This window comes from Streptomyces sp. NPDC004327 (assembly GCF_042873935.1).
GTDB lineage: Bacteria > Actinomycetota > Actinomycetes > Streptomycetales > Streptomycetaceae > Streptomyces.
Genome location: NZ_JBIAME010000001.1, coordinates 1,184,742 through 1,355,583, shown reverse-complemented (window position 1 = coordinate 1,355,583; position 170,842 = coordinate 1,184,742). Strand labels below are relative to the sequence as shown.

Sequence of the window (170,842 nt, the reverse complement as noted above, 5' to 3'; positions counted from 1 at the left end):
GTACACACCAGACAGCACCGCCGCGCGGCCCGTGGCCACAACTCCTCTCGGTAAACCCGGTGGTAAGCCCAGTGGTAAGCACGGTGGTAAGCACGGTGGTAAGTACGGTGGTAAGTACGCGACCCACGACGACAAAGGACGCCCGCGACAGAGGGGCAACACCCCAGCAGCCCCCACCTTCATCGCAGGCCTCAACACTCCGCCAGCTTGCGAGTGACCGACCAACGGCGATCGGTCACGACCGGTGACCGATCGGATCCTCATCGCCTCACCTCAACCAGCCAGCCAGCCAGCCAGTCAGTCAGTCAGTCAGTCAGCCGAGCCCATCAGTAACCACTGCGGATGACCGACCCACACATCAGTCACCCACCACCGTCAGCCAAGAGGGTCGCCACCATCGAACATCGGTCACCCCTGCGGCAAAGCGCCGGACACAGCTGTAACCGATGACCACATCGGTCACAGGGGTGTTCACAAGTACGTCTGACCAGGCGGGACAGAGACGGTTGGTCGGCGGCCGGTTCGGCAGTTGGATCGCACCTGAATTCCGGTGGTCGACGCAGTGAGCTCGCGGTTCGCCAGAAGCGTGGGAGCGGTTTCCCGGCGCCCGGAGCGGTCAACGTATCGGCCGGCTGCCCGGCTGCCCGGGTGGCCCGGCAGGTGACAACACCCTTCCCATGAAACGCCGTTGGGGGAGAGAAGGGCGCCCGGACGCCTACCGGACCGCGGCCCGGGCCGCCACAATCTCGGTATGACGATCACGCCGGCTCCTCCGAGCGGACCGCCGACGCGCCGCACCCCCCTCGACCTCGCCCGCGGGATCCTCACGGGCGCGGTGATCGGGAGCTCGCTCGCCGCACTCGTCGTCGGCACTGTCCTCGAACGCGTTCCCCTGCTGGTCGGCGGCCTGGCCGTCCCCATCGCCTACGGACTGCTGGTCCTCGCCGCTGGGGCGCCCCAGCGCGCACGCGAGGCGGCCATCGTCCCCCGGACCGCGCTCGCCATGATCGAGAGCCTGCGCGCCACAGGCGGGGAGAGCAGCGACGTGCCCGTCCGCTTCGGCCTCACCGTCGCCCCGGACGGCGGACCGGCGTACCGTGTCGAGTCCACCCAGTCGGTCAATCTCGTCGACCTGCCCGACTACAAACCAGGCGGCATCGTCGTCGTCCAGTACCCACCGCACCAACCGTGGGCGGTGAAGCTGGTGAAGCGCCCGACACCGGAATGGGAGGACCGCGCGACCGCGGCCCGCATCGATTCGGCTCCCGGCCCGGTCCTGGCCGGCGAGGCGCCCCCGGGCGGCACCGTCGGCGGCTACCTCACGCTCCTCGCCCTGCTGCTGGGCGCGGCCGGGGTGGTCTTCGTCCTTCGGGCCGAACTCTTCGGCCCGGAAGACCTCACCGACCGGCCTCCCTCGGCAGCTGGGCCCGCCGACCCCGGCACCTCGTCCACCACGATCGTCTCGGCCGCGTCCGGCACCGTCGCCCTCGGCCCCGGACAGTCCCTGTTCGACGAGGGCCGGCTGCGTCACGCGGTTGACTCGCTCACCAAGGGCGACGGCAAAAAGCGCCAGGCCCTCACTGTCGTCGCGCAGGACCGCCTCCTCACCGTCGTCTTCACCCCCGCAGGCTCGCAGGCACCCGGCTTCGACCTGGACGCCCTGCCCTACCCGCGCATCCCCGCCCTCGTCCGGGAGGCCAGGACCACTCTCGGCGTCCGCTCCCCGCGGACCTGGCAGCTCACCGCCGAGAGCCTGTCCGGCGCCCTCACCCTCAGGATCGGGGTGACCGGCGCCGACGGCGCCGCCTCGTTGGAGGCGAACGGCCACGGCGAGATCGTGCGGCGCGTCCCGGCGCGCTGACGGTCCGGACGGTACGGGCACCCGGACGGAACGGGTGAGCCGGGCGGGGCAGGCGGTTGGGACCAGGAGGAGCACGGATGGGCTGGCACGGATGTCTGGCGTTGTGGTGCGTCGTCCTCGGCGCCGTCGCGCTCGTCGGATACGGACGGGCGCTGGCCGGGGTGACCCGCGGCCAGCGGGCGGTCCGCGTCATGGGCCGGATCGAGCGGGTCGCGGAGCCCCGGCACGGGAGCTCGGGACGCGAGGGGATCGCCGTGGTCGTCACCTTCCGCGATCCCGCCACGGGGCAGGAGTTCACCGTCACCAATGACGGCGAGTGCGGCGACCGGATCAGCACGGCCTGGACGGGCCGGGAGATCGGCATCCGCTACCCTCCCGGCCGCCCGCACGCCTACCGCTTCACCACCGACCCGGACGCCGGACGAAGCGGGCTCGGCTGGCCCAACTTCGCCGTCTTCCTCATCTACGTCGGGCTGGTCGTCGTCGCCTCGATCGACTGGGGCTGGCCGTGGGCCCTCATCGGCTTCGGCGTGCCCTGGACGCTGCTGGGCGCGACCTACCTGCCCGGGACCGTACGCGACACACGCCTGCGCATCGAGGGCCTCGCCTCCGGCGACCCTGTCCCGGGCCGCGTCATCGCCGTACTGAAGGACGTCACAGTCGACGAGGACGGTGAAACCCTCACCAGCCACACCCCGGTCGTCGCCTTCACCACCCACGACGGCACCGCCGTCACCGCCTACCGCACCGAAGGGCTGCGCGATCCCGTCGGCTCGCGCGGCCGGGACCTCACGATCCACTACCGCCCCGACGACCCGGGCGTCTTCACCACGGACCTCGCCGCCGAACACCGCTCCCGAGTCAGCGAGATCGCGTTCGGCGTCGTGGCCCTTCTCGTGGGGGTGGCAGCGGCCGTGGCGGGAGGGATCCTGATCACGGGCTGACGCCCACAACCCCCTGACGAGCCGGCCCCGCGGCCGGCACGACGCCAGGCGACAGCCGGCGCCGCCCGGGCACCCGTCGAACGAGGCGTGGCGCGGCTGAGGTCCTGGCGGATCTTCTGTGGATCCCGCATTGGCCCCGACCGCATGAGCGTCATCACCGAAGCCGTCCTCACCCTGAAGAGGTACCGCTGAAAACGCTCATGGAATGCCAGCCCGATTCCGCGGCCGTCGAGTGCGCTACGAACCCGGCTCCGCTGGTTGGTTGCACGAGCGCGAATGGCGGCTTACGTTCAACGACGACGAAACTCCCGACTTCGCACTCGCAGCCGATGCCGTCGTGGGCGTCGTCGTCGGCGAACAGGGTTCCGAGCAATTTCGATGAGAACCTCTTCCCCACAAGCTCTTCAACTATCCAGGAGCTCTCGATTCGAGGCCACGATGGTGGTGGGACGGGAAGGATCTCGTGGCAGACGGAACATTGGCACTTCGCGATCGGTATGAGTGCGAGAAGTGGTTCCTCCTCGACTTCATGGGCCTCACCTGAACGATGACGGCACGCTGCGTTTGGACAACACTCCCTGGTTCGTACGTGGAGTTGCCAGCGGGGACATCATCAAGGTGGAGCCCGACAGCGAATGTCTCCTCTAGGCAGGAGAGACGGTCCGTAGCGACACAGCGGTAGGCAGATCGCGTAGCTCGGAGCCCCGGGCCCGGGACGGACGGGACGCCTCGGCGGCTGCCAGCCCCGGCGTCACCCTTCAGACGGGAGCGGCTCGTGCAGTCGGTCTTCGGTGGGGGTTCGGATGGCCAGGATGGCCATGTCGTCGTGGCCGTCGCTGGGGTGGTTGTCGGCGAGGATGCGGACGAGGTCGTCCAGGGGCTGGTGGGCGTGGGCGGCGGCGAGGTCGGCGAGGGCGTGCAGGCGGTCGTCGATGGCGTGATCGGGGTGTTCGACGAGGCCGTCAGTGAAGAGCAGGACGGTGGTGCCACCAGGCAGGAGGTGGGTGTGGTCGGGGCGACGGATCTCGTCGTCGACGCCGAGGGGGATGCCGGGTTCGGCGTGCAGGTACCGAGGGGGTCCGACGGGAGTGAGGATGAGCGGCGGCAGGTGACCGGCGGTACTCCAGTGGAGGGTCCAGCCGTTGGTGGCGGGTTCGATCCGGGCCAGCAAGGCGGTGGTGACGGGCAGGTCGGTGATGGCCTGGATGGTGCGGTCGAGCTGCGTCAGCACCGCGCTGGGCGGGGTCTTGCGGGCGTAGAGCAGGGCCCGGAGCATGTTGCGGGCCTGGGCCATGGCGGCTGCGGCGTGCAGGTCGTGGCCGACGACGTCGCCGATGACAGCCGCGCAGGCCCGGTCGGGCAGGACGGCGGCGTCGTACCAGTCGCCGCCGACGGTGGCCGGTTCGGCGGCGGTGCGGTAGACCGCGGCGCCGGAGAACGGGGTGAGGTCCGGCAGGACGGGCAGCAGGAGTCGCTGGAACTGTTCAGCGCTGTCGCGCATGTAGCCGAACAGGCGGGCGTTCTCAATGGCGATGCCGGCTGCTCCCGCGAGGGCGCGTACGACCTCTTCGTCGTCCCGGTCGAATGGCTGGCCGTCATGGCGTCCGGAGAGGTAGAGGTCCCCGTAGATCTCGCCTCGGACGCTGATCGCCACGCCGAGCAGGGTGCGCATGGGCGGATGGCCGGGCGGGAAGCCGACCGAGGCCGGGTGGGAGGGGATGTCGTCCACCCGCAGCGGCTCGGGATGGTGGATCAGGTGCCCGAGAACGCCGCGGCCGTGGGGAAAGTCGACCCCGGCGAGGGCCGCGCGTTCGTCGTCGGTCAAGCCGGCGGTGATGAACTGCTCCAGGTGGTCGCCGGAGGGGGCGAGCACGCCGAGCGCTCCGTAGCGGGCGTCGGCCAAGTCCATGGCGGTCGTGACGATACGGCGGAGCACCGTCGGCAGGTCCAGCTCGCTGCCGATGGCTAGCACCGCCGACAGCAGCCCCTGCACCCGGTCCCTCGCCCTGGCCAGAGCACGCAACTGCTGAGCGATTCCGTCCAACTGATCGTCCAGGAACAGCCGAAGATCCGGCCTGTCCCCCTCACCAGGTGACGTGCCGGGATGGTCCGCATCATGATTCATGCGTCGCCTCGTTCATCACCGTCAACGCTACGCGCGACACCGTCACCAGGCCGGGAGCACACGCTCAGCAGGCGTCACCGATCGCGGGAGCCGGACACGGCCGAGCGCCAACCGCTTGGTGCCCCATGACGCCGATGCTGGCCGGCCGAGCTGCCCCACCTGCAGGCCGAACCGGCCGGATCCGGCCGCCGTCGGCGAGGCGGACCTGCCGGAAGCAAGGAACACCCTAGTCACCCACAAATGTCAAGGAGCTGCTCCGCCTCATGGCAGGTGACCCCGCCGCCTTCGTGCGGAACAAGAGCAGACGGCACCTGGCCATCCTGCCGGTCGAGATCATCGGGCACGGGCCCGGGTTCAACTCATCCGGAAGGGGGCGGCCTGGAAGAAGGGGCCTGGGAAATCCGCCTCCGGACGGCCCCGTAACGGCTGGCGCTGCCCTGGGGGCGTCGTGTGGGTCAGGGTGGCGGCCCGGACCCACACGGCGCGGGGGTCAGGCTTTCGCGCCCGAGTCGGACGCGGGGGCGGTCCCGGACGCCGGCGCGGGGGCGGGCTTGGGCGGGTCGGTCTTGATGCCCTGGTTGAGCATGCCGCCGAGGGCGCTGAGGTTGCCGCCTCCGGCTCCCCCGGTGACGAGCGGTACGGCCTTGCCAGCCGCGTCGACCGCGATCTGGGCCATCTTCTGAAGGTGTTCGGTGGCGGTCTTCAGGGCTTCCTGGGCACGTACGCCGGCTTCCTTGTCGTTGGTGGCGGCGGCTTCGATGCCCTTGCTGAGGACCTGGCTCATCTGGGCGAGGCCGCTCATGTCGCGGAACAGGTTGGCCGTGGTGATGGCCTGGATCGCCTGGAGGCCGTTCGGGTCGGGCATCGCCACCAGCGGGGTGAACTTGGCCTGGGAGACGCCCATGCCGGCCGCCGTGGTGTCGAGGTTCTGCGCGCGTGTGGCGGTGGAGACGGGGGCGATGTCGGCGGGGGTGATCTGGATCGGCGAGTCCTTCCAGTTCCAGAAGCGGGTGAGGTCGATCTTCTCGGCCGAGTTGGACCGGCCGAGGACGGCCTCGGCGAAGACGCCGTCGGTGGCGAGGGCGATCGTGCTGGTCGCCGGTGCCCCGAACGTGTTGTCGCTCGCCTTGCGGGAGTTGGTCCACTCCTCCCGTTCCTCCTCGCTGGCGAAGTTCCAGCGGAACCCCAGGTAGTTGGCGGTGGCGGCGACCGGCTTCGGGTCCAGCAGCATGCCGAGCGGGACCGGCTCGGCGGTCGAACCCGCAGGGGTGTAGGAGTAATTGGCGAGGATGCGGCTGAGCGTCAGCTCGTCGGCGTTGGCCCACACGGCCCGGCTGTAGTGCCGGCTGTTGTCGTTGAGGTGGTCCAGGACCGCCTGGGGCACCTTCCCGCCGCGCACGTGGAAGCCGATCGAGGCGACGTAGGTGCGGCTGCCGGACTTGACCGTGGAGCCGAACAGCCCGCAGATCGTCGAGGCGCCGCCGGCGTCCTCGGACAGGTCGGGTGCGGCGGTGGTGGTCGCGGCGGTGCCAAAGTTCGCCACGCCCGAGGTCATCTTCAGGCGCAGCCCGGCGAGGCTGCCGCGGCCTGCCCTGCCGCTCCAGGCTTCGTAGGAGACCAGCCTGTCGCCGCCGCCGAAGGTGTAGGACGCCTGCTGCGCGCCGGAGCCGCCGATGTCGCCGCAGCCGAAGACGTGGCTCGGGAAGACCACCTGGATGCCGCGGATGCCGTCGCTGTCGGACCACACGTCGATCCGGGACGCGTAGGGGGACTCCGCCTTCGGCTGGTCGTCGAAGGGTATCGGGGTCTCTCGCCCCATGATCCGGCGCACTGTCCCGTTGCTCATGAGGACCCAGTAGTCCCCGCCGGCGGAGGCGATCTGCGCCAGCCCGGTGGTGCTCTGCAGGCCGCCTATCGCGGGACGGATCACGCTCGTCGTGCCGCTCTGGACCAGCAGGGGCATCGTCTCGCCGGTGGGCTGGGCCTGGACGACGGCCCAGACCGCGCCGTCGGACGTGGCGGACAGGCTCTGCACGCCCGGTCCGTTCCGCCGGATCCCCTCGGTACCGCTGCTGCGCTCGTACACGACCCCCTGCCGGGAGTACCACAGCTTGTCCTTGCCGGTGACGGCGAGGTCGTCGGCCACGATGCCCGTGCTCGAGTACGAGCTCTGGCCCCGCTGGTGGATCAAGTTGTTGGTGCCGACCATGGAGACCGTGTCGTCTGTGCCGCAGGCGATGCGCAGCGCCCAGCCGGTCACCGGGTCGGGGCGCCAGGTCGTCCCGTCGAACTGGAGGATCAATTTGTCGCTGGCTCGGATCCCCCAGACGATGTTCTTGCCCGGCGCGATGCGGGTCAGGCCCCCGGTCAGGCCCGTGGTGGGCAGCGGATTCCACCGCTGCGTCGCCGGGTCGAACCGCATCGGGACGCCGTCGGCCTTGCGCACCCCGTACACACCCATCGACGAGGCGGCGATGTCGGCCAGCTCCACCCCGTCGAACTCCTGGCGGTCCGCCACCTCCGGCGCCGAGCACGCGTCGAGCCTGCGCACGGCGGTCTCGAACGGGTTCGCCGCGCGGATCTTCATCGCCCAGTCGGCCGGAGCCACCGACGCGAGCACCTCCTTGTACCGCTGGAGGCTGGTGGGTGTGAAGGTGAGCTCCTGCAGCGGGATGAACAGACAGCGTTCCAGCTTGGCCGGCCTAGTCGTCACGCTGTAGACCTGGACGACCTCGTAGTACTGCACCGACATCGCGTGCATGTGGTTGTAGTTGGTGACGACCCGGGTGGTGACCTTGTCGTTCTCCGTCTGCGTCGTCTCGCGCACGACCGTCATGTTCCGGCTGCGGGCCGCGGTCGCGAGCTGCTGGGTCCGTGCGCTGATCCGCTGCGTCGCCTCCGCCGCGACCCACTTCGTGCCCGTGGAGCGTGAAACCGACATCGCGACGCCCGAGTTCGACGACTTGCTCCAGTTGCCGCCGCCGCTGATACCGAAGACGGAGACGCCGAGACTGCCGCCGGAGCTGGACGACTGGCTCTTCTGGGCCCCTTGCGATTCGCCGTACTGCTCCTCATGGGCGATCGTGTTCGCGACCTCGCTGATCGACCGGTTCTGCTCGGTGCTCCCGAAGAGCACCTCGTGTTCGGACGCCGTCTCGGTACCGGTGGCCCGGGTGGTGCGCTGCCAGTCGACCACTGCGACCCGGGTGCTCTCGCCGGGCGCGAGCGCCAGGCTGTGCAGCAGCCTGCCGAGCGTCACGCCCTGGGCCGACCAGCTCTGCTCGGTGGTGACGATCATGCCCTCGGCCGGGCGGTTGTAGAACGGCAGGTCCTCCGCGCCGAGGTCGACGGCACCGGTCAGGGCGCGGGTCGGCTTCGCTCCGGGAATATCGGTGAGCACTACCGACCGGTACCGGACGATCTCCGTCGGGTAGTTGCCGGTGGTGGGGAGTAAGTCTTTCGGCGTGGGGCCGTCGAGCATCGTCTTGTCCGCATCGGACGTGGCCGACGTGCTCGTGGAGGTCGGCGGGGTGGTCGCGGATGATTCGGCGCTCGTAGGGCTCATCAAGTGTCCCGTCTCAGGAGGAGGGAAGGGCAGTCGCCGTGGAGGCCAGACCCCACAGCGTCTGGCGCAAAGGCAACTACGCCTTCCGTGTCGCACGAAAGCTACACATTTCGATCACAGCAGCAGCACACTTTGCCGGAAATGGCCAGAAAGCGCGCCTCACCGTGCAACAGCACTGTCCGAGCATGGAGTTGAAGAGGCTGCCCGTCCGCGTGCCGGGCTTCACGACAATGACCGTACGGCCTTCCTGCTCTCGGAGCGCAGGGCTTGCGCGGGTCGAGAGCGCAGGGCGTACGGCGCGGTGCCCTCCGCCCTCCGGGACGAACCGAGGAGCGGAGTAGTCACACGTCAAAGCCCTTGGCTGTCTAGGGTCACGGAGTACGACAAGCTCGCCGTCCACTACGAAGCGACAGTGCTGGTCGCAGCCATCAATGAGTGGCTGTGACCAGCACTTTCAGCCCCGCCAGGTTCGGTCATGTCGACGGGGCGTGCGAATGTTCTCGTTCGTCGATCGTCAACTGGTCCGCTGTGCGAGTCTGCCTCTGACCAAGTCGCCGTGCCCTCTTTCAGGGAAGCTCACCAGGGGCTGCCGGGGCGCGGTGGACGCAGCGAGGGGGGAATACCGCTATGCGCCTGTCCCGTATCCGAGAGTTGGGGGCGTTACCGTCCTGGGGGCCTAGACGCGCAAGATCCTGGGCCAGAGCCGCGACCGGCGCCGTGCTGACCATGGCCCTGGCCCTGGCCGGGGTGGCCGGTACCGCCGCGGCGAGCGCCCCGCCCACCAAGGTGATCGCGACCATCCGCGTCGGCGACTCCCCGCTGTACGCGGCGATCACCCCGGACGGGTCGAGCGTGTACGTCGTGAACGTGAACGGCAACTCGGTCAGTGTGGTGGACACGGCCAGCAACACCGTCAAGGCGACGATCCCGGTGGGTCAGATGCCGTGGGACGTCGCCGTCACCCCCGACGGGTCGACCGTCTACGTGGCGAACAGATACAGCAATTCGGTCAGCGTCATCAGCACGGCGACCAACACCATCACACGCACCATCTCCGGTCTGGGCTCCCCCAGTTCTCTCGCGGTCACCCACGACGGCAGCGAACTCTGGGTCTCCACCAACTCCACCATCACGGTCGTCAGCACCGCCACCCATGCGGTCGTGCAGACGATCGCGCAGGACTCGGTGGAGATAGCCCTCTCCCCGGACGAGCACTACGTCTACGCGCTGGGATACCGCGGTTCCCTCGCCGTCCTCGACCGTACGGCCGGCAACGCCAAGGTCGCGACGATCAGCACGCCCAGCGACGGCAGTGACCTGGCCGTCACCCCGGACGGCTCCAAGGTCTACGTCGCCAATGGGCAGTACCAGTCGGCCAGCGTGATCGACACCACCACCAACACGGTCACGAAGACGATCCCGACCGGACCCGCCTCGTACAACCTGGCCATCATGCCGGACGGCTCCCACGTCTTCGTCTCCGCGGGCAACGGCATCGCCGTGATCAGCACGGCCACGGACACGGTGGCATCGTTCGCCCCGGTCCACAACCCCTACGGGGCGGTCTTCACCCCCGACGGCGCGTACGCCTACGTCACCGACAACGGCCTGAACTCGGTGAACGTGCTCGCCGTGCCGCCGCCGCTGCCCGTGGTCACCGGCATCAGCCCCGCCTCCGGCCCGGCCGCCGGCGGCACCACGGTCACCATCACCGGCACCGACCTGTCCGGGGCGACCTCGGTGACCTTCGGCACGGGCCACCCGGCCACCGACGTGTCCTGCTCGGCGACCTCCTGCACCGCCACCGCACCGGCCGGCACCGCCGGCACCGTGGACGTCCAGGTCACCACGCCCAACGGCACCAGCGCGGCGGGCAGCGCCGACCGCTACACCTACATCGCGTACCCCGTCGTGACCGGCGTCAGCCCCGACTCCGGCCCGCTGGCGGGCGGCACCACGGTCACCATCACCGGCACCGGCCTGTCCGGGGCGACCTCGGTGACCTTCGGCACGGGCCACCCGGCCACCGACGTGTCCTGCTCGGCGACCTCCTGCACCGCCACCGCACCGGCCGGCACCGCCGGCGCCGTGGACGTCCAGGTCACCACGCCCGGCGGAACCAGCGTGGCTGGTGCCGCCGCCCGCTACACCTACGTCGCGCAGCCCGCCGTGACCACCGTGAGCCCGACCAGCGGCCCGGCACTCGGCGGAACCAAGGTCACCATCACGGGCACCAATCTGGGCGGCACCACCGCAGTGCACTTCGGGTCGACGCCGGCCGCCTCCTTCACCGTCACCGGCACGACGTCCATCACCGCCACCGCTCCGGCGGGGACCGGGACCGTGGACATCACCGTCACGACCCCGAACGGCACCAGCACCAGCCAACCGGACGACCGCTTCACCTACATCCCGGCTCCCGTGGTGAGCGCGGTGAGCCCCGCCTCCGGCCCGGCCACCGGCGGCACCCAGGTGACGATCACCGGGACCGGCTTCACCGGCGCGAGCGCCGTCCACTTCGGCGCCACACCCGCGACGTCGTTCACCGTCACCAGCGCCACGAGCATCACCGCCACCGCCCCCGCCGGGGTCGAGGGAACGGTGGACGTCACCGTCACCACCGACAACGGCACCAGCGCCACCGGCACGGCCGCCCAGTACACCTACGTCGCCGCGCCCACCCTCACGGCCCTGAGCCCGAGCAACGGGGCCTCCCCCGGCGGTAATCAGGTGACGATCACCGGCACCGGCTTCACCGGGGCCACGGCCGTGACCTTCGGCGGCACGGCCGCCACCTCCTTCACGGTCACCAGCAGCACCTCGATCACGGCCGTCGCCCCGGCGGGCACCGCCGGTACGTCCGTGGACGTGGCGGTCACCACCATCGGCGGCACCGGCACCGCGAAGTACACGTACAACCGGGACACCACCAGCCTCACGGCCAGCCCGATCCTGCTCAACCTGCAACCAGGCCCGCTCAACCTGACCCTCAACCTGTCGGCCACGTTGACGGACACCACCACCGGACGGCCCGTCCCCGGCCAGAACGTCGTCTTCACCGTCGGATCGACCACCGTGTGCTCCGGCACGACCGACGTCGCAGGCACCGCCGAGTGCGCGGGTGTCGTGCCCGTCCTCACGGCCCTGCTCGCCCTGCACTACAACGCTACCTTCGCCGGAACACCAGCCCTGGCCCCGGCCACCGCCACCGGAGCACTGATCAGACTCTGACCCCGTCGCCGGTCGGCCGGCCCGGGCGCCCACGCCCGGACCGGCCGACCGCGCGCACCAACCGACCGCGCCGCCGCGGGAGTCGTACGCCTTGTCGGCCCGGACCCGGTCCGGGCGCTTGCGCGGCCTGCCACGCCCGATCCGGGCACCCGGATCGCTTCCAGGACCGGCTCGAACTGCGATGAGTCACCTCGCTGCCCGGCCGCGATCACCACCGACAAGGGCTTCGGCGATCTTGCCGGTCAGTCCGCCACGGGACCGTCCCAGGCCGTGGTCGGCCGGCTCGGACGAAGACCCCGCCGGACGGTCCCTTCTGGAGATCCCCTTTCTCGCCGCCCCGGGGGCGTGCTGGTGATCAGACCCTTGGCATCCCCGTGGCTGTCACCGACCTGATACGACTCAGGGCCCTGGCATCCGCCAGGGCCCTGCGCTCTGTGGTGACGTACGGCGCGTGCTCCAACGCTTCTGTGCACGACGGTCCGCATTGTCCTGTGTGGGGTTACATGTTGGCCTTGATCCAGGAGTAGAGCTTGTTGACGTTCGTGTACACGCCGGCCCGTCCTGGCAGGGCGCAGCCCTGGCCCCAGGAGGCGATGCCGACCAGCTCGTTGTACCGGTTGACGAGCGCGCCGCCGCTGTCCCCCTGGCAGGCATCCGTGTGCCCGTCCGGGTATCCGGCGCAGAACATCGTGTCAGAGAGGCGGCCTTCTCTGGAGTAGTTCGAGCACCCCTCTTCGTCGTTCCTCAGGACCATCACATTCGTGGTGTACAGGTCATTCGGTGCCGAGCCGCCTTCGGAAAGGAGCCCCCATCCTGCGATGGAGAGGATCTGGCCGTACGGCGGCTGGCCGGAGGAGGGCGGCCAGCTGACCGGGCCGACGCTGCCGGGCTTGAAGGTCAGAGGCGTCGCCAGCTTGAGCACCGCGACGTCGTTGTTGTACTCGACAAACATGCTGTACTGCGGGTGGACAACGTACTTCTCCACGGGGTAGTTGGTGGTCCCGTCGAGCCGGAGGCTGCCCACCCCCACGCTCAGCGCACTCGGAGGGCTTTGGCGTTGGAGGCAGTGCGCGGCGGTGAGGATCGTCCTGTCGTCCAGAATGACCCCACCGCAGATGTGCCTCCTGTACTCCTGGAGTGACGCCATGTACGGGGGCATCCGTGTGGCCTTTGTGCCATTGACGATGGCGTGTGCCGGCACCGTGCTGGACAAGAGCCCCAGCAACGTGCCCACCAGCGTGACGCCTGCCAGCCCCCGCCACGATGTCCTGCGCCATGACCAGGCCATGAAAACCCCACTCTGAAACAGACAGGAGACCCTCCCCCGCCGCACGAGTGATCCAAGAGCATGCCCTGTCAGACAGGGCGAAATTCAGCCACTCTCATGGGCCCGTGATCGAGCGGGTGCCTCCGCACGGTGACGGTCGGCGCGCGCCGGGGGACCTGATCGACTGGCCCTGTTCGATCACCTGGCACGAACGCGACCGTGCGGCAGGGCTGCCCGGGCCATGGCTGTACCTGGCGTCGGGCGGCTGCACGATGCAGTGGCATCTGTCATTGCTCGCAGCCGGCAACCCCGTGCTGCTCCATGACACAGACGGCTGGGTGCCAAGCTGGGGCGAGGGCCCCATGACGGCCTGCGCCACGCAACCGCCCGGACCGCCGCGGGTGTCGACGCGCCCCTGCCCCGGCTCACAGTGGATCGTGATCGAGGACCTCGTACCCACGGCGACCATCAAGGTCTACACCGACAGCTCAGAGATATGCGTCCTCGAGGCGGCGGAGACCTCACAGGAAGTGGATCTCGGCAGTGCCTCGCTGTCACCGGGACAGGAACTCACCGTCGCGCAGGGGCTCTGCGGGGTGTTCGGGCCACCGTCGCCCGTGCCGTCCTGGGTCACCGCGCCGCTGCTCGCTGCCAATCCGGTCTTTCCGGAACGGCTCCTGGAATGCGCGTCAGGGTCGCCGGTCTGGTCGGAGGGTGCCGCGTCTCCCTCACCGCTCGCCCCCCGCCTCGCCATGCCTCTGCCCCGGATGTCAGCGCAGTTGCCCGGCGGCCCACTGCGCCCACTCCCGGCGCATCGCGTTGAACCGGAGCCCGTACTCCAGGGCGATCCGGCCGTGCACCGACAGCCGGTCGTCACCCCAGTCGATCGAGGACTCCAACCGGCGCAGGTTCTCGTACTCCCGCTCGGACAGTTCCTGAAGCTCGGTCAGGTAGCCCCGTGCCTGCTCGGGGGTGAGCACTCCCAGGAAGAAGACCCGAAGCAGGATGTCGCTGCGGGTGTTGCGCTGCGGCTTGGTCTCGGTCAGCCAGTGCCGCAGTTCTGTCAGCCCCTCGTCGGTGAGGGTGTACTCCTTGCGGCCCCGCGGGCCCTCGGCCGATACGTCGATCAGCCCGTTCGCTGCCAGCTTGGACAGCTCCGAGTACATCTGGCTCTGGGTGGCGGGCCACACGTTGGCCAGTGAGGTCTCGAACCGCTTCAGCAGGTCGTAGCCGCTGGCCGGGCGCTCTGACAGGAGTCCGAGAAGGGCGTGTCGAAGGCTCATGGCTCCCACTCTACCTTCCATCCTTGACATGTCACCTTTGGAAGGTCTACTTTCGACATGTCATAACAGGAATATGAGTCCGGCGGGCCGACCGGCGGACCGATCGACCGGGGGATTTCGATGTCGTACCTGCGCACCTTCCTGCCGTGGATCGTCTTCGCGGTGATTCCGTCCGCCCAATGGCAGTGGGGCGCGGCGGCCGCGCTGGTCGCGGCGGTGGCGATCATCGTCCAGCAGCGCCGCGAGGGCGTCGGCTTCGACGCACTGATCATCGAGATCGGCTCCGCGGCCTTCTTCGCGGTCCTGGCCTGCATCGCCTTCGCCGACCCCGGCTCGGACGTGCACGACTACTCGGCCGCTCTCTCCTCGGCCGTCCTGGCCCTGGTCGCCGGGGTCTCGCTGCTCATCCGCAAGCCCTTCACTCTGGGCATCGCCAAGCGCGGCACGCCCCGCGAGGTGTGGGGGCTGCGGCCCTTCGTCCGGGCCAACACCGTCATCACCGGCGTGTGGGCGGGGGCCTTCGCACTGACGGCCGCCGGCCTCGCGCTGCTCGCGCACGCCGGCCGGGGCCACACCACCGCCGCCACGCTCGTCCAGGCCGCCGGCTTCGTCCTCCCGATGCTCTTCACCAGTCGCTACGTCGCCGCCACCCAGGCCAAGGCGGGCGCCCGATGAGCATCGACACCCTCACGCCCGGCAGTCCCGCCGGCAGCGCACCCCGCCACCTCTCGGGCAACTGCGCACCGTCGCGGCGGAGCTGACCGCGCACGACCTGCCCGTCACCGGGCGGATCCCGGATGCCCTCGTCCGGCTGGTGCCTGCGCACCTCACCTACCCCGGAGCTGTCGCGGCGCGACCGTGCCGGGTCCGTGAGCGGCGGCCGGGAGGCCGTGCTCCGGAAGTGGACCCGCGACCCGGCCGCCGGAACCGTCCGGGAGGAGCAGTGCGATGACCGGCCCGGCGAGTTCTCCCGCGTCGGTGACCGGCAGACCGGCCGCCAGGCCGAGTTCGGGCACGTCACCTGCGCGCATTGACTGCGCCGGTACGACCTGCGGACCGGGGCCGTGACGGTCCACGACTTCGGGCCGGTCCGCACGCCCGGCGAGGCGGTGTTGGCCCCGGCCGACGGGACCGCCGGCGGACCGGGTCGGCTGGTGACGTACGTCCACGACGCCGCCACCGGCCCGCAGCGACCTGGCCCGGCTCGACGCGGCCGACCTCGCGGCCGACCCGGTCGCCGTCGCCCACCTGCCGGCCCGGATCCCGTACGGCTTCCACGGCAGCCGGCTGCCGGACGGGCCCTGAAGCGTGTGGCGCAAGGCTTCGGTCGTCGGTTGGAAGCGGACCGGGAGGGTGGGCGACGAGATCGGTCGGCGCGCTACCCGAGCGCCGCGCGGGCGCGGTTGAGGAGGTCACGGAAGACGGTGCGCTCGCCGGCCGTGAAGTCCTTCAGCATCTCGTCCTCCAGCTGCCGGACGGCCGGCGCGTGGAGGGCCAGCAGAGCGCGGCCGTCGTCGGTGAGGCTGATGACGTGGCGACGTCGGCTCACCGGGTCCGGGGACCGGCTGATGAGACCGCGTCGCTCCAGCGCGCCGACCAGATCGGACATGGACTGGGGCGTGACGAAGGAGTTGCGGGCGAGCTCGGCCGCGGACATGCCGTCCCGGCGTTCGAGCACGGTCAGCGCCGTGTACTGCAGAGCGGTGACGCCCGAGGGCTTGAGCAGGTCGTCGAGCCGGGCGCGGGTGGCCAGCTCGACCTGCTTCACCGAGTACAGCAGCGACGGCGGAGCGACGTCCTTCACATGCCCTCCCCATCATCAGGAATCCTGTCGAAAATTCTAGCCCAACCCCCTTGCTCGGTGGCGCCACGCCCTCCGATACTCAGGATTCCTGATGATTGAGGAGCCTTCCTTGAGCACGCTTTCCATTGACCGCCGCGACGGAGTGGCGGTCCTGACGCTCTGCCGCCCGGCCAAGCGCAACGCCCTCGACGACGCCACGGTGCTGAGCATCGAGGAGTTCTTCCGGAAGCCGGGCCCCGACGTGCGGGCCGTCGTCCTCGACGCCGAGGGCGACCACTTCTCGGCCGGGCTCGACCTCGGCGAGCTGACCGAGCGCTCCACCGAGGAGGCCCTGGAGCACTCGCTCATGTGGCACCGCGTCTTCGACACGATCGAGGGCGGGCGTGTCCCCGTGGTGGCCGCGCTGAAGGGCGCGGTCATCGGTGGCGGCCTGGAGCTGGCGGCCTCCGCGCACATCCGCGTGGCCGATCCGTCCACGTTCTACGCCCTTCCCGAAGGGCAGCGCGGCCTGTTCGTCGGCGGTGGCGGCTCGGTCCGGATCCCCCGGTTGATCGGCGCGCACCGGATGGCGGACATGATGCTCACCGGCCGCGTCCTGGACGCCGCCGAGGGCCAGGCCGTCGGCTTCTCGCAGTACCTCACCGACGAGGGCGGGGCGCGCGCCAAGGCCGTGGAACTCGCCGGCCGGATCGCGGCAAACGCGCCGCTGACCAACTTCGCCGTCCTCCAGGCCCTCCCCAGGATCGCCGAGGCCTCGCCGGCCGGCGGCCTCCTGCTCGAATCCCTCATGTCGGCCGTCGCGGCCGGCAGCGGCGACGCCCAGGAGAGGATGCGGGCGTTCCTGGACGGCCGCGCCGCGAAGGTCAACCCCGGAAAGGTCGCCCGATGAACGAGATCCTCAGCACCCCCGGCCCCACGGTCAGGGACGACTCGGAGATCGGCCGCTACCTCGGCTGGCTGGAGTCGGAGCGACAGCTGCGCTTCCCGGACTACGACAGCCTGTGGCAGTGGTCCGTCACCGATCTGGCGGGCTTCTGGTCGTCGGTCTGGGAGTTCTTCGACGTCCGGCCGCACACCCCGCCCACCGCCACCCTGGGCCGCAAGTCCATGCCCGACACCGAGTGGTTCCCCGGTGCGACCCTCAACTACGCCGAGCACGCGCTCGGCCGCGAGGAGGACCTCGACGCCGTCGCCGTCGTCGCCCGCTCCCAAACCAGGGCGCCTATGGAACTGACCTTCGGCGAGCTCCGCGACCAAGTGGCCCGCGCCCGCGCCGGACTCCTCCGCCTCGGCGTCGGCAAGGGCGACCGGGTCGTCGCGTATCTGCCGAACGTACCGGAGACCCTGGTGGCCTTCCTCGCCACCGCGAGCATCGGCGCCGTCTGGGCGGCCTGCGCACCGGAGTTCGGCTCCCGCAGCGTGGTCGACCGGTTCGCCCAGCTCGAACCGAAGGTGCTGCTGACCGTCGCCGGCTACCGCTACGGGGAACGGGACATCGACCGCCGTACCGAGGTGGCGGAGATCGCCGCCAAACTCCCCACCGTGGAACGGATCGTCCACGTCCCGTACGGGGAGAACACCCTGCCCGACGCCCTGAGCTGGACCGAGCTGCTCGACGGACCGGAGGAGCCGGCGGAACTCGCCTTCGAGGCCGTGCCGTTCGACCACCCGCTCTTCGTGCTCTTCTCCTCCGGGACCACCGGCATTCCGAAGGCGATCGTGCACCGGCACGGCGGCATACTCCTGGAGCACCTCAAGAACAACGCGCTCAGCTGGGACCTGAAGCCGGGCGACCGGATGCTCTGGTTCAGCACCACCGCCTGGATGCTGTGGAACACCCTGGTGTCCGCCCTGCTCGTCCGCGCGTCCATCGTCATGATCGACGGGAACCCGGTCCACCCGGACCTGCGGGAACAGTGGCGGATAGCGGCCGAGACCGGGGCGACGCTGATGGGCGTGAGCCCCGGCTATCTGATGGCCTGCCGCAAGGCCGGGATCCGGCCCGCCGAGGAGTTCGACCTGTCACGGCTGCGGCAGCTCGGCGCGGCGGGCAGCCCGCTCGCCGCCGACGGCTTCCGCTGGGTGGCCGAGCAGTTCGGCGACCAGGTGCTCCTCAACGTCGGCTGCGGAGGCACCGACGTGTGCACCGGCATCCTCCAGGGCAGCCCGCTGCAGACCGTGCGCGCCGGGGAGATCTCCGGCCCCTGCCTCGGGGTCGCCGCGTACGCCTACGACAGCAAGGGCGAGCGGGTGGTGGGCGAGCTGGGCGAACTGGTGATCACCGAGCCGATGCCGTCGATGCCCGTCGGCTTCTGGGGCGACACCGACGGCTCCCGCTACCGGTCGGCGTACTTCGAGGAGTACCCGGGCGTGTGGCGGCACGGCGACTGGGTGCGATTCGCGCCCGAGGGCCACTGCATCGTCGCCGGACGCTCCGACGCCACTCTCAACCGCGGCGGCGTCCGGCTCGGCACCGCGGAGTTCTACGCGGTCGTCGAGGACCTGCCCGAGGTCGACGACAGCCTCGTCGTCCACATCGAGGACCCGGAAGGCGGCAACGGAGAACTGCTGCTCTTCGTCACCGGACCGGTGGAGCTGGACGACGCGCTCCGCACGCGCATCGCCCGCGCGCTGAGGTCGGCACTGTCGCCGCGGCACGTCCCGGACGTCATCGAGCGGGTGCCCGCCATCCCGCGCAACCGGACCGGCAAGAAGCTGGAGGTGCCGGTCAAGAGGATCCTCCTCGGTGCCCGCCCCGAGTCCGTCGCCAGCACCGACGTCCTCGCCGACCCGCGCTCCCTGGACCCCTTCGTCGCGTTCGCCGCCAGGCGAGCCGCAGGCACCGGGCACGGGAGCACGTCATGAGGGTCGCCGTCGTCGGTACCGGGGTCATCGGGGCCTCCTGGACCACCCTCTTCCTGGAGTACGGGCACGAGGTCGTCGCGACCGACCCCGCCCCCGGGGCGGAGGCCCGGCTCCGGGCGGCGGTCACCGCCCGCCAGGAGCGGCTGTCCTTCACCCCGGACCTCGCCGAGGCCGTCGCCGACGCCGGCTTCGTCCAGGAGAGCGGCCCGGAACGCCCCGAGCTGAAGGACGAGGTCTTCGCCGTACTCGACGCCGCCGCCCCGCCGGGGACCATCCTGGCGAGCAGCTCCTCCGGGCTGCTGCCGTCGCGGATCCAGCGCGCCTGCGCGGCCCATCCCGAACGGGTCCTCGTCGGGCATCCGTTCAACCCGCCCCACCTGATCCCGCTGGTCGAGGTCGTGCCGGGCGAGCGGACGGCGGAGGCCGCCGTCGAGGAGGCCATGGGCTTCTACCGCGGCCTCGGACGCCATCCGATCCGGCTGCGCCGGGAGTTGCCGGGCCACGTCGCGAACCGTCTCCAGGCGGCGCTGTGGCGCGAGGCGTACTCCCTCGTCGAGCGGGGCGCGGCGAGCGTCGCCGACATCGACGCCGCCATCGCCCACGGTCCCGGACTGCGCTGGGCGCTGCTCGGGCCCTTCCTCAACCAGCACCTGTCGGGCGGCCCCGGCGGCATCGCGCACGTCCTGGAGCACCTCGGCCCGCCCATGGAGGAATGGTGGGCCGACCTCGGCGCACCACGTCTCACGCCCGAGCTGGCGCGCGCGATCACCCAGGGCGTGGCCGACGAGCTGGCCGGGACCCCGGAGACCGGCCTCGTCGCCGAACGCGACGCCCTCCTCACCCTCCTCCTCGACGCCAAGAAGCGGACCGACCACCTGTGAGTACCCCGATGAACCCCGCCGATCTGACCGCGATCGACTTCCACGTCCACGTGGAGCAGGACGCCCACGGCCATCTCGCGCTCGACGCCGAGCTGATGGACGCCTCGGCCGCCTACTTCAAGTCCGGCCAGGACCGCACCCCGACCGTCGAGCGCATCGCCGCCCACTACCGCGAGCGCCGGATGGCCGCCGTGATCTTCACGGTGGACGCCACCACAGGCCTGGGCCATCCCGCACTGTCCAGCGAGGAGATCGCCGACGCCGCGGCCGCCCACCCGGACGTCCTCATCCCGTTCGGCTCGGTCGACCCGCACCGTCCGGACGCCGTCGCCCGGGCCCGCGCGCTCGTCCTCGACCACGGCGTCCGCGGCTTCAAGTTCCACCCGAGCCTCCAGGCGTTCGCACCGAACGCCCGTGAGCACTACCCGCTCTACGAGGCGCTCCAGGAGCTGGAGGTTCCCGCCCTGTTCCACACCGGACAGTCCGGGATCGGCGCGGGCCTGCCCGGTGGGCGCGGCATCAAGCTGCGCTACTCCGACCCGATGCTCCTGGACGACGTCGCCGCCGACTTCCCCGGCCTGACGATCGTCCTGGCCCACCCGTCGGTGCCCTGGCAGGACGAGGCGATCTCCATCGCCACGCACAAGGCCAACGTGTACATCGACCTGTCGGGCTGGTCCCCGAAGTACTTCCCGCCGCAGCTGGTCAAGGCGGCCGGTTCCTTCCTCAGGCACAAGGTGCTGTTCGGCTCGGACTTCCCCGTCGTCACGCCCGACCGCTGGCTGGCCGACTTCGAAACCCTCGACCTCAAGCCAGAGGTCCGCCCCCTCATCCTCAAGGAGAACGCCCTCCGCGTCCTCGGCCTCTGACGCCGGCCGGTCCCTCACCCGGAGCGCGCGGAGCACACGGAAGCTCCGCGCGCTTCCTCCCACACGGGCTTGCCACGGCATTCGGGCTCGCCCGCTGCTGCTCCGGGGCGGCGGCGGACTTCATCCCGACATACAGGCCTATCCTGTTGGTGGTTTGGTGGAAGGGAGCGCATCCCTCCCCCGATCCTTGACGTCTCTACCGACTCCGAGGTGGGCACGATGCCTGACTTCGAACTCGGAGAATTCCCTGGACGGCCAGGACGACGACGTCGTGAGGATGTCGCCGCCGGTGGTGTTCCGTGCCCAGCCCGACAGTTACGTGGTACTCAAGACGCCCGAAGAGCTTCGGGCCTGGGAACAGGCGGTCCGTCAGACGACCGGACTGGAGATCGTCGCCGACAACCTGGCGGGGGTGGCGCCGAGACCGGATGCTCCTACGGAGAGGCCAGCCACAACGACCACATCCGCGCGTTAAAGGGAGAGCCAAGACCGGACGAAGCCCTGTCGACCGGGGCAGGACGGGCAGCAAGCACCATCTGATCACCGACGCCACCGGCATCCCGCTCGCCGTCACCTTGACCGGCGGCAACCACAACGACGTCACTCAGCTGTTCCCGCTCCGCCAGGCCGTGCCTCCGGTGCGGCCGGCCCCGTCGTCGCCGGGGGGTGACCGGGGCGGGGGTCGGCGTACAGGCCCGGCCCGTACAGCACCGATCGCTGAGCTGAGAGCGCTCTTCTTCGGGGAGCTGATGAAGCAGCTGGCTACCGCCCCTTCACTCCGCACCACCGACCGCCACGACACTCGGCATGCGCTCTGAAGTCGTGAAGAAGCGTCCGAGTACGCCTGCGCGCCGGAGCGGGACTTTGTCCGACGCATTGGTAGCGGGAGCCCGATGCCCTGAGCATGATGATGTGCTGTCCCGCTCACTCAGGCCGCACCGAGGCACGGTCACAGTTCATCGGAGGAAGGCATGCCCCTCGCGCTCCGCGTTGCCGCGCACGAGTCGGCGAAGCGATGACCCCGGGCGAGGTGACCGGCATCGACCCCGGCGACGCACACACCACCAGCGAATTCCTCGCAGGGTTACGGCAGCTGAAATCCAGGACGGGCCTGTCCTACCGCGCCATCGAACGACACGCCCGCCGACTCGGCCACAGCCTGCCCGCAAGCACCTTGGCCGGCGCGCTCAACCGGGGAACGCTGCCTCATGGCGCACTCGTCGACACTCTGCTGCGCGCCCTCGGACTGCCCGACAGCGACGTGACCCGATGGCTGCGGGTCCGCCAGTTCATTGCCGAGGAATCCATCACCGCCGAGGACACCCGGGGGACGACCAAGAGTGGGAACGGGCCGGCAGGGGCACCCTGCCTTCTCCCGCCGGCACGGCTTCCCCTCGTCGGGCGCGACGATCAGATCCGCCTCGCGTGCCAGGCCCTCAAGGCCACCGACAACGCCCCGCAGTGCCTGCTCGTCACAGGTCCCGCCGGGGTCGGCAAGACCTCCCTCGCCGTCTACCTCGGCCACAGACTCATCGAGGACTTCCCCGACGGACAGCTATACGCCGATCTCGGCGGCTTCGGTGCGACGCCGACCGACCCCGGGAAGGTCCTCGGCATGTTCCTGCGCGCCCTCGGGGTACGCGGCTCCGCCGTCCCCCGCGACCACGGTGAACGGGTGGGCTTGTACCGGACGCTGCTCGCACAGCGACGCGTCCTGGTCGTCCTGGACAATGTGGCCGACTCCCGGACCACACGTGACCTGCTGCCGAACGGTCTGAGCTGCCGGACGATCGTGACCAGCCGCTCAACCCTCGCCGACATCGGCGGAACGCGCCTGCAAGTGCCCCATCTGCAGCCCGACGACGCGGTGAAGCTGCTCGGCCACATGGCGGGAAGCGACCGCACCACGACGGGGCGCGCCGCGGCGGACCGGATCGTGAAGGAATGCGGGTGCCTGCCTCTGGCCGTCTGGGTGATCGGAGCCCGACTGGCCGCCGGCCCTCACATGCAGCTAGAAAACATGGCGCGTGCGCTGGCGGACGAGCGGCGCAAGCTCAACGAGCTCTCCGTCGGTGATGTCGCCGTACGCGCCACCATCGAACTGTCGTATCGTCAACTCTCGCCGCACACCCGGCGCGTGTTGCGGCTGATGGGTCTGTGCGACGACAACGACCTGTCCGCGTGGACCGTCGCCGCGCTGCTCGCGACCGATCTCTCCCGGGCAGAACTGCTGTTGGACCGGCTGCTCGAACTCCACCTGGTGGAGGCCCGCCGCACACCGAACGGCAGAACCCGCTACCGGTTGCACGACGTGGTCGCGGCGTTCGCCCGGGAGGCGGCACGCCAGGAGGACCCGGAAGACCAACGGAAAGGTGCGCTCGATCGGGTCCTCAGCACCGCTCTCCAGCTGGCGCAGACGGCGGACATCCAGCTCAGCGCCGACTTCCACGGCGTGACCCGCCACCACCAGCAGCTGCACTGGACCCTGCCCGACGCCGACGTCCGCAGTCTGCTGTCGTCCCCGCTGAGCTGGTTCGACGAGGAGGCGGAGTTACTCGGCTGGCTGATCGAGCGCCTGATCGGCACCAGCCCCACCCTCGCCGGCTGCCTGGCGGTCTCCATGGCGACGTTTCTGCAGATCCGCGGCCACTTCGACGAGTGGCGCCGGCTACAGGAAACCGCCCTGCGCAGTGCGGTCGTCGGCGGCGACCGCCGGACCGCCGTCAAACTGCACAGGTCCCTCGGCGAACTGGCCACCATCGTCGACCGGTACCCGGAGGCCATTAACCACTTCCAGAAGGCGCTCACTCCACCGGAGCCGGCAGAGCCGGACTACACTGCCAGTGCCACAGCCGGACTCGCCTACGTCTATCGCCTCACAGGACGGCAGTCCCAAGCGCTGGCCTGCTTCGAGCGGGCCGCCGAACTCGCGCGGGCGGCGGCCAACACCAACTGTCTCACCTACGCAGTCAACGGCAGTGGGGCGATCTGTTTCGAACGCGGCGACCTGGACAGGGCCGAGAGCCTCTTCGACGAGAGCCTGCGGCTCAGTCTGCGCATCGGGTACCAGCCCGGCGAGGCGCTGGCCTTACGGTCCCTGGGACATGTGCACCGCGCCCGCGGGGACAGTGCGACGGCCGCACGGCACTTCGCGAGGTCGGAGACGGTCAGCCTGGCTCTCGGCGACAGGCTGGCGGCGACCCACGCACGATGCTGGCTCGGCGACGCGCAGGTCCGGCTGGGCAGTTCGGCGCTGGGCCGCCGCCTGCTTGCCGAATCCCTGCACGTCTACCGCGAGTGCTCGAACGAATGGGGCGAGGCGGCCACCTTGCTGAATCTCGGCCACGCCCAGCTCGCCGCGGGCCGACCTCGCATCGCATTGCTCCGCACCACGGCAGCCGCCGCCATCTGGCGGCGGCTGAACGCGTACTACTGGCTGGCCCAGGCTCTCGACCAGGCAGCCGCCGCAGCCGAGTTGCTGGGCAGGAGCGACGACGCCGCCCAGGCCCGGTCAGAAGCCGGGCTGGCCCGCTCGCAGCTCACCTGACCCAGTGGAAGCGGACACACACGGGACGGTGACGCCGACGGGCGCGCTCCCGCCGATGTCCTGGCTCGCCCGTCCGCGCCTACGGCCAGTAGATCGGCGGGGTCAGCTCCTCACAGTAGGCGTTGGTGGTACCAGGGGCCGTCGTGCCGAGGCACACCCAGATCGACATGTGGCTCAAATAGCCGCTGAAGCCCCACGTGGTCGCGCCGGAGGTGGCGGTGGTGTCCGTCGCGCGCACCATCTTGAAGGACGTGCCGTCCTGGTACTGCCCCCACAGCCACAGGCGCGCCGCGACGCCGTCACCGTTGACCAGATCCTTGACCGAGTTCCAGCCCGTCGTGGTCTCGAAGTAGCCGTCGTCCCGCAGACACCACCCGGTCTTGGCGTAGGCGCCGGTCTGGCCGTACCGGTTCGTGACGTACGCGTCGGAGCTGTAGCAGATGGGCGACGCGGCAGCGGTCGCCCGGGGCGTTGCCCCGGCGGGTGCCGCCGACGCCATGGCCGTCAGTCCGAGCAGGGCGGTGCCGACGACCAACTTTCGTATGGACTTCATGGTTCTCCCTCCGATTGTTCGGCGCAAGGCCGACGTTCACCCACTCCCGCCCGCCGCGCCGGCTGGCAACGACTCAGATCACATCACGGGGCCGCACCTGGAGGGAGCTGTCCTGCCGTACGGGACTGTTCGAGTGCGTACGACACGGCGGGGCAAGACCGACCGGCCGGCATGGACCCGCACCCGTGTGCTCCCCGCGAGTCACTGGCCGCCCGGGTCAACCAGATCGGCACAGCGCACGGCGTAGCCCTCCGCTACGAGCACACCAGCGTCGCCAGATGGGTGAATCTCGGAATGATGCCGCGGGGCCGTGCTCCGGAGTGTCACGCCCATGCCGCAGTCGTCACCTGCTCAGCGGAGCACGCCGCCTTGTAATCGCGCTCCACCGCTGGAGCTGGGTGCGCGTCTTGGACTTCGTGCGGTTGGGCACGATGATGACCGGCACGCCCAACGCGGACAGAAGCGGGGAACACATGGATGCGCAGATCGGATCCGAAGAATGGCCCGCGCGCAGCCTGCTCGGGCTACTGTCGCTCCCGGCCCGGCGGGAACTTCTCGGACTGGGCACCCGGGTACGGTTCGAGGCGGGATCCGTGCTCCTCAGTGAGGGAATGAACGACCAGCATGTACTGCTGCTGCTGTCCGGTTTCGCCAAGGTCACCGCGACCGTGGAGAACGGTGAGAGTTCGCTCCTCGCGGTCAGGGCAGCCGGGGACACCGTGGGTGAGATGGCTTCGATGACAGGCGCTCCGCGCTCCGCCACGGTCACCGCCTGCGGTCCGCTGACTGCTAGAGCGCTGCCCAGCGGCGTTTTGCGGGAACTGCTTCTGCGTCGCCCGGAGGTCTCCATGACCCTGACCGCCATCGTGGCCGAACGGCTGCGCTGGGCGAACCAGCGGCGGTTGGACTTCCGCGGGTACCCGGCAAAGGTACGTCTGGCCCGGCTGCTGGTGGAACTGGCCGCCGCCTACGGATCGCCGGTGGCCGAAGGCGTGGTCGTCAACTGTCGGCTGACGCAGCCGGAGATGGCCACCCTGGTCGGCGCTGCCGAGACCACCATCCACAAGGTCCTGCGTGAACTGCGCGACGAGGGCCTGCTGAAGACCGGTTACCGCGCCACCGTGATCCGTGACCTGCACCGGCTCAGACGTCTGGCCGGCCTGGCGGACGAACCGCGTTGAACGGCACGTGAGCTTCCCCGGCGGCCGCTGTCAGACGACCACCCGCAGGAGGAAGACGCCCAGCCCACCGCTCACCCCCATGACGGCCGTGCACATCACCGCCGCGGCCAGCCAGCGGTACTTGCGTACTGCCACGCGCGCGAGGAATCGTACGGTGCGCGAAAACTCCTGCCGGTCCGTGTCCTCGTCAACACCCCTTCCGTCGGCGGGCAGGATGTCCGGCCCGTTCGCCAGCTGGACGAAGCTGTAGCGGTTGGGGTCCGGATGTCGCAGCATCCGCGGGCACAATGTGGCCGCCAGGCTCACCACACCGCCGACCAGCCCGCAGACGAACAAGGCCAACAGCACACCGGCGAACACCCCGGCCGCACCGCCCCGTTCCCAGGCGAGCACAGCCTGCTGGGTCCACGCCCCCGCCGTGCCGGTCAGCGCCGCCTGTGCCGCCGCCAGGATGCCCGCCTTCGCGTCCGCGTGTTGGTGGGTCGTGTGCAGCGCGGTGAACATGTACTGCGGGGGACGATTGCTGCCTTCCTGCCGAGCGGACGCCATGAAGATCTCCTTCGTACGACGACGGTGTGTTCCGTCCGATACAGCCAGTAGAGACCGGACACCCCGCCCGAACCAGACACTTCTGCGGGTTCTCGGTACCTGGTACGCGTCAGGAGTACCGGCAATCCGTACTTCCACAGGATTCACTCCGGGGCGGGGGTGTACGACTGCTGTACCGGCTCCCGTAGAGGGGGCGCGGGCGCCGGAGAGACGTGAAGCAACTCTGTTGATTCACAGGAGATTTGACTGATCGGGCGGTCTCCGTCCCGGAATGCGCGTAGCGAGAGGTGCCATGACAGCGAACCGTGGGGATGGGCCGGGCGGCTCGGAGACGTTCGAGCGCAGGCTGTTGCTGGCGGTCGACGCGAAAGGGTACGGCCGTGCCGACACCGTGACGCAGCGCCAGTACCAGGAGGGCATCGCGCGGTTGCTGGACCGGGCCGCCGCCATCGCCCGGCTGGACCGTGACGGCTGGCTGACGCAGGAGGGCGGCGATTCCGTGTTCGCCGTCCTGCCCGCGACGGCCTACGAGCCTGCCCTGATCGACACTTTCATGCGCGCTCTGGACGCCGGACTGCGGGAGTTCAACCAGAATCGGATCCCGCAGGCCCGGCTCAGGCTCAGAGCAGCCGTCCACTTCGGTCCCGCCGCGCCGGGCGCGGGAGGCTTCGTCGGCTCGGCCCCCGTAGAGACCGGCCGCATCCTCGACAGCGCACCCCTTCGCGCGGCCCTCGACGAGGCACCGGACGCCTGCCTTGCCGTCGCGGTGTCTGCGGCCGTCTTCCGTGATGTCGTCAAAGAGGCACACACCACCCTTCGGCCGGAGGAGTTCCGGCAGGTGGCCGTCACGGAGAAGGAGTACCGGGGGCAGGCGTGGATCTGGACACCGGGAACCACCGCCCGGGATCCGCAAGCGCCCCCGGACCCTGCCCCGGCGCCACCCTTGGACCTCGGCCCTGACAGGACCCCGCCCGGCGACACACCGGCGCAGCAGCCGCGTTCCAGCTTCGTCCAGAACGTGTCGGGTGGCACCGGCATCCAGGCGGAGAACGCGACGGTGACCATCACACAGACGCCCGGAATCGCAGGTGACCGGCCGTGAGCGAGAACCCCGAACGCCCCCGTGTCCCGGACGAGCGGACCTACGTGCAGAACGTGGGTCCCGACGGCCTCGGGGTCCAGAGCACCAACGCGACCATCAACGTCTACGGCTCCCGCCTCCCCGCGATCGAGGAGCTCCCGGCCCCGGCCGAACTCGACCCCGCGTGGCTGATGGAACAGCCCAGCCGGCTGCTGGACGCGCGCAGCCGGATCGTCCCGTTCATCGGCCGGGAAGCCGAGCTGGAGCAGCTGCGGCAGTGGCGGGATGCCAACGGCCCCCGGCTGTCGGTGCTGCTGCTGCATGCTCCCGGCGGACAGGGCAAGACCCGCCTCGGCCTCGAGTTCGCCGAACGCTCACGCGGCCGCACCGGGCCGGGCCCGTCCGCCGCGCAGCCCTGGCACGTCCTGCACGCGGGATTCCAGGGCGCGTCCCCCGGACCGTTCCCCTCAGGCAACGGCGTCGCGCCGCCCGGCGACGCCGCCGGAGTGCTCCTCGTCGTCGACTACGCCGACCGATGGGCCCACAGCGAGCTCGAACGCCTCCTGGCCTCCCCTGTGCTCAATCAGCAGCGGCCCACGCGCGTCCTGCTGATCGGCCGCACGGTCCGCTGGTTCGCCGCCGTTCGCGCGGAACTCGGCGACCGTCGCGCCGCCGCCGGCGACCTCCGGCTGCCGCCGCTGACCGAGGACAGGCTGCGGATGTTCACCGCTGCCCGCGACCGCTACGCCGACAGCGACCTGTACGGCGTGGCGGACACCGTGAGCATCCAGCCGCCGGCATCGCTCGACCAGCGGGACTTCGGCCTGCCCCTCAACCTCCAGATGGCCGCCCTGGTAGCGGTCGACGCCCGCAAGAACGGCACGGCACCGTCCCTCGCCGAGCCGCACCAGCTGTCGGCGTACCTGCTGGACCGCGAACGGCTGGCCTGGCAGAGACTCGTCGACGCCGGACGGCACGGGCAGGACTACCGGACCGGGCAGTCCGTCATGGCCAAAACCGTATTCACCGCCGTGCTCACCGGAGCAGTCGGCCACGGAACCGGGAAACGCGCCCTGCGGAAGCTGGCCCTGCCCGAACCGCACGACCACATCCTGGACGACCACCGGTTGTGTTATCCGCCCGCAGACCGGGCGACGGTCCTGGAACCGCTGTATCCCGACCGCCTTGCGGAGGACTTCCTCGGACTGCTCACCCCCGGGCACGACATCAGCTCCTACGAACCCGACCCCTGGGCGAACGACGCCCCCGCGACTCTGACCGCAACGTCCGCCGAACCGACCCCCGGCGTGACCGTCGAAGAGGACCTCCGGGCGGTCATCGCTCCCCGCGCCGTGACTTTCCTGGCGTCCGCCGCCGCCCGCTGGGCGCACCTCGGCAAGGGAGTCCTGTACCCGCTGCTGCGCCGCGATCCCGGGCTCGCGATCGCCGCCGGCAGCTCCGCCCTGACCGCACTGGCCGCCCTCGGTGATCCGGGCGGCCCGGACGAAACCGGCGATGGCGCCCTCGACCCGGACCTGCTGGCCGTACTGGAGGCGGTGGAGACCCTGCTGCCGCAGGGCAGTGACGTCGACCTGGACATCGGCACCCTCGCGGTCATGGAGGTCCTGATCGCCCACCGGCTGACCCTGACCGGCGACCGCCTCGAACGCGCCGAGCTCTACAGCACGCTGGCAGCGCGCCGCAGCAACGCGGGCCGCAGGCAGGAAGCGATTGCCCCGGCCGAGGAGGCCGTCCGTCTGTGCCGGCAGCTCGTCCGGGCCGACCGTGAGGGCACGAACGATCCTGCCCCGCTCCAACGGCTGGCTGTCGCACTGAACGGCCTCGCCGAGAAGCTGTCCCACGTGGGCCGCTCGGAAGAGGCCCTGTTCCTCGCCGAGGAGTCCCTGACGATCAGCCGAAGGCTGGCACAGTTGGACCCGGCCGCCCACCTGCCCACCCTGCTGAGCTCGCTGACCGGCCTCAGCCTCCGCCTCGCCGGGCACGGACGCGCGAAGGAGGCGCTGGCCGCCACCCAGGAGGCCCTCTCCCTCCACCGCAGACTGTCCGCCGGCCTCCCCGACGCCCGTAGGAAAGGCCTCGCCGGCCACCTGGGCAACCTCAGCGCGAGGCTGCTCGCGCTGGGTCGCGGCGAGGAGGCGCTGGCCGCCACCCGGGAAGTCGCCCACCTCTACCGCGAGCTGGCCGCCGCGAACCCCGCCGCCGAGAACCCCCACCTGGCCGCCGCGCTCGTCAATCTCGCGGGTGCGCTTCACACGACGGACCGGGGCGAGGAGGCCCTGACCGTCGTCAGGGAGGCCGTCGGCCTCTGCCGCGAACTCGCCGCCGCGAACCCCGCCGCGCACCAGCACGTCCTCACGCTCGCACTGCTCAACCTCGGCCTGATCCTCGGGCATGCGGGGCGCGGCGAAGAAGCGCTGACTCCGGTCGAGGAAGCCGTGTCCCTCCAACGGGAGCTGGCCGAGACCGACTTCGCCGCCCACCACCTCTCTCTCGCCGAGGCGGTGGAGGAACTGGGCAACCGCCTGTGGCACCTGGGCCGCCGAGAGCAGGCCAGGACCCAGTACGAGGAAGCCGCCGGACTGTACCGGCGTTTGATTCTGGCCCACCCCGTTCTCGACCTGCCCGAGAGCGCGCTGGAACTCACCCGGGTGTCCTTCGCCCCGCAAAGCCACGAGGAGCGCGAGGCAATCCTGGCGGCGAAAGAGCAGGCCGCCGACCTGTACCGCAGACTCGCCGAGGCGGGACCCGGCACCGATCTTTCCGGCCTTGCCACGTCGCTGGCGGACCTGGCGAGGACACTGGCCGGGCTGCGGCAGGACGAGGAGGCCGTCACCGCCTTCGAACGAGCAGCCACCGTTCGACTCGACATCGGCGACAAGTGGGGTGCGGCGAACCTCCACAACGATTTCGCCATCGCCCTAGAGAGGATGGGACGGCTCGCCCAGGCGGCCAGGGCGGGCGAGAGCGCCGCCGCCCTCTTCGGCGAGGCAGGCGAACCCGGCGACCAAGCCATGGCCCTGGCGAATCTCAGCAGGATCCTGTCCGGCCTCGACAGGATCGACCAAGCCGCCGACGCCTCGGGACAGGCAGCGGCCATCTACCGCGAAAGAGGCGAGCGACACCTCGAAAGCGCTGCGCTGGTCAACCAGAGCCAAGCGCTGATGGCTGCCGACCGCTACGAGGAGGTGGTCACCGCCAACCGCCGGGCCCTCGAACTCTTCGAGGAGAACGGTTCCACCCGCAACGCGTCCAAGGGCCCGCCGCTGTACAACCTCGGCAAGGCGCTTTTGCAGCTCGGACGGTTCGAGGAGGCCCTCCCGCCCCTGCGGCAGGCAGCCGCCGTCTACGCGGAGAGAGGCAATCGCGGTAGTGAGGCCGACGCCCTGAGGGGAGTGGGCAACGCCTTGTTCAGCCTGAGCCGGTTCGAGGACTCGGCAACCGCCTACGAGCAGGCGGCCACCTTGCTGCGCGCGACGGGCAGCGGCAAGGAAGAGGGACAGACACTCCGCAATCTCGGCGCCGTTCTGCTACGGATGGGGCGCATCGACCAGTCCGTCACCGCCTGCGGGCAGGCCGTCGCCCTGCTGCGCGAAGCCGGTGACAGCGTCGGCGAGGCCGGGGCACTCCTCAATCTGGGCGGTGCCTGCACGCACGCGGGCCGATACGCGGAAGCCGCCGCCGCGACAGGGAAGGCCGCCGTTCTCTTCCGTGAGGCAGGCGACCGCGACAACGAGGCAGGTGCGCTGTCCAACCGCAGCGAGGCACTGCGTAACGCGCAACGATACGACGAGGCCATATCCGTCTGCGAGCCCTCTACCAAATGGTGGGCAACCACCAGCGAGAGGTCGTCATGTTGGGCAAACTCGGCAAAAGTCTCTCCTCGCTGGGCCGGTACGAGGAGGCTCTCACCGCCTACGAGCGGGAGAGCGCGGCCTGCCGGGAGGCCGGCGACCGCTCGGCCGAGGGCGCGGCGCTCCTCGCCGTCGGCCTCACCCTGAGGAGCCTGCAACGGTCCGAGGAGGCCGCCTCCGTATGGGAGCGGGCCGTGGGCATCTTCCGAATGACCGGCGACCGCGGCAGTGAGGGAGTGGCGTGGGCGGGCCTGGGCGCCGTTCTGGCGGAGTCGGACCGTACCGGCTACACCATCGCAGCCCGCCAGCAGGCCGTCGCGGCGTTCCGCGACGCCGGCCAGCCGGACAAAGAAGCGGTGTTCTCGGGCGAGCTCGGCGCCAGTCTCGCCACAGCGGGCCGGCATGCCGAAGCCGCCGCCGCCCATATGCGTGCGGCCGAGCTCCACCAGCGCCTGGGCCATCGAGCCAAGGAGGGCCCGGCCCTGCGCAATGTCGGCCTCGCCCTGGAGGACGCGGGGCAGTACGAGGAGGCGATCGCCTGGTACTCGCGGGCCGCGGCGGTCTTCCGCGAGACCGGTGACCACCAGGACGAGGCCGACGTCCTGCGCCGGGTGGCCGGAGCCCTGGAGTCGGTGGGGCGGGCCGAGGAATCCCTCGTCATGTGGCAGCGGTCGGTGGCCTGTTCCCAGCAGTCGGGCGACGACCCGTACGAAGCGGTGGGCCACTACGGTCTCGGACAGGCCCTCATGGAGGGCGCACGCCACGACGAGGCCCTCAGCGCCTTCCGGCGAGCCGTGGACCTCGTGCGGCAACGAGGCATGCGAGGCCTTGAGGCCACCATGCTCCGCGAGCTGTCGCGCGCCCAACTGTTCCTGGGCCTGACGGAGCAGGCCGTCGCGACCCTCGCCCGGGCCGTCACCTGCCTCGGCGAAGAAGGCGACCACGAGGCCCAGGGCGAGGCCCTGTTCGACCTCGGCAAAGCGCTGGTGACAGCAGGCCGGTGCGAGCAGGCCGCCATCGTCGCCCTGCGCTGCGCCGACGTGAGCCGCAGGGCACACCGTCCCGATCTCGAACAACAGGCCCTGATGGAAATCGGCGTCGACATCGCGAACGCGGGCCGGCCCGAGGAAACCCTCCCCGTGTTCCGGCGCCTCCACGAGGCCTATGCGGCAGCCGGTGACACGGAGAAGGAGGGCTGGGGACTGGTCCTCGTGGCCGGGGCCCTGACGGATGCCGGCCGCTTCGCGGAGGCCATCCCCGCGAACCACCAGGCCGCCGACTTCTGCCGCGCCACGGGCAACACCCTCGGCACGGACACGGCCCTGAGCCAGCTGATAAAGGCCGAACTAGGTCTGAGGCTGCGGGCTCAGCGGGGCGGTACTCCCTGAGAGTGACAGGGAGTGGCACGAGACCGTCTTCCGGCTCTCCTGCCGTTATGTGTGGGTGCCCTGATCTGCCCTGATACGGGACAGCGTCCGCGTCAGGGCCCCGGTCTGAAGGGCGGTGAGCAGACCGGCGACGATGTGCTCGTGCGCGAGGTGGTGGCCCGGCAGCAGCACCTCGATCAGAGCCCGGGCGCCCTCGGTGTCGCCGTGGACCCAAACCGCCGCGGCTCACCAGGCGTGGTGGACCTGGGTGAACTTCCCAGCGGAGCGGCCCTGGTCGAGTGAGCTGGTGGCACGCTTCCCGAAGGGGTACGCCAAGCCGACCGGTTCCTGCCCGGACTGCGTGGCCTGGGGCGACTTCCGTGGCCGGCTCTGCCACACCTGCTACATGTTCGGCCGGAGGCACGACGCGGCGGAATGCGTCGGCTGCCGTCACGTCCAGCCGTTGAAGACGGACACCTGCCGTTTGTGCTGGTGCCAGGCCTGCCTCGGCGCGAAGACACTCGACGGCCGGCTCGCGGACGAGGCAGACGTGTGGGAGAGGCTCGCCGCCGTCCGGCACCAACAGCTGTTCTTCGTCAGGATGCATTACCGCAGAAGGCCGACGCCTCCGGCCCGACGGAAGGGAGGACGGCGTGACCGCCCGCGCATCCGCATCCCGCGCCGGCTTGGCGTCCGGACCCCGGCTGGCGTCAGCCGCCGCTGTTCGAGCAGATCCCCCGGCACTTCGGTCGACTGGACCCGACCGACGCCGACCCGGCCCGCCCGTGGCTGGCCTGGGCGAAGTGCCTCGCCCACCGGCTCGCCGAGGCCCGCGGCTGGGGACGCAACATCCGCCTCGCCGTCAACCAGAGCCTGGCCGTCGTTCTCACCGGTCACGTCGAAGGTGACGTCATCCGGCGCACGGAGATCGCACCAGTCGCAGGCATTCACGGGCCAGGGTCAGAGCGCGCGTCCAGCCGGGTCGGCGAGCAGCGGCTGGTCGGCTGTTGGTCGGCGAAACCGTCCGGCGCCTCCTCCCGAACGGCTGCCCGGCCCCGCTCAGCTCTTCCGCTCACCCAGGACGCAGAATTCGTTGCCCTCCGGGTCGAGGAGGGTCACCCAGTGCTGCTCGTCCTGCACGGTGTCGGCGCGCCGGGCACCGAGGGAAAGCAGCCGGGCGACCTCGGCCTCCTGGTCGTCGGGGCGGAAGTCGGGGTGGAGGCGGTTCTTCGACGTCTTGCCCTCGGGGACAGGAACGAAGAGCAGCCCCGGCATCTGGTCCGGCTCAGGCCGGATCTCGATGATCTCCTCGGATTCGTCGACCACTACCCAGCCGAGAGCCTCGGCCCACCAGCGCCCGAGGGCGATGGGGTCGGAGGAGTCGACGATGATCTGTTCCCATTCGAGTGCCATGGGCGTGAGCATAGACAGGGCCGGCTGGCTGCCCGGCCTGGGGTGATGGCCGTCGGCCGCCGGTCCGGTGTGCGGATCGTGTCCCCCTGAGTGTCAGCGGTCACGTATTTCCCTACGTCCGACCGCTTGAGCGTCACGTCATTTTCCACCCTCACGTTCACGCTCCCCATGGGGACGGCGCTCGCGAACAATGTCGCGCGGTCCTCCCGGGTGTGGATCCATCGGCGGCGGTGGCCATGGTGATCCGCACCCGAGGTCTAGTTCACGTGGCGGACATCAGTTGATCGGTTCGGGGTGATGGACGGGCAGGCCGCCGAGGAGGGTGTGGGTGGGGTTGAGGTCACGCAGGGCCTCGGCGGGGCAGCGGGCGGGGTCCTGGTCCCAGATGGTGAGGTCGGCGAGGCGGCCGGGGGTGAGGGTGCCGCGCATGTGGTCCTCGCCGAGCAGGCGGGCGGCATTGGCGGTATGCAGGGCGATGGCCTCGTCGTAGGTGATGGCGTGCTGGGGTCCCTGGACGCCGATGACGGTCTGGCGGGTGGTCATGCCCCACACCGAGCGCATGGCGCCGAACTGGCCGACGGGAAAATCGGATCCGGCGGCGACCAGTGCGCCCTGGTCGAGCCAGCCACGGGCGGGGAAGAGCGCGGCGACGCGCTCGGGACCCCAGAATTCCCGCTCGACCTCGGCGGTGTCGTGCAGCAGCGGCTGCTGGATGGTGACGGGGATGTCCAGGGCGACGGCGCGGGCGCGCTGCTCGGGGCCGGCCAGGCCGCCATGTTCCATGACGAGGGTGCCGGCGGGCAGTCCGGGAACGCGCTGGAGGACGCGTTCGTAGACGTCGAGGAGGATGCGCACCGCGCGGTCGCCGTAGGCGTGGGTGCCGACCCGCCAGCCGCGGCGGACCACGGCCTCGACGGCCTCGACGAGCGCGTCGGGCTCCCAGGTGAGCGTGCCGGAGAAAGCGTGGTCGCAGGCGTATGGCTCTTCGGTGGCTCCGGCCTCCAGGCCGCCGTCGAGGCCGAACTTCACCCCCCACACCCGCAGCCACGGGTCGGCGCCGTAGCGCCAGCCCTCCATGGCCTCGAGCAGGTCCTCCACCTGCGTCGCGTCGGTCAGGCCGAGCGCCGAGATCAGCGCGCGGACCCGGGTGCTGAGCGCGCCGGCGTCGCGGGCGGCCAGCAGGACGGCGTAATCGTCGAGGGAGACCGCGCAGTCGCGGACGGTGCCGATCCCCGTGGCGGCGTACTGGCTGCTCGCCAGGCGAAGCCCGTCGATGCGCTGGGCCCGGTCCGCCGCGGGGACGAGCCGTTCCACCAGACCCATGGCGTTGTCGATCAGCCGGCCGTTGAGCCGGCCGTCGGCGTCGCGCCCGATCACGCCGCCGGGCGGGACGGGGGTGTCCTCGGTGATGCCCGCCAGACGCAGCGCATGAGTGTTGACGACGTCGTTGTGGCCGCCGCGCTTGACCAGGACGGGGTGGCGATCTGTGGCCTGGTCGAGTTCGGCGGCGGTGGGCATGCGCCGCTCCGCCAGGTTGAGTTCCTGCCAGTTGGTGGTGGTCCGGATCCACTGGCCCTCGGGCGTGACGGCCGCCCGTTGCCGGATCAGGTCCAGCAACTCCGGGATGGTACGGGCCTGGTGGACCGGAACATCGTGCGCGCCCAGCCCGGCGAAGATCAGGTGCGTGTGGGTGTCGTCGAAGGTCGGCAGGACAGTGGCCTCGGGCAGGTCGTGGACCGTGGTGCGCGCGGTCACCAAGTGGTCGAGACCGCTCGGGTCAGAAGAGAGGGCGGCGATGCGATCGCCCCGCACGGCCAGCGCTCGCTGGGGCCCCTGGCCGGGCAGCAGTGTGTGCACCGCCGCGGCCCGGATCAGCAGATCGGCACCGTGTTCCGTCATGGTCCTTCTCCCGCATCAACTCGACGTTCTCGATCGCAGGGCCACGGCCCAGGTCGGCCGGACCGGCGACCGGCGACCGGCGACCGGCCCACCGTTGTTCCCCACATCCGCTGACCAGCCCGTTATAGGGGACGTGAACCGATTCCATCCGCATTCGGCGGCCTGACGCGCAAGAAGTACGCCGTAGACGCGGCCCACCATGCAGATCATGCGCCACATGCTCGACGAAACAGACCGCCCTCCTCGCCTCGCCCCGCGCATCCTGGCGCGAGATCAGCCGCTGCCTCGGCTTGTCGGAGCGCACCGTCGTACCACCCCGCGCCCCCCTGTACGCCGATGGCACCCGCGCGCCACCGCCGTCCGCAACCCGGTCCACTCCCCCACCTGGTCCCCCTCGCCCCGCGCATCCACTGCCGCCCGATCAAGATCCGCCAGGTGGCGACCGCCCTGGCCCCACCGCACCGACACCGCCTGGGTCGACATCCTCTGCGACGGCGACGAGATCTCCGCGGTCTTCTTCCTCGACGGCCCCGACGCCCGCAACACCTTGCTGCTGCGCGACCTGCCCGCCACCGACCCGCCACCGACGCCATGGACCCTTGGACCGCGCACACGCCGTTGCGCGTCTTGCCGACCGCGTTCCGCTGGACCGCGGGCCTGCTCACCCCCAGGAGACAGCCCGGCACGCCGTGGCGGACAGGGCCGCCGGCAGCGCCACCCACGCCCCACGGCATCGGCACCGCCCTGATCACGGCTCCGACCGAGGACGGCCGCGCCAGCTACACCGACCTCGCCCGCCGCACCGGCACGCGGCGGCGTTCGGCGTGCAACCCGTTCGCTGCCGCCCGATTCCGCGATCGGCATGCCGTCTCCCGCAAGAAGTCCGATCCTGGCGACGCTCTTGTCCTGGCGCACATCCTCCGCACCGACATGCACGCACACCGGCCCCTGCCCGATGGCAGCGAACTCGCCCGCGCCATCGCGGGTCCTGGCCCGGGCCCAGCAGGACGCTCTCTGGAATCGCGGAGACGATCGCACCCGGGTCGCCGGCGCCCGTGGCCTGGAGGCCTACGCCGGCGCCTCGCCCATCATCCGGGCCGCGGGAAAGGAGTCGGGCATCACCCGGCGCTGAGTGAAGAACGACCGTCTCAACCATGCGGGATACCTCTGGGCTGTCGCCTCCCTGACGGCCTCCATGGGAGCCAGAGCCCACTACCGACGCAGACGCGAAGAGCACTCCGACCGGCACGCTGCCGCCCAGCGCAATCTCTTCAACCGGCTGCTCGGCCAGCTCTACCACTGCCTCAAGAACCGCCGACTGTTCGACGAACTCGCGGCTTTCCCGCCTTCGGGCAAAGCATTTGGTGCGGCGGCCGCACAGGTCGTGGACCGATCAAGCAGGAGGTTTCACCCAGGGAGCCAGAAGTTCCCCGACCGCGAGGTTCTCGCGCCAGTACCGAAAGACCGTCCCCTGGACGATGTCGAGCTGCCCAGCCGCGATCAGGCCGGAAGCGAGACTCGGCCCGCCTGCATCGGCTTCGAAGGCAACTACTACGGGAGGTTCCTCGCCGACCTGCCGTGCAATGAGCCTGACCTCGTCAGACGTCGGCGCACGGAACACAGGATCCTGGAAGGCGGCTGGGCACGTGACAAAGACCGGGTCGCTGAACACCAACTCCAGGCCGTGGGCATACGAGATGTCATGCCCGGCGCCCAGGCGCAACCGTCCGGGGTCCCAGGCGACAATGTCCCAGTCCCACCATGCCCCTTCGGGAAGCTCAATCACAGCTCGTTGCCCGCCCTGGACCGCGCCGTCAATCGGGAATCACCAAACCAAGCTCACGCAGCCGCGGAAGGCAGACCTCCAGGCAGGCCTCCAGAGAGACGGCGTCCGCGCGGACAAAAAGATCATCCCGAAGCGGAGCCCCGCTGGCGACGATGGTCCAAGGCTTTGTCCCATCGCGCATGCGCTCGGCGTCGACCTTGAACAGCACCGTGACACCCTGCTCTGCCAGCGACTCCATGACCTGTACTACGTTCATCGCATCCCCACCCGCTGCCCGCAATCGAACGGCCAGAGGGTTACACCGGCCTCCCACGAACCCGGCTCGACCGTCTGGCACAGTGAGGTCTCTACCGCCTCGCCACCACCCGAGCCCAAGCGGAGCGGGCAGCCGTCTGAGCGCAGTCCGCCTGCTCTATCGAACTGGCCCGCACTCATCGACGATCACGGTCGGTTCCGACAGAAAGACGTCCCGGTCGACGGGGCCATAAGAGATGTTGAACGTGTCGAGCCAGTACGACCAACCCCGGATTCCCAGGGCGCTGGTGAACCGGTAGTTCAACTGCCAGCGAACCCACTGCCCGGGAAGCAGTCGAACTGCCGGCGGCCTGCGCGGCCGAGGCGGCAACCCGAAGAGCGGCTCCACACGAGCCAGCACTCGGAGCCGATCACCTTCGTCCCGCAGGCTGACATCGATCTCGCGAAGGTCCTTCTGGCTCGAACGCGACTCGAAACCATCACGCTCGGACATCTGGATGAAGTGGGCAAACCCAGGCGGCACCTGAGGCAACGAGAAGCCGACCGGCGCCGCGTTCCTGCGGGCAGCGGCCTCTCCGCCCCGAGACTGCTTCGTCCAGGATGTCTTGATCCACTGCACCGTGACGTCCACCGCACCTGCCCTTCGCCAGGAGCCTACGGTCAACATTCGCTTGAAGTCACTCAGGTTCCGGCGCAACTACCCGCTGGCAGTTCTCAGCACCCTTCCACAGGAGTAAGGGCCCAGACCACTCTCCGAAACCGCCTGCAAGCGCTCTCCGCTCTCGCCTACGCAGCCATACGGCAGACGCCCCGCCACGCCAGACCTTCACCACAGAAGTCGAGCCAGAACCGCTACCCGTGAACAAGCCACCGGCAGCAGGTCCGTGTTCGGCAAGTGCAGCGAAGTGCGCCGGCGTTCCCGCCTCACCGGGCCGGGTAAGGCTGCGCGGGAACCAGCGCCACGGCAACTTCACCGCTCTGAACGCGCTCCCGCAGTGTCGTGACGGCGGCGGCGGTGTCGTTGGCGCCGACTCCGACGATCAGCGGAACTCCATGTGCCCGGCAGGCGGCCGAGCCGATGCGGACCACGGCCGGCTTCTCCTCGGCGGTCAGCGTGGCCGCCTGCGCGCGCTGGTGCTATTGCGACGAGTCCGCGAGCGCCGCCGGCCGGCAGCGCCTCGTAGGCGAGGCAGGCGAGCGCGCTCGGGTCGAGGCGCAGGTCGTCGGCGAACGCAGTCGCCAAGGGGACGAACAGGCCGGAGAGATTCGCTGCGGGCTCATGCACCCTGCCTGACCGACCCCAACCCGGTAGGCCCGGCTCATGCTTTTCACGCTCACACCTAAGATCGACTGATGCTCGATGTCCGACGTCTCCACCTGCTGCGTGAACTGCAACGACGCGGCACCATCGCGGCCGTCGCCGAGGCACTGTCCTTCACCGCCTCAGCCGTCTCCCAGCAGCTGAGCGTGCTTGAACGCGAAGCCGGTGTGTCCCTGCTGGAACGAAGCGGCAGAAGGGTGGTGCTCACGCCTGCGGGCCGCACCCTCGTCACACACGCCGACGCCGTCCTCGAACGCCTCGAACTGGCGGTCTCCCAGCTGGCCGGGGCACGCGAAGGTATCCGCGGGCCGCTGCGCATCGGGACGTTCCCCTCAGGCGGCCCCGCGATCGTGCCCGCTACGCTCGCCGAACTGGCCCGGCGGCATCCCGCGCTGGAACCGATGCTGCAGGAGATCGACTCCGCGCGCGTCTCCGACAGCCTGCGCGCCGGCGAACTCGACGTGGCCCTCGTCCACGACTACGACTTCGTGCCCGCGTCACCGGACACCTCAGTCGACCAGGTACCCCTGCTGGATGAGCCGATGTACCTGGCCACGGGCGCCCCCGACACCGCGTCCGCGACCGGCACCGCCCACGGCGACAGGCTGGCGGAGCTGCTCGGACCGTGGGCCACGTCCCCCTGGATCACCGCCCGGGACGGCACGACCGGACACGCCATGGCCGTACGAGCCTGTCAGGCGGCCGGTTTCCAGCCGCGCATCCGCCACTACGTCAACGACTTCCGTACGGTCCTGGCGCTCGCCGCCATCGGACAGGGTGCGGGATTCATACCGGAGATGGCCACCGCACACGCCCCCGAGGGCGTGGTCCTGACCCGGCTCCCCCTCTTCCGCCGATCGAGAGTCGCCTTCCGGGCTGGCGGCGGCACCCACCCGGCGATCGCAGCATTCGTGGCGGCGGCGCGAACAGCGGTGGGCACCACGGGCAGTGCCTCCTAGGCAGGAACCGGAACCGGAGACACTCGTGCGGTCAGAGCGGTAGAACCGCCTGATCAGGCGGGGGTCAATGGAGCAGGGGTTGGTGGTGAGAACGATCACGGAGCCGCGCCCTTTGCCACGGGGAATGGTTTTCGCGCAGAGGTTCGGGCGGCGGCTCAATGATCCGGCGTCAGCCCGGCTGCTCAACCGGCACACGTGCCGGTTGAGCTCTTAGCTTATGAGCAGGCCGAGGCGTGGACATGATCGGCAGCGGGACTCCACGATGGGGCACATGCTGAGCACCCTCTTCGCCTTTCTCGGCGCCTGTACCCTGATCGCGGCCTCGCCCGGCCCGAGCACGATGCTGATCATCCGACAGTCCCTGCGCAGCCGGCGTGCCGGTTTCCTCACTGTGCTGGGCAATGAGACCGGCGTGTTCATTTGGGGTGTCGTTGCGGCACTCGGGCTCACCGCACTGCTCGCGGCCTCCCAGTTGGCGTACGACATCATGCGGATCGCCGGTGCCGTGACGCTGGTCGGCTTCGGCATCAAGACGCTGTTGGACGCCCGGGGCGAGCAGGGAGAAGAGCAGAGCCAGGATGCACCGGCAGTGCACTCGGGCTGGGCTTCCTACCGCTCGGGCCTCCTTCTGAACCTCGCCAACCCCAAGGCCGCGGTGTTCGCGATGTCCTTCCTGCCGCAGTTCGTGCCCGCAGGCGCCCCTCATCTGCCCGCCATGATCGGCCTGGCGGCCATCTGGGCCGTCTTCGAGATCGGCTACTACGGACTGTATGTATGGTTCGTCGGCCGCATGAAGAAGATCATCTCCCGGGCCAAGGTACGCCAGCGTCTCGAGCGGGTCTCCGGCACGGTGCTGGTCCTTCTTGGTGTTCGGATGGCTATCGAGAGCTGACGACGGCTGACGCCGCGGGGCACGTCCGACCAGACCACCGAGGCGTATCGTGCTCAACCGTTCTTCCTGCCACCGCCTGCTGGAGGAGGGTCTGACCACGGAGCCGATCGGGGGGCCGGGTCAGAGCACCCTGGAGGTCGGGGCCTGTTTCATCGAGGCGGGCGTGCGGCCGAGGAGGCTGCGGGCGGTGCGGGTGAGATGGGCTTGATCGGAGAAGCCGGCTGACGCGGCGGCCGCCGCCACCGTGGTGCCGGGCAGGGCTGCAACGGCGGTCCGCAGGCGCGCCCACATCCTCAGCTGTACGAGTGGCACTCCCACTGACGTGCGGACCAGGGCGCGCAGACGTGCCGGAGACAAGCCGACGTTGTCGGCGATGGAGCCGATCTCCGCGGGCGGGGTGTCGCGGGTGCTCTCCCCGATCGCATGGGTCACACGGGGATCGAGGCGGTGTACGGCGCCGGTCAGAGTGCCGAGTTCCACTGCGGCTGCTGCGAGATCGGCGTCCGGACCGGGTACCGCGCTCGGGTCCAGGGCGGCGAGGATGCGGCGCACGGCGGCCCGGTCGAGGTGGGTCAGACCCAGGTCGGCAGGCAGCTTCCAGGGGTCGAGGAACAGGGCGGTGTAGGACGACGAGGCGCCGGCCGTGTGGAGGAGCCGAGGGGGCACGATCACGCCGGCCGAGGTGACCGGACGCTTTCCCGGCAGCCGGGTGCCGACGAGCCCATCGGGCGACAGGACGACCTTCCACACCGGGTGGCGGTGCGCGGTAACGCTGAACGGGCCGGTCTCGGCGAACATCGCTCCGCTCGGACCCGAGGCGAACACCAGGCGGCGATCGTTTCGTTCAAGCGCCCATCCGCGGGCAGGGGCGATGCTCACGCCATGAACCGTATCGCGGCCGTTTCGCTGGGGATCTTCCTGTCGGGGGCGGGGGTGGCACACTTCGTGGTGCCCGGTTACTTCCGGACCCTGGTTCCGCGGTGGCTTACCCGGCCCGGACTCTTGGTCGCCGTCACCGGCGCTGCGGAGTTCGCGGTGGGCGTGCTCGTGCTGACCCCGCGGTGGCGTGCGGCGGGCGGATGGGCCGCCGCCGCGCTGATCACCATCTATCTGGTCTCCCACGTCGACGCCCTGCGATCTGCCCGTGCCGACCGGGCCCGGTTCCTGGAGCGGTCGGTCGGAGCGGCGGCCCGGGTGGTGGTCAACCTCTTCTACATCTGCTGGTCGATCGCGGTCGCCGCAGCGGCCGCTTGATGCGGCACCCGACGGGGACGAATGACGCCGACCACCGCTCCTCGACCGCCATGCCCCGACCACGGGCCTTCGGCGACGGTCACGAATGGCCGCGCCGCCCCGTATCTGTAGGCGGCTTCGGAGAGCGGTCTGGCTCTCTACCCGCCGTGAACGTCGATGAGTGCGGGCCAGTTCGATGGTGGAGTGGCTGGACTACCGGCGGCGTCGGTGGCCCAGCACCTCGAACCTCCACCTCCTGATCAACAACCAGACTGCCAACACGACCAGCCGGGCCAGCGACCACTGGGTCAGTGTTCCGACATGGGGACAGGACGCCACCCTGGAACGGCTCCGTGCTGACCGGCAGCTCGAAGAGGCCCTGACCCACGGGCCTGACCCGCTGCATCTCGTACAGGTCTTCGGGCTCCGCGAGAAGGCCGCGATGCGCTACGCGGACTCCGCACGAGCCCTGCTGGGACAGGCCGCTGAACAAACTCCCGAGAGCCGACAATGACCTTCTGCCATTCTGCGTGCCATGTCCTCACGAAGTCGAAGACTGCCCCGGCACCGTGCCTGGCCACTGACCACCACCGATGTCCACGAGTGTCTCGGCCCCTACATGACCCGAGTCACGGACCTGGCATTCCTCACCGGGCATGACAGCGGGACCATCGTCCTGGGAGCAAGGTGGGTTGCCCCGAACCTCCGCAACTACGGCCGCGGCATCCACCCGGACATGGTCGGCTTCCGCATTGACGTCCACCCGGTCGATGCCACTGATCGTGCTGCCACCCGCGCTGTTCTACGAGCGCACGCCCTCCCGCAACTCCACGAATGGATCACGCAGGCGATCGCTGCCGACGAGACCTGGCAATTGACTGACCACCAGCACTACTGGCGGCTGACCGACGGCCACCTCATACACCGCGACGAAGCGTGAGACCGATTCCGCACGGCACTCGCACCACCACATCGGCGAGTCATACGCACGGGTTGGTTCACAACCAACTCAAGGGGCCGTACCCGGGATTCAGAACACCAGACCCTCGGGTTCCCAACGAGAAACCTTCAGTTTCCCTGAACTCACGGGGGGGCCACGGCCTCGGAAATCAATGGAACCGTGGATACCGGTGGGAAGGATCAGGCTTCGATCGGCGCGAGGGCGCTGACGCGACTCTCGTACCCGCGGCGGGCCTTGCGCTGGGCTGGAACCGCTGGGGCACCCTGGACGCCGTCGAGTGGCTGGCCGGGGACGAGGAGCTGGCGGTGCACCACGGGGACGGCGCTGACGCGCAAAATGTAGCCCTGCCCGCACCGTACGGTCACCCCCTGGTCGAACGCGGCCCGCTCGGCGGGCTCCATTTCGGCGGTGCGGAGGTAGTCGGCGACCTTGCCGGGCATGTCGAGGGTGACCGGCAGCTCCGGGGCGGGGGCGTCCTCCGTGGTCGCGGTCTGGTCGGGATGAGGTCGGCGACGCGGTGCGGACGACGCCGCGGCTGACCTCGTGATCGCGGGCGAGGGTGGCGATCGAGCGGCCCTCCAGATACGTGGCCCGCACGTCGGCGGCCTTGTCGACCGGGACGGCCGGGCGGCGCGCCCTTGTTGTCCTCAGCCTCCGCGGTCCGCAGTCCGTCGTAGGCGGCTGCACCGGCTGTGGCGGCTCGATAGCGGTCCCGGAGCCGTTGCGGGAGATCTCGCGGGAGACGGTCGAAGGGGATCGGCCCAGCCGCCTGGCCAGCTGCCGGGTCGATTCCCCGGGAGCTCAGTGCCTCACAGTTTGAGTTCCCGTCTGAGCCCCAGTAGGTAGCCAGTAGCACTGCGGCGCTGATCAGCAGCTGCCGCACGGGCGGATCGGGAGGAGGCCACCAGCTGGACGACCACGGCTCCGCCCGCTCCAAGGATTGGGGAGAGGTTCACGGTGTGGGCGCCGAGGGCCGCAAGCGCCGGCAGTTCCAGCGATCTGAGGCCGATGACTTCGCGGATGGGTTTCAGGCGCAAGGAGCGAAGTCCTCGTGTGAGGTCCTTCAGGGGCCGGCTTAGGTTGCGATCAACCATGGCGGCGATCCGGGCCTGGAGCACTGCCGGGTCGGTGACTTGGTCGAGAGCGGCGAACTGGGATCCGAGCTCATCCAGATGAGCACGGAACGCTTCGAACTCGTCGGAGAGCCGCAACCGCGCTCTGACGATGTCCTTGGCCGGGATGTCGTTGATGGCATGAGGGAGCACAGCCTGCACGGCGGCGGTGGCGTACAGGCCGGCTGCCGGGGCCGTGACGGGTGGGGCCGGGTGGGCGCGTCCGTTCTGCCGGTTCGGCAGCCACCAAACGCCAGGATTCGGCCCTGGGGCGGAAGGGCCCAGGAGAGCCTCCTCGAAGTCCGTGGCAGTCCAGCCAGGCAGCGCGAAGAGCACGGGGTCGTCGGTCACGGGCACAAGGGCGTTGGCATGGGCGATCCGGTCGACAAGCGCTCGGGTGTAGACCGACACCAGATGTGGGTGCAGCCCGATCCAGTCGCGAACGGAATTCCCGTCCGTGTAGGTCCCGAACGGGGCCCACTCCCGGGACCTCACCACGAAGTTCCTGAAGGTGGTCCACCAAAAATCTGGAGTACTGGTGCCCAGCTGTGAGCGGTGGAGCCAGCCGAACGGGTCCAGGTGGATCACGCGTCTGCGCGACTTATCGCTCAACCACTCGGACGGGAAGCCGTAGCGGGGAAGGAGCCGGGCTTCCTCCCGCTGCATAACCCCCTTCAGCTCCTGGGCCACCTCGTCGGCGTACCGGGTCGGGTCGATGTCTGTGAAGAACCCCAGCTCGTCACGGAGCACCTGTGCCGTGGCGGAGTCGTGGAACGGGTGACCGGGCGGGTGCACGCGGGCAAGACCCGGCAGGTACAGGGCTGCTCGCTTAAGCCACCCATCGTCCCGCACATGGAAGTACGGGTAGTACAGGCCGACCGGCTCCACGTGTACCTCCACGGCATCGGTCAGGACCGGCCGCCGGCGCGGCCAACCCCTGCGGTTGAATGCCCAGGCATCCATCTCGTCGGCCCCCATGCGGGATGGAACCGGCTGGGACAAACGTGACGGTAGCGCGGACGGCTCCGGCCCGGAGGAAGAACCGAAGGGTCTCTCGGTCTCTACAGTCGCCACATGGACCTGTGCTGGTTCTTCACCCTCTATGTCGACGCCACCGGGACCGAGCTCTTGGCGTGGAGTGGCGTCAAGAACGAGCGTCCCTCGCAGGACGGCCGTCAGAAGCTCCAGCTGTAGAGGTCGCCACCCGTGTTCACCGCAGACGCTGCAAGCCGGGCAACTCCCTGCAGAACCGCCAGTAGATCATCGTCGGTCATGTCGTCACCGTCTTCGGACCTGAGTCGGGTGGTCCAGCGACTTGCAAGCTCTTCCAGTTCGGCGGAGGTCGCGTTGGCCAGTGCTCGGGTCAGCCGCTGCGGCAGAGCAAATACTTCAACGCCATCGTTCAAGGGTGCAGTGACCCACTCCGGCCACGGCCGCCAGGCGTAGATCTGCTCAACCGGCGGGGCCTCTGCAGAAGGCTCCTCGAAGTACATGTCCCATTCGGCAATGGCAGTGTCCGGCTCAATGAAATGGCAGGTCACTGACTCGAGATCCTCACCAGGTCCCCGCAGGCGCGTCGCAGCGGCAGTCTCGTCGTCGGGGGCAAGGAAGATCATTATGTCGTGGGCCATCTGAGCATGGTGGCAGCCCACCTCAGGAGAGTCTCCCGCAACTGGGCGGGCCCCCTTGCCGATCCCGGATCGGACCGTTTCGGTGGCTGGTGACAGGATCGAGGGGTGCTGATCGAGGGATACGACGTCGGCCCGTTGGTGGCGGGCGAGTCATTGCCGGCCCGCCCGGGCTTCTGGTCGAACTACCTTCTGGCGATGTGCAGCGACGGTGGGTGTGCTGAGCTGCCGGTTCCGAGACGGCTGGTGAGCGGGACGGATATCGTCCTGGCATGACACAAGGGTTCGATCTTGTCGCGTCGCTCGCCAGAGGCGTGGAAGGCCGCAGTGACGCATGGGCCTTCATCCAGGGCTTCGCCGCTCACTGGGCCGGCGCCGCTCTGGGAAGCGGTGATGGATGGACGGAAGCCGATCTCGACGCTGCCGAGGCGAGGCTGGGTCTCCAGCTGCCGACGGCGTTGCGTGAGGCGTATGTGCTGTTCGGGCGTCGGCGGGATCTCACCAGCAACCACGATGTGCTGCTCGCCCCGGCAGAACTGTATGTCGATGACGTCAAAGAGGCCCTGGTCTTCCGACACGAGAACCAGGGAGCCGCATCCTGGGGCATCCTCCTCGACAGTCTCCAGGATGACGATCCTGCGGTGTTCATCCGGCTCGACCTTGCCGACAAGAACGCCGAGCGATGGGAGGAGTGGCTGAAGCGTCTCTCCCTCTGCTTCGTCGAGATTGCTCTGTCCGAGTCCCTGCACGCCGATGAAGAGCTCTGCGACTTCCTCGACCTGGACGAGGACAGTCTCGAGCTTTTGGAGACGAACTTCGTCCGACTGCCGTTCCCCGCGTATCCCATTGGCGAGGAGACCCGGTGGTTCCTGGGCCAAGACGTCCTTGTGCGCGATGACGACGGCGCGGCCATCCTGGCCCGTGGTCGAACGAGAGAAGCCATCGACCGCGTTCGTGACCTGATCCCGGGCGACTGGCTCAACGACTGTCGCTGACCACATCCCAGACTCCTGCCGACCGAGCTGTCCTTGTGGGGGGTCAGCCTGAGTTCTGCTGTTCGGCGCGGGCCCGGGTGGTGGCGAGGCGGTAGGAGTCGGTGCCGGTTTCGATGATGTTGCCGCCGAAGGTGAGGCGCCTCGACGGTGGCCGCGCAGAGGCGGGGGTCGGTGAAGGACTTGGTCCAGCCGGAGAACGACTCGTTGGACTCGTTCGAGGCGATGGCGACGCTGTTCTTCTCCTCTCGCTCGGGACTACGGTGGCGACGGCGAAGTTGCCGTCCTGGTCGATCCAGCGGCACAGCTCTTCTGCGATGTCCAGCACGTGTTGTTTTCTCCCGCCCGCTGCCCCTGACCAGGCGGTCCGATGGCGACTGCGGGTTATGACGTGACGAGGCGGGCCGGCGTTGGCGCTGGCCTGACGCGTCACCGGGCGTCGGATGTCAGTTCATGAGCTGGTCGATGGTGATGGGCAGGGAGCGGATGCGGCGGCCGGTCGCGTGGAAGACGGAGTTGCCGATGGCCGCGGCCAGGCCGACGAGGCCGATCTCCCCGACTCCCTTGGTGCCGACGGCGGTTGCCGGGTCGGGGCCGCCGACGAAGCGCACCTGCATGTCGGGGACGTCGGCGTTCACGGGCATCAGGTAGTCCCCGAGGGTGGCATTGGCGATGCGGCCGGTGCCCGCGTCGGTGGCCGTCTCCTCGAACATCGCCTGGCTGATGCCGCCCACGGTGCCGCCGATGATCTGGCTGGTCGCGGTCTTCTCGTTGAGGATGCGCCCGCCGTCGATGACGGACACCACGCGGGCCACGCGCAGGAGCCCGAGATCGGGGTCGATGCGTACTTCGACGAACTTCGCGCCGAAGGCGCCTGCGATCGCCATGCCCAGCTCCTGTGCCCGGGGCGGGGTGCTCTTGCCGTCGGCGCTGAGTTCGGTCAGGTCGTGGCGGGCCAGGATGGCGGCGTAGGGCTCGCCTTGTTGCGGGTCGCTGGTGAGGTGGATGCGGCCGTCGGTGGCGCTCACGTCGTCGGTGGCGGCTCCGCGCAGCGGGGATTCGTCGTCGTCGCGTACCACGTCGAGGAATGCGTGCACGAGGTTGCGGCAGGCGTCGTGGACCGCGTTACCGAGGCCCCCGGTGAGTCCGGAGCCGCCGGCCTGGGGCGCGTACGGCATGTCGGAGTCGCCGAGGTCGAAGCGCACCCGGCTGACGTCGAGGCCCAGGCGCTCGGCCGCCAGTTGGGTCATGACCGTGTACGTGCCGGTTCCGATGTCCGTGGCGCCGCTGCGTACGTACGCCGAGCCGTCGCCGCTTACGGTGGCGCGGGCCTGGCACGGGTTTTGGTAGAACGGGAAGGAGGCGGCGGCCATGCCGTAGCCGACGAGCCAGCGGCCCTCGCGCATGGAGCCCGGTTCCCTGGTGCGCTTCGACCAGCCGAACAGCTCGGCGCCTTCGGTCAGGCACTCCCGCAACGCGTTGCTCGACCAGGGAAGACCCAACAGCGGGTGCTGTTCGGCGAAGTTGCGCAGGCGGAACTCGAGGGGGTCCATGCCCACGGCGTGGGCGGCTTCGTCGATCGCGGACTCCAGGGCGAAGTTGCCCTGGCCTTCGCCAGGTGCGCGCATGGAGCCCGGGCAGGGGATGTTCAGGCGTGCCTGCCGATCGCGGGTGACGGCGTTGGGGCACGCATAGGACACAGCTGCGCAGAGGGTGACCAGTTCGGCGTCGTCGTCCTCCATCGCGACCGACGAGATGGCGTGGTGCTCAATGGCGACCAGCTTCCCGTCGCGGGTGGCGCCGACCTGGATCTGCTGGACGCTGTTGGGCCGGTGCCCCACCGAGGTGAACATCTGCGGCCGGGTGAGGACCAGCTTGACCGGCCGGCCGGTCTCGCGGGCGGCCATCACGGCGAGGACGACGTGCGGCCACATGCGCAGGCCGGCGCCGAAGCCGCCCCCGACGAACGGGGCCAGGACCCGGATGCCGCTCTCGGGGACCCCGAAGACCCCGGCGAGCGAGGTACGCACGTTGTGGATCGACTGCGTGGAGTCGTGCACCGTGAGCGCGTCACCCTGCCAGTGCGCCACGGTGGAGAACAGCCCCAGCGGGTTGTTCGTGTTGTCGGGGGTGGTGTAGGTCCCTCCGACGACGACGTCGGCCTGGGCGAAGCCGGCGGCGACGTCACCGCGCTCGGTGTCCTGCCCCAGGGGGTTGACCAGGATCTCGGCCCGCGGGTTGTTCACGTCGAGCACGGCGTCGGTCGTCTCGTAGTCGACGTGGACGAGCCGTGCGGCGTGCCGGGCCTGCTCCGCGGTCTCGGCCACGACGACCGCGACGTGCTGGCCGTAGTGCAGGATCCGCTCGTCCTGGAGCGGCGCCGGAGGCGAGGCGCCGACCGGGGTCATCGGGCCGCGCTCGAGCTTGGGGGCGTTCAGATGCGTGATGACCCTCAGAACCCCGGGAGCGGAGGCGGCTTGGCTCACGTCGATGCCGCGGATGCGGCCGGCGGCGACGGTGCTGCCCACCAGCGCTGCGTGCGCCATGTGGGGGAAGGAGAAGTCGTTGGGGTAATGGGCCGCTCCGGTGACCTTGAGCGGGGCGTCCACGCGGTCGATGCCGGCGCCGAGGGCCTTGCTGTTCTCGAGAGTCGTCATGACGGTTCTCCTGCCACGGTCTCGAGCGTGCGCACGAGGGTGCGCTTGGCCAGCTCCACCTTGAACGCGGTTCCGGGCAGCGGCCGGGCACCCGCCAGGGCCACCTGCGCCGCCGCGCGGAACACGTCCGATGCGGCGCGGGCTCCCCGCAGCACCTCTTCCGCTTCCCGGGCACGCCATGGAACGGTGCCGACCCCGCCCAGCGCCACACGTGCCTGACGGATGACGCCGTTCTCGATCACCAGCGCGACGCCGGCCGAGGCCAGCGCGAACTCGTAGGAGGCCCTGTCGCGGACCTTGAGGTAGTGGGATCGTGCGCCGCCCGGAAGGAGCGGGATCTCGACCGAGGTGATCAGCTCACCGTGGCGCAGCACGTTCTCGACGTGCGGCGTGTCGCCCGGCTTCAGGTAGAACTCGGTCAGCGGGATCGACCGCGTGCCGTGGCCGCCCTGGACGTGGACGACCGCGCCGAGCGCCGTCAGGGGGACGGCGACGTCGGAGGCGTGCAGGGCGATGCAGTGCTCGCTGGTGCCGAGGACGGCGTGCATCCGCTGGATTCCCTCGATGGCGGCGCACCCTGTCCCGGGGTCGCGCTTGTTGCACGCGGAGACGGTGGGGTCCCGGAAGTAGCGGCATCGGGCCCGCTGGAGCAGGTTGCCGCCGATGGTGGCCATGTTGCGCAGCTGGACCGAAGCACCGAGGAGGAGTGCTTCCCGTACGAAGGGGAGCCGTTCGCGCACGACGGTGTCGGCCGCGAGTTCCTCCATGGTCGTCAGCGCGCCGACACGGATCGCCGCTTCGTCGTGGGTGACGCCGCCGAGGGGAAGGCGGGTGATGTCGATGAGCCGCTCGGGGCGCAGGACCCCGTCCTTCATCAGGTCCAGTTGGGTGGTGCCGCCGGCGAGGAACGAGGCGTGGGGATCGACGGTGACCTGGGCCACGGCCTGGCCGGCGTCGGTGGCCCGGGTGTATGCGAAGGGGTGCATGGTCAGCCTTCCGCCATCACGTCGCGAATTGCCGCGCGAATGTTCGGATAGGCGCCGCACCGGCAGATGTTGCCGCTCATGAACTCGCGGATGTCTTCGTCCGAGTTCGCGCGTCCTTCGGCGATGAGGCCGATGGCGGACATGATCTGCCCGGGCGTGCAGTATCCGCACTGGAAAGCGTCGTGCCGGGCGAACGCCTTCTGCACGGGATGCGGCTCACCGTCGGCCGACAGCGCTTCCACGGTCGTGATCTCACGCCCTTCGTACTGGGCGGCGAGCCCGAGGCAGGACACCACGCGCCGGCCGTCGACCATCACGGTGCAGGCCCCGCACGCGCCCTGGTCGCAGCCCTTCTTCGCCCCGGTCAGGCCCAGGTGGTCCCGCAGGGCGTCGAGCAGGGTGACCCGGGAGTCGAGACGGAGCCGGTGGGACGTGCCGTTCACGTCGAGGGTGACGTCGACCTGGGGCGGTCCTTCCGGCTGCTCCTTCCCCGTCGACCGTTCCCCGGTTTCCATTTGTTTCATGGCGTCTCATTTCCGAGCTCGTCGGGAACGTCTTTCAGCGAGAGGAAGGCAGAAGGGACCGGTTCTCGGCGAGGCCACTCACGTGTCCCGCGAATGCACCGCAGCGCCGCGCCGGCGTTGGGCCGCGGGGCCCCTGTCGCACGGCGCCACGCTAATGCCGCCGAAATGCGCTCGCATCTGATGCCACACGGGCCGGCACGTGATCACCCGTACGGCCCTGGAGACGGATCTCACCGCCCTGCCCGGCCGATACCGGATGCAACCCGGCACGCCGACGGCGTGCCCTCGGTCGCCGTGGCAGCCGAGCCGTCACGATCACTTCGCCTCATGTTCGCGATGTCCCCCAGGAGTCTTACGACGACCGGTCCCGCACCCGAGCCGGTCGCGTAGCGGTCCCTTTGGGTACCGGTCTTCACCGGTGGCTCTTCCGTCCTCCGCGGCGCCACCGCGAGGTGGAAACCGATCGCAGCGTCAGCTTCATGGGGGGCGCGGCCCGGGTCCGGACGCCCAGCTCAGATGCGGAGAAAGCGCCGAACCGAAGGCACGGATCTCCCGGGCACGGCAGACTCGCCCTCGCCCGCTGCCCCGGCGGCGGCAGATTTTCGTGAAGTTCGCCGTGTGGGGCATCCCGTTCTGTTGTGGCAACGACCTGTGAGGCAGCGTGAAGATCACCGGCATGGCTTCGTACCCCTTCGGCACGGCGTCTCTCGATCAGCCTGTGGCGCTGATCGAGAACGGCGACAACTCCATGAGCGTGTTCGCGAACGTGGGCGGCCAACTCCAGGCGGCCAGGATCAAGCCGGACACCAAGCCGGACCCGTTCGAGCAGTTCACGCGGCAGGCCGTTCCGGCCGCGGGCGGCGCGGTCGCCGCGCGGGCCGACGACGACCAGCGCGTGGGCGTGTTCTACCGCGACGGCGACGGCCGGCTGATGCTGCTGGCACAGACGAAGAACGGGTTAGGCGCATGGAACGCGCCCGTCAACCCGTGCGGTGCGCTGATGACCGGAGACCCGGTCATCGGCCGCAACGCCGACGGGCGGCTGGAGGTCTACTTCGTCGGGACCAACGGCGCGCTGTGGCACATCTGGTCGGACAACGCGGGCCTGGAGGACTGGGGATGCGACCAGTTCGGTGGCGGCGACATCCGCGACATCGCGGTGGCCACCAGCGCCGACGGCCGCCAGGTGCTGTTCCACACCAACAACTCCGGTGAGCTGTGGGTGATCCAGCAGACCGGTCCCAACGGCTACTGGGACGGCTTCGCCAACCCCTTCAACGGTGTCACCGGTCCTCTGGCCGCCGCCCCGGCGAAGCCCTTGCCCATCATGGCGGTGTTCGGCGCGCACGCCGCCGGGGCCGACAACGTCCTGTCGTTCTCCCAGCAGGACGGCAACCGCACCTGGTCGGCCTCCGCGGAGCTTCCCTACGACGAGACCGCCCGCCCCAACACCGACCCGGCCATCCGGCCCGTACTGCTGCCCGGTCCCGGCGGCCTGCTGGTCGCCGTGGTGGTCCACAACGGCACCCTGTGGGTGCTGGAACAGCCCTCTGACCCCAGCGTCCGGTTCGGGGCCTGGAACACCGTGGTCTGCGAGCAGGGCGCCGCGATCGTCAAGCCCATCGCCGCCGCGTTCGCGGGCCCGTACCTCAACGTCGTCGCCGGAGACAAGAGCAACGGCCTCATCCACATCCGGTACACCTGGGCCTGACGCGCTGCCCCGGGGCGGGGACCTCGGTCCCCGCCCCGGGCGCCACGACACCTGCACCTTCCCACGACCACCCGTGGGACATGCACGTCGCGAGCCCCAGACCGCCGTCCTTCCCACGTCACGCCGAGATCAGCGGGCTGTTCACCCCGCTCAGCCGTGGCTGAACGTCAGCTGCATGTTCTCGTGTTCGAAGTGGTCTTCGTAGGTCCAGGGGGTGTTGCCGGGGCGGTTGTCGCGTCCGTGCAGGTTCACCTCCATCGACACCTTGTAGGTGCCGGGCTGGAAGGCCAGGGTGGTCGATCCCCACACGCAGTAGTCCTTGCTTCCGATGACCCTCATCGGGCCGAAGGTGCCCGAATTCGTGCTCCCGTCGGGCGCGGTCATCGAGAAGTGGCCGGATACCTCGGTCCACTCCAGCATGGGCCAGTTCCAGTTGTGGCTCCCCTTGATCTTGCCGGTGACCAGGCACACACCCGGCTGGACCGATGAACTGTCCCTCGGCGATGTTGTCGCCGGTGACATTGGTCCGGTAGGCGCCGCCGGGCTCGAAGGCGAACTCGCCGTCCTTGCCCATCCAGGCCAGCCACTTGTCGGGTTCGGCGAAGAAGGAGAACACCGCCCTGGGGCGGGCGGCGATGTGCCGCTCCAGAGTGACTACGTCCGTGTTCAATGCGGTCCCTTCAGCGGTCTCCCAGCATATTTGTTGAGGTGCTGGGAGACCGCGCCGACTGAGCTACGAGGGGGGTGTCGAGGCGGTGAGCGTGGTGAGGGCGTTGCGGAGGGTGGAATCGCTCGCAGGGCGGTCCTGCCACCGGGCGCCTACGTGGCCGTCGGGTCGGATGAGCAGTGCTCCCTGTGGGGGGAGGCCGCCGAGGTCGGTGTGCTCGCGGGTGAGGGGCTCGATGCGCAGCGGCCATGGCGCGGCGGCTTGTTGCTCCCAGTGCCTGGGGTCCGGGGTGAGCAGTGTGAACCATTCGCCGAAGGTGTCCAGCGTGGAGCGGTTGGGTGTGAGCCAGAAATGTGGCATGCGGTGCCCTGGCATCGCGGTGGGAACATAGTCCGTGCCCGTGTCGGACGGCTCGGTTGGGCGGCTGGCGTCGGTGAGGACGGCGTCAGAGTGGTAGGTGACGCCGAGAACAAGACCGAGTTGGGCGAAGTACCGTTCCGACCAGGGAAGTTCGAGATGGGTCGGCGTCGCCGCTCCGTTGGTTCGGAGCTGCTCGCGGCGGTGGCTCTGTGCTTGGAGCATGAGTTGGGTGTTGGCCACGGCTTGGCGGAGAGTCTGGTGGCCGATGGGCTGTCGCTCCGTCTCGTAGGTCTCCAACAGGTGTGGTCCGGCCCATCCGTGGATTGCGCCCGCCAGTTTCCAGCACAGGTTGTGCACGTCGGCGATGCCGGTGTTCATGCCCAGTCCGCCGATGATGGGCATCGCGTGTGCGGCGTCGCCGGCCAGCAGGATCCGGCCGTGGCGGAAGCGTTCGGCGACGAACGCGTTCATCACCCAGTGCTGAACACGCGACACGTGCGCTCGTACGCCGGCGCCGGGGCCGAGGGCGCGCGAGACGAGGGCGGGCCAGTCGGCGCGATCAGGGTCCTCGGGTGTCGGAGCGAGCCAGGCCCAGCCTCCTTCGGGGTAGAGCGGGAGGAATGATCCGTGCGCGGTGAAGTAGACCCCGGCGGGCTGGTCGGCGCACCAGCTGTTGAGGTCGGCGTCGAAGACGACGGTGGTGACGGCCGCCATCGCTCCGGGGCCGGTGGTGCCGATTCCCAGCTGCTGCCGGATGGTGGAGTTCGCGCCGTCGGCGGCGAGAACATAGCGGGCACGGACACGGGTCTGTTCACCGTTCTGTCGGTCGACGAGCAGGGCCACGACGCTGTCGGCCTCTTCGGCCAGGTCGATGAGCTCGAGCCCGAACCGCATCGGTGCGTCTGCCGCGGCGAGCAGGACGGGTTCCAGGCGGTCCTGCGAGGTGACCACGCCGACCATGGGGCTTTCGGGGATGGGCGCATTGACCCCGACCATCGCCGCGCTGGCGAAGTCGCTGTCGTGCAGGGTGTCACGGAAGCGGATGCGACCGAACTTCGCCGGGAACGCGTTGGCCGTGATCTCGGCAGCGAGCCCGAGCTGACGAAGGATCTCCAACGAGCGCGCGTTGACCAGGCGGGAGCGTGGGAAGGGCGACAGTTCGCGGTGTTTCTCGACGAGCAATGTCCGAACGCCCCAGCGTTCCAGCAGTGCTCGGGCGGTGAGCCCGACCGGCCCACCGCCTACGATCAATACCTCCACCTGGGTGTCTGCTACGGGCATGCCGGCTCCTCCTGCTCACCTTGGGTCGTCAGGGCGCTCGGTGCTCCAGCCGGGCCGCGAGGGCTTCGGGCAGCCCGTCCCGGTTGGCCGGGGTGAGGTGGATGACCTCGACGTCGGGGCGCTGTTTGAGGGCGTCGGTGAACGGGTCGTGGCGTGCGTGAACCGCGGCGACGACGTCCACGGAGGTGTCGAACAGTGCCTGGACCGCGTCCCGGAACGGGGTGCAGCCCAGCTCCATCCGGCCGAGTTCGTCGATGAGAACGAGCCACCGGGGCGCCGCCGTCGGCTGGACTGCGGGCAGCGCCAGCCGTTCCATGACGCTCAGGTCGACCCCGTACCGACCGACACGGGTCGGGCCCGGAAAGCCGGTGTGGGCGAGGACTGCCCGCTCGCCCGCCAGTGTCTCCAGGGCGAAGCCGACCCGGGCACCGGCCTGCCGGATCTCCTCCGTGGTGAAGCCGGCAACATCGCGGGTGCGCAGCAGCGCCGCCAGCCGTCGCACGCAGGTCGTCTTGCCCACGCCCGGACGTCCTTCGAGCAGAATCCTTGTCGGCACACTGCCATCTTCGACGGACGTCCGGCAGGCGAAAGCCGCTGATCGGGTGTTTCGCCCTGCGCGCCGGTGTCCGCACCGCCGGGCTTCGGGTCTGCGCCGACCATGACCGGAAGGGAGCTCAGCAGCGCCCGCGGTCAGGGCGGCGGGCGGATCTGGGCGCAGGACGCGCCAGGCCGCGAGGATGACGTAGCCGAGGGGCGCTCAGGCGTCGGGGTCGACTTCGGGGTGTGTGAACCGCACGGGCTTGCGCAGCGACCGGGCGTAGGCGATTTCGGCTCGGGTGCTGTCTCCGATGTAGCCGCCGACGACGAGCACCTCATCGGCGAGCCGGATCTTCGCCCGGTGCAGATCGTCGAGTCGAACCTTCAGCGCCTCGGCCTCGACAGGATCGGACCAAAGTTCGTGCGGCGACTTCACGTCGCAACCCGGCTTGACGACAATCCTTCCGGCTGTGGTCTCCCGCAGATCGGCCTCAGCCATCTCGGTCATGAAACGGGTGGAACCGCAGATCACGACGATCCGCGGGAGGCCCAATTGCTTCTTCGCGTCGGCGAGCTTCTCCTCGGGGGTGAGCGGCTGCGGGTATGACACCGGTTCCTCCTGATGGGGTGGTCCAAGGGGCGCCTGCGGAGGCGACAACGATGACGTCCAAGACCGTCTTATGGCGAACGACGTGGACACCCTCACCATGATGCGGAACGCCCGGCGACAGTACCTGGGCGCAGGCCCCCGCAGCGCCACCCGGGCTCCACGGCAGCCTCGTCAACGAGATGGCCGCCCAACAGCGCCTTCGGGCGACAGCACCGGCGTCAGCCGCCGCCAGTTGTTCCCCGGCTGGCCCTGTCTCTTGGACCACGGCAGCGTCACCCCCGTCCGTCCTTCCGTTCCTCACACGCGCGTCCTCTACCGGTACGGAGGGACGGACGGACGGAGCAGCGGATTCTCGATCAGGGGTCTCGACCTCAGGGATACAGACATGAGCGTCACCGGTGACGCCACCCCCCGCTTCACCCACGACGCCACTGCGGTGCGCCTGCGCCCTCCCTTCAGAAGAATCCCGGCCGCCTTCTGCTCCGCCCGCCGCTTCGCCAGCCGGGCTTGGCCACCTCGGCAGCCGACTGCCCCGGCAACAGCGGGTCGACCCACTCCCCGCGCCAGAACAAGGCGTCGTGCAGGTGGGCTTCGTCGTCGATACGGCTACCTGTGCGTCCGCCCGGCCTCTCCGGCCGGGGCCCCGGCAGTGGCCCGTCTTCCACACGACCCAGCCCGTCGTAGCCCAGGACAGCCGGCCTGGTGGCAATCAGGACGATCGCTCACTCACTCAGAACGAACACGCCGCCGTTCGAACCGTGGGCTATGAGTTTGCTGGCTCCGGGCGAAGGAGCAGACGTGCCTGGTGAGAGCGTCCAGTTCCGGGCGTATCCCGCCGCAGCACGTGACCGGAAATCCTGGTCCCTGTCCGGTCCTGCCCGGGTGTGCCGGAACGGGAAATCGCCTGTGGCGCCTGCAGGGAGCGGCGGGTGTCATCGATGACCGCTGGCCGCAGGCAATGGGAAGTGAGGACGTGCGGGTCAGCGTGTCTCGACGGCTACGAAACGACCCGTGGGGACCATCCCCGCGCCAGCGGGTAGCAATCCGCCGGTTCCGCTGGCTCCTTCGTCCCGGCGGGACCATCCCCGCGGGCGCGGGGAACGGTCCAACGCCAGCCGACTCTTCGTCACCGAAGCCGGCGTAGAGCCGATCCCCCGGAGACCACAGCAAGTGATCGCTACAGACCGCCGGTTGCGCCGCCCCCTCATGAAGCGGCGCAGCGACGGATGTGACCCGGTGCCGGTGGTCCGGGGCGCCGCCGCGTGACGAGGCCCCACGTCGGCTCACAGAGCCTGCGGGAAGTCGAAAATCCTGCCCGGGTCGTAACGCCTCTTCAGCTCGGCCAGCCGGTGAGCGGCCGAGCCGTAGTACGCCGAGCGCCAGTTGCTCAAACTCGCGTCCGCGTAGTTCTGGTACGCCGCGCCCGAGGCGTACCGGCCCATCGCGGTGTGCGTGCCGTCCAGCCAGGCCGTCCCCGCCCCGGCGGAATGACCGGCGGGCCAGGATGCGGTGTACTGCGCCAGGAAGCGCGAGTTCCGGTGTACGAAGGCGGTGGCCTGCGGGGAAACGCGGTTGACAGCGCCGCCCAAGGCGGTGAGCGCGACGGATACGGCACCGCCGCTGTTGCTGCGCCCGTAGCGTTCGACCTGGTCGAGCAGCGACCGTATGCCGGCGGAATTCAGCGAGCGGTTGAAGAAGTCCGAGCGCGCCGCGTACGTCTCGCGCTGGAGCACGCCGGTGGGCTGCCGCCCCGGAGTTGTGCCGGGCAGGTGGCACTGGGTGGTGGAATGCGTCGCGCAGCCCGCGTACATCCGCATGGTGTCGAGGTAGCCGCGGCGCCGCATGATGATGCGTGAGGCGGCGCCGGGGCCGCCGGCGCGGTCCGCCAGCCGGTCGACGGCGTTCTGCAGAGCGCCGTACGTGCCGAGCGAGAAGCAGCTGATGGAGACGGTGGGAGTCCGGCCGGCGACGGCGGACAGATGCAGCGCTGACCAGATCTCGTCGGGCTGGGCGGGGCCCCACTCCTGCCAGGAGCGGAGTGCGGCAGCGGCCTTGGACCAGGGCCAGGTCATGTACGCGGTGACGCCGTCGGCGGCCCTGTGGGTGCGGAACCGAAGTTCGGTGACCACACCGAAATTCCCGTTTCCTGCGCCACGCAGCGCCCAGAACAGGTCGGTCTCCCGGTCCTTGGACACGTCAAGGGTCCTGCCATCGGCGGTGACTATGCGGGCGCCGGTGAGGTTGTCGGAGGTGAGCCCATAAGCGCGCGAGACCACACCGTGACCGCCCCCGAGCGTCAGGCCGGAGATGCCGACCGTGGGACAAGATCCGCCGGGGATGGTGACGCCTCGTGCGCCGAGCTGAGTGTAGACGTCGATGAGCTTGGCGCCGGCCCCGATGACGGCACTGCCGGAGGCACTACGTATGGACTTCAGCGCAGAGACGTCGATGACCAGGCGTCCGTTGCCGCTGGACCAACCGGCGTAGGAGTGCCCGCCGTTGCGGATGGCGACCGGGGTACCGTGGCGGCGTGCGAAGGCGAGGCACTCGGCGATGTCCGCGGTGTTGGCCACATAGGCGACGGCGGCGGGGCGCAGACTGTCGAAGCAGGTGTTGTACAGCTGGCGGGCGATGGCGTAGTCACCATCGCCCGGACGTATCAGACCGCCCTCAAGGCCCCTGGCCAGCGCAGACCAGTCAGCGGCGCGGGGCGCGACCGCATGGCTCCCGACTGCGGCGGATGCGCCCAGGCGCCGCTGCACGCTGGCAACAGGGGCAGAACCGCCGCTGGGCACGGCCCCCACCCGACCACTACCCCAGCCCACCGTCCAGGCGACAGCCGCCGCATAGCCAGTACCCGCTGCGAGCACTCTGCGCCGGTTCATAGCGGCCTCCGTTCACGATGATCTGCTGTCGCCTAGACAGAGCGCGAACGCGGTGTGACGGTTCCGCACTTTGGACATGTGCGCTCCGGGGGTTCGCCCACAACCTGACCGTGCTCTCCCGTAGACCGAGCCCGCGCCCACGCCGGCGAGGAACCCGGTCGTCGACACACACAGCACCGGACACAGCAGCGGTCGGGTCGCCCTGTACGCGAGAACGGGTACCGGTACAGATCTCGGGAAGCCGTCGCGGAGCGTTACCTAGAATGTTCGATAGCGAGGAACCCGGCCTGTCCGTGCATGGCATGATCGGTGCCATCGAGCGTGAAGTAGCCCAGGGCGCTGAACTGGGCCTCGATCCGGTTCAGCCAAGAGCTGTTGGTCGGGGTATAGCGATCTCTTCACGTTGTCCGCCTCGGCCCAGGCCGCCACCCGGCGGCACCGCTTGGTGGTCAGGTGTGGAGAGTGCTGTCCGGTGAGGCAGCCGGAGCCGGCCCGACGCCGGAAGGGTGGCGGCGGGCGCCCTCAGGCGGGCGTAGTACGGGCTAGAGCGGGTACGCGCCGGTGTGTAGAGAGAAGCGCGCAGCCGACTGGCCGACAGGCTGTCTCGACGCTCCCGAGCGAGGTCTGTGAGGAGGGTTCGGAGCGATGACCGGTGACGGCGCTTATGAGCGCGACCGCACGTACATCACGACCCGAATCACGGCCGATGGGCGCGACGGCTATCCGGTGGAGCCCGGGCGCTACCGGCTGATCATCGCCCGGGCCTGTCCCTGGGCGAACCGCAGCGCGATCGTCCGGCGGCTGATGGGCCTGGAGCACGTGCTCTCGATGGGGATCGCCGGGCCCCTGCACGACGAGCGCAGCTGGTGCTTCCACCTGGACCCGGGTGGCCGGGACCCGGTCCTCGGCATTGAAAGGCTCCAAGAGGCGTTCTTCCGGCGCGAGCCAGGCTATCCGAGCGGCATCACCGTACCCGCGATCGTCGACGTCCCCACCGGCGAAGTGGTGACCAACGACTTCGAGCGGATCACGCTCGACCTCGGCAGCCAGTGGGCGGCCCATCAGCGGGACGGCGCGCCGGACCTCTATCCGGAGAGGTGGCGCGACGAGATCGACGATGTGGCCGACAAGGTGTATCGGGACGTCAACGACGGCGTCTATCAGTGCGGTTTCGCCGGAAGCCAGGACGCGTACGACACGGCGTACCGCCGCCTATGGGAGCGGCTGGACTGGCTGGAGCAGCGGCTCGGCGGCCGACGCTATTTGGTTGGCGACACCATAACCGAGGCCGATGTCCGCCTCTTCCCGACCCTCGTGCGCTTCGACGCCGTCTACCACGGCCACTTCAAGTGCAACCGACAGAAGCTGACCGAACTCCCGGCCCTGTGGGCCTACGCGCGGGACCTGTTCCAGACGCCCGGCTTCGGTGACACGATCGACTTCGCGCAGATCAAGGCGCACTACTACGTCGTCCATCACGACATCAACCCGACCGGGATCGTCCCCCGGGGCCCGGACACCCGCACCTGGCTCTCGCCGCACGGGCGGGAGGCGCTCGGCGGCCGGCCGTTCGGCGACGGCACCCCACCCGGTCCACCGCCCCCCTCCGAGCGCGTGCCGCCGCTCCCCACGCCACCTCTGGCCGGCCCGACGGCCCGGAATCTCTGGGGTCAGGCCGCGGGGACCGCTCGTTGAAGGGCAGCGACGACGCGGTCGACGGCGTCGGAGCTGTACGGGTCCGCGAGATTGCCCAGAGCTTAAACATGAAGCGCTGCGTGCGCCATGACCCCCTTGGCGTCAATCACGAGAACCGCCTCCGATCGGGGCCCACAGAGCCGCGGGGTGTCAGGCTCGCTTCTCCGAGGCGGTCCGGAACTGCAAAGCGATCTTGCTCGCTGCGGGAAGGCTCTTCTCGTCCATCAGCACAACGCTGCCGGTCGTGCCGGAATCGGTCCATGCGCACACGATCGGGTGACCACCGCCCTGCGGCGTGAGGAAGCCGCAGCTCAACTGCCCACCCCACGGTCCCGCCTCGAATGCGGTGACGTCGGTTGCCTTCGCCCCGCCGAAGTAGTTGCGCATCTCCTGGGACATGGTGTCGGAGTTCTTCTCCTCGGCCAGTTCCGTGTCCCATTCGACCGTGTCGATGCGGAGAATGGCGCCGATGGGTCCCTCGCCGGGACCTTCGTAGAACCAGTGCTTGCCTGAGCCGTGCCTCCCGGCCGTCATCTCCTCGAACTTGGCGGCCTCCGCGCCGGTGAGCAGCCGGTACGCGCCGACGTTTGAGGCGGCGTCAATAGTGCGTTCCGGGACAGCGGGTGTGGCAACGGCGCTGGGCGGCTGCCCCTCGTAGCTGAACGCCCGTACCCCGCCCGCGACTGCCACGGCCAGCAGCACCCCGACGACGATGTTGCGCCGGCGCAGGGCAGTAGGCACAGCCCGCTCGGCCTCGACAGCACTCCTCGGGACCGGGCCGCGGCGCCATGACCTGGTGGCGAACCAGATGACAGCCATGACAACAGCGGTGACGAGGAGTGCCCCCATCATCTGACCGTCAGCGTATGCCTGGGAGGAGGGGTCGATGGACAGCGTGATCATGCGCGAATCCTACGGGTGCCCGCACGGGTGTGTGCATCCGAATTTCGTCCGGCCCTGAGTCCCCGGCCTGGTCGTTCACTGCTCGGCGAGGCGTGCCTCGTTGAATGGGCCGCGGGGGCGATCGGCTCGGGCTCGTACACGGTGAGCAGGGCAGCGTCGGCCCGATCGGGGGACTTCATGCCGCGCTGCTTCATGGCCTTCTTCGACTCCACGACGGAGTAGCCGGCGGACGTTGGAGCCGAGGCACGGACTGCAGAGCTGGATGCCGGTCTGCCGGTCGACGCGGAGGCGGAGCCGGCCGAGGCCGGTGGACGGGTCGGGCTGGAGCAAGCCTCCTGGGCGAGCCACATCTCGTCGCGCTTGTGGTAGGGCCGCGTGACGGCGGGTCGTCCTGGGTGCGGGACTCGGACACCATGAACCCGACGATCGGCGCCTGGTGGCGGCCGGTGTCGGCCCAGCGCTTGAGCATGGACACCACTCCGTGCCCGATGCCGTTCTGGTCGACCTTCACGCGGACGGGGTGCGGCGAACCGAGGGCCGCGGCGAGTCGCTGCGCGGCGTCGATCTCATCAAGGGCCTTCTCTGCGAGGAGGACCTGGTCGTCGTTCATGGTGCCAGAGGAGCTGCAGCGGGTCTCGATGACGTCGCCGACGATGCGGGAGATCACGAACTCATCGCCGCCGTCGGCGCCCGGCTCAAGAACCAGTCCGCCCCGGAACGCGCCTTGAGGAGCCCGGTCTCCGGGTCCGCCGCCCACAGCTCCCGTACGCGCTGCTGGATCTGGCCGTCGAGTTCCCACCCGTCGAGGCAGATCCGGCCCGCGTCGGGGGCGAGGAGCCGCAGCCCCCGCCACTACGCGCGGACCTGCCCCGGGTGGCGAGCGGGCCGGCCACCTGGCGAGGGGTGAATTCACGTAATTCCCCAGGTCCTGGCTCGTGAGGGCTAGCTTGTGCCGGGCAGTCCCAAGGCAACCATGAGGGCAGAGGAGAGCTCTTCCGCGAACAGGGCCGACCCGGTGAGCGTCTGCCGAATGGCTTGCTCGTCGGGCGTCAATCCCGCGGCGGTCGACCAGGCAAGTGCGCCGGCGACGGCGGGTTCGATGGGGAAGTGCTCCAGAGGTATCTCGTAACTCTTCGCCATCTCGCGGTTGAGCAGGCCTTCCCAGCTGTTGCCGTCCGGCGTGAGGGCCTCGATGAAGCCCACATCGCTGTCGAGGAAGGACACCATGACGGCCGGTGCTCCCGTTCGCTGGACGAGGTTCGCAAGGCTGCGCCGTCCGGCATCGGCGAAGTCCGTCACCTGCCAGCCGTCCGCCAACGCCTCCGTGTCATCGATGCCCGTGAACCCAGCTGCTCGCATGAGCTGGTGCAGTTCCCCCGTGAACCGGGTCGTCAATGATCCGCCTGAGTTTCCCATGGCCCGCAAGTTAGCCGATGCCTCTGACAAGCCAACTCGTGCCGCTGAGACGTCGGCATGGGAAGCTGGGACGGGGGGACCCCAGTGGGCCTTGCCGGTGGGCCTCTTTGATCCAAGCTGGCCCGACGCCCCACGTTGAATACGCCCATGGGCATCGTTGTGGGGCAGCAGCATTGCCGCAAGCTGGTGGACCCGTCGCGCCCGGCCAGTGGCGGCCGGCGGGCCGGCATTGATGCTCCTGTTGATCGGCAAGGCATGTCTGCGGGATGAGCGCCGTATTGTGGCCGGGGGCGGTACTTGGCGGAGTCGTTCATCCTTGGGGCCTTGAAGCGGGGCCGTTCGGTCGAGCCGTTCCTTGGGCCGTGCGGCTCGACGGAGCGCCCGGGGGCGCGCTTTGTGGACTTGGGCGAGTTCCCACCGTTCGATCCCGATGACGAGTCTGTCGATTTTGGCCGGCACCTGGGTCTGGCCGTGGACCCGCTGACCGCGCTGATCATTGCCGAACAGGGCACTGGCGCCGAGCGGGGTCGATGGGTCAACGAGAGTGTCGCTCAGGACGAGTACGGCGACTTCGTTCGCGACGGTCGGCCGGCGGACGCCTCCCCTGAAGGCCATCCGTGGCCCGCCGTGCCGGACGTTCCATGACCTCGTGCGTGTTCGAGCAGCACTGAGCCAGTCGCGCGGAACGCGGCAAGGGGCAGGAGCCCGCGAACGCGATGGCGGGCGCGGGCCGGCGCCCAGCGGTCAGTCGGCCTCGACGTACGTGACGATGAGGATGCTGCCGAGTGCGGTCGCGTAGAAGATGACGCGGATGCCGTCGTGCTGGTAGTCGCGCAGCGCGGTGGCAGTGGCGTGCGGTTTCACGTCGGCCGGGTCGGCGGCGAGCACGTTCAGTGCCCTGTCGAGGCGGACGGTCTGCTCGACGGTGAGAGCGAGGACCTGGGTCTCGGCCGGCTCGACGAACACGATGCGCGGGGGGCGGGTTCCGCGGGAGTGTCTAGGCAACGTGCGGGGCCTCGTCGCCGTGCTCGGCCAGGCCCTTCTCGGCCCGGATGTCGTCCCAGCTCCGGCACCGGTCCAGATCGATGCCCTCGGCGGCCAGGTTCTCCAAGACGTACGCGAGCGCCGGGTTTCCGGGGAACTCGGCGCGCGCCGCGTCGCGCAGCTCGCGCTGCTCGTCCTTGCTGAAGATGAGGTTCGCCATCAAGGGCCTCCGCCGATCGGGTACAGCCTGAGGCTAGCGCAGCGGCCCCTCCCCGAGCACCCAGTCGGGCAGGAGCCGCTCCAGCGGGATCTCTGTCAGGCCGTCGCGGATCGCAGGACCACCACGGTGTGACCCTCCAGCCGCTGCTCTGCGTCCATCACGTGGCCCCGGCCGGCCGTGAAGAGGTGCCGGTGACGTCAGTGTCCGTGTGAATGATCGGCTCGCCCCATACGGTGCCGAGCTTGTCGTAGCCCACGACCGCGAACACCGCGGGTCCGTGCATCAGGTGCGGCCGCCGCTGCCACGCAGGGTGTTGCCGTGGTCGGGGCCCCCGCGGCACACCGCACAACCGCGGGTCACGGGCGGCGCGTACGAACGAGACCCCCACCGGTTGGCTCCATCACACCTCCCGCCCCACGACGGATACCTTCGGCGGCGTCGTCGAGGTTCTGTCCGGCCGATATGGGCGCGTGGGAGGATGCTGCCTATGTCTTGCATCCGAAGGGGTGCCTCGTAGAACACCCGCTTTCACTTCGGCCGCGGGAACGCAGCTGGGGCAGACCCCGGGCGCGGTATCGCGATGTCCCAGGTCTGTCGGGAGCGGCGAATGCCGCTGTCCGTGTGCTCGAACGGGTCATAGCCACGCCGTCGGCACGCCCGGCCCGTGCAGGCGCGGCGTCGTAAGCACGGCCCCGTGGAGTCCTGCACGGGGAGGGCTTCGTGGCCGGCGGTCTGGCGCGCGTCCACGACCGGGTGCGCCGCCGGGAGCGGGCCCGACCCGGGTCGGGGCCTCGACGCCCCTGGCGAATCCACGCCGGCAGGGGGACGTACGTCCTCCACTGCCGGAGTGCAAGCGTCCAAGTCACGGGCTTGGTGCTGGTCAGCGTCCTGCGGCGGTTCCGGAGCGCTGCTTGGCGTGACGGCTTCGCGTACCCCCTCGGCTGGGTGCCGGGCCAGGAACGCCTTCTGCCGGCAGGAGGTGGCCCGGTGAGACGCGACGCCCGCACACCGGGCGCGCACGACCTGCTCGGGCGCCTCGCCCCACAGACGGGTCGCCAGCCCGGTGGCGATGACTTCCCGCTGTGGCGGAGCCACCTGCGATACGCCGTCCGGCACGCGGTCGCAGAGCCGCCTGCCACTCGGGAGCCTCCGGCAGCGGCTTCGAGCGCAGGACGTATGCGCGCCGGCGCATCCGCTCGGCCATGGCTTCACCGCACGCCCGGCGATGCCCGCCCCCCCTGGCCGCGAGCTGGTCCAGGGCCGCCTGCGCGCCGACCAGGCCGTGGCTTCGGGAGCTTCGATCGCCCACGGCGGCTCGCGGTGCGGGCCGGTCAGTGGCCGAGTGCGTTGGCGAGCTCGTCCTTGTTCATCTTCGAGCGGCCGTGGATGTTGCGCTGCTTGGCTTCGTTGTACAGCTGTTCCTTGGTCGGCCCCTCGGAGCCGGAGTGGGATCGCTGTCCTCCGCGCCGCGAGGAGGAGGTGTCTTGGGTGGAGGAACGACTGGCGGTCTTGGACTCGCCGTGCCGGGCGCGTTCCTTGTTCACGGTGCGGGCGGCGATCTCCTTGGCTCGCTTCTCGCTCTCGCCGCGGTCCTTCGCACTCTCCTTGATGTGCTCGTACTGGCGTTCACGCTTCTTGTTCGAACCGGCGGGCATGGCTTCCTCCTCGAACTGGTGGGGGCCTCACGGCGTCTACCCGAAAGGTGGGCGCCGACACCCTCACCCGCCCGCACCGGAGGCATCCGGCGGAGCGGGCGCTCGCCTCGGGGGGCGGCACAGCCCGGGCAGACTCCGGACGCTCGGTGGTCGGCTCGCCCGACCGGCTCCGATCGGGCGATTCCCGGGCCCGCGGCTCACGAGACTGCTTCCGGAGGGGAATCACTGCCCTTTGGGCCTGGACACACCCGGCCCAAAGGGACGAGAGGCGGATGCGCGATGGGCCACGGCGGGAATGTGATCGAGGAACTGAAGTCCGACCACCGGGAGGTGGAGACGATGTTCGGCCGGATCCAGACGATGACCGGCCGCGGGCAGGAGCTGCGTGACCTGGTGGACGAGGTCACCATCGAGCTGGTGCGACACTCCGTGGCCGAGGAGCAGTACCTGTACCCGGCGGTGCGCGAGCACGTCCAGGGCGGGGACCGGCTCGCGGACAAGGAGATCGAGGATCACCGCAGGGTCGAGGAGATCCTCAAGAAGCTGGAGCAGATGGACACGGCCGATGCGCAGATGAGACCCCTGCTGCAGCAGCTGCAGCTCGAGGTCTCCTCGCACGTCAAGGACGAGGAGGACAACCTCTTCCCCATGCTCGCGCGGGCCTGTACGGCCGAGCTGCTGGACGACCTCGGTGACAAGATCCGCCGGGCCAAGTCGATGGCGCCGACCCGCCCGCACCCTTCCGCTCCGAGCAGCCCGGCGGCCAGCAAGCTGCTGGCGCCGGGGGTGGGACTGGTGGACCGGGCTCGCGACTTCGTCAGCGGCCGCGGGAAGTCCTGACCTCGTCCGTATGAGGACCGTCACCCGGGGCCGCAGGCAGCGAGCCGCGCGCCCCGGGTGCCCGTCCGGGCAGGCGTGACGTGGGTCATGCGCCACGTCCCACGGGTCCCCCTACACTGGTCGGCCACCGGCGGGGCAGCGCGGCCCCGCACCAACAGCTCGCACCACCCGACCTCTCGGACACCGGCGGGCCGCATCGAGGGACCGATCGCCGTGCCCACCGACCTGACACCCGTCATAGCCGCCTGCTCCCGCTGGCTCCTGAACGCCTACCCGCCACCGCCGGGGGCGCTCAACGCCGCGCTCGCCGAGGCCCAGGCCCGGCAGGCCGCCACCGCCGCGGCCCATCTGCGCTATCCCACCGCCATGGACGTGCAGCTGCTCCATCTGCTCGCCCCCAGCGGATCGGACCGCCTGGACTGGCTCACCGGCTGCGAGCCGCAGCCGGACGATCCCGACACCGCATGGCGTACGTGGGTGGACGAGATCGTCGTCAGCTGGGCCGCCTGCCTCCTGGCCGACCCCGCCCTCACCGCCCGCGCCCGCCAGATCCAGGCCGGCCAACCCGACGTCAAGGGCCTGCGGCGCCTGAGCGAACCCGGCTCCCACGACCGAGAAGCTGGTGTCCTGCTGCGCCATCCCGACCTGCTCGAGGGGGTCGCCGCCCTGCACCGGTCCGAGCTCGTCAAGCTGCTGAACACGGGCGGCGCTGCCGCGGCATAGCCCGCCGCCGTGTGCTCTGTGCGGCCCGCGAACCGACTCCGGCCGGGTGGGCGGGCTGTGGGCCTCCCCTATCCGGGCCGCGACGGGGTGAACTGGCGGGGGTCCCGGCCGACGCCGGGCGCGAAAGTGCCGGGCGGCTGGATGGAGAGCCCGCACCTCCGGCGGGCTGGGGTGATGCTCAGCCGTTCGCAGAAACCGTTCCCGGGCCTGTTCTCCGCTGGGCCGATCGCAGGACACGAAACGGCCGTGCGGGCCGGGCCGGCGGGGAAGTGTTCCCGGACCGCCGATGATCGGATCCGACCACGCGGCTACGGCGGGAAGGGCGAACGGTGAGCGACGGCGGCGACGAGAAGCAGGCGGAGGAGTCCGAGGAGAAGGCGGACCGCAAGTGGAACGAGATGCTGCAGGAAGTGCGAGTCGCGCAGACCGGCGCGCAGATCCTGTTCGGGTTCCTGATCAGCGTCGTGTTCACCCCGCGCTACACCCAGATCAGCGGGGCCGACCGGACCTTGTACCAGGTCACGGTCGTCCTCGGCGCCCTCGCGACCGGCACTCTCATCGCCCCTGTCGCCTTCCACCGCTTCCTGGCAGGACATCAGATGATGCCCGAACTGGTGAGAGCCGGGGCCAAACTGATCATCCTCGGCCTCGTCCTGCTCGGAGTCACCGTCGGCGCCGCGCTGGCGCTCCTGCTGCACGTGGCCACCGGCTCACCGATCGCCTGGGGGGTCGCTGGCGCGGTCGTGCTCTGGTTCGCGTGCTGTTGGCTGCTCCTGCCCTGGATCGCCCTGCGCCGGGGCCAGCGCCGAGGACCGGCGCAGACGTAGGTGGGCCGACGCCGCTCACCTGTCGCAGAGTCAGTCTTCGACGACCACCCGGACGCTGTCCATGGAGGGGTCGGAGGCGTCCGGCACCAGCATGCCCGCCTTCACGCCGCTGCGCAGGTAGGCGACGACGGCGTCGTTGAGGCGTTCGCCGGGCAGCGCGGCCGGGATACCGGGTGGGTACGGCGTGAGCATCTCGGCCGCGATCCGGCCCTCCGCTTTGCCGATCGGGACCTGCTCGGTTGGACCGAAGAAGGCGTCGCGTGGCAGCAGTACCTGCTCGAGGCGCAGCTGATGCGGGTCGGGCACGTCCACGTCCGCAGCCGGGCGCAGTTGCCCGGCCGCCTCCACCAGTTCGCCGAGCGCGGCCAGCAGGCGGTCGGTGGTGGCGGGGGTGTCGGCGTGGGTGAGCTGGGCGCTGATGCGGCGGTGGTCGCACACGTGCAGGTCGACCTGGTGGTGGGAGCGCAGCCAGTCCCCGGCTCGGTAGCCGCTGATGCCGAGTCCGGACACGTCGATGATCACCTGGAGGGGGTCGAAGTCCTCCGCGAGGTGCGGTGCGCAGAAGTCGTCGCGGCCGTTCACGTGCAGCCCGTCGAGTTGTTCGATGCGCTCGCGCAGGCCGGCGGCGAGGCCCAGCGCATGGTCGTAGAGGGCGTGACCGTGCTGGATCATCTGGCGGCGCCACCCGTCCAGGGCGGCGTAGATCAACACGGAGGGGCTGGTGGTGCCGAGGAGGTCCTCGCGCTGCTTGAGCACGGCGGGATCGATGCGGTGGCCCTGGAGGTGGAAGACCGAGCTCTGCTCCAGGCCGGAGCCCATCTTGTGGACGGAGGTGACGCACACGTCCGCGCCGGCGTCCATCGCCCAGGTGGGCAGAGCTTGATGGAAGGGCAGGTGCGCGCCCCAGGCCTCGTCGACGATCAAGGGCCGGTCGTGCTCGTGGCAGGCCTCGGCGAGGGCCGTCAGGTCCGCGCACGTGCCGTACGGGGTGGGTGAGGTGATCAGCGCGCCGCGCGCCTCGGGGCGGTCGGCCAGCATCTTGGCGAACGCCTCGGCGGACGGCGGGTGGGCCAGGTGCAAGCCCGGGTCCCACTGCGGATCCACCCACAGCGGCCGGATGCCGGCCACGATCAGCCCGGCCACCACCGACTTGTGCGCGTCACGGCCGACCGCGAGGTGTTCGTGCGGGCCGGCGACCGCGAGCATCGCGGCCTTGACGGACAGCGAACTGCCGCAGGTGGAGAAGAAGGTGTGTTCGGCGCCGACCGCTTCGGCCATCAGCTGCTGGGCGTGCTGAAGGATTCCGCGGGAGGTGAGGCGGTCGTCCAGGCCACCCGTGGCGAGCACGTCGGCGCGGAACACGTCCTCGCCCAGGACGCGCACCACCCGCTCGTCCGCCCCGCGGCCCTGCTTGTGCCCGGGTGGCGTGAACGCAGTGTGGCCGTTGGCGTGGTACGCAGCCAAGGCCTCCAGCACCGGCGCCTGCGACTGATCCATGCCCGGCGTGTGCCCGCTCGGCCCCCGATGAAACGGCGCCGGACCCGCGCCGGCCGCCGTCCGCGAGGCGTGGTGCCAGTCCGGCCGGGCGAGCGAGGTACGCGGCGCCCCGGCATGGCGGGCATCGTGCCGATGCCTGGCCCCCACCACTGGCTCATCCCGCTCACGCTTCCCGGGCGTCGATCAGCTTGACCTTCTTCACCTCAGCTGCGGTCGGCTCGGACCGGTCAAGGTCACAGCTCGGCCTGGGTCGGCGACCGAAGCGACGTGCCGGGGAAGTCCCGGAGGAGCTGGTGGGCCTCGGCCGCGCTGTACAGCGCGACCGGCAGCGAGACGAGCCCGAAAGAGACCACCCGCGTCCGTACCGGCCTGGCCGTGCTTGATCACCACCTCGACGGGCCAAACAGCACGACACCGCAGGCCCGGGCATCACGCCGGCCGGGACTCCGCCACAGGGCTCGAGCCGTAGCGGCCGGGGCACGCAGATCGTCGAGCATGACGCCCGGGGTGGAACCCTGCCTGCCGGCCATGGACGCGAACGACGGCCCTGCCGCCGGGCGCGGTAGCAGGGCCGTCCACACGGATCCAGCCCGGATGGTGAGGCCGGAGGCACGTGTCGGCACTCCCAACGCGCGCGCCCGGCTGCCGGTCACGGTCCTCTGGGTCGTTCAGGTGCGCAGGCGGCTGTTGACGCCGTCGTGGCCGTCGGCGTTCTCGTCGTTGAACCAGTAGTCACCCGCGGCCAGGTAGCGGAAGGAGTGCTCGCTGCCTGTGGGAAGAGCGATGGTCACGGCCCGGGTGCCGTCGGTGCGGGGCGCCAGAGTGTGGGTACCGGGCTGCCAGTCGTTGAAGTCCCCGACGACGCTGACCGGGCCAGGCGGGGTATCGGCGGGCAGGCTGAACGTGACCTCGGTGCGCTTCTTGCGCGGGGTGCGCTCCAGCATGGGGAACTCCTGACACGTGCGAGGCGGTCGGTCCGCGGAACCATCCTCGGGGGCTGCCCCGGGCCGTACCCACCGACGCGGCCCGCTCTGCTCCAACGTCACCCGCTCGCCACGATCCGCTACCGAAATGGTGCGGTAGATGACCGTGCGTGTGAACGTGAAGCGGATGAACTACGCACTGAGGAGCCACGCGCCATGGGCGGTATGCAGGACAAGGAGCAGAAACCCGGCAAGGGACGCGAGGAGCAGCAGCGCCCGGTCCGCCCAGGCCAGGACCCGGTCCATCCTGAACCGTCCCGGCGCGAAAGCGGCGCGAACCCGGAGAGGGAGCGACGCCGTGAGGAAGACCTGCGCGAACGGGGCGTGAGCGACGAGGACATCTGAACCGCAACCCCCACACGCAGAGCCCGGCCGTGCCCCGTAGTCACCACGGCCGGGCTCTGTCAGGTCACGCGGCTCACCATGCGAGCCAGCGACCTCACCCATGGCGCGCTCAAGCGCCCCGCAGGTCAGTGGGCGCTTGGGCCGCGCCGGCTTTCCGGACGTGGGCGAGGGCGCGGTCGCGGAGGGCGTGGACGTGGAACCTGTCGGGCACCCTCACCCCCGGGACTGGCCAGGAGCACGCGCAAAGTCTGACCACCTACCCGTCAAACGTCACACGAGTGCGGGGCCGCCGTGGGTGGACCGATCGAGTTCGTGGTTCAGGTGACCTGGATGTTGGCCATCATGGCCATGTCCTCGTGTTCGAGGTTGTGGCAGTGGATCATGTAGCGGCCTTTGTAGCCGGTGAAGCGTACGAGGGCTTCCACGGTTTCGTAGGGGCGTACGTCGACGGTGTCCTTCCAGCCGGTGTCTTTGGCGGCCGGCGGGCGGTTGCCGCGGGCGGTGACCTGGAACTGGGCGAGGTGGACGTGGACGGGGTGGTGGAAGTCGCTGCTGATGCGCCATCGCTCGATGCTGCCCAGGCGGGGTCGGGCCAGCACGGTGTCGGGGTGGAACGGCTTGCCGTTGATGGTCCACATGTGGCGGTCTTCGCCGGTGGGGGTGCGGCGGAAGTCGAAGGTGCGGACGGGGATGCCGGCGGCCGGGGTGAGGTCCTCGTAGGCCGCGGAGAGCCGAGTCGGGATGCGGGTGGCGTCCCGGGCGGCGCGTATGACGTCGAAGCGCATGATCTCGCGCATCGGGCCGTCGGCGGCGAGGTTACGCAGGCGGATGCGGCTGCCGACAGGGTGGTCGGCGAAGTCGATGATGACGTCGAAGCGTTCGCCGGGTGCCATGTCGATGGTGTCGAGGCGCTGCGGCGCGGAGAGCAGTCCGCCGTCGCTGCCGATCTGTACGAACCGTCCGTGCCCGCCGCCCTCGACGTCGAGCCGCAGCTGGTAGCGGCGGGCGTTGGAGCCGTTGAGGAGCCGGAGCCGGTAGCGGCAGGCTGAGACCTCCATGACGGGCCAGGGTGCGCCGTTGACGAGCTGGACGTCGCCGAGGACGCCGTCGGGGAAGTCGTCGTGAGCGTGTTCGGGGTAGCGGAAGGATCCGTCCTCGTTGAACGACCGGTCGCACAGCATCACCGGGACGTCCCGTTCGCCGCGCGGAAGTGGCAGCCGGCCCTCTTCCTGGTCGGTGATGAGGAAGAAGCCGGCGAGGCCGCGCCAGACCTGGGGTGCGCTGTGGTCCATGCGGTGGTCGTGGTACCAGAGGGTGGCGGCCGGCTGGAGCAGCGGATAGTCGTAGGTGCGGTAGGCGGTGGTGGTGTTCCCGCTGTGCGCGCCCATGGTGTGGTCGCGGGTCCGGCCGGGGGCGCAGCGGGTGGGGAGCAGCAGGTCGGTGGGGTAGCCGTCGGATTCGGGCGGGGTGACGCCGCCGTGCAGGTGGGTGACGGTGGGGACGGTCAGGTTGTTGTGCACCCTCACCTTGATGGGCCGCCCGGAGCGGGCGGCGATGGTGGGGCCGGGGAAGATGCCGTCGTACCCCCACACCGTGGTCGTCAGGCCGGGCAGGATGGCCATGCGGCCCTCGCACTGCTCCAGCTCGTAGACGTCCGCGCGCTGTTCGGTGCGCGCGGGCCGTGCGGTCGGCGGGATGGGCAGCGGCACCGTGAAGGGCCGCGGCAGGGGTGCGGTGCTGGCGAGGACCCGTCCGGTGGAGGCGCCGGCCAAGTGGGAGTAGCCGGCCGCGCCGATCGTGATCGCCGCGCCGGCGCCGGCGGTCATGCCCAGGAACGCCCGTCGACCCTGCCCCGGGCTCATTTGATCACCTCCGCCTTCGCCTCGTGCGCGTCGGCCGCGGCGGGGTTGAAGGTCCAGGTCCAGTACGTCAGGGCGGTGCCGAGTCCGAAGATCGCCATGGCCAGCGGCAGATGCCCTGCGAGTATCCGTGCTTCGCCAAGTGCCTGCTGTGCGCCGACGAGGACGATCAGCAGGACGCTCGCGCCGACCGGCCACACCGGTCCGGCCAGCCGCCACCGCACCACCAGTGCGGACGCGGCCTGGACGAAGGTGAGTGCGGCGAGCGCGTCGGCGTTGACGGAGTGCCAGGTGAGCAGGTCGAGGTCGCCGGTGACGAACAGGCCGGCCAGCGCGGCCTGCGCGAGCGTGTCAAGCAGCACGAGTGCAGCCGCGGTCCGTATGAGGTGCAGCGGCCACCGCCCCTGGCGGGCGTTGCGGCGGCTCACGCGTGGGCCTTCGTGGCTGGCGCGGTCGCGGCGGAGGGGGCGAGCTGGTGCTCGTAGGTTCGGAAGCCGTCCTGGACACCGAGGAAGACTTCGCCGAGGACGAGGTAGCCCTCGCTGATGAGCGGGGTGTCGCGCAGGGCCTCGATGAGGAAGTAGTACGCGCGAAGGTCCTCGGTCTCCAGCACCGCGAAGTCGGAGAAGCGGCCGCTGAACGCCTCCGCGTCGAAGAACCGGGCCGTCACCTGGTCCGCGTGCAGCGCGAAGACCGGTTCGATGTGCGCCTGCCGCATGCGGTTGCGCTCCTCGCGCGGCAGCGCCAGCCAGCGCGGCGTGAGTGTGTAGGCCAGCACGATGCCGTACGTCATGAGCCCCCCAAAGCAATTGTTTACATCGTTAACTCTTGCCGGGAGAGCTAAGGTGATACCTGTTAACTTTGTCAAGCTGAAGGCAGGCCGGCTCGGATGACGGACACCTCGGGAACCACAGCGGCACGCCGTCGTCACCGTGTGCGGGAGGAGGCGCTGGCGGATGCGATGCGCATCGCCCGCCGGCTGCTGGTGGAGGAGGGGCCTGCGGCGGTGACCGTGCGCGCGGTCGCGCGGGAGATGGGCCTGACGGCGCCGGGGCTGTATCGCTACTACGCCGGCCACCGCGAGCTGGTCCAGGCCCTGGTCTCCCACCTCTACGACGAGCTCGCCGCCGTGCTGGAGGCCGCGCGCGGGCGGCGTCCGGCCGGCGAGCCGGGCGGTCGGTTGCGGGAGGTGTGCCGCGAGCTGCGGAGCTGGGCGCTGACCCACCCGCAGGAGTTCACCCTGTTGTTCGCCAAGCCCGTCGCGGACGCCGGCACGGCGCCCGCGGACGCCGCGCACGACTCAGGCTGGCGCTTCGGCGGGGTGGTCCTCGGCTCGATGGTCGAGCTCTGGCGGTGCGGCGCCGTACGGGCGCCCGCGGACCTGGACCCCGAGTGGATCGTGCAGTTGGAGGAGGTGCGCGAGCACCTGGCGGGCGAGCCGGTGCCGCTGGAGGTGATCTACGTATTCGTGGCCTGCTGGGCGCGCCTGTACGGGGCGGTGGCGATGGAGGTGTTCGGGCACCTCGACTTCGCCCTCACCGACCCGGGGCCCCTCTTCGAGCACACCGTCCGCGACGTCCTGGCGATGCTGGGCGACCCGGCTGCCTGACCGGCGACCGGGGCGTCAGGCGGTGGCGGTCTCATTGATCGCTTTCGTCCGATGTTTCATCCTGAGATGGCATGTTCTGCGGTCTTCTTTGATTCGCGCCAGGAGATGATGCTCTCGCTGGTGAGGCGGCGGCCCTGAGGCTGACTGCGCGACGTTGTCCCGTAGGGAAGACTTCAAGGCGTTCGCGGACGCTCCATGCCGGCGCCGGCCGGACCCGCTCACCCGTGGACAGCTGGCCGCGCTCAGTCCGCCCGAACGACGGCCCCACCCGCTCCACGCCGGCCACGGCACCCGGCTACTACTCCAGCCGTAGATCGTGATGTTGCTGGTCAAGGCCGGAGTGGAGACGGCTGCGGCCACCGTCTCTCCGATCATGATCTGCTGGTCAGCGAGGGGGCGTGCAGGGTGCCATCCAGCACGGTGACGGCCTGGCCGGTGAGATGTACGCGGTCGCCATGTACGGCGGTGCGGACCAGGCCACTGCGCGCGGATGCCTGGAGGCCGGTGAGTAGATTGCGGCCAAGGCGCGCCGACCAGTAGGGGGCGAGGACTGTGTGGGCGCTGCCTGTGACCGGGTCCTCGGGGATGCCTCTGGCGGGCGCGAAGAAGCGGGAGACGAAGTCGTGTTCCAGGCCGGTTCCATCCGCCGCTGCGGTGATGATGATGCCGCGCAGGGCCTCGCGGTTCGTCAGGGTTGCTATCGCGTCCAGGTCGGGTGTCACGGCCCGGACGCTGGCCTCGTCGGGCAGGATCGTCAGCAGATCGCTGAGCCCTTCGGAACGGAAGGTGGCCGCGGGCGCGATTCCCAGGGCCTCGGACAGCCCTTGCGGCACGGGCACTTTCGTGCTGGGAGCTGCCGGAAAGTCCAGAGTGATGTCGCCTTCCTCGTCGGCGTGCGTGGCGAGGACACCGTGCCACCGGCTCATGAACCGCACAGTGCCGAGGAGTCCCCGCTCGGCACGCAGCACGTGCGCCGTGGCCAGCGTGGCATGGCCGCACAGCCTGGACTCGACAAGCGGGGTGAACCAGCGGATGGACCAGTCGGCCTCGGCCGGGGTGGGCAGCGGGAGAGCGAACGCAGTCTCGGAATGATTCATCTCGGCCGCGATCTGACGCATCCAGGCGTCATCCGGCCACTCTCCAGCCGGCAGAAGACATACGGCCGCCGGGTTCCCGGCGAAGGGGCGATCGGTGAAGGCATCGACGACATGAATGCGCATCCCAGGACCGTAAAGACGCCAAGACAATCCCCGCCAAGGCCAATCCGGGACGGGTGGACTGGCATGCGGCGTACCTGTGATGCCCCATGGCTCGGCGGGATTCCCCGGAGAGGCCAGTACTCAGGCGTAGATCGTGATCCTTATGACTGAGCAGCCGCTTGCCTTCGGTAGTGACACACACGGGCGCGGGCTTGGTGCCGGCGTCGCCACCGTGACCAGCGGAGTAGGTGAGCGAGGTCGTGGACCGCGTTGGTCAGCGCGGTGAACAGGCGCTGACACCAGCGTTCTGGCGCTCGCGAGCGGGCGGGCCAGCGGTTCTGCGTGGGTTGGTGCCGGGCTGCTACAGGTTGACAGGGCTGTCACTGACCGAAAAGTCGGGGGCCACGCCGTCCGGTCCCTGCGTGGTGGTGTCGACCCGGATAGCGAGCGGTGGCGAGGCCAGCCGGTTTTCGGCACGGCGGACCTCGTAGGTCACCAGCACCTCTCCGGTGCCGACTGCCGTGATGACGGGGGCGGGGACCTTGATCTCGATGCTTCGCCCAGCGGCATCGGCCACGACGTGGGCCGCGGCCTCCTGGCCACCCCAGAACAGGGTGACCACGTCACCGGCTTCCATGGTCGGGTAGGGCAGGACGGTGACCGTCACCCCCTGGTAGACGTCCGCAAGGGTGATCAGTTCGCTGGCGGTGACGGGCGCCAGAAGGCTCTCGGGCTCTGTGTCGATGCTGCTGGGAAGGTCGGGCATGATCGGCTTCTCCTCATCGCCTGGCCGCGGTCGCTGGACGGAACCGCGGTGTGGCCATCCCATCGCACCGTGATCGCCGAGCACCGCCCTGTTCGCGCGCAGCTGACAGACCGTTGCACAGAGCCACACTCGGCGCCGAGCCTGAACAGAGGATCGGTCCGAGTCGACGCCGCTGGACTGGGGAGCCTTCCGCTCGACGACCAGCGCACCGACCCGCTCGCGAGCGGGGTCTCCGACCGGGTGGGGTGCTTCGCTGTCGCCGTTCCGCTAGCCGCGATGGGTCACCGGGTTGGATCTGCCCTGGACGGGCCCAGCCACGCGCCTACCTCCGTCCAAGGCTGATCCCTGTGTTCATCTGCAGGTGGGCCGTGTTGGCGATCTGGCCCCTCAGTGGCCTGGCGACCAGTCGTTCTTCGCCAGCTGCCAGGACTCGGAGATATCGCCCTCGTGGCTGCCGGCGAGCTTGCCGATGAGCATGACCGTGTCGTCGAGCTCGCCCTGCAAGACCGCCGCCGATCCCTGGATGTCTTGCGTCGAGTGATGGGCAGGGGCGGCCTGGGCGGGGGCGGCGAGGGCGAGGCTTGTGAGAGCGAGTGCCGTTGCAGTGATCATCTTCTTCATGCCGTGCCGAACGACGAGCGTCGCTTCCAGGACACGCATCGGCAGCGAGCTCGCCCGAACGATGGGTGCCGTTGAGACCACGGGGTCAGCTCTGGACGCCTGATGCCGGTCGGGTGCGCAGCCGCCGATCACGGCCGCACCCGACCAGCACCCGTGAGCGGTCCGTTCTACCCGCCTCGGTGGTCTGCCGATTCCGGTCTTGGTGACAGCCGCAGTGCTCAAGTGACACCTAACGTGATCCTGCACAGCCCGGTATAGACCGCTGGCCCGGGAGGTTGGCAAGACAGACCGCCTCAGTTCAACACGTTGAACTTGACAGAGAACTCGTCGACCACAAGCACGGCCTCGTCGTCGCGTAGATGCTCGACGACGTAGGCGCGCACGTCGTCGCGGACCGCGTCGGCGTCCCACTTCGCGCGGTGCAGCAGGTGCTGCATGCCGTCTGGCGTGGCGTCGCCCGCGTGCTCGGCCAGGGTCCAGCAGTTCTTCCTTGGCAGGCCGGACAGCAGGCCCAGCATCAACGCCTTTGCGTGGCGGCGAGGTTCGACCCGCGAGAACTGGCCTGCGATGCGGCTCATCAGCTGATCGAACATCGCCTGCCACCGGGCAGGCACTACGCCGTGACCTGCGGCCACCGCCTGATCTTCGTTTGTCGCCACGACTCACGATGATCAACGGTGGCCGCAGCCGTCTCCACTCCGGCCCTGACCAGCAACATCACGAGCTACGGCTGGAGTACTGCGGCATCATCGGCATGCGGGAACGCGCCCAATCCGTAGGCGGCCGCCTCCTCACCCAGCCGCAACCCGACGGAGGCTTCACCGTCACCGCGGAACTCCCCTACGAATGACGGTGCGGCGTTTCATGGGCAGTGGCTCGTGAAACATGTCCTGTCTCAGCTAGGTCCGGGCATCTGGTGCCCTCTGACCTGGGGTGCCCGGAGAACTCTGAGGCGTCCGGGTCTGGGATCGTCTCAGTTTGCTCCGGGTGGCTGTCCTACCGTGGCGGCATTCGTAACGTGCTCGACTTCGAGACAGCCCGCGCCGTCGCCGAGATTCTCAGACCGCGGTCCCCATGGCCGGGCTGTATCGATTCCTGGCAGCGAGTGCATGGCCGCCGGGTAGGCCCAGTCGATCCATGCCGACGTCAAAGGCCCTTCAGGACACGATCAAGTGCGGACCGGCCTGCGGGCCCCCAGTTCGGCTTGCCGCCGGGCAGGCCGCGATCCCCGGCTTGGCCCATCGCCATCAGGAACAGGCTCCTCATCGCGGCCAGTCCGCGCGCCCGTCGCACCGCTGCCTCGTCCGCCTGCGCGTAGCTGTTGAAAAACCGTGAGGCGCCGCCCGCGGGGAGTAGCAGCCAGGCGGCCGCGAGGTCCCACGCCGGGTCGCCGGCGACCAGCGCGCCGAAGTCGACGACACCCGCCAAGGTCCCGTCCGCGACGACGACATTCGCGGGATGCAGGTCGCCGTGCACCCACACCGGTGGGCCCTCCCACCCCGGGGCCGCCACCGCTTCGCCCCAGACCTCACGGATCTCGTCGGCGAGGCCGGCAGGGGCAACGTCCTGGAAGAAGTGCTCGAAGCCGTCCGTGCAGTCCTTGGGGTGAGCTCCGAAGTCCGGAGCGGTCGGTGCGTCGGCGGGCGCCTCCACGTGCAGCGCCCTGAGGAAGCCCGACAGCGTCTCGGCCGCATGGTCGCCGCGAGTGATCGAGCCGTGGTCCAGCGGCGTGCCCTCGACCCATGTCATGACGGTCCAGATCTTGGGGAAGCGCTCGGACGGCGCACCGTCCCGCAGAGGGACAGGAATCGGCAGCGGCAGGCGCGCGGCCAGAGTCGGCAGCCACCGGCGCTCCTTGAACTGCAGATCGGGGCTCGTGTCCATCCGCTGCATCCGGACGGCCAACTCGTCACCGAGGCGCCACATCTGGTTGCCCCAGCCGCCAGCCACTTCGCGGATGGGCAGCTCGGCCAGGTCCGGATGCTGTTCCCGAAGCAGGTCGCGGACCAGATCCTCACTGATCTCAATCTCGGATTCGATCATGCCGAGTCACCGTACTTGAGGTAGGCGGATGCCACCTTGCACTTTGGGGAGATCCAGCTCCCCGGCTGGATCTCCCGAGCTCTCTGAAGACCCGCAGGCAAGCGCTGCCGCTATGGCGTCCTCGATGCGTGGAGCGGTGTCTCCCAGTTCCTTGAGGAACCACGGCTTGCTGCTCCTGCGAAGGATCCGTTCCTGTGGCAGCTGACGGATGAACTCGGCCCGGAAGCGGAGGTATCCGCTGTCCTCGGAGCGTGCGAGCTTCCTCCAGTGAGGGGAGGCGTAGAGCGCGGTGGCCGCGACGACCTCGGGATAGAGACGGAAACCGCCGCTCAGGCGCGACATCGGCGAACTCGACCTCGAAACCCTCCGCGGACTCGGGTACACCCTCATGTCCCGCCACCCCGGCCTCCGGCTCGACATCGCTGCCCAGCAACTACGACCGTAGAAGGCCCGGGTCCGTCGTACCCGGAGAAGACGGAGACACCCCACAACATGCCCGGAGATCTCCGAGACTGCCCGGACATCACAGAGACAGGACAAAACACCCGCGCGCGGGCCGCCCCACCTGCGCCGATCATGTTCATCAGTTGTTGCAAACGGCCGGACGCCTGAAACGCCCTCATGAAACGCTCAGCTGCCGTGAGCGCCGAGTTCAAGCGCATGGAATCGCAGGACTGCCCGATGTCCGCCTGCGCCGCGCCCGCGGGCTCCCCATGCCGCACCGGCAAGGGCAAGGTGGCCATCCAGGACCACACCGCCCGCTTCCGCCTCGTGCCCCAACTGGCCAAGGGGCTCAACGCGCCAAACGCCCCCCGTACGCAAGCCGGGGTCGGCGCGGACCGAACTGCCCCGGCCGCCGAGCACCAGCGCCGAACCGGTCGGGCAGGTCCGCCTCGGCTACGCACACGCCTCGGCTGCCAGGCAGTCCCTCGACGCACGGCTCAACTCCCTCACCGAGGCCGGCGTGACGCGTGTCTTAACGGAGAGGAACTCCTCGTGGACGACGAGGGTGACGGCGACGCAGGAGGAGCGGACCTCCCGGGCGAGCTTCGCCGCGGCCTCCAGCTCGGGGCGCATGGCGGCACGCGTGGTGGACAAGCACGGGAAGCTCCTGGCAGACACGGGTGATCTTGGTTGAGAACCCGTCTACCAGGAGCTTCGTGGCTACGCATGCGTGTCCAGCTCGCGGTCAAAACCAACGGCTTGGAATAGGCTCAGGGATGACCTCAGGTCATGGTCGGGCGCACCACAACCGCATCGGAGCACGCGGAGAACAGGGGGCAATCATGGCGAGATGGTGGCTGCCCCAGAGAAAGGGCCCGCGGTGATCTAAAGCTGAACGGCGGGATCGATCGCTCTCACCATGTGCCCATCCGTGGTCCCGCCCGCGCATTTCCAGACCGCGGTCTCATGGAAGTAACTCACATGCAGACCGCGGTCGTGCTCGCCACAGACGGGCCAGGTCACGCGATGGTGGCTCATGACGAATTCCTGCACTCCTTCTGCCACAGCACCCAGAACCTCTGCTGAATCGGGTGTGGAGACCTCCGCCGACTTGATGTGGACCACACCGACCGGTCCCAGGTCCGGGTCGCGGACGTAGTCGATGTAGCAGAAGTCGTCGCCGGTGGCCGCTTCCCCGGTGTCCTGCTCCGCCGACCTGGTGACCGTCTCGAAGGCCGATCTCGCCATGGAGAAGGTTCGCGAGGTCCAGGATTCACAGAACTCCGATTCCGGAATTTCTCCACGCTCGCCGTGCAGCTCGGCCATCCACGTCAGCACCTCCTCGGGGATTTGCCCCCCGTGCCGCCAGACAGCTCGCAGCATCCGGTCCTGCCAGTCCGAGAAATTCGACATCGTCGTTGCCTTCCGATGGAAATGAAAGCCGAGGGAGAGGTGGCTGCCCACTTCTCCCCCGGCGGTGATTACCTTAGTGCTCCAGCTGTAGATCGTGATCTTGCTGGCGGGGCCGAGTACGGTCATCGTTGCGTGAAGACAGAAGATCAGGTAGTGGCCGCAGAGCATGGCGTGGCCGTGCCCGCTGATAGGAATCATTCGAGGGCTTTTGAGGGCCACATTGTCAGTGCGGTGCGCTTCACTGTCCGCCATGGAGCTCACACAAGCGGACGTCAACGATCTGCTGGCCCGACTCGGCCCCGGGAACAGCTACATGCACCTGCCCGGCGATCTGGACCTGCAGGACCTGACCAACCTACTCATAGACAGGTATGGCACCCCGCGCACCCTCATCCTCGATGGCTTCACCGATCCGACGGTCGACGATTCCAGGGGGCGGCTCTCATCATCCCCTTCGGGGACCGAGCCGTGATGCTACGGGCGTGGGCGTACGGGGATCAGTGGGTTGGCATGGGGACGGCGCGGGATGCCGAGGGGACCGAGTGGTCGGTGCTTGTAACTGCTCCCAGAGAGGTGCCCAAACCCTTGGAGGTCGCTTCAGGCGAGGACGAGGACGAGGACATCGACTGGATGGAGCGGCTCAGACTGATCACCGGCTGGACACTTCCCGACCAGCGACCGGACATGGACTGGGCGGAGAGGGAGTCCCGCCTGGGCACCGCGCTGCCGAGCGACTACAAGCGCATGGTCCAGACGTTCGGCAAGGGCGCCTTCGACGGATTCCTGGACCTGAACCAGGAGCCGTGGACTGATCTCGGGGAGGACGGCCTGCTCATCTGGGCAGGCACGGAGCACGAAAACCTGTATTGCTGGAGGGTCGACGGTGGCGACCCCGACCATTGACCTGTCGTGGTCCGGTCCTTCGACGGTGAGGACGTCGCCTTCGACTGCCAAGCCGCTGAGTTCGTCTGCCGCATCCTCATCGATCCGCATCACCCGTTCACGATGGCCCGCTTTTTCGAAACTCCCTGGTTCATGAACTACGGGCGAAGCGACTGACCGAGCCCTGCTGTCAATGGCATCCACAGCACGGTTGGTGGTGCCTTCGGGGAACAGGGCGGAAGCACTCACCCGCCACGGCAGACTCGCCAAATCATGATCTTGCTGGCGGGGTCGCTGCGGGCACGGGTACGGCCACCGTGGATTGCTGTGCCGGGCCTCCTCGGATGCCGACGCCGTCCGCGACGATGTGCGCGAATACGCCATCGAGCACCTCCACGACGAGGCGGCAGTGCTGGTCGTCGACGAGGCCGGCGACGTGAAGAAGGGCACCCACACGGTGGGGGTTCAGCGCAGTACACCGGAACGGCCGGGCGGATCGAGAACTCCCAGGTCGCCGTCTACCTCGTCTACGCCGACGAGCGGGGACACGCGGCGGTGGACCGGGAGCTGACATCCCGCGCTCCTGGACAAGCCCCGGACCGCTGCCGGGCAGCGGGCTCGACGGAGACACCGTCTTCGCGACCAAGCCGAAACTGGCCCGCACGATGGTCGAACGCTTCCTGGACGCCGGACATCACGTGGGCTGGGTCACCGGTACGAGGTCTACGGCAGCAACCCGAAACTGCGCACGGCTCTGGAGGCCGCCGCAACCGCACCACCGGCGAACTCGCCTACTACCGCGGCCTCTCGCCCCGGCCGGTGCCGCTGACCGAGCTCGTGCGGGCAGCCGGATCCAGATGGCGCGTGGAAGAGACCTTCCAGACCGAGAAAGGGCTGGCCGGACCCGATGAGCACCAAGTCAGCCGCTCCCCCTCCTGGACCCGCTGGGTCACCCTCGCGATGCTCGCTCACGCCTTCCTGGCCGTAGTCCGCGCCGACGAACAGGCCCGCAACCCCGTCCCAAACGGGCTGGTCCCACTGTCCTGTAACGAGATCCAGCGCCTGGTCATCACGCTCGTCTTCCAGCCCGCCACGATGTCGCCCACCGACTCGGCTGGTCCGACTGGCCACGCCGCCATCAGCAGCGATCCTGCACCAGTCATTACCAGCGACAATCCTTGTGCTAGCCGTGCGCTCCTGAGCGGAGCTCAAGCCCTTCGGACCGCAGCCGGCAGTCGCACCGGCGCCCGTGTTTGACCTCTCTGGGCAGCCCCCGAGACCGGCGCGCCACGGAGACAAGGAAGGAACCCCAAAATGCCTCAGCCTGCTGTTGCTCGCCTGCGTCAGCTACTCCCGCCACCTCTCTCCGGAGGAGACGCGATGGACTGGGAAGGGCTCGCCGACGCAGCCCGGCTGGAACTCCCTGCGGACTACCGGGAGTTCGTGGAGTCGTACGGCGGCGGAGAGATCGACGAATACCTGTCCGTCAGCACGCCTCCCGTCCTCGGATCGCCATACGGGGATCTCCTCGACAGGCTCGATCCCGCACTCTCGGACCGGGACTGCCAGGAGCTGGGCACTCTCCTTGGCGAGCAAGACTTGCCGCTCCTGTTGCCCTTCGCGGACTCGGCGAGCAGCGACGTCGCCTTCTGGCTCCGAAAGGGCGCAGCCGACAGCTGGAGGGTGGCGACGTTTCGGAGGCAGGCGCAGCACGGGGCGAACCGCTGGACGATCTTCGACGGTGGCATGGCAGAGTTCTTGCTGGCCGTCCTCACCGGCGTGGTGAATCCGTTCAGCGAGCGGATCCCGGCATCAGGGCCGCACATGTTCGTGAACTGGCACGACATGTAACCACCAGGCCGAACTCCCGCCATCACCCGGCTGCGGCTGTCCTCAGGCTCCGGTAGGCGACTTACCTCGTTGTGTCAGCGGTTGTAAGCCGTCAGCTCAACCACCCGGCACAGCAGACTGACTGCTCTGATGGAGGCAGATCAGGTGGCTCTCTCCGCAAAGTCCTCCCCCTCTCCTGCCCCCGCGGTCAGCCTTCCTCGAGCCGGTATCCGTAGCCACGCAGCGTGGCGATGACCGGCGGTCGTGCGGGCTGCCGGGACGCGGTGGCTGCTTGTTGGAGGCGGCGGCGCAGGGAGGCGAGGGTGACGTCGAGGGTTTTGGTCGGGCCGAACCAGTTCTCGTCCCACACCTGGGCCATGAGGTCTTCACGGGATACCGCTGCCCCGGCGTGCCGGGCGAGGACGGTGAGCAGGTCGAACTCCTTGGAGCGCAGGGGTGCTTCGGCGTCCCCGACGAAGCATGTGCGTGCTCGCGTGTCCAGGACGAGGTTCCCGAGCCGGTACGTCTCCCGGCGGTCGTCATGTCCTGCTGGGAGGCGGCGCAGGTGGGCGCGGAGTCTGGCCAGCAGTACGGACAGGGTGAAGGGTTTGACCAGGTAGTCGTCTGCTCCGGCGTCGAGGCCGGCGATGACGTCGATGTCGTCGGTGCGGGCGGTGAGGATCATGATCAGAACGTCGGGCAGGCGGCTGCGCAGCTCGCGCGCGATGTCGATGCCGTCGGCGTCGGGCAGGCCGAGGTCGAGCAGGACGGCATCGGGCGGCGCGGCGCGGGCCGCGGCGAGCCCTCCCTTGCCTGTGCGGCACCAGGTGGTGGCGTACCCCTGACCGCGCAGTCCGGTTTCGAGGTGGCGTCCGATGGTGTCGTCGTCCTCGATGACCAGGAGGGTGGTGGCGGAGTCGCGGTCCTGAGGGGCGGGCATGGTCAGAAGCGTAGGCGCAGGTGTCACAGTTCGCGCAGTTCCTCCACGGGTGGCCTGGCCGAGCGCCGGGCGGCGTGGAAGGCGGCAGCGGTGAGGGCCCCGACGGCTGTGACGGCGGTGACGGCGAGATAGGTCCAGGGGACGGCGAGGGAGGCGGGTGGCGGGTCGAAGACTCCGGTGAGGACGGTGACGAGCATCCGGGACAGGGCCCAGCCGATGAGCGCGCCTCCGGCGAGCCCTCCGATGATCAGCACTGCCGCTTCGGCCAGGACGAGTCCGCGCAGCTGGTGTCGGGTGGCGCCCAGGACGGTGGCGAGGGCGAAGGTCCGGCGCCGTTCCGCCAGGCCCAGGGCCAGGACGATGCCGCCGGATGCGGCGGCGAGCAGCACGGCGAAGCCGAGTTCGATGCGGGTGAGTCCGGCCAGGTCCACGGCGGTGAGGCTGGAGCCGACGGTGGAGCGGGTCTGGTTGAGGTCTGTCACTGTGGCCGTGGTGCCCAGCTTGTGGCGCAGGGTGGCAGCCGTGGCGCTCTGGTGGGTGCCGCCGGTGTCGATGAGGAAGGCGCCGATCGCGTCGTTGCCGGTGCTGCGCGCGATGTAGTCGGCGTTGGCCACCAGGAAGCTGTCCTTGGGAGCGGTGGGGAACTCCTTGACGATGCCCTCGTAATGGAAGGGCACGGTGCGCAGGCCGTGAGTGCGGCTGTCCTGCAGGCGAAGGTTGACGGTGTCACCTGGCACGAGGCTGAAGTCCTTGACGGTCTCCTCGCTGACCAGGACCGCATCGGGGTGCGCGGCGAGGCGGGCCATGAGGCTGCGTGCCGTTCCGCCGGCGAAGTAGGCGTCCTGGAGGGACGTGGCGGTCGTGATGGTCGCGGGCCGTACCCCGTACAGGTCCTGGAGGTCGGCACCTACGTAGGCGAAGCGGTGCTGGAGGGGTTCGACGTGGCGTACGCCGGCGACGTGCAGGCTCGAGGCCTCGCTGGGAGCGACGTGAACGCCTGGTGACTGGGTGACGGTGACATCGGCTCCGTTGGACAGGCGGGCGTCGACTTCCGCCTGCTGGCGGTAGGTGGCGTTGAAGACGGCCGTCGATGCGGCGAAGGACAGGGCGAGGGCCAGCAGGACGATCGCGCGAGCCACGGGCCGGCGCCTTCGTGAGATGGTCGCCGCTGCGGTGGTGGCGAGCGTGCCGCTCAGGGGGCGTGCGGCGCGTGCGAGGAGCGGTCGTCCGTGGGCCAGGAGGAGGTGGCTGATCCTCCAGAGCAGCAGTGCACCACCGAGCCAGAGCAGGGCGGGACCCAGGAACGCCCAGTAGGACACGGAGATGCTCGGCACTCCTTCTGGTGCCAGGACAAGGGCGTAGTGGTTGCCGCCGGCCGCGCGGAAGACGAGGAGGGAGACGGCGAGAAGGACGAAGTCCAGGCCGTAGCGCATCCACCAAGGACCGCGGTCGCGGCCGGCCTCGCGGCGGCTGCGGGCGACGGTGTCCCGGCGCAGGTCACGCAGGGCGGGCAGCAGGACTGCCGTGCCCGCCACGGCGAGGCCCAACGCCAGCGCCACGGCGGACCAGGCGGTGGTGGAGGTGGTGCTCGCTCCGAAGGAAGCGGTGCCGAACGCCACTCGCCCGACGAGCGCGGCCGCCCCTACGCCCAGGATGCCGCCTGCGAGTCCTACGACTGCTGCTTCCGTGCCGGCCAGGACCGCTACCTGGCGGGATCCGAGCCCGCGGGTGCGCATGAGGGCCTGCTCCTGGCGCCTCCGGTCGGCGCCGGCCCCTGCCACCGCGACGGTCAGCAGCGCGGCGAGGACGGCTCCCGGAATGCCGAGGAAGAGGAACAGGACCTGGGCGTAGAGGGCGTCCTGGCGTGCGGCGTCGAGCGCGGCGGCCAGGTTGTCGCCGACGAGGACGGCGCCGGAGGTGCGGGCCTCGAGGTTGTGGGCGGCGGCGGTGACGGCGGTGTAGGCGGCTGCCGGGTCGGCGGGCAGCCGGGCGTCGCGGGCGACGTGGATCTGGGTGGTGACGGCGGCCGGGTCGACGGCGGCGACCGGTGTGCTCAGGCGGGCGAAGAGGGGCTGGGGCAGGATGACGACGTTGTCGGGCGGGGCGGTCGGCTGCGACTGGGGTGGTGCGCCGACCTTCTGGAACAGCGAGTCGGCCTGTGGCAGGTCCACGACGCCCGCGACGGAGACGGTGGCCGCCCGGATACCGGGCAGCGAGATGACGACGGTGTCCCCCGGGGCCGCGTGCAGGTTGGCGGCGGTCTGCTGGGCGAGGAGCACTCCGGTGCCGCTGCCCGTCAGGGGACGGACAGCGTTCGGGAAGACATGGCGGTAGTCGGCGGGCAGGCCGAGGACCACACCCGGTCCGGTGCTCTGAGTGCTGCCGGCCTTGGTGACCTGGAAGCCCGTACTGCGCAGAAAGCCGACGGGCTCCGCGCTCCGTACGCCGTCGGTGGCGCGGACCGCCGTCAGGACTCCGCCCGGGTCGGCCCCCGGCTGCACCTCGGCCTGCCAGGCGACGGCGACCGACCGTACGGCGCGGGCGGTCATCGTGGACTTCGAGGCGGTCAGGAACGAGCCGAGGCAGGCAACGAGCGCGACGGCGAGCGCGATGCCGGCAGCGGTTGCGGCGAGTCGTCCGCTGCGGTGGCGCAGCAGTCCCGAGATCCAGGAGACGATCACGGCGTGCTCCCTTCCGGGACGGTCGTGGGCGTGACCGGAGGGGACGGCGGCCCGGTACTCAGCCGTCCGTCGTGCATGTTCCACCGCAGCGTGAGTCTTTCGGCGACCGTAGGGTCGTGTGTGGTGACGACGACCGCGGCGCCGAGCTCGTCAGCGGCGGCGAGCAGCACGTCGATGACGTGCCGGCCGGTCGTACGGTCGAGCTGGCCGGTGGGTTCGTCCGCCAGAATCAGCCGCGGCCGGCACGCGAGCGCCCGGGCGACGGCGGCCCGCTGGGCCTGTCCTCCCGAGATGTCCTCGGGCAGTTTCCCCGTGAGGTCGGCGGCGCCGACGAGGTCGAGGCACGCCTGGGCACGCCGCCGTGCGGACGCCTCCGGGTGTCCCGCGAGAACGAGGGGCAGTGCGGTGTTCTCGATGACGTTCAGTGTCGGAATCAGACTGGGGCCCTGGAAGACGACCGCGACCTGTGCCGGCGCGGGTCCCCCGGCAAGGCCGGGCCAGGACACACGGCCGGTGGTGGGCTGTTCCAGGGCGGCCATCAGGTGCAGCAGAGTGGACTTGCCGGAGCCTGACGGACCGGTGACCGCGATCCGATCACCCAGACGGATCTCGCAGGTCGCGCCGTGGACCGCGACGACGGCTGACGCGCCGCCGCCGTATGTGCGGGCTGCTGCCTCACAGCGGACGAGGGTGTCGGGGCTGGTCACGGCCGAATCCTTCCGTCGCGCAGTGTGAGGACACGGTCGGCGATGGAGACGACCTCGGCGCTGTGGGTGACGAGCAGCACCGCGGTGCCCGCGCGCGCGTGTTCGCGGAGCAGGTCGAGGATCCGCAATTCCGTGCTGCCGTCGAGCTCGCCGGTCGGCTCGTCGGCGAGCAGCACGTCCGGGTTGTTGGCCAGGGCCACGGCCAGTGCGGCGCGTGCGAGTTCGCCACCGGCCAGTTGGCGGGGCAGCGCGCTTCCGCGGTTCGCCAGGCCGACTCGCTCCAGAAGCTCATCGGCACCCGGCCCCCGGGGCGCGCGTCGGCCGGCCGCGCTGTGCGCGAGGCGGATGTTCGCACGGAGGTCGAGGTGGGCGAGGAGGTTGCCCGACTGCAGCAGGACCCCGATGCGGCGGGCACGCAGGCGTGCTCGGTCTGCCTCGGGCCGGTGGCTGACGCGTTCGGCGCCCACGTGCACGACGCCGCCGTCGGGTTCGTCCAGACCGGCGAGGCAGGCCAGCAACGTGGACTTGCCCGAGCCGGATGGACCGGTGACAGCGACGGTCTCGCCGCGCCGGACCTGTAGGCAGACCCCGCGCAGTGCGAGCGTCTCCTCCTCGCCCGAGCGGTAGAACCGGTAGAGGTCACGAGCGGTGAGGGCGTCGGGGCCGGTTGCGGTTGCCGCCGTACTCATCACAGCCACCGCAGTGAGTCGGTGACGGTACGCCAGGGATCGACGTTGTCGGCTCCGGTCGGCCCGGAAAGGGTGACGACCGCCTGATGCCCGTTCTTGAAGAAGACGTAGCGCTCGAAGGAGTCGTGCGCGGTCTTGCCGGTCACGTGGTCGACGGGACCGTCGCCCCGATAGGTGACCAGGACGGCCGGGCCAGCACCTCGGGACACCGTGGTGATGCGTCCGAGGGTGAATCCGTGCACCTGGGCGCGCAGCGAGGGCACGACGGCCGCGTTGATGCTCTGGGGTGTGGGGGGCGTCGCGGCGGGTGCGCCGCTGAGCTCGATCCGGTTCAGTTTGTCGGTGAAGCTCACGTCGCCGTTGGCCTTCTGGGTACGGGACCAGCCCTCCGGCACCTTCACCGTGAAGCCGCCGTGATCGTAGCGGTAGGTCACGTACACCTGGCTGTCCGGGATGTCCCCGGCCGGATTCGACTCGGTCGGCGCCGGTGCGGGGGGTGGGGGCGCGACCTTGACCGGCGCGGGGGTCGCGGGCGCGACCTTGATCGGTGGGCTGGTGGCGGGCTGGGAGGAGGCTCCGCATCCGGCGAGGGCGGCACCGGCGATGACGAGGGAGACGAGCGGGCGGGTGTGGGTGAGTCGCATGATCCTCGCGTCCTTCGCAGGAGGGCCGACTGCTCTGCCCACGACGTTAGGGAGGCATGGGTTAGCCGCTGCCCCTCGCACGGTGAGAGGACGGCAAAATCCGCCACCCGCTCGCGATGTCTCGGGCGCGGGCCGCCGGGCCGCCATGATGGCGGCATGAGAGCGCACGTGGTCCGTGTTGCGGTGATGGCTGCTGTCGTGGCCCTGCTTCTGCTGGCGGTGCCTCTTGCCGTCGCGATCCGGTTCACGTTTCTCGCGGACGAGAGGGACGGGTTGGAACGCGACGCCATGGCCGCCGTTGTGCGGGTGGGGCCCGACTTCGTGGCCGGTGACCCGGTGGAGCTCCCGGGCAGCCGGGGCGGGGTCCGGCGCGCGGTCTACGACGCGAGCGGCGCCTTGCGCTCCGGGGAGGGGCCGTCACCTGCCGATGCGACGGTCCGGCAGGCGCTGTCCGGCCGCGTCGCGCAGGCACGTTCGGGCGGTGAGCTGGTCGTCGCGGTACCCATCTCCAGTCAGGAGCGGGTCGTGGGAGCGGTCCGTGCCTCGACCCGCGCGAGCAGAGTGTGGGGCCGGGTGCTGTGGGGCTGGGCGGCGCTGCTCGCTCTGTGCCTGGTAGCGCTGTTCGCGGCCGTCTGGGTGGCACGCCGCCAAGCCCGTGTGCTCAGCACTCCGCTGGAGGCACTGGCCCGAACATCGCTGGCCATCGCCGACGGGGACCTCACCGCGCGCGCGGATGGCAGCTCCGTCGAGGAGATCGACGAGGTGGCGCGGGCACACAACTCCATGGTCGAGCGTCTCGCCCGGCTACTGGAACGCGAAAGGCGGTTCGCCGCCAACGCCTCCCATCAGCTGCGCACCCCTCTGACCGGCCTGCAGCTCGGGCTGGAATCGGCCCTCGCCAACCCCGACGCCGACCCGCGGACCGCACTCGCCGAAGCCGCTGAACAGGCACACCACCTCGACCACACCATCGATGAGGTCCTCCGCATCGCCACCGCGGACGACACGGAGGCAGCCCCGGCCGCCGGACAGCCGGTCGCCGACCTGCTGCGGGCTGCGGAACGGCGCTGGCACGGCGTCCTCGCCCAGGACGGCCGCCGCCTCGACCTGGTCTGGGAACCGGAGACTGAGCGGCTTTCCGTGCCCGGGCGAACCACCGACCAGATTCTCGACGTACTCCTGGACAACGCCCACCGACACGGTGCCGGGACCGTGACCGTGACGCTGCGCGACCTGGGGACTGCGCTCGCCGTCGATGTCCGTGACGAGGGATCCGCCGACTTGGACGGTCAGGCGATCTTCGACCGTGGCACGGGCGCGGGGACGGGCATCGGTCTGGCTCTCGCACGGGAGATGGCGGACGCGGCCGGGGCACGGCTCACCCTGAGCGGGCGGGCGCCCACCCGTTTCACGCTTCTGCTTCCACTGGACGAGAACACGTGATCCGCTTCACCGCCGCTGTCCGTGACAGGCCGAAGACGAGCACCGGCAGCAGGCAGTCCCCGCCGCATTGCTCTCCGGCTTTCCCAGCTCGCTCAACCGCTGAACGGTACGTCCCGGCCCGATCGACCTCGTGACGTAGCTCGCGTAGTGCGCTCCCATCTCGGCCACCCGCCCCCGGCTCACGGGCGCGCGAGCCGATCCCCCAGCCGGCCGGGGAATCCGGCGAGTCGGGCGCTCTGACCTCCACGAGCGGTGGGCCGCGCCTCGAACCTCGTGTGGGGGCGGGGCGGTCAAAGCCATTGACGCCGGCTTCGACCGCCCACGTGAGCCCGCCGGCCGGGTGGCCGGCCGGGCGCCGTGCTTGTGCTGCGGCCCGTCAGCCCAGGTCCGCCAGGAGAGTGGTCAGTTCCTTCTCCTGCTGCGCAGCCGACATCGGCGGGTTCGAGTGATCGATACCGAAGGTCTCGAGCATCTTGTCCATCTGAGCATCGATGGAGGTCCAGCCGGTGTCGTCCAGTGGCTGGAGCGTGGCCTGGTCGGCATCCCACAGGTCACGCAGCGACTGGGCGGCCGCGTGCGCACCGGTCGCGTTCCCCGAACGGGCGTCCTTGAGCGAGGTGGAGGCGAGGGTCCGCAGCGCGCCGACCTTGGCGGGCGGGAAATTCTTCACCGCCTGGCCGGGAGCCATCTGGACGGCCGAGGTGGCGTCGTCCTCCGGCGCCGGGCCGACGTGCGGCTGACCGTGGGCCCAGACCAGCAGGCCCGCGGTGGCGACAGCCAGCAGTCCGAAGCCCGCCAGCGCGGTGCGCTCGTTGCGCGGAGCGCTGGTGACGTGCGCGGCGTGGGCCGCTTCGTAGGTCTCCGTCACATCCGAGCGCGTCACCGTCAGGTAGACCACCGTCGCCAGGATCAGGCCGAGGAAGATCAGACTGGTGGTGAACGTGCCCAGCGCGAGTCCGGTCGGCTCGCCCGGGCTCTGGGCGACCTTGGGAGAGGCGAGCCAGTCGCCGATGTTCGCGCCCAGCGGGCGGGTCAGGATGTAGGCGAGCCAGAAGGAGAGCACCGGGTTCGCTCCGAACCTCCACAGCGCCGTGATCGCCGCGATGAGGCCGAGCGGCAGCAGCACGGAGACGCCCGGGCTCCAGCCGGTCAGTTCCAGGATCCAGTCACCGGTCGCGGTGCCGAGCGCGAAGGTGACCAGGACGGTCAGCCAGTAGAACGACTCCCGCGAGAGCGTGGTGACCGAGTGGATCGACAGCGTGCGCTCACGCGCCCACCACACGCCGAAGACCGCCGCGAGCAGCACCGAGAAGACCGCGGAGCTGATCCACAGGGGCACGTTCAGCCGGTCGGTCAGGATGTCCGTGTACAAGGTGCCCGTGACGCTGACGACGACCACGGTCAGCCAGTAGGGGAACGGGACGTACCGCTTCAGCCGCAGCTGGACGGCCAGGACCACCACGAAGACCACGGTGAAGATCCAGGCCGTGTTCACCAGACCGACGCCCAGCTGGGTGTTGATCCAGTCGGCGAAGCTCTCACCGACGGTCGTGCACAGGATCTTGATCACCCAGAACCAGATGGTGACCTCGGGGACCTTGTTGAGCATGAGCCGCCCGGTGCGCGTGCCTGCTTCGGTTGTCGTTGTCATACGGGGAGGTTTACGCGGGGAACCTGCACCTAACCTGACTACGTGGCCGCCTGCGCGGCCGGGAGCGTCACCTCGACGTGACCACGCCCGTCCGCGATCGCCCGCACTTCGACACCGGCCGAGGCGGCGATGCGCCGGACGACCGGCAGCCCCAGCCCGTACCCGTCGCCGCCGGTCACACCCGCTTCGAAGACCCGGTCGACCTCCGCGGGATCGAACCCGGGGCCGTCGTCCAGGACATCGAGCACGATTGCCTCGCCCTGGTTGCGCGCGGTGATCCACACGCGCGACCGCGCATGCCGCAGGCCGTTGTCCAGCAGGGGCGACAGCAGCGACACGGCTACGTCGGCCTCCACCGCCACCTCCGCCTTCGCGGGAAAGACGACCTCGACCGCCCGGCCGGCGATGGCGCGCCGCGCGGCGGAGCGCAGATCGCACCGGGTCCCGGCCTCCGTCCGTGCTCGCGCGGCGCGCAGAATCGTCGTGATCGCCGCATTGAGGCGGTCGACCTCGCTCAGCACCGCCTCAGGCGCCACCCCCTCGCCGGACAGTTGCGCCAACTGCGCCTCGCCCCGCAGCACCGTGAGCGGTGTCCGCAGCTCGTGGGCGATCTCATCGGTGAGCCGGCGCTCGTCCGCGAGCGCGTTGTCGACGCGTTCGAGGAGGTTGTCCAGGGTCCGGCCCAGTTCCCCGAACTCGTCGCGAGGGACTCCGAGGCCGAAGCGGCGCCCTGGTTCGTGATGGCCCCAGTCGTCGGCGAGGGCGGCCATCTCGTGCACGACCCGCAGCGCACGACGCACCACGAGATACGCGACACCGCCGGCGAGGAGGATCGCGAGGCCGCCGAGTATCAGCGACAGGGCCAGGCTGCGCTGCTCGGATGTTTCGTAGGGCGTGAGGTCCACCCGGACGATCACCATGACGTTATGGCCGTCGACGGGGACCCGCCGCGAGTACAGGAGGTAGTCGTCGACGAAGGCGGTCTGTGATCGCCCCGAGTCGGCCAGCGCCTCGACACGCTCGACCACGCCGGGCGGTACGTTCCCGTCGATCAGGCTGCCGTCGGCGTACACCCAGGCGACTTCGTCCAGCGCCTCGCTGCTGTTCTCCGTGAGCAGGACACGGCCGCCCTTGGCGGTGACGTTCGCCGAGACCGCCTCGGCGCGGGTACGCGCCAGGTCGTGCGCGTCGGCGTCTGTCACGCGGCTCAGCAGCACGTGAGAGACCGCGACCAGTATCGCGACCACGGCGGTGGCGATCAGTACGGTGAGGGCGACGACCCTGTTGCGGAATCCTGTCACTGCCATCGGTAGCCCACGCCGCGGACGGTCACCAGACGGTCGGCCACCCCCAGCGCACCGAGCTTGGTCCGTAGCCGGCGCACGAAGGAGTCGAGGGTGTTGTCGCTCACCTGTGCTCCGTGGGGCCAGCCGGCGGCGACGAGGGTGTGGCGGCGTACCGCGTCGCCCTGCGAGGCGATCAGGCGGCCCAACAACCGGAACTCGGTCGGGGTCAGGCTCGTGCTGGCCGAATCGTAGGCCACCGCGTGCTTCGCCGGATCGAGGACGACCTCGCGCGGCGAGGGCGCGACGGTGGCCCGGCGCAGTAGCGCTCGGACGCGGACCAGCAGTTCCGGAATGTCGAATGGTTTGGTCATGTAGTCGTCGGCGCCGGCCTCGAAGCCGCCGACCTTGTGATGCAGGCCGTCCAAGGCGGTGAGCATCAGCACCGGCACGTCAACGCCGCGAGCCCGCAGGGCCAGGCAGACGTCGCGGCCGTCGGCGTCCGGGAGCCCCAGATCCAGGACGACCAGATGGGGCGCGGGTGCGAGCTGCCGCAGCAGACTGTCCGCCGTGGCGGCGACGGAAACCGTATGGCCGTCGTGCTCCAGCGCGCGCTTGAGGACGCCGCGGACCGCCGCGTCGTCCTCGCACACCAAGATGAAAGCCATGTGCCGTCCCTGGATAGTCCGGTCCCAGATCTCCATCTGCCCTGATCAGCCGCCTGACGATCAGGAGCAGGACGTACGGGACAACTCTGCAGCGGTCGCGGTGAGAGCCCGGGCAAGCGCGACGGAGACATCCGTGTGGTGCGGCAACGGCCAACGGCGCACCACCGCGTCCCGGGGCAGCCGTTGGTGCGGTGCCGGCACCACTCACAAGGGCGATGCCGGCACCGCTCACAAGGTCAGCGGGGCAAACGCTCCACAGGACAGACGCTCCGGTCGCCGGCACAGCCGGCGCTCCGGCACGACGTGCGGAACGGCTCCCGCTCACGCGCCGACCACGAGCGGGCGCAGCGGTGTGTTCTTCAGCCGCTCGGCCAGCGCTTCCTGGTGGCGCCGGACGGTCCATGCGCCAGCGAAGGCCACCAGGGCGCCGACGAGGAAGCCGGCGATCACGTCGTGCGGGTAGTGCGCGCCCACCCAGACCCGGGAGGCGGCCATCAAGGCCGCCGCGACCAAGGCAAGTGCACCGAGACGGCGCGATACGAAAAGCAGTGCGACCGCCGCCGCAGCGGCAATGGCGGCGTGATTACTGGGGAACGACCAGTCCCCTGGAGCGGGACACGCCTCCAGCGTGATCACATGGAGCGTCTGGCAGGGCCGGTCCTCGCGGACGACGGTCTTCAGCAGCAGATCGACGACGAAGGCGGCGAACGTGATCAACGGGACCGCCAGGGCATTGACCACCACGGCAGTCCCAGCACGCCGGGCTCTCCACCATGCGATGAGCATCAAGGCGGCGAACACGGCCAGACCGTAGGTGGACCAGGCGGAGATCACGTCGTCCAGCCAGCCCGGAGCGCGATCTGCGAGGCCGGTCACGTCGGTGTAGGCGGAACCGTCGAGATGCGAGCCGTCGTACACGGGCGTCATCGGGATGCTCCGCTCTTGTGCTTGGCGCTACGCCGGGAGCGCAGCAGTTCGATCACGAGGGGCAGCAGGGAGACCACCACGATGAGGGCAACGATCGGCAGGAGATACCGGTCGATGTCGGGGATCGAGGAGCCCAGCCCGTATCCGGCCAGTACGAGGCCGATCGTCCACACCAACCCGCCCACCACCTGCCAGAGGGTGAAGGTGCGCGCCGGAACGCCGAGAGCCCCGGCCAGCGGGTTGAGCACCGTACGCACGACCGGAACGAAGCGCGCGAGGACGATGGCCTTGGCATGTCCATACCGCTCCAGAAGGACCTCCGCGCGCTCGGCACCCTCACGTAGCCGCTTGCTGCCGGTACGTCCCAGGAGCGCCCCACCCGCCCGGCGTCCGATCAGGTACCCGACCTGAGCGCCGGCCAGCGCGCCCACGACGGCGGCGGCCAGCACCATGGGCAGCGACAGGGTCGAGGCCTTGCCCGTCGTACCGGCACAGAGCAGGCCCGCCGTGAAGAGGAGCGAGTCACCCGGCAGGAAGAAGCCGACCAGCAGACCGGTCTCCGCGAACATGACCACCGCGATGCCCAGCACACCGAAGGTGGCCAGCAGGGAATGCGCATCCAGCAGGTTGACCGCGAGATCGGTCGTGACGTGAACGGAAGCGGCCATGCAGGCGGAGCCTCTCAAGGGGGCGGACAGAGGTCACCCGGGCGCAGCGGAGTGACTACAGCCAAGTAGACGGTCTACGCAACTGTAGACGACCGGGAGGTAAGCATCGAATCAACAGCCGATGCTCCATCCGGATCGGTGACCCACCGGCAAACCGCGGTACGCGGACCGGTCGGCCGCAGACCCGCGACGCGGCCGCGCCGAGCGACGCGCGCTGCGCCGGCGACACCACCTGGAGCCTGAGGCACGGGCCGCCGACTTTCGCGTGCCGCCGCCCGGATGCCATCGACGTACGTTTCGCCCGCGCGGAGTGATGACGCCTGCGGGCGCAGGTTCGCCGTCGGCCGGACGATCGATTCCTACGACACTGTCCGCCCGGGAGGGCGCGGCATTGAGCGGTAGAGCTCCATCAAAAGTCGGGTAACAACGTTACCCACGAGCTACAGTGTTTCCATGAACACGCCTTACCAGGACGCTCAACGTGCCGGCCAAGCGGCCGTGCGCACCGTGATCCTTGACCACGCCATAGACCTGCTGGTCACGGAGGGACCGGCCGCACTGACGATGCGGCGAATCGCCACTGGGATCGGCGCTTCGACCAAGGTCCTGTACACCATTTTCGGCGGCAAAGAAGGACTGGTCGACGCGCTCTATCGGGAGGGATTCGCCCGCCTGCGCCGGGTTCAGCTACAAGTCCCCCGGGCCGAGGACCCGTTGACTCAACTCAACGACCTGGCGGCCGCCTACCGTGCACACGCACTGGCCGAACCGGCCTACTACCGGGTGATGTTCGAGCAGGCTGTGCCCGGCTTCCGGCCGAGCGCCGAGGCCCTGGGCGCGGCTGAGGGCGCCTTCGATGCTTCCGTGGCAGCCGTTCAGGCATGCATCGACTCCGGCGCGTTCGGGCCGGGAGACGCACACGAGATCTCGAAGCTTCTCTGGGCGGCGGCACACGGGGCGGTGAGCCTGGAGATCGCCGGCCACTTCCCGCCGGAGGCTGCGGCCCGCCGCTTCGACACACTGATGGCGGCGGTGGGACGGGCGTTCCTCGCCGACGAGCAGGGACAAGGACGGACGTCATGACGATCAACCGTTATCTGTCGGGAAGTTTCGCGCCGGTCACCGAGGAGGTCACCGCGTTCGACCTGCCGGTCACGGGCCGGATCCCGGCCCACCTCAACGGTCGCTATCTGCGCAACGGCCCCAATCCGCTTGGCATCGAGGACCCCGCCGCCCACATCTGGACGCTCGGTGCGGGCATGGTGCACGGCGTCCGCATCCGCGACGGCCGTGCCGAGTGGTACCGCAACCGCTGGGTGCGGTCGTCCTCCGTCGCCGACCGACTGGGGGAACCACGGCGGGGCACTCCCGTCGACGAGCGACTGGACATGGCGCCGAACGTACAGGTCGCGGGGCTCGCAGGCCGCACGTTCGCCCTGTTAGAAGGCGGGATACGCCCCGTACGAACTCACCTATGATCTGGACACGGTGGGTCCCTGCGATCTCGGAGCGACCCCCGAGGGCTACAGCGCCAACGCCCATTCCGTCTTCGACCCGCACACCCGGGAGCTGCACTCGCTCGCCTTCCTCTACGACTCGCAGCATGCCCAGCACATCGTGATGAACGAATCCGGCACGGTCGTGCGGACCACACTGGTCCATGTGCCCGGGAATCCCTACATGCACGACTTCGCGCTGACCGAACACTATGTGATCCTCTTCGACGCGCCGGTGGTGTTCAGCGCTGTTCAGCTGCCGACCGGAGTCCCCTTCGTCTGGGACGAATCCCACCAGGCACGGGTGGGTGTGATGTCACGCATGGGCGGCGACGTGCGCTGGTTCGAGGTCGCCCCCAGCCTGGTGGGTCACACGCTCAACGCCTACGAGGACGGCACGGACGTGGTCATCGACATCGTCCGGCACCCCGCGGGCTTCAACATCAGGGACTTCGGCGCCAGCCGTCCAACCCTGGACCGCTGGCGGGTCGACCTGGTCGCCGGAAAGGTTCGCGAAGACCGGCTGGACGAGCGCATCCAGGAGTTTCCCCGGGTCAACTCCCGTTGCGTCGCGCGCCCTCACCAGTACGGGTACGCCGCCGCGGTCGAGCTCTACGCGCCGCCCACCGGCCCCGAAGACCCGCGGCCGAACGAGGGGTTCAGCAGTGCGCTCCTCAAGCACGACCTGGTGCGCGGTACCACTGAGGCGCATGAGTTCGGCCGCTTCGGGGCGGTGAGCGAGGGCGTGTTCGTCCCGACGGAGTCGCCCGTCGCAGAGGACGACGGATATGTGATGGCGTACGTACACGACGCCGAGCGCGGCGCCGCGGATCTGGTGATCCTGTCAGCCCAGGACTTCACCGGCGAGCCGGTCGCCCGTGTCCACCTTCCCGTACGGATCCCTCTCGGCCTCCACGGCAACTGGATCCCGGGAGACCCATCAAGCGCCCACCCCTGACAGCGGCCCCACGCCCGGTATCCGGCGATGACCCGGCCGTTGTCGACGAGGGTGAGGCTGGAGTCGGTGGGGTGCTTCGCGTTCTTGGCGAACTGCAGGGCGCAGCCGCGGGGAGCCGACGGCCTGGGCGCTCCGGGGGCGAGCCGGGTGGGGATTCGGCGATCAGGGCGTTCCAGGTCTTCGCCCGACGATCCCGTCGACCGCGGCGCAGCAGCACGCGGATGAGGCCGGCCCTGTTCTGGAAGTCCCTCATCGCCTTCCGCCTGTTCCGACCGAAGACGCCGTCGACGGGCACACCGTTCTGCAACCGCTGATCCAACGGGGGGCATACGGGGTGACGGTCACGCCGGCCCGAGCACAGCGGGTGTGGCCATCGCTCGCGCTGCGGCGGCGAAGTGCTGTTCACTGTGCTCCTCGTCCAGTCCGAGCACAGCGCGCTGCCCCAACCCGGCGAGCAGGGCCCGCAGCACCGTCGCCAGTCGCCGCGCCTGCGGCTGGGTCACGCTCCCCCCGGGGAACGCCCTGCCGGTGAACACCTCGGCCAGGCATTCCTCATGGCTCCGGATCGACGTGGCGAGCACCGCCCGCAGACCCGGGTCACGGAGGGCCATGTCCTGAAGACCTGTCTCGAATGACAGTTGCGCCAGCGCCTCGGGGTCCGCGCAGGTGCGGACACCGAAGCGGGCGAACGCATCGACTGCCTCCACGAGGTCCAGACCGACCGGAACGGCCTGCTCGACCGCGGCGTAGTGGTGGCCGGACAGGTCCTCCACCAGAGCAGCGAGCAGGCCGTTCTTGCTGCCGAACAACGAGTAGACAGCGCCAGTGGTCAGACCGGCCTGCTCGGTGATCTCCTCCAGCCGCGCGCGATGCCCATCCCGGGCTACCGCCTGGCGCGCGGCCTGAAGGAGGGCGCGGCGGTTGCGCTCCTTGATCTCACCCCTTGTCATTCTCATAACTCGATTATTACAGTAACCGAGTTATGGATATTGTGGCGATCATGGGCCAGGTGCCCGACTGCACGTCCTTCCCCACCGTCGATGCCCTCCACGCGGAACTCGACGCGCTGGCCGCCGCCTACCCGGCCCTGGCCCGTACCCGGACGATTGGAACCTCGCGACGGGGCGACCCCCTGCGCCTGCTCACCATCGGCGACGGCCCGGCCAACGCGCTGGTCATCGGCGGCCCCCACCCCAACGAGCCCATAGGCTTCCGGACGATCACCGCCCTCGCCGACCTGCTCTGCCGCGACGCGGAACTCCGCGAAGGGCTGGGCCTGAAGTGGCACTTCGTCGCCTGCGCCGACCCGGACGGCGCCCGGCTCAACGAGGGCTGGTACGGCCACCCCGGCGATCGACGCGCCTACGCCCGGCACTTCTACCGCCCCGACCTGGACCGGCAGGTCGAATGGACCTTTCCCCTCGTCACCGACGACTACCGCTTCGACCGTCCCCTGCCGGAAACCACGGCCCTGATGCGCCTGATGGACGAGATCACGCCGAGCCTGGTCTGCTCGCTGCACAACGGCGAGCACCAGGGGGTGTTCTACTACCTCAACCGCGACAACGCGGCGCTCGCGCGGGACCTCGGCGAACTCGCCGCCCTTCAGGGGCTGCCGGGCCACCACGGCGAACCGGAAATGCCCGGCTCGCGCCTGATCGCCCCCTGCGTCTACTCGACGTTCACCGGTGCCGCCGTCGGTCCTGCCTTCGGCGCAGGCGCCGGCAGCGCCGACTACGCCGCCCAGTTCGACGCACTGCACCTTGTCGCCGAGGTACCCATGTGGACCGACGCCCGGGTCGCCGACCAGAGCCCGGCAGGCATCGGCCACCGAGCCCTGGCACAGGAAGCCGCGGTGAAACGGCGTGAGGTATTCACGGTGCTTGCGGCCGCGCTGGACGCCGTCGCCGACGACCTCACTGTCCAGTCGCCGTTCCGTCACACGACCGAAGGCACTCTGCGCACCCTGCGAACTCACGCCGCACAGGCCGAGACATTCGCCGTATCCGACCGGCCCGCCACGGTTGCCGAGGAGTTCGACCAGCGCCAGGGCGTGCATCTGGTCCGTCTCCGACTCCTCGGAACCTGCCTGCGGATGCTCGACGCCGAGATCGCCGCGGGAAATCCCGCCCCGGCAATCCACACTCAACACGAGCTGCTCACCCGGCACTTCGACCGCTGGGTAGCAGAGGCCGAGAACGAAACAGCCGGCATGCGCCTGGAGATCCGCAAGCCGATCGCCGTACAGCTGGCCGCCATCCTGCTCGCCGCACAGACAGCGACTCACACCAAATAGCAGCCGAACCTGAGAGGACAGCCTGATCGATCGCCAGTCCTGGACACCCCACCGTGAGGAACGCCCTCCCGCACGGCAACGGGCCGCAAGCGGGGAGACAAGACGAGCAGATCCGAGCAACCGGCGGATACGGACGAGGTCGGTGAAGACCCGGGCGAGGTCGCAGGCCCGCGCGATGTCCGGGCAGGCGAGACGAGTCTGGTCGAGGTGCACGACCTCCGGGGTGCTGACCCGCTCGCGAGCCCGCATGATCCATGCGGTGATGCAGGTCGGCTGCTGCCCGCCTGCATCCGTCAAGCCGACCAGTCTGACGTCCCGGCCGCGAAGTTCGAGGCGTGCCTCCGACAAGAACTCGACGCTGTCACCGCCGACCTCACCTACGCATGGAGCTCAGGCAAGGTAGGTCGAAGGCAGTGTCGCCGCATGAAAACGATCAAGCGAGCCATGTACGGGCGAGCCGGCTTCCGCCTGCTACGGTCTCGAATCCTCGCCCACACGTAGCCTCAGGCCGGTTGCGGAATCCAGCCCGCCACCACACGCTCGGCCACCGAAAAGTCGGTCCCGCAGTCCGGGCAGGCGGCCCGCCCGAACAGGTAACGCACGCCATGCGCCAAGCCCTCCTGGCCATCCGCCAAGGCCCGCGTGAGCAGCCTCCGGGTCAGCTCTTCCAATTGCTGCACCCGCGCCGGTTCGAGGGGTGACTTCTCCACTTCTTGCAGCGCGTAGTCGTCAGTGCAGCAGAAGAAGTCGCCGTGTCCGATGACGACGAACATGTTGACGCCGCAATAAGGGCAGTCGACCTCGTACTCCCCGGTCTGCAGGCCCTCCAGGGCGCGGTCCCAGATCTCGACACCCTCGAACGAGGGCAGGGCCTGCAGCAGGTTCACGTACTCCTCTGCCGCGGCCGTCCGGCTCAGGCGGCCATCGGTGAGCTCGTGCAGAGCCGCGATGGGGTCCGCGAAGACCACCAGGGGGCTGTCAGGCTCGGCCCGACCCGGCGAACAGGCAGCCCGCCGCAAGCCCCGGCGCCTGTACCCCGACCGGGGCTACGACTTCGACAAGTACCGCCGCCTGCCGTGGAAGCGCGGCATCAAACCACTGATCGCCCGACGCGACGGCGCCCACGGGTCCGGACTGGGCAAGGTGCGCTGGGTGGTCGAGCGCGCCTTCGCCTGGCTGCACCAGTTCAAACGGCTCCGCACCCGCTACGAGCGACGCGCCTATCTCCAGCAGGGCCTGCTCGAACTGACCTGCAGCCTCATATGGGTGAGCCGCCTGCGCACCTCATACTCAAACGATCAATTGGCTGCGCTGAACCACCCCGGCCGCACCTCGGTCAGAGGCGGTTGCAGGGATCGCACCGCGGCGCACAGGTCCTCATCCGTGACGTCAAGCGGCTCCGGCAGGCTCAGTCCATACCAGCGCAGCCGCCAGAGGTCGAAGACTTCGCTCCCGTCGGCTGCGAAGTCCACATCGACCTCAGCGCCGTTGTCGCACACGAAACGGCACCCTGCCCCATGAACCGTGTAGGAGTAGGTGCCGACGTGCCCACTCCGGCCGATGATTCGGCGCGAACGGACCAGGCTGAGGACATCTGCGAGTCGCTCAAGCGAGGGGATCGCCGCCCTCATGGCCTCGTCAACCGCGTTCAGAGCGTGAACGTAACCAAGCACGAGTTCCCGTGCAGCCCCAACCCGTTCCATACGGCGTCATCCCCCTGAGCCTGTGGCTGAAGGGATTGTTCCATGAGCCGCCGGCGTCTGCGGGACGGCATTCTGAAACGATCAGTGAGTCCCTCACAGCCACGCAGCAGGCCCACCCATCAGGCCCCACGAGCGATCAAGGAAGCTGCGCCGCATGCGGTGGAGGGTGACACGGTGGCCGCGGCAGCGCGGGCGCCTGGAATGCAGCTGGGCTTCGGCACCCTGCCCTTTCTGTGGACCGTTGGCCAATGTGACTCTGAGCGGCGTGGTACGGCGATGGGCCAACACCACGTCGGCAGACTGCCGACCGTCTGGCGGGACTGTCGGTATTTCATAGGCGATCTGTCGGTGGCCGCTGGAACCGTGGATGTCAATTGCACGAGGAAACAGCTGCAACCGCCTTCAACAGCAGGGGAGCCCCATCGCCATGTCATCAACCTCGCCCTGGGATGTCCGACGGCTGCCTGGGGCCGACGGTCGCGTCTTCCTGGTCACCGGCGGCAACGCCGGCATCGGGTACTTCGTCGCTGAGCAGCTGTCGGCAACCGGAGCCACCGTCGTACTCGGCAGCCGGAGTCCTGCCAAGGCCGAGATCGCCACAGCATCGATCCGTGCACGTGTCCCCGGTGCGCGGGTGCGGACCATTCGGCTGGATCTCGCGGACCTCCGCTCGCTTGAAGCAGCGGTGGAATCGCTGGAGGTGGAACGCCTTGACGCGGTCGTCCACAACGCCGGCGTCGCGCTTGACGACCCGCCGCGCAGAGAGACCGAGGACGGCCACGAGCTCATGTTCGGCACGAACCACCTCGGGCACTTCGTCCTGACCCAGTGGCTGATGCCACTGCTGTCGGCTGCGCCGGCGGCCCGCGTTGTGACCGTGGGAAGCTTCGCGGCGAAGTCCGAGCGGCTCGACCTGGACGACCTGCAGTCCTGCAAGGACTACCGGCCCAAGCGCACCTACGGACGCTCCAAATTGGCACAGATGTACTTCGGCATCGAACTCGACCGCCGCCTGCGGGCTGCCGGCAGCCCGGTGGCAAGCGTGGTGGTCCATCCCGGCGGCGCACTGGACTCCCTCACCCCGTCGCGGCCGCCGGTCCATGTGCGGACTGCCGGCGCACGGCTGAGCGCGGCCCCTGCGGCCCTCCTCGTCCAGGGCAAGGACGCCGGCGCATGGCCCGCGGTCCGGGCGGTGCTCGATCCGGCCGTGGCCGGAGGCCAGCTGTGGGGACCACGCGTCTTCGGCCTGCGCGGCGAGCCTCGACGCGAAGCGGTTTGGAACCACCTAGCCGACCGCTCGGTTGCGGCACGGTTGTGGGATGCAAGCCGTGATCTGACCGGCGCCGACCTCAGCATCACCTCTGGATAGCTCAGGCACGCACAGGTGGCCGACAGGATTCTGTGAGGGATCAAGTGGCCTACTCAGTTGGCGGGTTGTTACTCGGCGCGTGCTCGAGTGGCGGCGATTCGGCAGCACCTGGCCCCCTCGTCGCACAGAGCACGACTATGGTCCGAAGCAAGCACCCAGACGCTATCCAGAATTAGCGACGTCACCCTCCCGTGGGCCGCGTCGCAGGGCAGGTTTCTGTCGCCGCGAGTGGGAAGCAGGACCAGCAGGCGGACGTGTGGCGCGTGGATCCCGGGAACCTCGGTGCCCGATGTGCCGGCGATGTGCGTGAGCTCCTGCCAGGACGGTCCTTGGGTGGCTTGGTGGCCGTCGATGGTGGCCAGGTAACCGTGCCTGTCCCACTCACCTGCGCGCAGTTGAACAGGGCCCTCGTCGGGAAGCTGGAGCCAGCAGGAACCTTGCACGATGACCAGGTGCGGCTGGCGGTCTGCGGCGGCCGCTAGCGTGTGGTCCCGGAGCCCGCTCTGCTGCTTCCCCTTGACAGGAATGCGGACGCGCGGGCGCTTTTTTGGCCCTCGCCGATGAGGTCCGCTCGGGTCGTGTTCGATCGCGCCCAGGATTGTCTCGACTGAGCGCCGCGAGATGCGTGGCCCAGGAGTTAGGCTCCGTTCGAACGGAGTCGGGGGGATGATGATGAAACAGTGGCCTGAGGGGCCTGCCGCTGATCCGGAGGCGGCCCGGGAACGTTATGCCTCTGATATGCGAGCAGAGCGCAAAGCTCTGCGAGAGGTGTTCAGGGCCGATCTGCCGGCCGCGCACTTCGGCCTTGGGATCGTCGTCGTGGCGAGTGTGGTCGTGGGCCTGTTCGCGGGACCCATCGTCGGAGCCCTCGTGGCTGGATCCTTTGTCGCTCTGTTCCTTGTCGCGCTGGTGGTCATGCTCCTTCGTGGCATCAGGGGGCTGGACGCAGGTCGGCGGGCCTATCTCTTCACCTTCGGCTGGGCGAACTGGGTCTAGGGAAGGCGTGGGCTGGCCGGCTGCGGCCTGGACGGCCCGCAGGATCGTCTCCCACGTGCCGTCCACTAACGCCAGGCGGTGACGCTGCCGATGGCCCCACGTTCTTGGCAGGGAGGTTTCGGCCGAGTCCCTCTCCTAGGCTGCGGCCGCTTCGCGCTCGTGGGTGGCGGACGACGATCTTGTGCCGGTCGAAGACCCAGACCTCGTCCGCCCGCAGCGAGACGCGGACGTTCTGGCCGATGAACCGGGCCGGCACCGAGTACTTGTTCTGACGGATCGTGATCCGTGAGGTCTTGTCGACCTTCGGCGTGAGCGTCAGCCCGACATCGAATTCCTCAAACGGCAGCGGCGCCAGCAGCGGGGCCCCGTAGTCGAAGCCGACCGACGTGGGTCGCTTGTCGATGCGGCGGGCGTCCTCGGCCGCCTCGATCTGCTCAATCCTGGCGTTCAGGCCGCCCAGGGCGTCGACGTCGGGGGGACCGGGACGAGGTGCGCGCGGCGGAACCGACCGCCCTCGTGCTCGACGCTGCCCTCCTCGTGGGTGCCTTTCTTACCGCGGCGGCAGTAGAAGGGCTCGAAGCCGCATTCTCTGAACTTCGCTTCTGGGTGTGAAGTTCAGCCTGCTGGTGGTCAGGGCAGCAGTTGGCGTGTCTCGATCCAGGGAAGAAGCCGATCGTGCGTCGGGCCGGGCTGCAGGTGGCCGATGAGCCACTCCAGGTGGGCTGTCAGGATCTTATGCCGCCGAAGCTCGCGGATCTGTTCGATGGGAACCTTGCGCCAGTTGGCGGCGATGGCCGCCGCTTCTGGTGGCGACATCGCCAGGGCGGCGAGCGTGTCGGCGCCCAATGCCTCTGGACTCCAGTCAGAGTTCTCGTCCTCGGGACCGATGTGTTCGATCACCCACGTTCTTAGCATGAAGTCCTGCTGGAGTTCGCGCGCTGATCCCTCAGCGCCGCCGCCAAGCATGCGCTGGTTCGCCAGCAGCGACAGCCCAGCCCAGCGTCGACGCACTTCGCGGGGCTGGTCGGAGTCGTAGGCGTGCTGTTGGGCAACAACGCGAACCGCTTCGAGCTGCCACCAGTCGTGAGCGTCCACAGTGAACGCCTGGAGTCGTTCGATCGGCCAAGTACTCAGATCACGCTCTGTTGCCCCTTGATCTGAACCGGTGCTCACTGGCCCTCGCTCCTGGTCGTGGGGATGCCGAGACCGACGACGGTTCGTTGCTGGGAACGCCGGTCGATCTGCGCGAGCTTATCCTCGGCACCGGCAAGGCTGACTCGCAGTCCTTCGACCTCGCCGAGCCAGCCTTCGCGTTCGGCTCGGCTTCGGCGAGGCGGGCGTGGAGGTTGTCCATCCCGTAGGAACGAGCCGTTGTCGCCGGCCGACCGGCCACCGGCAGGTCCCGCAGGAAGGCTGCGACTCCCTCAACTGGCGTCCCCTCCGGGCCGACGAGCCGGCCTGCTCGATGCGGGAGGCGTTGACCTGGCGGCCGTGATCGGTGAACAGCAGGTTCGACCGCAGGCCCTCGGGCGGGTGCAGCAGCCAGTCGTCCAGCAGCGTCTTCAGCTGCGGGTGCAGGGGGACGTAGCGGTCGGTGTGCATCTTGCCGACCGGGACAAAGTCGACCTCGGCCTCCTCGCCGGGCCGGTGGAATTTCGGAACCATGCCCTCACGGCGTCCGGTCCGGTCCGCCTCCTCCCTGATTTGAAGCCGGCAAACGCGCAGGTAGTCGTTAAGGGTGGTGTAGGCGACGGCCGTGAAGCCGTACTCATCGCGCGCATCGACTCGGAGCAGCGAAACGAGGATGCGAAGGGGCAGTTCTGAGCACTACAACGAGGAGATGACCATCTTCCTGTGTTCCAAGTGCGGCGCCGCGATCACGCCGGAACTGACCGAGCTTGCCGCCATCCCTGACGTCTCGGACGACGAGCGCGACCGGGACAAGAAGACACGCCGGGCACCTTCCACCGTCCCGCGAGGCCACTACGCGATCGATCCCGAGCCTTGGGGGTCGCCCTACGTCGTGCAGGACGATCAGGAGGACCCGAAGCCAGCTCAGTCACGCGGACTCGTGGTCTGTCGTGAAGAAGGCTTCGTCATCTCGGCCGGCAGCCGACACACGGTGCTGGTGCACCCTGACGACGCCGCCAGCCTTCAGCCACTGCCCAACTGGGAGAACAGCAGTGGGTGCTGCGGACCCACAGGCGACGAGGGACTCAACCGGGTCTGCCCCTGCGGCGCTCCGGTCGCGACCCTCGCGGCTGACTGCTTCGGGCCCTTCGAGCTGCACCTCGACCCCGTCCGGACCTACGCGTTCTCCCAGTAAGACCACGACGCTTGCGTGAACAACATGCGTGACGCACCCGACGGAACCCGTCCACCCAACTCCTCTCCGACTGCTTTCCGTGGTGAACGGCGGCCCGCAGGCGGACTGCCGCCGAGCTGGACTGGTTCCGGCAAGACCAGCTCGGGGCGCTCGGCCTGGCCCTCAACGCCATCGTGCTCTGGACGGCGAAGTACGTCGACGCCCCGACGCCCGGCCTCGCGCCGAAGGCCACGAGATCAGGGACGAGGGCATCGCCCGGCTCTTCCCGCTCAAGCGCCGCAATCTAAACCCGCTCGGCCGCTACAGCTTCACTGCCCCCACCCTGGCTGTCGGCGCCCTGCGCCCGCTGAACGACCCTGATGCCCCAGGGCTGGACGAAGAGGACGACGGCGGGCAGGAGTGAGTAGCAGGAGCCGATCGGATCATTCCGTGACGGGCAGGCACTCGGCGAGCAGGGCGACGATGTCATGCCAGGCTCGCTGTGCGTGCCGTGGGTGGTAGCCGACGCCGGGAGGCACGGTGTGGTCGACCGTTGGGTGGTGGAAGGCGTGAAGGGCTCCGCCGTAGACCACGAGGCGCCAGTCGACGCCCGCGGCCTGCATCTCTGCGGTGAACGCCTCCCGTTGCGCGGGCGGCATGATCGGGTCTTCCGACCCGACCCCGGCCCATACCGGGCAGCGAATGCGTGCCGCCTCGCCCGGTCGGCCCGTGGTGAGTGCGTTGACTGTCCCGATCGCGCGCAGGTCGACGCCATCGCGACCGAGTTCCAGTGCGACTGCGCCCCCGGTGCCGTAGCCGATGGCGGCGGTCCGGTCGGGGTCGGCCCGTGGTTCGCAACGCAGCACGTTGAGCGCGGCGTGACCGATTCCTCGCATGCGGTCGGGATCGGCGAGCAGCGGCATGCAACGGGCCAGCATTTCCTCCGGGTCTTCCAAATAGCGTCCGCCGTGGAGGTCGAAGGCCAGCGCCACGTACCCCAGCTCGGCCAGAGCCTCGGCCCGCCTGCGCTCGACATCGCTGAGCCCCATCCCCTCTGGTCCGATCAGGACTGCGGGCCGACGCTCGGCACCGGCCGGGAGCGCGAGGTATCCGATCATCGTCAGGTTGTCGGCCGGGTATTCGACCGTACGGGTTGTGACCGTCGTCATGCGACTGGACGGTAATGACCGTTGCGCCCGCCCGGGGCGGTGTTCACCGATGGCAGACAGCAGTCTGTCCCGACTGCGTCACCCGGACGCGTCGGCTGCCTGCGGGCAAACGGTCGAATGACGACAGGCGCGCTGGCCGTCCAATGCAGCCGGACTTTCCGGGGTCTGACGCCAGCGCCGATCCCATCAGATGGGATGGCGGATGATGCCAGCGGCTGCTGACAGCCAGGGTCGAATGCGACCACCGCGCGAGCGGGGAGCGGCATGGCCCACCTGGTCTACAAGCGGGTGTCGACCGGAAGTCGACCGGCCGTCAGAACCCCTTGCCCACCGCTACCAGGTGGCGGCGCTTCGCAACCACTACGGCGCGCTCTCCGCGATGAACCCTCACCGCCCGCCACCCCCGCACCGGCAAACCGCTGTCCACCGTGACGGTCATGCTCCAGACCCTCTCCGCCGCCGGCAAAGTCCAGCACGACCTCCAACGGCACCTGACCTATGACGGACTACGTGCCGCCGAAGCCAAGGGCAGCAAGGGCGGCCGGCGCCCCGCCGGCGCGGCCGGCAAGACCGGGACCGTCCGCACCGCGTACCTGGAGGGCCGGTCCATCACTGTCCTCGCCCACGAACGGTGTCAGCCGCGGCGCCGGGCGCGCCGACGATCCGCACCGCCGTCGCCGACCTCATGCCCGAGCACACCAGCGCCGGCGAGGACGCCACTCCCCCGAGCTGTCCGTCACCCTTGACATGCCGGTGCAGGCTGCCGACTTCCTCCGCACCGCCGAATTGGAGCCCGTCGACCGCGCCGACCTCGACCGCGCCGCCCTCGACCGGGGCGTCACGGTGCGGCGCGGCCAGGGTTACACCCTGCGCGTCGCCGCCGCCCCGCGGTACACCGCCGACTCCTCACCGCTGCCAGCCGCTCGACGGCGCCCAAACTTCCCGGTGGTCCACGCCCACCGCAAGGCCCGCCGCGAGGACGCCCCGGAAGTCCTGCGCCGTCCGAATGCCGTCGCACATTCCGCGGGCTTCCTGGCCGGTCGTCGCATGCGACCGGTGGGTCAGACGAGCGCCGGTGCGGAAACGGGGAGGTACGGGGCTATGTTGCGCCAGGCGCGCTGGACGTACTCCTCCTTCTCGCCGACCGGGGCGACATAGCGCAACGCGTCTTCAGCGGCGTCGTTGCCCGCGAGGCGGGCGATGGTCCAGGCTGCGAGGTAGGGCGACGCCAGGCAGCCTCCGGCGGTGGCGATGGTGTCCTTGGCATAGAAGGGTCGGTCAAGGACCTCGACTCCCGCGGCGACGACCCACGGCTTCGTGATGAGGTCGGTGCAGGCGGGAATGCCGTTCAGTAGGCCGAGCCTGGCCAGCACGAGCGCGCCCGAGCACTGCGCCGCGATGAGCTGGCGCGAAGGGTCCAGGCCTCGCAGGACGCTCATGATCTCCGGGTCCTCGGTGACCTCGCGGGTGGCGACGCCGCTGCCGACGATGACGGCATCAGCGGCGCACGCCTCCTCCAGCGTGGACATCTGCTCGATGACCACCCCGTTCATCGACGTCACCCTGGGGCCAGGGGTCGCGAGGGTGACGCGCCAGTCATCGGTCCTGACGCGGTTGAGCACACCGAGCGCGATCAGGGAGTCGAGCTCGTTGTAACCCTCGAAGGTGAGGATGGCGATGTGCACGGCGGATGCCCCTTTCCGGGTGAGCGGAACTCGACGGTATGGACCCGCGAGCAGGACAGTCAAAGAATTGTCATGGATACAATCCGGGCTCATGGCAGCCCCGCGATACAAGAAGCTGGTCGACGCGCTCGCATCCGATATCCGGGCCGGGCGTCTCGCCCCGGGGGTACGGCTGTTGACCCACCGCGCTCTGGCCGCTCGCGAGGGCATCGCCGTGGTGACCGCGACCCGGGTGTACGCGGAGCTGGAAGCGATGGGCCTGGTCAGCCGGGAGCAGGGCCGCGGTACGTTCGTGCGGGACACCACAGTCCCCACCGGTCACAACATGGACCAGCAGGCCGTTGCCGCTGACGCGGTCGACCTCAGCTTCAACTACCCGTCACTCCCCGGCCAGGCCGACCTCCTGCGGCAGGCGCTGCGCGAGGTGGCCACCTCTGGTGATCTCGACTCGCTGCTGCACTACCAACCGCACCGGGGCCGCCCACAGGACAGAGCCTCCATCGCGCGACACCTCAGGCACCGGGGAATCACCGCCGACGCGGATCACATCCTGATCACCAGCGGCGCCCAGCAGGGCCTGGCCATCACCGTCATGGCCACGCTGGGCGCCGGCGACGTCGTCGCGGTCGACGCACTCACCTACCCGGGCTTCAAGGTGCTCGCGCGCGCCTTCCATCTCGACCTGGAACCCATCCCCACCACGCCCGACGGGCCGGATCTCGATGCTCTGGAGAGAGTGTGCGCGACCCGCCCGGTGCGCGCGATCTACACCATGCCCACCCTGCACAACCCTCTGGGCTGGGTCATGTCGGCGGCCGACCGCACCCGCCTGATCAGGATCGCCCGACGGCACGGCACGCTCATCATCGAGGACGCCTCGTACGCCTACCTGGTCCAGGATCCTCCGCCGCCGCTGGCGGCGACCGCCCCCGACGTCACCCTCTATGTATCGGGGCTTTCCAAGAGCATCGCCACCGGCTTGCGGGTCGGCTTCGTCCTCGCCCCGCCGCCTTCAGTGCCGGCGCTCGAACGCGCCATCCGGGCGACCACCTGGAACACTCCCGCCCTCACCACCGCCATCGCCTGCCGCTGGCTCAACGACGGCACGGTGAACCTTCTGGAAGCGCGGAAACGAGACGACGCCAGGACACGCCAGGAACTCATCAGGCAGGAACTCGCGGGCCTCCCGCTCATCGGACACCCCTCGTCCTACTTCACCTGGCTGCCACTGCCCGACGACGCACGCGCCGACCGCGTGAGCGCCGCCCTCGCGCACCGGCACATCGCGGTTGCCACGGCAGAGCCCTTCACCACCTCGACGCACATCCCGCAGGCGATCCGCCTCGCTCTGGGCTCGACGGACCTGGACCGTCTCCGGTCGACCCTGCGCACAGTGCGCAGCGTCGTCGTCGACGACGCCCGCACCTGAACTCCAAGTCCGGCCCCACCGCGACCTCCAGCGGGGGCCGCGTGAAACAGCCTCACCCGTCGGTACACGTCGTCACGGCCCCCGGAGCGGGAACGGGCACCGCGGCGGCCGTCGCTTGACGGATCGCCGCGTTCTGCGTACCGATCCGACGGTTACGCGGCTTCTTCTATCCGGAACGTGAACTCCCGAGGCGTGAGCTCTCCGGCGAGCATGCGGCATGCGCCGTGCCATGGCGCGGGCGACGGCTTCCTGACCGGCGTCGCTGCCCACCGGATAGAAAGCGAGGCCAAGTTCGTCGAGTACGACTGGAAGCCGGTCATGGACGACTTGTGCGCCTCGACGCGCGTGCAGCCGGCGAGCATCCAAAGGCCGTGGGTGTCGAGACCACGACTCAGGAGGCGGACGGTTCGATCTCCCCCGCAAAGACGATGACCTGGTCGATAAGGCTCCGTCGCAGATGGACGACGTCCGTTCCCGCCAGGCGGGGACCTCCATCCGGCGTGGTAAAGACCCACTGGTACCGGGCCCACTCGTCAGGCATGTCCACCGCCGAGCAGCGCACCATCGTGCCGGTCCCCGCCGGGTGGCGCCGGATGTCCAGCACGAACCGCTCGACCGCCGCGATTCCGTCGCTGCGACCCAACGGCCCCCAGAAGACCACGTCTGAGGTCAGGGCCTGGGAAAGCAGGGCAGTCACATAGCTGTCGTCCGAGGCGTTGAACGCGGAGATGAACGTATCGATCGCGGAGCGTGCAATCTCTTCCTGCATACCCCAGTAATACCAGCTGTTTCGCGCGCGCCCGTCCCGCGAGCCACCTTCCGATCACGGTGAACCATCCCGGGTACGGCGGAACTACAACAGCGTCTACCGGCTTCGTGCTTCCGGTAGCTGGGCGAGATCATCACCGCCGCCGTCCACACCGTCGCTGGCCGGCACTTCAGGCCGATCGCGTGGCCCGGTCACGCCCACTGGAGTCAGGCCTCGTGGCGTCGCTGCGGCAGATCGCCGACGACGTGGAGGGCTACGGCCTTGACGCGGCCGACCTGCGCCAGGCCGCCGACAGCGAGCAGCATCCTGTTCACCCTCACCCAGCCCGTCGGCGTCGACATCAACCGCATCCAGCTCCGGCTCACCAGCCGACGAACTGACCGGCCGGATCGTGTGCTGAGATGCCGCCCGCCCACTACTTCAGAGAGAGCCACATGTCGACGCTCTCGATCCCCCGTTCGCGAAAGACTCCGGCCGGCTTGAATCCCGCCTTTTCGTAGGCGCGGATCGCCTGGGCGTTGGAGGTTCGGGTGCCACCGAAGAGGATGACGTGCCGGCATCCGCGCTGACGCAGGATGCCGAGCGCACCCTTGAGCAGCTCGGTTCCGAGACCGTTGCCCTGCAAATGATCGGCGACGACGGGGGCGATGCGGCAATCCGCGCCGTCCTCAATGGTCCACCCGAGATTCCGGTAACGCACCTTCTCGCCCTCCGGGATGGCGAACTGGGCCAGCAGATACGCCACCACGCGATCGTCCCGGGCATCCGCCAGCACGAAACGCAGGGCGGTCGGGTCGTCGAGAGCGGCACAGATCCGCTCCGCTTCGGTCCGGTCGAGCGGGTGTGGGCTGTAGCGCTCCCTGGTCTCCACCGAGAGCGCTTCGAGGAATTCCCCGAAACTGGATGCGTCTTCGCTCTTGAGGGCACGCAGGGTGGCGACAGCGCCTTTGATCCCGGTGACCGGCCTTGCGAGGAACGGGTGCGCGGTGGATTCATCCATACCGGGCAGCGTAACCAACCTGTCCAGGGGAGGGGGAGGCTGTCGCGCAGCGCCCCGGTGTCGTGGCCAGCTCGCGAAATCAGGCCCCTGGTGCGGTGGTTGGCCAGCACGGGCTTGCGCAGACGCAGCAGCCGGTGCACCGCCGCCGCGCGTAAGCGAAGTGCGACGCTCTGCCCCTGGCCCGGCACTACTGGTCGACACCATTGACCTGGGATGACTCCTGGACCGGGTGCCTGGCCCTCGTGGCCGTAGAGGCCGGATCTACCCGCTTGACGCGCGGGACCGCGCCGCGGGCCTCTTCTTGGAAACCCTTTCGATGGCCGGCTACGACTACCACCATCCCTGTCAACCCTCGGCCTCACCTGGCAAATCCGGACAGAGATCGATCATGCAATGCCCCTGGTCAGGAGTGACAGGTTCTGGGTCACGAATTGGCTGGCCGATGTCGGCCAGCCAATTGGGACGGAAGCGTTCGACGAAGTCTGTGAAGTCGGTCCGCAGATACCGCGAGTCGCACGGCTTCAGCCGGATCTGTTGGCGGCTGTCTGCCCACCAGATCTCGAAATCGGCAACCGTGCCTTCAGCTGGCCAGTCCTTTCCGTCGTCCGGCAGCAGCATGACGTCGACAAAGGCTCCGACGCTCAGGCCGATGTCCACGAAGATTCCGATCGCTCCGGGGCGGGGAACCTTCACCACGGTGCCCTCGAAGACGTACCCGAAGCGCAGGTCCCTCCGTATCCGAACCCACTCAACATCTGTCACCACGAACAGAGCATCGCACCTTCTGCCGTCCACCTCAGCGACACGGCACTGCCGTCACTTCTCATGAGCATCCACGAGCCGACTGATGACCAACACCGCTGCCGCAGCCCGTGGACAACGCTGCTGTGAGACGTGAACGAAGCCACATCATGTCTGCGCGCCGGCAGGGGCGATAGAGGTGTGGGCGGTCACGTAATTCCCCAGGTCCGTGATCAGCAATTCCCCATCCCCTGGCCCTGGTGACCGGCGGCGGCGCCGCCCCGTGCCCCGCGGCTAGAGCTCAACGAGTGTCTCCGGTTATGAGCCAGCCGGGCTGGCAGGTTGACGTCAGATCAGGTGAGCGAGAGAAGGATCTTGCCTCGGCCTGTGCCCGTCTCCAGGAGCTGGTGCGCCTTCGCCGCCTCGGCCAGTGGCAGGGTCTGCGTCACCCCGGGCCGGATCCGCCCCACCGCGAGCAGCCGGAGAGCCTCGGCGAGGTACTCGCCGATCCGCTCGGGAGCCCGACGGGCGAGGTCGCCGATGTTGAACCCGGCTATCGTCCGGTTGCCCTTCCACAAGTCCCACACCGAGGCCGTCCACTGCTCGTGCCGACCGAGGTCTCCGTAGGCCACCAGGCGGCCGAACGGCGCCAGCACGGTCAGGCTCTGCTCTCGGACCGGCCCGCCGACGGGATCGAGGACCAGGTCCACGCCCCGGCCACCGGTCACCTCGGCCAGCTGCTCCGCGAAGCCGTCGCGCAGGAACACCGCGTCGTAGCCGAGCTCGACGGCGTAGGGAATCTTCTCCACCGAGCCGACCGTGCCGTACACCCGAGCGGCCCCCAACTCCCGGGCCAGTTGCGCAGCCGCGAAGCCGACACCTCCTGCCGCGGAGTGGATCAGCACGTCCTCCCCTTCCCGCAGCCGCCCGGCGTCCTTGAGCACACCAAAGGCCGTCGGATAGACGCACGGCAGCCCCGCTGCCTCGGCCGGGTCTGCCTCTCCCGCCCCCGTGCGCAGCGACCTGACGAACCGCGTGTCCGCGGTCACCACCTCGGCGTAGCCGCCGAAGGCCGGCAGATACGCCGCAACCGGCTCGCCGACCTCCAGCCCGCTCACCCCGGCACCGAGCGCGACAACCGCGCCGGCCACCTCCAAGCCGGGAACGTCCACTCCACCAGGCCCGTCAGGGGCGCCGAACTCGCCCCGACGGTGCTGGATCTCGGCGAAATTGACGCCCGCGAAGGCGACCCGCACAGCAACCTGGCCGGCACCAGGCACCGGCTCGGGCAGATCCAGCTGCTCCAGTACCTCGACGCCTCCATTGCCCCGGAACCCGACCGCCCGCATCCGATGCTCCCTTATCGTCACGGCCCTCCCGGCGGGGCCAAACGGTACTCGTAACCCGACCGGCGATCTTGATATTCCCACCGCAGCTCACGTCGCCGCCCGCGACCGCCGTCCCCATGGGGAAGCGTGATCGTCAGGGCGGGGAGAAGCTGTACGGGGTTCGGGTCTTCAGGAGACTCGATGCCGTACGGGCTCGGGCTGGTAGAACTCGCATGCGCCGCGTGTTGATGGGACGCCAGTCCAACGGGGTGTTGTGGCGGTTTCGCACCGGCTGCGGTTGGCGTGATGTGCCGAAGCGTTACGGGGCCTGGTCGACGGCGTACTCGCGGTTCAACACCCGGGCAAGGGTCGGGTGTACACCGGAAGTGCTCTCGGGCGCAGGGTCTGCAGGGTCAGATCATGCTGTTCTTACCGGCCTACTTCAGCGCCGCTTAGCCCTTGCCTCTTCGCGTGGCGGCGGTACCCGAGGAGAATCGCCACATGCGTATTTCGATCATCACCGCCGGTTCACGTGGGGACGTCGCGCCGTTCACGGGCCTGGGACGGTGTCTGTTAGAAGCCGGGCATCAGGTCGCGGTGGCGGCCCACCCGCCCTTCGCCGCACTCATCGGCGAGTGCGGTCTCGAATACCTGCCTTTGCCGGGAGACCCGCAGGAGCTCATCCGGACCAGAGGCCGGACGTCCTCGCCGGAGGAGGCCCAGGCGGTGATGACGGCCTTCCTTGACGGGCTCGCCGACGGGGTGGCAGCGGCCGTGGCGGACCGCACCGACCTGGTGCTCACGGCGTTCGGCCCGGCACCGCTCAGCCAGACGGCCGGTGAGGCGTTGGGCGTTCCCGTCATCGGCACCTATCTCGCACCGGCGTTCGCCACCAGGCAGTTCCCGCTGCCCGGCGCTCCGGGCGCCGATGATCTGGGGCCGGAGGGCAACCTGGCCGCGGGCCAGACGGTGCTGAGGCGCGCGGAAGACCTCCTCGCAGACGCCGTGACCCGGCTGCGCACCCGCCTCGGGCTGCCCGCCGACGCGCCCTCGGCGCCGGGAAAGGACATCCGGCCGGTCTTCCACGGCTTCAGCCCCCTGGTGGTGCCGCGCCCGGCGGACTGGCCGTCCCAGGTCGAAGTGGCGGGCTACTGGTGGCCCTGCCGACCGCACGGCTGGCAGCCTCCGGCCGAGCTCCTCGACTTCCTCCAGGCCGGTCCTCCCCCCGTGTTCATCGGGTTCGGCAGCATGGCACCGGGCCAGGGGGAACGGCTTGGCGAGTTGGTGGCCGCAGCGGTGAAGCAGGCGGGCGTGCGCGCGGTGGTACAGACGGGGTGGGCTGAGATGAGCGGTGGTGGCGACGACGTCCTGGTTGTCGGGGACCTGCCGCATGACTGGCTGTTCCCTCGCATGGCTGCCGTCGTCCACCATGCCGGGGCCGGGACGACCGGAGCCGGGTTGAGGGCTGGAGTGCCCGCCGTGCCGGTACCAGTCATGGCTGACCAGCCGTTCTGGGCCGCTAGGCTGCACCACTTGGGAGTCGCGCCCCGGCCTCTGCCGTTCCAGGACCTCACCGCCGAGACCCTCGGTGCCGCGATCACGACCTGTATCACCGAGCAGGTCTACCGCCGCCGCGCGGCCGAACTCGCCCACCACATCAATGCAGAGGACGGCGCCGCCGCCTTGCTCGCCCGCATCGACATGGAGTGCGCCGGGTGAAACCCGGGGATCGCACCATCGCATTGGGGCAGAGACGGTTCCGCTCCATCAGCGCGGTACCCGGGCGGCCCGGAGCAGGAAAAGGTGACTGCAGGGCTGGAACGATGTCGCAGTTGTGTTGCGGCCATCAGCGCGCGTTTGCATCGTCATCGGCAGACATTCGCCGAGCAAGTCGCCGGGATGGGTCGGCGGTTCGGCCGGCGGACCGAACGACTGCTGTCGACACCGGGGGTCCAGGCCGGCCGCATGGCTGGCTGCACGCCCCAGCGTTGGTCGTCCGCCGCAGTCACGGGGAGCAGCGGCGCCTGCGACTGCTGCTCGCTGGTTCGCACTCGTATACTCGTTCCGGATCATGGAGGAGGACGAGGAGACAGTGAAGCTTGCCGAGGCGCTGGCGGAACGCGCTGAAGCGACGCGCCGCGTGGAACAGCTGCGGTCGCGCGTCGTCGACAACGCGAGGTACCAGGAGGGCGAGACGCCCGCCGAGGACGCGGCCCAGCTGCTCGCCGAGGCCGGCGAGGTGCTGGAGGCCCTGGAATCGTTGATCCGGCGTATCAACCGGACGAACGCCACTGTGGAGATGGGGCCGGACGGCACGCTCACCGACGCCCTCGCGCGCCGGGACGTCCTGCGGTTGCGTCACTCCGTGGTCACCGCGGCGGCAGACGCGGCGGCGGGCAAGGGTGAGCGGGGATACGGTCGGCAACTCCGGTCCGAGCTGCTGATGCTCTCCGCGCTCCCGGTCGCGGAACTGCGTGCTCAGGCGGACGTGCTCGCCCGGGAGATCCGCGAGTTCGACGTGCGGATCCAGCGCACGAACTGGGAGGTCGACCTGCTGGACTGAACGGTCCGGCAGACCAGAACGATGTGGAGCAGGTAGCTGCTTCGGAGGCGTGCACACACCGAGGGCCGGCGGTATTCCGGCCCCTTTCTTGGCGCGTGAAGGGCAACGCGGGGGTTCGATTCCCCTCTGAACAGCGAAGCTCAGCACCGCGTACAGGTAACGGTGCACAGCACACAGCACATCACCACGTGCAGATCCGAGGCGGCGAGGGCGGGCTCGGGGCTTTCCACATCGCGACACCACGGCGGCGCCAACGCCCTGCGGGCCGGTGCAGGCCATCTTTCCCCTCGGCGAGGAGTCCGATGCGGCAAACAGGGGCTCGATCCCGGCCCAGTGGGCGTCGGTTGACACGCTCAATACAGCCAGGGGCCGCCTCCGCCGCAACGCCTCAGAACCCGGCCATGGACTTGTCGAGCACTCCGCCCAGCGCACCGTAGACGCTGCAGCGAACCGAGTGCCTTGCCCGGCAGCGCAGCCCGAACCCCACGATGAACGACACCCCGAAGAGCCCGCCGAGGACCGTCGCTGCCAGCGGGTTGTAGACGATGTACACGAAGCACGCGCCCCCTGCCCAGACCAGGATCGGCAGGAGCGAGCCGCGCAGCACCGTCCCGAACCTGATCCGTTCCGACCCTGATGGCAGCACACCGTCATGCCACACCTCGATGTGATTCCTGGTCCCACACTGCTCAAGTCGCATGAAGCCATCACACACCACCGACACCCACCTCGGACCTGGTTCAGCAGTGAGCGTTTTCAGCTTCGCCACTCCAGGGTGACGCCGTGGTCCTCGCTTGAGTCCTGGCAGCTCCTCGGCTGGGCCCGCCGGCACGGTGGGTTGTCTGTGAGAAGTCGCGGGCGGGCAGTTCGCTGAGAGGCCGACCCTGTGCTTCCGGGCGGACCACGATCGCAGGGAGGGATGGAACACATGCTCGAAGTACCATCCCTGCAAGGTTCTCCGGCCTGTACTTCTCAACCTCCGCAGTGGCGTAGTCGGACGGAGACATCCCTGTAGACAGAGGGCAGAGGGCGATGAGTGTGGCTGAGAGTTGGTCGCGTGTGATGAGTCTTCTTCGGGAGCACGCGCCGGCCGATCACGCGGATCTGCCGGGGCCCGCTACGGAGCAGATGCTCGCGGCAGCCGAAAAGCGGATGGGGATCTCCCTGCATGGGGACCTGCGGACGTGGCTGTTGCAGAACAATCTGGATCTGCCGGAGGAAGATTTCGACGACGACGTGATGTGTTGCGGCTTCGATGGGTTCCCCGACGAGGGGAGCTTCTTTCTGGGCATCCGGGCGATGGAGAGGCTCTACGCGAACCGCTCCACGTCCTGCGGATTCGACCCTCCGGACCAGCCGGACTATCCGTTCTGGCGTAACGAGTGGATCCCGCTCCTGTCGGACCAGGACGGCTGGAGTGGAAAGTTCATTGATGTACGGGACGGGCGCGTCGGCAGCTGGTTTGTGGGTGGCCCCACGGTCACGGGCGAGTACGAATCGATGGCTCAGTATTTTGACTCTGTGGCGGAGACGCTGACGAGGATCGCCGGTGGAAGCTCCCCGGTCTGTCGGTTCACCGAAGGTCGGCTTGTCTGGTCGTGAGACGGTTCCTGACTGGATGATGACCATGGCCGATCCGTCCTCCCCCTGGAAGGGCAATGAGATACACCAGCGTTGACGTTCCAGGGTGATGGCTGCGGCGATGACGGTCATGCGGTTGGGGCTGTAGCGGGCCCGGCGGAAGATCTTCCAGGACTTCAGCCTTGCGATGCTTCGTTCGACCGGTGCCCGTTTGCTGCCGACAGGGCCCGGTTGAACGATCGTTGGGTCGTGGTGAGGTCCCGGTGCGGGAGCCGTCTGATCGGTGTGGTCACCCAGGGGCCGGCTGGCTCCGATGTAGGCGCGGTCGGCGAGGACAGGGGCACCCTGGCGTTCGCAGATCCGGATGATGCGGTGGGTGCGGGCGGCGGTCAGGTCGTGGGTGCGGCCGGGCAGTGCGGGTGAGATCCACAGCAGGTCGCCCGCGGGGTCGGCCATGACCTGCACGTTCACGCCGTGGCGACGGTGCTTCTCCGAGAAGTCGCTCCGGCTGTCTCCGACCCGGTCGCACTCGGCGAGCGTCCCGTCGAGCAGGACGTAATCCGGATCAGTCTCGCGTAGGACACGCAGCAGGCCGGGCGCCCGTCGGGACAGGTGATCGACGACGGCCGGGACGTCGGCGTGGGCGCTGCCGACGGATATGCCGAAGCCGGCGGCGATCTGCGCGAGCGTGTCGTGGCGGCGCAGGTAGACCAGGCCGACGAGGGCGCGCTGGTGTGGCGGTAGCTTGCAGCGTCGGTCACCCTCACGGGTGACGATGAGCATGGATACCCACTCGACCAGAGCGTGCGGCAGGTCGAGTGCGGCAGGGCGGCGAGCCAATGAGGCTCCTGTGTTGATGAGTTGAGATGTCGAACATCTCTCTCAACGGCACGGGAGCCTCGTGCGTCGTGGAACGCTGGCCCGTCACCCGATCGGTGGCCACTCTGAAAGAGCTCAGTGAACGGACAAAGCTGCCTAGAGGGTCGTCGGCCAGGTGACGTCGGTCTCGACAGGCTGGTCGTAGTCCACGCCGTCGACTCCCCATCCGTAGAGCTCGCGTACCTGGCTCATGAACCAGTCCGCCCCGGGACGCGCCTTGAGGAGCCCGGTCTCCGGGTCCGCCCACAGCTCCCGTACGCGCTCCTGAACCTGGTCGTCGAGTTCCCAGCCGTCGAGACGGATCCGGCCCGCGTCGTCGAGGACCAGCGGGGTGCGACCCTCCAGCTGGTCCCACAGCTCCATGGCCTGCTGGGCGGGGCTGCGGAACGCGTTGCCGTCGAGCACGGTCCGCAGGAAGGCGGTGTAGAGGGCGATGGAGGGGATGGCGCTGGACGCCTGGGTCACCGCGGCGCCGGCGACGACCGTGAACGCCCGGCCGTCGGCCGCCTGCACCGCGGGCGAGGCGCTGACCCACCGGGCGGTTGCCTCCAGGTGCTCCTTCGCCGCGCCGATGGTGCCCTGCCGGTACACCGGCGCCGTCACCTCGGAGCCGACGTACGTCAGCGCCACGGTCGTGAAGCCGGGTGCGAGGAGCTGCCGCTCGCCCAGGGCGGCGACCCACAGGGCCCAGTCGGCGCCGCCCATGACCGCGACGGTGGCGTCCTTCTCTTCCTCGGTGCCCGGCTCCAGGCGCATCCGGGACACCTTCGGCTCCGTGCCGGAGAAGTCCAGGGCGGGCGCCTCGTAGGCGGCACCGAGCGGCTTGATCACCGAGTGGTGCACGGTGCCCGTGGCCGGGTCGGTGCGGCGGGGCGCGGCGAGGCTGTAGATCAGGTAGTCGACGGGCCCGTAGCGCTCTGCGACCAGGTCGAGCAACTGCTTCTTGCCCTCGTCCGAGAACGCGTCGGTGTTCACGAACTCGAAGTCCCCGCCGGTCTCGCGGGCGAGATCGGCGACGGCCGCGGTGCGGTACCAGCCGGCCGTCGCGGTCCGGCGTCCGTTGTCCGCGCCCTCGAAGGCGACGCCGACACCTCGGATGCCGTGCTGGCGCAGGCCCGCGAGCAGCGTGGCCAGCCCGTATCCGGCGGAGTGTCCAAGGACGAGGGCGACCGGCCGGCGGCCGTCGGCGCGCGCGGGAATGTCCTCCCACATGCGGCGCACGGTGGCGGCGGCGCCGTCGGGGTGGGAGTTCACGATGAGGAATCCGCGCTGCTTCGGCTCGATCTGGCGCATGCTCATGTCGCGTCCGTTCCACTGGTGACGAGGCGGTTGAGGAGAGCACGCAGATCCGCGATGGTACGCAGGCGGCCGGTCTCCTCGTCCGGGATGGTGACGGACAGCCGCTGTTCCAGGTCGGTCACGAGCTCGGCCAGGGCCAGGCTGTCGATCTGGAGGTCGTGCTCCAGCCGCCCGTCTTCGGGGATCCTACCGACGCCACGGTTGGTGATCCGTGACAGCGCGTGACGGAGATGGCGGTCGGTCGTTGTGCACTCCGGCATTGACACCCTCCCCCGTCTCGCTGTCCGGCCGCCGCATCGGCGTGGAGCCTCACCATCAGCGCGTGTTCGGGACCACCGGCCGCTTGGGCCCGCGGCCGACAGCCGGTTGATCTGCCGGTACTTCCCCCACAGGGGTGGATACCGACCGGGGCCGCGCCTGGAGGGTGACCTCCCCGTGCTCGCCCCGGCCTCCGAAGCGCGCCCGCCCCCGCGACGTCCCGCACATCGCCGGCGCCGCTTCCGCCTGCGGCCGGGCCAGCTGATGTCTGGCTCGCGGCTCAGGTCGTAGGCACCTTTGCCCCCTCTGATCCGGAGCCCCGTGGACACGATCCCTCAGGGAAGAGACCACGATGTCGAGGGCTTCGCCTCCGTACTCCGCATGTGGACCCTTGCGCTGCACCAGAGAGCTTGGTGGGCGACGCGTGCCCGACTCGGTCTATCGCAGCGATGACCGCGGCACTCATTCCGGTGCCTCAGATCGTGGTCTGCTTGGCCGGCTGCGCGACGGTGTTGGTGACACTGCCGGTGGGTCGGGTGCGCAGGCTGCCTGCCACGTACAGCACTGTTCCGAGCGTGAGCCAGGCCGTCAGGACGGTGGCGGGGTGGGTGGCGTCGTGGCCGTTGAAGAAGGAGGTCGAGCGCAGCAGCCGGCCACCGGCACCGGGTGGTAGGAGTTGGCCGAGAGTGCCGGACCAGCCGGGCAGCATCTCGGGAGCGGTCGCGGTGCCCGAGAGCGGGTTGCCGATGAGGACCATGGTGGCGGCGCCGAGGCCGAAGCCGGCGTACCCGAGCAGGGAGGCGAGCCCGAGGACGGTCAGGGACGTGGCTGCGACGGTGAGGGCGACGGCCGCGCTGTTGGCCCAGTAGGAGCCGTCGAGTGAGCCGAACCAGAACTGCAGGATGGCCGCCACGGCCAGTCCGCCGGTGATGGCGAAGGCAAACGCACCGATGATGCGGTGGGCGCTGCCGCGCACGAGCCTGGGCAGGAGCAGGGCGGTGAGCAGGCCGCCCATGACCAGCGGCAGGGCTGCGGCGGCGAGTCCGGCGCCGCGGGGGTCGTCGGCCGGGAGCGGGACGAGGTCGCGGGCGGTGACCTCGGTGTTGGCTCCCGGCGGCTTGGTGAGGCCGGCCGCGAGGGTGTTCAGGGCCTGGGCGACGGCAGTGCTTCCGGCGGATGCGGTGATGACCTGTGGGGTGCCCGAGCTGAGGTCGATCGCCCCGTACACCTTGCGGTCGCGGATCAGCTGCTCGGCGGCGGCAGCGTCGGCGACCTCGGTGACCTCGAAGCCGTCGGGAAGCCGGCGGTCCAGCACGGCAGTGAGTTGTTTGACGGCGGGTGCGGGCCCGGCGACGGCGATCGGCACGTCATGCACCGATGAGCGTACCGACGGCCAGGCGAATGCGGTGAGCAGCAGACTGATGGTCACCGTGAGCAGGGCGACTGCCCCGGCCACTGCCGGCCAGGGCGAAAAGGACGCGGCGCCCGGGGGCGCGGCTTGAGTGGACATGCCTTCTCCTTCAGAGGAGGAAGTTCATCGCCTGGTGAGCGGGATTTCTGACTCGGCACGGACCGCGGGTACGCCGGCGAGTTCGTCCGTCAGGCAGTGTTGGGTGACGGTATGCCGTCGATCGCCGGGGACTCTCCGAGGAGCTCGGCGTCGGGTGGCTCAAGGGCTTCAACCCTGGCCCGGACGGCTACGCGCTCGCCTGCCCGGCGGGCACCTCGGGCGTGGCGGCCAGGCGGTGCTTGCGCTTGGGCAGGCAGAAGGTCGGGTGCGAGTTGGCCCACAGCGACCCGTGAAGGATCGCCGCCTTGATCCGCGCGGCGTTGCGGCCGCCCATGTGCTTCGGCTTCGCGTGCCCTTCGTCGTCGACCGGCTGCAGGATCCCGTCCCGCCGCCCGAGGCTGATGTGGTTGAACGTGTAGACGAGCTTGGTGTTCGGGATCTCGCGGCCGGTCAGGCTTCCCACGATCGCCTCGACCGCCTGCAGGCCGGTGTAGCCGGCCGAGGCGCAGGACATCGGCAGCGGAAGGTTGTTGTCGCCGATGCCGTGGGCGCTGTCGCCGACGGCGTAGACGTTCGGGTGTGAGACCGACCGCATGGTGCGGTCGACGACGATCCGGCCGTTCCCGGTGACCTCGAGACCGCCGGCGGCGGCGATGGGGCCGACCACGAACCCGGCCGTCCACACGGTCGCGTCGGACGCCAGGACGCTGCCGTCGGCGCACAGCACACGCGCCGCTTCGACGGCCTCGACCTCGGTGTGTTCCCGGACAGTGACGCCCAGCCGGTCGCAGGCCCGGCGCAGGTGACCGCCGGCTCCGGCGGAGAGCCGCGCGCCCAGCTCGCCTCGGGCGATCAGCGTCACCGCCAGGTCGGGCCTGGACTCGGCCAACTCGGTGGCGGTCTCGATGCCGGTCAGCCCGTCGCCGACGACCACCACGCGCCCTCGCTCCCCCAGGCCGTCCAGGCGCTCGCGCAGGCGCAGCGCCGAGGGCCGGGCCGCGATGTCGAAGGCGTGCTCGGCCACGCCAGGGACGCCGTGATCGTCTCCGTGGCTGCCGAGCGCGTAGACAAGCGTGTCGTAGCCGAGCTCGGCGCCACCGTCGGCATCGGCGTCGGCGTCGGCGTCGGCGTCGGCGTCGGCGTCGGCGTCGGCGTCAGCCACGGTGACGACCCGGTGCTCGGGGTCGACTGCGGTGACACGGGCCAGGCGCAGCCGGATCCCCGTGCCCGCGAACACGTCGGCGAGCCGTGGAGCCTCGACCTTCCGGCCGGCCGCGAGCTGGTGCAGCCGCAGCCGCTGCACGAAGTCCGGCTCGGCGTTGACCACGGTGATCTCGGTGTCCATCGGGGACAGCCGACGGGCCAGGTTCCCGGCCACGAAGGATCCTCCATAGCCGGCGCCGAGAACGACGATCCGGTGCTTCATGAACGGCTCCTCTCGGTTCGCTGTTTCCAGTGGCTTGAGCGGAGCAGCACCCAGATCCCTGACAGCGACCGCATGTGACATAGACCACACACAGGCGGGAGTGTCGCCCACGGAGATCGCGACGCCTAAGTCAGCGCGGTTACAGGCCGATCCGAAGGGGAGGCTCGTCCATGCGGGTCACGGCCGGCACAGGCGTCCCGCCCGTCGAGCGGAGGACGTCCATGAGGACCTGTTACGAGGGAAGGCCGCAAACTCCGCAAGGGCTACACCACGCCGAAACAGGACCTACTCCAAGGCAGCGACGCGTAGAGAGGGCCGGACAAAGCTGCCCACCGAGGACTCCGCGGCCACGCACCTCATCAAGGCCGCCGAACGCGGACACCGAGAAGGCCGGCAAGCAGGCCGACCTGGGCAGCTCGAATCGGCGCGGGCCCGAACCAGGTCGGGGTGCCGCTCCAACAAAGGCTCCCTGGTGGTGCCGTGACCGGTGCAGTGCAGGGTGGGGGTGAGGCCGGCCTCTGACCTGCTTCATTCTCCAAGTGCGAACGACGCCCGTTCCTGCCACCTCACGCCGTCGTGCACTATCAGTTCAACCGACGCGACATGAGACATGAACGGGAGCCTGTCGGCGAGGTCGGCCTCGATCGCCTCCAGGACAGCCTCTTCCTGACCTTGAGCGATGGTCAGGTGCGGCACGATCTCGGCGAACCGGCCGCCATACGGCGGAGCCTCAGGCCAGCGATCAAATATCGCTTCCGTGAGCTGCCGCAACTGCGCGTCAGGCTCGGGGACGAGATACAGCACTTCCGGGAGCCGTCCACACCTCTCGAACCGCAGGTCAAAGGCCTGGTGGCTGCCCAGCACGTCCGCGAGAGCGGAGTAGACGAGCGCATCTATTCGGCTCTCGTGGAGGAACGGGAAGAGCACGGTGACGTGGGCCGGAACCCCGGCCCGGGCTGAGGGGTCGAGCCTTTCACGCCACGCGCGGACGGACGGCTCCGCTTCCGGGATCCGGACGATGAGCCCCGTCTGGCCCGCCTGAAACGTACTGGTGTCGTCATCTGCCATGACACTGCATCGTGTCACTTCTGTCGCAGACAGCACGGCTCCTTTTCCGCCGAGCGATCACGACTGCTCTCCGAGGCCGGTCGACGAGCGGGACGACCGAGGCGCTACCGCTATATCCCGTGAACATCCAGGACGAGGGTGCCAGCGGCAACGACTTCGGCGCTGTCTCCGCCATCGACGCGTTCTCCCGAGTCGGTGACGAGCTGGAATGCCCGCCCCAACACGTCCATGACCTGCTGGTGGGTGAGCCCCCGAGTCCATCGACGAAGTCCGTGGCGAGGCGCCAGGCCTCGGGAGCCGCCGACGCTTTCGCCGCTCTGACCGCAGGCAGCGCCCGCGCAGCAGAGCATTTTGGTTGAGATCGAAACCCCTACGAGGGACACTCGCGCGATGAGCCAGAAGGCATTTCCTGAACCCATCGAGCAAGGGTGGGACGCGCCCTGGTATCGGGTCCGCATGGACGGCTTCGAGGCGTCGTTCTTGCCCAGCGACGGCGAGGACTTGGCCGAGGTCTGCAACGTCGACGTCTTCGTGGCTCTTGCGGATGGATCTCGTTGGACCGCGACCGTGTTCACCGTCGCGGAAGTCGAGCGTCTGATGAAAGTCTGGGCAGGGACAGACGAGGCACTCGGGGGGCGGTACTTCTGGGTCTCGGACGGCTTGATCGTCAGAGATCCGGGCATCGACAGCATGACCGGCGTGATCGCCGGACTGATCGAGAACGGCGAGTTCCCCGAGATCTTTCAGCCAGTGATCAACGACTGATCGAGTGCTGGGCCGCCGGAACCGACCTGGGGCACCACGCCGTTCTCTCGCCCAATCGACGAGCAGCACATCGCGGAGCCCAGCCTAGAGGTGCGGGACATCGCCATGGATCGCCAGCGAGCCGTGTCCACCTTCCGTCCAGGCGTCCATCCCGACGCCTCCAATGCCTCGGCCACCTCTGGCGACCAGCTACTCATCTGGGGTCCCGACTCCTCAACTATGAGTGAGAGTGATCATCTCAGCGGCCGACGTCACTGAACAGTGTGTTACCGCTTCACGGAAGGCGAGCCAGACCCCCTAGAAGGGAACGAAACCATCAACTGATGACCAGGTGTGTGGCCGGCGGACTTGGGGGCCGACCACACACATCACGCCTTCGGCCAGAAATCGATCACGTACTTTTCCACCCCGTACGCGACGCCCTGCGCCTGTGTCACCCGCTCGACTTCGTCCCGGCCGATGCACCCGACACGGACCCGCCACCACCCCGGCTTGCCCAGCTGGATCAGGTGTTCCGACCGGCCCAGCGTCATCGTCCACACCGCGACGCCCCCGGTGGTCGTCTCGAAGTCGACTTCACCTTGCTCGTCCCACTCCCCCGGTGGGCCAGGCGGCTCATTCGCCCATACCTTGACCTCCACACTGGCGGTGTGGGTGTGGCCGGCGCTGAACAGGTCGAAGCGGCGCTCGTGCTCCTGGAGGAACACCCCCCACTCGAAGTCGTCTCCGAACGGCACGGGGACCACGTTGTCGTCGGAATCCTGGAATCCGAACCCGCGGAACGCGACCTCGACGTCCAGGACCTCCCGGCGCAGCAACTCGGACACAAGGCTTCCCTCCCTTGCGAGGTCTCTTGCGGAGCCCTCCTGCAGTCATAGGTACACGGTGTCCAGGCGTCCCCCTCCAAGATCCCGCCAACGCGCCCTTGGATTTCCGAGCGCCGCGCAAGCGGCGCCGGACATCAGTCCCTCTGTACCTCCCCCAGGGCGAAGTTCACGTAGTTCCCCAGCAGAGTCGGCCCCGCGCCGGTCGCTGACCGGCCCTGGAAGCATCCTTGATCCTCCCCTCCAGGCGCGCAGCGGCGGGCTTCGCTGATCAGGTCTGAGGCAACGCGGACGCCCGATCCGACGTCTGCCAAGCAGGAAACGAACGGGGCGGACCGGCGCCCCCACCGTGTGAAGGGACCTGCTTGTGCTCGTAGGACTGCTGACCGCTGTCGCCGCCTCGATCTGTTACGGCACGGGATCCGTCCTGCAGGCCGTCGGCTCCCGCAAGTCCGCCCGGCGTGAGGCGGCCGCTACGGGGCAGATCACCCAACACGGCGGGCCGAGTCTGTCGTCGACTGCGAAAGCAGCGATGACCTGGGAGTTCATCGTCGGCACGATCCTGGACTTCCTCGGCTTCGGCCTCGGCGCGCTCGCCGCCCGTATGCTCCCGCTGTTCCTCTCCCAGACCGTGATCAGTGCGAACCTTGTCATCACGGCCGTGCTCAGCGTGAGGCTTCTGGGCATCCGGCTGACCCGAGCGGAGTGGACCGCGATCGGCGTGGTCTGCTCGGCCCTGGTGCTTCTGGCGAGCGCGGCGGGCCCGGAAGGCAGCGGCCACACCGCGATCGCGACGCACTGGTGGCTGCTCGCGGTCTCGCTGTTGCTGATGGTCGGTGGCACGGTCGTCGTACGAGTGCTCGGCACCCGGGCGGCGATCCTCGCGGGCCTCCTGTCGGGTCTCGGGTTCGGCGCGCTCGGCATCGGAGTACGGATCCTCAACGGCATCGACCCGTTCTCCGCGGGCGCGCTCCTGTCGGACCCGGCGCTGTACGCGATCCTCGTGGCCGGCGTCGGCGGCATGTACCTGCACACGGTCGCGCTGCAGATCGGCTCGGTGAACGGGGCGACGGCGGCGCTCGTCGTCGGCGAGACCGTGCTGCCGGGGATGATCGGTGTGTGGTGGCTGGGTGACGCGTCGCGTCCGGGGTTCGCCTGGCTGGCCGTCCTCGGCTTCGTGCTGGCGATCACCGGCGCGGTTGCGGTGGCGTGGTTCGGCGCACCGGAGAGCCACGAGGTGGAGCCGGAAAGCCTGCCGCGGCCCGCACCCGTTCGGGAGCCCACACACGTCAAGTAGTCCAAGCCCTCGGCCGCACCGCTCCTCGCCGGTCGAACACGACGGCGTCACGGCGACGGCACGCGGGGCGGGCCCGGCCGCTACCTCGGTGGCTCGGCTGCGGTGAGCGCGGCGACGAGCTACACAGCTTCAAGACCGTACTCGACCACACCCTGCTACGGCCCCACCTCGTCGGCGCCCTCCCCCTCCTGGCCGACCGACCCCGCGCCTCGGTCCATCCGACGCGCAGCGCTGTCGGATCCTGGCGGCTTGCCGGCCTACCAGCCGGCTGCGCGTGGCCCTCTCGCCCGCAGGACAAATCGTCAAGGTCTGCGGATCAGGATCAGCAATCGCTCACCTTCGAGATGATGCGAGCCTGTTGAGTCCTTCGATCGCCGTGAGCTCGTCGCCGAGGACCTGAGCGTCGGCCGGTGACGTCACGAGCACGAGCACGAGCACCGAAACGTCGGGGTATTCATCGTCGTAGAGCTCTTCTTCCCCGCCGTCTCCGGGAACGGTGTTCGGCAGGACCTGCAAACGGGTGCCGTCGGCGAGGGTGGCGAGGTAGTAAATGCCGCGGTAGTCACTCTCGCGCTCGGCGAAGGTCAGGGCGAGTCGGTCGGCGAGCAGGTCGGACAGCTCCTTGGCTGAACAGGAGTTCGTGCCGTAGGTGTCGAGGATGGTCATCTGGCCATTCTCCTCAGACTGCGTGATTCTTGGCGGGTCTCGATCAGCAGGCCGTTCTCGATGCGGCACCGGCCGGACGGGGCCACCACCGGCTGTTCGCGCTCGCCCGTGAGGTGGCCGCTGGTGTCAGCGAAGCATTCGGGATCACGCTGGTCAACGAGCCGGTGACGGTCGGCATCGAGATTGAGCACCTCACGCTGCAGGCTCGGGTCTCAGCTGGCTGGGCTCCATCGCCCGGGCGGGCTGGTGTGCCGCTCAGCTGGTGCAAGGAGGAGGGTCTCCGCGCGCAGGGCGTGGGGAGCGATGAGGTAACGGATGGTGCTTGGCTGGCGGCCTGTGGTCTCGGCGATGGCCTCGGGGTCGTATCCGATGTCGGCAAGGGCGAGGGCGCCGTACGGCAGTGGGGTGCTCGGCCGCCGCGATGCGGGCGGGTTGTGGTGTCGGCCACCGGTGCGGTGGACGAGTTCGTCCCAGGCGAGCGCTGTCGGATTGGTCTCGCGCGGAAGCAAGGCCCAGTCGGCGGCGCCGTCCTCGGTCGGCTACGGGGTTGGCCCGGCCGGGCTGTGGTCTGGCCGCTGTTCTGAGCCTTCGGTCGGCGTCAGGCCGGAGGGACCAGGCGGTTGTTGTGGGCGTAGACCACTGCCTGGATCCGGTCGCGGAGTCTGAGCTTGTGCAGGATCCGCCCCAGATGGGACTTCACGGTCGCCTCCGCGAGGTGCAGGGCGGCCGCGATCTCGGCGTTGGACAGGCCGCGGCCGACCTCGACGAGCACCTCGCGCTCACGGGTGCTGAGCCGGTCCAGCCGCTCGTCGCGGGTGGCGGTGCCGGCGTCGGCCAGGTGCGGACGGAAGTCTTCCAGCAGGCGCCGGGTGATCCGCGGGGAAAGCACCGCGTCGCCCGCCGCGACGTTGCGGATCGCGGTGAGCAGTTCCTCGGGCCGGGTGTTCTTCAGCAGGAAGCCCGAGGCCCCGGCGCCGAGCGCGGCGAAGGCGTAAGCGTCCAGGTCGAAGGTGGTCAGGACCAGCACTCTGCTCTGCGGGGAGACCTCGACGACCTGCCGGGTCGCCTCGATCCCGTCCGTCCCGGGCATCCGGACGTCCATCAGTACGACGTCGGGCCGCAGCTCCCGGGCGAGACGGACGGCCTGGGCGCCGTCCGCGGCCTCGCCGACCGGTGTCATGTCGGGCTGGGCCTCCAGGACCGTGCCGAAGGCCATCCGGAGCAGCGCCTCGTCGTCGGCGATCAGGATGCGGATCGTCATACGGCGTTCGTCCCGGCGCTGTTGAGGAGGAGTCGGGTACGGACGCCCCAGCCGCCGCCCGGAAGCGGTCCGGCGCGCAGGGTTCCTCCGTAGGCGGCCGCGCGCTCGCGCATGCCGGGGATGCCGTGGCCGGGCGGTGCGGCGGCGGGGAACGCCGGGCGGGGGCCGCTGTCGGTGACGGCCACGGCCACGCTCCCGGCCGAGCACTCGACGACGACCGTCGCGCGCGTGCCGGCGGGCGTGTGCTTGAGGGTGTTGGTCAAGGCTTCCTGCACCAGACGGTAGACGGTGAGTTGTGCGGTGGCGGGTACGTGGGTGTGGCCGCCGCGGATCTCCAGGCCGGTCGGCAGCCCGGCGGCGGCCATCTGGCCGGCGAGCGCCTCCAGCTGGGCGATGCCGGGCAGCGGGTGACGCTCGGCGTCCGGTTCGTCGGCCCGCAGGACGCCCAACGAGCGCCGCATGTCGGTCAGCGCCTGCCGGCCCGTCTCGGAGATCTGCAGCATCGCGGCGGTGGCCCGGTCGGGGGACCTGTGCTGGGCGGAGACGGCGGCGTCGGTGAGCGCGACCATGACGGACAGGTTGTGGGTGACGATGTCGTGCATCTCGCGGGTGATCCGCGCCCGCTCCTCGGCCGCGGCCAGCCGTGCCTGCTGCTCCTGGTGCAGTGCCAGCCGTTCGGCCCTTTCCTCTACGGCGGCGAGGTAGGCCCGGCCGGTCCGCAGGTTCACCCCGAGGACGGCGGCGGCGACCACCGTCGCGGAGAGGGCGACGAACGGGGTCAGGAACGCGCCGTCCGGTGCCCAGCGCAGGCAGGCCAGCACGGCCCCGCCCTCCACGACGGCGGAGGCGAGCAGCGTGCCGCGCCGGCCCGTGTGCGCGGCCGCCGTGTACAGGGCCACCAGCAGGGCGATGTCCGCGGGCAGTTGGACGCCGACCAGCCACTGGACGAAGGCCGCGGCCACTACGGCGGCGAACACCGCGAGCGGGGCCCGGCGCCGCCACACCAGGGGCAGCGCCAGGGCGGCGGTGAGAGCCGCCGCCACCGGCAGCTCCCGCGCCGGGTAGGTGGTCACGACGTGGAGCAGGAGCAGCGCCGGCAGCACCGAGTCCCCCACCAGGGGCGCTACCCGGTCCCGGTGGCGCACCGTCACACCTCTCCGCCGATCGGTCGTCGTGGCGGGCCCGGTCGGGGCCGCCACCTCGTACAGCCGCAGCCTAGGCCGCGGGTCCGCGCCGCACATGAGTCCGGCGTCGGAGCGATATGTGCCGGGGTACGACCGCAGGAGGAGACCCGCCACCTCCCGCGGTCGCAGGCCGGCCACCGGTCCGGGGTGCCCGGTTGCCACTCCGGTCGCACCGCGAACCGCCCCGATTGCCCACCCCGGTTGCAGTGGGCGGCGACCCAGGGCCGATGCGGCGGAGAGGGCCCGGCGCCGAGCATGGCCGGGTGACCGAAACCATCCCGGGGCTTTTCCTGTCCCTTCCGGAAGTCCTCGTCCTGCTGGGCGCCTTCGCGCTTCTGGTGGCGCGCTGGCTCCCCCCGGCCGCCCACCGGCCCGGCACCGTCGCGGCCGCTGCGGTCCTCGTACCGTCCGCGATCGTGCTGGGCATCGTGGGGATCCGCTGGCAGCTGCTGCCGGTCCTGGCCGGCGCCGCCGTCGCCGCCGCGTTCGCCCTCCCGCCCCTGCTGCGGCGCCGGACCGGCCGACCGGCGCGGCGGGCCCGCTGGTGGCTGGCCCTGCCGGGAACGCTGGCCTGCGCCTGCCTGATCGCCACCGGCCCGGCGGCCGCCTGGGCCTTCCCCGTGCCCGACTTCCCCGAGCCGACGGGCGACTTCGCGGTCGGCACCCGGGTGGTGCAGTGGACCGACCCGCTCCGCGCCGAGCGCTTCACCGCCGATCCGGACGACCGGCGCACGGTCGTGGTCCAGCTCTGGTACCCGGCGCAGAAGAGCCCCGAGGGCGTCCCTCGGGCCCAGTACCTGGGAGGCACCCAGGACGAGGCGCGGACCGTCGCCGAGGCCCTCGCCGGCGGGGTCGGCCTGCCGGGTTTCCTCATAGACGGCGTCCCGAGGGCCCGCAGCCACGCGGTCGTCGACGCCCCGGTGGCCGGCGGTGGAGAGCGGTTCCCGGTCGTCCTGTTCTCCCCGGGGTCGGGCGGGGTACGGACCCAGAACACCGCCTGGGCGGAGGAACTGGCCAGCCACGGCTACCTGGTCGCCGCCCTCGACCACCCGTACGACTCCGCCGTCGTCGTCCTCGCCGACGGCCGCACGATCCGCGCCACCACCGCCTCCTCCGGCAACCGCGACAGGGACGAGGAGCTGGCCGCCGGCTGGACCGCCGTGCGGGCCGCCGACCTCGGCTTCGTCCTCACCCAGCTGGAGCGACTGGACCACGGCGAGCGCGCCGACCCACTGACCGGCCGCCTGGATACCGGCCGCGCCGCAGTGGCCGGCCACTCCCTGGGCGGGGCCGCCGCCCTGCAGGCGGCCCGGCAGGACCGCCGGTTCGACGCCGTCGTCGACCTGGACGGCTACCCCCACGGCCCCACCACCCCCGCTCTCAAGCAGCCGGCGCTCGCACTCACCCAGGAGATCACCGCCGGCACCGACCCGCGCTACCTGCCCCGGCTCACCGAGGCCCTCGAGCACAGCACCGCGCCGAGCTACCGGCTCACCATCCCCGGCGCCGGGCACCTCACCTTCATGGACGGCCCGCTCTACCTGCCGCCCGTGCCCTCGATCGTCGGCACCCTGGGTCGCAGTGAGAGCCCGCGCCTCGTCGCCGCGGCCACCCTCGCCTTCCTGGACGCCACCCTCCGAGGCCGCCACGGCGACCTGCCCGACACACTCCGGGCCTACGGCACGGTCACAACATCCGGGGCTCGGGAAACTGCGACCCCGACCCCGTGATCGGCTTTACGCGCGCGATCTGCCTTACGCGCGTGATCGGGAGTACGTGCGTGATCGGGGGTACGCGCGTGATCGGGGGTACGCGCGTGATCGGCCGGACAGCTCCGACTTTCACCACGACCCCGAGGGGGCGTGGGCGGCGGCTGAACCTCACCGCCACAAGCACCCTCAAAGCCGGAAAGGGGCAAGCAGGCTGGCCTGGGCAGGTCGTATCGGCGCGGGCCCGGCCCGGTGCCGAGGGTGCGGCGTACGGCCACCGGGATCGCGCAGCGGCTGCGCCCCGCTCTGCGTGTGAGGTCCAGGTGGCGGATGCCACGGGCGGGGCCCATTCCCACACGGCATCGAGCTTTCGACGCCAGCGCGGCCGCCGACGAGCGCCAAGGCGGCGTGATCGGGGCGATCTGAGTACGACCGCTCATGCCGACGAGGGCCGCGGAAGGGTTGGATCGTCTCCATGAGCAACCTTCCTCCGCCTGCCCCTGCCTCGAGCGAGGCCCGCCGGTTCCGCGTGCGTTCCCTGTGGGCCGGGCTGCTCCTGATCCCGGCCACCGTGCTGGTCGTGATCCTCGCCCTCGCCTCCGAACGCGGAACAGCCTGCGTCATGCAGGGCACGTGCGCGGACATCCCCGGCCCGCTCTACCTCGCCACCCTCGCCGTGGCGCTCGGCGCGCTGATCTGGACGCAGACCACCCCGGACGGCTCCCCGCCCACCCCGGCCCGCAAAGCCGGCCTCGCAACGCTGCTCGGCGCCGACCTCCTCTTCCTCACCCTCGTCGCAGCACACTTCACCGGATAGACGGATGCCCTGCCGCCCCCTCAAAGAACAGACAGTCCGCCGAAGCGCGACCGACCCCATCCGCGCACGTGGCAGAGACCTGCGGATGCAAGTGTCGTGGCGAGCGTAGAGGTGAGCGTGGTGGTAATCGCGGTGGTGAGCGACGGCGCCGTGACCAGCGGGCACCACCCTATGTACGTGGACGGCCGTGCCGGGATCGCCGACGAGTGATCAGCCGGTTGCTGTGGCGGTCACCAGCAGGCTGGGCTCGTGCCCGGGGCCCTGGCCCGAGGTACTGCCCGGCATCGACCACCCGGAACACGCGGACGACACCCTCGACCGGTGAGGTCGCGGACCACCCGCGGAAGAAGGTCGCGCCCGTAGCAGCATCGGGACACGTTCATCCCGGCGGCAGGTGCTGATGGCAGCAGCGGCGGAAAAGAGCGTTCGCGGGCGGCGCAGTGTGTCATCGCGCCTCACGAATCGAGTACGGCTGCGACGGCCTCGATCTCGACGAGCTGGTCCTTGTAGCCGAGCACAGTGACACCCATCAACGTACTGGGGACATCGTGGTTACCGAAGGAGTCACGGACCACCTCCCAGGCAGCCACCAGATCCTCCCGACGGGCCGATGCCACGAGAACCCTCGTGCTGATGACGTCCTGGAGGGACGCGCCGGCGGCAGTGAGAGCGGCCTGCATGTTCTCGACGGCTTTCAGCGCCTGACCTGCGTAGTCCCCGATGGCTGCCGTCGAGCCGTCGTCGTTCAGTGGACATGCTCCCGCGAGGAAGATCAGGCGGGATTCGGCGGGCGCCGTAGCTGCGTAAGCGTACTCGGCGACGTCGGACAGGGAGGTGGAGCGGATCAGAGTGATGGCACGAGACACGGTCGTTGGGTCCTTTCCCATCGAGTGGCGAGCCCGGACATCCTGCCAACGGCGCGTTGGCGCCGTCCTCTCCTTTTCTCGCCGCACCACGGCAATACCTACGAACCCCGGCCGGCCTCAGCCGGCTGATCCCCAGCTGCTTCGCCGCACACGGGGCGTCCCGCTCGTCAACCGAGTCCGTCACGACCGGATGACCACAGTTGGCTTTGTTCACGACAACGGGCTCTGCTCCACTTCTTGTGGTCGCGTACGCAGCGTGACGGTTGGACGCCGCTGAACGGCGCGACGATCCACGTCATCCCCACCCCGGCCGTGGCCGATGCCGTAGACCGTCCGGCTGAGCCCAGGGCGGCCCGGCCTGTTCCTCCGGGTCGCCCTGGTTGCGCTGTTGGGCGGGTGTTAGTCGCGGATGCTGCCGCCCTGTTCGGTGATCAGCTTGCCGGCGATCCGCAGGTTCCCGTCGGAGTCGAGGCAGGCGATGGTCACCTTGGTGCTGCCGTGGTAGGTCGTGAAGTAGATCTTGGCCTGTTCCTGCGAAGTGGCCTGGTTCGCGTTCACCTGGATCTCGATGCTGTTCGGGCCGATGACCGCGACGTCCTTCTTGGCCGGGGGGTAGATCCGGTTGTTCACGAGCTTGACGCGGCCATGCGTCTCGGCCTGGTCCCAGTCGGTCGCAGTTCCGAGGTCGAGTTCAGCCATGGTTCCCCCTACGTGTGCGGCGGGCCTTGCCCGCGCTCAATGAGACCTATCGGACCTGGATGTGGAGTTGTCCTGATCCGCTTGCGGAGCCTAGGTGGAAGAGTCGTGTGCGCTGGCTTCTTTCGGTGAGGGTGTCCGCATCTAGACGGCGCAGGCCGACGGGCCCCTCTTGCGGAGGTGAGAGTGCCGTGCATCCGGCAGGGCCTGCAGGGACTGTCCGGAGGCCTGACGACTGGACTTCCTGGTAGTGCGCTGCTGGCTGTGGGCCGAGCGCATCGGGCAGGCGCCGGCGGGCCCCCACACCCACGCGGGGAACCGTTGGCGAACTCGGCCCCTTGGCGTGCCACAACGCCAGCCCCTCCCAAGGGGGCTTAGGTCACGGCTGGGGTGGTCGCAAGGCGCCTATGACGACGGTGGCCACCATCTTGCGGACGGCGGCGATCTGCGGCAGGGCGCCGGCCCGGTCGGCGAACAGCATGTGCCCGGCCCCGACAAGGGTGGGGGCGAGTGTGTCGATGTCGGCATCATCGGCCACGCGCCCCAACTCCCGCTCGGCGGTGAGATATGCGGCGATCATGGCGGCGCCTTGCACAGCCAGCGGAATGCCGGTCAGGCCAGCCTCGCGCAGCCGGGCGCGGAGGCCGTCGCGGAAGGTGATGAGGGCGACTATTGCCACCGTGACCGGCCCGAACAGGTCCTGCAACGCGTCGGCGAGGTTGTCCACGACGCTCCCGGTGCCGGCACCCGCGCACAGAGCCCTGGTCTGCTCCTCGACGCCGCGGACCCGGTCGAGGACCAGTTCTGCCAGGAAGGCGTCGAAGTCGGTGAAGTGCCGGTGCAGCACACCCTTGGCACAGTTCGCCTCCTCCGTGACCGCCCGGCTGGTCAACGCGTCGGGACCGTCCCGTAGCAGGACGCGCTCGGCAGCCTCGAACAACTGGCCACGCACGTTGTGGATGTGTACCCCTGTCGGCATCGTCTCCCTTTCCGCCCCGCCCGCCTTAACAAGTGGGCACCCGCCCGCTAGGGTGGGCGCATGCCCACTTTATCGCAGGACCAGCCGGACAAGTCCGGGCCCGAGCCCCACTCGCACCGGCAGACGGCCGAATCGTTCGGAGTGGACGCCGAACGTTACGACCGCGCCCGACCTCCGTATCCCCAGGCCCTGGTCGACAGGATCGTCGCCGAAAGCCCCGGCCGGCACGTCCTCGACGTCGGAGCCGGGACCGGGATCGAGGCCAGGCAGTTCCAAGCGGCCGGCTGCACGGTGCTCGGTGTCGAGCCCGACGAACGGATGGCCGCCTTCGCGCGACTCAGCCGTGTCGAGGTCGAGGTCGCCAGGTTCGAGGACTGGCAGCCGGCCGGACGGCACTTCGACGCGGTCATCGCCGGCACCGCCTGGCACTGGGTGGATCCCGTCGCCGGCGCGGCCAAGGCGGCCCAGGTCCTCCACCCCGGCGGCCGGCTCGCTCCTTTCCACCACGTCCCCCAGCTCCCGGCCGAGGTCATCGACGCCCTCGCCGAGGCAATCCAACGAGTCGCCCCCGAATCCCCGTTCAACCCCAGCCTGCTGAGAAAGTCGGCCCTGGACGCGTACCAGCCGCTCTTCGCGAAGATCGCCGACGGAATCCGGCAGACCGGCAACTTCAGCGAGCCCGAACAGTGGCGCTACGACTGGCAGCGCACCTACTCCCGAGAGGAATGGCTCGACCAGCTCCCCACCTTCGGTGGCCTCACCCAACTCCCCCCGGACAAACTGACCGAGGTCCTGGACAGCGCCGCGACCGCGATCGACAGGCTCGGCGGCCACGCCACCATGCCCTACACATCCGTCGTCATCACCTCGACCCGCTCCGATACGGCCTGACCTCCGCAGACATCGGGCGTCGCCCAGCGCCAGCAGGACGGTGGGCTCGGCGACGCCCCGCAGGAGGCACCGTCCGACGTACTGATTCGCCTGTCGGCTCGAGCGGCAGAACGCGTTTCCGTGATTCCCGGCCGCAAGGCATGATCGCGGGCATGGCGGAAGTGAGTCTGGATCAGCTGGCACGGTTGTGGGATGAGTTCAGGAGCATGCCGTTTCCCCGGGACTTCTACCAGCGAGAGCCCGAGGGCAAGTGCGTGGTCATGATGGACTCGACGCTCGCCGGCTGTATCTCGTCGGTCTTGGACGGCCCTCTGGATGACCGGCGCCGAGACATCCTGCGGGGACGCATAACGGCCCTTGGAGCGATCCTTCCGACCATCGCTGATGACGAGTACGCCACCACGTACTTCACGCACTTGCACGGGACTGCCGTGCTGGCCGCTGAGGTCGACAGGAGTAGAAGCGAGTAGTGCTGGTCAGACGGGTCAGGCCGCTTCGGCTTCGCCGGTTGGGCTTACCGACGCCGGGCAGGCCGGTCAGGGCGACATGGGACCAAGCCCCGCCGCCAAGGCTGACCGCAGCGGTATGCGCATCACGCGGTGGGCTGTGTGTCGACCAGGAATCCCCGTCGACACCGCAACGAGAGTGACGGCCCACCGGTCGCCCTTGACAGGGCACCGGCCCCACCGTGATGACGGGCTCCGCTGCGCTCCACCCGGCCCAAGACCTCGGTGAAGTCCACCTACGGCCTGACGGTGACCGCGGCCGACAAAACCATGCTCGGCAGGACGCTGGACACCTGCGGCTCCTGACCGGAAACCGCCCCGTCAAACACCACCATTCGCGCCGCCCCCGGGAACCGTGTTCCTGGGGGCGGCCTCCGCGCATTATGGGGGCGGATCTCCCATGTGCGAGTGATCCGCGCCGAGTTGACTGGCGCATGCCGAACGGCCAGCCGAACGGCACCGATGACCACTCGCATTCGAAGGAGAGATTCATGAGCAGCGTCCTGAAGCTCCAGAACATCGAGGCGACCGCCTCCACCAACGCCGCCGCCGTGGTCAGCCTCACCAGCTCCGGCAGCCAGTGCTGCGGCGCCGAGGAGACCAACCCGAAGCCCGAGTAATCACCGACGTTGATCCGCGCGGGGGGCGTACACGGACACCCCTCGCGCGGATCTCGTGCGCCCGCACCGACCGCGAGTGGTGAACAGGGGAGCGAGACGCTCTACGTGTGCGATGTGAGGGGGTGTATCGCCCTGACGAGTCACCGTCCCTCACGGCAGGGACGGGTTCCGCTGCGCTCCACCCAGATCCCTCCGGCTGGGCCGACGCCGTGCGCGCCCTGACCGCAGCCGATCCTGCCCTGCCCGACCTCGGCAGACGCAAGGCCTCGAAGATCCGCCCCTTGGTCAGCGAAGGCACCACCCCGCCCGGCGGTGCTGCCGTCACGGGAGGCAACCGGATCAGCACGTCTCCTGGCGCTGGTCAGGTCGATCGATCGATCGGTCGACCCCAGCCGATCGCACGGGCAGCCAGACGGAACGCCCGTGAACCGTGGACTTTCCCGGTCGCAGCACAATCGTGTTGACCGCTTCGGCAGGCAGTGCTTCAGTCGGCGCGTGGACAGCATTTCTGCCAACCGGCGGTTCTGGAACCAGTTCAGCAGCGCTTACCAGCACGAGCACGACCCGCAGATCGGCGCATCGCCCCGGCTGTGGGGCACGTACGCCATCCCCGACGCGAACCTGCACGCCCTGGGCGACGTCACCGGCAAGCGCGTCCTCGAACTCGGCTGCGGCGCCGGCCAGTGGTCCAGGGCGCTCGCCGCCGAGGGAGCCACCGTGGTCGGCCTGGACCTGTCCGAAGCCCAGCTCGCCGCGGCAGCTCGCGCGATGGGAGCGGCCCGCTACGCGCTGGTGCAAGGAGCCGCCGAACACCTCCCGTTCGCCGCCGACAGCTTCGACCTGGTGTTCTGCGACTACGGCGGGCTCAGCTGGGCGCCCCCGCACCTGGCCGTCCCGCAGGCCGCACGCGTTCTGCGCCGTGGTGGACGTCTGGTGTTCAACGTCGCCAGCCCATGGTTCGAAGCCTGCTACGACGAAGCCGCCAGCCGCGTCACCACGAGGCTGCACCAGGACTACTTCGGGTTGGACGCCATCGCCGAAGGCCAGGGCGCGGTCAGTTATCAGCTCACCTACGGCGACTGGATCAGGGTCCTGCGCGGCGCGGGTCTCGTCATCGACGACCTCATCGAGCCGCGGCCCGAACCCGGAACGGCCAACGGCTACAACCAGACCGACCCGCCCGACTGGGCAAGCCGCTGGCCGGCGGAAGCGATCTGGGTCACCCACAAACCCTAAGCGCCCCCACACCGGCAGCCGCATTCGAGATCAACGACGGCGCGAGGGTAGGCAACATGCAACACCCAGCACCTGGTGGCGGGCATCGGGGATCAACGGGGCAGCGGGTAGGGCTGACTGATCGTTTCAGAATGAGCCGAGCTGCGGGCCTTGTCCTCGACGGACTTGGACGGCAGGGCGTCCGGAGTGGGTGCAGATCTTGTTCGTGAGGGCCTGCGGGAGCAGGTCCTCCGCTGCCGCCCGCTCCTGAACGCCGCCGTCGCCAACCGATCAGCCTCGCGTTTCCGACGCATGAAGCGGCCGCGGCACAGCTGAGCCCGGCACCCTGGCTGTTCCACTCACCCACCAGGGGCTGCGCGCCCTCGACGTACGCATGGGCGCGCCCCGCTGGACGGCAGCCGCTCCCCTGAACTGCGTCCCTGCCCATGCTCCGCCGTCCGTGCGCCACGTCGGCGCCCTCCTCGCCTGCGGTGGCTCGAAGAACGAACCGCATGGAATCCCGAACGGGCTCCCCAGGGATGCCGAACTGTACCTAGCCGCCTTCGATCAGCGAGGACCGAAGGAAAGACCCTAGACACTGCCTGACTGCACGGCGCGGACTCGTTCCACTGCCCGTCGGGTCAGTTCCGCAATCTCGTCCTTCTCTGCCTTCGATGCCTGGAACGGGTGATATCGGAGTCCCAGGACGACGTTTCCGACACGCGTTGTAACGAAAGCCTTGTCCGCCGATCGGTACCAGTTCGCCGTGGTTTCATCTCCGATCTTCGGGACGTCCAGCGGCGTGACGGGTCCGAGCTTTTCCTGTTCGGTCAGTTGCTGGCTTGTCTGCTGGAAGACACGACCGGTCACCTCGTACGAAGAGCAGACGTAGATGATGAAATCGGCATCCACGAACGCTGAACTGGGCGTGTTTCCATCCCGTTCGAATTCGATGCCGTCGAGTTGGCAGCCGTCCTGCCGGTCTTCCTCGCTGTATGTGTCCACGTCGAACGTCACCCAGCCCCGAGGCATGTCGTCCGCCGTCAGCAGGGCCCGGTCGGCGTCCGCAGCGGACAGCATCCGTGATCCGGGCCCGTCGCTCGAGCCACCTGCTCCTCGAGGTTGCGGAGCGGAGGGGCTTTGACCGGGGCTCTGTGAAATCAGAATGCGCTGCCCGCCGTAGATGGCCAGAGCCACCAGCGCGACGGCCAGCAGCGCCGATAACCCGATCAAGAACCGTGCGCCCGGCGTATTGTTGATCGTTAACGGCCCGAGAGATATGTGGCTGCGCGAAACGCGACTTCCGGTGATCACAACCGACTCACGGTTGTGAACAGGTGAGCTGGACAGATGTACGGATAGCTGCCGCCGTAGCTCGGGATCCCTATCAATAGCTTCTCGCAGGACACCCTGGGCTTCGTCTCGTGCCCCGGTGTTCCCGGAATCCTCTTCAAGCGCCCGTAGCGCCGCCTCTCCCCGCGGGGTGCTGCGCAGGCGGCTGCGGACGATCTCGGCGACTGCGTCTCCTCCGCTTTCGCCGATCGCGCCTCCCGCCGCCCCGACCACCGCTGCCACAAGGCGGCCAACAGCCGTGAGCGCCAACTCCGAAGCGTCCATCACTCCCCCTCGCCCCCTCGCTCCCCGCCGCATCATGCTTGATACGCGGCAGACATATGAGGGCGCCATTCCCTCATGCGCCTCCGGGCACACCAGTTACTCGTGCCGAGCCGGCGGCGTGGCAATCACCGGCCTCGTAGCAACTCGCCCGCGACCTACGCCTATGCGGGGTAGGTCGCGGGCGAAGACGACGTGGTCATGCGTGACGGCCGTATAGTCGGCATACCGGGTGACCAGCGACGAGGCGAGCCCATGCCCGACCCCGTGGCCGCGCAGCTGACGACCGGACAGGTCTTCCAGGCGGCTTCGGAGAACGCTCTGAGTCCCCCCCTGCGGAATCTTGCGGTTGGTGCCGGCACCTCCGCGTTTGGTCGTCAGGACGGCTGGACCCGGTCGAAGACGGCGAGGGCCTCGGCGGGGTCAGGGCTTACGAGGCGTTCCAGTCCGGCCGTCGTGATCTTCGCCCATCTGCCGGCCCGTTCCCACATCCGTTCCTCGAAGGCGCGGACGGTCTGGTCCAGATCTCCAGAGTTGCCGGCAAGGGACTCGGCGAGCTCGGCGCCCTCCAGCATCGCGAGGTTCGCGCCCGCCCCCAGCGGGGGCATCAGATGGGCGGCGTCGCCCAGCAGCGTCACCCCGGGGACGTGGGTCCAGGTGTGGGACACGGGCAGGGCGTAGAGGGGGCGGTGGACGAAAGCAGTGCCGTGGCGGAGGAGTTCGAGGACGGGAGCGGCCCAGCCGTCGAACAGATCCAGCAGGCTCGATCGCACGGCGTCGACGTCGTCCAGGTCCACGCTCTGATGCCAGTCCAGCGGTGCGCGGAACTGGGCATACACCTTGACGTGGCCGCCGCTGTTGCGTTGGGCGACGAGAGCGCGGTTCGCGCCGTACACCGCCAGGGAGCCGGCCCCGATCAATCGAGCGAGGCCGGGGTGGCGGGTGTCGACGTCGTCCAGGAAGGTCTCGAGCGTGGTGACACCGGTGTAGTGCGGCGTCGCCGGCGAGACTGCCGAGCGGGTCCGGGACCAGGCGCCGTCCGCGCCGACCACGAGGTCGAACGTCTGCTGTCGCCCGTCCGCGAACTGCACCAGAGCACCGTCCCGGCTCCCCGGGACCACCTGTGTCACACCGCGTCCCCACTGCACGTCGAGAGGGCCGAGCAGCAAGTCGCGGAGGTGTCCGCGGTCGATCTCGGGATTGGCCCGGTCGTCCGGGTCGGGTCGCCAGTCACGCAGAACGGTGCCGTCCGTGTCCAGGATGCGCATGGCCTGGGCCTCGGGGCGGGACAGCGCCTGGAACTCCGCCAGCAGCCCCGCCTTCTCCAGCGCAAGCTGGCCCATTCCTTCGTGCAGGTCCAGTAAGCCGCCCGGGGGGCGCGCGTCGGGGCCGGGATCGCGTTCGAGGATGGTGACGGGGTAGTCGTGGCGCTGCAGGACACGGGCGAAGGTGAGGCCTCCAGGGCCACTGCCGACCACGGCGATACGATGTCTCATGTCGATACACTGTATTTTCTCAGTACGCCGCATCGCAACAGTACGATGTGACCATGACTGTCTGGGACCGGCCGGAGCCGCCGAATCGCCCCGTGCCGCTCGACCGGGAGCGGATCGTCGCCGCCGCCGTCGCGCTGGCCGACGAAGGCGGGCTGGAGGCGGTATCGGTACGCAAGGTCGCCGCCCGGCTGAACGCCGGCCCGATGCGTCTTTACGGATACATCTCCACCAAGCAGGAGCTGTTCGACCTCATGGTCGACGAGGTCCAGGGCGAGATCCTCCCCCGGGAGCAGCCGGGTGACTGGCGCGAGGCGCTGCTCGTCCTCGCCCACCGCACCCGGCAGGCCGCCCTCCGCCACGAATGGCTGGCCGACCTGCTCGGCAGCCGCCCGGCCCTGGGCCCGAACGGTCTCGCCCTGACCGAAGCCACGCTGGCCGCCCTCGACGGCCTCGCCGACATCGACACCGTCATGCGCGCCGTGGAGACCGTCAGCGCGTACTCCGCCGGCGCCATCAGGCGAGAGATCGCGAATCTGCGGGCCGAACGCGCCACGGGCCTGTCCAAACGCGAGTGGCAGCGCGCCTCCGGGCCGCATGTGACCAGAATGCTGGCGACGGGCCGCTTCCCGGCACTGGCCAAAGCCGTCCATGATGCCACGGACGTGGACGCCGAGACATCCTTCGCGACCGGCCTGGACTGGATCCTCGACACTGTGGCCACCAAACTCACCCAGCCACCGGCATAGCGCCCAGCCACCTGCCGAACGGGAGCAGGGCCACAGCCGACACCCACCGGCCACGGGACCATCCCCGCGCGAGCGGCCAAGGGTGGCGCCCTGCTCGGTACGCCACCCTTGGCCGGACAGGGCCGCCAGACGCGGCCCACCTCCGGGGGATGAACGCGTACGTCTCCGGGCTCGTGCGAACGGCTACCTGGTCAATGACCGCGGTCGCATCCCTGCGGCCATCCGCGAGGCATACGAAGCATCAGGATGAAACGCCGGGTCCTAAGGGGCCGACCACAGCCAGTCGTTGATCGCGGCGATGAGGACTGTCGCCTCGTAGCGGACTGAGGGCGGGTCGTACGAGGTGGCAACGGCCCGGTGCCTCTTGAGGCGGTTGATGCCGCACTCGACAGCGCGCCTTGCCTTCCAGACCTCCCAGTCGAACTTCGGCGCACGGCTGTGGCCAGAGGCCCGATCAGGAACGCGCAGAGGCCCCGGGGTAGCGACGGAGCCGCTCGGGAGGGGGGCGGCGCAGCGGCGCCACTCGCTCCCACAGGCCGTCAGGACTGAAACGCCCGGTTAGGCGGAAGCGGAGGCCACGAAGAACGGCATGGCGATGAGGAAGCGGTCGGCCTCGGCGCGTCGGCGCTGTTCGGCGAGCCACTCGTCCGCCTGGTCACGGCTGACGGCGCCGCTGGCGCAGGCCGGTTCGGCGATCCTTGCCAGCAGCGACAGCATCGCGGGGTCGGTGAACACGCTGGTGTGCACCTCGACCGTGACATCGTCGAAGCCGCCGGCCAGGAGCAGGTTGCGGTACTGGCGGCCGGCACGGGGCGTGGCCAGGAGGTCGGCACGGGCGTGCACGATCGTGCGGGTGAGCGCCGCGTCATCCGAGTCGATCATGAGGGCGTCCCAGTCCTGACCGACCAGGACGATCCTGCCGCCCGGGCAGAGGACGCGTCGTGCCTCCGCCACCGCGCGCCCTGGCTCCTGGAGTACGTGGAAGACCTTGTCGGCACGGTAGCCGCGCACGCTTCCGTCGGCGAACGGCAGATCCTCCGCCCCTGCCTCCCGGAATTCGGCCCCCGGCCACCGCCCCCGGGCCGCGGCCAGCATCCACGGACTGGGGTCCACGCCCACCGCGTGGACCCCACGTTCGGCCAGCTCGGCGACGGCTCGTCCGGCGCCGCAGCCGACGTCCACGACGGTCGAGCCCGGGACGAGAGACAGCAGTTCATAGGAGCGGGCCCGCAGCCGAGTGGCGCTCGGCATCCGGTCCGCGGCGTCGAGGACGGCCGTCAGGGCTTCGGTATCGCGGTGTTCTTCCACCGCTTCCTGGTTCTTGGACATGGACGTCATGCTGCGACTTAATGTCGGCATGAAGTCAAGCGAAGACGGCGGCGCCGGCACCTTGAGCATCGGCGCCCTCGCGGCACGGTTCGGCCTGGCCACGCACGTGCTGCGGCATTGGGAGGGGATGGGCCTGCTGCACCCCGGACGGGACGCCGGCGGGCGCCGCCGCTACGGTGCGGGCGACCTCACCCGCGTGGCGACGATCCTCGTCTTGAAGGAGGCCGGCCTCGGCCTGAACACCATTGGGAGCCTGTTCGCCACCGTCGACCGCGCCACCCGGCACGAGATCCTGCGCCCTGCGGCGGAAGAGCTCCGGTCGAGAATCGCGGCGGCCCAGGCCTCACTTGAGCTCATCACGTGCGGCCTGAACTGCGAGTACGAGGACGTCACCCAGTGCCCGAACTACCAGCGGCTCATAGCTGAGCGGGCGGCCCCCGAAGCCCGGCCGGAGAGCCAGTGGCAGAGGCCGTGGCACCATCGTCATGAGACGCCGCAACTCGGTCGCGCTGGCGAAGTACCAGAGATCAGAGCAACCGCCAACGGCGGGAGGCCCTTCACCCAGGCTGAGACCGCCGGCCCGTCGTAGCCCGCTCGGTGCACCAACTCGTCCAGGACAGCACCGCGCCACGGCGGGCGTTCCAGGACATTTCACAATCCAGGAGACGGGCTGAGGTCCTCGACCCGTTCGGTGAGGCGCGCCATCGCCCGCTCCAGTTCACGGCGCGCCCCGAACGGGACGATCGCGGCGCGTCCCGGGACGCGGACGCCGCCGGTGAGTGCCACCCGGGTCCGGCCGCCCTCGTCCACCGCTGCCATCCCGATGACCAGGAACCGACTCTGCAGCCAGCACCATCCCGGCCGCAGCACGCCGTGGAGACGGGCCCGGAAACCGTAGCGGCTCCGGGCGATGGCCTCCACCCGGTCGCCGTCCCTGCGCACGATCCGCACCGACCTCATGTCCGGCTGGAACTCCCCGAAGCCGCCCTCCAGATCGCCCATGACGCCCCACACCGCGTCCAGCGGCGCGGGAAGCACCCGCTCCACGATCCGGGCGCCCCGGACGGCGGCGCCCATGACCCGCAGCCGCCGCACGCCGTCGATCATCGTCTCTTCGCCGTTCACGCGGACCACGCCCTTCGAAAGCTCTGCCGTGCCCGGTGCAACCGGGACTTCGCCGTGCCGGCCGGCACCCCGAGGAGCGCTGCGGCCGACTCCTCGTCCATCCCCTCGATGTCCCGCAGCACGAGCACCGCCCGGTGCGCGGGCGACAGCCGGGCCAGGACGTCGCCGATGTCGGCGGCCAGCTGCGGATCGCCCCGCTCCGGCACGTCCGGGAGCTCCGCGGGCCGCGCCCGCGCCGCCCGCTTGGCGACCCGTACCGCCTCCCGTACCGAGATCGCCCGCACCCACCCGTACAGCGCCTCGGGCTCCTGCAGCGAACGGAGAGAGGTGAAGACGGCGACCAGGGCCTCCTGGGTGGCGTCCGGTCCGTCATCGAGGGCGATGGCTCCGCAGATCCGGGCGATGTACGGGGTGAGGTGGTCGAGCAGGTCGTGCAGGGCCAGGGTGTCGCCGCGCCGAGCGGCCCGTACGAGTGCGACGCCCCGGTCGACGGGACCGGCGGCTTCAGCGGGCGGCACGCAGGGCCATCCAGCCGAAGACCAGGGACAGCGGGGTGTACAGCAGGGCGTTCAACCAGGGGAAGGCCGCCCCGGACCCGTCCCGGCCGATCACGATCCACACCAGACCGGCCGCCCCGCGCAGTAGCATCCCGCCGGCCGCCGCGTACGTGACCAGGCGTGGGATCCCGCGGCCGCGGACACCGCGGGTGTGGGCCGCCACGGCGACCGCGGCGCACCCTTCCAAGGCGGCCAGCGGCAGCACCACCGCGGGTCCGAAGGACACGACGCTGCCGAGGGTGGCGAGCGAGAGGCTCCGCTCGTCAGCGGCGGGCCAGGTCATGCCCGTCGCCCAGTAGACGTGCGCAAGCGCGAGGACGGCGAGCAGCACGGCGACCGCACGCCCGCCGTCGGCCGTACGAGGCCGCTCGATCTCGATGACCGCCATGAGGTCCCCTCCTGATCGGGGTCGGAATGCCGCCGCCGAGGGGCGCCGACACCTGAAGGAGGACCCGAACCCGGCAGAGGTTCCCTGTGATCCGGATCACGGAGTGACGGGGGGCCGCTCACGGACTCTGGATTCGAGCGGTGACCACACCGTGCGGCAGCACCGCTGGTTGACCAGGACTTGTCCGGACGATCATGTGACTACTCCTTGCCCAAGTCGTTCCTGTGCGCAAGGGGCGGGGTGAGCGCCTCGCCTGTGGTCGGCGGACGGTACCTGGGACGTCTGCGACACTGCCGCAGCAGCAGCCCTCGCCAACTGGCTACGAACATGATCACCGGTCAACTTCCAGCCCCTATAGTCGCGATCAGGTCACAGGCGAAGGGGTGGGCAAGGTGAGCGCACAGGGCAGGTCGCGGGATCGGACGAACGAGGACAACCTGGGGAGTCCGTGGTGGATCGTTGCCGGCGCGTCCATCACGATGGCGATGACCTGGGTTGCGGTCATGTGGATCGATGTCTTCACCGAGGAGTTCCCGGAGAACTGCGTGCGGGGGCCGCGGGGCGGTTGCATGTCCTCGAACGTCTCTTGGGTGCCCGAGGTGGCGGTCTTTGTCCTGGCGGTTCCGTGGATGGTGGTGACCATCACGGGCTTGGCCGCCGACCGCTGGCCGCCTGCGCTCGGCCTCGCCATCGGGTGCATGAGCGGCGGGATCTACGTTCTTGCGCACGCGCAGACGGCGGCGCATGTGACCCTTGCCGCGATGCTGTTCGCCGCCGCGGTCACGGCCTTGTCCCTGACGTGGCACCGCAAGGGGAAGGCAACGCCAACCACTCGATCGTGGCTTTCCCCTTGACCGCGGACACCCTGAGTCCTTGATCCTTTGAGACCCGTTGGCGCTCTCCCGACCGACGCAGTGACGTGATCGGCCGGACAGGGCCGAGCTCATCCCAGCAGTGTGCCGGCGGCGCGACCGGGAACGCCCGGCTTCCTTCAAGCCCGGGCCCGGCGGGTGCGTCGGGCCCGGGCGGGTTCTAGGGCAGCGCTTGCCGTGCCGCGGGCACCGTGTGTGCCCACTGGCCTGTGTGGTGGACGGTGGGCTGGTGCAGGTCGTCGGCGAGTAGGTGGGCGAGGAGGATGCCGGTGGCGCGGCGGCTGAGGGTGCGGGCGGCGGCGATAAGGCGTGGGTGCTGGTCGGCGGGCATGGACAGGGCGAGGCTGGAGGCCCGGCCGGGCAGGCCGAGCGAGTAGGCGACGCAGAGTTCCGTATCGGCGTATTCCAGGAGGTCGAACTGGGCGGCGTGGGGGCCGTCGACGTCGAGGTGCTGGAAGAGGGTCCGTTCGTCGGTGATCGTGCGGTCGGTCAGCTGGATGAACGGGTACCTGCTGAGGTGGTCCATCCGCGAGGCGAAGTTCTGCTGGGCGAGCAGGCTCTTGCCGACGGCGTTGGCGTGGGCGGTCAGTCCGAACGGCGTCTGCTCGGTGACAGCCGGCGCGGTGTCGCTGGAGGACGACTCCTGGATGACGATCTCGCCGTCGGTGTAGGAGCTGATGTAGACGGCGGCGCCGAGCTCGTCACGCAACTCCGCGAGTGTCTCGGTCAGCAGGGAGCTTGTGGTCAGCTTGGTCATGAGTTCGCCGGGGTAGTGGATGCCGTCGCGGGTCTCGAGGAATCGCTGCTCGCGCAGCCATCCGAGCATCTGGACGGCGAGGCTGAGCGCGGCCCCGGTGCGGCGGGCAAGGGTGCGGGTGTCGATGCCGTCCGGCCCGATGAGCTGGAGCATGTCCCGCGCGCGCTGGGTGATCTGCCACTTCTCCGGTACGGCGGCGGGCGCGGATGCGGGCCGGCCGAGCTGGGTCAGCCTGGCGGGGCGCAGTGCGCTCGGTGACCACCATGATGATCCGCTCGGAAGGATCAGGCCGTGTCCGCGCGGCGGTTCCTGCTGCAGTTCGGGAAGGGGCAAGGACAGGCCGGCGGGGACGGAATGCAGATGCGCCCTGCGGACGGCGGGGTCGTTCCTGGTACGCGGGGGCGGGCTCGGGATCGTGGGCAGGACGGGGGCGGACACCAGGACCAGGTCGGACACTCCCGTTCCCCCGCCGGCCTCCTTCGCCTTCGCCTGCGCTGGTGCCTGTGCCTGTGCCTGTCCCCGTGCCGATTGGCCGTCGTCGGCCTCGTCGGCCTCTCGTCGTGCGGTGGGGTTCTCGCAGGACGTGACCGGCGCCCCGGTGGCGCGGTTCAGGTACTCGCGGACCTCGTCGAAGAAGATCTCGTCTTCGCGCCTTGGCTCTGCGCCTGGCGGGGTCCCGACGTCCGATGCCTGCAGGAGGTGCCGTGCATCGCCGTGCCCGTGCTGGGCCGCTTCGAAGAGGAGGAAGCGCGCGTCCTCCTCCCACTCCTCTCCCGCGCGCAGCGTGATCACGGCCAGGCGGAACAGCGCGCCGGGGTGGCCCTCGGCCGCGGCCGCACCCAACCAGTCCACCGCGGGGGCCAGCTCACCTCGTAGCAGTGCCTTCGACCCGAGCCGGTAGAGCGAGTTCGCCTTCTCGCGGGCCTCGACGCTGTGGGGGGAGAGGCGGTCCAGGGGGCCGAAGTCTCCGTTGGGCCGGTCCCAGAAGTCCGGCGGCCCCTGCAGCTGCCTGCGGAGGGCGAGCAGCCCGCCAGGGGATTCGGGCGCGGGGCTGCCGGCGCCGTTGTCCTTGCTGAAGCGGCGCACCGCCGTCACCCATCCTTCTCTACGCGTCGTGTCTGCTTGCGATGCCCGTCACGGATGTGCTTTCCCAGCTTGCCGCGCAGCTCGATGACGGCGTACGAGCGGTCCTTGCGGAGGCGGATCTTGTCTATGCCCAGCACGCTGGCGATGTCCGCGTCCTCGAGGCCCTGGCTCTGGAGTTGAACGATCTTGCGGCGCTGGGTGCGGGGCATCGCGTCGATCAGGGGCACGACGAGCCGCTCCAGGAGATCGGCGTCGTCGTCGGACACCCGCGGCGGTGGCACCGTGGCCACCAACTCGCTGTCGTAGCGGACCAGATCCCGCCGCAACGCGCGCAGCGCGTCCTTGGCCAGGTTCCGCGAGGCCGTCCTGAGGTATCCGGGCAGCTTCGTCACCGAGTCCAGCTCGCCGGAAGCGGCTTTCGCCGCCACCTTGTCGTACGCCTCCTGCGCGATGTCCTCGCATGCCGCCTGCGACAGCAGCGGGTCGTACTTCCTTCGCAGGACCAGCGGCTCGGTCGCCATGAACATGGGATAGCAGTCCAGCAGCCGCTGCTCCACATGGGTGAGGGAGGGCTGCACGGACATATCGCCGCCTACCACGAGTCATTCTCCTTCGCCCGTCCCTGCGGGCCCGGACCGGTGCCGACCCCGGAAGGGAGGAAGACCGAGATCTCCACCTGCGCGGAAGGCAGGACGGCGATCCGGACGCCGACCGGTCCCAGGCTGGCCGCCGGGGAGGGTTCGGCGTCGACGGCTCCAGGCTCCAGCCCCCTCCCGGCCCGGTGCGACCGCCGGCCCCACCACACCTGGACCATGGGGGCCGCGGTCTGCACCACTGCCGCTACCACCGCGGCGAGCTCGGACACAGCCAAGCACGACGTCATCGACTTGAACTCCATCATCAGAAACGGGGGGCGCATCACGCGCCTTCGCCCCACCCGACGTTCCCGCCCCCGAGTTATCCCCTGGGTGACCGAACTTTTCCTCAGGTGATCGAATCCGGCCGATGACGTCCCGGAACCGACCAGAACATGGCGTGGCATGACCGCAGATACGGGACACGATCAGCTGCGGCCCGCCTGCGGACACAGGGCACGGCGGAGACACGGCGGACGCTCTCCGTCTACGCCGGGCGTTCACCCGTTCGACTGACACGCTTCCAGGGGCACACAGGCCTGGCCGGCCACCGGCTCCATGTGACTCACGTGATCCGCGAACTGGACCTCCGCCCCGGTCTCACGGAACAGCGCACCGAGCGACGACCCAGACGAAGCACCCGACTCCGTCCCAAGGACACCGCCGCTGCTGAACCCTTGAGAGTCAGGCGACGGACGGCCGTCTTGGGTCGGTCGGGACGATCGCGTGCTCGTCGAAGAGCTGTTCAAGGGCTTCGTGGCCGTGCTCACGGCGGTATGCCATCTCGGCCGCGGTGACCGGCAGGACCCAGAGGATACGGGCATGGCCGTCCGGCAGCGGGCAGTGCTCCAGGTCAGGGCCGTAGGGGTAGGGAAGGCTGATCAGCAGGTGGTCGCAGGGGGACCCGGGCAGCCACGGCTCCCCGATCGGCAGGCTGTGCTCGAGATCGAGGTGGTGATCGGCGTGGTAGCAGGCGGTCATGGCCAGAAGATCAGCGAAGCGTTCATCGCGGACGGGCGCGGAAAGGACGAATTCGAAGCCGTGGCCGCCGGTCTCAACCGTGGACCAGCAGCCGGCGGTGATGTAGGCCCAGCTGTCGGTTCGAGGTCCCGGGCTGACGGTGAGGATCCGCAGGTTGGGAACCTTGGGAACCACTTCCCTTCGCCCACGTCCCAACTCGTAGTCGCTGACCGTGATCGCATGGCCGGTGAAGAAGTCGCGAACGTGGGCTTCGACGCCTGCTGTCGCCCGCAGGCCGCGCTCGCTTTCGAACATGGTGGAGAGGATCTCACGGCTGGCCCGGATGCCCTGGCTGTGCGCCCTCCTCCCCCGGTAGGCGGGGCCGACGCGGATGGTTCAGCCGGACTCGACCTGTCCCTCGGCCGGCCTCGGGTGACGGCGAGCCGGCGAGCCGGCGAGCGGGTGGGAGTCGGTGCCGTTCTCGATGATGGCACCGTTGAAGGTCAGATGGTCGACGATCGCCGAGCAGGGGCGGGGTTGGTGAAGGTATCGCCTCCAGCCGGAGAGGCACTCGCTGGAGGCGATACAAGTCCACATGGTCACGGTCACAGTTGACGGGCTCGATGGTCGACCTCAGGCGACCGGCTTGCGCCACACGGAGACGTGCTTCGCGGAATCCTGGGTGAACGGAGACCCGTCCCAGTCCGCAACGCGACGTTCCAGCTCGAGCCCGGCGATCCGCGCCATCAGGTCGAGCTCCGCCGGCCAGGCGTACCGGTGGCGGGAGTTTTCGCGGCGGTAGCGGCCGTCGTCGCCGTCGCGGGTGAAGTGGTGCGAGACGAGCATCTGTTCGACCAGGTCGAAGGTGTCGAAGCCGAGGTGCCGCTCGGAGACGTCGAATGGCACCGCGACCTGGCCCGGCGGCAGGAGCCGCAGCGGCGGCACACCCAGCTCGATGACGAACCGGCCGCCGGGTTCCAGATGCCGTGCGGCATTGCGGAAGCACTCGACCTGCTCGTCCTGCGTGAGCAGGTTCGTGATGGTGTTGTAAACGAGGTAGACCAGGGTGAACCCGCCGGGAACGACCGTGGTGGCCATGTCCCCGATGACCACCGGGAGGGTGACCTCGTCGATCTTGCGCCGCAGAACCGCTGCCATGTGCTCGGACAGCTCGATGCCCACCACCGGCACACCGCGCTCCCGGAGCGGGACGCCCACCCGTCCGGTTCCGATCGCGAACTCCAGCGCCGGGCCGTCTCCGGCGAGCTCGGCGAGGAAGTCGAGGGTCGGTCCGAGAACGGCAGCCGAGGACGCTTCGGCTTCCTCGGCGTCGTAGCGGTCGGCGGTCGCGCGGGTCCACAGTTCGCTGCTCGTCACGGTGGCCACTGTGCCGGGCACCGAGGGTCGCTGTCGACGCATTTTGGCTATCGGCGGCTCAGCGTGCTGCCCGTGATTTTGTAGCACCCGCGCTTGTGCGGGTGCCTGGGGTCAGGGAGGCGGCCGCAGGTCCGGTGCACGGCGCGAGGGCAAGCAGCTCGTTCAAACACCACGATTCGCGGCGCCCTTGGGGACCTGTTCCTGGGGGCGGCAGCCTCACATTCTGGGGGCGGATCTCCCATGTGCGAATGACACACGCTGAGTTGACTGGCGCATGCCGTGCGGCCGGCCGAACGGCACCGATGCTCCACTCGCACACAAAGGAGACACTCATGAGCAGCGTCCTGAAGCTCCAGAACTTCGAGGCCACCGCCTCCCTCGGCAACGCCGCTGTCGTCAGCCTCACCAGCTCCGCCAGCAACTGCTGCAAGGACGACAGCGAGCCGCAGCCGGAGTAACACTCGACGGTGATCCGCGCGGGGGCGCACACGGACGCTCCCGCGCGGATCCCGTGCGTCCGCACAACGGTAAGGGCTGAACAGGGGCTGCCACACGCGGGCCTGTCACGGCCCGGGTCTCCTCGACTCAGGATCTACTCCCGGCCGAGCCGTCCAGGCCGAGCCGTCCAGGCCGAGCCGTTCACCACGTGGGGCGCGTTCGACCTCAGTAGCTGACGTACGGCTCTGCGTGGTGCGCCGGCGAGGGTCGGGCGGGTCTGTGACAGGTTGGGCGAGATCCTCGACGCGCGTCAGATGGGCGTCGGCGGAGATGGTCGGCTCCCCGTCCCGGCCGCTCCTCTCGCGACGTTCGTGGTGTAGAGGTCGGGGGCCGCGTCGAACGTGGTCGCGCAGTGGGTGGAGCAGAAGTAGTAGGTGCCGGTGTCGGTGCGTCGCTGCTCTGGTGCGGATGCCGGGTTGATGCGCATGCCGCACACCGGATCCGTCGGGTGCTCGTTTCTGTCGTCCTGGTGCAGGTGGGTGTCGGGGTGGCGGTGCCGGCCGGCGGTTGATGTGGCGGTTTGCCGGTCGCGGAAGGTTTCGACTTGGGGCTCGACGGTCGGCTGAGTGTCGCCTTCGGCGATCGGGGTGGGGTGCCAGCGCCGGAGGCGGGAGGAGTTGGTGACGACGGAGAGGGAGGAGAGGGCCATGGCGGCCGCGGCGATGATGGGGCTGAGCCGGATCCCCCAGAGGGGGTAGAGGGCCCCGGCGGCGACGGGGATGCCGATGGCGTTGTAGACGAGCGCGAAGAACAGGTTCTGCTTGATGTTGCGCATGGTGGCGCGGGACAGGCGGATGGCCGTGACCACGCCGGAGAGGGAGCCGGAGATGAGGGTGATGTCGGCCGCTTCGATGGCGACGTCCGTGCCGGTGCCGATCGCGAGGCCGATGTCGGCCTGGGCGAGCGCGGGGGCGTCGTTGATGCCGTCGCCGACCATGCCCACGATGCGGCCTTCGGCCTGGAGTCGGCGGATCTCATCGGCCTTGTGCTCGGGCAGTACCTCGGCCAGGACGCGTGGAATGCCGACGTGAGTGGCGACGGCCGCCGCGGTGCGGGCGTTGTCGCCGGTGAGCATGACCACTTCTGTGCCGAGGTGGCGTAGCGCGGTGACGGCTTGGGCCGAGTCGTCCTTGACGGTGTCGGCGACGGCCAGGACGCCTGCTGCCCGGCCGTCGACGGCCGCGAGGACGGGGGTCTTCCCGCCGGCCGAGAGGTCCTCGGCGACGGTGTCGAGTGAGGAGGTGTCCACGCCGGCGTCGTGCAGGAGCCGGGCGGTGCCTACCAGGATCGCGTGACCGCCCGCGGTGGCCCGGACGCCCTTGCCCGTGACGGAGTCGAAGCCGGTGGCGGTCGGCGGGCGAACGTCGCGATCGCCGGCGCCGGCGACGATGGCCCGGGCGAGCGGGTGTTCGCTGTCGGTCTCGGCAGCTGCGGCCAGCCGGAGGAGCTCGGCCTCGTCGAATCCGTCGGCGGCGTGGACGTCCGTCAGGGCGGGCTTCCCTGCGGTGACGGTGCCGGTCTTGTCGAGGACGACCGTGTCGAGCTTGTGGGCGGTCTCCAGGGCTTCGGCCGAGCGGATGAGGATGCCGGCCTGGGCGCCCTTTCCGGTGCCGACCATGACGGAGAGCGGTGTGGCCAGGCCGAGGGCGCAGGGGCAGGCAATGATCAGCACGGCGACGGCGGAGACCAGGGCGAGGGTGAAAGCGGGCGACGGGCCGATCGTGTACCAGAGGGCGAAGGTCGCGATCGCGATGCCGATGACCGCCGGGACGAAGTAGGCGGAGATGGCGTCGGCGAGGCGCTGGATGGGGGCCTTGGACGCCTGCGCCTGCTGCACCAGTCGGATGATCTGGGCGAGCATGGTGTCGGCGCCGACCTTGGCCGCGCGGACCCGCAGGGAGCCGGTGGTGTTGACGGTGGCGCCGATGACGCCGCCGCCCGCGTGCTTGGTGACGGGCATCGGCTCGCCGGTGACCATCGACTCGTCGACGGCGGACGAACCGGAGAGGACCTCGGCATCGACGGGGATCTTCTCCCCGGGCCGTATGACGATCTCGTCTCCGATGGCGACGTCTTGGACGGGGATTTCGGTCTCGGTGCCGTCGCGTACGACGCGTGCGGAGCGGGCCTGAAGTCCGATCAGGGCGCGGATGGCCTCGCCGGTGCCGGCCTTCGCACGGGCTTCCAGGAGCCGGCCCAACAGGATCAGCGTGAGAATGACCCCGACGGCCTCGAAGTACACCTCGCGGACGTCCTTTGGCAGGAGCTCCGGGGCGAGGGTGACGATCACGCTGAAGCCGTACGCGGCGCTGGTGCCGAGGGTGATCAGGGAGTTCATGTCGGCGGTGCGGTGGCGCAGGGCCAGCCAGCCGGTGGAGTGCACGGGCCAGCCGGTGTAGAGCATCACGGGCGTGATCAGAGCGAGCTGGAACCAGTGGTTCAGCATCCAGCCGGGCACCCAGTCCGCGCCGAACACCTCGTGTGCCATGACGGCGAACAGCACCGGCGCGGTCAACACCGCGCCGACGACGACGCGTCGGGTCAGGTCCTTGATCTCCGCCCGGCGCTCGGCGATGTCGGCCGCCTCCGTCGCCTCGGCGGATGTCTCCCCTGTACCCGGTGTCCCTGAGTCGCGGGGCGCCGCGGCCGGCTCGCCGTGCGCCGCGCCATCGGCGGGTTCGACAACCAGGGTGCCGTGGATCATGTTCATGCCGCAGGCGAAGCCGAAGCTGCCGGGCCGGTCGGCGTTGAGACGGACGGCCGTACGCGTGTGCGCGGGCAGGCCCGCCCCGACCCTGAGATCGGGGAAGACGACTCGGGAGGTGCACTCGCCGGCCTCCTGCCGGTCGAAGACCAGCTCGACCGGGATGCCCTGGCGGACCTTGATCAGGTTCGGGCTGTATCCTCCCCGAACCGTCACGTCGACCCGTTGCACCCCGCCCTCCAGCCGGGCCGTGCCTGCCTTGCGCGGACCGAAGAAAAACCAGGCCAGCACGGTGACGAGAGCCGCAGCGATCACGACGACCATCACGTCCACGACCGTCACGGGACCCGCCTCCTCACGCACCCCTCAGACCAGCCTCCCTCGGAGCATCCGCTCGGGCCACCCGTGCGGGCAGGGCCTGAGCGGCCCATGGCAGGGGGTGGCGGGCCCCTCTTCTCAATCCGGATGCGCAGCTTCTCGGCCCTCCCGGCCTTCCCGGACACTGCTCACGAGCCCGGCCAGCGCGTCGGCGGACTCCGAGGTAAGGCGGTAGAAGCCCTGGAGGCTGACCGAGCGTTCGAGGCGGCCGTCGACGACGTACTTGAGGTTGCGGGTCTTGCCTCGGGCGTTGCGCCAGGTGAGGGCCGGCAGCAGGTCGCCGGGTATCGGGGTGTCGAAGCGGACGGGTGTCGCGTCCACGTGGACCGCGCTGGCGCCGCAGCCGCCTGCGCCGAGCATCCACCAGTCGTCGTGCCCCGGGAAGGGCGGATCCTGCCACGTCGCCCGAGCGGGACCACAGCACTCGCCGTGTTCCATTTCGAGGATCCGCATCCGGGACACCACGAACACCTCGCACCGGTTGACGTGCAGCGCGTACACCTCGTCACCGGCCCGGGCGCCCGACCAGGCGGGCAGGGACTGGTGAGCGCCGGAGTAGGCGACCGGCGGCCGCTCCCCCACACGGCCGGCCTTGCGCAGGGCACGGCACGTGTCATGGGTCCACAGAACGGTGAATGCGTCAGACATGTCAGTGATCGTAAGAACGAGCACTGACATTGATGCTGACGGACGAAGACCGGGGAGCAGCGTGGCGCACGCGGCAGGTCGCTACCCTGCGGCCACGACCGGGCCCGCTGTGACCTGAGGACCGTTGGGGAGCAGCGGCGCGAGGTTGTCCCTTACGAAGTCCGCCGCCCGTTCGATCGATTCCTCGGCTCCCGTTTGGTCTTCGAAGACGCTGGTGGAGACCATCACTCCGTCCCCCGCGTCCACCCAGTAGTAGGCCACGAAGCCGGGGACTCGGCGGAGGAGAGGGACGAATCCCTCGTCCACTCGGCGTCCTGCCTCGGCGGAGTCGGTCACGCCTTCGTAGCGCCGGATTACTGCGTACATAGCTGATCTCCTCATGGATCCCAGGGTCATGTTGCGCGACACGACATACCCCCACCGAGCGGCTCTCGCCCGGGTGACGTCCGGAGGTGACCCGGACAGGCGTACCGGTGACCCCGAACCGGGCACCGGCTGCGGCCGGGATCTCACAGACATCCGGTCGGAGCCGTCAACCGACCAGGGACGCCCGTCGCTCCGCCCATGGGAGGTGTCGCTACGTCCCCTCCATGGCTGTGCTCTGCACGACGAGGGGGCCCGGGTGCTGCCGAGGTCCCAGACCGATCCCGCGTCCTGCCGAGCCTTGAGCTGTTCCGCGAGCTGGTGGCCCGCAGTCATCAATGCGGGAGTCGACCCCCTGGCACGCTTCGAAACACTTATGAGCTCCCGTCATGTTCAGCCCCAAGGACGGGAGTTTGGTTCTGAAGGGCTGTCGGGTTCCCGTCATGCCGGATTCCGTCAGCGCCGACGCCTTACTCCGGCAAGCGGTCTCCGTAGAGCCTGGCCCGGCACAACCGACCGCCCGTCCTGCACCACAGGACAGACGCGTCGGCTTCAGCCTGCAAAGAAGTCGGAAGGGAACACGTGGACAACCCAAGAGCAACCCGGTACCGACGACTTGCGGCGACGGGGGTGGTACTGGCCGCCGTCGCCGCGCTGCCCGGCCTGGCAGGCGCCGCCGGGGCTTCGGAGCGTTACACGGGCCTGGTGCCGCCGGCTGCCTCTGCCGGTCGAGCCGTCACGACCCGGATCACCCTGGTCACCGGCGACACCGTCGATGTCGTCAAGGACGCAGAAGGCAGGGAGTCCGTACACTTCGCCGACGCCAGAGGCGCGAGCAAGGGCTTCCAGACGTTGACCGGCGCGAACGGGGACACGTATGCGTTTCCCCAGGACGTGTTGGCCGCCATAGCCTCCAACGCCGTCGACCGCGAGCTGTTCAATGTCACCCGGCTCATCAGGGACGGCTACGCCGACTCCCGCAGTGACAGCCTGCCGGTGATCGTCGGCTACGCGGACAAGCCGTCGGATGCCACGCTCAGGGCGCGCGTCGACACGTTGCCGGCCTCGGACCGCGGTGCGCTGCTGGAGAGCGTCGACATGGCGGGCGTGAAGGTCGACAAGAAGGGCGCCGGACAGTTCTGGCGGACCGTCAAACCGGTCTCCGAGCCGCCCCAGCACGGCAGAACGGTCACCGTCCCGGGCTTGTCGAAGGTCGCCCGTCTCTTGTACGACGGGAAGGTCCAGGCATCCCTGGACAAGAGCGTGCCGCAGATCGGGGCCCCCGAGGCCTGGGCGAAGGGCGTGGACGGCAAGGGCGTGAAGGTCGCCGTCCTCGACAGCGGCGTGGACCTCGCCAACGCCGACGTCAAGGACCGGCTGACGGCCACTCGCAGCTTTGTGCCGGGCGCGGCCACCGTCCAGGACGGGCACGGTCATGGCACCCATGTCGCTTCCACGATCGTGGGCAGTGGCGCCAACTCGGGCGGCAGGTACAAGGGAGTGGCCCCCGGAGCCGACCTGTTGGTGGGCAAGGTACTCAACGACGCCGGCAGCGGCGTGACCTCGTGGATCATCGACGGCATGGAGTGGGCCACCGCCCAGGGTGCCGACGTGGTGAACATGAGCCTCGGCAGCAGCACCAGCTCCCCCACCGACCCGTTGACGCAGTCGGTGGACCGGCTGTCGGCGACCACCGGCACGCTGTTCGTCATCTCCGCCGGCAACTCCGGCCCCGGCGCGACCACCATCGGCAGCCCCGGCACCGCCGACTCCGCGCTCACCGTCGGCGCGGTCGACAAGTCCGACGTCCTCGCCGGATTCTCCAGCCGCGGCCCGCGCGTCGGCGACAGCGCGATCAAGCCCGAGATCACCGCGCCCGGCGTCGGCATCGTCGCGGCCCGTGCCGCGGGCACCTCCATAGGCGCGCCCGTCGACGCCAACTACACCTCGCTCAACGGCACTTCGATGGCGGCTCCGCACGTCGCGGGCGCCGCCGTCCTGCTGGCCCAGCGCCACCCGGACTGGACCGGCCAGCGCATCAAGGCGGCACTCGTCACGCACGCCAAGCCCAGCAGTGCCTACTCCGTGTACCAGCAGGGCAACGGCCGCGTCGATGTCCCTGCCGCGCTCGACCCGGCGCTGGAGCTGTCCGGCACGGCCGACTTCGGGCTGGTCAAGTGGCATCCGGGGACGTACGGCAAGGTGACCCGTACCCTCACCGTCACCAACACCACGGACAGCGCCACCACCGTGACGACCGCGCTCAGCGGGAACTTCCCGCAGGGCGCGGTCACCGTCCCGGGGCCGGTCGAGTTGGCGGCGGGCGCCGATGCCACGATCACCGTCACCCTCGACCCGAACCTCGCGGCAACCGGTCTGGCCGGCGGCACCCTCACCCTGAGCAGCTCGTCGGGTGCGACCGCGCACACTGCCGTCGGCCTGGACAAGGAGCGTGAACAGCACAAGCTCACCGTCCACTTCAAGGACCGCAAGGGTCAGCAGCCGAGCTTCGTCCTCTACCACCTCGAGGGAATGGGCACCGGCAGCACCCGGATCGCGGCGATTTCCTCGGGGAAGCTCGAACTGAGCCTGCCCGCCGAGCGTTACAGCATGGTGGGTTCGCTGCACACCCAGGACAGCCGGGACAACTTCACGGCCTACGCCATGGACCTCTTCTCCCTTCCGGCGATCGACCTCACGTCGCATGACGCCGAGCTGACCGTCGACGGCACCAAAGCCACCGACTTCAAGCTGGACGTGCGCGACGAGGAGCGGCCTCTGGTGACCTCGGACTACGGGTACAAGATCGTGCGCGTCTGGGAGGACAAGAACCTCCCCATGCAGGGCATCGGCATGGCGTACCCGGCGATCAGCCAGCAGCACGCGGGCGCCATCCCGGTCGAGGCACCGCAGAAGAGCGACGGCGAGTTGTGGGCCTCGTTCTACCAGACACGCCACGAGCCGCTGATCCAGGCATCGGTGACCCGGCCCGACTCCTATGCACTCACGGCCGTCACCGACTTCGATCTCAGCCCGTTCGACGGCCACAGTCGCTACGACATCGTGGACGTCGGTGCCGGAACCGAGGAGAACCTGGCGGGCCTCGACCTCAAGGGCAAGGCGGCCCTTCTACACCTGGACAACTTCTTCGACAGCGACGCGGTGATCCAGCCTGTGGAGGCGGCCGGCGCCGCCGCGATCATCCTCGCCCCCACCGTCGACGAGACGCTCTCCGTGTACGTCGTCGGGGTGAAGGTGCCGTACTTCATGGTTCCCTACGACGAGGGTCGCAGGCTCACCGCCGATGTGGCGGCCGGCCGCACCACGGTCGACGTCCGGGGCGTCGCCGAGTCGCGCTACCAGTACTCGGGCCAGTACGAATGGAACACCGGTATCCCGGCGAACCTGTCGATCCCGAGCAAGAAGGACGACTACGCCAAGGTGCGAAGCTCGTTCCACAGCGACGGCATCGGACGGATGGGCGATTACCGCCTTGACGCGTGGGGTCCGGCCCCCTGGTCCTCCGTCCGGATCTCGCAGCGTCTCCAGCAGGGCACCGAACGCGACGACTACGTGCTGGCCCGTCCGGATCTCACCTACCGGGCCCAGGTCTACTCCTCCCGCTCCTGGGACAGGATGAGCATGGTCGAGTCGCCGCGCAGCTACCGGCCCGGGACCTCGGTCGCCGCGCACTGGTTCGCGCCCGTACAGCATCCGTCCGTCGAGCCCCGCTCCGCGTGCTCGTTCTGCCGCTCCGACGTGGGCACCGTCTTCCATGCGGGAGTCGGCGGTGACAGCGACCCGACGCACTCGGTGAGCTCCGGCCTGCACCGGACCTGGGCGCTCTACCGCAACGGTGAGCCGGTCGCCGACACCTCACAGGTGTTCGTGCCGGAGAAGGCCGACTACACCTTCGTCTCCACCGACACCCATGCGGACAAGGAAGTGAAGCTCGGCGGCAAGGTCGTCACCGCGTACGACTTCACCTCCGCGGCACCGAAGTCGATGGAGACGCCCGACTGCACGTCGGTCATCCCCGCGGCCACCGTCTGCGAGACCATCCCCGTCGTCCAGCTCCACTACCGGATGAAGAGCCCTCTGCTCAACGAGACGGCCGCGGGCACCCCCTCCACGATCACCGTGGACGCCTCCCATCCCAAGGGCTTCACCGGCGACAACCGGATGGCCGGGGCGAAGTTTTTCGTCAGCTACGACGACGGCGCCACCTGGAACAGCGCCACCGTCGACCAGGCCGACGACAACTCGTTCAAGGTCCGGTTCACCAATCCGGAACTGTCCGCCTCGAACGGGTACGTCAGCATCAAGGCCGAGGTCTGGGACAAGGCGGGCAACCGCACGGTCCAGACCGTCACCCGGGCGTACGCACTGAAGTAACGCGGCTCGCCCATGGGGGGCGCCGCACGGGAACGGCCGTGCGGCGCCTCGCGTCACCTTCCTGCTCCGGTTCGTCGACGGCGAGGTCGTCACGTTGGACGCCGAGCGGCTTCGTCAGGTGACGGAGCCGTACGTGGTGGCAGGCGGTCCGGAGGACGGCTTCTCCCAGCTCCGCGCGGAGGACGGCGGCGAAGCGGACGTGTACCACGAGTCCCACGGTGAAAGCGGGATGGTGTGTGTGACGGCGACGCACTTTGCCCGTGGCGCGATGTTCGGCGTGCTCACCGAGCTGGCGGCAGCCCTCGGAGCCCCTCAGGACGCGTCGCGCCTCGGCAGACGCCAGTTCGGGCGCGGGAAGTGGCAGGTGTAGCCGTCCGGATAGTGCTGGAGGTAGTCCTGGTGCTCCGGCTCGGCCTCCCAGAACGCACCGGCCGGCTCGACCTCGGTCACCACCGGCCCCGGCCACAGCCCGGATGCCTCGACGTCAGCGATGGTCTCCTGGGCCACGACTCGCTGATCGTCGTCGGTGTAGTAGATCGCGGAGCGGTAGCTGAGCCCGACGTCGTTGCCCTGCCGGTTCCTCGTGGTGGGGTCGTGGATCTGGAAGAAGTACTCCAGGATCGCGCGGTAGTCGGTGACCGAGGCGTCGAAGACGATCTCGATCGACTCCGCGTGCTTTCCGTGGTCGCGGTAGGTAGGACGGGGCTTGTCGTCGTCGCCGGTGTAGCCGACCCGGGTGCTCAGCACTCCGGGCAGCGATCGGATCAGCTCCTGCATGCCCCAGAAGCACCCACCCGCCAGCAGCGCCCTCTCCTCGGAGACGTCACTCATGCCGCTCACCTTTCTGTCGGTGTGTGTCCACAGGTGCCTGCTCGCCTCGCCCGCGCGGCCGGCAACTCCTCCATCATAGTCACCCCTCTGACAGGTGACGAGCTGCCTGGCGGGCTCGCTACCAGATAGGACGGTGACTCGGGTCGGCAAGGCCACCTCGTCCCCGCCCTCGATGAATCCAATGTCAGAGCGAGCTTGTCCCGGCACCAGCCGACGAGGCCGCCGGCGTGTAGCCGCCGGCGCCCCACACGAGGGTGGTGTCGCGGTGCCACCGGGACGGCGCAGCCGCATCAGCGGGCCCGCCGCGGCGTCCGGTCGCCGATGTTCGCGGCCGTGACCGTGACGACCAGGAGCAGACCGAGGGCGTCGGTCACGATGTAGCGCTTGCGGCCCGACGCCTCGCCGTGGGCTCGACTTCGCGGCCACGCGCGGAAAACCACCGCAGTCACCGACCGAGACTCCCGTTCGACCGGCAGCCTTCGAGACCGGTACGGGCAACAACCACTTACGTGTCGGGATGCTGCGGCAGGGCGAGCCAGTCCGACCAGGAGATTTCACGGCCGAGGAAGCGCGGCTGCTCGAACGGCCAGTCGGCGGCGATCCACTGCGGCACCAATGCGTCGAAGGCCTGCTCGACCTTGCTGCCCACCAGCTCGTCCACCACCCACCAGGAAATCTCGCCGTCCGCGCCGACCCTCTCCGGCGGGTCGATGTAGACACAGCCGAGCAGAACCGTCTCCGCCGCGTCGAAGAGCGCGTAGTTGAAGGACTGGTGCGCGGCGATCTCCTTCTCGTGCCGCAAAAGGTCGGCCTGGTCGGCCTCATAGGTCATGGTGGCCGCGGGCCAGCCCCATGCCGGGCCGAAGATGCTCCACAGCCGCTCGCGCGAACCCATCACAGCCGGATAGTCGAGCGGGGTGTCCACCTCCCGGATCGGCCGCAGGTGATGACCACCGCCCGGCAGCGTTACCAGGACGGGGTGGACGAAGTCATCGGGAAGCCAGCTCATGGCGCCCGACCGTAGCAGCGCGCGGCCGTCCGCTCCCTTGGACTCCCCTGCATATCGCATATACCGCACATATCGCCATGCCCTGCTCTGATACCGAGCAGGGCCCGCGATCACCGGTGAAGTCTCCCCACCGCGATGGGCCCGCGAGGCGGCGCTGCGGGGCCGGGGGTTCAGGGCTCCATGGCCTCCTCCGCCAAATCCTTGATCGCGTTCAGACGGCGCTCCCACTGGGCGGCGAGGGTGTCGGTCCACCGCGTTGCCTGCCGCAGTGGTTGCAGGTCGGCCTCGTAGCGGACCTCTCGTCCGGCCCGGTGGGCGCATACCAGTCCGGCGCGGTCGAGGACGGCCAGGTGTTTGGCCACTGCCTGGCGGGTGATGGGGAGGCTTGTCGCCAGCGATGTCGAGTTCGCGCCACCTTCGCGGGCAAGGACGGTCAGGACCTGTCGGCGAATCGGCTCGGCCAGGGCCACCAGGACGTCATCGGGAGCCCGTTCGCTGCGGCACTGCGTCACCGCCGACACGGTGACGAGGCCGGCTGCGGGGACGCCGTACGAGCCGGCGTGCCGAGCCGGTCGAGGAGCAGTGCCGTCCAGGGCGCCACGGCCGCAAGGGCCTTGGCGCCGAGCGCCGTCGCCGCGCAGGGCTGTGCCGGGTCCAGGCGACCGGGCTGCCGTCGCGCGGGGCATCGGCGGTGGAGAGGGTGGTGGGTGGGGTCAGCCTCGGCGGACACCTTCGAGGAAACGGCCGGCCAGGTCGTCCCGTTCGGCAAGAGTGGCGGTCTGGCCGAAGTCCACGAAGAGTTCGTGCACTCCCGCCTCGGCCGCGGCCCGCGCGTAGTCGATGTACTGGTCGAGCGTGCCCGCCCGGGGCATCTGTTCCGGATCGGTCTTCGTGTCGGTCAGTTCCGGGTTGACGCGCAGCGCCATGCGCAGGGCGGACGGGTCGCGGCCGGCCTCACCCGCCGCCGTGAGGACGACGTCCCACATGCCGAGGAGGCGAGGCAGCGGAAGCGCCACGGGCAGCCAGCCGTCGTACCGACTCCCGATCCGCCGCAGTCCGCGCGCACTGAACGCGGCGAGCAGGACGGGGGGTCCGGGTCGCCGGCACGGCTTGAGCCCCACGACCGTCTCCGGGATGGTGAACAGCGGTCCCTCGTGGGAGAAGACGTCGTTGACCCAGTACTTCTCCAGGACCTCCAGCGTCTCGTCGAGGCGTGCACCCCTGCCCTGCCACGGCACGGAGACGGCGGTGTACTCGTCGGGCATCCAGCCCAGACCGAGTCCGACGACGAGGCGTCCCTGGCTGAGGAGGTCGAGGGTGGTCAGCGAGCGGGCGAGCATGAGCGGCGGCTGCCACAGTCCGTTCAGCGTGCTCGTACCCAGGTGGACGCGGGTCGTGTGCGACGCGGCGAACGTCAGGGCGACCAGCGGGTCCATGTGGTTCTCGTAGGCGCGCGGCATCTTGCCGTCTGCGCTCGGGTAGCGCGCTCCGGGCACGAGCGGGGCGAGGACGCGGTCACCCGTCCACAGGGAGTCGTAGCCCAAGTCCTCCGCGCTATGGCAGACGCGCAGCAGGCCTTCGGGGTTTGCGTCGGGGCCGAAGGTCGGAAGTGCCAGACCGAGTTTCATATGTCTCTCCTCATATGGTGGCGGCCCTGTCCGGGCCCTTGCCAGTCGTCAGCGGGATGCCGAGCAGGGTCTCCGGGGCGGTGACGGTCCGCGCGGGGTCCACGGCCTGCACGGTGGCGACTCCCAGGTCCGCCGCGGACGGCAGACAGTGCTCGGTGTCGGCGACGAACACACACTCCTCGGCCCGCAGGCCGAGCTGTTTCCGCACGAGCCCGTACATCTCCGGTTCGGGCTTGCGCATCCCGTGGATCTCCGACAGCACCACGGCGTCGTACCGTCGCTCCAACTCGTAGCGTCGTAGAGGTTCCACGGGGCGAGGCCGACGGAGTTGGAGAGGATGCCGACCTTGGCTCCGGCCCGGCGCGCGGCCGCGGCCGCGGCGAGGGCCGAGGGCTCTGACCGCAGGTCGGCGAAGATACGGCCCATCAGGTCATCCGGCGGGATGCCGAGCAGCCGCCCTGCCGCCTCGTTCCACTCGGCCTGCGGGAGCGTGCCGCGCTCCAGCTCCTCAGCGAGCCGTATCCCCCTCCCGATCCAGGTAGAGGCCTGTGAGCAGCTCGCCCCAGGCCCGTTCCCCCGCGCTCCTCGAAGGCAAGCGCAGCGTGCAGCAGAGGGGTCGTCAGGACACCACCGAAATCGAGCACGAGGCCTTTGCGGTGCTGAGTCATGTTCACACCTTAGAAAGCGGTCGGGACAGGTCTCACACCAGGTCTTCATACTTCTCAACGGGCGGATGAGGGCGACTCGTTGAGCACGCTGCGAGAGTGCCCGCGACCGCATCGTCACGTCACGCGGCGGTCGCCCGGAGATGCCGTGAGATGGCGTTCGCAGGTGGTTCCGTCCCGAAGGGAAGACGGGGACAGGACCACCTGAGGGAGCCGCGCCGGCGGCAGACGCGGGTGTTCGCCGGGCGGCCGGCTCGGGGGTTCCGATCCGACCAAGGCGACGGAACCTCCGAGGGTTCCGACCAAGGGGACGGAATCCCCTCGTCCGCCGGTCGGCATAGGTCCGACGACGGGCGCTCCTCATCGAAGGAACGGTCTGACACCTCCTTGACCGCCCGCTCGGGTCGCTCTCCGGCGGGCAGCGCGGCCGGCTCGCACTGGCCGCGCTGCTCGTACGGCGGCCGTCGGCACTTCTCCTCGACAAACCGACCAACCATCTCAACGACAGCGCGGCCGCGTTCCTCGAGGACTACAGCGCGTACCTGTCGGCGAAGCAGGCCGAGCGGGAACGCTGGGAGCGGCGGGATGCCGAGGAACAGGGGAGCTGGAGGAGCTGCGCCGGGCGGCGGGCGTGACGGCGCGCCGGGCGGCCCCAGACCGGGGACATACCGACAACAAACGAGAAGATGGACTACGGCCATCGCGCGGGCCGGGTGCAGAACCAGATCTCACGCCGGGTTCGCAACGCGTCCCGGCGACTGGAGGAGTTGGAGCGGACGCGGGTCGCCCAGCCCGCCGCGGCCGCTGCGGTTCGCCGCCGGGGACCTGGCGGCGCGGGCAAGTCGACGCTGCTCGGTCTGCTCGCCGGACGGCTCTCGGCCGAGGGAGAGGTACGCAAGCGGCGCGGACTGACGGTGGGGCTGCTCACCCAGGACACCGTGTTCGAGCGGCCCGAGCGGGCGGGGCGCGACACCTAAGAGGCGGCACTGGGCCCGGCACGGGCAGGGCAGGTGCCGCTCCTTTCGCTCGGCCTGAGGCACGAGGCCGACCTGGACAAGCCGGTCGGGCAGTTGTCCGTGGGCAGCATCGCCGGCTGGCGCTGGCTCTCCTCGTGGCCCGCCCGCCCCCAGCTGCTGCTCCTCGACGAGCCGACGAACCACCTATCGCCGCGTCTGTGCGACGAGCTGGAGGAGGCCCTCGGCTCCGGCCCTGGTGCGATCGTGATCGCCAGCCACGACCGCTGGCTGCGGCGCCGCTGGCAGGGCCGCGAGCTCCGGCTGGAACCGGGGCCGGAGCACGACCGACGACGGGAGGCGGCCGCGGTCCGGTCCTGACAGCAGATCCGAGGGAAGGGTCGGGTCCGGACGCCACATCCGGGAAAAGCGAGTCCGGCTCCGACGCCACATCCAAGGGAAGGCAGTCCGGTCCCGACGCCACATCCAAGGGAAAGGAGTACGGTCCGGCGGCGGACGACGCCACATCCACGTAAGGGTTCGGTCCCCCGTCGGGCGCTGCCCAGCGGCGGCCGGGCCGGGGGCGCTTCCTTGCGTCCACGCAGAGTCACCTGCCAGGATGGTGACGTGAAGCCTACCCACGCCTTCGTCTGCGGGCACCCGGCGCTCGACTTCGTGGCCACGCTCCGGGCCCGGCGCTCGACCCGGTTCGAGATGTTCGCGACCCCGGACCGGCTGAACGCCTGGTACCTGGAGTCCGGCCTCGTGGATGCGATCACGCCCGGCGACGAGGACGACGTCCGGGAGGCGATCACGGTACGCGAGGCCCTCTACCGGCTCGTCACCGACCGTCGCCTCGGCGAGAAGTTCGACCGCGAGGCGCTCGCCGTGCTCAACGGCGCCGCGCGCAAGGCCCCCGTGACACCGCAGCTCACGGCGGCGGGCCGGCACACCGACGCCACCCCCGAGCAGGCCCTGGCCACCGTCGCCCGGCAGGCCGTCGAGCTGCTCAGCGGCCCGGACGTCCCGCTGCTGAAGGAGTGCGGCAACCCCGAGTGCACGCGGGTCTACATCGACCGGTCCCGCGGCATGCGGCGCCAGTGGTGCGGCATGGAGTCCTGCGGCAACAAGATCAAGGCGGCCGCCTACCGCGCCCGCAAGAAGACCGCGGCGGCGCACTGACCTCCGGAGCCCACCGGCCGGAGGAGGTCCTTCTCCGGCCGGTGGGCTCCTCTACGTCCGGCGCGGGTGCTCTCCAAGAGGTCCCGGACGACCGCGACCGCCGGCTCCGCCGCGCCGTGCGTCCTTGCGGAACGGCTCAGCAACCTGCCGCGGTGCCTTTCCGGCGGACCTTGATGCTGTCGCTGTGCCGCATGTCCGAGCCGGGTGGGAGCGCCAGGCGATCACTGTCGTTGGCCGGAGTGCCGCCGGGCACCGTCAACCGCCTCCACACTGTCGGTGCCCGAGGGTCCACGAGCCGTCGTAGTCCCTTCTGGGCGCCGAGCACCCCGTTCAGGACGAGCCAGGCAGGCGCTGAGCGCTCACCGATGCGCGATTCGTCACCTGCTTGACAGGTGACGCACAGTGCGGCACGCTGACAGCAGTCGTCCAGGGCGGCAGCCGACGCGATCCACGATCAACGAAGTGGAGCATGGTCATGAGCGAAGAAACGGCCAAAGACACCCACGCCGCGGCTCGGTACGAGCGCTTCGGAACGCTCCCCGGGCGGATCCGGTTCGAGGACATGACCACCGAGGCGGAAGTCGATCCGGGCGGCACGGGCGCTGCCGCGTACGACCCCGAGAACTCGTGGAAGTTCTACTCCTGCGTGGCCCTCGACCTGGGCCTATAGCGCCCTCACCCCGGTGGCGAGGAGACTCTCGGCAACCGTCCGGGCAGGTAAGCCCAGGAAGCCATCGGTGCGAGGTGGGGCTGCGGAGCCGACGGCTCGCTCTCCCCAGCCCCACCAACCGTGTCCATCACGGCCAAAGTCCGACGCCGGGCGCCGGGCGTCGTTGCGTTACTGCGTCACTGCGTCACTGCGTCACTGCGTCACTGCGTCACTGCGTCAGGCGGACGCGGTCAGCCCTTGAGAGCGAAGAAACGCATCGGCGAATTCGGCCGGAATCCGATGCGCGGGTACACGGGCGCCCCGGCGACGGTGGCGTGCAGGGTCGCACGGGTCAGTCCGGTGGCCCGGGCGCCCTCGTACAGCGCCTTCCGCGTCACTGCCTCGCCGTATCCGCGGCGCTCCCACTCCGGGTCCGTGGCGACGAGTACGACGAAGAGCCGGCCGTCCGCTGCCACCGTCGCCGCGCACGTCACGGGAGTGCCTTCGCGCAGTCCCAGGTAGGCATGCACCTGCTCCTTCCAGAGGGTGGATCCGGCGATGCCGTCGCGGCCGGCCTCCAGAGGGAAGCCGTACGCGCGGGAGTTGATGTCCGCGTACGCGTCGAGGTGTTCGTCGGTCGACACGCGCACGAAGGTCAGGTCCGGGTGGACGGGCTCCGGCAGCGGCAGCAGGTCCCCCGCCATGCCCGTGCCGGGGAAGGCGTGGACCAGGCCCGCTCGGTCGGCCGCCGCGTCCAGCCCGGCACGCGCGTCGTCCTCGATCAGATCCTCGAAGACCCACAGGAAGCCCGGCTGTTTCTTCGAGCGCATGACATCGGCCGCTTCACGCAGACGTCGCTCCAGAAGCGCGGCGTCGGCACCGACGTCGGTCAGGGTGACACAGTTCCAGAAGGCGAAGCGGCAGTCGGCCCAGCGCACGGCGATGCCAGGGAGGTCACGCACGTCCGCGCCCCCGTCGCGGTCGAGCACCATGGCCCGCCAGACGACGGCGAGTTGCTCCATCGATTCGACAGAGTCCGCGAGAACTGTCAACGAAATCCCTCACTTTGTCGATGTTGTGAAGAAGGTCCGACGAGTGAACCACGCTTCCCGGTGGTCGTCCCCTGCCGCCGTGCCGCGCGCACACCCGTTTGCCGACCTTGGCGTGATCTGCAGGATCAACGGCTTGAGCCGGCCGCCGCCGGAGCCCTCGGTGACGCCGTTCCGGCGCAGTTGCTCCCACGCCTGGGCGACGGCCTGTCGCCATGTGGTGGTCTGGTCGCGCCACAACAAGTAATCGGGCGG

General features: G+C 69.6%; 162 protein-coding genes and 13 pseudogenes. 72 read left to right on the top strand and 103 right to left on the bottom strand.

The window, feature by feature from the left end; translation table 11 throughout:
- Positions 1-751 precede the first annotated feature (751 nt).
- The 4 genes and pseudogenes from ACFYU9_RS06040 to ACFYU9_RS06025 all read left to right on the top strand — a co-directional run bounded on the left by ACFYU9_RS06040 (position 752) and on the right by ACFYU9_RS06025 (position 3,453).
- The gene (locus tag ACFYU9_RS06040) at positions 752-1,861 is read left to right on the top strand and encodes a hypothetical protein (RefSeq protein WP_389342911.1); all 1,110 of its coding nucleotides are present in this window, start codon (positions 752-754) and stop codon (positions 1,859-1,861) included.
- Between the two features lie 77 nt (positions 1,862-1,938).
- Positions 1,939-2,805 (top strand): DUF3592 domain-containing protein, encoded by an 867-nt coding sequence (locus ACFYU9_RS06035; protein WP_389342908.1) that lies wholly within the window; start codon positions 1,939-1,941, stop codon positions 2,803-2,805.
- A gap of 60 nt (positions 2,806-2,865) precedes the next feature.
- A pseudogene (locus ACFYU9_RS06030) lies at positions 2,866-2,997 on the top strand (IS5/IS1182 family transposase); the annotation flags it as partial.
- Positions 2,998-3,306: 309 nt separating this feature from the next.
- Positions 3,307-3,453, top strand: a complete 147-nt coding sequence (locus ACFYU9_RS06025) for a DUF4265 domain-containing protein (protein ID WP_389342906.1) — start codon at positions 3,307-3,309, stop codon at positions 3,451-3,453.
- A 103-nt stretch (positions 3,454-3,556) separates the two neighbouring features.
- Here the strand turns inward: ACFYU9_RS06025 and ACFYU9_RS06020 are convergent, their stop codons facing one another.
- Positions 3,557-4,840 (bottom strand): PP2C family protein-serine/threonine phosphatase, encoded by a 1,284-nt coding sequence (locus ACFYU9_RS06020; protein WP_389343029.1) that lies wholly within the window; start codon positions 4,838-4,840, stop codon positions 3,557-3,559.
- A gap of 580 nt (positions 4,841-5,420) precedes the next feature.
- Positions 5,421-8,495, bottom strand: coding sequence for a hypothetical protein (locus ACFYU9_RS06015; protein WP_389342903.1), 3,075 nt, complete (start codon positions 8,493-8,495; stop codon positions 5,421-5,423).
- A gap of 726 nt (positions 8,496-9,221) precedes the next feature.
- Between ACFYU9_RS06015 and ACFYU9_RS06010 the strand changes: the two genes are divergently transcribed.
- Complete coding sequence (locus tag ACFYU9_RS06010) at positions 9,222-11,726, top strand: IPT/TIG domain-containing protein (RefSeq protein WP_389342900.1); 2,505 nt, start codon at positions 9,222-9,224, stop codon at positions 11,724-11,726.
- A 499-nt stretch (positions 11,727-12,225) separates the two neighbouring features.
- Here ACFYU9_RS06010 and ACFYU9_RS06005 read toward each other — a convergent pair whose 3' ends face one another.
- Together ACFYU9_RS06005 and ACFYU9_RS06000 are read right to left on the bottom strand one after the other, a co-directional pair.
- Positions 12,226-13,014, bottom strand: a complete 789-nt coding sequence (locus ACFYU9_RS06005) for a serine protease (RefSeq protein WP_389342897.1) — start codon at positions 13,012-13,014, stop codon at positions 12,226-12,228.
- Positions 13,015-13,763: 749 nt separating this feature from the next.
- Entirely contained in the window at positions 13,764-14,276 is a 513-nt protein-coding gene (locus ACFYU9_RS06000) for a PadR family transcriptional regulator (protein ID WP_389342894.1), read from the bottom strand.
- A gap of 120 nt (positions 14,277-14,396) precedes the next feature.
- On the opposite strand from ACFYU9_RS06000, the gene ACFYU9_RS05995 reads away from it, so the two are divergent.
- The 3 genes from ACFYU9_RS05995 (at position 14,397) to ACFYU9_RS05985 (ending at position 15,581) form a co-directional block, all read left to right on the top strand.
- Positions 14,397-14,951, top strand: coding sequence for a hypothetical protein (locus ACFYU9_RS05995; protein WP_389342891.1), 555 nt, complete (start codon positions 14,397-14,399; stop codon positions 14,949-14,951).
- A 194-nt stretch (positions 14,952-15,145) separates the two neighbouring features.
- On the top strand, positions 15,146-15,310 hold the full coding sequence (locus ACFYU9_RS05990) for a hypothetical protein (RefSeq protein WP_389342888.1): 165 nt from the start codon (positions 15,146-15,148) through the stop codon (positions 15,308-15,310).
- 160 nt (positions 15,311-15,470) lie between these two features.
- Entirely contained in the window at positions 15,471-15,581 is a 111-nt protein-coding gene (locus tag ACFYU9_RS05985) for a carotenoid oxygenase family protein (protein ID WP_389215064.1), read from the top strand.
- 73 nt (positions 15,582-15,654) lie between these two features.
- On the opposite strand, the gene ACFYU9_RS05980 is transcribed toward ACFYU9_RS05985, so the two are convergent.
- Positions 15,655-16,080, bottom strand: a complete 426-nt coding sequence (locus ACFYU9_RS05980; protein ID WP_389214038.1) for a MarR family winged helix-turn-helix transcriptional regulator — start codon at positions 16,078-16,080, stop codon at positions 15,655-15,657.
- 109 nt (positions 16,081-16,189) lie between these two features.
- Here ACFYU9_RS05980 and ACFYU9_RS05975 point away from each other — a divergent pair, with 109 nt between their 5' ends.
- From ACFYU9_RS05975 to ACFYU9_RS05950, 6 genes and pseudogenes are all read left to right on the top strand, one after another.
- On the top strand, positions 16,190-16,969 hold the full coding sequence (locus ACFYU9_RS05975; protein ID WP_389342885.1) for a crotonase/enoyl-CoA hydratase family protein: 780 nt from the start codon (positions 16,190-16,192) through the stop codon (positions 16,967-16,969).
- Positions 16,966-18,945 carry an acetoacetate--CoA ligase gene (locus tag ACFYU9_RS05970; RefSeq protein WP_389342882.1) on the top strand — a complete coding sequence of 660 codons (1,980 nt, stop codon included), beginning with the start codon at positions 16,966-16,968 and terminating at the stop codon, positions 18,943-18,945. The genes ACFYU9_RS05975 and ACFYU9_RS05970 overlap by 4 nt, the downstream gene beginning before the upstream one ends.
- Positions 18,942-19,826: a 3-hydroxyacyl-CoA dehydrogenase NAD-binding domain-containing protein gene (locus tag ACFYU9_RS05965; protein ID WP_389214046.1), complete on the top strand. Its 885-nt coding sequence runs from the start codon at positions 18,942-18,944 to the stop codon at positions 19,824-19,826. Before ACFYU9_RS05970 ends, ACFYU9_RS05965 begins: the two co-directional genes overlap by 4 nt.
- Positions 19,827-19,834: 8 nt before the next feature.
- Positions 19,835-20,695, top strand: coding sequence for an amidohydrolase family protein (locus tag ACFYU9_RS05960; RefSeq protein WP_389343026.1), 861 nt, complete (start codon positions 19,835-19,837; stop codon positions 20,693-20,695).
- 444 nt (positions 20,696-21,139) lie between these two features.
- Positions 21,140-21,384, top strand: a pseudogene (locus ACFYU9_RS05955) (IS5/IS1182 family transposase); the annotation flags it as partial.
- A 341-nt stretch (positions 21,385-21,725) separates the two neighbouring features.
- Positions 21,726-24,242 carry an ATP-binding protein gene (locus ACFYU9_RS05950; RefSeq protein ID WP_389342879.1) on the top strand — a complete coding sequence of 839 codons (2,517 nt, stop codon included), beginning with the start codon at positions 21,726-21,728 and terminating at the stop codon, positions 24,240-24,242.
- Positions 24,243-24,321: 79 nt separating this feature from the next.
- Here the strand turns inward: ACFYU9_RS05950 and ACFYU9_RS05945 are convergent, their stop codons facing one another.
- Entirely contained in the window at positions 24,322-24,795 is a 474-nt protein-coding gene (locus ACFYU9_RS05945; RefSeq protein WP_389342876.1) for a hypothetical protein, read from the bottom strand.
- Between the two features lie 416 nt (positions 24,796-25,211).
- Here ACFYU9_RS05945 and ACFYU9_RS05940 point away from each other — a divergent pair, with 416 nt between their 5' ends.
- Positions 25,212-25,976 carry a Crp/Fnr family transcriptional regulator gene (locus ACFYU9_RS05940; RefSeq protein WP_389343023.1) on the top strand — a complete coding sequence of 255 codons (765 nt, stop codon included), beginning with the start codon at positions 25,212-25,214 and terminating at the stop codon, positions 25,974-25,976.
- Between the two features lie 30 nt (positions 25,977-26,006).
- Here the strand turns inward: ACFYU9_RS05940 and ACFYU9_RS05935 are convergent, their stop codons facing one another.
- Entirely contained in the window at positions 26,007-26,525 is a 519-nt protein-coding gene (locus ACFYU9_RS05935) for a Pycsar system effector family protein (protein ID WP_389342873.1), read from the bottom strand.
- Positions 26,526-26,817: 292 nt separating this feature from the next.
- On the opposite strand from ACFYU9_RS05935, the gene ACFYU9_RS05930 reads away from it, so the two are divergent.
- From ACFYU9_RS05930 to ACFYU9_RS05915, 4 genes are read left to right on the top strand one after another with little or no spacing between them, the layout of a single operon-like run.
- Positions 26,818-27,627, top strand: coding sequence for a hypothetical protein (locus ACFYU9_RS05930; RefSeq protein WP_389342870.1), 810 nt, complete (start codon positions 26,818-26,820; stop codon positions 27,625-27,627).
- Positions 27,624-31,625: a tetratricopeptide repeat protein gene (locus ACFYU9_RS05925; RefSeq protein ID WP_389342867.1), complete on the top strand. Its 4,002-nt coding sequence runs from the start codon at positions 27,624-27,626 to the stop codon at positions 31,623-31,625. Before ACFYU9_RS05930 ends, ACFYU9_RS05925 begins: the two co-directional genes overlap by 4 nt.
- Complete coding sequence (locus tag ACFYU9_RS05920; protein ID WP_389343020.1) at positions 31,511-32,866, top strand: tetratricopeptide repeat protein; 1,356 nt, start codon at positions 31,511-31,513, stop codon at positions 32,864-32,866. Before ACFYU9_RS05925 ends, ACFYU9_RS05920 begins: the two co-directional genes overlap by 115 nt.
- 51 nt (positions 32,867-32,917) lie before the next feature.
- On the top strand, positions 32,918-33,148 hold the full coding sequence (locus ACFYU9_RS05915) for a hypothetical protein (RefSeq protein WP_389342864.1): 231 nt from the start codon (positions 32,918-32,920) through the stop codon (positions 33,146-33,148).
- Between the two features lie 756 nt (positions 33,149-33,904).
- Here the strand turns inward: ACFYU9_RS05915 and ACFYU9_RS05910 are convergent.
- Both ACFYU9_RS05910 and ACFYU9_RS05905 read right to left on the bottom strand, forming a co-directional pair.
- On the bottom strand, positions 33,905-34,258 hold the full coding sequence (locus tag ACFYU9_RS05910) for a VOC family protein (RefSeq protein ID WP_261680111.1): 354 nt from the start codon (positions 34,256-34,258) through the stop codon (positions 33,905-33,907).
- Positions 34,259-34,534: 276 nt separating this feature from the next.
- A complete protein-coding gene (locus ACFYU9_RS05905; protein ID WP_389214055.1) occupies positions 34,535-36,157 on the bottom strand; it encodes an amidohydrolase in 1,623 nt (540 codons plus the stop codon).
- A 657-nt stretch (positions 36,158-36,814) separates the two neighbouring features.
- Here ACFYU9_RS05905 and ACFYU9_RS05900 point away from each other — a divergent pair.
- A pseudogene (locus ACFYU9_RS05900) lies at positions 36,815-37,505 on the top strand (transposase); the annotation flags it as partial.
- A gap of 45 nt (positions 37,506-37,550) precedes the next feature.
- On the opposite strand, the gene ACFYU9_RS05895 reads toward ACFYU9_RS05900, so the two are convergent.
- The 4 genes from ACFYU9_RS05895 to ACFYU9_RS05880 all read right to left on the bottom strand — a co-directional run bounded on the left by ACFYU9_RS05895 (position 37,551) and on the right by ACFYU9_RS05880 (position 39,287).
- The gene (locus tag ACFYU9_RS05895) at positions 37,551-37,943 is read right to left on the bottom strand and encodes a hypothetical protein (protein WP_389343041.1); all 393 of its coding nucleotides are present in this window, start codon (positions 37,941-37,943) and stop codon (positions 37,551-37,553) included.
- A 28-nt stretch (positions 37,944-37,971) separates the two neighbouring features.
- Positions 37,972-38,199 carry a hypothetical protein gene (locus ACFYU9_RS05890; RefSeq protein ID WP_389214060.1) on the bottom strand — a complete coding sequence of 76 codons (228 nt, stop codon included), beginning with the start codon at positions 38,197-38,199 and terminating at the stop codon, positions 37,972-37,974.
- 156 nt (positions 38,200-38,355) lie between these two features.
- Positions 38,356-38,829: a hypothetical protein gene (locus ACFYU9_RS05885; RefSeq protein WP_389342861.1), complete on the bottom strand. Its 474-nt coding sequence runs from the start codon at positions 38,827-38,829 to the stop codon at positions 38,356-38,358.
- 293 nt (positions 38,830-39,122) lie between these two features.
- Positions 39,123-39,287, bottom strand: a complete 165-nt coding sequence (locus ACFYU9_RS05880) for a hypothetical protein (protein WP_389342859.1) — start codon at positions 39,285-39,287, stop codon at positions 39,123-39,125.
- 264 nt (positions 39,288-39,551) lie between these two features.
- Here ACFYU9_RS05880 and ACFYU9_RS05875 point away from each other — a divergent pair, with 264 nt between their 5' ends.
- The gene (locus tag ACFYU9_RS05875) at positions 39,552-40,478 is read left to right on the top strand and encodes a LysR substrate-binding domain-containing protein (RefSeq protein WP_389342856.1); all 927 of its coding nucleotides are present in this window, start codon (positions 39,552-39,554) and stop codon (positions 40,476-40,478) included.
- A gap of 271 nt (positions 40,479-40,749) precedes the next feature.
- Positions 40,750-41,370 (top strand): LysE family translocator, encoded by a 621-nt coding sequence (locus tag ACFYU9_RS05870; RefSeq protein WP_389214069.1) that lies wholly within the window; start codon positions 40,750-40,752, stop codon positions 41,368-41,370.
- Positions 41,371-41,490: 120 nt separating this feature from the next.
- On the opposite strand, the gene ACFYU9_RS05865 is transcribed toward ACFYU9_RS05870, so the two are convergent.
- On the bottom strand, positions 41,491-42,168 hold the full coding sequence (locus ACFYU9_RS05865) for a helix-turn-helix domain-containing protein (protein WP_389342853.1): 678 nt from the start codon (positions 42,166-42,168) through the stop codon (positions 41,491-41,493).
- A gap of 84 nt (positions 42,169-42,252) precedes the next feature.
- Between ACFYU9_RS05865 and ACFYU9_RS05860 the strand changes: the two genes are divergently transcribed.
- The 3 genes from ACFYU9_RS05860 to ACFYU9_RS05850 all read left to right on the top strand — a co-directional run bounded on the left by ACFYU9_RS05860 (position 42,253) and on the right by ACFYU9_RS05850 (position 43,543).
- Positions 42,253-42,624: a hypothetical protein gene (locus ACFYU9_RS05860; protein ID WP_389342850.1), complete on the top strand. Its 372-nt coding sequence runs from the start codon at positions 42,253-42,255 to the stop codon at positions 42,622-42,624.
- A 175-nt stretch (positions 42,625-42,799) separates the two neighbouring features.
- A complete protein-coding gene (locus tag ACFYU9_RS05855) occupies positions 42,800-43,117 on the top strand; it encodes a hypothetical protein (protein WP_389342847.1) in 318 nt (105 codons plus the stop codon).
- A gap of 21 nt (positions 43,118-43,138) precedes the next feature.
- Complete coding sequence (locus tag ACFYU9_RS05850) at positions 43,139-43,543, top strand: hypothetical protein (RefSeq protein WP_389342844.1); 405 nt, start codon at positions 43,139-43,141, stop codon at positions 43,541-43,543.
- Between the two features lie 200 nt (positions 43,544-43,743).
- On the opposite strand, the gene ACFYU9_RS05845 is transcribed toward ACFYU9_RS05850, so the two are convergent.
- From ACFYU9_RS05845 to ACFYU9_RS05835, 3 genes are all read right to left on the bottom strand, one after another.
- Positions 43,744-44,004: a hypothetical protein gene (locus ACFYU9_RS05845; RefSeq protein ID WP_389342841.1), complete on the bottom strand. Its 261-nt coding sequence runs from the start codon at positions 44,002-44,004 to the stop codon at positions 43,744-43,746.
- A 369-nt stretch (positions 44,005-44,373) separates the two neighbouring features.
- Positions 44,374-45,654, bottom strand: coding sequence for a DUF6236 family protein (locus ACFYU9_RS05840; protein ID WP_389342838.1), 1,281 nt, complete (start codon positions 45,652-45,654; stop codon positions 44,374-44,376).
- Positions 45,655-45,851: 197 nt separating this feature from the next.
- The gene (locus ACFYU9_RS05835; RefSeq protein WP_389214087.1) at positions 45,852-46,307 is read right to left on the bottom strand and encodes a hypothetical protein; all 456 of its coding nucleotides are present in this window, start codon (positions 46,305-46,307) and stop codon (positions 45,852-45,854) included.
- Between the two features lie 105 nt (positions 46,308-46,412).
- Here ACFYU9_RS05835 and ACFYU9_RS05830 point away from each other — a divergent pair, with 105 nt between their 5' ends.
- Positions 46,413-46,580 (top strand): hypothetical protein, encoded by a 168-nt coding sequence (locus ACFYU9_RS05830; protein WP_389342835.1) that lies wholly within the window; start codon positions 46,413-46,415, stop codon positions 46,578-46,580.
- Entirely contained in the window at positions 46,577-47,299 is a 723-nt protein-coding gene (locus tag ACFYU9_RS05825) for an SMI1/KNR4 family protein (protein ID WP_389342832.1), read from the top strand. The genes ACFYU9_RS05830 and ACFYU9_RS05825 overlap by 4 nt, the downstream gene beginning before the upstream one ends.
- Positions 47,300-47,342: 43 nt before the next feature.
- Here ACFYU9_RS05825 and ACFYU9_RS05820 read toward each other — a convergent pair.
- The 4 genes and pseudogenes from ACFYU9_RS05820 to ACFYU9_RS05805 all read right to left on the bottom strand — a co-directional run.
- Positions 47,343-47,595: pseudogene (locus ACFYU9_RS05820) on the bottom strand (ATP-binding protein); the annotation flags it as partial.
- Positions 47,596-47,742: 147 nt separating this feature from the next.
- Entirely contained in the window at positions 47,743-49,953 is a 2,211-nt protein-coding gene (locus tag ACFYU9_RS05815; RefSeq protein WP_389342829.1) for a xanthine dehydrogenase family protein molybdopterin-binding subunit, read from the bottom strand.
- Positions 49,950-50,939, bottom strand: coding sequence for an FAD binding domain-containing protein (locus ACFYU9_RS05810; protein WP_389342826.1), 990 nt, complete (start codon positions 50,937-50,939; stop codon positions 49,950-49,952). Before ACFYU9_RS05810 ends, ACFYU9_RS05815 begins: the two co-directional genes overlap by 4 nt.
- Positions 50,940-50,941: 2 nt before the next feature.
- A complete protein-coding gene (locus tag ACFYU9_RS05805) occupies positions 50,942-51,454 on the bottom strand; it encodes a (2Fe-2S)-binding protein (RefSeq protein ID WP_389215070.1) in 513 nt (170 codons plus the stop codon).
- 685 nt (positions 51,455-52,139) lie between these two features.
- On the opposite strand from ACFYU9_RS05805, the gene ACFYU9_RS05800 reads away from it, so the two are divergent.
- Entirely contained in the window at positions 52,140-53,174 is a 1,035-nt protein-coding gene (locus tag ACFYU9_RS05800; RefSeq protein WP_389214102.1) for a hypothetical protein, read from the top strand.
- A gap of 150 nt (positions 53,175-53,324) precedes the next feature.
- Here ACFYU9_RS05800 and ACFYU9_RS05795 read toward each other — a convergent pair whose 3' ends face one another.
- From ACFYU9_RS05795 to ACFYU9_RS05770, 6 genes and pseudogenes are all read right to left on the bottom strand, one after another.
- The gene (locus tag ACFYU9_RS05795) at positions 53,325-53,594 is read right to left on the bottom strand and encodes a hypothetical protein (RefSeq protein ID WP_389342824.1); all 270 of its coding nucleotides are present in this window, start codon (positions 53,592-53,594) and stop codon (positions 53,325-53,327) included.
- A 313-nt stretch (positions 53,595-53,907) separates the two neighbouring features.
- Entirely contained in the window at positions 53,908-55,482 is a 1,575-nt protein-coding gene (locus ACFYU9_RS05790) for an FAD-dependent monooxygenase (RefSeq protein ID WP_389342821.1), read from the bottom strand.
- A 28-nt stretch (positions 55,483-55,510) separates the two neighbouring features.
- Positions 55,511-56,038: an NTPase gene (locus ACFYU9_RS05785; RefSeq protein ID WP_389342818.1), complete on the bottom strand. Its 528-nt coding sequence runs from the start codon at positions 56,036-56,038 to the stop codon at positions 55,511-55,513.
- A gap of 201 nt (positions 56,039-56,239) precedes the next feature.
- Positions 56,240-56,629: a hypothetical protein gene (locus ACFYU9_RS05780; protein ID WP_389214119.1), complete on the bottom strand. Its 390-nt coding sequence runs from the start codon at positions 56,627-56,629 to the stop codon at positions 56,240-56,242.
- A gap of 1,283 nt (positions 56,630-57,912) precedes the next feature.
- Positions 57,913-59,514 carry an FAD-binding oxidoreductase gene (locus ACFYU9_RS05775; protein ID WP_389342815.1) on the bottom strand — a complete coding sequence of 534 codons (1,602 nt, stop codon included), beginning with the start codon at positions 59,512-59,514 and terminating at the stop codon, positions 57,913-57,915.
- 281 nt (positions 59,515-59,795) lie between these two features.
- Positions 59,796-59,976, bottom strand: a pseudogene (locus ACFYU9_RS05770) (hypothetical protein); the annotation flags it as partial.
- Between the two features lie 183 nt (positions 59,977-60,159).
- Between ACFYU9_RS05770 and ACFYU9_RS05765 the strand changes: the two are divergent.
- Positions 60,160-61,209, top strand: coding sequence for a glutathione S-transferase family protein (locus tag ACFYU9_RS05765; protein WP_389342812.1), 1,050 nt, complete (start codon positions 60,160-60,162; stop codon positions 61,207-61,209).
- A 150-nt stretch (positions 61,210-61,359) separates the two neighbouring features.
- Here the strand turns inward: ACFYU9_RS05765 and ACFYU9_RS05760 are convergent, their stop codons facing one another.
- From ACFYU9_RS05760 to ACFYU9_RS05750, 3 genes are all read right to left on the bottom strand, one after another.
- Positions 61,360-62,112, bottom strand: coding sequence for a hypothetical protein (locus ACFYU9_RS05760; RefSeq protein ID WP_389342810.1), 753 nt, complete (start codon positions 62,110-62,112; stop codon positions 61,360-61,362).
- A gap of 663 nt (positions 62,113-62,775) precedes the next feature.
- Entirely contained in the window at positions 62,776-62,925 is a 150-nt protein-coding gene (locus ACFYU9_RS05755) for a hypothetical protein (RefSeq protein WP_389343017.1), read from the bottom strand.
- 129 nt (positions 62,926-63,054) lie between these two features.
- A complete protein-coding gene (locus tag ACFYU9_RS05750; protein WP_389342807.1) occupies positions 63,055-63,528 on the bottom strand; it encodes a hypothetical protein in 474 nt (157 codons plus the stop codon).
- Between the two features lie 297 nt (positions 63,529-63,825).
- Between ACFYU9_RS05750 and ACFYU9_RS05745 the strand changes: the two genes are divergently transcribed.
- The gene (locus tag ACFYU9_RS05745) at positions 63,826-64,173 is read left to right on the top strand and encodes a hypothetical protein (protein WP_389342804.1); all 348 of its coding nucleotides are present in this window, start codon (positions 63,826-63,828) and stop codon (positions 64,171-64,173) included.
- A 99-nt stretch (positions 64,174-64,272) separates the two neighbouring features.
- Here the strand turns inward: ACFYU9_RS05745 and ACFYU9_RS05740 are convergent, their stop codons facing one another.
- The 3 genes from ACFYU9_RS05740 to ACFYU9_RS05730 all read right to left on the bottom strand — a co-directional run bounded on the left by ACFYU9_RS05740 (position 64,273) and on the right by ACFYU9_RS05730 (position 66,387).
- Entirely contained in the window at positions 64,273-64,494 is a 222-nt protein-coding gene (locus ACFYU9_RS05740) for a hypothetical protein (protein WP_389342801.1), read from the bottom strand.
- A 31-nt stretch (positions 64,495-64,525) separates the two neighbouring features.
- Complete coding sequence (locus tag ACFYU9_RS05735) at positions 64,526-64,732, bottom strand: hypothetical protein (RefSeq protein WP_389214138.1); 207 nt, start codon at positions 64,730-64,732, stop codon at positions 64,526-64,528.
- 1,331 nt (positions 64,733-66,063) lie between these two features.
- On the bottom strand, positions 66,064-66,387 hold the full coding sequence (locus ACFYU9_RS05730; RefSeq protein ID WP_389214141.1) for a plasmid stabilization protein: 324 nt from the start codon (positions 66,385-66,387) through the stop codon (positions 66,064-66,066).
- 279 nt (positions 66,388-66,666) lie between these two features.
- On the opposite strand from ACFYU9_RS05730, the gene ACFYU9_RS05725 reads away from it, so the two are divergent.
- The 3 genes from ACFYU9_RS05725 to ACFYU9_RS05715 all read left to right on the top strand — a co-directional run bounded on the left by ACFYU9_RS05725 (position 66,667) and on the right by ACFYU9_RS05715 (position 68,777).
- Complete coding sequence (locus ACFYU9_RS05725; protein WP_389342798.1) at positions 66,667-67,227, top strand: hemerythrin domain-containing protein; 561 nt, start codon at positions 66,667-66,669, stop codon at positions 67,225-67,227.
- Between the two features lie 213 nt (positions 67,228-67,440).
- Positions 67,441-67,950, top strand: a complete 510-nt coding sequence (locus ACFYU9_RS05720) for a hypothetical protein (protein ID WP_389214147.1) — start codon at positions 67,441-67,443, stop codon at positions 67,948-67,950.
- A gap of 329 nt (positions 67,951-68,279) precedes the next feature.
- Positions 68,280-68,777, top strand: coding sequence for a DUF6328 family protein (locus tag ACFYU9_RS05715; protein ID WP_389214150.1), 498 nt, complete (start codon positions 68,280-68,282; stop codon positions 68,775-68,777).
- A gap of 30 nt (positions 68,778-68,807) precedes the next feature.
- Here the strand turns inward: ACFYU9_RS05715 and ACFYU9_RS05710 are convergent, their stop codons facing one another.
- Together ACFYU9_RS05710 and ACFYU9_RS05705 are read right to left on the bottom strand one after the other, a co-directional pair.
- A complete protein-coding gene (locus ACFYU9_RS05710) occupies positions 68,808-70,274 on the bottom strand; it encodes an aminotransferase class I/II-fold pyridoxal phosphate-dependent enzyme (protein ID WP_389342795.1) in 1,467 nt (488 codons plus the stop codon).
- A gap of 668 nt (positions 70,275-70,942) precedes the next feature.
- Positions 70,943-71,218, bottom strand: coding sequence for an isoamylase early set domain-containing protein (locus tag ACFYU9_RS05705; RefSeq protein ID WP_389214156.1), 276 nt, complete (start codon positions 71,216-71,218; stop codon positions 70,943-70,945).
- 195 nt (positions 71,219-71,413) lie between these two features.
- On the opposite strand from ACFYU9_RS05705, the gene ACFYU9_RS05700 reads away from it, so the two are divergent.
- Positions 71,414-71,602 (top strand): hypothetical protein, encoded by a 189-nt coding sequence (locus ACFYU9_RS05700; protein ID WP_389342792.1) that lies wholly within the window; start codon positions 71,414-71,416, stop codon positions 71,600-71,602.
- A 317-nt stretch (positions 71,603-71,919) separates the two neighbouring features.
- Here ACFYU9_RS05700 and ACFYU9_RS05695 read toward each other — a convergent pair whose 3' ends face one another.
- Genes ACFYU9_RS05695 through ACFYU9_RS05685 form a run of 3 tightly spaced genes read right to left on the bottom strand, consistent with a single transcriptional unit; the run spans position 71,920 to position 74,254 of the window.
- Positions 71,920-73,464, bottom strand: coding sequence for a multicopper oxidase family protein (locus ACFYU9_RS05695; RefSeq protein ID WP_389342789.1), 1,545 nt, complete (start codon positions 73,462-73,464; stop codon positions 71,920-71,922).
- Positions 73,461-73,889: a hypothetical protein gene (locus ACFYU9_RS05690; RefSeq protein WP_389342786.1), complete on the bottom strand. Its 429-nt coding sequence runs from the start codon at positions 73,887-73,889 to the stop codon at positions 73,461-73,463. The genes ACFYU9_RS05695 and ACFYU9_RS05690 overlap by 4 nt, the downstream gene beginning before the upstream one ends.
- Positions 73,886-74,254 carry a darcynin family protein gene (locus tag ACFYU9_RS05685; RefSeq protein WP_389342783.1) on the bottom strand — a complete coding sequence of 123 codons (369 nt, stop codon included), beginning with the start codon at positions 74,252-74,254 and terminating at the stop codon, positions 73,886-73,888. Before ACFYU9_RS05685 ends, ACFYU9_RS05690 begins: the two co-directional genes overlap by 4 nt.
- A 168-nt stretch (positions 74,255-74,422) precedes the next feature.
- Here ACFYU9_RS05685 and ACFYU9_RS05680 point away from each other — a divergent pair, with 168 nt between their 5' ends.
- Positions 74,423-75,070, top strand: coding sequence for a TetR/AcrR family transcriptional regulator (locus ACFYU9_RS05680; protein ID WP_389342780.1), 648 nt, complete (start codon positions 74,423-74,425; stop codon positions 75,068-75,070).
- A gap of 371 nt (positions 75,071-75,441) precedes the next feature.
- Here the strand turns inward: ACFYU9_RS05680 and ACFYU9_RS05675 are convergent, their stop codons facing one another.
- From ACFYU9_RS05675 to ACFYU9_RS05640, 8 genes and pseudogenes are all read right to left on the bottom strand, one after another.
- Positions 75,442-76,290: a PhzF family phenazine biosynthesis protein gene (locus tag ACFYU9_RS05675; protein ID WP_389342777.1), complete on the bottom strand. Its 849-nt coding sequence runs from the start codon at positions 76,288-76,290 to the stop codon at positions 75,442-75,444.
- Between the two features lie 140 nt (positions 76,291-76,430).
- A pseudogene (locus ACFYU9_RS05670) lies at positions 76,431-76,565 on the bottom strand (IS701 family transposase); the annotation flags it as partial.
- A gap of 65 nt (positions 76,566-76,630) precedes the next feature.
- A complete protein-coding gene (locus ACFYU9_RS05665; RefSeq protein WP_389342774.1) occupies positions 76,631-77,035 on the bottom strand; it encodes a hypothetical protein in 405 nt (134 codons plus the stop codon).
- Positions 77,036-77,422: 387 nt separating this feature from the next.
- Entirely contained in the window at positions 77,423-77,695 is a 273-nt protein-coding gene (locus ACFYU9_RS05660) for a hypothetical protein (RefSeq protein WP_389342771.1), read from the bottom strand.
- A gap of 284 nt (positions 77,696-77,979) precedes the next feature.
- A pseudogene (locus ACFYU9_RS05655) lies at positions 77,980-78,234 on the bottom strand (transposase); the annotation flags it as partial.
- 568 nt (positions 78,235-78,802) lie between these two features.
- Positions 78,803-79,699, bottom strand: a complete 897-nt coding sequence (locus ACFYU9_RS05650; RefSeq protein ID WP_389342768.1) for an aminoglycoside phosphotransferase family protein — start codon at positions 79,697-79,699, stop codon at positions 78,803-78,805.
- An 897-nt stretch (positions 79,700-80,596) separates the two neighbouring features.
- Positions 80,597-80,797, bottom strand: coding sequence for a hypothetical protein (locus ACFYU9_RS05645; RefSeq protein WP_389342766.1), 201 nt, complete (start codon positions 80,795-80,797; stop codon positions 80,597-80,599).
- Between the two features lie 231 nt (positions 80,798-81,028).
- Positions 81,029-81,808 carry a hypothetical protein gene (locus ACFYU9_RS05640; protein WP_389342763.1) on the bottom strand — a complete coding sequence of 260 codons (780 nt, stop codon included), beginning with the start codon at positions 81,806-81,808 and terminating at the stop codon, positions 81,029-81,031.
- Between ACFYU9_RS05640 and ACFYU9_RS05635 the strand changes: the two genes are divergently transcribed.
- The 4 genes and pseudogenes from ACFYU9_RS05635 to ACFYU9_RS05620 all read left to right on the top strand — a co-directional run bounded on the left by ACFYU9_RS05635 (position 81,807) and on the right by ACFYU9_RS05620 (position 84,289).
- On the top strand, positions 81,807-82,028 hold the full coding sequence (locus tag ACFYU9_RS05635; RefSeq protein WP_389342761.1) for a hypothetical protein: 222 nt from the start codon (positions 81,807-81,809) through the stop codon (positions 82,026-82,028). The two genes, ACFYU9_RS05640 and ACFYU9_RS05635, sit on opposite strands and share 2 nt — an antisense overlap.
- 113 nt (positions 82,029-82,141) lie before the next feature.
- Entirely contained in the window at positions 82,142-82,459 is a 318-nt protein-coding gene (locus ACFYU9_RS05630) for a hypothetical protein (RefSeq protein ID WP_389342759.1), read from the top strand.
- A 301-nt stretch (positions 82,460-82,760) separates the two neighbouring features.
- Positions 82,761-83,625: pseudogene (locus ACFYU9_RS05625) on the top strand (IS701 family transposase); the annotation flags it as partial.
- 193 nt (positions 83,626-83,818) lie between these two features.
- Positions 83,819-84,289: an SMI1/KNR4 family protein gene (locus ACFYU9_RS05620; protein ID WP_389342756.1), complete on the top strand. Its 471-nt coding sequence runs from the start codon at positions 83,819-83,821 to the stop codon at positions 84,287-84,289.
- Positions 84,290-84,476: 187 nt separating this feature from the next.
- Here ACFYU9_RS05620 and ACFYU9_RS05615 read toward each other — a convergent pair whose 3' ends face one another.
- From ACFYU9_RS05615 to ACFYU9_RS05595, 5 genes are read right to left on the bottom strand one after another with little or no spacing between them, the layout of a single operon-like run.
- Positions 84,477-85,208, bottom strand: a complete 732-nt coding sequence (locus ACFYU9_RS05615) for a response regulator transcription factor (RefSeq protein WP_389342753.1) — start codon at positions 85,206-85,208, stop codon at positions 84,477-84,479.
- A gap of 23 nt (positions 85,209-85,231) precedes the next feature.
- Positions 85,232-87,889, bottom strand: a complete 2,658-nt coding sequence (locus tag ACFYU9_RS05610) for an FtsX-like permease family protein (protein WP_389342750.1) — start codon at positions 87,887-87,889, stop codon at positions 85,232-85,234.
- Complete coding sequence (locus ACFYU9_RS05605; RefSeq protein WP_389342747.1) at positions 87,886-88,596, bottom strand: ABC transporter ATP-binding protein; 711 nt, start codon at positions 88,594-88,596, stop codon at positions 87,886-87,888. The genes ACFYU9_RS05610 and ACFYU9_RS05605 overlap by 4 nt, the downstream gene beginning before the upstream one ends.
- Positions 88,593-89,285 (bottom strand): ABC transporter ATP-binding protein, encoded by a 693-nt coding sequence (locus ACFYU9_RS05600; protein ID WP_389342744.1) that lies wholly within the window; start codon positions 89,283-89,285, stop codon positions 88,593-88,595. Before ACFYU9_RS05600 ends, ACFYU9_RS05605 begins: the two co-directional genes overlap by 4 nt.
- A complete protein-coding gene (locus tag ACFYU9_RS05595) occupies positions 89,285-89,929 on the bottom strand; it encodes a hypothetical protein (RefSeq protein ID WP_389342741.1) in 645 nt (214 codons plus the stop codon). The genes ACFYU9_RS05600 and ACFYU9_RS05595 overlap by 1 nt, the downstream gene beginning before the upstream one ends.
- 156 nt (positions 89,930-90,085) lie before the next feature.
- Here ACFYU9_RS05595 and ACFYU9_RS05590 point away from each other — a divergent pair, with 156 nt between their 5' ends.
- Positions 90,086-91,372 (top strand): sensor histidine kinase, encoded by a 1,287-nt coding sequence (locus tag ACFYU9_RS05590; protein WP_389342738.1) that lies wholly within the window; start codon positions 90,086-90,088, stop codon positions 91,370-91,372.
- A 376-nt stretch (positions 91,373-91,748) separates the two neighbouring features.
- On the opposite strand, the gene ACFYU9_RS05585 is transcribed toward ACFYU9_RS05590, so the two are convergent.
- From ACFYU9_RS05585 to ACFYU9_RS05565, 5 genes are all read right to left on the bottom strand, one after another.
- The gene (locus tag ACFYU9_RS05585) at positions 91,749-93,023 is read right to left on the bottom strand and encodes a hypothetical protein (RefSeq protein ID WP_389342735.1); all 1,275 of its coding nucleotides are present in this window, start codon (positions 93,021-93,023) and stop codon (positions 91,749-91,751) included.
- Between the two features lie 38 nt (positions 93,024-93,061).
- On the bottom strand, positions 93,062-94,240 hold the full coding sequence (locus tag ACFYU9_RS05580) for a sensor histidine kinase (protein WP_389342732.1): 1,179 nt from the start codon (positions 94,238-94,240) through the stop codon (positions 93,062-93,064).
- A gap of 80 nt (positions 94,241-94,320) precedes the next feature.
- Positions 94,321-94,974, bottom strand: a complete 654-nt coding sequence (locus ACFYU9_RS05575) for a response regulator transcription factor (RefSeq protein ID WP_389343014.1) — start codon at positions 94,972-94,974, stop codon at positions 94,321-94,323.
- A 321-nt stretch (positions 94,975-95,295) separates the two neighbouring features.
- Entirely contained in the window at positions 95,296-95,901 is a 606-nt protein-coding gene (locus ACFYU9_RS05570) for a phosphatase PAP2 family protein (protein ID WP_389342729.1), read from the bottom strand.
- The gene (locus ACFYU9_RS05565; protein ID WP_389342726.1) at positions 95,898-96,569 is read right to left on the bottom strand and encodes a DedA family protein; all 672 of its coding nucleotides are present in this window, start codon (positions 96,567-96,569) and stop codon (positions 95,898-95,900) included. The genes ACFYU9_RS05570 and ACFYU9_RS05565 overlap by 4 nt, the downstream gene beginning before the upstream one ends.
- Positions 96,570-97,022: 453 nt before the next feature.
- Between ACFYU9_RS05565 and ACFYU9_RS05560 the strand changes: the two genes are divergently transcribed.
- The 3 genes from ACFYU9_RS05560 to ACFYU9_RS05550 are packed head-to-tail and all read left to right on the top strand — an operon-like array spanning position 97,023 to position 99,023.
- Entirely contained in the window at positions 97,023-97,652 is a 630-nt protein-coding gene (locus ACFYU9_RS05560) for a TetR/AcrR family transcriptional regulator (protein WP_389342723.1), read from the top strand.
- Positions 97,649-98,047, top strand: a complete 399-nt coding sequence (locus ACFYU9_RS05555; RefSeq protein WP_389342720.1) for a carotenoid oxygenase family protein — start codon at positions 97,649-97,651, stop codon at positions 98,045-98,047. The genes ACFYU9_RS05560 and ACFYU9_RS05555 overlap by 4 nt, the downstream gene beginning before the upstream one ends.
- A 10-nt stretch (positions 98,048-98,057) precedes the next feature.
- Positions 98,058-99,023 (top strand): carotenoid oxygenase family protein, encoded by a 966-nt coding sequence (locus ACFYU9_RS05550; protein WP_389342717.1) that lies wholly within the window; start codon positions 98,058-98,060, stop codon positions 99,021-99,023.
- 341 nt (positions 99,024-99,364) lie between these two features.
- Here ACFYU9_RS05550 and ACFYU9_RS05545 read toward each other — a convergent pair whose 3' ends face one another.
- Positions 99,365-99,973: a TetR/AcrR family transcriptional regulator gene (locus ACFYU9_RS05545; RefSeq protein ID WP_389342714.1), complete on the bottom strand. Its 609-nt coding sequence runs from the start codon at positions 99,971-99,973 to the stop codon at positions 99,365-99,367.
- A 50-nt stretch (positions 99,974-100,023) separates the two neighbouring features.
- Between ACFYU9_RS05545 and ACFYU9_RS05540 the strand changes: the two genes are divergently transcribed.
- Positions 100,024-101,319, top strand: a complete 1,296-nt coding sequence (locus ACFYU9_RS05540; RefSeq protein ID WP_389342711.1) for a M14 family zinc carboxypeptidase — start codon at positions 100,024-100,026, stop codon at positions 101,317-101,319.
- A gap of 503 nt (positions 101,320-101,822) precedes the next feature.
- On the opposite strand, the gene ACFYU9_RS05535 is transcribed toward ACFYU9_RS05540, so the two are convergent.
- Positions 101,823-102,287 (bottom strand): hypothetical protein, encoded by a 465-nt coding sequence (locus ACFYU9_RS05535; RefSeq protein WP_389343038.1) that lies wholly within the window; start codon positions 102,285-102,287, stop codon positions 101,823-101,825.
- On the opposite strand from ACFYU9_RS05535, the pseudogene ACFYU9_RS05530 reads away from it, so the two are divergent.
- Positions 102,247-102,603, top strand: a pseudogene (locus tag ACFYU9_RS05530) (transposase); the annotation flags it as partial. The gene ACFYU9_RS05535 and the pseudogene ACFYU9_RS05530 overlap by 41 nt on opposite strands.
- Before the next feature lie 14 nt (positions 102,604-102,617).
- Here the strand turns inward: ACFYU9_RS05530 and ACFYU9_RS05525 are convergent.
- Positions 102,618-103,022 (bottom strand): DUF6896 domain-containing protein, encoded by a 405-nt coding sequence (locus ACFYU9_RS05525; RefSeq protein ID WP_389342708.1) that lies wholly within the window; start codon positions 103,020-103,022, stop codon positions 102,618-102,620.
- A 427-nt stretch (positions 103,023-103,449) separates the two neighbouring features.
- Between ACFYU9_RS05525 and ACFYU9_RS05520 the strand changes: the two genes are divergently transcribed.
- Together ACFYU9_RS05520 and ACFYU9_RS05515 are read left to right on the top strand one after the other, a co-directional pair.
- Positions 103,450-104,391: an SDR family NAD(P)-dependent oxidoreductase gene (locus ACFYU9_RS05520; RefSeq protein ID WP_389342705.1), complete on the top strand. Its 942-nt coding sequence runs from the start codon at positions 103,450-103,452 to the stop codon at positions 104,389-104,391.
- A gap of 666 nt (positions 104,392-105,057) precedes the next feature.
- Positions 105,058-105,387 carry a hypothetical protein gene (locus ACFYU9_RS05515; protein ID WP_389214226.1) on the top strand — a complete coding sequence of 110 codons (330 nt, stop codon included), beginning with the start codon at positions 105,058-105,060 and terminating at the stop codon, positions 105,385-105,387.
- Here ACFYU9_RS05515 and ACFYU9_RS05510 read toward each other — a convergent pair.
- Both ACFYU9_RS05510 and ACFYU9_RS05505 read right to left on the bottom strand, forming a co-directional pair.
- Entirely contained in the window at positions 105,359-105,733 is a 375-nt protein-coding gene (locus ACFYU9_RS05510) for a hypothetical protein (protein ID WP_389343011.1), read from the bottom strand. The genes ACFYU9_RS05515 and ACFYU9_RS05510 overlap by 29 nt on opposite strands.
- Before the next feature lie 284 nt (positions 105,734-106,017).
- The gene (locus ACFYU9_RS05505; RefSeq protein ID WP_389342702.1) at positions 106,018-106,560 is read right to left on the bottom strand and encodes a hypothetical protein; all 543 of its coding nucleotides are present in this window, start codon (positions 106,558-106,560) and stop codon (positions 106,018-106,020) included.
- Between the two features lie 318 nt (positions 106,561-106,878).
- On the opposite strand from ACFYU9_RS05505, the gene ACFYU9_RS05500 reads away from it, so the two are divergent.
- The 3 genes and pseudogenes from ACFYU9_RS05500 to ACFYU9_RS05490 form a co-directional block, all read left to right on the top strand.
- On the top strand, positions 106,879-107,211 hold the full coding sequence (locus ACFYU9_RS05500) for a hypothetical protein (protein ID WP_389342699.1): 333 nt from the start codon (positions 106,879-106,881) through the stop codon (positions 107,209-107,211).
- Between the two features lie 16 nt (positions 107,212-107,227).
- Positions 107,228-107,713 (top strand): hypothetical protein, encoded by a 486-nt coding sequence (locus ACFYU9_RS05495; RefSeq protein ID WP_389342697.1) that lies wholly within the window; start codon positions 107,228-107,230, stop codon positions 107,711-107,713.
- A 131-nt stretch (positions 107,714-107,844) separates the two neighbouring features.
- Positions 107,845-108,116, top strand: a pseudogene (locus ACFYU9_RS05490) (Tn3 family transposase); the annotation flags it as partial.
- 19 nt (positions 108,117-108,135) lie between these two features.
- Here ACFYU9_RS05490 and ACFYU9_RS05485 read toward each other — a convergent pair.
- Both ACFYU9_RS05485 and ACFYU9_RS05480 read right to left on the bottom strand, forming a co-directional pair.
- Positions 108,136-108,861 (bottom strand): dienelactone hydrolase family protein, encoded by a 726-nt coding sequence (locus ACFYU9_RS05485; protein WP_389342694.1) that lies wholly within the window; start codon positions 108,859-108,861, stop codon positions 108,136-108,138.
- 1,061 nt (positions 108,862-109,922) lie between these two features.
- Complete coding sequence (locus tag ACFYU9_RS05480; RefSeq protein ID WP_389342691.1) at positions 109,923-110,546, bottom strand: DJ-1/PfpI family protein; 624 nt, start codon at positions 110,544-110,546, stop codon at positions 109,923-109,925.
- Positions 110,547-110,637: 91 nt separating this feature from the next.
- Between ACFYU9_RS05480 and ACFYU9_RS05475 the strand changes: the two genes are divergently transcribed.
- On the top strand, positions 110,638-111,975 hold the full coding sequence (locus ACFYU9_RS05475) for a PLP-dependent aminotransferase family protein (RefSeq protein WP_389342688.1): 1,338 nt from the start codon (positions 110,638-110,640) through the stop codon (positions 111,973-111,975).
- A 391-nt stretch (positions 111,976-112,366) separates the two neighbouring features.
- On the opposite strand, the gene ACFYU9_RS05470 is transcribed toward ACFYU9_RS05475, so the two are convergent.
- The 4 genes from ACFYU9_RS05470 to ACFYU9_RS05455 form a co-directional block, all read right to left on the bottom strand.
- Positions 112,367-112,744 carry a nuclear transport factor 2 family protein gene (locus ACFYU9_RS05470; protein WP_389214242.1) on the bottom strand — a complete coding sequence of 126 codons (378 nt, stop codon included), beginning with the start codon at positions 112,742-112,744 and terminating at the stop codon, positions 112,367-112,369.
- Between the two features lie 415 nt (positions 112,745-113,159).
- Positions 113,160-113,744 carry a GNAT family N-acetyltransferase gene (locus ACFYU9_RS05465; protein ID WP_389342685.1) on the bottom strand — a complete coding sequence of 195 codons (585 nt, stop codon included), beginning with the start codon at positions 113,742-113,744 and terminating at the stop codon, positions 113,160-113,162.
- A gap of 345 nt (positions 113,745-114,089) precedes the next feature.
- A complete protein-coding gene (locus ACFYU9_RS05460) occupies positions 114,090-114,509 on the bottom strand; it encodes a hypothetical protein (RefSeq protein ID WP_389342682.1) in 420 nt (139 codons plus the stop codon).
- A 329-nt stretch (positions 114,510-114,838) separates the two neighbouring features.
- Positions 114,839-115,834, bottom strand: a complete 996-nt coding sequence (locus ACFYU9_RS05455) for a zinc-binding alcohol dehydrogenase family protein (RefSeq protein ID WP_389342679.1) — start codon at positions 115,832-115,834, stop codon at positions 114,839-114,841.
- 116 nt (positions 115,835-115,950) lie between these two features.
- On the opposite strand from ACFYU9_RS05455, the pseudogene ACFYU9_RS05450 reads away from it, so the two are divergent.
- The 3 genes and pseudogenes from ACFYU9_RS05450 to ACFYU9_RS05440 all read left to right on the top strand — a co-directional run.
- Positions 115,951-116,184, top strand: a pseudogene (locus tag ACFYU9_RS05450) (transposase); the annotation flags it as partial.
- A 130-nt stretch (positions 116,185-116,314) separates the two neighbouring features.
- On the top strand, positions 116,315-117,532 hold the full coding sequence (locus ACFYU9_RS05445; RefSeq protein WP_389342676.1) for a glycosyltransferase: 1,218 nt from the start codon (positions 116,315-116,317) through the stop codon (positions 117,530-117,532).
- Positions 117,533-117,905: 373 nt separating this feature from the next.
- Positions 117,906-118,376, top strand: coding sequence for a DIP1984 family protein (locus ACFYU9_RS05440; protein WP_389343008.1), 471 nt, complete (start codon positions 117,906-117,908; stop codon positions 118,374-118,376).
- A 388-nt stretch (positions 118,377-118,764) separates the two neighbouring features.
- Here ACFYU9_RS05440 and ACFYU9_RS05435 read toward each other — a convergent pair whose 3' ends face one another.
- Positions 118,765-119,076: a hypothetical protein gene (locus tag ACFYU9_RS05435; protein WP_389342673.1), complete on the bottom strand. Its 312-nt coding sequence runs from the start codon at positions 119,074-119,076 to the stop codon at positions 118,765-118,767.
- A 332-nt stretch (positions 119,077-119,408) separates the two neighbouring features.
- On the opposite strand from ACFYU9_RS05435, the gene ACFYU9_RS05430 reads away from it, so the two are divergent.
- On the top strand, positions 119,409-119,978 hold the full coding sequence (locus tag ACFYU9_RS05430; RefSeq protein WP_389343005.1) for an SMI1/KNR4 family protein: 570 nt from the start codon (positions 119,409-119,411) through the stop codon (positions 119,976-119,978).
- 102 nt (positions 119,979-120,080) lie between these two features.
- Here the strand turns inward: ACFYU9_RS05430 and ACFYU9_RS05425 are convergent.
- The 6 genes and pseudogenes from ACFYU9_RS05425 to ACFYU9_RS05400 form a co-directional block, all read right to left on the bottom strand.
- Positions 120,081-120,740, bottom strand: a pseudogene (locus tag ACFYU9_RS05425) (transposase family protein); the annotation flags it as partial.
- 192 nt (positions 120,741-120,932) lie between these two features.
- Entirely contained in the window at positions 120,933-122,135 is a 1,203-nt protein-coding gene (locus ACFYU9_RS05420; protein WP_389342670.1) for an enoyl-[acyl-carrier-protein] reductase FabV, read from the bottom strand.
- Complete coding sequence (locus tag ACFYU9_RS05415) at positions 122,132-122,395, bottom strand: acyl carrier protein (RefSeq protein ID WP_389342667.1); 264 nt, start codon at positions 122,393-122,395, stop codon at positions 122,132-122,134. The genes ACFYU9_RS05420 and ACFYU9_RS05415 overlap by 4 nt, the downstream gene beginning before the upstream one ends.
- A gap of 473 nt (positions 122,396-122,868) precedes the next feature.
- A complete protein-coding gene (locus ACFYU9_RS05410; protein WP_389342665.1) occupies positions 122,869-123,903 on the bottom strand; it encodes a hypothetical protein in 1,035 nt (344 codons plus the stop codon).
- Between the two features lie 187 nt (positions 123,904-124,090).
- Positions 124,091-125,329: an NAD(P)/FAD-dependent oxidoreductase gene (locus ACFYU9_RS05405; protein ID WP_389342662.1), complete on the bottom strand. Its 1,239-nt coding sequence runs from the start codon at positions 125,327-125,329 to the stop codon at positions 124,091-124,093.
- Positions 125,330-125,857: 528 nt separating this feature from the next.
- Positions 125,858-126,397: a 2'-5' RNA ligase family protein gene (locus ACFYU9_RS05400; protein WP_389342660.1), complete on the bottom strand. Its 540-nt coding sequence runs from the start codon at positions 126,395-126,397 to the stop codon at positions 125,858-125,860.
- 119 nt (positions 126,398-126,516) lie between these two features.
- Here ACFYU9_RS05400 and ACFYU9_RS05395 point away from each other — a divergent pair, with 119 nt between their 5' ends.
- A complete protein-coding gene (locus ACFYU9_RS05395; RefSeq protein ID WP_389342657.1) occupies positions 126,517-126,756 on the top strand; it encodes a hypothetical protein in 240 nt (79 codons plus the stop codon).
- A 31-nt stretch (positions 126,757-126,787) separates the two neighbouring features.
- Positions 126,788-127,162 carry a hypothetical protein gene (locus tag ACFYU9_RS05390; RefSeq protein ID WP_389214278.1) on the top strand — a complete coding sequence of 125 codons (375 nt, stop codon included), beginning with the start codon at positions 126,788-126,790 and terminating at the stop codon, positions 127,160-127,162.
- Between the two features lie 368 nt (positions 127,163-127,530).
- Here the strand turns inward: ACFYU9_RS05390 and ACFYU9_RS05385 are convergent, their stop codons facing one another.
- Complete coding sequence (locus tag ACFYU9_RS05385; RefSeq protein ID WP_389342654.1) at positions 127,531-127,989, bottom strand: hypothetical protein; 459 nt, start codon at positions 127,987-127,989, stop codon at positions 127,531-127,533.
- A 364-nt stretch (positions 127,990-128,353) separates the two neighbouring features.
- Here ACFYU9_RS05385 and ACFYU9_RS05380 point away from each other — a divergent pair, with 364 nt between their 5' ends.
- Positions 128,354-129,283: a hypothetical protein gene (locus ACFYU9_RS05380; RefSeq protein WP_389342651.1), complete on the top strand. Its 930-nt coding sequence runs from the start codon at positions 128,354-128,356 to the stop codon at positions 129,281-129,283.
- A 333-nt stretch (positions 129,284-129,616) separates the two neighbouring features.
- Here ACFYU9_RS05380 and ACFYU9_RS05375 read toward each other — a convergent pair whose 3' ends face one another.
- From ACFYU9_RS05375 to ACFYU9_RS05360, 4 genes are all read right to left on the bottom strand, one after another.
- On the bottom strand, positions 129,617-129,949 hold the full coding sequence (locus ACFYU9_RS05375) for a hypothetical protein (protein ID WP_389342648.1): 333 nt from the start codon (positions 129,947-129,949) through the stop codon (positions 129,617-129,619).
- A complete protein-coding gene (locus ACFYU9_RS05370; protein WP_389343035.1) occupies positions 129,946-130,140 on the bottom strand; it encodes a hypothetical protein in 195 nt (64 codons plus the stop codon). Before ACFYU9_RS05370 ends, ACFYU9_RS05375 begins: the two co-directional genes overlap by 4 nt.
- Positions 130,141-130,547: 407 nt before the next feature.
- Positions 130,548-131,210 (bottom strand): response regulator, encoded by a 663-nt coding sequence (locus ACFYU9_RS05365; protein ID WP_389342645.1) that lies wholly within the window; start codon positions 131,208-131,210, stop codon positions 130,548-130,550.
- Entirely contained in the window at positions 131,207-132,361 is a 1,155-nt protein-coding gene (locus tag ACFYU9_RS05360; protein ID WP_389342642.1) for a sensor histidine kinase, read from the bottom strand. Before ACFYU9_RS05360 ends, ACFYU9_RS05365 begins: the two co-directional genes overlap by 4 nt.
- A 260-nt stretch (positions 132,362-132,621) precedes the next feature.
- On the opposite strand from ACFYU9_RS05360, the gene ACFYU9_RS05355 reads away from it, so the two are divergent.
- Complete coding sequence (locus tag ACFYU9_RS05355) at positions 132,622-134,124, top strand: alpha/beta hydrolase family protein (RefSeq protein WP_389342639.1); 1,503 nt, start codon at positions 132,622-132,624, stop codon at positions 134,122-134,124.
- Positions 134,125-134,578: 454 nt separating this feature from the next.
- Positions 134,579-134,920 carry a hypothetical protein gene (locus tag ACFYU9_RS05350; RefSeq protein WP_389342636.1) on the top strand — a complete coding sequence of 114 codons (342 nt, stop codon included), beginning with the start codon at positions 134,579-134,581 and terminating at the stop codon, positions 134,918-134,920.
- A gap of 455 nt (positions 134,921-135,375) precedes the next feature.
- On the opposite strand, the gene ACFYU9_RS05345 is transcribed toward ACFYU9_RS05350, so the two are convergent.
- The 3 genes from ACFYU9_RS05345 to ACFYU9_RS05335 all read right to left on the bottom strand — a co-directional run bounded on the left by ACFYU9_RS05345 (position 135,376) and on the right by ACFYU9_RS05335 (position 137,461).
- Positions 135,376-135,786, bottom strand: coding sequence for a RidA family protein (locus tag ACFYU9_RS05345; RefSeq protein ID WP_389342633.1), 411 nt, complete (start codon positions 135,784-135,786; stop codon positions 135,376-135,378).
- A gap of 399 nt (positions 135,787-136,185) precedes the next feature.
- On the bottom strand, positions 136,186-136,485 hold the full coding sequence (locus ACFYU9_RS05340; RefSeq protein WP_389342630.1) for a DUF6342 family protein: 300 nt from the start codon (positions 136,483-136,485) through the stop codon (positions 136,186-136,188).
- A 376-nt stretch (positions 136,486-136,861) separates the two neighbouring features.
- Positions 136,862-137,461 carry a TetR/AcrR family transcriptional regulator gene (locus ACFYU9_RS05335; protein WP_389342627.1) on the bottom strand — a complete coding sequence of 200 codons (600 nt, stop codon included), beginning with the start codon at positions 137,459-137,461 and terminating at the stop codon, positions 136,862-136,864.
- Between the two features lie 60 nt (positions 137,462-137,521).
- Between ACFYU9_RS05335 and ACFYU9_RS05330 the strand changes: the two genes are divergently transcribed.
- The 4 genes from ACFYU9_RS05330 (at position 137,522) to ACFYU9_RS05315 (ending at position 140,714) form a co-directional block, all read left to right on the top strand.
- A complete protein-coding gene (locus ACFYU9_RS05330; protein WP_389342624.1) occupies positions 137,522-138,352 on the top strand; it encodes a class I SAM-dependent methyltransferase in 831 nt (276 codons plus the stop codon).
- A gap of 152 nt (positions 138,353-138,504) precedes the next feature.
- Positions 138,505-138,822, top strand: coding sequence for a hypothetical protein (locus ACFYU9_RS05325; protein ID WP_389342621.1), 318 nt, complete (start codon positions 138,505-138,507; stop codon positions 138,820-138,822).
- Between the two features lie 527 nt (positions 138,823-139,349).
- Positions 139,350-139,478, top strand: a complete 129-nt coding sequence (locus ACFYU9_RS05320) for a class III lanthipeptide (RefSeq protein ID WP_389214316.1) — start codon at positions 139,350-139,352, stop codon at positions 139,476-139,478.
- A gap of 495 nt (positions 139,479-139,973) precedes the next feature.
- Complete coding sequence (locus tag ACFYU9_RS05315) at positions 139,974-140,714, top strand: class I SAM-dependent methyltransferase (RefSeq protein WP_389342618.1); 741 nt, start codon at positions 139,974-139,976, stop codon at positions 140,712-140,714.
- A gap of 570 nt (positions 140,715-141,284) precedes the next feature.
- Here the strand turns inward: ACFYU9_RS05315 and ACFYU9_RS05310 are convergent.
- Both ACFYU9_RS05310 and ACFYU9_RS05305 read right to left on the bottom strand, forming a co-directional pair.
- Entirely contained in the window at positions 141,285-142,310 is a 1,026-nt protein-coding gene (locus ACFYU9_RS05310; protein WP_389342615.1) for a hypothetical protein, read from the bottom strand.
- A 374-nt stretch (positions 142,311-142,684) separates the two neighbouring features.
- On the bottom strand, positions 142,685-143,803 hold the full coding sequence (locus ACFYU9_RS05305) for an FAD-dependent oxidoreductase (RefSeq protein WP_389342612.1): 1,119 nt from the start codon (positions 143,801-143,803) through the stop codon (positions 142,685-142,687).
- Between the two features lie 53 nt (positions 143,804-143,856).
- On the opposite strand from ACFYU9_RS05305, the gene ACFYU9_RS05300 reads away from it, so the two are divergent.
- Positions 143,857-144,549: a TetR/AcrR family transcriptional regulator gene (locus ACFYU9_RS05300; RefSeq protein WP_389342609.1), complete on the top strand. Its 693-nt coding sequence runs from the start codon at positions 143,857-143,859 to the stop codon at positions 144,547-144,549.
- 558 nt (positions 144,550-145,107) lie between these two features.
- On the opposite strand, the gene ACFYU9_RS05295 is transcribed toward ACFYU9_RS05300, so the two are convergent.
- Positions 145,108-145,878 carry a methyltransferase domain-containing protein gene (locus ACFYU9_RS05295; protein ID WP_389342606.1) on the bottom strand — a complete coding sequence of 257 codons (771 nt, stop codon included), beginning with the start codon at positions 145,876-145,878 and terminating at the stop codon, positions 145,108-145,110.
- On the opposite strand from ACFYU9_RS05295, the gene ACFYU9_RS05290 reads away from it, so the two are divergent.
- Complete coding sequence (locus tag ACFYU9_RS05290) at positions 145,877-146,467, top strand: MerR family transcriptional regulator (RefSeq protein WP_389342603.1); 591 nt, start codon at positions 145,877-145,879, stop codon at positions 146,465-146,467. The two genes, ACFYU9_RS05295 and ACFYU9_RS05290, sit on opposite strands and share 2 nt — an antisense overlap.
- Before the next feature lie 62 nt (positions 146,468-146,529).
- On the opposite strand, the gene ACFYU9_RS05285 is transcribed toward ACFYU9_RS05290, so the two are convergent.
- Genes ACFYU9_RS05285 through ACFYU9_RS05275 form a run of 3 tightly spaced genes read right to left on the bottom strand, consistent with a single transcriptional unit; the run spans position 146,530 to position 147,948 of the window.
- Positions 146,530-147,003: a hypothetical protein gene (locus tag ACFYU9_RS05285; protein ID WP_389342600.1), complete on the bottom strand. Its 474-nt coding sequence runs from the start codon at positions 147,001-147,003 to the stop codon at positions 146,530-146,532.
- Positions 147,000-147,521, bottom strand: a complete 522-nt coding sequence (locus ACFYU9_RS05280; protein WP_389342598.1) for an RNA polymerase sigma factor — start codon at positions 147,519-147,521, stop codon at positions 147,000-147,002. The genes ACFYU9_RS05285 and ACFYU9_RS05280 overlap by 4 nt, the downstream gene beginning before the upstream one ends.
- Complete coding sequence (locus ACFYU9_RS05275) at positions 147,508-147,948, bottom strand: DUF3995 domain-containing protein (protein WP_389342596.1); 441 nt, start codon at positions 147,946-147,948, stop codon at positions 147,508-147,510. Before ACFYU9_RS05275 ends, ACFYU9_RS05280 begins: the two co-directional genes overlap by 14 nt.
- Positions 147,949-148,340: 392 nt before the next feature.
- Between ACFYU9_RS05275 and ACFYU9_RS05270 the strand changes: the two genes are divergently transcribed.
- Positions 148,341-148,802: a hypothetical protein gene (locus ACFYU9_RS05270; protein WP_389342593.1), complete on the top strand. Its 462-nt coding sequence runs from the start codon at positions 148,341-148,343 to the stop codon at positions 148,800-148,802.
- A gap of 178 nt (positions 148,803-148,980) precedes the next feature.
- Here ACFYU9_RS05270 and ACFYU9_RS05265 read toward each other — a convergent pair whose 3' ends face one another.
- From ACFYU9_RS05265 to ACFYU9_RS05245, 5 genes are all read right to left on the bottom strand, one after another.
- Entirely contained in the window at positions 148,981-150,672 is a 1,692-nt protein-coding gene (locus tag ACFYU9_RS05265; RefSeq protein WP_389342590.1) for an IclR family transcriptional regulator C-terminal domain-containing protein, read from the bottom strand.
- Entirely contained in the window at positions 150,669-151,262 is a 594-nt protein-coding gene (locus tag ACFYU9_RS05260; protein WP_389342587.1) for an RNA polymerase sigma factor, read from the bottom strand. Before ACFYU9_RS05260 ends, ACFYU9_RS05265 begins: the two co-directional genes overlap by 4 nt.
- Before the next feature lie 720 nt (positions 151,263-151,982).
- A complete protein-coding gene (locus ACFYU9_RS05255) occupies positions 151,983-152,573 on the bottom strand; it encodes a suppressor of fused domain protein (RefSeq protein WP_389342584.1) in 591 nt (196 codons plus the stop codon).
- Between the two features lie 81 nt (positions 152,574-152,654).
- Positions 152,655-152,861, bottom strand: coding sequence for a hypothetical protein (locus ACFYU9_RS05250; RefSeq protein ID WP_389342581.1), 207 nt, complete (start codon positions 152,859-152,861; stop codon positions 152,655-152,657).
- Between the two features lie 30 nt (positions 152,862-152,891).
- A complete protein-coding gene (locus ACFYU9_RS05245; protein ID WP_389342578.1) occupies positions 152,892-153,635 on the bottom strand; it encodes a class I SAM-dependent DNA methyltransferase in 744 nt (247 codons plus the stop codon).
- A gap of 332 nt (positions 153,636-153,967) precedes the next feature.
- On the opposite strand from ACFYU9_RS05245, the gene ACFYU9_RS05240 reads away from it, so the two are divergent.
- Positions 153,968-154,093, top strand: a complete 126-nt coding sequence (locus tag ACFYU9_RS05240) for a class III lanthipeptide (protein WP_389214354.1) — start codon at positions 153,968-153,970, stop codon at positions 154,091-154,093.
- A gap of 290 nt (positions 154,094-154,383) precedes the next feature.
- Here ACFYU9_RS05240 and ACFYU9_RS05235 read toward each other — a convergent pair whose 3' ends face one another.
- The 3 genes from ACFYU9_RS05235 to ACFYU9_RS05225 all read right to left on the bottom strand — a co-directional run bounded on the left by ACFYU9_RS05235 (position 154,384) and on the right by ACFYU9_RS05225 (position 158,229).
- On the bottom strand, positions 154,384-157,161 hold the full coding sequence (locus tag ACFYU9_RS05235; protein WP_389343002.1) for a heavy metal translocating P-type ATPase: 2,778 nt from the start codon (positions 157,159-157,161) through the stop codon (positions 154,384-154,386).
- 132 nt (positions 157,162-157,293) lie between these two features.
- Positions 157,294-157,863, bottom strand: coding sequence for a hypothetical protein (locus ACFYU9_RS05230; protein ID WP_389342576.1), 570 nt, complete (start codon positions 157,861-157,863; stop codon positions 157,294-157,296).
- A gap of 81 nt (positions 157,864-157,944) precedes the next feature.
- Positions 157,945-158,229: a hypothetical protein gene (locus ACFYU9_RS05225; RefSeq protein WP_389342573.1), complete on the bottom strand. Its 285-nt coding sequence runs from the start codon at positions 158,227-158,229 to the stop codon at positions 157,945-157,947.
- Between the two features lie 627 nt (positions 158,230-158,856).
- Here ACFYU9_RS05225 and ACFYU9_RS05220 point away from each other — a divergent pair.
- A complete protein-coding gene (locus ACFYU9_RS05220; protein ID WP_389342570.1) occupies positions 158,857-162,621 on the top strand; it encodes a S8 family serine peptidase in 3,765 nt (1,254 codons plus the stop codon).
- Between the two features lie 312 nt (positions 162,622-162,933).
- Here the strand turns inward: ACFYU9_RS05220 and msrA are convergent, their stop codons facing one another.
- From msrA to ACFYU9_RS05190, 6 genes are all read right to left on the bottom strand, one after another.
- Positions 162,934-163,452, bottom strand: coding sequence for a peptide-methionine (S)-S-oxide reductase MsrA (gene msrA / locus ACFYU9_RS05215; protein WP_389342567.1), 519 nt, complete (start codon positions 163,450-163,452; stop codon positions 162,934-162,936).
- Positions 163,453-163,742: 290 nt separating this feature from the next.
- On the bottom strand, positions 163,743-163,901 hold the full coding sequence (locus ACFYU9_RS05210; protein ID WP_389342564.1) for a hypothetical protein: 159 nt from the start codon (positions 163,899-163,901) through the stop codon (positions 163,743-163,745).
- Between the two features lie 56 nt (positions 163,902-163,957).
- Positions 163,958-164,461 carry an N-acetyltransferase gene (locus ACFYU9_RS05205; RefSeq protein ID WP_389342561.1) on the bottom strand — a complete coding sequence of 168 codons (504 nt, stop codon included), beginning with the start codon at positions 164,459-164,461 and terminating at the stop codon, positions 163,958-163,960.
- 170 nt (positions 164,462-164,631) lie between these two features.
- On the bottom strand, positions 164,632-164,973 hold the full coding sequence (locus ACFYU9_RS05200) for an ArsR/SmtB family transcription factor (protein WP_389342558.1): 342 nt from the start codon (positions 164,971-164,973) through the stop codon (positions 164,632-164,634).
- 201 nt (positions 164,974-165,174) lie between these two features.
- Positions 165,175-166,089: a TIGR03619 family F420-dependent LLM class oxidoreductase gene (locus tag ACFYU9_RS05195; RefSeq protein ID WP_389342555.1), complete on the bottom strand. Its 915-nt coding sequence runs from the start codon at positions 166,087-166,089 to the stop codon at positions 165,175-165,177.
- A gap of 10 nt (positions 166,090-166,099) precedes the next feature.
- Positions 166,100-166,399 (bottom strand): HAD family hydrolase, encoded by a 300-nt coding sequence (locus tag ACFYU9_RS05190; RefSeq protein ID WP_389342552.1) that lies wholly within the window; start codon positions 166,397-166,399, stop codon positions 166,100-166,102.
- A 744-nt stretch (positions 166,400-167,143) separates the two neighbouring features.
- Between ACFYU9_RS05190 and ACFYU9_RS05185 the strand changes: the two are divergent.
- The 3 genes and pseudogenes from ACFYU9_RS05185 to ACFYU9_RS05175 all read left to right on the top strand — a co-directional run.
- Positions 167,144-168,088: pseudogene (locus ACFYU9_RS05185) on the top strand (ATP-binding cassette domain-containing protein); the annotation flags it as partial.
- A 246-nt stretch (positions 168,089-168,334) separates the two neighbouring features.
- Entirely contained in the window at positions 168,335-168,889 is a 555-nt protein-coding gene (locus tag ACFYU9_RS05180; protein ID WP_389342549.1) for a CGNR zinc finger domain-containing protein, read from the top strand.
- A 475-nt stretch (positions 168,890-169,364) separates the two neighbouring features.
- Complete coding sequence (locus tag ACFYU9_RS05175) at positions 169,365-169,559, top strand: hypothetical protein (RefSeq protein WP_389342546.1); 195 nt, start codon at positions 169,365-169,367, stop codon at positions 169,557-169,559.
- A gap of 230 nt (positions 169,560-169,789) precedes the next feature.
- Here the strand turns inward: ACFYU9_RS05175 and ACFYU9_RS05170 are convergent, their stop codons facing one another.
- Positions 169,790-170,590: a GNAT family N-acetyltransferase gene (locus ACFYU9_RS05170; RefSeq protein WP_389342543.1), complete on the bottom strand. Its 801-nt coding sequence runs from the start codon at positions 170,588-170,590 to the stop codon at positions 169,790-169,792.
- Positions 170,591-170,842 lie beyond the last annotated feature (252 nt).

Excerpts from the sequence above, each read along its gene's own strand:
- ACFYU9_RS06040 (WP_389342911.1), top strand. The coding sequence starts at position 752 with ATGACGATCACGCCGGCTCCTCCGAGCGGACCGCCGACGCGCCGCACC.
- ACFYU9_RS06035 (WP_389342908.1), top strand. The coding sequence starts at position 1,939 with ATGGGCTGGCACGGATGTCTGGCGTTGTGGTGCGTCGTCCTCGGCGCC.
- ACFYU9_RS06015 (WP_389342903.1), bottom strand. The coding sequence starts at position 8,495 with ATGAGCCCTACGAGCGCCGAATCATCCGCGACCACCCCGCCGACCTCC.
- ACFYU9_RS06010 (WP_389342900.1), top strand. The coding sequence starts at position 9,222 with ATGGCCCTGGCCCTGGCCGGGGTGGCCGGTACCGCCGCGGCGAGCGCC.
- ACFYU9_RS06005 (WP_389342897.1), bottom strand. The coding sequence starts at position 13,014 with ATGGCCTGGTCATGGCGCAGGACATCGTGGCGGGGGCTGGCAGGCGTC.
- ACFYU9_RS06000 (WP_389342894.1), bottom strand. The coding sequence starts at position 14,276 with ATGAGCCTTCGACACGCCCTTCTCGGACTCCTGTCAGAGCGCCCGGCC.
- ACFYU9_RS05995 (WP_389342891.1), top strand. The coding sequence starts at position 14,397 with ATGTCGTACCTGCGCACCTTCCTGCCGTGGATCGTCTTCGCGGTGATT.
- ACFYU9_RS05970 (WP_389342882.1), top strand. The coding sequence starts at position 16,966 with ATGAACGAGATCCTCAGCACCCCCGGCCCCACGGTCAGGGACGACTCG.
- ACFYU9_RS05965 (WP_389214046.1), top strand. The coding sequence starts at position 18,942 with ATGAGGGTCGCCGTCGTCGGTACCGGGGTCATCGGGGCCTCCTGGACC.
- ACFYU9_RS05960 (WP_389343026.1), top strand. The coding sequence starts at position 19,835 with ATGAACCCCGCCGATCTGACCGCGATCGACTTCCACGTCCACGTGGAG.
- ACFYU9_RS05945 (WP_389342876.1), bottom strand. The coding sequence starts at position 24,795 with ATGAAGTCCATACGAAAGTTGGTCGTCGGCACCGCCCTGCTCGGACTG.
- ACFYU9_RS05935 (WP_389342873.1), bottom strand. The coding sequence starts at position 26,525 with ATGGCGTCCGCTCGGCAGGAAGGCAGCAATCGTCCCCCGCAGTACATG.
- ACFYU9_RS05930 (WP_389342870.1), top strand. The coding sequence starts at position 26,818 with ATGACAGCGAACCGTGGGGATGGGCCGGGCGGCTCGGAGACGTTCGAG.
- ACFYU9_RS05910 (WP_261680111.1), bottom strand. The coding sequence starts at position 34,258 with ATGGCACTCGAATGGGAACAGATCATCGTCGACTCCTCCGACCCCATC.
- ACFYU9_RS05905 (WP_389214055.1), bottom strand. The coding sequence starts at position 36,157 with ATGACGGAACACGGTGCCGATCTGCTGATCCGGGCCGCGGCGGTGCAC.
- ACFYU9_RS05890 (WP_389214060.1), bottom strand. The coding sequence starts at position 38,199 with ATGAACGTAGTACAGGTCATGGAGTCGCTGGCAGAGCAGGGTGTCACG.
- ACFYU9_RS05875 (WP_389342856.1), top strand. The coding sequence starts at position 39,552 with ATGCTCGATGTCCGACGTCTCCACCTGCTGCGTGAACTGCAACGACGC.
- ACFYU9_RS05870 (WP_389214069.1), top strand. The coding sequence starts at position 40,750 with ATGCTGAGCACCCTCTTCGCCTTTCTCGGCGCCTGTACCCTGATCGCG.
- ACFYU9_RS05865 (WP_389342853.1), bottom strand. The coding sequence starts at position 42,168 with ATGTTCGCCGAGACCGGCCCGTTCAGCGTTACCGCGCACCGCCACCCG.
- ACFYU9_RS05860 (WP_389342850.1), top strand. The coding sequence starts at position 42,253 with ATGAACCGTATCGCGGCCGTTTCGCTGGGGATCTTCCTGTCGGGGGCG.
- ACFYU9_RS05855 (WP_389342847.1), top strand. The coding sequence starts at position 42,800 with ATGGTGGAGTGGCTGGACTACCGGCGGCGTCGGTGGCCCAGCACCTCG.
- ACFYU9_RS05850 (WP_389342844.1), top strand. The coding sequence starts at position 43,139 with ATGTCCTCACGAAGTCGAAGACTGCCCCGGCACCGTGCCTGGCCACTG.
- ACFYU9_RS05845 (WP_389342841.1), bottom strand. The coding sequence starts at position 44,004 with ATGCCCGGCAAGGTCGCCGACTACCTCCGCACCGCCGAAATGGAGCCC.
- ACFYU9_RS05840 (WP_389342838.1), bottom strand. The coding sequence starts at position 45,654 with ATGGGGGCCGACGAGATGGATGCCTGGGCATTCAACCGCAGGGGTTGG.
- ACFYU9_RS05835 (WP_389214087.1), bottom strand. The coding sequence starts at position 46,307 with ATGGCCCACGACATAATGATCTTCCTTGCCCCCGACGACGAGACTGCC.
- ACFYU9_RS05825 (WP_389342832.1), top strand. The coding sequence starts at position 46,577 with ATGACACAAGGGTTCGATCTTGTCGCGTCGCTCGCCAGAGGCGTGGAA.
- ACFYU9_RS05815 (WP_389342829.1), bottom strand. The coding sequence starts at position 49,953 with ATGACGACTCTCGAGAACAGCAAGGCCCTCGGCGCCGGCATCGACCGC.
- ACFYU9_RS05810 (WP_389342826.1), bottom strand. The coding sequence starts at position 50,939 with ATGCACCCCTTCGCATACACCCGGGCCACCGACGCCGGCCAGGCCGTG.
- ACFYU9_RS05805 (WP_389215070.1), bottom strand. The coding sequence starts at position 51,454 with ATGGAAACCGGGGAACGGTCGACGGGGAAGGAGCAGCCGGAAGGACCG.
- ACFYU9_RS05800 (WP_389214102.1), top strand. The coding sequence starts at position 52,140 with ATGGCTTCGTACCCCTTCGGCACGGCGTCTCTCGATCAGCCTGTGGCG.
- ACFYU9_RS05795 (WP_389342824.1), bottom strand. The coding sequence starts at position 53,594 with ATGCTGGAGTGGACCGAGGTATCCGGCCACTTCTCGATGACCGCGCCC.
- ACFYU9_RS05790 (WP_389342821.1), bottom strand. The coding sequence starts at position 55,482 with ATGCCCGTAGCAGACACCCAGGTGGAGGTATTGATCGTAGGCGGTGGG.
- ACFYU9_RS05775 (WP_389342815.1), bottom strand. The coding sequence starts at position 59,514 with ATGAACCGGCGCAGAGTGCTCGCAGCGGGTACTGGCTATGCGGCGGCT.
- ACFYU9_RS05765 (WP_389342812.1), top strand. The coding sequence starts at position 60,160 with ATGACCGGTGACGGCGCTTATGAGCGCGACCGCACGTACATCACGACC.
- ACFYU9_RS05760 (WP_389342810.1), bottom strand. The coding sequence starts at position 62,112 with ATGATCACGCTGTCCATCGACCCCTCCTCCCAGGCATACGCTGACGGT.
- ACFYU9_RS05750 (WP_389342807.1), bottom strand. The coding sequence starts at position 63,528 with ATGGGAAACTCAGGCGGATCATTGACGACCCGGTTCACGGGGGAACTG.
- ACFYU9_RS05735 (WP_389214138.1), bottom strand. The coding sequence starts at position 64,732 with ATGGCGAACCTCATCTTCAGCAAGGACGAGCAGCGCGAGCTGCGCGAC.
- ACFYU9_RS05730 (WP_389214141.1), bottom strand. The coding sequence starts at position 66,387 with ATGCCCGCCGGTTCGAACAAGAAGCGTGAACGCCAGTACGAGCACATC.
- ACFYU9_RS05725 (WP_389342798.1), top strand. The coding sequence starts at position 66,667 with ATGGGCCACGGCGGGAATGTGATCGAGGAACTGAAGTCCGACCACCGG.
- ACFYU9_RS05710 (WP_389342795.1), bottom strand. The coding sequence starts at position 70,274 with ATGGATCAGTCGCAGGCGCCGGTGCTGGAGGCCTTGGCTGCGTACCAC.
- ACFYU9_RS05705 (WP_389214156.1), bottom strand. The coding sequence starts at position 71,218 with ATGCTGGAGCGCACCCCGCGCAAGAAGCGCACCGAGGTCACGTTCAGC.
- ACFYU9_RS05700 (WP_389342792.1), top strand. The coding sequence starts at position 71,414 with ATGGGCGGTATGCAGGACAAGGAGCAGAAACCCGGCAAGGGACGCGAG.
- ACFYU9_RS05695 (WP_389342789.1), bottom strand. The coding sequence starts at position 73,464 with ATGAGCCCGGGGCAGGGTCGACGGGCGTTCCTGGGCATGACCGCCGGC.
- ACFYU9_RS05685 (WP_389342783.1), bottom strand. The coding sequence starts at position 74,254 with ATGACGTACGGCATCGTGCTGGCCTACACACTCACGCCGCGCTGGCTG.
- ACFYU9_RS05680 (WP_389342780.1), top strand. The coding sequence starts at position 74,423 with ATGCGCATCGCCCGCCGGCTGCTGGTGGAGGAGGGGCCTGCGGCGGTG.
- ACFYU9_RS05675 (WP_389342777.1), bottom strand. The coding sequence starts at position 76,290 with ATGCGCATTCATGTCGTCGATGCCTTCACCGATCGCCCCTTCGCCGGG.
- ACFYU9_RS05665 (WP_389342774.1), bottom strand. The coding sequence starts at position 77,035 with ATGCCCGACCTTCCCAGCAGCATCGACACAGAGCCCGAGAGCCTTCTG.
- ACFYU9_RS05660 (WP_389342771.1), bottom strand. The coding sequence starts at position 77,695 with ATGCGTGTCCTGGAAGCGACGCTCGTCGTTCGGCACGGCATGAAGAAG.
- ACFYU9_RS05650 (WP_389342768.1), bottom strand. The coding sequence starts at position 79,699 with ATGATCGAATCCGAGATTGAGATCAGTGAGGATCTGGTCCGCGACCTG.
- ACFYU9_RS05635 (WP_389342761.1), top strand. The coding sequence starts at position 81,807 with ATGGAGCTCACACAAGCGGACGTCAACGATCTGCTGGCCCGACTCGGC.
- ACFYU9_RS05640 (WP_389342763.1), bottom strand. The coding sequence starts at position 81,808 with ATGGCGGACAGTGAAGCGCACCGCACTGACAATGTGGCCCTCAAAAGC.
- ACFYU9_RS05620 (WP_389342756.1), top strand. The coding sequence starts at position 83,819 with ATGGACTGGGAAGGGCTCGCCGACGCAGCCCGGCTGGAACTCCCTGCG.
- ACFYU9_RS05615 (WP_389342753.1), bottom strand. The coding sequence starts at position 85,208 with ATGCCCGCCCCTCAGGACCGCGACTCCGCCACCACCCTCCTGGTCATC.
- ACFYU9_RS05600 (WP_389342744.1), bottom strand. The coding sequence starts at position 89,285 with ATGAGTACGGCGGCAACCGCAACCGGCCCCGACGCCCTCACCGCTCGT.
- ACFYU9_RS05595 (WP_389342741.1), bottom strand. The coding sequence starts at position 89,929 with ATGCGACTCACCCACACCCGCCCGCTCGTCTCCCTCGTCATCGCCGGT.
- ACFYU9_RS05590 (WP_389342738.1), top strand. The coding sequence starts at position 90,086 with ATGAGAGCGCACGTGGTCCGTGTTGCGGTGATGGCTGCTGTCGTGGCC.
- ACFYU9_RS05585 (WP_389342735.1), bottom strand. The coding sequence starts at position 93,023 with ATGACAACGACAACCGAAGCAGGCACGCGCACCGGGCGGCTCATGCTC.
- ACFYU9_RS05575 (WP_389343014.1), bottom strand. The coding sequence starts at position 94,974 with ATGGCTTTCATCTTGGTGTGCGAGGACGACGCGGCGGTCCGCGGCGTC.
- ACFYU9_RS05570 (WP_389342729.1), bottom strand. The coding sequence starts at position 95,901 with ATGACGCCCGTGTACGACGGCTCGCATCTCGACGGTTCCGCCTACACC.
- ACFYU9_RS05565 (WP_389342726.1), bottom strand. The coding sequence starts at position 96,569 with ATGGCCGCTTCCGTTCACGTCACGACCGATCTCGCGGTCAACCTGCTG.
- ACFYU9_RS05560 (WP_389342723.1), top strand. The coding sequence starts at position 97,023 with ATGAACACGCCTTACCAGGACGCTCAACGTGCCGGCCAAGCGGCCGTG.
- ACFYU9_RS05555 (WP_389342720.1), top strand. The coding sequence starts at position 97,649 with ATGACGATCAACCGTTATCTGTCGGGAAGTTTCGCGCCGGTCACCGAG.
- ACFYU9_RS05545 (WP_389342714.1), bottom strand. The coding sequence starts at position 99,973 with ATGACAAGGGGTGAGATCAAGGAGCGCAACCGCCGCGCCCTCCTTCAG.
- ACFYU9_RS05540 (WP_389342711.1), top strand. The coding sequence starts at position 100,024 with ATGGGCCAGGTGCCCGACTGCACGTCCTTCCCCACCGTCGATGCCCTC.
- ACFYU9_RS05525 (WP_389342708.1), bottom strand. The coding sequence starts at position 103,022 with ATGGAACGGGTTGGGGCTGCACGGGAACTCGTGCTTGGTTACGTTCAC.
- ACFYU9_RS05520 (WP_389342705.1), top strand. The coding sequence starts at position 103,450 with ATGTCATCAACCTCGCCCTGGGATGTCCGACGGCTGCCTGGGGCCGAC.
- ACFYU9_RS05515 (WP_389214226.1), top strand. The coding sequence starts at position 105,058 with ATGATGATGAAACAGTGGCCTGAGGGGCCTGCCGCTGATCCGGAGGCG.
- ACFYU9_RS05495 (WP_389342697.1), top strand. The coding sequence starts at position 107,228 with ATGACCATCTTCCTGTGTTCCAAGTGCGGCGCCGCGATCACGCCGGAA.
- ACFYU9_RS05485 (WP_389342694.1), bottom strand. The coding sequence starts at position 108,861 with ATGACGACGGTCACAACCCGTACGGTCGAATACCCGGCCGACAACCTG.
- ACFYU9_RS05475 (WP_389342688.1), top strand. The coding sequence starts at position 110,638 with ATGGCAGCCCCGCGATACAAGAAGCTGGTCGACGCGCTCGCATCCGAT.
- ACFYU9_RS05470 (WP_389214242.1), bottom strand. The coding sequence starts at position 112,744 with ATGCAGGAAGAGATTGCACGCTCCGCGATCGATACGTTCATCTCCGCG.
- ACFYU9_RS05465 (WP_389342685.1), bottom strand. The coding sequence starts at position 113,744 with ATGGATGAATCCACCGCGCACCCGTTCCTCGCAAGGCCGGTCACCGGG.
- ACFYU9_RS05455 (WP_389342679.1), bottom strand. The coding sequence starts at position 115,834 with ATGCGGGCGGTCGGGTTCCGGGGCAATGGAGGCGTCGAGGTACTGGAG.
- ACFYU9_RS05445 (WP_389342676.1), top strand. The coding sequence starts at position 116,315 with ATGCGTATTTCGATCATCACCGCCGGTTCACGTGGGGACGTCGCGCCG.
- ACFYU9_RS05435 (WP_389342673.1), bottom strand. The coding sequence starts at position 119,076 with ATGCGACTTGAGCAGTGTGGGACCAGGAATCACATCGAGGTGTGGCAT.
- ACFYU9_RS05430 (WP_389343005.1), top strand. The coding sequence starts at position 119,409 with ATGAGTGTGGCTGAGAGTTGGTCGCGTGTGATGAGTCTTCTTCGGGAG.
- ACFYU9_RS05420 (WP_389342670.1), bottom strand. The coding sequence starts at position 122,135 with ATGAGCATGCGCCAGATCGAGCCGAAGCAGCGCGGATTCCTCATCGTG.
- ACFYU9_RS05415 (WP_389342667.1), bottom strand. The coding sequence starts at position 122,395 with ATGCCGGAGTGCACAACGACCGACCGCCATCTCCGTCACGCGCTGTCA.
- ACFYU9_RS05410 (WP_389342665.1), bottom strand. The coding sequence starts at position 123,903 with ATGTCCACTCAAGCCGCGCCCCCGGGCGCCGCGTCCTTTTCGCCCTGG.
- ACFYU9_RS05405 (WP_389342662.1), bottom strand. The coding sequence starts at position 125,329 with ATGAAGCACCGGATCGTCGTTCTCGGCGCCGGCTATGGAGGATCCTTC.
- ACFYU9_RS05400 (WP_389342660.1), bottom strand. The coding sequence starts at position 126,397 with ATGGCAGATGACGACACCAGTACGTTTCAGGCGGGCCAGACGGGGCTC.
- ACFYU9_RS05390 (WP_389214278.1), top strand. The coding sequence starts at position 126,788 with ATGAGCCAGAAGGCATTTCCTGAACCCATCGAGCAAGGGTGGGACGCG.
- ACFYU9_RS05375 (WP_389342648.1), bottom strand. The coding sequence starts at position 129,949 with ATGACCATCCTCGACACCTACGGCACGAACTCCTGTTCAGCCAAGGAG.
- ACFYU9_RS05365 (WP_389342645.1), bottom strand. The coding sequence starts at position 131,210 with ATGACGATCCGCATCCTGATCGCCGACGACGAGGCGCTGCTCCGGATG.
- ACFYU9_RS05355 (WP_389342639.1), top strand. The coding sequence starts at position 132,622 with ATGCGGCGGAGAGGGCCCGGCGCCGAGCATGGCCGGGTGACCGAAACC.
- ACFYU9_RS05350 (WP_389342636.1), top strand. The coding sequence starts at position 134,579 with ATGAGCAACCTTCCTCCGCCTGCCCCTGCCTCGAGCGAGGCCCGCCGG.
- ACFYU9_RS05340 (WP_389342630.1), bottom strand. The coding sequence starts at position 136,485 with ATGGCTGAACTCGACCTCGGAACTGCGACCGACTGGGACCAGGCCGAG.
- ACFYU9_RS05335 (WP_389342627.1), bottom strand. The coding sequence starts at position 137,461 with ATGCCGACAGGGGTACACATCCACAACGTGCGTGGCCAGTTGTTCGAG.
- ACFYU9_RS05330 (WP_389342624.1), top strand. The coding sequence starts at position 137,522 with ATGCCCACTTTATCGCAGGACCAGCCGGACAAGTCCGGGCCCGAGCCC.
- ACFYU9_RS05325 (WP_389342621.1), top strand. The coding sequence starts at position 138,505 with ATGGCGGAAGTGAGTCTGGATCAGCTGGCACGGTTGTGGGATGAGTTC.
- ACFYU9_RS05320 (WP_389214316.1), top strand. The coding sequence starts at position 139,350 with ATGAGCAGCGTCCTGAAGCTCCAGAACATCGAGGCGACCGCCTCCACC.
- ACFYU9_RS05310 (WP_389342615.1), bottom strand. The coding sequence starts at position 142,310 with ATGGACGCTTCGGAGTTGGCGCTCACGGCTGTTGGCCGCCTTGTGGCA.
- ACFYU9_RS05305 (WP_389342612.1), bottom strand. The coding sequence starts at position 143,803 with ATGAGACATCGTATCGCCGTGGTCGGCAGTGGCCCTGGAGGCCTCACC.
- ACFYU9_RS05300 (WP_389342609.1), top strand. The coding sequence starts at position 143,857 with ATGACTGTCTGGGACCGGCCGGAGCCGCCGAATCGCCCCGTGCCGCTC.
- ACFYU9_RS05290 (WP_389342603.1), top strand. The coding sequence starts at position 145,877 with ATGGACGTCATGCTGCGACTTAATGTCGGCATGAAGTCAAGCGAAGAC.
- ACFYU9_RS05295 (WP_389342606.1), bottom strand. The coding sequence starts at position 145,878 with ATGTCCAAGAACCAGGAAGCGGTGGAAGAACACCGCGATACCGAAGCC.
- ACFYU9_RS05275 (WP_389342596.1), bottom strand. The coding sequence starts at position 147,948 with ATGGCGGTCATCGAGATCGAGCGGCCTCGTACGGCCGACGGCGGGCGT.
- ACFYU9_RS05255 (WP_389342584.1), bottom strand. The coding sequence starts at position 152,573 with ATGTTCGAAAGCGAGCGCGGCCTGCGGGCGACAGCAGGCGTCGAAGCC.
- ACFYU9_RS05240 (WP_389214354.1), top strand. The coding sequence starts at position 153,968 with ATGAGCAGCGTCCTGAAGCTCCAGAACTTCGAGGCCACCGCCTCCCTC.
- ACFYU9_RS05235 (WP_389343002.1), bottom strand. The coding sequence starts at position 157,161 with ATGGTCGTCGTGATCGCTGCGGCTCTCGTCACCGTGCTGGCCTGGTTT.
- ACFYU9_RS05230 (WP_389342576.1), bottom strand. The coding sequence starts at position 157,863 with ATGTCTGACGCATTCACCGTTCTGTGGACCCATGACACGTGCCGTGCC.
- ACFYU9_RS05225 (WP_389342573.1), bottom strand. The coding sequence starts at position 158,229 with ATGTACGCAGTAATCCGGCGCTACGAAGGCGTGACCGACTCCGCCGAG.
- msrA (WP_389342567.1), bottom strand. The coding sequence starts at position 163,452 with ATGAGTGACGTCTCCGAGGAGAGGGCGCTGCTGGCGGGTGGGTGCTTC.
- ACFYU9_RS05205 (WP_389342561.1), bottom strand. The coding sequence starts at position 164,461 with ATGAGCTGGCTTCCCGATGACTTCGTCCACCCCGTCCTGGTAACGCTG.
- ACFYU9_RS05195 (WP_389342555.1), bottom strand. The coding sequence starts at position 166,089 with ATGAAACTCGGTCTGGCACTTCCGACCTTCGGCCCCGACGCAAACCCC.
- ACFYU9_RS05175 (WP_389342546.1), top strand. The coding sequence starts at position 169,365 with ATGAGCGAAGAAACGGCCAAAGACACCCACGCCGCGGCTCGGTACGAG.